The following is a 174,416-nucleotide window of genomic DNA, read 5'->3' as shown; positions in this document are numbered from 1 at the left end:
GGATATCCCCTGAGTTGAAAGCCGGTGAGGCAAAAACAGCCGCCATTGTAACGATCCGCAGACGACTTATCCACATGTAGGTTGCTCACAGGCAGCTATAAATCAACGATTTATGCAGTGGTCACACGACAAACGGTCAAATCGTGAGCTCTGTGGATAACCCATCTTCAGCCCATTGCATAAGTCAGGGCTAAACTCTGTGCATAACTCGCCTGTGGATAAAACCGCATTCCATGCACAGCTTTTCCGAACGTGTGGCACAGGCAAAGCACCGCTTCTGGACAACCTTTCTTTTCGCTGTACACATTGAATTAAAAGGGCTATAGGATGTTATCCACAGAAAACGACTACGTAAGAGCTATAAACTTTATAAAGAAGCTTTAAATACTCTCTTCTTTTTATTTCTATAACTGATACGAGCCCGACTGCTCCAAATCGAGTGCCAGCGGGAAATTACCTATAAAAGACGCGTATGAAGAAAAGCTGGTTGGAAATTGACCTGCGGGCCTGCTTTCTCTAGAATCCCCGGTCTCTTAAAACGGGGGCCATTCCGGCCCGTAGTGGACGAACCAGGTAACACGCCATGAAACGTACTTTCCAACCCAGCACTATCAAGCGCGCCCGCACCCACGGTTTCCGTGCACGCATGGCCACCAAAAACGGCCGCGCAGTCCTTTCGCGTCGTCGTGCCAAAGGCCGTAAGCGTCTGGCAGTTTGATAAATCGGCACAGGAGGTGAGTCGAGACTTCAGTCGGGAAAAGCGTTTGCTGACTCCCCGGCATTTCAAGGCAGTCTTTGACTCCCCTACCGGCAAGGTTCCGGGGAAAAATCTCCTGCTCCTTGCGCGCAACAACGACCTTGATCATCCCCGCCTGGGGCTGGTGATAGGTAAAAAGAGCGTCAAGCTCTCCGTCGAGCGCAATCGCTTGAAACGCCTGATGCGCGAATCATTTCGCCAACACCAAGACAGTTTGGTCGGTTGGGATATCGTTATCGTCGCGCGTAAAGGTTTGGGTGACGTAGAAAACCCTGAACTGATTCAGCATTTCGGCAAGCTCTGGAAACGTCTGGCGCGTAGCCGACCCATTCCGGAAGAAAAATCCGAACCTGCAGGGGTAGACAGTCCAGATGCGTAAACTGGCACTCGTTCCGATCCAGTTTTATCGCTATGCCATTAGCCCGCTGATGGCCAGTCACTGTCGTTTCTACCCCAGTTGCTCCTGCTACGCGTATGAAGCCATCGAAAATCATGGCCTTTTGCGCGGTGGCTGGCTGTCAATTCGTCGCCTGGGTCGCTGTCACCCATGGAATCCCGGTGGTTATGACCCGGTTCCAGCTGTCCCCACCTCCCGTTCTTCTTCGATGGCCGAGTAATCATGGATATTAAACGCACGATCCTGATCGTCGCCCTGGCAATCGTGACCTACGTCGGGGTTCTGAAATGGAACCAAGACTATGGCCAGGCTGCCATGCCGACCCAGAATGTTGCAGCCAGCACCACCGCACCGGGTATTCCGGATACGGCTGCTGGTACTAATGGTTCTGCAAGTGCCGATGTTCCAAGCGCAAGCGCTACGGCCAATACGGCTGCAGCACCTCTTGAAACTCCGGCCGTAGCCAGCAAAGACCTTATCCACGTCAAGACCGATGTGCTCGATCTGGCGATCGATCCGGTGGGTGGCGACGTCGTTCAGCTTCGTTTGCCCCTGTACCCGCGTCGTCAGGATCGTCCTGACGTTCCGTTTCAGTTGTTCGACAACGGCGGCGAGCGTACTTTTCTGGCACAAAGCGGCCTGACCGGGACCAATGGTCCTGATGCACGCGCTGCCGGTCGTCCGGTTTACACCTCCACACAAAAGACTTATCAACTGGCTGACGGCCAGGACACGATGGTCGTGGATCTGAAGTTCTCGGAAAACGGCGTCAACTACATCAAGCGCTTCACCTTCAAGCGCGGTCTGTACGATCTGGTCATGACCTACGTTGTGGATAACCAGAGCGCACAACCCTGGGCCGGTAATCTGTTCGCGCAATTGAAGCGTGATGCCAGCTCCGATCCTTCTTCGACGACTGCTACCGGTACAGCCACCTATCTGGGTGCTGCCCTGTGGACTGCGGCCGAGCCATACAAGAAAGTGTCGATGAAAGATATCGACAAGGGTCAGGTCAAGGAAACTGTCCAGGGCGGTTGGGTGGCATGGCTGCAGCACTACTTTGTGACTGCGTGGATTCCGGATCACAACGCCACCAACGCTGTTCAGACCCGCAAAGACAGCCAGGGCAACTACATCATCGGCTTCACCAGCCCGACTCTGTCGGTTGCACCCGGTGCACAAGCTGAAACCAGCGCTACCCTGTACGCAGGTCCAAAAAGCCAGGCGGTACTCAAAGAGTTATCCCCAGGTCTGGAGCTGACCGTCGATTATGGTTTCCTGTGGTTCATTGCCCAGCCTATCTTCTGGCTGCTGCAACATATCCACGCCATTCTCGGTAACTGGGGCTGGTCGATCATTGTTCTGACCATGCTGATCAAAGGCCTGTTCTTCCCGTTGTCCGCAGCCAGCTACAAGTCGATGGCACGCATGCGCGCCGTGGCTCCCAAGCTTACACTGCTGAAGGAACAACATGGCGATGATCGCCAGAAGATGTCCCAGGCAATGATGGAGCTGTACAAGAAAGAAAAGATCAACCCGCTGGGTGGATGCTTGCCGATTCTTGTCCAGATGCCGGTTTTCCTTTCGCTGTACTGGGTACTCCTGGAAAGTGTGGAAATGCGTCAGGCTCCCTGGATCCTGTGGATAACCGACCTGTCGATCAAGGACCCGTTCTTCATCCTGCCGATCATCATGGGCGCGACGATGTTCATCCAGCAGCGTCTGAACCCGACTCCGCCGGACCCAATGCAGGCCAAGGTCATGAAAATGATGCCAATCATTTTCACGTTCTTCTTCCTGTGGTTCCCTGCCGGTCTGGTTCTGTACTGGGTTGTAAACAACACCCTGTCGATCGCTCAGCAGGCTTACATCACTCGCAAGATCGAAGCGGCTACCAAGAAAGCAGCTGCCTGATCTAACCTGTGAATAAGTTCTACAAGACGCCCCCTCGTGGGGCGTTTTGCTATCCGTCATTTGTCCGGGAGCCGGAGCATGAACGTTCCTCGTGAAACCATTGCCGCCATCGCCACAGCCCAAGGGCGTGGTGGTGTCGGTATCGTCCGGGTGTCAGGTCCTTTGGCCAGCAAGGCTGCTGAAGCCATTATTGGCCGGACGCCAAAGCCACGGTTTGCCCATTACGGGCCTTTTGTCGACGAAGCCGGACAGACCCTCGATGAAGGGATCGCGCTGTATTTTCCGGGGCCCAACTCATTCACCGGCGAAGACGTACTTGAGCTTCAGGGCCACGGCGGCCCCATCGTTCTGGACATGCTGCTGCAGCGCTGTCTGCAATTGGGTAGCCGCCTGGCACGGCCGGGAGAATTCAGTGAGCGTGCGTTCCTCAATGACAAACTCGATCTTGCCCAGGCAGAAGCCATCGCTGACTTGATTGAGGCAAGTTCTGCACAGGCAGCGCGCAATGCACTGCGCTCGTTGCAGGGCGCTTTTTCGCGGCGTGTGGATAACTTGACCGAGAAGTTGATCAGTTTGCGCATCTATGTGGAAGCTGCAATCGACTTCCCCGAGGAGGAAATCGACTTCCTTGCCGATGGCCATGTCCTGAACATGCTCGATGACGTACGTGCCGAGTTATCCACAGTGCTGCGTGAAGCGGGGCAGGGTGCCTTGTTACGCGACGGGATGACCGTTGTGATTGCCGGGCGTCCCAATGCGGGCAAATCCAGCTTGCTGAATGCCTTGGCGGGCAGAGAAGCGGCCATCGTCACCGAGATTGCCGGCACTACGCGCGATGTGTTGCGTGAACATATCCACATCGATGGAATGCCGTTGCACGTCGTCGACACAGCAGGTCTGCGTGATACCCAGGATCAGGTGGAAATGATCGGCGTGCAGCGCGCACTCAAGGCCATCGGTGAAGCTGACCGGATTCTGCTGGTTGTGGATGCAACGGCACCCGAGGCTGCCGACCCGTTTGCTCTGTGGCCGGAGTTCCTTGAGCAACGTCCGGATCCGGCGAAAGTCACGCTGATCCGCAACAAGGCAGATTTGAGTGGAGACCCCATCGATCTGCAAACCAGCGTAGATGGCCACGTCACTATCAGCCTGAGCGCCAGGTCAGGGGGCGCGGGGCTTGAACTGCTGCGTGAGCACCTCAAGGCCTGCATGGGCTATGAGCAAACCTCGGAGAGCAGCTTTAGCGCACGTCGACGCCACCTTGAGGCACTGCGCCATGCCAGTGACTCGCTGGAGCACGGCAGGGCTCAACTCACCCTGGCAGGTGCTGGAGAGCTACTGGCCGAAGACCTCCGTCAGGCACAACAAGCGCTTGGCGAGATTACCGGCGCATTCAGCTCCGACGACTTGCTTGGCAGAATCTTCTCCAGCTTCTGCATTGGCAAGTGACTACCGCTGAATGAAGTCAGGCGTGACCCGCACCGGGGTCATGCCTTTTCAGGCATCACAAGACGCTTTTTAGCCGCGTCATTATCCACACGGTCTGCCATTTCCCCACTACCGTTCCCCACATGCTGAATTTGCCGAACAAAAATCCTCGGCGAAGCGATTTTCTGCGCCTGATTTTTGCTGACTGGGCGTTTTTATGCGGATTAAGCCCTGTGAATAACTGCCCTTCAGCTCGGTGGGTAAGCAGGGTGCAAACCTGAAGATAAACTGCCCTGTGGACAAGTGGCTATCTTATCAACAGGCTCAAGTCGGTTATCCAAACCCCTCATCCCTACATGAACACAGACTTTTGATTCTCTGTACACATTGAATATAAAGGCTTGTAGAGATCTATCCACAGAAATCATGCTCAGTAAGAATAAACATAAAAACAAGGCTTTATAAACTTTCTTTCCTTTTTATTTTCTTTATTCGTGAGTTTCCCACAGCTGGTTAAATTTTGTCCAACGGGTTTCATTCAGGTGGGGTAAGTCCCTATACTTGTCAGCTATCCCAATTTCTCATCGACAACAGGCACGAGGTGCGTGGTGGATTTCCCTTCCCGTTTTGAAGTGATCGTCATCGGTGGCGGTCATGCCGGTACCGAGGCCGCACTGGCGTCGGCGCGCATGGGTGTCAAAACCCTGCTGCTGACGCACAACGTGGAAACGCTCGGCCAGATGAGCTGCAACCCGGCCATCGGTGGCATTGGCAAAAGTCACCTGGTCAAGGAAATCGACGCCCTTGGCGGTGCGATGGCCATGGCTACTGACAAGGGTGGCATCCAGTTCCGTGTGCTGAACAGTCGCAAGGGCCCGGCTGTACGGGCTACTCGTGCTCAGGCAGATCGCGTGCTGTACAAGGCAGCCATCCGCGAAACGCTGGAAAATCAGCCGAACCTGTGGATATTTCAGCAAGCCTGTGATGACCTGATCGTCGAACAGGACCAGGTGCGCGGTGTAGTGACCCAAATGGGGATGCGCATATTTGCCGATTCGGTTGTATTGACCACCGGTACATTCCTGGGTGGACTTATCCACATCGGCATGCAGAACTACTCTGGCGGACGCGCAGGCGACCCTCCATCGATCGCACTGGCTCACCGCTTACGTGAACTGCCACTGCGGGTAGGTCGCTTGAAAACCGGGACGCCGCCACGCATTGATGGCCGCTCGGTCGATTTCTCGGTAATGACCGAGCAACCGGGTGATACGCCGATTCCGGTGATGTCGTTCCTGGGCTCCAAAGAACAACATCCGCCGCAGGTCAGTTGCTGGATTACCCACACCAACGCCCGGACTCACGAAATCATTGCGTCCAACCTTGATCGATCGCCAATGTATTCCGGCGTGATCGAGGGGATTGGCCCGCGCTACTGCCCTTCGATCGAGGACAAGATTCATCGGTTTGCCGACAAGGAAAGCCATCAGGTCTTCATCGAACCAGAAGGGTTGACCACGCGCGAGCTTTATCCGAACGGTATCTCCACGTCGTTGCCATTTGACGTGCAACTGCAGATCGTCCAGTCGATTCGCGGCATGGAGAATGCACACATCGTTCGTCCTGGTTACGCCATCGAATACGATTATTTCGACCCGCGTGATCTGAAATACAGCCTGGAAACCAAGGTCATCGGTGGTTTGTTCTTTGCCGGTCAGATCAACGGCACAACCGGTTACGAAGAGGCCGGTGCCCAGGGTTTGCTGGCCGGGACCAATGCTGCACTGCGCGCTCAAGGTCGCGACAGCTGGTGCCCGCGTCGGGATGAAGCGTATATCGGGGTTCTGGTCGATGACCTGATCACGCTCGGTACGCAAGAGCCTTACCGGATGTTCACGTCCAGGGCCGAATACCGGTTGATCCTGCGTGAAGACAACGCGGACCTGCGACTCACCGAAAAAGGCCGCGAACTGGGTCTGGTCGACGATGCCCGCTGGGCTGCGTTCTGCACCAAACGCGAAAGCATCGAGCTGGAAGAACAGCGCTTGAAAAGTACTTGGGTGCGCCCGGGTACCGCGCAGGGCGATGCGATTGCAGAGCACTTTGGCACGCCGCTGACCCACGAATACAATCTGCTCAACCTGCTGACCCGTCCGGAAATCGACTATGCCAGTCTGATTGCCCTTACCGGGCAGGGCTGCACTGACCCTCAGGTAGCCGAGCAGGTCGAGATCAAGACAAAATACGCCGGTTACATTGACCGCCAGCAGGACGAAATCGCCCGTCTGCGCGCCAGTGAAGACACGCGTCTGCCGGAAGACATCGATTACGCCGCGATATCCGGCCTGTCGAAAGAAATCCAGAGCAAGCTGGGGATAACTCGGCCAGAAACACTCGGACAGGCTTCGCGCATTCCTGGCGTTACGCCGGCGGCTATTTCGCTGTTGATGATTCATTTGAAAAAACGCGGCGCGGGCCGTCAGTTGGAGCAAAGCGCTTGAGTTCTATGGTCACCCCGCAACAGGCCCAAGAGTTATCCACCGGTGCCCGGGAATTGGGAATCGACCTCAGTCCGGCGCAGCACGAGCAATTGCTGGCGTATCTGGCGTTGTTGATCAAGTGGAACAAGGCCTACAACCTGACTGCGGTCCGTAACCCGGACGAAATGGTATCGAGGCATCTGCTTGACAGTCTCAGTGTGGTGCCCTTCATCGAAGGTACACGCTGGATCGACGTCGGCAGCGGCGGTGGGATGCCTGGCATTCCCATGGCCATCCTGTTTCCGGAGCGCAAAGTGGCGCTGCTGGACAGCAACGGCAAGAAGACCCGGTTTCAGACACAGGTCAAACTGGAGCTGAAACTGGATAATCTTGAAGTTATCCACAGCCGTGCAGAAAACTATCAGCCTGATGCGCCGTTCGACGGGATCATTTCCCGGGCATTCAGCAGCCTTGAAGACTTCACGGGCTGGACTCGCCATATGGGCGACGTGAATACACGCTGGCTGGCAATGAAAGGGCTGCATCCTGACGATGAGCTGGTAGCATTGCCCTCGGATTTTCACCTCGATAGCGCACAAGCCTTGACCGTTCCGGGTTGCCAAGGCCAACGCCATCTGCTGATACTGCGCCGCACGGCATGACGGGGAACACAAGCAAGAATGGCTAAGGTATTCGCGATAGCGAACCAGAAAGGTGGGGTCGGCAAGACCACCACATGCATCAACCTCGCTGCGTCGCTGGTCGCGACCAAACGCCGTGTGCTGTTGATCGATCTCGATCCCCAGGGCAATGCGACCATGGGCAGCGGTGTGGATAAACATAATCTGGAAAATTCGGTCTATGACCTGTTGATCGGCGAATGCGATCTGGGCGAGGCCATGCAGTTTTCCGAACACGGCGGGTATCAACTGCTTCCGGCCAACCGTGACCTGACGGCGGGTGAAGTGGTTCTGCTGGAAATGCAGATGAAAGAGAGTCGTCTGCGCAATGCGCTGGCGCCGATCCGCGAAAATTACGATTACATTCTGATCGACTGCCCACCTTCGTTGTCGATGCTGACCCTGAACGCGCTGGTTGCGGCAGACGGGGTAATTATCCCCATGCAGTGCGAGTATTTCGCGCTCGAGGGTCTCAGCGACCTTGTGGATAACATCAAGCGCATCGCTGAACTGCTCAATCCGCAGCTGAAAATCGAAGGTTTGCTGCGCACCATGTATGACCCGCGTCTGAGCCTGATCAACGATGTTTCGGCACAGCTCAAGGAACACTTTGGCGAGCAGTTGTACGACACGGTGATCCCGAGGAATATCAGGCTGGCCGAGGCGCCGAGTTTCGGCATGCCGGTGCTGGCGTATGATAAATCGTCTCGCGGTGCGCTGGCCTATCTGGCCTTGGCAAGTGAACTGGTTCGTCGTCAACGTCGCGGCGCAAAAACCGCTCAGCCAACCTAAGGAATTCCCATGGCCGTCAAGAAACGAGGTCTCGGACGTGGGTTGGACGCGCTTCTGAGCAGTCCAACCGTCAGTTCGCTGGAAGAGCAGGCCGTCAAGGCTCCGCCAAGTGAGTTGCAGCATGTGCCGCTGGACCTTATCCAGCGCGGCAAGTATCAGCCGCGCCGCGACATGGATCCTCAGGCGCTCGAAGAACTTGCGCAGTCGATCAAGTCACAGGGTGTGATGCAGCCGATCGTGATTCGGCCTATCGGCGACAACCGCTTTGAAATCATCGCCGGTGAACGCCGTTGGCGTGCCAGCCAGCAGGCAGGTGTCGAGACAATCCCGGCGATGGTCCGTGATGTTCCGGACGAGACCGCGATTGCGATGGCGTTGATCGAGAACATTCAGCGCGAAGACCTCAACCCTATCGAGGAGGCCATGGCGCTACAGCGCCTGCAGCAGGAGTTTCAACTGACCCAGCAGCAGGTGGCGGATGCCGTCGGCAAGTCACGTGTCAGTGTGGCCAACCTGTTGCGCCTGATTGCCTTGCCTGAAGCCATCAAGACCATGCTGTCCCACGGCGACCTGGAAATGGGGCATGCACGCGCCTTGCTCGGTCTGAGCGAAGATCGGCAGGTTGAAGGTGCGCGACATGTTGTCGCACGCGGGCTTACCGTGCGCCAGACTGAAGCACTGGTCAGGCAGTGGCTGAGCGGTAAGCCGGAGGCTGCCGAACCAGTCAAGGCCGACCCTGATATCAGCCGCCTCGAACAGCGTCTGGCCGAGCGTTTAGGCTCTGCGGTGCAGATTCGCCACGGACAGAAGGGCAAAGGCCAATTGGTCATCCGATACAACTCGCTGGATGAGCTGCAAGGAGTGCTCGCTCACATCCGCTGAAACAATTGCTCTGTAGCGTATAGTCGGAAATCACTACCCGACTGTTGAATAGGGGCTTAACCGCCCCTATACTCTGCGCGCATTTTGTCGGCACAAATTATGCCAAGTTATTGATTATGGCGACCGACATCAAAGGAGCAGTTGCGATGGAATCCCGCATGCCAGACCGTTTGCCGTTCTATCGCCTGGCGGTTTTTCCGCTATTGCTGGCTCAATTGATAGTGCTGCTCATGGCCGCATTGGTGCTGTGGCAGTGGCAAGGAGTCGTTGCAGGATATTCGGGACTCTGTGGAGGCCTGATAGCCTGGCTACCCAATTTATACTTTGCTCACAAGGCATTCCGGTTTTCCGGGGCCAGAGCAGCGCAAGCCATCGTGCGGTCGTTCTACGCCGGCGAGGCAGGCAAACTGATTTTCACGGCAGTGCTTTTTGCATTGACGTTCGCAGGTGTGAAGCCACTCGCACCGCTGGCGGTATTCGGTGTGTTCATGTTGATCCAGGTGGTCAACTGGTTCGCTCCCCTGCTTACGAGAACAAGACTTTCGAGACCTTAGGGCGTTTGAGGCAACCATGGCAGAGCAAACAGCTTCGGGCTATATCCAGCACCACTTGCAGAACCTTACATTCGGGCACCTGCCCAATGGCGAATGGGGCTTTGCCCACACCGCAGCAGAAGCCAAGGAAATGGGGTTCTGGGCCTTCCACGTCGATACCCTCGGCTGGTCGGTTGCGTTGGGTCTGATTTTCGTTCTGATCTTCCGCATGGCGGCCAAGAAGGCAACTTCCGGTCAGCCTGGCGCACTGCAGAACTTCGTCGAAGTTCTGGTCGATTTCGTCGACGGCAGCGTGAAAGACAGCTTCCACGGCCGCAGCGCGGTTATCGCGCCACTGGCCCTGACCATTTTCGTCTGGGTTTTCCTGATGAACGCGGTCGACCTGGTACCGGTGGACTGGATTCCGCAGCTGGCTATGCTGATTTCGGGCGACGAGCACATTCCGTTCCGTGCCGTTCCGACTACTGACCCGAACGCCACGCTGGGCATGGCCCTGTCTGTGTTCGCACTGATCATTTTCTACAGCATCAAGGTCAAGGGCATCGGCGGTTTCATCGGCGAACTGACCCTTCACCCGTTCGGCAGCAAGAACCTGTTCGTTCAGGCGCTGTTGATCCCGGTCAACTTCCTGCTGGAATTCGTGACGCTGATCGCCAAGCCTATTTCTCTGGCTCTGCGTCTGTTCGGCAACATGTATGCTGGCGAGCTGGTCTTCATTCTGATCGCCGTGATGTTCGGCAGCGGTCTGTTGTGGCTCAGCGGTCTGGGTGTAGTGCTGCAGTGGGCGTGGGCTGTGTTCCACATCCTGATCATCACCCTGCAAGCGTTCATCTTCATGATGCTGACCATCGTCTACCTGTCGATGGCTCACGAAGATAACCATTGAGATTAGTCTCAGGACGTGTCTGATGACCGTCTCGCCATCGGCGGGGCGGTGCCCGCAAGGGCTGATGTAGAAACGATTTTGTTTTACCGCTTCAATTAAAAAAACCTAACCAATACGACGTAAAAGTCGGGAGGAAAGATGGAAACTGTAGTTGGTCTAACCGCTATCGCTGTTGCACTGTTGATCGGCCTGGGCGCACTGGGTACTGCAATCGGTTTCGGCCTGTTGGGCGGCAAATTCCTGGAAGGCGCTGCGCGTCAGCCGGAAATGGTTCCAATGCTGCAAGTTAAAATGTTCATCGTTGCGGGCCTGCTCGACGCCGTGACCATGATCGGTGTTGGTATCGCTCTGTTCTTCACCTTCGCGAACCCCTTCGTTGGTCAACTCGCTGGCTGATCACTCGAATTTTCGAGTTGATTGGTGTGATGGACAACGAACGAGCGAGGTGTTGGCGTGAACATTAATGCAACCCTGATTGGCCAGTCCGTTGCGTTCTTCATTTTTGTGATTTTCTGCATGAAGTTCGTGTGGCCTCCGGTCATCGCGGCTTTGCACGAACGTCAGAAGAAGATCGCGGATGGACTGGACGCTGCTTCCCGAGCAGCTCGCGACCTGGAGCTGGCCCAAGAGAAAGCGGGTCAACAACTGCGCGAAGCTAAGGCTCAAGCAGCTGAAATCATTGAGCAAGCCAAGAAACGCGGTACTCAGATCGTCGACGAAGCCCGTGAAACGGCACGCGTTGAAGCTGACCGTGTGAAGGCCCAGGCTCAGGCCGAGATCGAGCAGGAACTGAACGGTGTCAAAGACGCCTTGCGCGCCCAGTTGGGCAGCCTGGCAGTCAATGGCGCAGAGAAGATCCTGGGTGCCACAATCGATCAAAACGCGCACGCGGAGCTGGTTAACAAACTGGCTGCTGAAATTTAAGCGAGGGCGATCATGGCAGAACTGACCACGTTGGCCCGACCTTACGCGAAGGCGGCCTTCGAGCACGCGCAGGCCCACCAGCAGCTGGCCAATTGGTCAGCCATGCTCGGCCTGGCTGCTGCGGTGTCGCAAGACGGCACCATGCAGCGCATGCTCAAGGCCCCGCGACTGACGAGCGCACAAAAGGCCACCACTTTTATTGAAGTGTGTGGCGAAAAGTTCGATGCCAAGGCACAGAATTTCATTCACGTCGTTGCTGAAAACGACCGCCTCCCGCTTCTGCCGGAGATCGCCGAACTGTTCGACCTGTACAAGGCCGAGCAGGAAAAATCGGTCGATGTGGATGTCACCAGTGCTTTCGCATTGAACCAAGAACAGCAAGACAAACTCGCCAAGGTTCTCAGTGCACGGCTCGGCCGGGAAGTGCGCCTGCATGCTGCGGAGGATGCCTCTCTCATAGGGGGTGTCGTAATCCGCGCCGGCGACCTGGTTATCGATGGCTCAGTTCGTGGCAAGATCGCGAAACTAGCCGAAGCATTGAAATCTTGAGTTTGAAGGGGCAGCAGAGCAATGCAGCAACTCAATCCTTCCGAAATAAGTGAAATCATCAAGGGTCGCATCGACAAGCTCGATGTAACCTCCCAAGCCCGTAACGAAGGCACAGTCGTCAGCGTGTCTGACGGTATCGTGCGGATTCACGGTCTGGCCGACGTAATGTACGGCGAGATGATCGAGTTTCCGGGCGGCGTCTACGGTATGGCGCTGAACCTTGAGCAAGACTCCGTGGGTGCCGTTGTACTGGGCGCTTACACGACTCTGGCTGAAGGCATGAGCGCCAAGTGCACTGGCCGCATCCTCGAAGTTCCGGTTGGTAAGGAACTGCTGGGTCGCGTTGTCGATGCACTGGGTAACCCAGTTGACGGCAAAGGTCCGCTGAACAACACCGAGACCGATGCGGTCGAGAAAGTTGCTCCAGGCGTGATCTGGCGTAAGTCGGTAGACCAGCCTGTACAGACTGGCTACAAGGCTGTCGATGCCATGATTCCTGTCGGCCGTGGCCAGCGTGAGCTGATCATCGGTGACCGTCAGATCGGTAAAACCGCTCTGGCCATCGACGCAATCATCAACCAGAAGAACAGCGGCATCTTATGCGTCTACGTAGCAATCGGTCAGAAGCAATCGACCATCGCCAACGTTGTTCGCAAGCTCGAAGAAAACGGCGCACTGGCTAACACCATCGTCGTGGCTGCAAGTGCTTCCGAATCCGCTGCGCTGCAATTCCTTGCACCGTACTCGGGTTGCACCATGGGCGAGTTTTTCCGCGACCGCGGTGAAGATGCGCTGATCGTTTATGACGATCTGTCCAAGCAAGCAGTGGCTTACCGCCAGATTTCCCTGCTGCTGCGCCGTCCACCAGGCCGTGAAGCTTACCCAGGCGACGTGTTCTATCTCCACTCCCGTCTGCTGGAGCGCGCATCGCGTGTTTCCGAAGAGTACGTAGAGAAGTTCACCAACGGCGCAGTGACCGGCAAAACCGGCTCGCTGACTGCACTGCCGATCATCGAAACCCAGGCTGGCGACGTTTCCGCGTTCGTTCCGACCAACGTGATTTCCATCACCGACGGTCAGATCTTCCTGGAATCGGCCATGTTCAACTCCGGCATCCGTCCGGCTGTGAACGCCGGTGTTTCGGTATCCCGTGTGGGTGGTGCCGCTCAGACCAAGATCATCAAGAAGCTTTCCGGTGGTATCCGTACCGCTCTGGCTCAGTACCGTGAACTGGCGGCATTCGCCCAGTTTGCTTCTGACCTGGACGAGGCGACCCGCAAGCAACTTGAGCATGGTCAGCGCGTTACCGAGCTGATGAAGCAGAAGCAATACGCACCAATGTCGATCGCTGACATGGCGCTGTCGCTGTATGCCGCTGAGCGTGGGTTCCTGACTGACGTCGAAATCGCCAAGATTGGCAGCTTTGAACAAGCGCTGATTGCTTACTTCAACCGCGATCACGCCGATTTGATGGCGAAGATCAACGTGAAGGGTGACTTCAATGACGAAATCGATTCTGGCATGAAAGCCGGCATCGAGAAGTTCAAGGCCACCCAAACCTGGTAAGCCGCAGCGGGGGCCGCAAGGCTCCCGCTTGCTAACCTGATAGGTGTTACATGGCAGGCGCAAAAGAGATTCGCAGCAAGATTGCGAGCATCAAAAGCACGCAAAAGATCACCAGCGCCATGGAAAAAGTGGCGGTCAGCAAAATGCGCAAGGCTCAAATGCGCATGGCTGCTAGCCGTCCTTACGCGGAGCGCATTCGTCAGGTGATTGGTCATCTGGCAAACGCCAACCCGGAGTACCGCCACCCGTTCATGATCGAGCGCCCTGTGAAGCGCGTCGGTTATGTTGTAGTGAGCAGTGACCGTGGTCTGTGTGGTGGATTGAATACCAACCTGTTCAAGACTCTGGTCAAGGACATGGCGGTGAACCGTGAAAACAGTGTAGAGATCGATCTGTGCGTGGTCGGCAGCAAAGGTGCGGCATTTTTCCGCAACTTCGGCGGTAACGTCGTCGCTGCGATCAGCCACCTGGGCGAAGAGCCGTCGATCAACGACTTGATCGGCAGCGTCAAGGTGATGCTGGATGCCTACCTGGATGGCCGTATTGATCGCCTGTCCGTGGTATCCAACAAGTTCATCAACACCATGACCCAGCAACCAACAGTGGAGCAATTGATTCCGCTGGTGGCAACCCCGGATCAAGGGCTCAAGCACCACTGGGACTATCTCTACGAACCCGATGCCAAAGAGCTGCTAGACGGCCTTATGGTTCGCTACGTGGAATCGCAGGTGTACCAGGCGGTGGTCGAGAACAACGCAGCTGAACAAGCAGCGCGGATGATCGCGATGAAGAACGCCACAGACAACGCCGGTGATTTGATCAGCGATTTGCAGTTGATCTACAACAAGGCGCGTCAGGCAGCGATCACCCAAGAGATCTCGGAAATCGTCGGCGGCGCTGCCGCGGTTTAACGGTTCAAATATTAGAGGAACCAGCTAATGAGTAGCGGACGTATCGTTCAAATCATCGGCGCCGTGATCGACGTGGAATTCCCACGCGATAGCGTACCGAGTATCTACAACGCGCTGGAAGTTCAAAGCGCGGCAGGAACCACCCTGGAAGTTCAGCAGCAGCTGGGCGACGGCGTGGTTCGTACCATTGCGATGGGCTCCACCGAGGGCTTGAAGCGTGGTCTGGAAGTAACAGACTCTGGCGCAGCCATCTCCGTACCGGTCGGTAAAGCGACTCTGGGCCGGATCATGGACGTGCTGGGCAACCCGATCGACGAAGCAGGCCCGATTGCCACCGAAGAGCGCTGGGGCATTCACCGTCCTGCACCGTCCTTCGCTGAGCAGGCTGGCGGCAACGACCTTCTGGAAACCGGCATCAAGGTTATCGACCTGGTTTGCCCGTTCGCCAAAGGCGGTAAAGTCGGTCTGTTCGGTGGTGCCGGTGTCGGCAAGACCGTAAACATGATGGAACTGATCCGTAACATCGCCATCGAGCACAGCGGTTATTCCGTGTTCGCCGGTGTGGGTGAGCGTACTCGTGAGGGTAACGACTTCTACCACGAGATGAAGGACTCCAACGTTCTGGACAAAGTGGCACTGGTTTACGGTCAGATGAACGAGCCGCCGGGTAACCGTCTGCGCGTAGCACTGACCGGCCTGACCATGGCCGAGAAGTTCCGTGACGAAGGTAACGACGTTCTGCTGTTCGTCGACAACATCTATCGTTACACCCTGGCCGGTACCGAAGTATCCGCACTGCTGGGCCGTATGCCTTCCGCAGTAGGTTACCAGCCGACTCTGGCTGAAGAGATGGGCACTCTGCAAGAGCGCATCACTTCCACCAAGAATGGTTCGATCACCTCGATCCAGGCCGTATACGTACCAGCGGACGACTTGACTGACCCGTCGCCTGCGACCACGTTTGCCCACTTGGACGCCACCGTCGTACTGTCCCGTGACATCGCTTCCCTGGGTATCTACCCTGCGGTAGACCCACTGGACTCGACTTCGCGTCAGCTGGACCCGAACGTCATTGGCCAGGAACACTACGACACCGCTCGCGGCGTTCAGTATGTGTTGCAGCGTTACAAAGAGCTGAAAGACATCATTGCGATTCTGGGTATGGACGAGCTGTCGGAGACCGACAAACAGTTGGTTAACCGTGCTCGTAAGATCCAGCGCTTCCTGTCCCAGCCTTTCTTCGTGGCAGAAGTCTTCACCGGTGCTTCGGGTAAATACGTTTCCCTGAAAGACACCATTGCTGGCTTCAAAGGCATCCTCAACGGTGACTACGACCACCTGCCAGAACAAGCGTTCTACATGGTCGGCGGCATCGAAGAAGCGATCGAGAAAGCCAAGAAACTGTAATCCCGGCGCCCGGAAACGGGCGCTAATTAGGTTGAGGCAAGCAAATGGCTATGACAGTCCATTGCGACATCGTCAGCGCGGAAGGGGAAATCTTCTCCGGTCTGGTCGAGATGGTGATTGCGCACGGCAACCTGGGTGATCTCGGTATCGCTCCAGGCCACGCGCCGCTGATCACTGATCTGAAGCCGGGCCCGATCCGCTTGATCAAGCAGGGTGGGGAAGCCGAGGTGTTTTACATCTCCGGTGGTTTCCTTGAGGTTCAGCCGAACATGGTCAAGGTGCTTGCCGATACTGTGCAACGTGCTGCCGACCTGGATGAAGCTTCTGCTCAGGCTGCCGTACTGGCTGCCGAGAAGGCCCTGAACGAGAAAGGCGCAGATTTCGACTACGGCTCTGCAACTGCTCGTCTGGCCGAGGCTGCAGCTCAGCTGCGCACCGTTCAGCAAATTCGCAAGAAGTTCGGCGGCTAACCCCGCTGCATTCGATGCGCGATTGAGAAAAAGGGTAGCCTCGGCTACCCTTTTTCTTTTTTCAGATTTCCTCTTTCAAGTCAGCCCGCCTTCGGCCCGGTTGCCGCTCAGTTGGTAGTCCTATCATGTCTCTCGATATCGTTATTCTCGCTGCTGGCCAAGGTACCCGTATGCGTTCCGCCTTGCCCAAGGTTCTGCATCCCGTGGCTGGCAACTCCATGCTTGGTCATGTTATCCACAGCGCACGTCAGCTATCCCCAAGTGGAATACACGTCGTGATCGGACACGGCGCTGATGCTGTTCGTGAACAGCTGGCAGCCGATGACTTGAATTTCGTGATGCAGGACAAGCAACTGGGCACAGGACACGCCGTTGCTCAGGCGCTGCCTGCACTTACAGCTGAGACCGTGTTGATTCTTTATGGCGATGTGCCGTTGATCGAAGTGGAGACGCTCACGCGCCTGCTCAAACTCGTCAATCCGCAGCAACTGGGCCTGTTGACTGTCACCCTGGACGATCCTACCGGCTACGGCCGCATCGTTCGCGACCAGCAGAATCGTGTCTGCGCGATTGTCGAGCACAAGGATGCGAACGATGTACAGAAGGCAATCACTGAAGGCAACACTGGCATTCTCGCGGTGCCTGCCAAGCGTCTCGCTGACTGGCTGGGGCGGCTGTCCAACAACAACGCCCAAGGCGAGTATTACCTCACAGACGTAATTGCCATGGCCGTCAATGACGGGCTGATTGTTGCTACAGAGCAGCCTTACGACGCAATGGAAGTGCAGGGTGCCAATGATCGCAAACAGCTCTCCGAGCTGGAGCGCCATTACCAGTTGCGCGAAGCCCGCCGGTTGATGGCGGGTGGTGTGACCCTGCGTGACCCTGCGCGATTCGATGTACGCGGTGAAGTCAGCGTCGGCCGCGACGTGCTGATCGACATCAACGTGATCCTCGAAGGGAAGGTAGTCATCGAGGACAACGTGGTCATCGGCCCTAACTGCGTGATCAAGGACAGCACCCTGCGCAAGGGTGTCATCGTCAAGGCCAACAGCCACATCGAAGGCGCAATTCTGGGCGAGGGCAGCGATGCCGGCCCGTTTGCACGCCTTCGCCCTGGCAGTGTGCTGGGCGCCAAAGCGCATGTGGGTAACTTTGTCGAACTCAAGAATGCGAACCTGGGCGAGGGTGCCAAGGTTGGCCACCTGACCTATATGGGCGATGCCGAGGTCGGCGCACGTACCAACATAGGTGCCGGGACGATTACCTGCAATTACGATGGGGCCAACAAGCACAAGACCACGTTGGGTGCAGACGTGTTCATTGGTTCTAACAACTCACTGGTTGCGCCTGTGGATATCTTTGATGGTGCGACGACCGCAGCCGGTTCGACCATCACGCAGAACGTGCCCGCTGAACAACTCGGCGTGGCTCGCGCCCGCCAACGCAACATCGAAGGCTGGAAGCGTCCGGTAAAAACCAGGAAAGACTGAGTTATCCACAGCCCGGAAAAATGATGTTCTGTGGGAGCGGACTCGTCCGCGAAAGCCATCCTCCGTCCTGGAATCTTTGTAACAGTTTTCGCGGACGAGTCCGCTCCCACGAAATGCATTCCGGGTTGGTCCAGCTGGCCTATGCATACTTCTGAGAGCGGAGCACTGGAGCGAGAGTTACAGGAATCTCGTTCCTCAAGCTCCATTGAAAATGCCCTGCCAAACCCTCTGGCCTTGACCAAGCCCAAAAAATAGGTTTTGATTGCCTTTGTTATCTTTCGAAACGAAACTTAAGGCTGTCATGTCGAAGCGCAATACACCACAACGTCGCCACAACATTCTTGCCCTGCTCAATGAGCTGGGTGAAGTTAGCGTCGACGATTTGGCCAAACGCTTTGAAACTTCTGAAGTTACGATTCGAAAGGATCTGGCAGCCCTCGAAACCAATGGTTTGCTGTTGCGCCGTTACGGGGGCGCAGTGCCGCTTCCTCACGAGCTGATCAGCGAAAGCAGCCAGCCGGTTTCCCGTTACAAACAGGCCATTGCCCGCGCTGCGGTTTCCCGAATTCGCGAGCACGCCAGAATTATTGTCGACAGTGGCAGCACCACGGCTGCGTTGATCCCTGAACTGGGCCAGCAACCTGGTCTGGTGGTCATGACCAACTCACTGCATGTGGCGCGAGCCCTTACTGAGCTGGAACACGAACCGGTCCTGTTGATGACTGGCGGAACATGGGATCCGCACTCGGAGTCTTTTCAGGGGCAGGTCGCTGAACAGGTACTGCGCTCCTACGATTTCGATCAGTTGTTCATCGGTGCCGACGGCATCGATCTGACTCGTGGCACCACCACGTTTAATGAGCTTCTGGGTTTGAGCCGGGTCATGGCGGAAGTCGCCCGGGAAGTCGTTGTCATGGTCGAGGCCGACAAGGTCGGTCGCAAGATCCCCAATCTGGAGCTGCCCTGGAGCAGTATCCACACCCTTATTACTGATGATCGCCTGCCCAGCGAGGCTCGCGATCAGATACAGGCCCGCGGCATCAATCTGATTTGTGCTGCTGTCAGCTAGGAGATAACCATGTGTGGAATCGTCGGCGCCGTTGCTGAACGTAATATCACGGCCATTTTGCTCGAAGGCCTCAAGCGTCTTGAGTACCGCGGTTACGACAGCGCGGGCGTGGCTGTTTTCACCAACGAAGGCACCCTTGAGCGCCGACGTCGCTCGGGCAAGGTCAGTGAGCTGGAACAGGCACTGGCAGGCGAGCCGCTGACCGGCCGTCTGGGTATCGCCCACACACGTTGGGCGACGCACGGCGCTCCGTGTGAACGTAACGCTCATCCACACTTCTCGGCCGATAAACTGGCAGTTGTCCACAACGGCATCATCGAGAACCACGAAGCTCTGCGTGAACAGCTGAGAAGCCTGGGGTACGTCTTCGCATCCGATACCGACACTGAAGTCATCGTCCATCTGCTGCACCACAAGCTCAAGGACACCGCCGATCTGGCGGTTGCCCTGAAGGCTGCGGTGAAAGAACTTCACGGTGCTTATGGGCTTGCGGTCATCAATGCCGCGCAGCCGGATCGCCTGCTGGCCGCCCGCAGTGGCAGCCCGCTGGTGATCGGCATGGGCCTGGGTGAAAACTTCCTGGCCTCTGACCAACTGGCGCTGCGTCAGGTGACCGACCGTTTCATGTACCTGGAAGAAGGCGATATTGCCGAGATCCGTCGTGACAGCGTGCAGATCTGGAATGTCGACGGTGTGTCGGTCGAGCGTGAAGTGGTGCAATACCATGAAGGCGCCGAAGCCGCTGACAAGGGCGAATACCGTCACTTCATGCTCAAGGAAATCCACGAGCAACCCAAGGTCGTGCAGCGCACCCTCGAAGGTCGCCTGGGGCAACAGCAAGTGCTGGTCCACGCATTTGGTCCACAGGCTGCCGAATTGTTCGCCAAAGTACGCAATGTTCAGATCGTGGCGTGTGGCACCAGCTACCACGCAGGCATGGTCGCGCGTTACTGGCTTGAAGGTCTGGCCGGCATCCCTTGCCAGGTCGAAGTGGCCAGCGAGTTCCGCTACCGCAAGGTCGTGGTTCAGCCGGACACCTTGTTCGTTTCGATCTCGCAATCCGGTGAAACCGCCGACACACTGGCAGCGCTGCGCAACGCCAAGGAACTGGGCTTTCTGGCCAGCCTGGCGATCTGCAACGTCGGCATCAGCTCGCTGGTACGTGAATCCGACCTGACCCTGCTAACCCAAGCCGGCCCGGAAATCGGCGTGGCATCGACCAAAGCCTTCACCACCCAACTGGTCGCCTTGCTACTGCTGACCCTGTCACTCGGCCAGGTCAAAGGCTCGTTGGAAGAGGGCGTTGAAGCACAGCTGGTCGAAGAACTGCGCCGTCTGCCAACCCGTTTGGGCGAAGCCCTGGCAATGGACGGCACCATCGAGAAAGTCGCCGAGCTGTTCGCCGAGAAGCACCACACCCTGTTCCTCGGCCGCGGTGCGCAATTCCCTGTAGCAATGGAAGGCGCACTCAAGCTCAAAGAAATTTCCTACATCCACGCCGAAGCCTATCCGGCTGGCGAGCTGAAACACGGCCCGCTGGCGCTGGTCGATGCCGACATGCCGGTCGTCACCGTCGCGCCGAACAACGAGCTGCTGGAGAAACTCAAATCCAACCTGCAGGAAGTACGCGCCCGCGGCGGCGAACTGATCGTGTTCGCGGATGAGCTGGCTGGGCTCAAGAACGGCGAAGGCACTCACGTCATCGCCATGCCGCACATCATCGACGCCTTGGCACCGATTCTGTACACCATTCCGTTGCAGCTGCTTTCGTATTATGTGGCTGTGTTGAAAGGGACGGATGTTGACCAGCCGAGGAACCTGGCGAAGTCGGTGACGGTGGAGTGAGTTATCCACAGGGGGGAAGCGGTGAAGCTACGAAATAAAGTCTGTCGGAAATAAATAAAGTCTGTCGCTGGCGCCTTCGAACCCCCCGATTGAGGAGCCGGTGACGATTTTCCGGGCCACCGTGCTCGGAACGCACTTCAAGGTTTTGACGAGCAAATGATCTTAGCTATTCAGCCTGAGGAGACGGTGCGTTCCTTTGTGGCGAGAACTCTTCTAATTAAAGGAAAAAATTCCTCCGAAGATGTATTTCGGAAGTTTCCCAGAAACAGCCTCTTTGGCGCGGATATCTTGATGCATAGGAATTTCAAAATGCCTATGCATGAACCTGACGCTGTGAAGGAGGCGTCATGCCTTCATAGCGATGCGTAGGAAGACGCTGATGCGTTACTTATGCAGTGAAAATCCCTATCAATCCGAATTTGTGCAGGTTATTTTACCGCTGAGCCTAGGTGCGGACGCACCTTCCCCCTGTCAGGGCTTCACGTACCTCATCTGCGCGATTGCCTGAGCGTTGAGGACCAGTCCCTGCACCGTCAGCCCGCTGATTGCCGCCGTGTAGACCATCCGCGCGCCACACAGCACGCAGCGGAACGGATCGACGTTTAGAAAGGCTTTGGCCATCTGCACAAAATACAGCTTCGGTGTCGGTCCTGGCGTCGCCATCTTCAATGCTTCATAGACCTTCGGCAGGTATTTCCCACACACCCGATTGGCCAGAAAACCAAAATACCGGATCATCCGGAAATGCTTTTCCGGGATGTGCTGCACCACCCGGCGCAGCATGTCGGCCTGGCTCAGCGTTTCCTGCTGATAGGTCTGCGTGCGGTGATCCAGGTAGGTAAAGCTCAACGTGGCCCCGCAGGTGTAATGGGCCAGACGACTGCCCGAGATCGGCGGTTTTTTCAGGTAGCGGCCCAGGTAATTGACGGTCTTTCGGCCGTTTTCCGTCTTCTTCGACAAGTGGATGTGCCAGTGCTGGCCACCAGCGGCCAGTATCAGACGGCGCCAGTCGCTTTCACAGTGGATGTGGGCCAGCTGCGGCGGCATCGTCAATTGCGAAAGCGGCTGTCCCAGCAGGTAATCGCGCACCAGCCACATCCAGCGCCGCCGCAGGGCCTCTTTGTGGAACGACAGATTTTTCCAGACGCCCTGCTCATCCAGGCCGCCCGCGGTCACCGACAGGTGGACGTGGGGATGCCAGTTGAGCCGCCGGCCATAGGTGTGCAGCGCACCGAAAATCCCGACGCGCAAACCGCGCCGCTTGGCGGTGTAGATCAGGTTATCGGCCGCCAGACGAAACAGCGCATCGAGCAGCCAGCGGTTGTAGAAGAACAGGGACCACAGCGTGTCGGGCAGCGTGAACACCAGATGCTGCCAGGGGCAGTCGGGCAGACGGTTGTTTTGCACGGCGATCCACTGGTCGGTGGCCTTTTTGCCGCAGGAAGGACAGGCCCGGCAATGGCAGGTGTTGCACAGGTATTTGACGTGCGGGCAATGCTCATTGCCACAGGTGTAGTGTTTGACGCCCAGTATCGAGGTGCCGCAGGCGAGCATTTTGCTGATCGACTCCACTTCGATTTGGCGCAGACCGCCGGTTTCCAGCAAACCTGCCCAGCAGCCGTTGGCCGTGAAGAGATTTTTGAGCGGTCGAGGTTTGTAAGCAGGCGGTGCAGAGGCCACGTCAGCAGGGCGGCTCCTCATCGTGGTGAATGACGGCGGTGATGGCGAATCCGCCTGGCCCTTCTCTCATCTAAACGCTTACGCAAGAAGCGTCGGGAAACCTGTCGTTCAGATACGCTGTCTGGCAGCAACTACAAAGATCGACATCACCGAAAGGATCGATATCGAAGGAAAAGTCGGTATCGGGCACGAAGGTAGTATGCCCGGCGCGTTGGAGACGGGTCTGCTTTGCCTTGGCTTTTGCCCGGCTCGCCCGTTTACGTTTTTTGGTCTCTGACGCCATGTGTAAGCCTGTGCTGAGGAGGGATCGACTCGATTTCGGCTATGATAACCGATTTCAAAATCCCACAATTTGCAGCCGCAGGCTGCCCAGTTCCGCGTAGAGCCCTTCGGCGGCGTGGGCAATGGCGTTCATGCCGCTGGTGATAGATATTTCCAAAGGCAGGCTGGTGGTCAGTTCGGGATCGTAGATCACCGTTTTGGGCAGCACACGTGGATCCTTGCCGGTGCGTTTTATGCCGTTTTCTGTCAGTCCGTAGACCGAGGTCATTTCCGAGCCCGCATAGGTGGTCGGGATTGCCAGAATCGGTAGGCCGGAGTCCATGGCAATCGCCTTGCCAAGGCCTGTGGTCGAGCCGCCGCCAATGGCCACGGCGCAATCGGCGTCCAGTTGCCGCGCAACTTCCCGAGCTTGGCGGGCGGTTTCGATGGGCACGTGCATCACGGCCTTATCGAAGATGTCAGCGGCGCGCTCACCCAGCAAAGTGGCCACGTGCTCGGCTTGGGCACGCTGTTCCAGGGTGCAGAGGATAAGAGCACGCCGAGCGCCGAGACGATCGATTTCCGCTTCCAGTTGCTTCAGTGAGCCTTTGCCAAAAATGACGCGCGAAGGTTGGCCGTTATAGACAAAGTCAGAGGTGGGCATGTGGTTGATCTCTTGTGGCAGGGGTGGGTTGGTAGGCAAACAACTGCCAGTGACCGCTTGTGTTCAGCCAGACGCTGAGGTTTCGGTTGTGAATCGACTTGTCGACGCCATATGAGGTGATGCGCGCCTACATTTCGCCAAAGACCAGCTCGGTGTCGTCGTATAGCCTGACCTCGTCGACCTGACGCTCGATGTGGTGATACATGTACAACCCATGGCCGCATTTTTTCCAGCCAGATAGCGCGCCAAGGCGTCCTGCACGCAGTTGGAATGTACGTACACGGACGGGCGAATGCGTCTTGGTCGGCCTGTTGCATCGCGGCGTATCGCTGAGCCTGCAGGGAGCGGATGTGCGCCAAGGTAGATGCTTGCTGGATCATGGTTTCCTCGTGCACGACCATCAGGCGGGGGCCAGTACAAAATCGAAGTTCAGGATGTGAAACGGCTCTGCGCCAAGCATGCCGTCGGGCAAGCACCCCGGCGGCTGCAGCTGCCATTGAGCTATCAGCGATGCGCGCACGCCGAACAGCGCGTCGGTAGCTAGGTGCGGATCGCCTTCGCAAAATATCAGGGTGGTCAGCTCTCTAAAGCCCGTTGTATTGATCACGAATTCCAGATACGCCGGGCGCCAAGCCGGTCGATCCAATGCAGTGAGCAAAATATTGACCGGCCCCTGTTGTGCTACCTGATGGCTTTGCGGAAGCACCGTGCAAAAGCAAAACTGCCCGTTCGCATCGGCCTGCAGCAAGGCGGGACGCGTGCCATGGGTGCGGGAAGGCAACACCTGCAAGGTGGCGTAGGGGATGACCATGGCCTTCGTGTCGCGCACCGTGCCTTGCACCCAGCCTTTGGCGCCTGTGTAGGCAACGTGCCGATCGACTCCCAGGTCATGGACATGCGCTTGGCCGTCTGATCGTTCTTCGGACACTGCAGGCTCGGTGCAGACTGGCGAACGTTTGCGATTTTGAGCGAGCACCAGGGCCGGCAGGCCGAGTATGTGGGACAGCAGGGCATACTCGCGATGATTCGGCGAACCGGCCTGGCCCACTTGCTCAAGAAAGTCGATCCCGCGTTGCCACTCCTGCTCGGTCAGCTTGATGTCCCGAGCAAATCCGTGCAGGTGCTGTACCAGGCAGGTCATCAACTCGCTGAGCCGGGCGTCCGAAGCACTGCGACGGGTTGCCAGTACCGCCTGGGTAATAGTGGTTTCATCCAGATTGCGCACCGTGGCTCCCGAGCTTCTGCTGCCTGTGCAGGTGTTGTTGAGCAGGTGATCGATCAGGCACCGGCTATTTTCAGCATATAGCGCCGCACGTTATAGTTCCGAAGAGTGCAAAAAAAGTCTGGATATGGAATTCTTTATTTCACCTATGAAAAAATAAAAAAAACGGAGCAACCCATGGATCGCTTGACCGAGTTGGAGCTGTTTATTCTCACAGCCGAAGTCGGAACATTGAGCAAAGCGGCGGAAATATTGGGTCTGTCCAATGCAGCTGCCAGTCGCCATTTGGTGGCGCTGGAGCAACGGCTCAATGTGCGTTTGATCGACCGTAACACCCGGCGCCTGGCACTCACTCACTCCGGGCATCAGTTCTACACCAGTTGCAAAAGTCTGCTCGGTGAGCTCAAGGAGGCGGAGGCGTCGCTCAGTGAATCGCTGGTGCAGCCTGTAGGTACACTGACTATCACCTCGTCGATTTCGTTTTGCATGTTACACATAGCCCCCCTGATCCCGGCATTTCGCAAGCTGTATCCCCACATCAACATCAAGGTGCTGGGCGAGAATCGCTACTTCGATATCATCGACAGTGAGGTCGACCTGGCCATTCGTACCAAAGAGTACGAACCCGACTCCAATATCACTATTCGCCGCTTAGCTGAGACACGCCGGGTGCTGGCCGCTTCGCCAGGCTATCTCAAGCGCAAGGGCATCCCGCGCACCGTCGCCGACCTCGCCGAGCACGACCTGCTTATCTACAGTCACGCCAACAAGCCGCGGGTGATGCGCTTCACCCAAGGTGAGAACGAGGTGGCGTACAAAGTCGAACCAATTCTGGAAACTAACGATGGGCAAATTGTACGTGCGGCCGCATTGGCGGGCGGCGGTATTCTTGTGCAACCCAAGTACATTATTAACGCCGATCTTGTGGCCGGGCGGCTTATTCCGGTAATTGACGATTGGGACTTGCCGCGCCTGACAATTAACATGGCGTTTCAAAGTCGACGTTACATGCCCACTAAACTTCGGGTATTTATTGACTTTTTGTTAGCGGACTTCAACGAACATCAATATGAAGATCACTGGACGCGTTGAGGCAGATTCAGGATCGTCTGGTACTCCACGGAATCCTTTGAATTTTGTGCTCGGGTGCTGCCTGGCGTGATCTGCCGGAACGCTGTGGGCCTTGGTCGACGGTGTATCAGCGTTTTCGTGACTGGCGCTATAACGGCACATTCGACCGGATACTGGAACGCTTGCACATTCGACTCATCCAGGAAGGACTGATCGATCTGGACACCTGGATGATTGGCTCCACGGCGGTGCGTGCAACCCGAGCCGCAATTGGCTGACCGCGCGCCTAACCTGCAATTGGTTGAAAAAACCGGCGGTGTGCGTGACATCGATACAGCCGTAATTGCCGGCTTGAAGGTTCAGGCCACGTTCTAGGCTCGGGCGGTTGCGCGGTGAAGGGCTTGCCATTGGCCGTAATACGGCGGCGATGAAGTCGGAAGTTTTCCAGCAGGCGGAAAACACATTTGCCATTCAGGCATTCTTTTTCCGATTCGATGCCAGTAGTCTCACTCCCACTGAGCGTACCAATAATTTCAATAAGGTTGACCTCATGTCTGACTCCCCGGCCACAGGTAATGCTTCATCGCGAATTCTCTGGCGAATTGCTGCTATCACCACCATGGGCTCCCTAGGCTTCGGCTACGACACTGGTGTCATTTCCGGCGCCTTGCCGTTCATGACCCTAGAGCCGGCTCGGGGTGGCCTGGGCCTGACCCCCATGTCCGAAGGTCTGGTGGCCTCAGCGCTGATTTTCGGTGGGGCGTTTGGCGCCTTGTTTGCGGGGCAACTGTCTGATCGCTACGGCCGCCTCAGTGTGCTCAAAGCGCTGGCGCTGCTATTCGCTATTGGCGCTTTGGGTACCGCTTGTTCTCCTGATCTCACCACTATGCTCATCACTCGTTTCATTCTTGGCATCGCCGTGGGCGGTGCCTCGTCGACCGTACCGGTGTTGATCGCCGAACTGGCAGCGCCCGAGCATCGCGGACGGCTTGTGTGCCAGAGCGAGCTGATGATCGTGTCCGGGCAGTGCCTTGCGTACGTTGCCAGTGCGGTTTTGGCGCATCTGTTTGACAGTCCAATCATCTGGCGTTACATGCTGGCCATTGCCCTGATCCCCGCGCTGCTGCTGTACGTGGGCATGTACTTCGTCCCGGTCTCGCCTCGCTGGCTGGTCAGCAAGGGCCGTATTGACGACGCCAAGGCGACGCTGAGCGGCATCCGCGACACGCAGCGCGAGGTCGACCGCGAGATGAAAGAAATCATCGCCCAGCACAAGCTCGAAAAAAAGCACTCCGGTGTCTGGAGCAAGCTTAAGGAACCTTGGATGCTCAAGCTGTTGCTCATGGGTATCGGCCTGGGTTTTGTCATTCAGTTTACCGGGGTCAACGCGTTCATGTACTACACGCCGATGATTCTCAAGGAAACCGGCATGGGCACCAATGCCGCCCTGATCGCTACCATCGGCAACGGTGTGGTGGCGGTGATCGCCACCTTGATCGGGATGTGGATCATCAATCGCATGGGGCGCCGCACCATGCTCCTACTGGGCCTGACAGTAGTGGTGTGCGCGCAAGTGTTTCTAGGTGTTGTGCTCAACTTCATGCCGCACTCACTGATGCAGAGCTACCTAGCGTTGTCGGGTGTGTTGGTGTTCCTGTTATTTATGCAGATGTGCATCGGACCGGTGTACTGGCTGCTGATGTCCGAGCTGTTCCCCACCCATGCCCGCGGCCTGATGAATGGGATTGCCGTAGGTATTTTCTGGATTTTCAACGCCATCGTCGCGCTGCTTTTCCCGATTTTGCTCGGTGTGATGGGCGGCATGACCTTCTTCTTGTTCGCCGTGATCAACATCGGCTCCATTGTGTTCTGCACCTTGTGGTTGCCTGAAACCAAGGGGCTGAGCTTGGAACAGATCGAGGAAATGATGGAGCAACGCTTGGGCGGTAGCCACCGAAAGCAGGTTCCGGCCCGTGCGTACTGAGAGACACCGATGGGCCATGCCGACGCGCCGGCCTGCAAGTATAAATAACAAGGAGTATATGGGATGACAGCACATCTGGATCCTGAAACGCCGATTGGCGGCCTGTTCGAAGAAGAGCGCTCGGCCGAGATCGTCAATGCCCGTATCACCGAGCACGCCAGCCCGAGGCTCAAGGAAGTAATGTCGGTAATGACGCGGCACCTGCATGAGGCCATTAAGGAAATCGAGCCCTCCCATGATGAGTGGTTTGCAGCCATCGAATTTTTAACCAGGACCGGCCAGATGTGCACCGACTGGCGCCAGGAATACATCCTGTTGTCTGACGTATTGGGCGCGACCATGCTGGTCGATGCCATCAATCACCGTCGGCCTAAGGGCGCCACGCCCAACACCATCTTGGGCCCGTTCTATGTTGCCAATGCGCCGCACTACGAGAACGGCGCCAACATCTGCAAGGACGGCAAAGGTGAGCCTACATTGGTCAGTGGTCGGGTGATGGATACCGCAGGCAATCCGATTGCCGGTGCGACCTTGGACATCTGGCAAACCAACGATGATGGCTTCTACGACGTCCAGCAGAAAGGCGTACAACCTGACTACAACCTACGCGGCTTGTTCACCAGCGACGCCAACGGATTCTACGCTTTTCGCACGGTCAAGCCCCGGCACTATCCGATTCCGGCCGACGGCCCGGTCGGCAAATTGCTTGGCAGTTTGGGGCGCCATCCCAATAGGGCGGCGCACCTGCACTTTATCGTTACGGCGCCCGGCTATGACCAGGTGATCACTCACATCTTCACCCCTGACTGCCCGTACCTGCACGAAGATACTGTGTTCGGGGTAAAGAAGGAGCTGATCGCGCAGTTTACCGCCGAGACCGATGCCGCCAAGGCCCGGCGCTATGACCTGCCAGTACCTTTTTTTGCCGTTGACTGGGACTTTGTGCTGACGTCTGCCTAATGTTCGATTGCCCGCTTATTTAACCTGACTTATAAGTGATCGTCATGCCTAATAATAATGTAGAACTGCTGGCTGCTTATTGGACCCTAGCGGGCAACACCTACCCAGGTGCCCCCAGCGAAATCAGCCCGTTTTCGCTGCAGGCTCGTGTCGAAGCGGCCGCTAACGCAGGCTGGCGCGGCATGGGGTTTGTGCACGCGGACCTGCTGCACAACGTCGCGAAGCTGGGCTTGGCGACCATGCGCAGCTTGTTTAAAGACAATGGCATCAAGTTCCTGGAAGTCGAGTTTCTGACCGATTGGCACTTGCAGGGCGCGCCCCGCGCCGCCTCCAACCATGTGCGTGACGAGTTGCTGGAGATCGCTGGTGAGCTGGGCGCCCACAATATGAAAGTAGCTGGCGGCTTGTTTGAAGAGGGTCCCCCCGACATCGCTCTGATGCGTGACAGCTTCGCAACGCTGTGCGACCGCGCCCAGCCCTACGGCGTCAATGTGGCCATTGAGTTTCTGCCTTTTTCCAGCGTTAACACCATTGACCGGGCGATTGCCGTTACCGAAGGCGTTCGCACCAATGGCGGCCTGCTGGTTGACACTTGGCATGTGGCGCGTGGCGGCATGAGCTTCGACGAAATTGCCAAGTTGCCGGTGGAGTTAGTCAAGTCCATCGAGTTGGACGACGCCAACCATGCCATCGTCGAGTCGTTGTTCAATGATTCCACGCATCATCGCAAGTTTTGCGGCGACGGCCAGTTAGACGTGCCCGAGTTTATTCAGCAAATCGTTAACGTCGGTTATCGCGGGCCCTGGGGCGTGGAGTTGATCAGCGCCGAATGCCGCAAGTTGCCATTGGCGTTGGCGGCACAACGTGCCTTCGACACTACCATGGCGCAGTTTGAACGCATTAAGTTTCCTTCGTAACTTGCATCCCCTCTTGGCTGATTACAACAACTAATAATTGCATGCTGGAGAATTGGACATGGTAGGTATCGCAGTGCTTGGCGCGGGGCGTATTGGTAAAATCCACGCGGCCAACGTGGCCTTGAGCAAGTTTGCCACCTTGGTCGCAGTCGCGGACCCTTTTGCCGATGCCGCAGCGCGCTTGGCGGGGGAGTTAGGGGCCGAAGCCATGACCGACTGCGAGGCGGCCATCGACCGCCCCGACGTGGCCGCCATTGTTATTGGCACCCCGACCCACACGCATATCAACCTGATGCTGCGCGCCGTGCGCCAAGGCAAGGCAGTGCTGTGTGAGAAACCCATCGATCTGGACATGGCCAAGAGCGTTGCGGCGGTCGAGGAAGTCGAGCGCCTCAATGGCCGAGTGATGCTGGCGTTCAACCGCCGTTTCGAAAACACCTTTGCCCAAATGCGCGCTGCCATCGACGCTGGCGACATTGGCGAGGTGCGCCAGGTCATCATCAGCAGCCGTGACCCGGGCCTGGCTCCCGAAGACTACATTATGAGCTCAGGCGGCATCTTTCGCGACATGACCATCCATGATCTGGACATCGGTCGCTGGCTGTTGGGCGAAGAGCTGGTCGAGCTGTCGGCTGTCGGTAGTCGCCTCATCGACGCACCGCTGATGCAGCGCCATGACGACTACGACACCGCCATGGTGCAGATGCAGACCGCGTCAGGAAAGCAGTGCCACATCAACAACAGCCGCCACTGTGTGTATGGCTATGACCAGCGCATCGAGGTATTCGGCTCCAAGGGCATGCTGCAAATGGATAACCTGCGCCCCACCACCATTCGTCGCTGGAGCGAAGACGTCACGGACGCCCGAGAGCCGTTGCTCAACTTTTTCCTGGAGCGTTATCAGCAGGCCTACAAAGCCGAACTCGATGCCTACATCGATGCCTTGGCCCATGGCAAGCCCATGCCAACCACGGTGCAGGACGGCCTTCAGGCTCTACGCCTGGCCGACGCGGCGGTTGAGTCGGTCAAGACCGGTCGCGCGGTACGGCTGTAATCGGCTCCACCCTCGACAGAACATCAGGAGAGCATCATGTCCTACAAACTTGAAAGTGGTACTAAAATCGGCGTCGCCTGCCTTGGCATCACCCATCCACATACATCTGGAAGAGTCAAAGCCTTCCAGCGTATTACCGATGCACATTTTCTTGGGGCCTACGATGAAAGCCCTTTGCTGACGCCTTTCTGTGAGGCGCTGGGCTTGGAGGCCCGGAGCAAGGAAGAGATTCTGGCCGACCCCAATGTGCACGTGGTGCTAGTACACCCCAAGAGCTATCTGATGGCCGACTGGGCCATCGAGGCGCTCAAGGCCGGCAAGGCGGTGCTGTGTGAGAAACCGGCCGGGCGTGGCAGCCACGACACCCAGCGAATCGTGGACGCGGTGCAAAGCACAGGCGGCCTGTTCCAGGTGGGTTACTGCTGGCGGTACGCACCGTCAGTGGAAAAAATGCAGCAGGTGTTGCAGAACGGTGAGATCGGCAAAGTGTTACAGGTGCGTGCCCATGCCGGCTGCTCCCACGACGAGGCCGACAGCAACCATATGAAACAGCCCGGTGATCGCGGCGGGGCGTTCTACGTGATTGGTTGCCACACTATCGACAGGATTCTCCTGCACTTCGGCAAGCCCAACTCGGTGAATGCACGTATCACCAAATTTGCCGGACAGATGAGCGATTCGGCGCGCGAGGATGCGGTCGGCGCGGTGCTCAACTATGACGACAAACTAGTCACCATCGACTTTATGTCGTGGGACCCGACGCCCTGGACCGAGAGCTGGGACATCACTGCCTATGGTACCAACGGCACTCTGCACTCCACGCCGATGCCGGCTTCGTACAAGCTTTATCACGATGGCAAGAACGGGCATCCCCAGGGCTGGACGCACTGGAGCGAGAACAGCTTCCCGGAGATCTGGGCGGTGCGCAAGACCGTCTACTCGCCAGAAGTCGCGGAGATTGGCAACCCGGTATACTTCGACCGGGAGGCGGCCGCGTTCGTCAAAGCGCTGCGCACTGGCGAGCCGTCGAATGTACCGGCTACCCAAGCGCACAACATCAACGTGATCCTCGAAGCACTGTTCGAGTCCGCTGATGCCAACGGCCAGGAAGTTCGCTTGGCCTGGTAACCACCTGCAGTCCTTACGGGTATCAACGTCTCTCTGACCCTAGCAAGGATTGGTCGGGATGTTGCGGCCCCGAGAAATGACAACAACAAAAAACCGGGGACATCATGCACAAAATCATCAAGCTGATCGCAACCGTGGCATTAGGGCTGGCCGTGGCGGCTTGCTCCAAACAAGACGCCAATACCAAAGGCACCATAGGTATCGCGCTGCCCTCTAAGACCGAGGCACGGTGGGTTTCGGACGGTAGCAGTATCGTTGACTCTCTAAAAAAACTCGGTTACGACACCGACCTTCAGTACGCCCAGTACGAAGCACCGACTCAGCTCTCGCAAATCGAAAACATGATGGTCAAGGGCGTGAAAGCGCTGATCATTGCGCCGATCGACGGCACGACCATGGCTGACGTGCTCAAACAGGCCAGAGATAAAGGTATCAAGGTCATTTCCTATGATCGCCTGATCCGTAACTCCAAGGACTTTGATTACTACGTCACTTTCGATAACTACCGCACGGGCGTGCTGCAGGGGCAGTCTATTGTCGACTCGCTGACGCTCAAGCAGGGTAAAGGCCCGTTCAATCTGGAAATTTTCGCGGGCTCCACCGACGACAATAACGCGCACGTGGTGTACGCCGGGGTGATGTCGCAGCTCAAGCCCTTTATCGACAGTGGCAAACTGGTGGTTCGCAGTGGTCAGATTGACATGGACAAGACCGCCACACCCAACTGGGATGGTGCCTTGGCTCAGTCGCGAATGGACAACCTGTTGAGCGCCTTCTATGGCAACGCGCACCTGGATGCGGTGCTGGCGATGAATGACCAGATCGCCAATGGCGTGGTTTCCTCGCTGCTCAGTGTGGGCTATGGCAGCGGCACCTCGGCCATGCCGATTGTGACAGGCCAGGACGCTGAAGTGTCCAGCGTCAAGTCGATCATCGCGGGCAATCAGTCCTCGACTATCTTCAAAGACACCCGTGCGCTGGCGGGTACGGCGGCACAGATGGTCGACGCCGAGCTAACGGGCAAGGCAGTAACGGTCAATGACTCCAAGTCCTACAACAACGGCTCAATGATCGTGCCCACCCAATTGCTCACCCCTCAGCTGGTGGATCGCAGCAACTGGCAAAAAATTCTTGTCGACGACGCTCACTTCTACACCCTGGAACAGTTGCGCTAGTTAAGTGTACAGAGCACGGTCGCTGACGACCGTGGTCGGGCGGGAGAACGATCATGACTAAAACAATTCTCGACATGCGCAACATCCAGAAGAGTTTCGGTGAGGTCAAAGCGCTGACCTGCGTGAGCCTCAAGGTGGATGAAGGCGACATCCATGCCATCTGTGGCGAAAACGGCGCAGGCAAGTCAACCTTGATGAAAATTCTCAGCGGCGTGTATCCGCACGGCAGCTTCGAGGGTGAGGTGCTCTTCGACGGTCAGGCGCGCACCTTCTACAATCTGCGCGACAGCGAGGCCCTGGGCATTTGCATCATTCACCAAGAGCTGGCCCTGGTGCCAATGTTGTCGGTGACCGAAAACCTTTTTCTGGGCAACGAGATAGCCACCCGCGGCGTGATCGACTGGGACAGGGCGCATCGGCGCGCCCGCGAACTGCTCAGCCGCGTGGGGCTGAAAGTGCCGTCCCAGACGCTTGTGGCTAGCCTGAGTATCGGCCAGCAACAAATGGTCGAGATCGCCAAGGCGCTGGCCAAAGATGTGCGCCTGCTGATTCTTGACGAGCCCACAGCCAGCCTGAATGAACAGGACAGCGACACCCTGCTGGCACTGATGCTGGAGCTCAAGGGACGCGGCATCACCTCCATCATTATTTCGCACAAACTCAACGAGATCGGACGGGTAGCGGACGAAATCACGGTGATTCGCGACGGCAGGACGGTGGATGTCATCGACTGCCGTGCCGAACCCATCGACGAAACACGGGTGATCCGCTCCATGGTCGGGCGGGAGTTGTCGGACCGCTATCCCACACGAGTGCCAAATATCGGCGAGGTGTTGTTCGAGGTCGAAGGCTGGTCGGTCGGGGACCCCGACCAGCCCGGCCGTGATCGTATCCGCGATGTTCGTTTCCATGTACGGCGTGGCGAGGTCGTCGGCATTGCCGGGCTCATGGGGGCCGGCCGTACCGAACTGGCCATGAGCGTGTTCGGCCGCTCCTACGGTACTCACTTTCGCGGCACGGCGCGTTTGGAAGGCAGGGAAGTCGATGTGCGCACCGTGCGCAAGGCCATTGACCTTGGGCTGGCCTACGCCACCGAAGACCGCAAGGACGCCGGCTTGGTGTTGGGTGACAGCATTACCCGCAATACCAGCATGGCGAACTTGGCGGCTGTCTCCAAACGTTGGGTGATGAATGGTCTGGCCGAAACCGCCGTGGCCCAGGACTTTCGTTCGCGCCTGCACATTCGCAGTCCCAACGTTGAACAATCCGTGGAGACGCTCTCGGGCGGGAACCAACAGAAGGTCGTCTTAGGCAAATGGTTGTTCTCCGACCCCAAAGTGCTGATTCTCGATGAGCCCACCCGGGGTATAGATGTAGGCGCCAAATATGAAATCTATGCCGTGGTCAATCAAGTGGTCAGCGAGGGCAGGTGCGTTGTCATGATTTCTTCAGAAATGGCAGAACTGCTCGGCACCTGCGACCGCATCTATGTGTTGAATGAAGGCCGTTTCGTGGGCGAGTTTACGATTGCCGAGGCGTCCCAGGAAAAAATAATGCAAGCAATCATGAAAAACGAGGTGATCCAGTGAGCGAAGTCAGTTTGCCTCACTCATCCCAACCTGCGGCGATGGCCTCTTTCAAACGCGGCGCCCGTGAGTACGGACTGCTGGCGTCTTTGATCGTCATCATGATCTTCTTCCAGGTGGCTACCGACGGCGCCTTGATGCAGCCGTTAAACCTGACCAACCTACTGTTGCAAAACAGCTACATCGTGGTTATGGCGCTCGGCATGCTGATGGTGATTGTGTGCGGACACATCGACCTATCGGTCGGCTCGGTGGTGGGCGTGATCGGCTCCATTGCTGCGGTACTGATGGTGCAGTACAACATGGATTTCTTCAGCGTGACCGTCATCTGTCTGATTGCCGGTGGCCTGATCGGGGCTGCCCAAGGCTACTGGGTGGCCGTTTGGCGTATGCCGTCTTTTATCGTGACGTTGGCCGGAATGCTAATTTTCCGTGGAGCCACCATCGCTATTTCTCAAGGGCAATCCATTGGGCCGTTTCCACCGAGCTTTACCGCGCTGAGCTCGGGCTTTATTCCAGAGCTATTCGCCAATGACAGTTTGCGCCTGACATCGCTGCTGCTGGGCGCGGCGGTGGCCGCACTGTTCTGCGTCGTTGAATACCGTAGCCGCCGACGCACGGTACGTAGCGGTAGCGTGGTCGCGCCGTTGGCTGTGTTTGTGCTCAAGAATGGTGTAGTGACTGCTCTCATTCTGTACTTCTGCTACCTACTGTCGACCTACCGCGGCATTCCGACGGTTATGGTGATCATGAGCGTGCTGATTGGCGTCTACACCTTTGTAATGAACCGTACTGTCATCGGGCGCTGGGTCTACGCGGTGGGCGGCAACCTGAAGGCCTCCAAACTCTCGGGCATCAATGCCTCGCAGGTGACCTTCTTTGCCTTCGTCAACATGGGCGTGCTGGCTGCCGTGGCCGGACTGATCTTCGTCGCCCGCCTCAACAGCGCGACCCCCCGGGGGGGCACCGGTTTTGAACTGGACGTAATCGCTGCCGTGTTCATCGGCGGTGCATCGGCGTCGGGCGGTGTAGGCAAGGTGGTCGGCGTAGTGATCGGCGCCTTTATCATGGGCGTGCTCAACAACGGTATGTCGATCATGGGCATCGGCATCGACTACCAGCAAATGATTAAGGGCGCCGTGTTGCTCGCAGCGGTTTTCGTCGACGTCTATCAAAAAAACAAGGGTTGATATGCCAAGCCTGGACAGCACCGCAAGGAGGCCTCAATGATCAAGCACATCGTAATGTGGAATCTGGCGGGAGAAACCCCGCAAGCAAATCTTAAGGCCTGCATGTTTCTCAAAGCTTGTTTCGAGGGCCTCGCAGGCCGGATTCCAGGCCTGATTAAAATCGAGGTGGGGGTGGACATTAGCCGTATTGATTACGCCTGTGATGTCGTGCTCTACACCGAGTTCGAGTCCGAACAGGCATTGGCCAATTACGCTGTACACCCGGAGCACTTGCGGGTGAAGCAAGAGCTGGGAGCGCTGCGGGTGGCGCGTCACCAAGTGGATTATGTGGTGCCATGAGGCAGTTGAGCGACCTTACTGAGCGGTGAGGTCTACGCCATTGGGCCGGAACGCATTTGGAATGCCTTTGACTGCCGCGGCGAACCGTGCATCGAGGATATGCGGGTGCGTAGCGCACGTGTTAGCCGGTAATATATCCCAAGAGCTTTCTAGGCACAGTGAATGGGTGACTGTTGCTCAAGGCATGTGTTGTTCGTGCCGCTACCGCCTGGTTGCGTGTGCCACGAATAGCTGGCGAGTCCACGGGCAACGGGTCGGCATAAATGCACCTCCGATTCTGGAGAGACCCGCTACCTACTCTTGTAGACGCTTTATCCAAGTAAATCTCATTCGTATTTCTGCAACTCCAGTAGTTGCCTTAGCAGTCCTTCCTGACGTCTCTTCAGGTTTCCGGCAAGCGCTGCACGCTTGGCCTCACCGAATGCAACCGCATCAGCCTTCCTTGGAAAAAGCCCGTCAAAGGTATCCGTCCGGGCATCCCTTCTCGCGTAATTAAACCGGTTTTCAGTTATGCGGCAGTAATTGACCAATCTCACTCGCCCGATGCGTCGGCAGGCGCGTGAGAACATCTTTCATATACGCATACGGGTCATGGCCGCATCTGGTTGTAGGGTAGTCAGACGCAGTTGCCCGTGTCCAACCCCTAAGAACCTTGCATGGGAGTTTTCCAGCACACGGCTCAAGCTTCTGCAAAGACACCCCTAGCCGCGCCGGAGAGCACGCTCGCAACTTCCTGAATGACTGGCCGGGCAAGCTGGTCTGCGATGATTTTGGCGATTACAAAGCCAGCTTCGAACTAGGCGTGACCGAGATTGGCTGCGTGGCTCATACGCGGCGCAAGTTCTTCGAACTACACGCTACGAATAAAAGCAAGCTTGCTGAGCAAGCACTGCGTTACATCCAGTTGTTGTACGAAATCGAGAGCGAAGTCCGCGACCTGGAACTGGATTTACGGCGCCGAATACGGCAAGAAAAAGCCGTCTCGATCATGGACATGCTGCAAGCCTGGATGAGCGCCCAGCGCGATCTGGCGGCGACTAACTAGCCACCGGTGCTGACAAAACTACGTGAAAGCCGCGTCGTTACTGGCTGAGACAGTTTTAATTCTCTAAAATCAGTGTTTTTGTGAATTAAAACTTTCGCACGCCGCCGCTTTTCCCCACGTGTTTCCCTTAAGCCACGAACATCGCTGGCTTAGGTCCCTGAAAAGCACCGGTCCGGAGTGTTCTGCATCCGCGGTGATGTTCATTAAATGGCCTATCACCGCGCCGCGTTACCTAAGTAGGGATGTCGCGGAAGACGTCATGGCCCCATGCTCCTGAGCACTTTTCGCTCAATCTGCCCAAGGGCCTGTCGCTTTATCCACGCTCCCCCATTAACCCATTCAACTTCCCATACGTAAAACCCGTGAGCGCCTGCGTATCCAGCTGTCCGCGCTCGATGAAAGAGCGGGCCAGCCCTTCCATCGCGCCGTACAGGAACTCCGCAATACTTGAACCGGCGCTCAAGCGTCTAACGCCTAGGCGCTGCAATTCTTCGGGTGCCGACAGCCCGTCGCGGGCAAGCAGGTTCACCGGTAGTGTGGAGGCGTTGCACAGTGTGGAAATCTCGGCGGGCGTGACCATACCTGCGGCGAAAAGGCCGTTGGCTCCTGCTTGTGCATAAAGCGCTGCACGCCGGATGATTTCATCGAGACGCTGGGAGGCGGGCACCAGGCTTTTCAGGTAGACGTCACTGCGTGCATTGATGAATAGGTTAACGCCGTGTTTGTTGGCGACTTCTCGGGCAACTTCGATTTTGCGCACAAGTACCTCCGGTGGTGCGGTACCGTCTTCGATGTTGATACCCACCGCACCTGAAGTGACAACTGCTTCGACAACCCTGACAACGTGCTGGAGGTCGTCGGAGTAACCGGCCTCAATGTCTACGGTCAGGGGGACGTGCAGTATTCGCGTCATGGATTCAACGCTGGCCGCCAGCCGCGTAAGGGGGAGCTGGTTGCCATCGGCGTAACCATGCGCCCATGCCATGCCCGCACTGCTGGTGGCGATCGCGGTGGCACCCAATGACTCTACGACTCTTGCGCCGCCTGCATCGCTGACATTGGCCAGGATCAAAAGGCCATTCTTGTGCAACTCATGAAAAACATTGTCCAGTGGTTTCATAGCACTTCCTGTCTGAAAGTTGCCATCTGTTGACCTTGGCAGGCAAGCAACTGGAGATAGAAAGCCTGTCTTCGTACGGAATAGCTGCGTTGGCGCGTCAAGCCTCTTCGGTAGGCGACCACCCCAGTACGCGCTTGGCTTTTTCGTTGCTGACGGTCGGGCTGTCCTGGGTGATATTGAAAACACCACTTTGCTCTGTTTGCAACGCCAGCAGTGCTGCGCGGGCAGCGGCTTGTACGTGTACAGGGCTGGTGCCGGTCGGCTCGTCAGTGCCAGTGTCGGGCCCGTATAACTGGCCATAGCGCAAGATGGTTCCGTTCAATGCAGGCTCGCTCAGCACTTGCTGTTCCAAGGCCGCCACACCACCCACGCTGACGCCGCGACTGCCTTGTGCCTCCTCGTCCAGAGGACAGGTTTCCAGATAAGGGGTTTCGCCTGGACGGTAGGCCCAGGCGATGCTTTGAGCTATCAGACGCGTAGCGCCAGCAGCCCGAGCGGCGGCTACCAGATTACGCGTTCCTTCTGTACGGATACGCGCGTTGTTCTCGACCGCTTTTGCCATCAATTCGGGACTCAGGCCACGAGGCAGATCTGTCAGTTGATGAATAACAGCCCATGGCTGTATGCGCACCAACTCTTGGTTTAAACGCTCGGCGTCATAGACATCGACCACCACTGCCGTAGCACCCGTGGCCTCAATGTCCTTCACTTTTTCGGCGCGACGGGTAGCGCCATATACGCTGTAGTCCGCAGCTACCAAGAGCTTGAGCAGGGCTTTGCCGATTACACCGGATGCGCCGGCTACGAAAACTTTACGCGACATTGCACTCATATCCTTGAGGTTTCATTGGGACGGAAGCAGGCCGGCGGCCAAGACTTCGCTCAAGCATCTTAGCCGCTGCGCTTGAATCCCCCAGGGGCCAAAAAGCATAAAACAGACCATGCCAAGAGTGCTGTGTCAGAACCGCTTTCTTGTCGTGTTCGAGTTGTTAAATCTTGCCCCTTGGGCTCACATTGAAGTGCGTGCACGACGCGCGAACATAGCATTGAACATACGCTGACCGTAGAGGCCGACTGCTAGGCCGAGTACGATCAACACCACCGCTAGTACTTTGCTCACCGGCACATTTTCGTTGAACACGAATACCGAGCCGAGCATGCCGAAGATAGGCACCAGCAGAGACAGCGGCGCCACTGTGGAAACCGGATAGGTTTTGAGCAGCGAGTTCCATATCCAGTAAGCGAACAGCGTGTTGGGATAGACCTGAAACAGGATCGACAACACGGCAGTCGTATTCACCTGACTGACAAACGCGGTGTAGCCGGCGCTGCCGTTCACCGCGTAATCGAGGGCGAACAGCGGAATCGGTGCAAACGCGCTGGACCAGACCAGAAAGCCGAAGACATCCTTGGTGCTGGCTTTCTTGTTGATGATGTTGGCAACGCTCCAGGACGCTGCGCCCATCAGCACCAGTAACACGCCGGTGAGGCTCACCGAACCGTCACTGATCTTGATGATGCACAACAGCCCCGCGAGGGCGATCAACATGCCCAGCACCTGGAAGCGGGTCAGCGCTTCCTTGAACACCCAACCGCCGAGCAGGATGGTGAAGAACGCGCTGAACTGCAGCACAAAGGACGCGATGCCCGCCGACAGCCCTGCCTTGATACCCAGGTTGACCACGCCCCACAGACCAATGCCGAACACCAGGCCATAGCCGATGATGTAGCGCCACGGCACGTCGGGTTTACGGATGAAGAAAATCGCCGGTAATGCACAGAGACTGAAGCGTATACCCGCCAGGATGAGCGGATCGACGGTGGCCAGTCCCAGTTTGATCACCGAGAAATTCACACCCCAGATTGCCGTTATCAATACAGCCAACACTACGTGCAGTGGTTTCATGGATTATTTGCCTTGGTGAAGGTGGTCATCCCCGACGCGGCAGCCCAGCGGGATGATGTTCTTGCCACCGGCTTCCCACTGTTTCACGCCATCCGTTAACTGACGATCGCGAGAAGTTTATTAAGGGTTGAACGTTATGTGGACGTCAGTTCCAGGTAGGTCCAGTACAGCAGGGCAACTGCGCTGATGGCGGCACCCAAACTACAAACGGCGACCCAGCCAAAGTGTGCATATGTATAAGTCGCAGCGATGGCACCCAGACCACTGCCTACCGAGTAGAAACACATGTAAGCACCCACCAGTCGGCTTTGCGCATCGGGGCGTGCGGCAAAGATCAGGCTCTGATTGGTGACATGGACGGCTTGCACGGCGAAATCCAGTAACACCACACCCACCACCATGGCGAGTAATGAGTGTTCAACGAACGCCGTAGGCAACCAGGACAAGGTCAACAGTGCCAGCGCGACGCCCGTGGTGCGATTGCCGAGCCCTTGGTCGGCGAGCCGTCCGGCCCGTGCCGCTGCCAGCGCACCGGCCACACCGGCGAGTCCGAACAAACCAATCTGGGTGTGTGACAGCGACAACGGGGGGGCGCTGAGCGGCAGTACCATCGACGTCCATAACACACTGAATGCGGCGAAGATCAGCAGGGCGAAGGTGCCCCGGACACGCAATGCACGTTCGGTCAGGTACAACTGGAACACCGATCGCAGCAATTGCCAGTAGCCGCCTTTAGCTGGTGGCGTTGTGGAGGCAGGCATGGCGCGCATCAGCACCAGTGCCATGCCGGTCATCAGGGCGGCCGAGACAAAATAAACGCCGCGCCAGCCGGCCAGATCAGCCACTGCACCGGAGACGAAGCGGGCCAGCAGAATTCCCAGCACCACGCCAATGGTCACGGTGCCGACGGCTTCGCCACGCTGCTCGGGACTCGCCAGCGAAGCGGCGTAGGCAACCACCACCTGCACCACGACTGCCATCAGGCCCACGAGCACCATCGAGCCGAGCAACATGCCCCAATCCTGCGACAGACCAACTGCGCACAGGGCCAGAGCCGACAGCAGCATTTGTGTAAGGATAAGTTTCTTGCGATTGAGCAAATCACCCAGCGGAACGATGAACAACAATCCGACCGCATAACCCGCTTGCGTCGCGGTCACTACGATACCAATCGTGCCCGGCGAAACCGACAGGCTGGCAGCCATCGATTCCAGCAAAGGCTGGGCGAAGTAGACGTTTGCGACCGCCATGGCGCAGGTAATTGCAAAAAGAAAAGTTTGATAGCGACTAAGCTTGGGGGTGTCCCGGGGTTGGGGAGCTTGCGTGTACCCACCGCTGGATTTTTCGGCTTCGATTTCCATCTTTACCGGGGCACGAGACTTGAACGGCATCGCTCGATCCTTGGAATATATGGTTGCAAAAGAAAACCTTGTGTGAACTTTTAACAAACGAGGTTGTTAAATGCAACCACATGTGTAAAACATTTTCGTCTGACGTTAGAACTTTTTACATTTCCTGCTACCTCGCCTCCAGGAGCCCCATGGCCAAACAGCAATTATTGGCGCAGAGCGAATGCCCTGTCGCCCGCACGCTTGAAGCAATCGGAGATCGCTGGGTTTTAATGATCATCCGCGACGCGTTCGACGACGTTCGCCGCTTCAGTGAATTTCAGAAACGTCTTGGTCTCGCCAAGAACATCCTCACGGTCAAGCTCAAAATGCTCGTGGAGTTGGGCGTATTCGACATTCAGCCGGCCTCCGACGGCAGTGCCTACAAAGAATATGTGCTGACTGATATGGGCCGCGCGGTGTTCCCCATCGTCGTCAGCATGCGCCAGTGGGGGGAGCGCTACTTGTTCAACGCAGGGGAGAGCTACTCGGTGCTGCTCGACAATGAATTGTCGGAGTCAGTAGAAACCATCGCCGTACGTTCCAAGGCGGGCAAGGTGCTGACTCCGGCCGATTGTCATCGTCGGGTCGTCAAGCGCTGGGTTGACGCGAGTCGATAGCAACCGATCGCTGATCAAGTTGCTCTGTGATGATGTTGGCGGTTACAAAGCCAGCTTCGAACTGACGTTACCGAAACCGCAAGCCCTTCATAACGATTCCCTGGCCACAAGCGGGCAATCTACCGGCTGGGCACCCGAGACTTCGAGGCCATCGATCAAGTACCGGGCGGCATTGCGACCGATCTCGTAATACGGCAGTTGCACCGTGGTCAGCGCGGGGATGAACAGTTCGGAAATGCCGATCATATTGTCATAGCCCAGCACGGCGACATCACCGGGGATTTTCAGGCCACGGCCCAGCAGCAGTTGGTAGGCACAAAAGGCTATGCGGTCATTGCCGCAGATCAGAATATCGAACTGCGGACGGCCATCAATCATGTGCCGTTCAAGGATGGCTGCGGTTTCCCCATAGGCGTCATGCTCGGAGAGGTCGTATTGCAAGAGTTCGCCGGTAGCCAGGCCGAATGCCTGGCAGGCACGCTGCATACCCGCCTGGCGAATTTTCCAGGCCAGGCTCTTTTTTGGCAGATTGATAAACAACGGACGTCGGTAGCCCTGGCTGAACGCATGGTGCAAGGCGCGGTACTGCCCTGTTTCGTCGTCCGGCACATAACTGACGAGGCTGCTGTCATCGGCTACGCAGTTGGCGAGCACCAGCGGTTTGCTTTTCAAGCGCTGGGGAATAGTCACTTCGCGCAACCCCATGGCGCTGAAGATCAACCCGTCAGGTCGGTGGGACAGCATCAGGTCGACGTTCTGGTCAGTGGGCGGGTTGCTTAGCAGGTTGAGGATAAATACGTTCCAGCCTGCCTGCTGTGCGGTCTGCTCGATGGACAGCAGCAGCTCTACTGCGAACGGCGTTGTCGCGGTGTCCAGCGCAAACACTCCGATGGTTCGTGTCTGCAAGTTGTCGCCGCGAATCCTGCGCGCTGACAGGCTGGGTACGAATTGAAGCTCGTCAATCGCGCTACGGACTCGCTGATACGTCTCGGGGCTCAGTTTTTCCGGATTATTGAGCGCCCGGGATACCGTCATCAGGGACACACCGGCCAATCGTGCAACGTCTTTAACTGAGGTCATGCAAGGCGGGGCCTGTCAGGTTGACTGATAATTATCATGCTACAGAGGCCTGATTTTTTTCGCGACTTCAATGATTTACCTGTAAGCATCCCGAAGAGAGTTCCCATGCGTTGGCAATGCACACCCGGCCTCCGGTTCCGTTGGCAATAAGCTTGACCCCCAGGCTGTCGGTCTTTGGATAAAGGCGACTACTGAAGCTGAAGCTGCCGTTTTGGTCAAACACCTCAATCGACGAGCGATCCAGGAAGACTCGCAGCTCAAGCCGGTCCTGTTGTGGATCTATTGCTACGCTGCGTTGACCGCTGACGTGGCTGCCCGACTGATCGCGGTCCAGTATCAAACGTTTTAGCGACGCATCGTAGTAAAGCAGAGTTTGCTCCTTGCCATCTGAACTGCAACGCAACGCCACTCCCAGGTGACCTTCGATGCAGTCGAGCAGGTCCAGGTGCACGTGGATTTCCAGCAGATCGCCGTGTACGTCATTCAGCCACTGAGTGCCCGCTTCGCTCCACCAGGGAGTGCCTGGCAATGACGCATTGCGCAGCGCTGTCAGTTCGCGTGCGGGGTGCACGCAAAGGCGATCGTCGCGCAGTTCGAGTTCGCGTGGCAGGCCGAGCATTCCGCGCCAGTGATGGGTTGCTGTGGGGGTCGGGCTTTCCCACATATCGAGCCACGCCCACACCAGACGTCTGCCATCGGCAGCCACGAGGGTCTGCGCAGCATAAAAGTCATGGCCGTTATCCAGTTCGATAAAAGGCCCGCCGTTGAACTGCCACTGGCTGTCGATTTGGCCCACTCGGTAGCCGGTATGAAACTTGTTCAGTCGCTCGTAGCCCTGGGCTGGCATGCCTTGGGGGGAGTAAAGCAGTACATCGCGTCCATCAAGGCGAAACAGGTCAGGGCATTCCCACATATAACCATCGCCTTCGTTGCCGCTGGATACATAGCTCACGAATTCCCACGCGTGCAGGTCCACAGACCGATACAACGGCAGCAACGGCCTGTCGCCCAGACGCGCACCGGCAATCAGGTACCAGTGGTCATCCTGCTGCCAGACCTTCGGATCACGGAAATGAATGATCGTGTCTTGCGGCGGGCTGTCGATGACGGCACCGTGTTTGACGAAGTTGATGCCGTCGAGACTGGTGGCCAGGCACTGCACCTGACGGATCAAAAGCTCGTCGCCTACCTCACCCAGCCAGGTGTGCCCGGTGTAGATCAGTGCCAGGGTGTCGCCACACACCACTGCGCTGCCGGAAAAACAACCGTCCCGGTCGAAGTCATCACCGGGTGCCAGGGCAATGGGCAGGTGCTGCCAATGGACCAGATCGGCACTCTTTGCATGGCCCCAGTACATCGGGCCCCATTTCGCGTCGAACGGGTGGTGCTGATAGAACACGTGATATTCGCCACGAAAGAACACCACCCCGTTAGGGTCGTTCATCCAGCCCGCAGGCGGGGCCAGGTGATAACCGGGTCGATAATCGTGGATTACCTGCGCCAGGCTATCCCTCAATGCATGGTGCGCGCGCTCAAGGGCGGTGGATATTGGACCGTTCATGGCATTCACAGAAAAACTCATAGGGAACCCGCTTGTACGAAGTGCGGCGTGGTGTCGTGTGTCAGGTGTTGGTCGGCGTCAGAGTGGCGTTTCAAGGCCAGGCCATCGGCGTCGAACACGTGCAGATTTTCGGTATCGAACTGCAGCGCGACCCGGTCGTCCACCTGCCATCCGGCTTTTGCCTCGCACCGGCAGATCAAGGGTTCGTTCTCGTCTGTAGCCAGATGCACATAGACCTCGCTACCCAGGTATTCGACACTGGTCACGGTGACGCCAGTGCCACTGTTCGCTGCACTTAGAGATATGTGTTCCGGACGGACACCCAGGGTCAATTGCGCGTCGTCGGCCAGGTTCGAGCTGTCGAAGGGCAGGGATGTCATGCCCAGTGCCGGGATATCGATCAGGCTGTTGCGGCTTGGTGCGTGCAAGCGGACTGGCAGAAAATTCATTCTTGGCGAGCCCAGAAAACCGGCGACGAAGAGGCTGGCGGGGCGCTCATAGAGTTCGCGTGGTGAGCCAACCTGTTCGACCTGACCGCCGTTGAGGACGACAATTTTGTCAGCCAGGGTCATGGCCTCTACCTGATCGTGGGTGACGTAGATCATCGTCGAGCCCAGCCGCTTGTGGAGCCGGGCGATTTCGTTGCGCATCTGGACCCGCAGCGAGGCGTCCAGGTTGGAAAGCGGTTCATCGAACAACAGGATGTCCGGTTCCCGCGCCATGGCTCTGCCCATGGCCACGCGCTGACGCTGCCCGCCGGACAATTCCCGGGGCTTGCGCTGCAGCAGTTTGTCCAGTTGCAGGATCTGCACGGTTTTCAGCACGCGTTCGCGCAGGCTGCTTTTTTCCGTCTTGGCCAGCTTGAGGCCGAAACTGATGTTGTCGTAGACGCTCATGTGCGGGTACAGGGCGTAGGACTGAAAGACCATACCAACACCACGCTCGCGCGGTTCCAGGTCATTGACCCGTCGTCCGTCGATCAGCAGGTCGCCTGCACAGATCGAATCCAGTCCGGCGATCAAGCGCAGCAGCGTCGACTTTCCGCAGCCCGAAGGGCCGACGAACACAACGAACTCACCCGCAGCGATCTCCAGGCTGACATCGCGCAGAATGCGCGTGCCGCCCAATTGCTTGTTGATGTTGGCTAGCTTCAATTTCATCACGATGCTGTTCCTTGTCAGTTGTGTGCATCAACCTTTCAACGCGCCGGCAGTGAGGCCGGAAACGATGCGGCGCTGGAAGATCAGCACCAGAATCACCAGTGGGACGGTCACCAGCACCGACGCCGCCATCAACAGGCCCCAAGGCAATTCGTGGGAGCTGCCACCCGAAATCAGGGCGATGGCGACCGGGACCGTTCGTTGCGCGTCTGTCAGGGTGAAGGTCAGGGCAAACAGGAACTCGTTCCACGCGGCAATAAAAGCCAGCAGGCCGGTTGTGACCAGCGCGGGCCACAGCAGCGGCAACAGCACACGGGTGAGCGTGACCCAGGGCGATGCGCCATCCATGATTGCCGCTTCTTCCAGCTCATGCGGCAGTTGCCCCATGAACGTGGTCAGCACCCAGACGGTGAAGGGCAGGGTAAAAATCGTGTAGCTCAGGATCAGTGCCCATGAGGTGTTGTACAGACCCAGTGCGCGGATGACTTCAAACAGCCCCGACAGCACCGCGACCTGAGGAAACATCGAGACGCCGAGCACCATCATCAGCACCGTGCCGCGGCCTCGGAACTTGACCCTGCCCAGGGCGTAGGACGCCGTCAGGCCCAGGAACAGCGCCAGCACTACCACACTCAGCGCAACCACCAGCGAGTTGGCGATGGCCTGCAGGAATGACGCCTGACTGAGGACCGCTGCGTAATTGGAGAAGTCGGCTTCGGTGATCCAGTAGCTCACTTCAAACAAGGCACTGGACGGTTTCAGCGAGGTCAGGATGGCGTAATAGAAAGGGAAGATCGCGTACAGCAGCACGACCCCGACCAGGCCCCAGAAGGCCAGGCGCAGCAGCGCTTTCTTCAGTGGGCGCAGGTTCATGAGCGCACCTCCAGCTGGCGACGTCCGAGGTACAGATAAAGCATGGCAATCACTGCCACGACCAGAAACAGCAGGGTGGAGGCGGCGCTGCCGTAGCCGACGTCCTGGAACTCCACCAGGTGCTGGCGGGCATAGACCGACATGCTCATGGTGCTCGAAGAGTTGGAGGTCAGGACGTAGATGACGTCGAAGACCCGCAACGAATCGAGAATGCGAAAGATCGCGGCGACCAACAAGGCTGGCATCAGCAACGGCAAGGTGACTCGCCAGAACACCCGCACCGGATGAATGCCGTCGACCCGGGCGGCTTCGTAGCAATCGCTTGGCAGCATCTGCAGTGCCGCGAGCATCAGCAGGGTGACAAAGGGTACGGTCTTCCAGACGTCGACGATGATCACTGCCCACATCGACAGGTCCGCATCTGCCGTCCAGGCCAGCGGCGCGTCGATCAGGCCCAGGCTCAGCATCATATGGTTGATGATGCCGAACTGGTCATTGAGCATCCACGACCAGATCTTCGCCGAGACGATGGTCGGAATCGCCCAAGGGATCAGAATCAACGCACGGACCAGCGCGCGGCCGGTGAACTTGACGTTCAACAGCAACGCCACCATCAGTCCCAGGACCATTTCCAGCCCGACCGACACCACGGTGAAATGCAGGGTGTTGCGCACCGCGTTCCACCATTGCGGATCGACCAGCACGCCAGACCAGATGACGCCGTCGTAGAGCAGATAATTGCTCAGGCCCACGAATGAGCCACTGCCGGTATCCGACAGATCGGCATCGGTCAGGCTGAACCAGAATGTGCGCAGCAACGGCCAGGCCGCCACCAGGACCAGGCACACGAGCATCGGCGTCAGAAACAGCCAGGCGGCGCGTAGCCTGCGACGTTGTACAGGCGTTTCCCGGGTGACGAGTTCGTCGTCTCCGGGGAAGTCGGTAGAAGAGACGGGCATGTTGATTTCCTTACGTGTGGCTTACCAGTTCCGGCGTTTGATGCGGGTCAGTTCGCGTTCCAGTTCGACCAGTGCCTGATCGACCGGAATATCGCCCGCCAGCACGCTATGCACCCGATCGAAGAATGCGTTGGAGACGCGTGGGTAGCCGTTGGCCGTTATCGCGGCGGGGCGCATGACCCCATTGCTGAGGATGCTGTGCAGCTGCGGGTAGTAAGGCATCGCCGCGAGCAACTCGGGGTCGGCATACAGGGACTCGATGACCGGGTTGTAGGCACCTGCCAGGGCACGCTGTTTTTGCTGCTGGGCGCTGGTAAGGTAGGCAACCAGTTCTGCCGCCAGTTTGGGGTTGCGGCTGTAGCGCGAAACCGCCAGGCCCCAGCCTCCGAGCGTTGAAGCGTGGGTGCCGTTTGCGCCGCCACTGGGCAGGGGCGCGACGCCGACCTTGTCTTTTATCGCGCTGTCCTTGCTTTGCACCAAGGCCCAGACGTAAGGCCAGTTGCGCATGAACAGCGCATTTCCCGACTGGAATACGCCACGGCCTTCTTCCTCGGTGTAGTTAAGTACGCCGGGCGGTGAGATCTCGCCGATCCAGCTTTTTGCCAGGGTCAGCGCGACTCGTGAGGCCTGGCTGTTGACCACGATGTCTCCGCGCGGGTTGACCAGTCCGCCGTCCGGCTGGCTGCTGATCCATTCCAGGGCGTTGCACGTCAGGCCTTCATAGGCGCGCCCCTGGAACACGTAGCCCCACATAGTGGCATTCCCCGCATCGCGTTCGGCTTTTTGCACTTTTTTGGCGGTAGCGGTCATGTCCTCCCAGGTCTGGGGGACCGGCTGCTGGTACTTGTCGAGCAGATCCTTGCGGTAATACAGCAGCCCCGAGTCGGTAAACCAGGGCATCGACACCAGCCGGCCGTCGACGGTGGCGTTGTCCACCTGTGCCTGGAAATAGCCTTGTGTCGCATTTGCCGGAAGCAGTTCGCGCAGATCCGTCAGGTGTTTGGCGAGCATCCCCGGCCACACCATGTCGATTTGAATGATGTCGATGTCGGTGGACTTGGCACTGAGGATCTGCTGGTAGAACGACAGGCGTTCGGTTGCCGAGTTAGGCGTGGAAACCACTTGAACGTTGTTGCCGGTCTGTTTTGACCAGCTATCGACTGCATCCTTGCACAGTTGCAATTCAGCGCCGACGGCCCCGCACGAGATCGTTAGATCAGATGCGTTCGACAGCGCAGAAAACCCGGCAGACAGGGTGAGCAGCGCGGCGGGAAGAAGAGATTTCAGCTGTTTCATAGAGCCCTCTTTATTTTTGTTTTTATAAAAGTTAACGTTAACATCATCAATGTAACAGCGTATTTTCGATGTGGCACCCTTTTTTCTCCGATTTGCACAATTTTGTGCTGAAGGAAAAGGGCTCGGCCAACGTCACGAAAACAATAAAAACAAAACAGGAAGTCCACATGCAGAACGCATCAAGATGGCTACTCGCAGGGGTACTCGGCACCTCGACAACCGTCTCTCAGGCCGCGACTCTGGAAGAGCGGATGGCCGCATTCGAAGCCCGTGCCAGCGCTGCGGAAAAACGTGCAGCCGCAGCCGAACAGCAAACCCAGGCGCTCGCCAGGGAGCTTCAGCAACTCAAACTCTCTACCCCCGCTTTGCAGCCTGCCGCACCCACTTCTGCGTCCACCGTTGCGGCCAGTTCACAGCCGGCTCTGGATGATCGCGTGGCAAAACTCGAAGCCCGCCAGCAAAGCATGGAGAAGCCAGGCAGTGCCGGACACCTCACCGACGGGTTCAGCTTCAAGGGCTACGCTCGTTCCGGTCTGTTGATCAACGACGGTTTGGGCGGCGGTCGCGGTGGGCCTTATACAACCCCCGCAGGTTCAGTCGGTGGTGCGGTCGGGCGCCTGGGTAACGAAGACGACACCTACATGCGCTTCGATCTGTCGAAAGAGATCTACGCGCAGAACGGCACGCGCTCCAAGTTCACCGTCTCCATCGCCGACGGCGTTGAAAGCTATAACGACTGGACGGCCACCGAAAGCAGCCTGAACGTGCGTCAGGTATTTACCGAACTCGACCACATTGCCGCCTTCAAGGGGAATTCAGTGTTCGAAAACGCCACGCTGTGGGCCGGCAAGCGCTTCGACAGGGATAATTTCGATATCCACTGGCTGGACTCGGACGTGGTCTTTCTGGCCGGGACCGGTGGCGGTATCTACGATGTGCAGATGACCAAGGACTGGCGCTCGAACTACTCCCTGATCGGACGTAACTACGGCGATTTCAGTGAGGGCGGCGTCGATGCCGATGTGGAAAGCTACATCCTGACCTCCAACCAATTCTTCGACAATGGTCAGTGGCAGTGGATGTTCAACGCCATTGGCGCAAAGAAAAACGACGTCGGTACGCGCACTAATCAAGCGGGTTTTGCGCCTGCAGATTCAGGCCTGCACACCATGTTGGCCAATCACCAGAAAGACTTTTTCGGCAGGGAAGGCTTCTTCAAGACGGCGTTGCTCTATGGGCAGGGCCTGGGGGCTCAGGTCAAGGACATTGGCGCAGATGGTGAACTGATCGACGACGCCCGCGCGGTGCGTCTGGCGATGTACGGCGAGACGCCTATTGCGCCGGGATGGCGCATCGGCCCGAGCTTGCTGGCCGAGCAGAGCAAAGACCGCTACGTCAAAGGCGACGATTACCGCTGGCTCACTCTGAACATGCGCCTGGCCAACGAGATCAACAGTAACTTCGAGATGGCCTACGAGTTGAGTTGGCAAACCATGGACCTTGACCCCAAAGGCTACCTGCAACGCAATGCAGTCGACGGCAACTTCTGGAAGTTCACGGTTGCGCCGACCTTCAAGCCGGACATGGGTGACCTGCTAACGCGTCCCGAATTGCGAGTGTTCGCAAGCCTCATGAACTGGTCTTCGGATCTGGACCGCTACAGCACGACCGGCAACTTCGGCAAAAGTGATTTCAACTCCGGTGGTGTCTGGCAGTTCGGCATCCAGATGGAAACCTGGTTCTAGTGCGGTAGTTCAGATGTGCCAGTGAAAATTCAGGCTCTCAACTCATCGCTGCGCTCAGGGCCTGATTTCTTCAACGGGTTGTTTCGGCACTTTAGAGAACTTGTAAAACAGATTTGGCTCGCTGACGACGTACAGGTTGCCGTCGTGATCCATGGTCAGGCCTTCAGGTTGGGGAGCGCTGTTCTGGAGGTCGGAAAATGTACCCAGCAGTGATCGAATGCTGACGAAACGCCCTTTACCGTCCAGTTCTGTGATCGAGCGTGACTGATCGCTGAGCAGCAGTAAATGACCGGTACGCGGATCGAAGTAACCGTCTGAAAGGTCGCGTGCAGCGACGCTTTTCGTGATCCAGTCCAGCCGGTCGGCAATTTTGATCTGCAAACGGCCCTGATCAATGGAGCGCAGGACTCCGGAAACCTCGAACATCTGGCGCGGATCGCGTTCCTTGATCGCGAACAGGCGGTCGTTGGCAGGATCATAGGTCACGCCCTCGAATCCCTTGTTCTGGTTACTTGGGTTGATCAGTAGCGCAATGAACTGGGCTTCCTCGACGTGGATTGGGCGTGCTTGCGTCGGCAACGTGATGATGTCCAGTTGCTGGAGATCTTCATCGCACAGCACGATGCGACCGTTACCCAGATAAGCCAAGCCTTCTGTGTCGTCGAAACCGATCAATGGGTAACGAGCGATTATGTCGCCGTTCGCGTCAAGCGCCAGCAGTTGCATGGGGCCTTTGTTGGTCACTGCCAGCAGTCGATCATTGTCGTAGTCGTAGGTTATCCCGGAGATATTGGCGACGTCCGGGGCAAGTGGTTTGGCGTCGATAACCACATGGAAATCCGGCAACCAGATATTCTTTTCGGCTGCCGTATTGCCCTTCAACCAGGTGCGACCGTAGTGGTACAGCTGTTGGTGGACATGAAAGTGTGCCGACACGGCGTAAGCCAGCAGCAGAACCCCGAGAGCACCTGCACTCAGCACTATCTGTGCGAGTGATACCTGCCTTCGAGCGACATTCGACCACGTCAGCCGCTTTGCCTTGATCGTTTCCGACTGCATGGCTTCAGGCACTCCCGCGTGTCGGGCGGCTGGGCGGGTGATTAATCAACATTCTGCTGCCAGGCGAAGCGATAGGCTTTCATGAGCGGTTCCGGTTTACACAGGCCGTTGTCGGCATCGGCATCGACGATGAACCAGTCAGCTCTGGAGGTCTGACCCAGCGGCCGGGCTTTTTCCGGCAAGAAGCAATTGGCCAATTGTTCACCCGGGACCAGAGCAAAGGTGTCGGGATGTTCTCGTAGCCAACGGGCTGACTGTTCGATTGCCGACGGCTTGGCAAAACCGAAATGCACGATGGGTTGGCGTGCATACAGCCAGTGGCCCTCGCGCCAGTTGACCAGTACCAGGTCGGCTCCCTGGGTGACGCTGGCGGCTTGTTCCATCAGGCTCTTGTGTGGATTTCTCCCTCTATGACGGGTTCGATGAACCCTCTGGCGAACCACAGGCTGAGCCAGACAACCACCACTGCGGGGACCAGTCGCCCAGCCCTGACGCGGTCGTGGAACCAGCGTTTCAACAACCAGGGCAGCAAGGGGGCAGCGACCAGTACCAGACCGGGCAGCGCCGGAAAGATGTAGATCTTGCGTTTGCCACTGGAGAGGCTGAAGAACAACAGCACCAGCAAGACCCAGCCGAGCAGTACCATAACCCGGCCATCCCGCTTGCTCAGTTGTCGGCGCCATGCCGGGATCAGCCAGGGCAGCACCAGCACCAATGGCAGCCAATACTGGGGGATGACTTTGACGAAGAAATACCAGAATGGCTCGCGATGGTCCCAGGCGCTGGCGTAGCGATTAGCCGTCTGGTGCAAGAGTATTTCCTGCACATAGGCGAAGCCTTCCGGCCCGCCATCACGCACGACCGAGATAACCATCGGCACCAGCCACACGCAGCATGCAAGTAATAACGCCAGTAGACCCAGCGCCCAGCGGCCTATCTGTCCAGGCATGGCCACGACACCGGACCAGCCTTTACGCGCGGCATAGGCGTAAGGGATCAACATCAATGCGGGAACAAAACCGACGCCCTTGGTGATAATGCCCAGGCCCATGGCCGCACAGCTGAAATAAAACCAGCCCCAGGCCGGTCCGAGCAACAAGTGGCGAACCAGCCCATAGAAGCCCAGCGCAATCCATAAGCACAGGAAGCTATCGATTTGTCCGGTGCGCAGGATGCTGTAGGTCTGATAGGTCGCCAGGAACAGCAAGGCGGCGTACCGTCCGATACGTCGGTTCCACAGACGGCTGCCCAGATCGTAGAGGACTGCGGAGGTCGCGCCTGCAGAGAGCAGCCCGGGCAGGTAAAGCGCGATGTTCGGGCTGCCCGTCAACCAGATGAAGAATGCGGTAGCCCACATGAACAGCGGCGGCTTGTCGGCATAAATCTCCCCGGCCCTGTGCGGGACGAACCACGAGCCGTTCTGCAGCATTTCCAGAGCAACGCCCAGAAAACGTTCTTCGTCCACGTTCTGCGGTAGACGCAGGCCCAGGCCGGCACCGACCAGTAAAACGGCCAGTGCGACCAGTAGCCATCCCTCGAGGCGAGGCGAAAGTTGAGTTCGCAATGTCATTGCCCCTCGGGTGTCTTGGCCTGTCGGCTGATCAGCTGCAGGTTGCGCATGTACACCAGCAGACCAAAGGACTGGCCGGCAATGAAGACCGGGTCCTGTCGATAAATGGCGTAAGCCAGCAAGATAGTGCTGCCCAGCATGCTCAGGTACCAGAAGCCCACCGGAATGATGCTGCGCTTCTTGAATTCGCTGTACAGCCATTGCAGGACAAAGCGTCCGGTAAAGACGGCCTGCCCGACAAAGCCGAGGATCAGCCAGAAGGTTTCGTTGTCCGGTTTCATGACCGCAGTTCCTGTGCTTCAACATCCAGGCGGGTCCGGCGGATCAGCCACCAGACGCCGACCAGATCCAGAATGCCCACCAGTGCGCGGTCCAGATTGCCGTACTTGGACACGCCGGCCTGGCGATGGCGGTGGTTGACGGGGTGCGTGACCATACGGCCGTTATGCCGCTGAATCAGCGCTGGAATGAACCGGTGCATATGGTCGAAGTACGGCAGGCGCAGAAAAGCTGCTCGCTCAATCAGTTTCAGACCGCAACCGGTGTCTGGGGTAGCGTCCTTGAGAAGGCGACTACGCAGGCCGTTTGCGAATCGCGAGGCCCAGCGTTTACTGGCCGTATCGCGACGATTCACACGGTGCCCTGCCACCAGCTGGATCGCCCCGGGGCCTGCTTCGTGAGCGCGTACCAACGCCAGCATTCTTGGAATGTCCGCAGGGTCGTTCTGACCGTCACCGTCCAGGGTCGCCAGCCAGGTGCCGTTGGCCGCCAGTGCCGCGTGATAGACCGAGGTGCTCTGCCCGAGCGACTGCTCGTGGCGCAGGATCCGCAACACGGTCAGCCCGCTGTCCTTGAGGTGAGTCAGCACTTTCAAGGTGTCGTCTGTGCTGCCGTCGTCAACGACCAGTATCTCGTAGCGCTCACCGTCCAGCGCTGTGCAAATCTCTTTTATAAGGCTGGGCAGGTTATCGGCTTCATTTTTGGCCGGTATCACGACGGAGAGAAAGGTGGGCGTGGTCATGGAAGTCCTTGTTATTGAAGTGGCACACAGAGCCGGGCCTGATAATGCTCCCGATACCAGTCGACGAAGGCCCTGACGCCGGTGTCGACCGAGACCTGTGGTTGAAAGTCGATCCATTGGCTCAGCGCACTGACGTCAGCCCAGGTTTTCAATACGTCGCCTGCTTGCAAAGGCAGGTAGCGTCGCTCGGCGCGCAGGCCTAGCGCGGCCTCCAGGCAATCGATGAACTCCAGCAGCTTGACGGGCTGACCGCGGCCGATGTTGAAGAGTTGGTGAGGTGGCTCGCTGCCAACCGTGTCGGGCGGCAGCAAGCGCAGACGCAGGATGCTTTCGACAATATCGTCGATGTAAGTGAAGTCCCGGGCCATTTCGCCATGGTTGTAGATATCCACAGGCTGTCCGGCCAACATGGCTTTTGTGAACTTGAACAGCGCCATGTCAGGCCGGCCCCAAGGTCCGTAGACGGTGAAAAAACGCAGCCCTGTGGCGCGCAGGCCGTACAGGTGGGAATAGCTGTAGGCGGTGAGTTCATTGGCGCGCTTGGTGGCGGCATACAGGGACAGCGGCCGGTCGACGGCATCCTCAACCTGAAACGGCATGCGCGTATTGGCGCCGTAGACCGAGCTGCTCGACGCGTAGATCAGGTGCGCTGGTCTGTACTGCCGACAGGCCTCGAGCACGTTGATAAAGCCGACCAGATTGGATTGGGCGTAAACATTCGGTTGCTCAAGCGAATAACGCACACCGGCCTGGGCTGCCAGGTGGATGACCTGTTCGAATTCATTGTGCGAGAACAGGGCGGACAGACCTTCGGCATCGGTGATGTCCAGCCTGTTGAACGTGAAACCAGGCAAGCGCTGGAGTATGGCCAGTCGCGATTGTTTAAGTTCGACGCTGTAATAGTCGTTGAGGTTGTCGATACCGACGACCTCTATACCGAGCTCGCACAGACGTTTGGCGACATGGAAGCCAATGAATCCGGCAGCACCTGTCACGAGCACCGTCATGGCTGGATCGCCTGGCCACGACCAATGCCATAGTAGGCAAATCCGGCATCACGCAATTGCGACGGGTCGAACAGGTTGCGGCCATCGAAAACCGCTCGATCCCGCAGTTTCTCGCCGAGCTGGTCCAGATCCAGAACCCGGTAGTCCTGCCATTCGGTCACCACTACCAGAGCGTCTGCACCTTCCAGAGCATCTTGCTTGCACTGCACCAGTTGCAGGTCATCACGCTCGCCATAATGATGCCTGATAGCTTCGATCGCCTGCGGGTCGTGGGCCTGAACCCTGGCACCGGCTGCCCAGAGTGCTTCAAGCAGGGCATGGCTGGATGCTTCGCGAATATCGTCGGTATTGGGTTTGAAGGCCAGCCCCCAGACAGCGAAGACCTTGCCCCTGAGTTCGCCGTGATAATGAGCGTGGATATTTTTAAACAGACGGTGCTTCTGGCGGCGATTGACCTGTTCGACAGCATTGAGCAGCGCTGTCTCCACCCCGTTCTCGCTGGCTGTGCCGATCAGCGCCTGCAAGTCCTTGGGAAAGCATGAGCCACCGAAGCCGCAGCCTGGGTAAATGAAGTCGTAGCCAATGCGAGGGTCGGAGCCAATGCCAAGCCGGACCTGTTCTATGTCGGCACCCACCTGTTCGGCCAGGTTGGCCATCTCGTTGATGAACGAAATCTTGGTCGCCAGCAGGCAGTTGGCAGCGTACTTGGCCAGTTCCGCGCTACGGGCATCCATGATCACAAACTTCTCGCGGTTGCGACTGAACGGCTGATACAACTCGCGCATCTGCTCCAGCGCTCGCGGGCTGGCCCCGCCGACGATAATGCGATCCGGACGCAGGCAATCACTGACCGCGCAGCCTTCCTTGAAAAACTCTGGGTTGCTGATCACTTCAAAGCCGTCATCGCGTCGTGGACTGGCAGCGATTTCAGCGAGCAGGCGGTCAACTGTCCCCACGGGCGAAGTGGACTTGTTGACAATGATCCGAGCACCGTCAGCGTGTCTGAGCACGGAGCGCAGCACGGCAAACACCTGGCTCAGGTCTGCTTTGCCGTCGGCTTGCGCTGGTGTGCCAACTGCGATGAATACCAACTCTGCAACGCGGCTGGCGTGCACTTCATCGATTGTGAAACTTAGTCTTTTGCAGTCCAGGCCGTTGCGGAGAAGTTCGCCAAGACCGGGCTCGAATATAGGGCATATGCCTTCGCGCAGCGCATCAATGCGTTTGCTGTCGACATCCATGCAGCATACGGTGTGGCCCACTTCCGCCAGGCAGGCGGCAAGGGTAAGCCCCACATAACCGGTTCCGAACACTGTCACTTTCAAGTGCTGCTCCTTCTGCTCCATGAATTGAGGAGCCTGGTTTGTTTCAGGCGCCCGAACGCGTCTTGAACAACTAGCGCAAGATAAATGTCATAAATGTGTTAAGAAACGATGACATGAGTTTGTCATGTAGTGAAAAAGCCAAGGGCGGTCATACTTCAAGTGATCAGTTGGCAGCCTCTAGTTTCGCTTCATCATGAAAATAAAAAACAACCCTCCCAACAAAGCCGTCGCAATACCGATAGGCAGATCTTCTGGCGCGATAAGCGTGCGGGAAATGACATCCACCCAGATCATCAACAAAGCACCCAGAAGCGTGGCGACGGGCAGCAGTCGTCGATGCTCCGACCCCACCAGACGTCTGGCGATGTGCGGCACCATCAGGCCGACGAAACCTATGGAGCCGCACAGCGCGACCAGTACGCCTGTCATCAGTGAGGCGATCAGGAAAACCAGCAGGCGCACATTGCGTACTTGCAGACCAAGGCTTGTGGCGCTCTGATCGCCGCCCATCAGTGCGTTCAGGGAACGACCCAGCCCTTGCAAAAGAACCCAGCCAGACAGAACCGTGATCAGTGGCACAACAAGCAGCTCCCAGCGCGCCAGCCCCAGCCCCAGCCCGCCGAGCATCCAGAACAGCACTGAGGAGCTGGCGCGGTGATCGCCCAGAAACAACGACAGGTTAGCGATCGCCATCATTACAAAGGACACGGCCACGCCGCCGAGCAGCAGGCGTTGGCTGTCCAGGCGGCCTTTGTGGCTGGCCAGCCACAGCACCAGGCACAGGCTGACCAGCGAGCCGACAAACGCAGCCAGTGGCAATGTCAGCGTGCCAAGCACTTCTCCTACATGCATGACCACGATAACCGCGCCAAGTGTCGCGCCCGAGGTCGCGCCCAGCAGGTGAGGGTCGGCCAGCGGGTTGCGCGTCGCTGCTTGCAGGACGCTGCCGATCAGGGCCAGTCCCGCGCCTGCCAGTACGCCCAGTAACACGCGGGGCGTGCGTATCAGCCAGACGATGGTTTCCTGTCCCGCGGCCCAGAGAGGTGGGTTTTCGCTGGCGCCGAACAGCTTGAACATCAGGATATCCATCACCCGGTTCAACGGCACAGGGGCCGCGCCGAAGGTGATGCACACCAGACATGACATCAGCAGCACGAGCGTCAGAGTGATCAGCAACCCCGTGTAACGGCGAGGGTGCTCGGTCAGCCACTGCGCCAGGGTCATCGCGTCACGTCATGAAATGCTGCTGCAAGCGTCTCGATGGCCGCGACGTTGTCGATGCCTGGCGTCACCGCCACGTAGGGCAGCACGACATAGCGTCGGTTGCGGATCGCGTCGACGGATTGCAGCGCCGGGTTGCTTTCAAGGAAGTGCTGTTTCTGCGCGGCGCTGACTTCGCCGTAGTCGACGATCACGATAACCTCGGGGTTGCTTTGCACAACCGACTCCCAGTTGACGTGGGTCCAGCTGGCCGCGACGTCGCCCATGACATTCTGCCCGCCTGCGGCGCTGATCAGTGCCTGGGGTATTGCCAGCCGCCCGGCGGTCATGGGCCGGTCTTCACCGCTGTCATACAGGAAAACCCTGGGCGACGATTTGCCTGCCACGCTTGCCTGAACCTCGCTCACGCTGCGGCGCATTTGCGCAACCAGCGCCTCTGCGCGGGCCTGCACGTCGAATATCCGACCCAGGTTCAGCAAGTCGTTGTAGACATCCGCAAGTGTGGCTTCAGCGCGCGGCATTATCTGCGCGCAGGACTCGGTCAGTTCATAGGCCTGAATACCCAATGGGGCCAGGCTCTGCGGCGTGACGTCGCCCCCCACCTGCATGCCATAGTTCCAGCCGGCAAAGTAGAAGTCGGCGTTGGCATTGAGCAGTGTTTCCAGAGACGGGTATTTGCTGGCCAGCTCGGGCAGGTTGCCAAGGTCGCGCAGCAGGGCCTGATCAGGTTTGTTCCAGCCGGTGATGCCGCTGTAGCCGACCATGTGTGATTGCAAGCCCAGGGCAACCATCATTTTGGTGAGGTTTACATCGTTGCTGACTGCACGCTGCGGCGCAGCCGTGAAGGTCACCGAGCGGTCGCAGCTTTGCACGGTGACGGGGTAGGCGCTGGGTTGCGCTTGCACCATCGGGCTGCACAACAAGGTGATCAAAGCCAGGCGGGTGAGCATGGCGTTCATTTCAGGGTATCCAGGTAATGCGCGGGTAATCACGCAGAGGGTAGCTGTCGACCAGCGCCTTGGCGCCGAATACGTGGAGCAGCATTTCCGGGGTCAGCACTTCCTGGGGCGTGCCTTGCGCAATGAGCCTGCCGTGATGAATGACACACAGGCGATCACAGAATGCCGCCGCCAGATTCAGGTCATGGATACTGGCCAGCGTCGCCACGCCGAGCTGCTTGACCAGCCCCAGCAGTTCCAGTTGATGGCGCGGGTCCAGGTGATTGGTCGGCTCGTCCAGCACCATCAACCGAGGTTCTTGCACCAGTGCCCGCGCCAGCAGGCAACGCTGTTTCTCGCCGCCGGACAATGTGTCGAACCGATGCTGTTCATAGCCCGCCAGCCCTACGGCGTTCAAAGCGCTCTGCACAATCGCGCGGTCGTGGGCGCTGTCCGCAGCGAAGAAGCCCTGATGAGGCGCGCGGCCCATGCTCGTCACGTCCAGCAGCGTCAGGCCGAATGCATCGGGGAATTCCTGAGCGACCACTGCGACGTGCCGGGCGCACCAGCGCGGGCTGCGGGACCAGATATCGTGAGCGTTGATCGCAACCTTGCCACTGTGCGGACGACTGTAGCGGAATGCGCAGCGCAGCAGGCTGGTCTTGCCGCTACCATTGGGACCGATCAGGCCGACAAACTCGCCGGCAGCGATCTGCAGGTCGATATCTTTCAGGGCGAAGTGTTCGTGCGCGCAGACCGACGCCTGTTCCGGCGCCCACGCGATACGCTCTAGCGCAAGCATCAGAAACTCAGGTCCGCAGTCACGTACAGCGAGCGGGGTTCACCCAGAATCCATTGCTGGCCTTCGTTGTACTGACTCGCTGCGTATTGCCGATCAAACAGATTGCGCGCCTGCAAGCCGAGCGTGGTATTGCGCAGTGCTTTCCATGACAGGCTGGCGTCCGCCACGGTGTAGGCGGGCAGTTCGCGGGTGTTGGCGATATCGGCGTAACGGCTGTCGACGTAGCGCAGCCCGGCGCCGATCTGCACAGCGCTGCCGAGCTGTTTTTCGAGCCACAGGTTGGCCGTGCGCTTTGGCACATCGACGGGTGTATTGCCGTCACGCGAGACGGCCACGCCCGATACGCTCTGATCAAATTGGTCATAGCGCGCACGAACGAAGGCCGCGTTGGCGCTCAGGGCCCAGTCCTGCGGCAGTTGCAGCTTCATGCTGGCCTCAAGCCCGTCGGAAGACTGCTGGCCTACCTGTTGGGTGAGGTCAGGATTGCCGGCATCGGTAGTGAGCAGCTTTTTCTTGACGATATGGTAAGCCGCCAGCGTCCACTCCAGGCGCTGGTCCCACAGGGCCTGTTTGAAACCCACCTCCGATTGCCTGGCGGTGGCGAGGTCGAATTGTTGCTGCGTGGGGTTGAGCGAGACAAGGCTGCCAACGCCATCGGTGCTGGTCGAGTATTGAGCGTAGGCAGAGCTGTCCGGCATCAGCGCGTAAACCAGTCCGATTTTCCAGTTGTTGCCGATCAGGTCCTTTTCTGTGCGGCTGTCGTCACGCAGGGCGTTGCGTTCGATATCCACGTAGTCACGGCGCACGCCTGTGATCACCGAGAGTTGGTCGCTCAGTTGCGTGCGGTTTTCCCCGAAGACCGACAGTTGTCGGGTCGTGCTTTTGAACAGCTCCGAATAGGGCGACGCACTCTGAAAATTGCCCGGTGCCGGATGTTCGATATCAATGGGGTCTCCCGCGGGATTCACATCGTTGTAGGGCGAATTGTTGGTCAGCTTGAAACGGATACGGTTGACGTCCATTCCCAGCACACTCTGGCTATCCAGCCCGCCCAGACTGTGTTTGAAGGTGAACGTCTGCCGATCTCCCGCCTGCTCCTGATTGTGCTTGATGCTGAAATAGCCGCTGCGCGACAGCTGCTGAGTAACAGCGTCCCAGTTGTAGTTTTCGGCGTTCTGCCAGCCTCGGTGCGAGGTCAGGTAGTAAAGCTCGTTGGATGAAGTGAGCCGGTCGGAGATCTGCCAGTCGGTGGTCAGCCGCGTCCATTGGTCGTCGTAATGTTGCTTGTCGTTCTCGATGTTGTAGTTCTTGTCTCGCAAGCCTTCGTGATAACGGCCATTGATCATCGGCACGCCGAAGTAGTTCATCGGGCGCTGATTGCCGCCGTCATGGGCGAGGGTGAACGACAGGTCTTCGCTGGCCTGCCAGCGCAGGGCACCACTGAAAAACGTGCTTTGCGAGTCGCCGTCACCGATCCAGCCGTTGCTGCGCAGCTGATTGAGGTTCAAACGGTAACTCAATTGATCGGTTAACGAGCCGCCGCTGTCCAGCGCGGTCTGCTGGCTATCGTACGAACCGTAGCCAAGGCGCAGGTGGTTTTCGATATCGCCTTCAAAAGGTTTCTTGGGAATGACATTGATCACTGCCCCGGTAGCGCCTTCGCCATAGAGCACGGAGGCCGGGCCGCGCAGCACTTCAATGCGGTCGATTGCCCAGGTATCGACCGGCATGGTGACGGTGCCCATGGCGCTGTACATGCGGCTGCCGTCATACAATTGCATCACCGAGCCCTGACCTGTGAAACCACGCGCGGACAACGCCGTGCCTCCGTCGCCGGGTGTACCGATCGCCGTGATACCGGGGCTGCGGGCCACAGCCTGCTGCACATTTTCGTCACCGCGACTGCGCACCTCGTCGCCATTCAGCGAGCTGGTGCTGGCCGGGGTCTGCAAGGCCGTCAATGACAGGCGAGAACCGGCATGGGTAACTGAATCTAGATGCTCTCCATCTTGCGACTGGGCCGTAGCGTTAATCGTGGACGGAGCAAGTTCGACCTGTTCGGAAGCGTTTGCGTAACTCGCGCTGCTGGCCAGCAGGAAGAGCGTTGTGACTGCACGGCGGGAATGGAAACGAGGGCTGATCATGGATTGAAGGGTCGCTTTGGAGGACTGCGTTTGGTAACCTTTAATTGTTATAACATAACATTTATAGGCCGGCATACCCGCTTACTAATCTTCAAGGGGTGGGGGCGGTTCGATCTATAGCGCTGGCGAATGCAGAATCTCTTTCAGAAGAGCGGGGCCGCCAGGGAGGTGTTCGGGCATCGCTTCCATGACTTGAGTTAAGTCATGCGAAAAATCGTAGAGTCAAAACCTTGTGTGGACGGTTACGTCAGAAATCAAATCTATCCAGTAGCCAGTTAAGTTCCTGGACCGTCAACGTAACTGCCTCATGCATCTCATCGAGAGAGGCGTTGAAACGCCTCGACTCAAGGTGCTTGAACCGAAGGCACAGGCCGTTGTGCTCTCAGCAAAGGATTTTCACGTGTTTACCGTGTCGATTCAGAAAAAAGCAAGGGATCGGACACGGCGACTTTTATGTCCACATTTGACAGATTTCGAAATCAGCACACTAGCGACCATCTGCCTGAAGGCACATTTTTTTACCATCGACCACTTTACATGGCCAGTGATCATTAATATAAGTGTCGGGTTTGAAGCAGGCATTTTGATTATTTACCCAGAATGTTTGCCAGCCAGAGCCTGAAGGTCTCAGATCATTGCATAACGAGTAACCGGTCGATACGAGCCACAGTGTGGTTAATATAGGCAGAGGAAGAGATACATACAGAAGCGTTTTCAAGAAGAGCTTAAACATTACACTTTGAAATTTTGCTGCACGCGTACCGGGTTCTGGAGAAAAAACCTTTCGCGTGGTAAATGCCGCTATTGCAGCATATCCCATCAATATCGCAATAAACGGCGCGGCAAGAAGGGCATAGGCTATATATTGAACTTCTATGATCGGAGCGTTTCTCCAGAGGCGTCCATAGACGGGTGTCACGCCGTCGACAATTATATATACGGCGCTGGCCAGTAGCAGGATAGCCAGTAAAAGCCCCAACACGGTGATGAGGCGAAAGTATTTGGGGAGTGAGTCGATGGATGCACTTTTAACTTTTTTCATAGCTTAGGTAGCCTAAATTGTCCTAGGCGTGGGAGTTCAGGGACTGGTAAGTTGGGCATTATTTGATCGGTGACATTGCGTTTGAACCAGTCTTTGGCGGCTTTTTCCGCTTCGCTCATCAAGGCATCAATAAGATTGTCAGGAAGGCTTCTTATTGAGTTTCTTATGTTGTCAGGATTGATTTTTTTAGGGTTTCACCGAGCTCTTCTAAGTGGTTGATTGTATAGTCGGTGTAGAGGCGTACCTGTTCTTTTAAGCCGCTCTTGATTCCATTATTATTGTCTATCACGTTTAAAAAATAACTGGCTGCGAAAACAAATGCTACGCCGATAGCGACAGGTATTATTGCTGATCCTATGAAAACACCGGCGACACCTGCGGCTGCGTAGCCGACAGCCGTTGCGATACCCGCTTTGACCAACTCAACGCCGACGCCGACGAAAAGGTCAGACATGACACTTTCGTCAGAGAGAAAGTGCTCAAGTAATTCTATTCCTACCGCGACATAGGCGGAAAGTTTGAAACCCTTGATGGCCTCGCCATTGAGGCTGTATTTACCTATACCTACCTCAATAAGCTTCGCATTTTGAGCTAAATATCGTGTTCCTTTGAGCACCGATCTTAGTCCTGGCCTGCCCGTGATGATAACGTATTCCTTACCATTGACTATTGTATATTTAAGTCGGGTCTTATAGCCTCCGATGCGCTTCCACAGTTGCCCTAACTTAAATGTATCATGGGCTGCCATTCCGGTAGGCACTACCCAGTTGGTATTAACCCACTGATGCGCAGTGCTCTGGTAAAGCGACTTGGTACAGCCCCATCCCCCATCCAGTAGTTCTTTATCAGTCCGTGGGCACAGCCAATGCGTTTGTGTGGATCCTTCGTGCGGGGAACTGATGCCTGCCGCCAGGCGATTGGCGTCTTGAAGGGTCAGCACTATCATTTCAGTATGATTTGTGTCTAGGTCATGCTCGAGCTTTTGAGCCTGTTCGTTGGTCAGTCCCATCGTGTCCTCCCTGAATTTCGCAAATGTAAACTCGGACAGCATCCTGGTCAAACTGTGCCTTTGTTAAAAATGTTACAAAAATAATTTCCTGCCGTCATCTGGCTCAAGTCACTGAACCGCCCCGGGTTTCTCGGAGACCCTTTTGTTTGAGTCATGCCACCTGGGCAGACTCGGTGAGTTGCTGATAATAGATTGCTTCTGCTTCGACCGGTGGAATATGACCGATTGGCTCCAGCAGGCGGCGGTGATTGAACCAGTCCACCCATTTCAGGGTTTCCAGCTCCACCGCCCCCCGTGTGGGCCAAGAGCGTCGATGAATCACTTCAGCCTTGTAAAGACCATTGATGGTCTCAGCCAAAGCATTGTCGTAAGAGTCACCGACACTCCCGACCGATGGCTCAATACCGGCTTCGACAAGACGCTCGGTATAGCGAATGGACACGTACTGCACGCCACGGTCACTGTGGTGAATGAGTCCACCCTGCTTGACTGGGCGACGGGCGTAAAGGGCTTGCTCCAGTGCATCGAGTACAAAATCGGTACGCGCTGAACTGGACACCTTCCAACCGACGATGAATCGGGCAAAGACATCAATGATGAAGGCCACGTAAACAAAACCCTGCCAGGTACTGACGTAGGTAAAGTCCGATACCCATAGGGCGTTCGGGCACTCAGCCACAAACTGACGGTTGACATGATCCTGCGGGCACGGCCTGGCTTGGTCGCTGACCGTCGTCTTGACGGGCTTGCCGCGTACCACGCCTTGCAGGCCCAGCTCTCCCATCAGACGTTGCACCGTACAGCGGGCGACTTGCAGTCCGTCACGCAGCAATTGTCGCCAGACCTTGCGCACGCCATATACCTGGAAGTGCTCATCCCAGACTCGCTGGATGTGCTCACCCAGTTCCTGGTCACGCTGCGCACGCGCTGACTGCTGGCTGGGGTCAGCCTGCTGAGCAGCGTACCGGTAGTACGTCGACGGGGCGATTGGCAACACCTTGCAAATCGGCTCGACCCCGTAAGACTGGCGGTTTTCATCAATAAACGTCTTCATCGTTTGAATGGGCGGTCGAGCTCCGCCTGGGCAAAATAGGCTGAGGCCTTACGCAAGATCTCGTTAGCTTGACGCAACTGACGGTTCTCACGCTCCAAGAGCTTGACTCGCTCACGTTCGACTGTGCTCAGCCCATCACGCTGGCCGCTGTTGCGCTCAGATTGGCGAACCCACAGCCGTAATGTCTCGGGCGTGCAGCCGATCTTGGGGGCAATGGCACTGATGGTGGCCCACTGCGACTCGTACTCAGGAAGGTGTTCGAAAACCATCCTGATGGCCCGCTCACGGACCTCTGGGGAATACTTCGGTAGTTTTTTCATCGCTCCATCCTCTCAAAGGTTGGAGTCTCCGAGAAACCCGGGGCGGTTCACACATCATCTCTCTGCGCAGCTTGACAGATAAGAGCTCAGACGGTCTCATTATTCACTTCCAGACTTTATTGCAGGATGCACAGATGATTTTTAATGCACTGGAACAGTTGACTCAGCAGAACAGTCGACTAATCACCTTTGACTCGCCACTGCCTCCCGAGCAAGAGCTGCGTCTGGAAAATTTTTCAGGACGTGAAGCGATTTCTGAACTTTTTGCGTTTGAGGCCACGCTGATATCAAGTGACGCTCGAATTGAGTTGAAAAAGCTTGTGGGCAAGAAGGTTTCCCTCGGTCTCACCCTTGCTGATGGAAATGTGCGTCATCTTAGTGCTCACGTATCGGACTTCGTGCATTTGGGGGCCGATGGAGGCGTCGCCAGCTATCATGCGCGGCTGGTGCCGTGGGTCTGGCTGCTTAGCAGGCGCAGTGATTCGCGCGTTTTTCAGGACAAAACAGTAGAAGAGGTTGTAAGGGAAATTTTTTCCTATTATCAGAGCCTCGCAGTATTTGAGTTTCGTCTGACTCGTCCTCTAAAGAAAATGAGTTACTGTACTCAGTATATGGAGTCAGACTTAAATTTTATTCTTCGTCTCCTCGAAGCTGAAGGTTTATTTTTTACGTTTCAACATTCCCAAGATGAACACTGCATGATGATCATGGATGACAGTCGCGATCTTCCTGCGCTGCCTGCTCAACCCGTCATTCGGTATCATCGCGCATCTGTCACCGAAGAGGCTGACTCGATCACCACGTGGTCGTCCTCTCGTAACCTACAGCCTACTCAGTTGGCCATGAAGTCTTTCGACTATAAACAGCCCAGAGATCCGCAACTGGTACAGATGAAATCAATCGCCAAACAGGGCGAGATGGGAGAGTTTGAAACCTTCGATTATGAGGGGGTATACGGTTACACTGATCTTGAAGATGGCCAACAAAAAGCCCGAAACCGGCTAGAGGCGATGGAGGTATTAGGCAAGCAGTTTTCGGGTTCCAGTAACTGCCGTGTCATGGAGCCTGGATATTTCTTTGAGCTGACGCAGCACTACGATCATGACCAAGATAGCCAGGAGGACAGGCAGTTTTTATTGCTGAGCGTAAATCACTCAGGCCAGAACAACTATCTCAGTCACGGTGAGCCCGGTTACCAGAATTCATTTGAGTGCATCCGTCGTAAGATCCCTTACAGGCATAGACTTTCTACACCGCGGGCTGCAATCCGCGGCCCGCAAACCGCCATCATCGTCGGCCCCCCCGGCGAAGAAATCTACACTGATGAAATGGGCCGTGTAAAAGTGCAGTTTCACTGGGACCGCTATGGCCAGTTCGACGACAAAAGCTCCTGCTGGGTCCGCGTTGCCCAATCCGGTGCCAGCGGCGGTTTCGGCAGCATTCAGATCCCTCGTGTCGGCGACGAAGTCGTAGTGGTATTCCTCGACGGTAACCCTGACCGCCCGCTGATCATGGGCAGTCTCTACAACAGCCAGAACACGCCGCCATGGTCTCTCCCGGCCAACAAGACTCAAAGTGGCTTCCTGACCCGGTCGATGAAAGGCCATGGCGGCACAGCGAACTTCTTTCGCTTTGAAGACAAGGCCGGTGCTGAGCAAGTCATCATGCACGCCGAGCGCAACATGGACACCGAGATTGAATTCGACGAGACGCACAAAGTCGGTAACAACCGCTTGATGACAATTGATGGCATGCAAACCGAGATCATCAAGAAAGACGCTGTGATGAGTGTTCAGGAAGGCTCACTGACGATTCAGGTTGATAACCAGTTCATCCATGTCAATGCCAAGCAGCACATCATTCTTCAGGTAGGCGAAAGCAGCATCACCCTTACGCCGGACGGAATAGAGATCAAAGGCAATGCCATTACCACAGTGAGCAAGGGCACAACTCAAATCACCGGCGCGCCGGTCAGAGTCAATGACTGAGGTAGCGAGCCGATGACCAGCACCAGTATTTATGATCGTATTTAAGAAAGGCTTTTGGCTCAGGGGGCACTAGGCTCTGTACGTAAAGTGGCTGCGCTCGGTGATGCTGCGTTAAAAACAGGCTCGAGCGCGAGTCCGATCGGAATGCTCATTTACAACACGTAGAGTCGAGCGCGACCCCGGCCGTTCCTCGCCTGTTTTTGCCTTGCCTGGCCTTCGCTCGCCGACTTTTCGTACAGAACCTAGGCTGCATGGTTCTGGCTACTCATGCCCGCCTTGTCACCACCAGCTCCACCGCTGCAATGCGGTCCACGTCTTCGTAACCCTCTTCAAGCAACTCTTCGCCAAACACATCCGGGTCCAGTTCGCGATAGGTCCATGCCAGCGCCGCATGATCGATATCGCCGCGTACGGCCTCGAAGAACGGGTCGTGCTCGCCCACCATGGCCACGCCGGTATAGAGCACCAACGAGCCGCCCGGGGTAAGGCGATCCAGTGATTCGCGCAGGATGCGCACTGACAGGTCCGCGCCCAATGCGTCACCACCGTGGCGGTAGGCGCGGCGTTTGGCGTCTTTCATGTACGGCGGGTTGGCAACGATGAGGTCGAAGTTGCCCGTCAGACCCGAGAGGATGTCGCTGTGGCAGCATTGCATGTTTTCCAGCCCGGCCACCCTGGCGTTGGTCTGAGCGAAATGCAGGGCCTTGGGGTTTATGTCGACGGCGTATACCTGCGCCTGCGGGCGCGCAACTGCGATCAGCAGGGCACCAGCGCCGGTGCCACAGCCGATGTCGACAGCACGGCTGATCGAGTGTGAAGTGCCTTGCAGATGACGATTGATGGAGTGCGCAAAGCGATAGGTATCCGGACCGAAAAACACCGAGTCTTCATCGCCGGTAGGAAACGCGGAATGCACCAGCAACAAGTCATCCAGGCTTGAAAATCTCACCCGGCTCTTCAAGCCGTCTTCGCTGCGTTGAAGAATACCGGCTTCCAAAAGCCCTTGAGCCTCTGCAACCGGAAGCATGGACTCCGGTATCGTACGGCTCCATCCGAAGACATCCCGCAGCGATACCGCAGTGCGGTTCTCCGGGCGTTGATTGACGTGTTGATGAGTCAACGGCGTGGGCGTGATGAAACGATAGCCACTGGTTTTGAGGCGCTGGGCGAGCGCAATCAGCGCGGCGCTGTCGGGCAGTGATTGAGTCATGGGCGGGCTCCTGTCACTCGTTCGGCCATGCTGCTGACAAACAGGCGAGTGGCATGCAGCCCGGCGGCTGTCGCGTGCCTTGCCGGAGACATGCTTTCGATCAACGTAGACATCTTCTCGGACGCTGCTGCCGACTCGAGTTTCATGTGCAGCTCGCGCACATCCGGGTCAGCATCCGCCGATGCAGGCACGGCAAGAACCGGCAATGGCTGAGCACCGCCTTGCAGATTGCGGAAACGGGATCGAAATGCTTCCGGCAGCCGCTTGCCGACAGGCTGCTGAGCGCTGCCATCCGACAGCCATTCGCCGGCGATCCAGTCGTGCACCAATTGCTTTTCGTAGCCATTGAACACGCCGAACATCGGTGCACCGACCCCTTCGAACAGTTTCCAGAAGCGGCTATTGAGAGGGTCTTCGTGACGCTTGATCCAGCCCCTGTTTTGCAGCACGGCAAGAAACTCCGGGATCTGGTCGGGCTCGGCAAGCCACTCGTTGACTGTCTTGCCGTCCAGACGGCAATAGTCGGAATGCATGTGCTGACCGAAGGTCCGCTTGCGCTCCAGCATGGCGATCACCTCCTGCTCCAGATCGAACGACTGGATCACAGCAGTCGAGCCCATGCCCAACTCGTTCAGCCTGTAGCCATTGGCGACACGGCGATAAAATTCGTCGCGTTCCTGGCCCACAGGCAACAGCTCAAGAACGCTCTGCGCAGCCTTGCGTGCGTGGCCGGTGCTGGCGTTATCGATCGTCACATGCAGCGTGAAGTAATAAGGGTCGATGCCCAGTTCATTCAGTTCGAACGATGTGATGAGCAAATGCAGCGGCAGCTGTTCATAGCCCAGGTTGTAACCAATCACCTCGGGAAGGTACTGCTCGCTCAGTTGCCCCAATGACAGCTGAATGGCGCCTTGCAGATAGGCGTCATCTGCCAGTGGGGCGCTGGTGTCGCAGTCCAGGTCGGCCAGCAACTTGCGATAAAGGGAGACATGATTCTGCGCCTGTTCGCCGTCGCCCAGTTCTTCCAGGTAAGTACGAATCAGACCGTGAAAACGGTAGTCTGCCCAATGCGGCAGCAAGCCATACAGCCATGCGCCGTCAACCAGCTTGGTCGGCGCGACCTGCTGAATGAAATACATCGCGTGAGCCTTGGTCTTGAAAAATCGCCTGGGCTGCCCGGCGCGACGTTGTTCAAGGTAGAGCGCATAGTGATCGGCTACGACCCCTACGTTCTGCTCCATCCAGTGTTCCAGCGCTTCAGGCTGAGCCGGAAGGTCGCAGTTTTCCCGCTCGGCCTGGGCCAGGCAGTGATTCAGAAACATGACCGCATCGTGTTGATATTCTGGAGCACGTTCACTCATCCATGATTGATAGACGGTTTTTGAACAGGCTTCTTCAACGACGGTTTTGACGACGGCATTGCCAGTCATCACTTGAAGAGACGTCATGAAAATCGTACCTCGGCAGTTGAAAATCACGATTGACGCGGTCACGCGAGACTTTCTGTTTTCTATGCAGCGTAGATAAGTGAGTATCGTGATACGGGGAAATTCAGCGTATTTTGCCGAGGGCCGATAGGTGGCAGATGTGGTTATTCCATAAGCACGAATGCCTCGCGGAAAAAATGTATTCTCGTTCTGTGTGCACATCAGGAACAGGCGATCATGGACAACTCACATGGCGTACAGAACCTTGTCTGGCAAACCAGCCAAGTGTCCTCGACAGACCGTGAGCAGCATTTGAAGCAAACGCCGAAAACAGTCTGGCTGACCGGATTCAGCGGCTCCGGAAAGTCCACCATAGCGTTTGCACTGGAGCGAGCGTTGATGGATCGTGGCAGGCTTGCGTATACCCTGGATGGCGACAACGTACGTCAGGGTTTGTGCCGGGATCTGGGGTTTGCTGCGGCAGACCGTTCGGAGAACATCAGGCGCATCGCTGAAGTCGCCCGGTTGATGAATGACGCAGGCCTGATCGTTATCTCGTCATTCATTTCGCCCTATGAGGCCGACCGGGAAGCCGCTCGCTCGATCATTGGCCACGAACGCTTCATCGAAGTGTTTATCAGCACACCGCTTGAAACCTGCATTCAGCGTGACCCTAAAGGGCTTTATCGCCGGGCGTTGGCAGGCGAGTTGAAAGATTTTACCGGCATCAGCGCCCCTTACGAACCGCCTGCTGGCGCCGCCCTTTGTCTTGATACCAGTCAATTATCAATGGATGACTGTCTTGAGCGAGTTTTACGACTGCTCAGTCTGAATACATAAGCTGGCTGGCTCACCTGCTGGGTTCAGGATCATCGACATCGGCCTTTTGCTGCAAGCGGTCGGACAGGCTGAACACAGGTTTTGGGCGTGGGTCAAAACGTCTATATCGTCGATAACGATGACGTATTCAGCCCACACAAGGATGATCGAAAATGAACAATTATTTTCGCATGAGCGCCATTGCCATCGTGCTTTCGCTAGGCTCTCAAGTGGCTACCGCTGCGCAGGACGCTGATGACTTTGTAAAAGATGCTTCTGCAGGAGGGATCGCAGAAGTTCTGGTCGGCAAGCTTGTACAGGATGAGAAGGGTGTGTCTGCCGACGTGAAGAAGTTTGCTCAGCAAATGGTCACAGACCACACGGCTGCTAACGATAAGCTGGCAGCGATTGCCAAAAGCAAGAACCTTGAACTGTCCGAGGACCCCATACTGATGGACAAAGCCGAGGCCGCCATTCTGGAAATGCACAAGAAGTCGTTTGATCAAGCGTATGCCAATAATCAGGTCATTGCGCATGAGCAGGCGACCAAACTGTACAAGGAAGAGGCCGAGAACGGTGATGACCCCGAGCTCAAGGCGTTTGCCAAAGCCACGTTGCCAACACTTGAGCAGCATCTTGAACATGCGAAAAAACTTGCAGCTGCGCATGGCGACGACGCTGCCAAAAAGTGATGTAACTGTAAAAACGTGATGGGATATTGCACATGATGACATCTTCCTGGCGAGAGGTAACGTCATGCGGCTATTGATACGTCACTGAATGATATGACTCTCTGCGCTGCAAACATCTGAGCGTTCGTGAATGAACAAATCTTCTATGGTCATACGAGTCATGGTTATACCCTTTTCAGTAACCGAGTGACTTATCCACAGGCAAGGCTGGTGTCCAGCCTGCCCGGGGACTCGTCTTATAGACCGTATGCCATTGGTGACCAGATGTGATCAGCGTTCGGGCAGGTTGTTATCAAGCAAGGTTCCAACCCCGAAGACCTTCATAGCCATCACCACCTGAAGACCCCGACGTGCGAGCAGCGCCTGAGCCTCGAAAGCACGAAGCCCTTTTACAAACACCGCGTCGGTCAACGCAGTATCCAACTCGCCCTGAGACGGGAGAGGTTTGCGGGAGCGAAGTTTTTTCATGATTCCGTTCTCCTGAACAAGGCAGGCTTAAACCCGTTTCAAACATTTTTGCCCTGTACAAAACCAGAACCCAGATCCGCACCGGTAATAGGGTTGGCAGTCGGATCGGACTGGGTCCGCTCCTTCATCATTTCCAGCACTTCTGCATCCTTGGCATCCAGCGTGACGGAAGCAGTGCCATCGCCGCCATCGACAGCCGGTTGTGGCGATTCCACATACTCCCAGACACCGCCCTGGTTCCACGGACCGCGTACATTGGGTTCACCGGACATGTTGAAGTACTTGTTGGTGAATTCCGGCATGCCTGGCAGCTTGCCCTGCGGGAAGTTGGGCTGGATGGCGTGCAGGGCTTTTTCGAAAGACAACTGGTGAGCGATTTCACGTGTCATCAGAAAGCCCAGTGCCTCTTTCACGCCCGGGTCATCTGTCACGTTCATCAAACGCTCGTAAACAATCTTCGCTCTGGATTCCGCAGCGATGTTGGAGCGGAAGTCAGCCGTTGGCTCGCCAATGGTATCGATGTAGGCCGCCGTAAAAGGCACACCGGCAGAGTTGGTCAACGGCGCACCGGCCCCGTACAGCAGGCTGGTGATATGGGAGTCGTTGCCATTGCCGTTGATGGAGCGGTAAAGCTCGCCTTCTTCTTCGATGCCTTCAGCCAATTGACCTTTGGCGCCTTTGTTGAGCATGACAATAATCGAGCCGACTATTTCCAGGTGGCTCAACTCTTCGGTGGCGATGTCCATCAGCAGGTCTTTACGGCCTGGATCCTCCTCGCTCAACCCTTGAGTGAAATAACGTCCAGCTGCTGCCAGCTCGCCTTGGGCACCGCCGAACTGTTCCAGCAGAAGATTGGCCAGTCCAGGGTTTGGTCTAGCTACCCGCACGGTATATTGAAGCCGCTTGTTATGAATAAACATGTCGTGTCCTCAGGCGTGATCTTTTGGGAAGCGTCAACCCACCTGGATGGGTTTTATTCAACGCAGTCACTGGATATGAGAAAGCGGGGATGTAGACGTTGCGTATAACTTTAGTGAACGGGATGAACGGCCTGAAAATCCGGGTTCAATAGAATTTTCTTATTCGCTGAATGTTTGAAAAACAACACACTCTTAGTTCAGAGGCCCCGCAGGTAATGCTCAGAGCGTAAGCCGTCTGTGTTGGCGAAAAATTCAAAAAAGACGGGTTATAAACAAAGTCTATTAGTTGTCATAGCCTTGCGGCCATCCCTATCGGCATGAGTGAGGGTGGCTATATGATATCGCTTACATGATGGCATTAATATTTTGAATTTTTCGAAAACCCTGCGATCTGTTTTGCGAGTCGACAAAGCAGGAGCACCACAATGGCTGATGAAAAACACTACCGTATCGATTACCTGCTGCATGGCAGTTACAAGACGTTCTATATAAGAGCGGTTGTCATGGACAATAAAGAAGCCTGGCACTGGGCGTCGGTGGATGCAGGATTCGGTGCGATCCCCAAGTACCGTTCCGACCCGGTACCAAAGCTGAGCAAGCCTCAAGCTGAAAAGCTCGGGTTGTCGAACGTGGAGTGGACGAGGGCTTGAAAGGTCCTCGTTCAAAACGCTATGAAGCTCACCGTCGTGCGTCACGATGCCGCACGACGGTGTACGCGCTGAAAAATCTGTGGTCGGCAGATCTGCCGGATGGACACCCGTTTCCCGCCATACTGAGCTGAATTCACCTCATTTGGATCAGCGTTCATCGCAAGCTCCGCACCTCACACCCCGCTTCCGCTCCCCGCCGCAAATCCCCGCAACCTCACGTTCTACGTGGCCCTGCCGATAGCCCGGTATCAGATTATGGCCTCATTGAACTTCCCCGATAGGGCACAGCTCTGAAGTGATGTCACTATGCCTCTATCTGAATGGATGATTCCCTTCGAGGTGGTACCACTGACCTTGCACCTGCCGTGATGCAAAGAAATAAAGGAGCTTTTTCAGCTGGATCGGGCACCCTAATTAAAATAGAGACCACTATGAACATCCTTTCGCCTGGTATTTACCTTACCAATCGCCTGCGCTTCCCTGCCAAGTTTGCCGTTTTAGCCATCATCATCGTCATCCCGCTGATCGTTCTTGGTCTTCGGGTTTTCAACAGTCTGAATGCGAGCATCGACACCGTTGCCCAGGAACGTATCGGTCGTGAATACCTGCATGTCATGACACCCGTTCTGCGACTCTCCATGCTGCAGCGTGCAGCAACCAACCGTTTGCTCGCCGGTGATGCCTCCGCTGCCCAGGATCTGGCCAGCAACCGCACCCAGCTTGAAACAGCGCTTGGTAACCTCGCCGACATGGATGCCCGTCAAGGACGTCTGCTGGAGACCGAGAGTCGCGTGCAGCGTCTTCGCGAAGGTGCGCGTTCCCTGATGGAAAGTCTCAAGCCTGGTCTTTCGCAAGACGAGGTGTTTGCACAGTGGAATGAGCAACTGGCCCAGACACTCAACTTTATCTATTACGTCTCGGCTACCTCGGGCATGGTGCTCGACGAAGATTATGCGTCGCTGTTTCTGATCGACCTGAGCACCATTCGTATGCCCAGAGAAATCAACGTGGCTGGTCAGATCCGGGGTATCACAGCCGGTTTGAGTACCGGTCAGGGGCTAAGCGTACCGATGCGCGGCTCGCTTGAAAGCCTGTTGAAGATCGAACTGCAATTTCGCGCGGAGCTGGAGCAAAGCATTCGACTGCTCAAGCGTCGTGCTCCAGAGCTTGCTGCCCGCATTGGCGACCCTATCGCTTCGGCCACCTCGACGATGGACAGTTTTCGCAACGACCTGCACGCCTACGTCAAAGGTACAGAGTTCTCGGTGCAGCAGGGGCAGGCGCTGAGCGCGCGCGGTAACGCCGTGGTAGCCGGGCTTTATAAGGCCCAGGACGAAATCCAGAGTGCGCTTCAAGGTGAACTGGATACGCGTTACGACGCGCTCTTGCTGCAACGCGAAGTCGTGATTGCCATGTGCGTAATCATGGGCTTGCTGTTGCTCTATGCGTTCTTCAGCATCTACCGTGCCCTGCGCCTGACCATTGATGGTCTGCTGGGCGTCACCCGTCGCCTGGCCGACGGTGATCTGAGTGCCCGTGTACAGGTGAGCAGCAAGGACGAAGTGGCTGACATCGCCAACGGTCTGAACCTGATGGCCGAAGCATTCGCCAGCTCCATTTCGCACATGGACCGCACGTCATACGAACTGTCTGATGTGGCTGCCCGACTGGGCACCTCCATCGGTCTGGCCAAGCAGTCGATGAACGCGCAACAGGCTGAAACCGAGCAAGTGGCGACGGCCATCAACGAAATGACCACAAGCGTGGCCGACGTAGCGCAGAACACCGAAGGTGCTGCGCTGGCTGCTGATGAAGCGAACACCGCCTCGCGTAACGGGCTGCGCATCATGCATCAGGCCCACTCGACCATTCAGGCTCTGGCTGAAGAAGTGGAAGTCAGCGCCCAGAAAGTCCAGGCGCTGGCCCTGCACAGTCAGTCTATTGGTGGGGTTATTCAGGTCATCAGTACGATTGCCGATCAGACCAACTTGCTGGCCCTGAATGCTGCCATCGAAGCGGCCCGGGCTGGCGAGCAAGGCCGTGGGTTTGCTGTGGTGGCTGATGAAGTCCGCACACTGGCTTCGCGAACTCAGGCGTCGACCGAAGAAATCCGCAACATCATCCAGCAACTGCAAAGTGCCACCGATGTTGCCGTGCAGCAGATGCAGGCCGGCCAGCTAAAGGCTCAAGCGTGCATCAGTGCCGCCAGCGATGCTTCTGGCAGCCTGTCGAGCATCAGCCAGGGCGTCGAGCGTATCGTCGAGATGAACACTCAGATCGCCAGCGCCGCGGTGCAGCAGCATGCGGTTTCCGAAGACATCAACCGTAATGTCATGGAGATCCGCAACAGCTCCGGGACCTTGATGCTGGGTATCGACAACAATGCGGTCACTGCCGAAGAACTGGCGCGAGTTGCCACTGACATGCGCAATGTCGTGGCGCGTTTCAAGCTGACTGCCTGACCGGATCGGGGGCTTGCAGCCCCCCGATTCTCCTCTCGAATCGGCGTTCGAACGCTGATTGCCTTTTTTTTGATCAAGTTTTGCTCTTCTGCAGCCGATAGCTCTGGCGCGCGGGTTTGCTGTCCATAAAAACAAATCTTCAGCTCTTTCGTCGCGCACAAAAAGCATTTTCAGGAGATTTTATGAACAGCAGCTTTGCGAATATCAGCGTCAACATGAAGTTGGCATTGGGCTTTGGGACGGTTCTTTTTTTCACTGCCATTCTCGCCCTGGTTGGCTGGACCAGCCTCGATAAACTCATCAATAGCACCGACAGAATCGGCGACATCACTGAGTTGAGTGACAACTTGACCAATCTGCGGGTCGCGCGCCTGCAATATATGCTGACTGACGGCGATGAAACCGCCGCACAAAACATGCAGAGCAAGCTGGATGTCTTCAAGGCGCAGCAGCAATCACTGCTCATCAGCTTCAACAACCCGCTCAACCTCAAGCCTCTGCGCGAACTGGCCGATGTCACCCGTGACTATGAAGCCTCGTTGAACAGCATGCGCGCTGCGTTTCAGGCTGGCGCCAAAGTGCGTAACGAGATGACCGCCAATGCCATGGTTGCCATGCGGGCTGTCGACTCGTTGAACGATGCCGTCACGCAGATCGATCCTGCGGACCCGGCGCGTTTTGATCAGGCCCAACTGGCGACTGCCGCCAGGCAAGACCTGATTCTGGTTCGCTATGAAGTACGTGGTTATACCAGCAACCCCAATGACAAGACCGAGACAGCAGCTTTTCAGCAACTGGATACGGCGATCAGTCATCTGGACAGGCTCAAAACCACTTTTGGCGCTGCCAACCGCGAACAGATTGCCCAGTTTGAAAGCGCTCTTCGTAGCTACCGCAGCTCGGTCGACGCTTTCAAGGCCACCACTCAGACTGCTGCGAGCGTGCGTAAGGACCTGACTTCCCAAGGGGCTGCCATCGTCAAACTGGGCGAAGAGCTGTATGGCATTCAGATGCAGATGGGCAAGGATGACACTGCTCAGGCGCGTAATCTGCAGATCGGTTGCGTGCTGTTGGTCATGTTGCTGGGCATTCTTGCGGCCATCGTCATTACCCGGCAGATCACCCGGCCGCTGCGCGACACGCTGGCGATTGTCGAGCGCATCGCTGCTGGCGACCTGACTCATACCGAAGCCGTCACCCGACGTGACGAACTGGGCGTGTTGCAGCAGGGCATCCAGCGCATGGGCACCACCCTGCGCGAGCTGATTTCCGGTATTCGTGACGGCGTCACGCAGATTGCCAGCGCTGCCGAAGAGCTGTCGGCGGTTACCGAGCAGACCAGCGCCGGGGTCAACAGCCAGAAGGTCGAGACCGATCAGGTGGCGACCGCGATGCATGAAATGTCGGCCACCGTGCACGAAGTGGCACGCAATGCCGAGCAGGCGTCCGTCGCTGCCTCCGATGCCGACAAGCAGGCCCGTGAGGGTGACAAGGTCGTCGGCGAAGCCATCCAGCAGATCGAGCGACTGGCCGCCGAGGTGGTTCGCTCATCCGATGCAATGAACGTGCTGGAGCAGGAAAGCGACAAGATCGGCAAGGTTATGGATGTAATCAAGGCGGTTGCCGAACAGACCAATCTGTTGGCGCTCAACGCGGCCATTGAGGCCGCGCGTGCCGGGGAAGCCGGTCGCGGTTTTGCCGTGGTGGCCGACGAGGTCCGCGGCCTGGCGCAACGGACCCAGCAGTCCACCGAGGAGATCGAGGGCCTGGTGGCTGCATTGCAGAATGGCACGCGTCAGGTGTCGGGCATCATGCTTGGCAGCCGCACACTGACTGACAGCAGTGTCGAGTTGACGCGCAGGGCCGGTACGTCACTGGAAAGCATCACCCGGACCGTGTCGAATATTCAGGCGATGAACCAGCAGATCGCAGCCGCCGCCGAGCAACAAAGCTCGGTGGCCGACGAAATCAGCCGCAGCATCGTCAACGTTCGCGACGTATCCGAACAGACCGCCGAAGCCAGCGAAGAAACCGCAGCCTCCAGCGTCGAACTGGCGCGTCTGGGAGGCCAGTTGCAAACGATGGTCAGCCACTTCCGCGTCTGAACCAGCGCACTGTTGTGCCCGTGCGGCGCGGGGCGCGTGAGGTGTTCTTTCGGATACCTATCGTTCCCTGCGCTCCAGCTAAGAAGTCATAAAGAGGACGCAGAGCGTCCAGAACGGCATGCGACGCAGAGCGTCGCACGATAGCTTGCGTTCTCACAGACACCTATCGTTCCTCACGCTCCAGCGTAGGAATGCCTTGGGTGACGCTCTGCGTCACAACTCTGCGCCGCGCCGACTGTTCACGATCGGGCGCAGAACATTCAGAACGGCATACCCGTTAGTCCTGCAAATATACGTTGGTATATATAACTCATACTCACAGATAAACATGACCTACTTTTGCAGGTTTTAACAGTTGTTCAAAACTCGATAAGCTTTACTCACTGTCCGGCAACTATTAACTCACTGCCTTTTTCTGTTATCGCCGACCGCCTGTTTGTTTATCACGCTGGCGGGTACGCGCCTGCACAGCCGATTCGAGGTGAACAATGCATTCGATATTTGAATTCGGTAAAAGCCTGCGCACGCCCCGTTTTGTAAAACCCGGTGCGCGCACTCCTTATTGGGCCGATGGTATTTGCCTGGTCGTTATTGCCGTGTTTATTGCGCTGGTGCTGTATGGCGTGGGCCAGATGATGCAGCCACTTGCCGCGCTGAACTCAAGCCCGATGAGCCTCGACCCTGCGCGCCTGCCCGAATATGCATTGCGCACCACGCTGCGCATGTTCATCGCGCTGGCGGCTTCGCTGGTTTTCACGTTTGTCGTGGCCACGCTGGCGGCCAAAAGCCGTAAGGCCGAGCAGGTGATTATCCCGGCGCTGGATATTCTTCAGTCGGTTCCGGTCCTGGGGTTTCTGACGTTCACAGTGACCTTCTTCATGGGCCTGTTCCCCGGTCGGCAAATGGGTGTCGAATGCGCAGCGATTTTTGCCATTTTCACCAGCCAGGCATGGAATCTCGCATTCAGTTTCTATCAGTCAATGCGTACCGTGCCGAGCGACCTGAATGAAGTCACCCGGCAGTTCGGACTGTCTCCACTGCTGCGTTTTACCCGTCTGGAGCTGCCGTTCGCCGTACCGGGCCTGGTGTGGAACATGATGATGTCGATGTCCGGCGGCTGGTTTTTTGTGGTCGCTTGCGAAGCCATTTCGGTCGGTGACACCACGGTCAATTTGCCCGGCATCGGCTCGTGGCTGGCGCTGGCCATCGAGCAGAAAAACCTTGCTGCGATTGCCTGGGCGGTGGGCGCAATGGCGCTGGTGATCCTGGCCTATGACCAATTGTTGTTCAGGCCGATCGTGGCATGGGCGGACAAGTTTCGCTTCGAGCAAACCGCGTCGTCAAAGCGTCCGCGCTCCTGGATGTACAGCCTGCTGGGTCGCTCGCGGGTGGCACCGATGCTGGGCTCGATCCTCGCTACGCCATGCAAATGCCTGATGCTGATCGACTGGCGCGTGGTATCCCGGCTGTGGAACGTAAAGCTCACGCCTGGCGTTGCCCGGTTGTTCGACTATCTATGGCTGGCCCTGGTGATGGCTGCTTGCCTGACCGGCAGTGTTTACCTGTTCAGGTTCATCGAGACATCGTTGGGCATGAGCGACCTGGTCACCGCGTTGGGATTGGGGCTGGCAACAATGGTGCGGGTGATTGTCCTGATCGTCATTGCCAGCCTGATCTGGGTCCCTGTCGGTGTATGGATCGGCTTGCGTCCGGTCTGGGCTGAACGCTTGCAGCCGATAGCGCAGTTCATGGCGGCCTTTCCAGCCAACGTACTGTTCCCTTTTGCAGTGATTGCGATTGTCGGCCTGCACCTGAACCCGGACATCTGGCTTTCGCCGCTGATGGTGCTCGGCACCCAATGGTACATCCTGTTCAACGTGATCGCAGGGGCCAGCGCCTTGCCGACTGACCTGCGCGAAGCGGCCACGATATTCAACATGCGCGGCTGGCAGTGGTGGCGGCGTGTGGCCTTGCCGGGGGTGTTCCCCTACTACGTCACCGGGGCGCTGACCGCATCGGGTGGGTCATGGAACGCCAGCATCGTCGCTGAAGCGGTGTCCTGGGGTGATCAGCATCTGGAAGCGGCAGGGCTGGGTTCTTACATCGCCAACGCGACTCAGGCGGGAGACTTTCCACGCGTTGCGTTGGGCATTGTTGTCATGTCGATCTTCGTCATCGCGTTCAACCGGTTGCTGTGGCGTCCGCTGTACGGGTTTGCCGAGCGGCGTCTGAGTCTTGTGTGATTTTGATTGAGGAGGGCGCCATCATGATGGCTGTCGAAACGCGTTGCCTGGTAGATGTTCAGAAAGTCCGACATGTGTACGGCAAAGGCAGCAAAGAGCGCCTGGTGCTGGATGACGTGACACTGACGCTCAATGAGAACGAAATTGTGGGCTTGCTGGGTCGCTCCGGCTCGGGCAAGTCCACCCTGCTGCGCTCCATCGCGGGGTTGGTGGTGCCCACGGAAGGCGAAGTGAATTTTCCTCGCCGCGTGCAGGGGCGGGCGATGTCGGTAGGCATGGTTTTTCAGAGCTTTGCCCTGTTCCCGTGGCTGACGGTGCTGGAAAACGTCGAAGTCGGGCTTGAAGCGCAACGTGTGCCACCTGCCGTGCGTCGCAAGCGCGCGTTGGCGGCCATCGACCTGATCGGTCTGGACGGCTTTGAGAGTGCTTACCCCAAAGAGCTTTCAGGCGGCATGCGCCAGCGCGTGGGCATGGCACGTGCGCTGGTCATCGACCCTGATGTACTGCTGATGGACGAGCCGTTTTCCGCGCTCGATGTGCTGACGGCCGAAACCCTGCGCACCGACTTGCTGGATATGTGGAGCGAAGGGCGCATGCCCATCAAGTCGATCCTGATGGTGACGCACAACATTGCCGAAGCCGTGCTGATGTGCGATCGCATTCTGCTGTTCTCCTCCAATCCGGGTCGGGTGATCAGCGAGATCAAGGTCGATCTGCCTCAGCCGCGCAACCGCCAGGACCCGATCTTCCGGGCGCTGGTGGAGGAGATCTACGTGCTGATGACCCAGGACAACGATGCAGGCGAAATACGTCAGGGCGTGTTTCCAGGCACCGGGCTGGGCATGGTCTTGCCGCAGGTGTCCACCAATGCGCTGGCAGGGCTGATCGAAGCCATTCATGCGCCGCCCTACAGCCTCAAAGCGGACCTGCCGGAACTGGCCAGCGCGCTGCACTACAACGCCGACGAGCTGTTCCCGATTGCCGAGGTCCTGCAACTGCTGCGTTTTGCAGAGCTCAAGGGCGGTGATATTCGCTTGTTGCCTGCCGCAAATCGCTATGCGCTGGCGGATGTGGACGAACGCAAGCAAATGTTTGCCCAGCACCTGCTGAGCTTCGTGCCGCTGGTCGCGCACATTCGGCGAGTGCTGGATGATCGCCCCACGCACACGGCACCGGCGCGGCGTTTTCGCGATCAACTGGAAGACTTCATGTCGGAAAGCGATGCCATGCAGACCCTGAATGTCGTTACGCAATGGGGGCGTTACGCCGAGCTGTTCGCTTATGATGAGCTGGCCGATCAGTTCAGTCTGGATAACCCGTCCTGAGGTTTGTACGACATACTCGGCAGGCCTTTTGAAGAGCGAGATGGTGCAGATGCACGAGCCAGAATCCTGTAGCAGAGCCGCGATGGTCGTCAGGTGGGTCGCTTTGCTGGCGCTGGCGCTGGTCATCGCGATTGCCGATACCCTGACCGATCTGGAGATCGCCGTGGGGGTGTTCCAGATCGCGGTGGTGTTGCTGGCGGTCAGGCTTTTGCCGGTCAGGGGCGTTATTGTCATGGCGGCGGTGTGCATGCTGCTGACGGTGGTCAGTTACGAAATGACCACCTCCAGAGGCAGCGAGGCGTCCGGGCTGATCAACTGCGTCATCAGCCTGGCCGCCATCGCCATGACCACCTGGCTGGCGCTGCGTATGGCGCGGGCCATCCGCACGGTTCATGAAGCGCGCTCGCAGCTGGCGCACATCGCACGGGTCAATCAGTTGGGTGAGCTTGCTGCGTCCATTGCCCATGAGGTGAATCAGCCGCTGTCGGCGATTGTCATCAGCGGTAACGCCTGTCAGCGCTGGCTGGCCACCGAGCCGGTCAATCTGGAAAAGGCCCGTCAGGCAGTCGAGCGCATGATCGGTGATGCCAATCGCGCCGGGGACATCATTGTGCGCGTGCGCGCCCTGGCGAAGCGCTCGTCGACGCACAAAGAGTGGATCAGTGTGGCGGACACGGTGGCCGAGATTGTCGCGCTTGCGCACAGCGAGATAGACGGGCAGGGCGTCACACTGTCGGTTGACGTGCCGGAGGGAATGCCACCGCTGCTGGCTGACCGGGTGCAGATCCAGCAAGTGCTGCTGAACCTGATGCTCAACGGCATGGACGCGATGAGGAAAGTCGAACCGGAACAGGCGCAACTGGACGTGCGGGCCGAGTGGCGCGGAGGAGGGGAAATCGAGTTCACTGTCAGCGACAGCGGTGTAGGGATTCAGCCGGAAGCAGCCGACCGGCTTTTCGACGCTTTCTACACCACCAAAGAGGAAGGCATGGGGATTGGACTGGCGATCAGTCGGTCTATCATCGAAGCCCATGGCGGGCGAATCTGGGTGACGCCCAACCCCTCAATCGGGGCCACGTTTCATTTCACGCTGCCCACTGGAAAAATGGAAACCTGATGAACACAGCCGCCACTGCACCGCAGGCCGAAGAGCCGGTCATCTTTGTCATCGATGACGACCTCTCGGTGCGTTCTTCGCTGGAAGACCTGCTGGCGTCAGTCGGCTTGCGCAGCATGTTGTTCGGCTCGACCCGCGAGTTCCTTGACACCCCTCGTCCTGATGCGCCGGGCTGCCTGATTCTGGACATTCGCATGCCCGGCATGAGTGGCCTGGATTTTCAGGAGCACATGGCCAGGTCGGGGATTTTTCTGCCGGTCATTTTCATCACCGGGCATGGCGACATCCCTATGTCCGTAAGGGCGATGAAGGCCGGTGCGGTGGAGTTTCTGACCAAACCCTTCCGTGACCAGGACTTGCTGGACGCGCTCCAACAAGGGCTTGAGCGAGACCGCAGCCGTCGCCGCAACTCAGCCGTGGAAGCCGAGTTGCAGCGCCGTCACGCCAGCCTGAATCATGGCGAACAGCAGGTGATGGAACTGGTCGTCAGTGGCTTGCTCAACAAACAGATTGCAGCCCGCCTGAACGTGAGTGAAATCACCGTCAAGGTCCGGCGTGGCTCGGTCATGCGCAAGATGGAAGCCGACTCGCTGGCTGACCTGGTCAAGTTTGCCGAGCGGCTCAAAGAGCTCCGTTGATTAACCCACGCCCGCACACCTGTCGTTCCTTGCGCTCCAGCGTGTGACCGCCTTGCGTGAGGCTCCGCGTCACAACTCTGCGCCGCGCTGCGTGCTCGACTCATTCACCAGTTGTGGCAATACGTAGTTGCGCACCACGTACAACGAACCCTCTGCGCTCAAGTGTCCCGAGTCGATCTGCAGCAATGAGCTACTGTTTTCCAGGCGTACCCGGCAGGCATCGGCGATGCACAGCTTGTCGATCAGCGACACAAACTGGATGCCCGCCGATACAGCCAGCGCGCGGGTTGCCTGATCCACCCGCATGACGCTTTGATCCAGCGCCGGATCGCGGATATACGACTCGCTCAGCCCCCAATGACGGTTGACGATGACACTGGGCAGCGATGGGCTCCACGACGGCATCGGGCCGATCAACACGATATGTTTCACGCCAAAGCCCTTGAGGCGGGTCGCAATCCGCTTCCAGTCGGTCTTGTCGTGGCCATCCTTCTGCGCGATGACCACGATGTCCGGACGCAGCCTCTCGATGCTCTGCAGGGCAGTCCTGTTGGAGTAGTCGCAGGCCTTGCTGGTCGCTGACGCGCGTCCCTCGTGGTCATTCAGGTCGGGAACGCAACTGGCCGAGGCCACCTGATAGAAGGGGGTCGTGCGTGTCAGCAAGGTACGCAGCCCGAGTGACAACGCCTGGGCGTGAGAATCGCCCCACAAGAACACTCCGCCCGGCCCCTGTTTGCGCGTGCAGGTCTCGTCGATGGCCGACTGGCCACGCTGGGTCAGGGCGGAAAAGGCGTCACATTTCAGCCAGTAGGGCTCGTACAGGTTGTGCTGTCGATCGACGTATTCCTGGATGAAATGCGCCTTGTCCGAAACACTGATCGGGCGAAGTGGCGATACCGCGCCTCGCGTCGCACCCACCAGCGCCCCCGCCACGAAGACCAGAGCGACCAGTGCGGCGGGCATGGCAAATTTCCGGCGCTGGTCAGGTTGATGTGGGCTGGCGGGCCGCTCGATCAACCGCCATGAGATCAGCCCCAGTGTCAGGGCCACACCAATGCCCAATAGCACCGTGCGGGTGTCGCCCAGCAAACCGGTGTAGTTCATCCACACCACCACCGGCCAGTGCCACAGGTACAACGAGTACGACAGTTTGCCTGCCCATTGAAACAGCGGGTTGCAGGTCAGCAGCGAATCATTGCGGGCCGCCGCGATCACCGCGAAAGTCCCCAGCACCGGCATCAGCACCAGATACCCTGGCCACGTATCCTGTACGGACAGCAGACAGAAACCGGCAACGATCAGCGCCAGTCCGACCTGTTCCAGAACTCGCTGCTGTAGGGGCCTGAGTTGCAGCGGGAACAGGCAGGCCACGCCACCCGCGAGCAACCCCAGGCACGGGTCGGCAGCAGGTAAAACGCGGCTTCTGGCCATCGGGACGAGGCAAACACACAAAGCACAAAGCCCGCCAGACTTGCGCCCAGCACCCACCAGCGCAGGTTGTGCAGCGCGACAACGCGACTGAGGAGCAACAGTGCAATCGGGTACAGCAGGTAAAACTGCCACTCCACCGACAGCGACCAGGTGTGCAGCAGCCATTTCTCATGAGCACTGGCGGTGAAATAACCGGCCTCGCGCCAATAGACAACGTTGGAAACGAATCCCAGGCTGCTGGCCACATGAGTGCCCAACGCGCTGTAGTCCAGCGGCAGCAAAGAGAACCAGCCCAGCAGCAGCAAGGCAAGACACAGCACCGCGAGGGCCGGGACGATGCGTCTGGCCCGTGACGTGTAGAACGTTGCCAGCCTGAATTTGCCGCTCCTCAGGCCGCGCAGGATGATCCCGGTAATCAGATACCCCGAGATCACGAAAAACACGTCCACCCCGGCGAAACCGCCAGGCAGCCAGGCGGGTTGAAAGTGAAAGAGCAGCACCGCAGCCACCGCGATGGCGCGCAGCCCATTGATGTCTTTTCTGAAGTCCATTTGAGAAAGCCATCCGGTGGATGATCGTGAGGGAGAGTGGCGCAGTGCAGCGCAGCGGCCGGGAAGTTATCTGGCGGTCCGTCAGTGGGCAGTGGAGGGCAGCCTGAGCGCATGGCTTGCAGCGGATTGTCTGCTGGCAATCACATGACCAATGGCCACGCCTATAAACAGATTGGCGACAGCGACCTCGAACATGTCGGTGGTCCAGCTGATCAGGCACCAGCAGAAGCTGATCGCCAGCAGCATGTGGCCGATGCGGGTCTGATCATCGATCAGTCGGAACAACAGAGGAATCTGTAGCGCATACAGCAACAGCCCCAGCACGCCCAGCATCGCCCACAGATACAGGGCCGAGCTGTCCATGCCGAGAAATACGCCGGCACCTTCGACCGGAAACAGCCCCATTGTGCTGCCGACCATGCCGAAGCCCGCGCCGCTGATCATCCAGCCTTCGCGGCTCATGGCATTTATCAGGTTGGGCCAGGTATTGATCATCCGGTCATACAGCGAGGCCAGAGAGCCGCCGCTACTCACCGCATAGGCATCGGGGCTCACAATCAGCCCCAGAGTCGGTAGCAGCAGGCCGATGCCTACCACCACGATGCAAAGCGTTCGGCAGGTCCAGCTCATTCGCCGCAGCAACAGCAGAATGAGGGTCAGGGCGAATGCCGCGGCTGGCGCTTTGCTGGTGGTCAGCACGATGGCGTAAAGCGCCACGGCACTGAGCAGCATCATCATCAGGCGTGAGCGCACGAAAATGATCAGGTACAGCGTGTAGAAGGCGATCATGATCGACAGCACGTTGGACACTCTGGCGAAACCGGCAATGCGGTCTACCTCGTCCGCGCTCCATGTGGTGTTGGCGCTCAGTTCGGTTTCACCGACGCTGTAGCTGTAGCCCTTCCAGGGCTCCGAGGTGTACTTGTCCAGAGCAATGCCCAGCAGTGAGGCCAGCAGGCAAAAGCCGATGGCGCGGTACAACAGCGTGCGGCGGTAGAGCAGGTGCTTGCTGCACACCAGGCCGAACACCAGCGGGCTCAGGGCGAACAGACTGAACGCCAGGTTGTGGACGCTGGCGCGATGCAGCATGGCCAGCAGCCCGGAAATCAGCCACACCACCATGAACGCCCAGAACAACCGTCCCGCTTTGAAGGTGCACAGCTCAAGCACAAACAACAGGATGCAGGCAGCTTTGGGCATGTAGAGCAGGGGGCTGATGCCTGCCTGATCGAAGTAGAAGCGCAAGGCTCCGCCGGAGAAGGTCTCGACCAGAATCAGGCTGATGGCGACCCACACCACCACCGTGGATTTATCAAAGGACATCACCGACGACCTGGTGTCGGCGCTGTTCGCAGTAGTCAACGCCATGCTGGCTGCCTTCTGGATATGCGTCAGGGGAATTGCGCGGACAAAGCTACCGCCCGACGATCACGGGCATGTGTCGACACAGGAAGGCTCTGGGAGATGAAAGGTCTGGAGCGAACGCTCGCAACGGCGTGACAACAGGTATATCAGTCGCAGTTCGGGCAACTGTCAATTAATTAGTCAGGATTAAGGGCTATGCGCTGCACTTTGTGCCAGGGATTGGACGCGGAGCGTCCAGAAAGGCATGCGACGCAGAGCGTCGCACGATAGTTGCACCTATCGTTCCTCACGCTCCGTGAACTGCCCCCCAAAAGTTGGACGGTTTTAGCTTGCCGCCTGAGCCCTGTATTTTACGGGGCTTTGGCCGTTGAGCTTCAGCTTGATGCGGTCATGGTTGTAGTAGTGGATGTACTCATCCAGACCTGCTTTCAACTCATCGATGCTTTCAAACTGTTTCAGGTAGAAAAACTCGGATTTCAGTGTACCGAAAAAGCTTTCCATTGCCGCATTGTCCAGGCAGTTGCCCTTACGGGACATGCTTTGTTTGACGCCTCGTACCGATAGCTTATGGCGATACTGCGCGTGTTGATACTGCCAGCCCTGGTCCGAGTGCATCACAAGCTTCGGCTCGTCCTGCAACTGCTGAAGCGCCTTGTCCAGCATGCTGGTGACCAGCTCAAAGCTCGGCCTTGTCGACACTTCATACGCCACGATTTCACCGTTGTACAAGTCCATCACGGGTGAGAGATACAGCTTTCGATTGCCTACCTTGAACTCAGTCACATCGGTCACCCACTTCTGGTTCGGGCGTTGCGCGCTGAAATTGCGCTCCAGCAAATTCGGCGCAATGGTTCCGATTACGCCCTTATAGGAGCGGTATTTTTTGGGGCGCACCACTGATCGCAGGCCCAGTTCTGCCATCAGTCGTTCTACAACCTTCTTGTTGACCAAAATACCTGCAGTGCGAATGACCGCCGTGATACGCCGAGCGCCATAAAGGCCTTTCTCCTCGTGGTAAATGCTTTCGACTAACTGTTTCAAAGCAGCATAGGGATCGGGTCTGGATTGCACCTGAACCTGATAGTAAAACGTGCTGCGTGCCAAGCCCGCCAGCCTCAGCAGAGCGCAAAGCGGGAACCGGCCCCTCAGTTGCTTGATGCTCAGGGCTTTTTCGGTTGCCGTCGTTTCTGCTCCTTCAGCTCTTCCAACTTTTTTAGGTAAGCGTTCTCCATGCGCAGATATTCAAGCTCGCTCATCAACTGGTCGCGCGTCTTCTGCGTATCGTCGGCGGTTACTGGTTTGGCGGGATAAGGCTTCTTTGGCATGGCGACAGGCTTTCTTCTGGCAGGAACATACGGGGCTGTACCGCTACTGTAATGCCGCTTTTCCCAAATGACTATTTGGCCGGGATCCCCGATACCAAAATGCGCAGCGGCCTGACGGAGCGATAGCTTGTGTTCACGCCTGTGCTCAAGCACTGAGCGCTTGAAAGCTTCGCTGTATCGAAGACCAGGCTTGCGATGGCCGGTGTGACCATGACTCTTGTAGTTAGCGACCCAGCGTCGAAGCAGGCTGAAATCGATCGAGAACTGGCGGGCTACCATACGAAAGCCCATGTTGTCTTCAAGATACGCTTTGACGACAGTGAGCTTGAACTGCTCTGAATACTTACCCATTTGAACACCCCCGTGAGGTCGGATTGGTGTCCAACTTCTTGGGGGCAGTTCACTGCGTGGGAATGCCTTTCGTGACGCTCTGCGTCACCTATCTGCGGACTACGGGTACTTGCGTCTGTCCGGTGCTGGCGGGAAGTACTGGTACATCCACGTTTCGCTCAGCGTACGGTCGCCAGTGCGGATGAACATGCGCATTTCAACCGGCTCGACCGAGTCGCTGTCCGGTACCCAGTCGAAGGTGACGCGGTAGCCCTTGATGTCCGGCAATACGAGGATGTTGAAGTCCTGCACCTTGCCATGCGTGACCGTGACGATGGGCTCGATCCCGGTGCCTTCCGGCAAGCGATCCAGACCGCCGCCGTTGAAATCCACAGCAAAGCGGCGCGCCCAGGTTTTCGGGTAATGCTCGCCAGGTGCCCAGCCTTCGAGGAAGCCGCCCATGCCTGAACGAGTGGCGTGGACCTGCGCCAGCGGCGTGCTTACAGGTGGCAACGGGCTCCAGAACAGCTTGTAGCCGTAGTTCATCGAATCCCCGGCCTTGACCGGCGTCTTCGGTGTCCAGAACACCACGATGTTGTCCATCGTTTCGCCCGTGGTCGGCAGCTCCAGCAGGCTGACCTCGCCTTCGCCCCACGCGGTAATCGGCTCGACCCACAGGCTCGGACGGCGGCTGTACCAGACTACGGTGTCCTGATAGCTGGAAAACTCGTGATCGCTTTGCACCAGCCCGAAACCTTTCGGGTCGGTGTCGGCGAACGCGCTGAATTGCGGTTTGGCCGGGTTGTTCAGCGGACGGCAGATCCACTCACCATTACCGCGCCACATCGACAGGCGATCCGAATCGTGAATTTGCGGGTGGATGGTGTCGCACATGCGGCGCTCGTGAGTGCCGCAACTGAACATGCTGGTCATCGGCGAAATGCCCAGTTGCTGGATATCGGTACGGGCATTGATGTGCGCGTCGATTTCCATGACTACCTGGCCAGCCTGACAGTCGATGTCGAAGCGGTAGGCACCGGTTGCACTGGGCGAGTCGAGTAGTGCGTAAACCACAAAGCGTGTGGCGTTCTTGTCTGGCGTTTCAAACCAGAACTTGGTGAAGTCGGGGAATTCTTCCTGACGCTTGGCGTAACTGTCGATGGCCAGGCCGCGGGCCGACAAACCGTATTGCTTGTTGCTGTCCACGGCCCGGAAATAGCTGGCACCGAGGAACGAAGCAACGTCGTTGATGGCGATTTCCGGCGCCTTGAACAACTTGAAGCCTGCAAAGCCCAGATCGCCCTTGACCAGATTCTTGTCGATGCCGCTGCTTTCGTAGTTGAACAGGTCATGGCGGAAATGCACTTCGCGCGCCTGCTTGTTCTGCGGGTCGACGCTGTACATGCGCACCGGCGTCTTGAAACCCATGCCGACGTGGAAGAAATGCACGTCGAGCTGACCGTGGACGTCTTTCCACAGTGAGTGGTTCGGGTCGTAGCGAATGGCATTGAATTGCAGCGGCGTCATATCTGCCAGGACGGGTGGCAGCACTTGCTTGTTGCTCACATAGCCTTTGCCTGCGAGCTTCTTGGCATGGGCTTGCAGCTCTGCAAAATCGAAGTGTTCGATCTCGCCATCGGCTGCGGCGGCCAGTGCTCGCGCAGCATAAAGCCCTGAGGCCGACACGCTGCCGTAAGCGGCCAACGCCATGGACGCTTTCAGGAGATTTCTGCGATTCATAAGGGTGAAGCCTCTGAGTAATTCTGTGCGTCCTGCACAAAAAATGGCGCGCCAACGACTCCTTGCCGAACGCAAACTACCCACAACAGATAACAAAGACGAGATCCCGTTCGGAAATCAGTCAAAAAAAATCGCCGATTGTGCTCAATGGAAGCGGCATCCAGATGGCAGGAATGGACGTTTTTCAGGCCTGTTGGGGTGGGTTGAATGCGCTCGGCACCGCTTGGCGCAAGGCTTGCGAGCGAGGTGGGCGCGCAGCGCCGGTCAGGACGATAGGGTGCGTTGGCGCAGAGCGCCCGAATATGCGCGCAATATTCAGCAACCATTTTGCCGGGTCGCAGACTGAGCAAATGTCAGTCTGCCGCAGGCAGAGCGTCCAGTACCGCATGCTGGCGCGGAGCATCTGCACGATATCCAGCCCAATCATTTGCCGCTATATCGCATTCGTTCAGGCAATAGTCCTGACGAAAGTTTCACTCTGCGTGTTATATCGTAACTACAAGGGCTTCCCCATTGAGCACAAGCCCAATAGTTTCTGTTTGACTCCGCTGCATATGCCGGACCTTCGGAAAGAAGGTGAAGGACTGCGGTACTACAAACGGTCATCTTGAGCTGATCGCTCGGACCCTGATGAAAGACGCACGTGAGGGCCTCGTTCGCTAACCGGGACTGAATTTCCCATACGATTTTTCAGGTATCCCCCACGCAGGTCCAACCCGCTTCACATCAACGACGGCAGTGCACATTGATCCTTTTATCCGCTCATGATCCTCGCCCTAACGCCTTACAAGGTGATCAGTCATGACCTCTGGTGTTTACGCGCCCGTTGGTTCTGCCTGTTCAGGCTTGAACGTGTCGCCGTAATGCAGAACGGCCCAGGCCATCCTCGCATTCTTGGCGGCAATCGCCACGGCCGCACGCCAGTAACCCCGTCGCTCCATGAGGTTGCGGATCCAGCGACTGAGAGGGTCTTGCTTATCGCCCAGGTTGGCCATGACAGATCGAGCTCCAAGCACCAGTAGACTGCGTAAATAGGCATCCCCGGCTTTGGTGATACTCCCCAGGCGCTGCTTGCCGCCGCTACTGTATTGGCCTGGCGTCAAACCGAGCCAGGCAGCCACTTGGCGTCCGTTTCTGAAGTCGTGCCCATCTCCAATACTGGCCACTAAAGCACTTGCAGTGGTCGAGCCAACCCCACGCAATTGCAGCAGCCTACGGCTACGATCATCTTCGCGAGCGATCTGATTGATGGCTCGATCAAGTTCCACCAGCCGATCCTCGATATGGCTGGTGTGCTCCAACAGTTCACTCATGCACCGTCTTGCCCAGCCAGGCAAGGTGTCCAGACAGGGACCAATCTCTTTTCTCAATCGCTCTGGGCTTTGTGGCAGGACCACGCCGAATTCAGAAAGTAATCCGCGCAGTCGGTTGTACGTAGAGGTGCGTTCTTCGATGAATCCCTGGCGGGTTCGATGAAGGCAAAGAGTGGCCTGCTGATGCTCGTCTTTAACAGGGACAAACCGCATGCTGGGTCGGGTCACTGCCTCACAGATCGCGGCAGCATCTGCGGCATCGTTCTTGCCGCGCTTACCCGACATTCGATAAGGCGAAACGAGTTTAGGAGCCATCAACTTGACCGTATGGCCGTGCTCGGCGAACACCCTCGCCCAATGATGAGCGCCTGAGCAAGCCTCCATACCAATCAAGCACGGGGGCAACTGGGCGATCAATGGCACCAGTTGATCCCGCGCAACCTTGGGCTTCACCAAGGTGGCTTTACCAGCCTCATCGACGCCGTGAACGGCGAATACGGCCTTGGCTAGATCGATTCCCACGGTAATAATTGGCATGGACTTCCCCTCCTGTGGTTTTGATGCAGGTTTGACACTTCATCATGGCACTTCGATGCCGATTCGCGACTTTCGCCGCGCCCTCTGGACGGGGAAGTCCCTTTCATTCGCTATGATGCAGCTGCATTAATGGATGCCGATACACGGCTCTCCACAGGGCAATAATCAGCGGGTGCCGGGGTAGTGATGCGGGTTGATTTGGGTGAGCACGATGGCCTCGAAGGCCTGCCGCGTTTTCAAATGGCGGTGCAACAGGTTCGGCGTCTCGGGCGACTGATGTATGTGAGCGGTGGGGTGGGCGCGTTCGGGCTGCTGCTGGCGCTGTCCATCGATCTGTTTTCCCCTGGTTCGTTGTGGATGGCCGTGCTGGGCAATGCGTCGGCGGCGCTGATACTGCTCGCTGCGGGCCTGCAGTCGGCCAGGCACGTCGCGATGTGGCGTGCCCGCGCGTTGGCTGCACCTGTTGCCGCAGACTCTCCCGCAACGGCGCAAGCGCTCGATGAAACCGGCTGGTATGAGCGCCTGCTTACCCGGCTGAGCGATTCGGGCGAGTCACTGGTTCGGCACATCGGCAGCTCGACCCTGTGGCTTGCCGGGTGGGCAGTGCTGGCGTTGATCGTCATCCGCGCCTTCTGGAACCTGACGTTGTCTGGCTCCGACCTTTCCACTTCAGGCAATCTGGTGGGCAGTATCCTGTTGCTGTTGGCGTTCGGGCTATTGGTCATCGAGCGGCAACTGAGCAGCGAGCCCGAAGGCCAGTCGCCAGAGGCCGGGGCGCTGGCGCAGCTGGTGCGCATGACGCTTATCGTTCTGCTGGTCGGCGCGTTGTGCCTGTTCTTCTCCAGCGCTGATCGCGTCTGGTCTGCACGGCTGGCTGTGTTGACCGGCCTGCTGCCATTGGGTGTGGCGCTTGAATTTCTGTTGCGGGCTGTGTTGTCGGTGTTCAGCCCGCGCACTCCGCGTCTCGAGCCGCGCCTGCTGGCCGCCAGTTTTATCGCTGACCTGCTGCGCTGGCCGCCGCGCCCGTTGCTCGCCTTGCAGCATGAGCTGCACAACCGCTTCGGTATTGATCTGCGCCAGATCTGGGCCTTTACCTACATGCGCCGCGCCTTTTTGCCGGTGCTGGCGGTGGTTGCAGCGCTGGGGTGGGCGCTGAGCGGCGTGCATGAAATTCCGATGCAGGGGCGAGGCATTTATGAGCGGTTCGGCAAGCCGGTCGAAGTCTTCGGACCGGGTCTGCATGTCGGTTTACCTTGGCCGTTCGGCCGGGTTCTGGCGGTTGAAAACGGCGTGGTACATGAGCTTGCGACCAGTGTTTCTGCGGCCGACGCGGCCGAGCAGACGCTGGACCCGGCCGAAGGCCCGCCGCCGGGCAGCGCCAACCGGCTGTGGGATGCCAGCCATATCAACGAAAAATCCCAGGTCATTGCCAGCAGTGCCGGCGATAAGCAGAGCTTTCAGATCGTCAATATGGATGTGCGGTTCGTCTACCGCATCGGCCTGACAGATGCCGCGGCGATGGCTTCGACCTATAACAGCGCCGATATTTCTTCTCTGATCCGCAGCACGGCCAGCCGCGTGCTGGTGCATGACTTTGCCTCGCGCACGCTGGACGAGCTGCTCGGCGAACAGCGCAGCGGGCTGGCCGATGACATCGGCAAAGCCGTGCAGGCTGACTTGCAGCGTCTGGACAGCGGCGTTGAACTGCTCGCCACGGTGGTCGAAGCCATCCATCCGCCAGCAGGTGCCGCCAATGCCTATCATGCCGTGCAGGCTGCGCAGATCGGCGCACAGGCGCTGATCTCCCGCGAACGCGGTGCGGCCAGTGACAAGGCCAACCAGGCGCAACTCAATGCCAGCGTTGCCCGCGATCAGGCCAGTGCCGCAGCCCGTGAAGTTCTGGCCACAGCGCAAGGCGCGGACCTGCGCTTCAGTGCCGAGCGCCAGGCCTATGCCAAGGCAGGGCAGGCGTTTTTGCTGGAACAATACCTGGCGCAACTGACCGAAGGCCTGGGCAATGCCAAGCTGCTGATACTCGACCACCGTCTGGGCGGCGATAACGCGCCGACCATCGACCTGCGTACCTTCACCCCACCGGCAGACCCAACGGCGCCGCGTAAAGCCGTTCAGTAAGGAGTCGTCCCTTGAGTCTGTTTCATCATCATCACGATCACGCCGACCACGATAGCCATGACAGTCACGGTCATGGCGGCCACGGCCATCATCACCATCATCATGGCGCGACCGGTCCGGCAGCGTTCCCTTGGCGACGGGCAAGCCTGGCGGCGGTGCTGATCGCCTTCGCGATTGCGGCGGCGAGCCTGGTGCAGGTGCGCTCGGGTGAAGCGACCGTCGTCACCCGCTTCGGCAATCCTTCCCGCGTTCTGCTCGACCCGGGCCTTAACTGGCGCTGGCCCGCACCGTTCGAAGCGACCATTCCGGTGGATCTGCGCCTGCGTACCACGTCCAGCGGTTTGCAGGATGTCGGCACCCGTGACGGCTTGCGCATCATCGTTCAGGCCTATGTGGCGTGGCAGGTACAGGGCGATGCCGACAACGTGCAGCGCTTCATGCGCGCGGTACAAAACCAGCCCGACGAAGCAGCGCGGCAGATCCGCACCTTTGTAGGCTCGGCGCTGGAAACCACCGCGAGCAGTTTCGACCTGTCCAGCCTGGTGAACACCGACGCCAACAAGGTGAATATCACCGCGTTCGAAAATCAGTTGCGTCAGCAGATCGATCAGCAACTGCTGGCGACCTATGGCGTTCGTGTTCTGCAGGTAGGCGTAGAACGACTGACCTTGCCGTCGGTGACGCTCAACGCCACGGTGGACCGCATGCGCGCCGAGCGCGAGACCATCGCCACCGAGCGGACCGCCGTGGGCAAGCGTGAAGCGGCGCAGATTCGTTCGGCAGCCGAGCGCGACGCGCGCATTGTCGAGGCCGATGCCACGGTCAAGGCGGCCGATATCGAAGCGCAATCCCGTGTTGAAGCCGCGCAGATCTATGGCCGCGCCTATGCGGGTTCGCCGCAGCTCTACAACCTGCTGCGCTCGCTGGACACGCTGGGCACCATCGTGACGCCGGGTACTCGCCTGATACTGCGCACCGACGCCGCCCCATTCCGCGTGCTGGTAGATGGCCCGCCTACGCTGGACGGCAAGAGCGGAACTCAGCCATGAGCCAACCGGTCGACGAGCCCGTAACGCAACGACCGCCTGCCAATAGCCCATGGTTGCAGGCGAGCCGACTGGCGTTCATCGGGCTGTATGGCGTGACCCTGCTGGCTGCGCTTGCCTGGGCGACGTCCAACGTGCGCCAGATCGATCCGCAGAACCGTGCCGTGGTCATGCGCTTCGGCGCGCTCGAGCGGGTGCAGAACGCAGGATTGCTGACCGCCTGGCCGCAGCCGTTCGAGCAGGTAGTACTGCTGCCCTCGGCTGATCGGGTGATCGAGCGACGGGTGGAAACCTTGCTGCGTTCGCCAGCGGCACTGAAAGCCGATGAAATCGCGACCCTGTCGGCGCCAATGAGCGATGCTCTGGCTGGTTCCGGTTTTCTGCTGACCGGTGATGCCGGTGTGGTGCAGCTGGACGTCACCGTGTTCTACAAAGTGACTGACCCCAACGCCTTCGTATTGCAGGGCGATCATGTATTGCCCGCACTGGACCGGCTGGTCAATCGCAGCGCCGTGGCGCTGACTGCAGCGCGAGACCTGGACACCATTCTGGTTGCCCGCCCCGAGCTGATCGGCGCTGACAGCCAGGCAGCAGAGCGCCGTGAGCGGCTGCGCGGCGACCTGGTGCGCGGTATCAATCAACACCTGACTGAACTCAACGCGACCGGGATGGGCATTGGCGTCGAAGTCGCTCGGGTGGATGTGCAGTCGAGCCTGCCGACGTCGGCGGTCAATGCTTTCAATGCCGTGCTGACGGCCAGTCAGCAGGCCGACCAGGCCGTGGCCAACGCACGCACGGATGCAGAAAAACTGACCCAGACCGCTAATCAACACGCTGATCGGACCCTGCAAGTGGCGCACGCACAAGCTTCCGAGCGCCTGGCCAAGGCACAGGCAGCCACCGCGACCGTCGTCAGCCTGACGCAATCTGCCGAGAACCGCAGCGATCCCGGCCTCATGCAGCGCCTTTACCGTGAACGTGTGCCGGGCATTCTGCATCAGGCAGGTTCGGTCACCACCGTCGATCCCAAAGACGATTCCCGCCTGATCATTCAGGGAGCACCGCAATGAGTGGCGAAGCCGTTCACACCCATCACGCCATCAAACCGCAAGCGGATGGCAGTCTGCTGAGCAACGCAGAGCAGCGTAGCGCAGCCCGGCAATTGACCCTCGCGATGCTGGCGCTGGGCCTGTTGGCATTGGGTCTGGTCTGGCGTTTTTTCGCTCCGGAACAGGCAGGTGTCAGCCAATTGCTGTTGGGCGCTGCCTCGCTGCTGGTGGCGATACCTGTGATCAGCGCCGGTTGGCACAGCCTGCGGCATCCAAGCCTGCATGGCATCACCGATCAGTTGATCGCGCTGGCGATGCTCGGTGCCTGGGCCACTGGCGATCTGATGACCGCCGCCTTGCTGCCGATCATCATGATCTTTGGCCATGTGCTGGAAGAGCGCAGCGTGATCGGCTCGCAGGAAGCCATCGAAGCGCTGGGTCGTCTGACCCGCAGTCAGGCACGTTTACTCGGGCCTGACGGCAATATTCGCGAGGTCGACAACGCAATGCTCAAGGCTGGCGATCAGGTTGAAGTGCGTGCGGGTGACCGCGTCCCGGCCGATGGTCGGGTTCTTTCCGGGCAGGCCAGTCTGGACACTTCATCAATTACCGGCGAGTCGGTGCCGCTGGAAGCCAGTATCGGCATCGAAGTGTTTGGTGGGGCGATCAACCTGGACGGGCTGCTGCGTATCGAAGTGACCCGCATCGGCGATGAGTCTACGCTGGGCAAGGTCATCGCGCTAATGCAGAGCGCGGAACGCTCCAAGCCGCCGATCACACGCCTGCTGGAACGCTACGCAGGCAGCTACATGGTGCTGGTTTTGCTGATCGCGGCGCTGACCTGGTTTATTACTCAGGATGCTCAGGCGATGCTGGCGGTGCTGGTGGCTGCCTGTCCCTGCGCACTGGTGCTTTCGGCTCCGGCCACGGCTATCGCCGGTATCGCAGTCGCCGCACGGCACGGTATTTTGATCCGTAGTTCGGCGTTTCTCGAAGAACTGGCTGACCTGAACTCACTGGTTGTGGATAAAACCGGCACCCTGACCTATGGCCGACTGCGCTTGCAGTCGGTGCAGGCTGACGGGGTGCAGCATCCGCAATTGCTCGAACTGGCGGCCAGCCTGGGGTCGGCCAGCAGTCACCCGGTCAGCCGTGCATTGGCCGGGCTTGTGGATAACACTCGGCTGCTGCCGTTGCTGGACACCCGTGAGCGGCAGGGACTGGGTGTGGTGGCGTCCACCGGGCAGGGTGAGGCAGCGCTGGGTCGTCCGGAATTGTTCGAGCAGTTGGGCATTGTCACCCCCGGCGTACCTGCACATGACGGCCCGCTGGCCGGGTTGTCGCTGGATGGCGTTTTCCTGGCCTGGCTGCTGCTGGCCGACAGCGTCAAGCCTGAAGCGCAGGCTGCGCTGTTTGAATTACGTGAGCTGGGCATGGGACGGCAGTTGCTGTTGACCGGCGACCGACAAAGCGTGGCCGACAACCTGGCACACGATATTGGCATAGCAGACGTTCAGGCGCAGGCATTGCCGGAGGACAAACTGAACCGTGTCATGGGCGAGATCGCCAGTGGCTTCCGGCCGATGGTGGTCGGTGACGGGGTCAACGATTCGCTGGCTCTCAAGGCAGGCGTGGTCGGCGTCGCGATGGGGGCGGGCGGGGCGGACATTGCCCTGGCTTCCGCCGATATCGTGCTGATCGGCAGCGATCTGCGTCGTCTGGGCACCTGTGTGCGGCTCAGCCGTCAGTGCCGTCAGACCTTACAGGTCAACGTGATCATCGGTCTGGGCTGGACGCTGGCCATCGTTGCGCTGGCCGCCTTTGGTCTGCTCGGCGCTGCCGGCGCAATGGTCGCGGCTATCCTGCACAATCTGAGCACCTTATTGGTGTTGGGCAATGCCGGTCGCCTGCTGCGCTTTCAGGAGCCATTGCTGAAGCTCTAGGCATTTGGTGAACGACAAGGCTCAGGCTAGCGGCGCTGATCAGCGCTATAAAACGGCTTGAGCTTTGACGAATTCTGTTACAAATTAAGCGCTGTATTTCAGTGCGTGATCCAAATTCAGGCTGTCTTTCGGCTCGAATCAGTGGGCACAGGGCTGTTCCCCGAAGTTGATTCATTGCAGTTTTGCCGTCGCCAATAGCCTTTGCGGGCCCTTTTGCGGGGCCCTTGCTGGATTACTCTTTTTGAGTTTCTGGATAAGGGGGTGATTTTGAATGCTTACACAACTTCCAACGACCTTGCAGAATCTTCATCTGCCGTTACGGCTCAAGCTCTGGGACGGCCATCAGATGGACCTGGGGCCTGCGCCCAGCGTCACGATAGTGGTCAAGGACCCGCAACTGGTCTCCGATTTCAACCACCCCAGCCTGGGCTTGCTGGGCAGTGCCTTCGTAGAGGGGCGGCTGGAGCTGGAAGGTTCGATCAGCGAAGTTGTCCGGGTTTGCGATGAACTGACTCATGCCCTTGTGGATGATGATGACAGCACCGACAACCCGATCCGCGTCCAGCATGACAAGGACACTGACGCCGCGTCGATTGCCTACCATTACGACGTATCCAACGACTTCTACCAGCTCTGGCTCGACAAAGAGATGGTCTACTCCTGCGCGTACTTCAAGACCGGTGACGAATCGCTCGAGCAGGCGCAGCAGGATAAATTCCACCACCTGTGCCGCAAGTTACGGCTCAAGCCAGGTGAGTATCTGCTGGACGTGGGGTGCGGCTGGGGCGGACTGGCGCGGTTTGCCGCTCGCGAATATGGCGCGAAGGTTTTCGGCATCACGCTCAGCGAGCAACAACTGACGCTGGCCCGTCAACGAGTGCAGGCCGAGGGCTTGCAGGACAAGGTCGACCTGCAACTGCTCGACTACCGCGACCTGCCGCAGGATGCGCGCTTCGACAAGGTGGTCAGCGTCGGTATGTTCGAGCACGTAGGGCACGCTAATTTGCCGTTGTACGCGCAATGCCTGTTCGGTGCGGTGAAGGAGGGCGGCCTGGTCATGAATCACGGGATCACCGCCCGGCATACGGACGGGCGTCCTGTCGGGCGCGGTGCCGGGGAGTTCATCGACCGCTATGTATTCCCCAACGGCGAGCTGCCGCACCTGGCCATGATCAGCGCCCATATCAGTGAAGCCGGGCTGGAAATAGTCGACGTGGAAAGCCTGCGCCCGCACTACGCCAGAACGCTGGAACACTGGAGCGCGCGGCTTGAATCAAGGCTCGGCGAAGCCGCCCGTATCGTGCCCGAACATACCCTGCGCATCTGGCGTCTGTACCTGGCGGGCTGCGCCTATGGATTCGCCAAGGGCTGGATCAACCTGCACCAGATACTCGCCGTGAAGCCCTTTGCCGATGGCAAGACCGGGTTGCCGCTGACGCGGGAGGATATTTATGGATGAGACTTATCTGTTGTTCCCGCTCATGCGTGTTGAGTGAGCAGGGGCGTCACAGAATCGGCGAAATCAGCCGCGCCACGCGCATACCCAGTTGATGCAGGCGCCGCGTTTCGTGGCTTTCCTGCACGGATATTTCGCGGGCGAGGTTGAAGTCGGCAGTGAGCATGGATTCCACCTGGCTGGAGAAGTCGCTGTCGACCGTCAGTAGCATCAGTTCGAAGTTGAGGCGGAACGAGCGGTTGTCGAGGTTTGCGCTGCCTATGGCAGTGATGTCGTTGTCGACCAGCACGACCTTCTGGTGCAGGAAGCCTGGTTCGTAACGGAATACCCGCACGCCGGCACGCACGGCATCGAAGGCGTACAGGCTGGAGGCGGCATAGACCACATAATGATCAGGTCGTGAGGGCAGCAGCAGGCGCACATCCACCCCGCGCAGTACCGCCAGGGTCAGCGCAGCGGTCACGGCTTCGTCAGGTATGAAGTAAGGGCTGGTGATCCATACGCGCTCTTCGGCAGCGTGGATGGCTTCGACGAAGAACAGCGAGCAGGTTTCCTGCGCATCGGCCGGGCCACTGGTCAGCAACTGGCAGAGCACACCATCCTCGGGAAACTCATCAGGCAGGCTCAATGGTGACAGCTCGCGGGTGGCCCAGAACCAGTCTTCGGCGAACGACTCCTGCAGGCAGGCGACCACCGGGCCGATGACTTCTACATGGGTATCGCGCCAGGGTGCCAGCGGCGGCTTCAGCCCCATGTATTCATCACCGACGTTATGCCCGCCCATGTAGCCTTTCAGGCCATCGACGACGACGATCTTGCGGTGGTTGCGGAAGTTGATCTGAAAGCGATTCAGCCAGCCGCCACGTGTGGCAAAGGCTTTTATCTGCACGCCACCGTCGCGCAATTTGTCGATGTAGGCCCCCGGCAGTGCGTGGCTACCGATCCGGTCATAAAGGACAAAGATGCCTACGCCCTCGGCGGCTTTTTCCAGCAGCAGTGTTTGCAGTTGGCGACCGAGGTTGTCGTCATGAATGATGAAGAACTGAATCAGGATTGTCTTTTTCGCCTCACGGATGGCTTTGAAGATCGCTCCGAAGGTTTCCTCACCATTAATCAATAACCTGACCTTGTTGTTGGCCAGTGCAGGCATGTTTCCCAACTTGGGCATGGCGCGCAACGCTGCATAGGCATCCGAGCGACGTGCTGCCACAGCTTCCTCGATCCACGGCCGCCAGTTGAGGCTGCCAATCGCAATGCGCATTTCCTGGTTGGCCTGTCGACGCGCCTTGATATACGCGTCGAACGAGCTTCTGCCGAACACCAGATAAGGCAGCAGGGTGAAATACGGAATGAACAGCAGCGGCATCGCCCAGGCAATCGCACCTTGAGAGGTACGCACCGTCAGCAGGGCGTGAATGGCGGCGCCTGTGCCCAGCAAATGAATGAAGCCGAGGACATAACCAAAAAAGTACGGGTCGTGATAATCCATGTGGAACAATGCTCCTCGTCTTTGCTGCCTAACAGACCACAGCTGAACGGGAATGTCGCTATTTTATTCCCCATGCAACTGGGCGACTCCTGTGCCGTCTAAGGCTTATCTTCCGGCTGGATGATTCCGGCCCCGTTTACATCTGCAATCGTCCATCAGGAATCTTGAAATGAACAAACGCATATTGGCCTGGATGTTTTGCCTGGCTACCCCCCTGGCTCAAGCGCAGATGCTGCAACCCGGCTTGTGGGAACTGACGTCGAGCAATATGAAGGTGGACGGACAGCAATTGCCGGACATGCAATTGATGCTGGGGCAATTGCAGAATCTGCCGCCTGAGCAGCGCGCCATGATGGAACAGATGATGAAGAAGCAGGGCGTGTCGCTCGGCGGCAAGGGCGTGAGAGCCTGCCTGACACAGGCTCAGGTACAGTCTGACAACATCCCGCTGACTGATCCGGCTTCCGGGTGCACGCAAAAAATCACCGCGCGAAATGGCAAGACCTGGAACTTTCAGTTTAGCTGCCCAAAAGCTCAGGGCACCGGGCAGGCGCAGTTCCTTAGTGATCGTGAGTTCACCACAAACGTGGTAGGTACTTTTAACGCCACTGGTCAGCAACAGAATGGCAGCATGGACACTCGCGCTGTATGGCTGGGGCCACAGTGCGGCAATGTCGCCCCGCGTACCTGATCAAATTCAGAGGGTTATGTTCCACGTGGAACACTCTGTCTGAAGGCGGTGATTTTTTGTCACGTTGGCGGGGCGCCAGATGACGGAATCTTCATGAAGGGCTTCATCTTTCGTTCGTAACTGCATGTTATATTATTACTAATGATGTGGATGAACCCTTCGTGAGCCGGGATGCTCAATTTGCTCTTTGAGATGTTCCATGCACCGACGCCAAGTGTTGCTCAACATGCTGCTGGCCAGCGCGGCTCTGACGTTGCCGTTGGGTGCCTATGCCACACAGATTCGTAACGCCCGCCTGTGGCGTACCAACGACAAGCTGCGCCTGGTCCTCGACCTTAGCGGCCGGTGCAGTACAAAACTTTCACGCTTACCGCCCCCGATCGTCTGATCATCGATGTCAGCGGTTCGCGGCTGACCGGCGACTTCAGCCAACTGGCGCTGGACCGTACCGTTATCAAGTCCATTCGCTCCGGGCACTACGGCCAGGGTGACGACACGCGCATCGTGCTGGACCTGACCGCGCCAGTGCAACTCAACAGTTTCCTGCTCGGCCCGGAAGGTGGGCAGGGACACCGGTTGGTGCTGGACATGAGTTCCACGGCCCATGCGCCCGTGCAGATGGCTGAGCTGCCGCCACCGGTGCCCGTCCCGATCCAGACCAACAAGGCGCACACCGGACGCGACATCATGGTGGTGGTCGATGCCGGTCATGGCGGCAAGGACCCGGGCGCTGTAGGTTCTCGGGGTGAACGCGAAAAAGATGTGGTGCTTTCCATCGCGCAGTTGCTGGCCAAACGCCTGAAGCGCGAGAAGGGTTTCGACGTGCGTCTGGTGCGCAACGATGACTTCTTCGTACCGCTGCGCAAGCGCGTCGAGTTCGCGCACAAGTCCAACGCAGACATGTTCATCTCCGTACATGCCGACGCAGCGCCTCGTCTGACGGCCTCTGGTGCTTCGGTGTTTGCCCTTTCCGAAGGCGGTGCAACCTCGGCAACGGCGCGTTTTATGGCTCAGCGAGAAAACGGTGCCGATTTGTTGGGTGCCTCGTCGCTGCTCAACCTCAAGGACAAGGACCCGATGCTTGCCGGGGTGATTCTCGACATGTCGATGAACGCTACCATTGCAGCCAGCCTGCAACTGGGCCACACCGTTCTCGGCAGTCTGGAAGGCATTACCACGTTGCATCAGAAGCGTGTCGAGCAGGCCGGGTTCGCCGTGCTCAAGTCACCGGACGTACCGTCGATTCTGGTCGAAACCGGGTTTATCTCCAACAGTCGAGACAGTCAGCGTCTGGTCACAGCGCGTCATCAGCAGGCCGTTGCAGACGGCTTGTTCGATGGCCTGCAGCGCTATTTCCAGCGCAACCCGCCAGTGGATTCGCACATGGCCTGGCTGCAAGCGCAGAAGCAGGAGCAGGAGCAGCAGGTCTGATCAGGTCAACGGCAGCCGTTCAGCCGGCTGCAGGTGATCTTGCTGCGCGTACCGCTTGAGCTGGACACCCGCGTGATTGTTGTCCAGCCCACGCGCTGGACAGTGCCTACCCAGGCTTCGCCATTGGAAGCCAGCCCGGTAAAAAACGTCAGCTGACCATAGCGACTGTTGGTCTGCGTCCAGCGGCGCTTATTGAGTACCTCGTAACCCTTCAACCAGGTCGTCGATCCGGCTGTGGTCACGCTGTAGCTATTGCCTTGGGCATCGCTGCACGCCAGCACCGTCGCGCTACGCGTACAGGTGGCGAGGTCGGCAGAAGGCCTGGGTGGTGCTGCCATCAAGTGTGCGCTGATCAACATCGCCAACAAACCTCTTGAAACCCGTCTCATGAAGATCCCTTCACCAAGGCCGTAGCTATTGTGTGTTGTTATACTATAACATCTCGATGTGATTAGAACCGGCTGCCTGAGGGATTCGTTGCAGCCGACATGAACAAGGTTCAAGCCTTGCAGCTGCCTGGAGAATCCTGATGGCAAATCTTCTACCCGTTACCGTTCTGTCCGGTTTTCTAGGGGCCGGTAAAAGCACTTTACTCAATTATGTGCTGCGCAATCGTGAAAACCTGCGGGTTGCCGTAATAGTCAACGATATGAGTGAGATCAATATCGATGGCAGCGAAGTTCAGCGCGATGTCAGCCTGAACCGTGCCGAAGAAAAGCTGATCGAGATGAGCAATGGCTGCATCTGCTGCACCTTGCGCGAGGACTTGCTCGAAGAGGTCAGTCGCCTCGCTCAGGACGGTCGTTTTGACTATTTATTGATCGAATCCACTGGAATCTCCGAACCACTGCCAGTGGCCGAGACCTTCACTTTTCGTGACGAAGCTGGCAAAAGCCTGATGGATCTGGCGCGTCTGGACACCATGGTCACCGTCGTCGATGGCGTGAATTTTCTGCTCGACTACGAAGCGGCGGACGGCTTGTCCACACGCGGTGAAAGCCTGGGTGAAGACGATGACCGCTCGATTACCGACCTGCTGATCGAGCAGATCGAATTTGCCGACGTCATCCTGCTCAGCAAGATCGACCTGATCAGCTCCAGTGAGCGTGAAGAGCTGATGGCGATCCTGAAGCGCCTCAACCCCGAAGCCGAGATTGTGCCGATGGTGATGGGCCAGGTGCCGTTGGCGACGATTCTCAACACCGGGCGTTTTGACTTCCAGCGCGCGTCTCAGGCACCGGGCTGGCTCAAGGAAATGCGCGGCGAACACACGCCGGAAACCGAAGAGTACGGCATAGCATCAACTGCCTATCGTGCCCGGCGCCCGTTCCATCCGGAGCGTTTTTTCAATTTCATCAATCGCCCGTGGACCAATGGCAAACTGCTGCGCTCCAAAGGCTTCTTCTGGCTGGCCAGCAAATACAAGGATGCAGGTAGCTGGTCGCAGGCGGGCGGCTTGATGCGCCACGGTTTTGCCGGACGCTGGTGGCGCTTCGTGAACCGTGAAAGCTGGCCAGAGGACAGAGAAAGCGTCAAATCCATTCTGGAGAACTGGTCGACTGAAACCGGTGACTGCCGTCAGGAACTGGTGTTCATTGGCCAGAACATCGATTTTGCACGGCTGACCGCCGAGCTGGATAACTGCCTGCTCACCGATGCGGAAATGGCGGCGGGTGTCGAGCGCTGGCGCACGCTGGCCGATCCTTTTGGCGACTGGTACGAAGAAGAGGTGGCTGCCTGATGCTGGCCTATCGTTTGAATGACAAGAACGCCGTTCGTCAGGCACACGGCGGCACGCCTGAGGTATTGAGCGAGATCCTCCAGGATGACGTCAACCTTGCGGTCTGGCAGCGTCAGCTGCCTGCGCACATCGAAGATTTCGGTGCCTTGTTGCTGTCGATGGGCGAGCCCCTTGCCGAGTCCATGCCCCTGCAAGTAAGGGGGGGTGAAGTCGAGCCTGACCTGACCACGCTGGCTCGGGGATATTCCGATTTGCAGGGGTATCAGGGTTTCATTGCCGACGTTTCCTGGCTGGTCAGCGCTTATGCCTGTCTGCTGGGTGCCGAGTGCGTTGGCCTGCGCCTGCGGGTGCTCGATAAAGCCATGTGCCCGCGTTTCCATGTCGATCATGTGCCGGTGCGCCTCATCACCACTTACGGCGGGGTGGGCAGCCAGTGGCTGCATGAAGACGTCATGGACCGCAAACAACTCGGTCGCCTCGATGCCGAGCCCACCAATGCCGCCGACATCCAGCAGATCAACAGCGGGGAAGTGGCGTTGCTCAAAGGTGAACGCTGGCACGGTAACGAAGGCTTCGGTTTGATCCATCGCTCGCCGCAACTGCTGCGTAACGAGCGCAGGTTGATTCTGACGCTGGACTGGCTGGACTGAAGCTTTATTCAGGCGTTACCCATTGCCCCTTGCTCTGGCCTTCACAGAAGGGCTTGAGGTACAGCGCGTCACGGGCGACCCCGTAATAGTGAATGTGCTCGCGATACGGCAGATTGGCGACCTGCGCATTGCGACAGACACCGAAGGCACCTGCCGGGCACTGTTGCGAGTAGGTCGTTTCGGTCTTCTGCCCGGCCAGTTGTGGCTTGCAGAAGCTGTCGTGGAACAGGTCTGCCGGGATATTGATATTTTCCTGGCAGACTTTCACATCCAGCCTTTCGGCCTGGCTGTGGACCAGACACGCCTCGGCCCACGCCGTCCCCGAACTCACCGCCAGCAGCGTCAGTGCCAGGCGGGCGGGCAGCCACATCACTTGCATCATTACCCTTCCTTGCTCTTCAATGACCCACGCATTCGTCAAAAGTGATCCCATGCTGCAAAACATACCGACGCATGTCATCGGTGGCCCGCTGGGCGCCGGCAAGACCAGCCTGATCAAACGCCTGCTGGCGCAGAAACCCGCCCATGAACGCTGGGCCGTGTTAATCAATGAGTTCGGACAGATCGGTCTGGATGCCGCCCTGCTGACCACGGATGCCGATGGTATCGCACTTGGCGAAGTGGCTGGCGGCTGCCTGTGTTGCGTCAATGGCGTGCCGTTCCAGATCGGTCTGGGGCGGTTGTTGCGCAAGGCCCGGCCTGATCGTCTGCTGATCGAGCCTTCGGGGTTGGGTCATCCTGCGCAACTCATGGCGCAATTGCGCGAGGCGCCCTGGCGTGGCGTCCTGAATGTTCAGCCCGGAGTGGTGGTGCTGGACGCGCAAGCAATGCTCGCCGGACAACCGTTGCCGAGCACTCAACAGGAAGCACTGGCGGATGCAGGGCTTGTGGTCATGAACAAGTCCGAGCAGCTGGATGAAGTCTCTCGCTTGGCATTGGCCGAACAGTTGCTGCCGCACGCCTTGATCTGGACCCGATACGGGGAGCTGCACCCGAGCCAAATACCGGGGTTCAACGCCGCTGCCGTTGTGGATAAACAGGCTGTGGATAAGTTGATGCTGCCCAACAGCGTTGGCCAGTTGCCTGCGCTATGGGTCGACCCGAAGGTACCGATCTGCCTGATTCAGGCAAGTGCTGAAGGCTGGAGCATCGGCTGGCGCTGGCATCCCTCGCAGCGCTTCGACCTGCAGCGCATTCTGTACTGGCTGGAAAGCATTGAGTGGCGGCGGGCAAAGATGGTTATCCACAGCGAAGGCGGCTGGTATTCCGGGAATGTGGTCGACGGTGCTCCGCTGGCCTGGCAAATCAGCGAATGGCGTCAGGATTCACGCCTGGAATTGATCTTCTCTACACCGCAGGATGTGGATAAGTTGCAGGCGCAGATGGTGGAGTGTCTGGCGTGATGCGCCGCTTGCTCGCGAAGGCGACCCTTCAACGCCCTCTTTTCGGGGGCTTTGACGCCCTCTTCGCGAGCAAGCTCGCTCCCACAACGATTTGCATTTAACCAGCCGCTACTGCTTCCATTTCTGATGCGATTGACGCCACTCGCTCATTTGAATAATTTCAGCGCTGGGTGGTGGCGTCTTGATTTCAAACGGGTAGGGTGCCAGTTCGATTTGCGCAGTGTGCGCGCCGAACATGGTGATCGTGCCAGGGTGACGCTGCTCGCCGGTCACGGTGAACTCGAAGCCATACACGCGGGCCAGGCGCTTGCGGCCTTGAGCGTCGCGGGCGAAGGTCAGGCGGCGCAGGGCAACGGCGTCGTCCAGCAGTTGCAGCTCAAGGCGTGCGCAATGCTGCTTGACGCGCGCCAGCGCTTTCTCTCGCAGACCATGGGCATGCCACCACCAGGCCGCAGCACTTGCGAACAGCATCAGCACGAAGATGTTTCCCAGGGTCAGCATGACGGAGTGCTCCAGCGTAGGAGTTACCAGCTTAACTGCCCTGAGTGATTTACAGCCATACTGCGCAACTTATATTTCTCATTATTGCATTTGCATCGTGTTCAGGATTCCGCCCCCAATGAAACGTACGCCTCACTTGCTCGCTATCCAGTCCCATGTGGTATTCGGCCACGCCGGCAACAGCGCAGCGGTGTTCTCGATGCAGCGTATCGGGGTCAATGTCTGGCCGCTCAATACGGTTCAGTTTTCCAACCACACGCAATACAAGCAGTGGACAGGCGAAGTGCTGGCCCCGCAGCAGATTCCCGCGCTGATCGAGGGGATAGCCGCCATCGGCGAGCTGGGCAACTGTGATGCCGTGCTGTCCGGGTATCTGGGCAGTGCGGCGCAGGGCAGGGCGATTCTGACCGGCGTGGCGCGCATCAAGGCTGCCAATCCGAAGGCGCTGTACCTGTGCGACCCGGTGATGGGCCATCCTGAAAAAGGCTGCATCGTTGCGCCTGAAGTCAGCGACTTCCTGCTGGAAGAGGCTGCGGCCATGGCTGATTTCATGTGCCCCAATCAACTGGAGCTGGACAGCTTCTCTGGCCGCAAGCCCGAATCGCTGGCCGACTGCCTGGCGATGGCGCGGGCTTTGTTGGCGCGTGGCCCCAAAGCGGTTGTCGTCAAACACCTTGATTACCCCGGCAAGGCTGCCGACGGCTTTGAAATGCTGTTGGTGACCGCCGAGGCAAGCTGGCACCTGCGTCGCCCGCTATTGGCATTTCCACGCCAGCCGGTCGGTGTGGGGGATCTGACGTCCGGGTTGTTTCTGTCACGCATTTTATTGGGCGACGATCTGGTCGCAGCGTTCGAATTCACCGCAGCGGCAGTCCACGAAGTGCTGCTCGAAACGCAGGCTTGCGGCAGTTACGAGCTGGAACTGGTGCGCGCCCAGGATCGCATCGCGCACCCACGGGTGAAGTTCGACGCTGTGCGTCTGTAACCTTCAGATGCAACCGAGGGCTCAGCATCCATGTCTGAGCCTGTCCTTTACAAGGCTTCTTCCTTGATGTCCTGGTAACGCTTTTCCAGTTCCTGACGAATCTGGCGGCGTTGTTGCGCCTGAATGAAACGACGCTTGCCTTCCGGTGTTTCCGGTTCCAGAGGCGGTACGCTGGCGGGTTTGCGATTGTCGTCCACGGCAACCATGGTGAAGAAGCAACTGTTGGAATGGCGTACCGAGCGCTCGCGGATGTTTTCGGTGACCACCTTGATGCCCACCTCCATGGACGTGTTGCCGGTGTAATTGACCGAGGCGAGAAAGGTCACCAGTTCGCCGACATGCACCGGCTCGCGAAAAATCACCTGGTCCACCGACAGCGTTACCACATAGCGTCCGGCGTAGCGGCTGGCACACGCGTAGGCCACTTCGTCCAGGTACTTGAGCAACGTACCGCCGTGTACATTGCCAGAGAAGTTGGCCATGTCCGGGGTCATCAATACAGTCATCGACAGCTGGGCGTTTCCGGGTTCCATAGCGTACTCACACGGTCAAGGTGTTCAAGGGGCGCCTATGCTGGCGCTCAATGGGGCTTGCGACAGTTATCGGGACGCTGGCCAGCAGGCGGCCGTCACGCGTCATAACTATCTGTTTCCATATATTGCACCGGCTTTATGTCGAAGGGGGCGGTGTTAACCTGCAAAAACCCGTGGATCGGGAATTTTCCTACGCTTTCATCCGATTTTGATGGCGCAATTACCCGCCGACGCCGTTGCAAGAACAGCGCCAGCGGTTTTAGGAGTCATCACCCACAAGGAGCCGTATCCCCATGCATGCCATCAATTTCATTCAGGACCTGGCAGTGATCATGCTGGTGGCCGGCGTGGTGACCATCCTTTTTCACCGTCTCAGGCAGCCAGTGGTGCTCGGTTATATCGTGGCGGGCTTCATTATCGGTCCGCATACACCACCGGTCAGCCTGATTCACGATGAGGACACCATCAAGATTCTGGCCGAACTGGGAGTGATTTTCCTGATGTTCTGCCTGGGGCTGGAATTCAGCCTGCGCAAGTTGTTCAAGGTCGGCGCGACGGCGTTCATCGCGGCTTTCCTGGAAATTGCCCTGATGATCTGGATCGGCTACGAGATCGGCCAGTTCTTTGGCTGGAAAGCCATGGACTCGCTGTTTCTCGGCGCGATTCTGGCGATCTCTTCCACCACCATCATCGTCAAGGCGCTCAACGACCTGAAGATGAAGAACCAGCATTTTGCCCAGTTGATCTTCGGTGTGCTGATCGTCGAAGACATTCTCGGCATCGGCATTATTGCGCTGTTGTCCGGCATCGCAGTCAGCGGCTCCGTCAGTTCGGGGGAAGTGTTTTCCACGGTCGGCAAACTGTCGCTGTTCATGATCGTAGCGCTGGTGGTCGGGATTCTGCTGGTGCCCCGTTTGCTGTCTTATGTCGCCAGGTTCGAAAGCAATGAAATGCTGTTGATTACCGTGCTGGGCCTGTGTTTCGGCTTCTGCCTGCTGGTGGTCAAGCTGGAATACAGCATGGTGCTGGGCGCGTTCCTGATCGGCGCTATCATGGCCGAGTCGCGTGAGCTGCTGAAAATCGAGCGATTGATAGAACCGGTTCGCGACATGTTCAGCGCAATCTTTTTTGTCGCCATCGGTTTGATGATCGACCCGAAAATCCTGCTGGAATATGCCTGGCCGATTGCAGTCATCACTGTCGCTGTGGTGCTGGGCAAAATGCTGTCTTGCGGCCTTGGGGCGTTTATCGCCGGCAATGACGGTCGCACCTCATTGCGCGTGGGGATGGGGCTGTCACAAATTGGCGAGTTCTCCTTCATCATCGCGGCGCTGGGCATGACCCTGCAGGTCACCAGCGACTTTCTCTACCCGGTGGCAGTGGCGGTATCAGCCATTACTACTTTGCTGACGCCCTATCTGATTCGCGGTGCTGATCCGCTGTCACTCAAGCTGGCGTCGATCATGCCCCGGCGGGTTGCGCGGGTGTTCGGCATGTACGGTGAATGGCTGCGCAGTATTCAGCCACAAGGGCAAAGTGCAGTGCTTGCCGGAATGATCCGGAGGATTCTGCTACAGGTCGGGGTCAATCTGGCGCTGGTAATGGCGATTTTCTTCAGCGGCGGCTATTTTGCCGAGCATCTTGGCGGGTACATGGACGAATGGGTGGCGGATGTCAGTCACCAGAAAGCCTGGATCTGCGGCGCGGCGTTGCTGCTGTCGCTGCCGTTTCTGATTGCGGCGTATCGCAAGCTCAAGGCGCTGTCGATGCTGTTGGCGGAGATGGGCGTCAAACCCGAGATGGCGGGCCGACATACCGTGCGGGTGCGCAAGGTCGTGGCGGAAGTGATTCCGCTGTTGTCGCTGGTGGTGATTTTCGTGATGCTGGCAGCATTGTCGGCAAGCATTCTGCCTGCCAACGAATTGCTGCTGGTCATCGCCCTGATTGCCGCTCTGGTTGCGGCACTGCTTTGGCGCTGGCTGATCCGCGTGCATACGCGGATGCAGATCGCGCTGCTGGAGACGCTGGGCAATAATCAGGAATCGTCCGGGCATTGAGCCCGGCGATTACCTTACAGTCTTTACCAAACGGGGTGTCTCAGCTTTCCAGCCAGATATCCCGAGCCCAGTGCCAGACTGACTCCCAGCTTTCCTCGGTGACCAGTTCCTCTTCGGCGGACCACAGCACTACCGTGCCGTCTTCTTCGACGCAGTAGTAGTCGTCGCCGTCCTGGCAGATCGGAATCAGCTCGCGCGGCACGCCCAGATCCCAGGCCGTGGCGGCCACGTCCGGCAAATAGGTGTGCGACTGCGCATCGGTCACGGTGACGGGCTCAAGGCTGCCGTACACCACATCGCTGACCGTCAGGAGAAACTCTTTGAAGACGAACGGAATATTGATGAACAGCTGTTCTTCAATTTCGACCAGTTGGTCTTCGTCTGGCAGCTCAAGCGGAACCGGGACCGGTTCGTTTGCTTCACGCAGTTGTTCGATGACTTCTTCCACGACACAGATCCTCTCACTTGATGGCGCGGGTTATACAGTAGCGTAAAGCCTTTCTCAAAATAACTATCCGAACGGATAAGCAAAAACCCCGGACATGTCCGGGGTTCTGAACGCGAGAAAGGAATCTGGTTCAACCGTTCTGGCGAATTCCTGCTACCAGCCACGGCTGGTTATCACCCTGTGGGCGCTCCATATTCCAGCTTTCGCTGAACACTTCGCCCTGGTCGAAGCGCGACGACTTGGACACGCCCGAGAAGGTCAGGGTAGCGATGGTCTTGTCGGCGCGATCATCCACACCGTCCAGTTGAACCTGGAGGTTGTCGATGTAGGTCGACTGAAAGCCATCGCCCAGGTCCGCACGTTCCTTTTTCAGGAACTGCAGCATTTGCGGGGTAACGAACTCGGCGATCTTGTCCATTTCGTTGGCGTCCCAGTGCTGCTGCAGCGACTGGAAGTGGCCACGAGCGGCTTCCAGAAAGCGCTCTTCGTTGAACCAGGCCGGGGCGTTGATCACTGGCGCAGCGGAGGCCGGTGAGGAACTGCCGAAGATCGGGTTCTGCGCAGGCTGGCTGCTTTCACGCTGGTACGGTGCGCCGGCAGCGGCCATTTTCGGCTGTTGCTGCTGACGACGACGCGCAATGAAGCGGAAGATCAGGAAGGCGATGAGACCCATGATCAGGATGTCGAACAGTTGCAGGCCGTTGAAGCCGTCACCCATGAACATCGACGCGAGCAGGCCACCGGCAGCGATACCGGCCAATGGGCCCAGCCAGCGCGACGCACCGCTTGCCGCAGGCGCAGGACGGCCCGCAGCGTTAGGCGCTGCCGCAGGCGTGGAGGGTGCGGCCTGACGTGTCTGATGCGTAGGCGCCGAGCCCATGCTTTTGCCGCCACCGAAACGCGCGGCGTTCACATCCAGACTCATGGTGAGCCCGATGCACAGCGCCATCGCGATGCTTAAAAAACGTTGCATAAGGGTATTCCCGTTTTGTGATTGCACGCGCGCCATGTTGCACAGCGTGCGACGACATGACCAGCGCGTTAGTGTTTCGGACTTTTACACAAATAGCGTAGGACTTTTCAGCACGCTTCGTAAGACTTGTGATTAGCCCCACGCACCGAGGTTATACACAGGTCTTGAAACGCCCGGAATAAATGGCCTCTGTGCTTCTGCCCGAAGGGCGTGGGAGCGAACTTGTTCGCGAAAAGGTCTTTATAATCGCCGAAAATGTATCGACTGAAACAGCGCCTTCGCGAGCAAGCTCGCTCCCACGGCCTGCGGCCAGAATCAAAAGCGGACTAATGTATGACGCCGAGCGCGGGAACAAGAACTGGCACCGCGCCCAAACCCTGAACGCTACAACGGCACCAGCTTCGCATAGCCCATCATCAGCCACTTGCTGCCTTCGGCGAAGTTGACCTGCACCCGTGCCTGAGCGCCAGCGCCCTCGAAGTTGAGGATCACGCCTTCGCCGAACACCGCATGCTGTACACGCTGGCCCATGGTGAACTCGGTTTCCGGAATGCCGGTGCCGTTGAACAGGCTGCTGCTGTTGAACTTCGGAGTGCCACCGAACGGGCGACTCACGCTGTTGGACAGGCGTACTTCCTGGATCAGCGCCGGCGGAATCTCGCGTACAAAACGCGAGACCTTGTTGTAGGTTTCGCTGCCGTACAGACGACGCGTTTCGGCGTAGGTCATCACCAGCTGTTTCATGGCGCGGGTGATGCCGACATAAGCCAGACGTCGCTCTTCTTCCAGGCGCCCCGGCTCTTCCAGACTCATCTTGTGCGGGAACAGCCCTTCCTCCATGCCCACCAGGAACACATGCGCAAACTCCAGGCCCTTGGCGCTGTGCAGGGTCATCAGCTGAATGCTGTCTTCATGCTCCTGCGCCTGGGTGTCGCCTGCTTCCAGCGAGGCATGCCCCAAAAACGCTGCAAGTGGCGTCAGGTCTTCTTCGCTTTCGTGATTCTCGAAAGCACGGGCCGCGCTGACCAGTTCCTCAAGGTTTTCTACCCGCGCCTGGCCTTTCTCGCCTTTTTCCTGCTCGTGATAGGTGATCAGCCCGGACTGCTCGATAACCGTCTGGGTCATCAGGTGCAGCGGCATCTCCATGACCTTCGCCGACAGGTTCTCGATCAGCTCGATGAACCCGCCCAGGGCCGTGGCGGCGCGGCCGGTCAGGCCCTTGTTGGCGACCAGCAGGCGCATGGCTTCCCACATGGAGACGTCGGCATGACGCGCATGTTCGCGAATCGCTTCGACGGTCTTTTCGCCGATGCCGCGAGCCGGAACGTTGATCACCCGCTCCAGCGCTGCATCGTTGCCACGACCTTCCAGCAAGCGCATATACGCCATCGCGTTCTTGATTTCGGCGCGTTCGAAGAAGCGCTGCCCGCCGTAAATGCGATATGGAATACGTTCGCGCAGCAGGGCTTCTTCCAGCACCCGCGACTGGGCGTTGGAACGGTACAGAATGGCGATGTCGTTGCGCGAGATGCCGGTTTTCAGCGCGCTTTCGATGGTCTCGACCACATAGCGCGCCTCATCGTGTTCGTTGAAAGCGGCATACAGGTTGATCAGCTCGCCATCGCCGACGTCAGTCCACAACTCCTTGCCCAGTCGGCCGCTGTTATTGACGATCAAGCCGTTGGCGGCCTTGAGGATGCTCGCTGTGGAGCGGTAATTCTGCTCCAGGCGGATGACTTCGGTGTCCGGGAAGTCAGAGGAATACTGGTGAATGTTCTCGATCTTCGCGCCACGCCAGCCGTAAATGGACTGATCGTCGTCGCCGACCACCATCAGGCTGTCGCCACCCTGAGCGAGCAGGCGTAGCCACGCGTATTGCACGGCGTTGGTGTCCTGGAATTCATCCACCAATACATGGCGGAAACGACGCTGATAATGCGCGAGCAAACCCGGATTATCGCGCCACAGGTCGAGTGCGCGCAGCAGCAGTTCGGAGAAGTCGATGACGCCAGCCCGCTGACAGGCGACCTCGTAGGCTTCGTAGACGCTTTTCATGGTGGTCAGGAACAGATCGCCGCTGGCCTGAATATGTTTCGGGCGCAGGCCCTCATCTTTCTGGCCGTTGATGAACCACTGTGCCTGACGTGCAGGCCAGCGTTGCTCATCCAGGCCCAGCTCGCGCATCACGCGTTTTACCAAGCGCTGCTGGTCATCGCTGTCGAGAATCTGGAAGGTTTGCACCAGCCCGGCTTCCTGCCAGTGCGCTCGCAGCAGGCGGTGGGCCAGACCGTGGAAGGTGCCCACCCACATGCCAGCAGGGCTGATGCCCATCAGCTGCTCGATGCGGTGGCGCATTTCGGCGGCAGCCTTGTTGGTGAACGTCACCGACAGAACCGAATGCGGGGAGGCTTGCTCGACCTGCATCAGCCATGCGATGCGATGCACCAGCACACGGGTTTTGCCGGAGCCAGCACCAGCCAGGACCAACTGACGACCCAATGAGGCGGCTACGGCCTGACGTTGGGCATCGTTGAGGGAATTCAGAAGAAGAGAGAGATCATCGCGCATCCGCGCATTCTAGGGTGCTGCGTCATGCCGGGCAAACCATGCTTTGCGTCAGGCAATAAAAATGACCGGGTGCTGACGACCGGTCGTCGAGCGTTGCAGGGTCGAGCGCGGTCAGTCGACCTTGAAGATTGGCCATTCGCAGGCCAGGCGCAGGATTCCGCTTAATGTAGGATTATTCCCACAATTTTTTTCGATTCACCCATTCAGGGCCCGTGTAACAGGTTTCAGCGTCGTTTAACTGGGCGGTTTGCAGGTCATGTAGTATAACTACAAGAAAGCTACAACCCAGCCCATCTTCCTTTTGCCGAGTCTGCCCCTTGAATCTGCTGCAACACATCGCCCAGTCACGTAATTTGCTGCGCAAATCGGAGCTCAAGGTTGCCGATCATGTGCTGCTTGACCCTGCGGCTGTGATGCACAGTTCCATGGCGGATCTGGCGCACAGCGTCGGCATCAGCGAGCCAACCATCGTGCGCTTCTGCCGCGCCATTGGGTGCACCGGGTTTCAGGACCTCAAGCTCAAGCTGGCGCAGAGTCTGGCAGCGGGTGCGAGTTTCGGCCAGTTCGCGATTCACGAAGACGATTCGGTCGCCGACTACAGCCTGAAGATTTTCGACACTACCCTGCACACGCTCATGGAAGTGCGCGAAAACCTCGACCCCCATGCTTTACAGATGGCAGTCACGGCCATGGCCGGGGCCAATCGGGTCGAATTTTATGGGTTTGGCGCTTCCGGTGCAGTGGCTGCCGATGCGCAGCACAAGTTCTTTCGTTTGCTGCTGACCGCGGCAGCGTATTCCGACCCGCACATGCAGGCGATGTCGGCGGTCACGCTCAAGCCGACAGACGTCGCGGTATGCATTTCCCAGTCGGGGCGCTCCAAGGACTTGCTGATCACCGCCAATCTGGTCCGCGAGAGCGGCGCGACGCTGATTACCTTGTGCCCAAGCCAGACGCCGCTGGCCGAGCTGTCATCGGTCAATCTGGCCATCGATGTACATGAAGACACCGAAATCTACACGCCGCTGACGTCCCGTATCGCGCACCTGGTGGTGATCGATGTGCTGGCGATGGGCGTGGCAATGGCCCGCGGCCCGAGCCTGGTCAATCACCTCAAGAGCGTCAAGCGCAGCCTGCGCGGCTTGCGTCTGTCGCCGAAGTCGATAAAGACTCACGAAGACTGATCGCTCAACCGAGCGTAATTCATCGATCTGTCATCTGCATGCCGCCTGATTGTCACTGTCGCGCTCCATTCTGGTGCTCCCACAAAACGTATTGGGAGACAGGATATGGCTCGGCATTACGATGATTTACCTACCAGCACCGTGAAAACCCGCCGCCAGCAGGAAGACCAGCGCCGCATGGAGTTTCGTCGGGCTATTGAGAGCTACAGTGAAGCGCGTCAGCTTAATCAGGAGCTGTGTGACTACATGGATGGTATCGACAACGCTGTATGGCAGACTATCAAGTTGCCCGCGGTCGACCGTCGAAACGCTCGACAAGCTGGTTGATCTGCGCACGTTCGGTGCGGATGAACGCAAGAAAGGCATGTGCCACGGGTGAAAGGCGTTTGTCTCGGGCCTGAGCCACGCACCAGCTTCGATACAGCGGCAGCTCCGCCACGGGTAGCTCCACGAGGGCACCGGTGGCGAGTTCCTGGCAGACCGCATGCCGTGTCAGCATCGCCAGGCCCAGTCCGGCGACCACGCATTCACGTTGCGCCTCGCTGGAAGACACCTCCAGCGTCTGCGTGAAATGCACGCGTTTCTCTTTGAAGTACTCCTCGCAGGCCCGGCGTGTACCTGACCCCGTTTCCCGGGTCAGCAACGGCCAGGGCTCCAGGTCTTTCAAATTCAGCGTCGCATGGCTGCTCAGCGGGTGGTCGGGTGGTGCTACGGCCACAATCGGGTTGTTGAGAAAGGGTAGAAACTCCAGACCCATATCCAGCGGAACCGCTGACATCGCTACAAGATCATCGCGGTTGTCCGATAATCGCCTGATTATCTGTGCACGATTGACAACCATCAGGCTCAGGCTGACTTCCGGGTGCTGGCGTTTGAATGCAGCGAAAAGGTGAGGGATGAAATACTTGCAGCTGGATTCAATCGCCAGCTTCAACTGGCCTTGCAGCGAGCCCTGCATGTCCGAAAGCTGCATGTCGAGACTTTCCAGGCGTCCGAAAATATCCCGGCTGGCCAGTTGCAGTGCCTGCGCCGCCTCAGTCAGGTAGAGCTTTTTGCTGACGTATTCGAACAGCGGCTGGCCGATCAGCTCTTCAAGCTGGCGAATCTGCAGGCTGACGGCAGGCTGCGTCAGAGACATCTCTTCGGCTGCACGGCTGTATGAGCGCAGATCACATACTTCATTGAAAATACGCAGCTGACGCAATGTCATACGCATCAATGACTTACGCATTTATACAAGCTTCCTGAGACGACAAGAAGCGTCAACTATAAGCTTTTACTTATGCATGTCCCAACTTTTACTCATTTTTGTTAATCCTTGATTCGGCATAGGGTGTCCCTGCGGCATTCAGTCACATGCCCTGTTACAAAAACGGGTCGAGGAAAACGCCAGTGATAACAAAAATTCTGATCGCCAACCGCGGGGAGATTGCCGTCCGGATCGTGCGTGCCTGCGCCGAGATGGGTATTCGCTCGGTCGCGATCTTTTCCGATGCCGACCGGCATGCCCTGCATGTCAAGCGTGCTGACGAAGCCTATAGCATTGGTGCCGAACCGTTGGCCGGTTACCTGAACCCGCGCAAGCTGGTGAATCTGGCGGTAGAGACTGGCTGCGATGCGCTGCATCCCGGTTATGGCTTTCTGTCGGAGAACGCCGAGCTGGCCGACATCTGTGCTGAACGTGGCATTAAGTTTATCGGTCCGTCCGCAGAAGTGATTCGTCGCATGGGTGACAAGACCGAAGCGCGGCGCAGCATGATCAAGGCCGGTGTGCCGGTTACGCCCGGCACCGAAGGCAACGTCGCGGACATCGACGAGGCGCTGGTCGAAGGCGAGCGTATTGGTTACCCGGTAATGCTCAAGGCCACCTCCGGCGGCGGCGGGCGCGGCATACGCCGTTGCAACAGCCGCGAAGAGCTCGAGCAGGCCTTCCCCCGGGTGATTTCCGAAGCAACCAAGGCCTTTGGCTCGGCGGAAGTGTTTCTCGAGAAGTGCATCGTCAATCCCAAGCACATCGAAACGCAGATTCTCGGTGACAGCTTCGGCAATGTAGTGCATCTGTTCGAACGCGACTGCTCGATTCAGCGCCGTAACCAGAAGCTCATCGAAATCGCCCCCAGCCCGCAACTGACTCCCGAGCAGCGTGCTTATATCGGTGATCTGTCGGTGCGTGCGGCCAAGGCTGTCGGTTACGAGAACGCAGGGACCGTGGAGTTTTTGCTCGCCGAGGGCGAGGTGTACTTCATGGAAATGAATACCCGGGTTCAGGTCGAGCACACCATCACCGAAGAAATCACCGGCATCGATATTGTTCGCGAGCAGATCCGTATTGCGTCCGGCCTGCCGCTGTCGATCAAGCAGGAAGACATCATTCACCGCGGTTTTGCCCTGCAATTCCGGATCAATGCCGAAGACCCGAAGAACAACTTCCTGCCCAGTTTCGGCAAGATCACCCGCTATTACGCGCCCGGAGGACCAGGCGTGCGCACCGATACGGCGATTTACACCGGCTACACCATTCCGCCGTTTTACGACTCGATGTGCCTGAAGCTGATCGTCTGGGCGCTGACCTGGGAGGAGGCGATGGACCGTGGCCTGCGTGCGCTGGATGACATGCGCCTGCAAGGAGTGAAGACCACGGCTGCCTATTACCAGGAAATTCTGCGTAACCCGGAATTTCGCAGCGGTGAATTCAACACCAGCTTTGTCGAGAGCCACCCCGAGCTGACCAATTATTCGATCAAGCGCAAACCCGAAGAGCTGGCTCTGGCCATCGCCGCCGCCATTGCCGCACACGCCGGTCTGTAAGGAATAGTGAAATGTCCAAGAAGATTTTCGTAACCGACACCATCCTGCGTGACGCTCACCAATCATTGCTGGCGACCCGCATGCGTACCGAGGACATGCTGCCGATCTGCGACAAGCTCGACAAGGTCGGTTACTGGTCGCTGGAAGTCTGGGGCGGCGCGACCTTCGATGCCTGCGTGCGTTTTCTCAAGGAAGATCCATGGGAGCGCCTGCGTCAACTGCGCGCGGCCTTGCCCAATACCCGGTTGCAAATGCTCCTGCGCGGCCAGAACCTGCTGGGCTATCGGCATTACAGCGATGACGTGGTCAAGGCGTTCGTCGCCAAGGCGGCGGTGAATGGTATCGATGTGTTCCGTATTTTCGATGCCATGAACGATGTGCGTAACCTGCGCGTTGCCATCGAATCGGTAAAAGCTGCGGGCAAGCATGCGCAAGGCACCATCGCTTACACCACCAGCCCGGTGCACACCATCGAAGCGTTCGTCGCACAGGCCCGGCAGATGGAAGCGATGGGCTGCGATTCGGTGGCGATCAAGGACATGGCCGGTCTGCTGACTCCCTATGCCACGGGTGAACTGGTCAAGGCGCTGAAAGCCGAACAGTCGCTGCCGGTGTTCATTCACTCCCACGACACCGCAGGCCTGGCTGCCATGTGCCAGCTCAAGGCCATTGAAAGCGGCGCGGATCATATTGATACGGCGATCTCCAGCTTTGCCTGGGGCACCAGTCATCCGGGCACAGAGTCGATGGTTGCGGCGCTCAAGGGCAGCGAGTTCGACACCGGGCTGGACCTGGAGCTGTTGCAGGAAATTGGTCTGTATTTCTACGCGGTGCGTAAGAAGTATCACCAGTTCGAAAGCGAATTCACGGCGGTCGATACCCGTGTGCAGGTCAATCAGGTGCCTGGCGGGATGATTTCCAACCTGGCCAATCAGCTCAAGGAGCAGGGCGCGCTCAATCGCATGGGCGAAGTGCTGGCTGAAATTCCGCGCGTGCGCAAAGACCTCGGTTATCCACCGCTGGTAACGCCGACCTCACAGATCGTCGGTACTCAGGCGTTCTTCAATGTGCTGGCTGGCGAGCGCTACAAGACCATCACCAATGAAGTGAAGCTTTATCTACAGGGCGGTTATGGCAAGGCGCCGGGGCCGGTGGATGAAAAGCTGCGTCGTCAGGCCATTGGCAATGAAGAACTGATAGATGTTCGCCCGGCCGATCTGCTCAGGCCGGAGATGACCAAGCTGCGTGCCGATATCGGCGCACTGGCCAAATCCGAAGAGGACGTGCTGACGTTTGCCATGTTCCCGGACATCGGCCGCAAGTTTCTTGAAGAGCGTGCAGCTGGAACGCTGACGCCGGAAGCGCTGCTGCCGATTCCCGAAGCCGGAAGCGTGGCCAGAGCGGGCGGCGAGGGCGTGCCGACCGAGTTCGTGATTGATGTGCACGGCGAAACCTATCGGGTCGACATCACCGGCGTGGGCGTCAAAGCCGAGGGCAAGCGCCACTTCTACCTATCCATCGATGGCATGCCGGAAGAAGTGGTGTTCGAACCGCTCAACGAATTTGTCGGCGGCGGTGCCAGCAAACGCAAGCAGGCTCATGCACCGGGCCACGTCAGCACCACCATGCCGGGCAATATCGTCGATGTGCTGGTCAAGGAAGGCGATATGGTCAAAGCAGGGCAGGCGGTATTGATCACCGAAGCCATGAAGATGGAAACCGAGGTCCAGGCGTCGGTCGCGGGCAAGGTTGTGGCGATTCACGTTGCCAAGGGCGACCGCGTCAATCCGGGTGAGGTTCTGGTCGAGATCGAAGGCTGACCGGGCACATACAGATAATTCAACGATTTACCTCAGGGAAGCACTCGTGGCTTCCCTTTTTTTATTCTGTGCAGGCGGGCCCGGTTGTCACCGCTATCGTTGCGCACGCTCCAGCGTGGGAATGCCGTTCTCGACGCTCTGCGTCCTCAGGATCAGCGAAACGCCTCAAGCCCTTTGATCTGCTGCCCGTCCGCGAAGTTATCCACAGCCAGCCAGCATTCAAAGGCCTTCTGCAATTCAGGCCATTCGCTGTCGAGTATCGAGTACCACTCTGTGTCCCTGCTCTGGCCCTTGACTACCATGTGCTGGCGGAAGGCGCCTTCGTAGCTGAAGCCGAAACGTTGGGCTGCGCGTTTGGAGCGGGCGTTGTTGGCGTTGCACTTCCATTCCAGGCGGCGATAGCCCAGCGTGAATGCTTCCCTGGCCAGCAGGTAAATGGCTTCGGTGCCTTTGGGGGTTCGTTGCATGGCCGCGCTGAAAGTGACATGACCTATTTCGATACGCCCATGGGCGGCGACGATCGACATCAGGCTGATGACACCTTCGGCTTTACCGGTCTGCTGATCGACGACCGTATAAAACCATGGGTCGGACGCTGCCTGATGCCCGGACAGCCATGCATCAAAGGCACTGCGCTCGATAAAAGGCCCGTAAGGCAGGTAATCCCACAGTTTCGGGTCGGCATTCGGGCCCTGAAGCGCAGCCCACAAGTCATCGGCGTAACGTGTGGCATCGAGTTTTTCCAGGCGAATGAAACGGCCTGTCAGTGTGTTGGTGGTGGGCAATGCAGCGGCTTGCCAGTCCAGCAGAGTGTCGGACATCAATCACTTCCTGTTTCAGAGCGCTTTGCGAAATTGTATAAGGCCAGGTCGTTCGGCAATCCTTTCGTACAACTGAATGGCCGTGGCGTTGGTTTCGTGGGTCAGCCAATGCACCTTGTCGCAACCGTCTGACTTGGCCGTGGCGTAAACAAACTCGATCAGCTGCCTGCCAATGCCTGTTCCGCGTTGTTCGGGCGCGACAATCAGGTCCTGCAGGTAACAGGCATTGTTGATGCTCCAGTTGGAGCGATGGTAGATGAAGTTCACCATGCCCACCGCTTCGCCATCCAGCCAGGCCAGCGCCGAGTGGGTCGGCTCGTGCGAATCCACAAGGCGTTGCCAGGTGACGTCGCTGACACTTTCGTCCAGCTCGGTATTGTAGAAGCGCAGATAGGCCTGCCATAGCGGCAGCCAGGCTTTATGGTCGTTGACAGTAACGACGCGAATCCGGACATCGGTCAAAACGTTCTCCCTGCGCTCATCAAACGAGCGATTTGCTGGTCGTTTGCATTCTCGCTTGCTGCGAGGCCGTCGCGTACACCGGCCATGTCCGAAGCGCTGCGGTTCTGGCTGAGTTTGCGTTTGCCTTGCAGCCGCTGCACGGGAATTGCAAACCCTGCAATCGCCCCCAGCATTTTTGCAATGTAGTCCGCAGGTGCATCCTCGATTGACCAGGGTTGCGGGCGGCTGGATTCATGGCGATGGGTCAGGTCAGCCAGCAATTGGTGCAGTTGCGCTGCATCGGTAAAAACCGTGGCCTGCCCATAGGCATGCACGGCCAGATAATTCCAGGTAGGTACAACCTTGCCGTGTTCTGCCTTGCTCGGGTAGAAAGACGGGCTCACATAGGCATCGCCGCCGGGAAAAATCACCAGCGCCTCGACACCTGAGTTCAACTGCTGCCACTGTGGGTTGGCTCTGGCCAGATGCCCGTAAAGCGTGCCGTGCGGGCCTTCATCGCGGCGCAACAGCAGCGGCAAGTGAGTCGCGTGCAATCCTTCTTCACCCTGTGTAACAAGAATAGCCAGGCGAGTTCGATCCATCTGCTCGTGCAGGCTGAGCGTGTCGTTTTCCTTGAAGGCAGCAGGTATGTACATGGTCCATGTTCCTTGGCTGATGAAACGATCGTAGGCAAGGTTGGTCTGATGTAAGATCCATTTTTTATAATTTTCATGGGGCCAATTCATGCCCATCGCCCCTGTCGCGTTTCCACCCACGCTTACCGGCATTGAGCTGGACCCGAATCACGGCTTGAGCAAGCAGCTCTACGAGATTTTGCGCCAGCAAGTGCTGGATGGGCGCTTGAGTGGCGGCATGCGTCTGCCCGCCAGTCGCGATTTGGCGCATTTACTGGGCATCTCCCGTAACAGCGTCATACGGGCCTATGACCAGCTGTATGCCGAGGGTTTTATTGAAGGGCGCGTTGGCGACGGTACGTATGTTGCGCAGCTGTCTGAACGAAGCGCTGCGCCTCGACGGCCAAGCCGTAAAAAACTATCCACCAACTTACCCACAGGTGTATCCACAGGGTTACACACAGGTTTGTCCACAATTGCGGCGGAAATGCCGTCGAATTGTTCCGATGAAGTTATCCACAGCGCGACACGCGTGCTGCTCGAAAAGCATCATTTGCACGAGCCGCCGACGGGTAGGCCGCGGGCTTTTCGAGTAGGCGTTCCAGCCTTCGATCTTTTTCCATTTGCCTTGTGGGGCAAGCTGTATACGGCCTTTTGGCGCAAGCCGGACCTTGCTCAGCTGGGTTACGGCCCCGCTGCGGGAGATTTGCGGCTGCGTGAGTTGATTGCCGTTTATCTTCGTTCATCGCGTGGGTTGCACTGCACGGCTGAGCAAATTGTGATCACCAGCGGCGCGCAACATGCAATCAGCCTTTGTGCACAGTTGCTTTTGACGCCGGGCGATAGCGTTGCTGTGGAAAATCCAGGCTATCGCGCGGCGGGTCATGCGTTTGCACTGGCAGGTGCGCGATTGCACGGCGTGCCTGTGGATAACGAGGGCATGCGTTGCGCCGAGCTTGAGCAGGCCGATTGCAGATTGGCGTATGTGACCCCTTCGCATCAGTACCCGACTGGCGTAGTCATGAGCCTGGCACGGCGCCTGGAGTTACTGGCCTGGGCCGAGAGGCACCAGAGCTGGATTGTCGAGGACGATTACGATGGGGAGTATCGGTACAGCGGTTCGCCATTGGCCCCGTTGGCTGCGTTGGAGCAGAGTGGTCGAGTGCTCTATGTCGGCACATTCGGAAAAGTCGCCTTTCCGGCGCTGCGCCTGGGGTATCTGGTTCTGCCTGAGCAACTTGTCCGCCCGTTCAGCCAGCGCAAGGCGGTAGACATGCGCCATACCGAGATTGGCGTGCAGGCGGTCATGGCGCAATTCATTGCGTCGGGGCATTTCCAAAGACACATCCGTCGTATGCGTCGCGCGGCGCTGAGTCGTCGCAATGCGCTGCTGGATAACTGGCCTGCCGACATAGCAGGGTGCGCTGCAATGCCCAGGGTGGTTGCAGGGCTGCATGTGATGGTCAAGGTAGACAGTGTCGCGCGTGAGCAGGCACTGATTGCCAAGGCTGGTAGCGTTGGCGTCGAGATGAATGCCTTGAGTGATTACTGGCTGCCCGACTTCAGTGAGCCTGTGGATAACCGCGCCGGGCTGGTTTTGGGTTTCGCCGCCGTGCCCGAGGTCGAGATTGCCGATGCATTGAACAGGCTGCGCAAGGCCTGGTCCGAGTAGTCCCGCTGGCAGGCGTATAATCTGCACTTTCTGTTACTTGTCCTTGAGATACCCATGAACAACTCTCTTACTGCAACACCCGGACGCAAGTTCGGCGCGCCGCTGGCTGCGCTGTTCCTGCTGCTGATGGGCGCCCAGTTTCTGCTGCTCAGTGTCGGCACCCGCCAGGTAATGCTGTGGATCGTTGGTGCAGCGCTGGGCGTGACGCTGTATCACGCGGCATTCGGCTTCACCTCGGCGTGGCGGGTGTTTATCCGTGAGCGGCGCGGTGCGGGTTTGCGGGCGCAAATGGTCATGCTGGCGGTGGCTGTGGTGCTGTTTTTCCCTGCGCTGGGTGCTGGCACGCTGTTCGGTCAGCCCGTTACCGGACTGGTTGCGCCGGTCGGAATTTCGGTCGTCGTGGGGGCGTTCATCTTCGGTATCGGCATGCAACTGGGCGGTGGCTGTGCGTCCGGTACGTTGTTCACCGCAGGTGGCGGCAATGCACGCATGCTGGTGACGCTGCTGTTTTTCATCCTCGGTTCGTTGATTGCGACCCATCACGTCGACTGGTGGTTGGCCCTGCCTTCGTTCCCGGCAGTTTCGGTGGTCAAGACCTTCGGCGTATTGCCTGCGCTGATCGTGAATCTCGCTCTGTTCACCTTGATCGCTTTCATAACCGTGAAGCTCGAAAAGCGGCGTCATGGACAGCTTGAAACGCCGGTTACCACTGACCATCGTGGGTTGAGCCGGGTGCTGCGCGGGCCATGGGTTCTGGTCTGGGGCGCTGTCGCGCTGGCGCTGCTCAATTACGCAACACTGGCGCTGGCGGGTCGTCCGTGGGGCATCACCTCGGCGTTTGCGCTATGGGGCGCGAAGGTAGCCAGTGGTCTGGGTGTGGACGTCGGCAGCTGGGTGTTCTGGCAGAGCGCGGCGAATGCCAAGGCGTTGGCGGCTCCGGTGTGGGAAGACGTCACCAGTGTGATGGACATCGGCATCATGCTCGGTGCCTTGCTGGCGGCAGGGCTGGCCGGCCGTTTTGCGCCGAGCCTGGACATTCCCACGCGCTCGCTGGTTGCTGCGGTCATCGGCGGGTTGCTGCTGGGTTATGGCTCTCGACTGGCCTACGGCTGCAACATCGGCGCGTACTTCAGCGGTATTGCCTCGGGTAGCCTGCACGGCTGGCTATGGCTGGTTGCAGCCTACGCCGGTAACGTGATCGGCGTGCGTTTGAGGCCGATTTTCTTTGCTGGCGAACGCCCGCAAGTGGCGCTGACTGGCTGCTGAGGAAGTCTGTAATCCCAAGATAAAGCGGGTCGTTTGCGAACCATCTGCCGGTTTGGCATTCAAAGGCCATGCGGCAGATGTCAGCCTGCGATTCGCTTATTTTTCGATGGGGTAGTTCTTTTGCAGCAAACGATCATTTCGAAAATCCGTTTTCTCGGCAAGACCATCGGTTACGTGGGTTGGTCGCTTTTCTGGTTGTTGATTTGGGATGTGATCGTCACGGTCGACTTCATGCTGTATCTGGAGCGCAAGATCACGTTGCCTTCCATGCCGTTGACCCTGCTGGGCTCGGCACTTGTGGTCCTCACCAGCTTTCGTAATTCCAGCGCCTACAACCGCTGGTGGGAAGCACGAACGTTGTGGGGCGCGCTGGTCAATAGTTCGCGCAGCTTCGCTCGGCAGGTGTTGACGCTGGTCGAGGATGACGACGGGATCAACCCGGTCAAGGCCACGCTGTTGCGTCGCCATGTCGCCTACGTGAAATGCCTGTCCGCGCACCTGAAAGGCGCCAAGTGTGGCGACGAGATTCAGATGCTGATTCCCCGCGAGGAATTCGAGCGCCGTCACGACACCAACAATTTCCCTAACGACCTGCTCAACACCTCCGCAGCGCTGTTGGCCAAGGAGTATCAGGCGGGGCGGCTGGACAGCATTCGTCTGGCGCGTCTTGAGTCGACCATGGTGGACATCTCCAATTGCCAGGGCGGTATGGAGCGTATTGCCAACACACCATTGCCTTATCCGTACGTCGCTTTTCCGCGTCTGTTCATCACGCTGTTCTGCCTGATCGTACCGATTGGCCTGGTGGAGACCCTGGGCTGGTTCACGCCACTGGCGTCGACGGTGGTGGGTTTCATGCTGTTGGCCATCGAAAAGATCGGCACCGACCTGCAGAGTCCGTTCCGTGCCAGCGAACATGAGATTCAGATGACGGCTTTGTGCGAAAACATCGAGCGTAATCTGGATTCGATGCTCAGGGGTGCGCAGGAAGAAAGCAAGGCTTCGTAAAGAGGGTGAGGCGTTACGCGTGTGCAGAACGCCTCGGATAACGCAGAGATTGCGGCGGCTTAACGCAACTCGCCACACAGGTCCAGTTCGACCAGCCGCCTGACTTCCTCGGTCGTCAGGCTTGCCCCCAGCAGTGCATGCAGTTTGCCAAGCGCTGCCTCACGGGTCATGCCGCCACCGGAGAGCACGCCTGCACCGCGCAGACGGCTCCCCGCTTCGTAGACATCCAGCTCGACACCGCCTTCGTGGCACTGGGTAATCGCCACCACGCAGATACCAAGCGCTCGTGCATTTTCCAGGCTGGCCAGAAACTGCGGATCATCACTTGGCCCGGTGCCGCTGCCGAAGCACTCAAGCACCAGACCCCGAATACCGCTGTTGATCAGACCGTCCAGCTGAGCTGCGCCGACGCCGGGAAACAGCGGCAACACGGCGACCTCTGCAAGCGTCTTCTCCTGCAGGTAGTTCAGTGCATCGGGCAGCGAAACCACCGCATGACCGCCACGCGAGCGTTGCAGCGGTGCGAACGGTTGACGACCGAAGCTGCGAATTTTCGCGCAGCGCACAGGCGTCATCAGTTGCCCGTGGAAATACAGCTGAACGCCTGACGCCAGACCCGAACCCAGCGCCAGCAGGGCACCGTTGACGTTTTCCCAGGCATCGCTGTCCTGCACGCCGGCAGGCAGCATAGAGCCGGTGAACAGCACAGGTGCGCTGAACCCCAGCAACTGGAAGCTCATCGCCGCTGCGCTGTACGCCAGGGTGTCGGTGCCATGCAGCACCAGCACCGCATCGCAGCCATCGACCTCCACCGCCTCGATCACCGCCTCACGCAGGCGCAGCCAGTAGGAAGGGGTCATGTTGGCGCTGTCGATCAGCGGCGACATCTCGCGAAAGCGCCACTGCGGCACCACCAGCTCCGGGTGCTCGGCCAGTTGCCCGGCCATCCGCGCCTCGAAACCCGAGGCGGGTGCCAGGCCGTTGGCGCTGGCCTGCATGCCAATAGTGCCGCCGGTGTAAAGAACCATGACGCTCTGAGCGGGTTTATGTGCATGATCAGTCATGGTTGTTCTCCGGCGTAAGGTCGCGTTGGTTATCGTGCTTCGGGTACAGGCTTGGCTGCCGCTTCGGCGTCCTGTGTCGACTGACGGGTCGGATTGGCTGGCCATGCATGCGATCCAGGTCCAGATCAGGGAACTGGCTGGAATCGAACACCGGCGCCTTGATGCCAGCGCGACGCTGCGAATCGTAGTCGTTCAGAATGCGCTTGACGACTTTGAACAGCATGGCGAGTGCGATCAGGTTAACGAACGCCAGCATGGTCATGGTGATGTCGGCGAACGCCAGTACATCTTTCAGGTCGACGACGGCACCCCACATGATCAGTACCAGCACCGCGATACGGTAGATGATGATGGTCTGGATCTTCTCGCCAAACAGGAACCGCAGGCTGTTTTCACCCAGGTAGTAGTTGTAGAGAATCGAGGTGAAGACGAACAGTGCCAGCGCCACGCTGATGAAGATTCGGCCCCAGTCACCGACCACTGCGGCCAGCGAGTTCTGCGCCAGAACGATGCCGTTGCCGTCGTAACCGATGTCGTAGATACCGGACAGCAGGATCAGCAAGGCCGTGCAGGTGCAGATTACGAAGGTGTCGAGGAACACGCTGAACGCCTGAACCACGCCTTGTGCAACCGGGTGCTCTACATGCGCCACGGCAGCCACGTTGGGCGCACTGCCCAGACCGGCTTCGTTGGCGAACACGCCACGCTTGACGCCCATCACGATAGCGCTGCCGATCAGGCCGCCGAATACCGGGTCAAGACCGAAGGCGCTTCTGACGATGGTCATCAGCATGCCGGGAACGTGGTCGATCTGCAGAACGATGACGTAGATGGTGACCGCGATATAGATCAGGGTCTTGACTGGAACCAGCAGGTCGGAAATTGCCGCGATACGCTTGATGCCGCCGACGAAGGCCAGACCCAGCAGCACGACCAGACAGATGCCGGTGGTTCGGGTGTCGATGTTGAACGCGCTTTTCAGCGAGTCGGTCACGGCGTGGGATTGCAGGCCGTTGAAGGCAAAACCGAAGGTCACCAGCAACAGTACGGCCATGACCATGCCTAGCCAGCGCTTGCCCAGACCGTGCTGGATGTAAAACGCCGGACCGCCGCGGAATTGTCCTTCGGAATCCTTGCGTTTATAGAGCTGAGCGAGTGAACACTCGATGAAGCTGCTGGACATGCCGACCAGTGCGGTGACCCACATCCAGAATACGGCGCCCGGACCGCCCAGCGTTACGGCAATGCCGACGCCTGCGATGTTGCCTGCTCCGACGCGGCCCGCAAGGCTGAGCATCAGGGCCTGGAACGAACTCAACTGACCCGCGCTGCTGCGCAGACTGTCGCGAAAAACCGAGAACATGTGGAAAAAGTGTCGAAACTGAACGAAACGCGAGCGGATCGTGAAGTAACTACCCAGGCCAACGATAAGTACGATCAGTACCTTACCGGAGAGAAAGTCGTTAATCATTTCCAGCATTTTTGTTATTCCTCGCTACTTTTGAGGGGGCGCACTATACCGGTGCAAAGTTTTTACGTCTGTAGTCGCTTTCTTGGACGTCTGATTCTTCATTCGCGACGATGAATGAATACTTCCACGGATTACTCCGCCAAGGTGGGTTGCCGAAGGCTCTGGGTCCAGTGTCGGAGCCCTTTGCTGCAGGCAAAAAAAAGGGTCTGGAGAATCACTCCCAGACCCTCAAAAAATTGAGGGGTGTCTAGGCCCTCAATCTGGTGAGCTTGGTGCGCAGGTCATTTCCTGTCAGGCCTTCAAGGGGGCCAGACGCGGAGCGATCATGTTTTCCGGGCGCAGGATGTCGTCGAGCATGGCATCGTCGAGCAGACCTTCCTCACGCACCAGTTCCAGCACGCCGCGGCCGGTTTCCAGCGCGATGCGGGCGATACGGGTGGAGTTTTCGTAACCGATGTAGGGGTTCAGTGCGGTCACCAGGCCGATCGAATGCTCGACCAGCTCGCGGCAGCGCTGTTCGTTGGCCGTGATGCCCACAATGCAGTGCTCGCGCAGCATGTCCATGGCGCGCTGCAACAGGCGGATAGAGTCGAAGATCTTGTAAGCGATCAGTGGCTCCATCACGTTGAGCTGCAATTGTCCGCCTTCAGCGGCCATGGTCAGCGACAGGTCGTTGCCGATGATTTCGAAAGCAACCTGATTGACCGCTTCCGGGATTACCGGGTTGACCTTGCCGGGCATGATCGAGCTGCCGGGCTGGCGTGCCGGCAGGTTGATTTCGTTGATCCCGGTGCGCGGGCCGCTGGAAAGCAGGCGCAGGTCGTTGCAGATCTTCGATAGCTTGACCGCAGTACGCTTGAGCATGCCCGAGAACAGTACGAACGCGCCCATGTCGGAGGTCGCTTCGATCAGATCGGCTGCCGGCACCAGAGGCTGGCCGCTGATCAGCGCCAGGCGGTCGACGGCAAGCTTTTGGTAGCCAGGGTCGGCGTTGATGCCGGTGCCGATGGCCGTGCCGCCCAGGTTCACTTCGGTCAACAGCTCCGGTGCCAGGCTGCGCAGGCGGTTGAGGTCTTCTGTCAGGGTGGTGGCAAAGGCGCGGAACTCCTGACCCAGGGTCATTGGCACGGCGTCCTGCAACTGAGTACGACCCATTTTCAGCACATGGTTGAATTCTTCGCCCTTGGCGGCGAACGACTGGATCAGGCTGGAGAGGCTGGCGAGCAGGGCGTCATGGCCCAGCAGCAGACCCAGGCGGATCGCGGTCGGGTAGGCGTCGTTGGTCGACTGCGCCATGTTTACATCGTTGTTGGGGTGCAGGTGCTTGTATTCGCCTTTCTCGAAGCCCATGGTTTCCAGGGCGATGTTGGCGATGACTTCGTTGGCGTTCATGTTGGTGGACGTGCCGGCACCGCCCTGAATCATGTCGACCACGAACTGATCGTGGAAGTCGCCACGGATCAGACGGGCGCAGGCCTCGCTAATGGCCGCATGCTTTTTATCGTTGAGGTGTCCGAGCTGGTGGTTTGCATCAGCTGCCGCCTGTTTGACCATGGCCAGGGCCACAACCAGTTTAGGGTAGTGCGAAAGCGGCACGCCTGAGAGGTGAAAGTTGTTCACCGCTCGCAGGGTCTGAATGCCGTAATACGCGTTGGCAGGTACTTCGAGAACACCAAGCAGGTCTTTTTCGATGCGCGATGATGCAGGCGAGGACATGATAAAAGAAGTCTCAAAAAGGCACGGACAATGCCGGAACGCCGCGAATAGTGGGCTTCCCACCCTGTCTTGACCAATGCTGTTAAACGCTGGCCTATGCAATAACGGCATAATCAGGGTGTGACCCGGATTCCGTTAAGTGCCTAAAGGGGGCAAAATGTCGCACCCGGACGCTGCTTCGGCGACCTTGCCAGAGCCGTCTGGCCATGTATCCGCAGCGCGTTGCCGGTCGTCCCACTGCGGTCGCTTCAAGCCGGGTGGGTGCAGGGCATGCGCAGTTGCCTGTCGAAGCAGTCATCCATTGTCCGGGAGGACCTGATGAATCTGGAAAGCAAATGGCTGGAGGATTTCAGCGCCCTGGCGGCCACCCGCAGCTTTTCTCAGGCCGCCGAGCGTCGTTTCGTAACTCAGCCAGCGTTCAGTCGGCGTATCCGCAGTCTTGAGTCGGCCTTGGGGCTGACGCTGGTCAATCGCTCGCGCACGCCCATCGAACTGACGGCTGCCGGGCAGCTGTTTCTGGTCACCGCGCGTACCGTGGTCGAGCAACTGGGCGAAGTCGTGCGCCATCTGCATCATCTGGAAGGTGGGCAGGGCGAGGTGATGCAGGTTGCTGCGGCACACTCGCTGGCGTTGGGGTTTTTTCCGCGCTGGATTGCCCAGCTACGTAACGAAGGGCTGAACATTGCCACCCGGCTGGTGGCCACCAACGTTGGCGATGCCGTACACGCGTTGCGTGAAGGTGGCTGCGATCTGATGCTGGCGTTCTATGATCCTGACGCCGCGCTGCAAATGGACGCTGAAATCTTCCCCTCGCTGCATCTGGGCCATACCGAGATGTTGCCGGTCTGTGCGGCAGATGCCGATGGGCAGCCGTTATTCGATATGGAAGGCGAGGGCAGTGTGCCGTTGCTTGCCTACAGCGCCGGGGCCTTTCTCGGGCGCTCGGTGAATCTGCTGCTGCGTCAGCGCAACCTGCGGTTCACGACGGTTTACGAGACGGCAATGGCCGATAGCCTGAAAAGCATGGCACTGGAAGGGCTGGGCATCGCCTGGGTTCCGCAACTGAGTGTGCGCGCCGAACTGGCGCGCGGTGAACTGGTGGTGTGTGGCGGGCCGCAGTGGCATGTGCCGCTGGAGATTCGCCTTTACCGTTGCGCTCTGGTACGCAAGGCCAATGTGCGCCTGCTGTGGCGCAAGCTTGAGAGTGCAGCGTCGCCGGGCGAAGCATAAAAACGGCCTGTTGTGATGCATGACAACAGGCCGTTTGCTCAGCGAACAGATATGTTATCGACGTATTTGCGAATCAATTCCTTGTTGGCATCGCTGAAGTAATAGCAGGGGATGATTGAGGTGGTGGAGTATCCCCACATAGTCGTCTGGCATGGAAAACCGCTAGCCGCCTCATGCGTAGCGCCAAACAGGTGGCCGATCTCATGCGGCAGCGTGTTGTAATCTTTCAGGGACGCCATCGCGACGTGATGGCTTGTTGCTGCAACGCCGTGTAACGGTCCCGTGGATTTTATTGGAAGTCACCAGCACGTATTTATGGCGCTCGGACGGGCGTGGCAGGTTTTTAGCGTCTGCGTAAGCGGTGCTCGTCTGAAATAGCCTGTATAACGACTGTTCATCCTCCTCCCCACGATAGGCGAAGTCTGTAAGGCCCGGTTCGTCGTTGATGAATGTGACCGTTGTCCTGCGCCCCGTGATTTCCTGCAACTGAGCGAGAAAGGGATTCAAGTAGTTGTCACCCAGTTCAGCGCGTTCATATTTTGTCAGTTGATCGTGCATGATCACGAACAGTCCCAGATTGGGGCCGGCGGCGCTGGCAAATGGCAGGTAAAAAAAGACGGCAAGTGACAGCCAGACTGTCAGTTTGTTTTTCATTGGTACGTTCTCATCCTTGAGAGTCAGGTTAGATTGCGACTTCAATTTCGCGCTTCCAGTTAAACAAATACTGTCCGGGCCTGACAGTCCTGCTATGTCGTTTAGCGTCGTAGGGCAAGGCCTTTCATGTTGTAAGGCGCGCTGGTTAACGTGTTGGAATTTTAGTGTGTCCGGCTCTAGGGCACGGCTTGCGTCGATCTCTGGCGGTGCTGCTGACAGAAGGTGATCGCAGGTGCTTTAAACTCACCACTTTGCGGTATACTGCGCGGCCTTTGGCCGGCTAAATCGGTCACTATTCGTACAACAAGCCACGCCGGTTCCCCCGCGTGGCTTGTTGTTTTCAGACGCGCCTGCGGGCGCCCGATGAGAGGCACGACGATGAGCGCACTGGTTGGCGTGATCATGGGCTCCAAGTCCGATTGGTCCACCCTTAGCCACACTGCCGACATGCTGGAAAAGCTCGGCATCCCTTATGAAGTCAAGGTGGTTTCAGCTCACCGCACGCCGGACTTGCTGTTCCAGTACGCCGACGAAGCAGAGGGCCGTGGCATTGAAGTGATCATCGCCGGTGCTGGCGGTGCCGCTCACTTGCCTGGCATGTGTGCCGCCAAGACCCACCTGCCTGTGCTGGGCGTTCCGGTACAGTCGTCGATGCTGTCGGGTGTCGACTCCCTGCTGTCGATCGTGCAGATGCCTGCGGGTATTCCGGTAGCGACCCTGGCCATCGGCAAAGCGGGGGCGATCAACGCTGCGCTGCTTTCGGCCAGTATCCTGGGCGCCAAACACCCTCAATTCCACGCAGCGCTGAAGAAATTCCGCGCTGAGCAGACAGACAGCGTCCTGGACAATCCAGACCCGCGCCACGCCTGAGGTTTTTCCATGAAGATCGGTGTAATCGGTGGCGGCCAGCTCGGCCGCATGTTGGCATTGGCAGGTACGCCGCTGGGCATGAACTTCGCCTTTCTCGATCCCGCGCCGGATGCCTGTGCTGCTGCACTTGGCGAGCATCTGCGTGCCGATTACGGCGATCTGGACCATCTGCGTCAGTTGGCTGATGAAGTCGATCTGGTGACTTTCGAGTTCGAAAGCGTTCCGGCCGAGACCGTGGCGTTTCTGTCGCAGTTCGTACCGGTCTATCCGAGCGCCGAGGCGTTGCGCATTGCGCGTGACCGCTGGTTTGAAAAAAGCATGTTCAAGGATCTGGGCATTCCGACGCCCGCATTCGCCGATATTCAGTCGCAGGCCGATCTGGATGCTGCGGTGGCCAGCATTGGCCTGCCTGCGGTGCTCAAGACTCGTACGCTGGGTTATGACGGCAAGGGCCAGAAGGTCCTGCGCTCGGCAGCAGATGTGACCGATACATTCGCCGAGCTCGGCAGCGTGCCGTGCCTGCTGGAAGGCTTCGTGCCGTTCACTGGCGAAGTGTCGCTGATCGCCGTTCGCGCACGTGATGGCGAGACCCGGTTCTACCCGCTGGTTCACAACACGCACGACAGCGGCATCCTGCGCCTGTCCATCGCCAGCACCGATCACCCATTGCAGGCACTGGCCGAAGACTACGCCGGTCGTGTCCTGAAGCAGCTGGATTACGTGGGCGTGCTGGCATTCGAGTTCTTTGAGGTCGACGGCGGCCTGAAAGCCAACGAGATCGCGCCGCGCGTCCACAACTCCGGTCACTGGACGACCGAAGGCGCCGAGTGCAGCCAGTTCGAGAACCACCTGCGGGCGGTTGCCGGTCTGCCGCTGGGCTCCACAGCCAAGGTCGGCGAGAGCGCCATGCTCAATTTCATCGGTGAAGTGCCAGCAGTGGACAAGGTCATCGCCGTCGAAGATTGCCACCTGCACCACTACGGCAAGGCGTTCAAGGCTGGCCGCAAAGTAGGACACGCTACGGTCCGCAGCGCTGACCGCGCTACGCTGGATCGTCAGGTGAAGCTGGTTGAAGCGTTGATCAAGGGCTGATCAGGCCCGCGGCTATCGCCAGGCCCTGTCATTCATGAAGAATTCTCCACCCCGAAGCAAACTGTCCATTGCGCCGGAACCATTCCCTGCCGCTGTTCTCAGATAGCAGTAGGTCGGGGCTGCTCATTAGCCCAGGCATATTCACTTAATACAGAGGGGAATGGCATGGGTATCATTGGAACCATCTTTATCGGCCTGATCGTTGGTCTGCTGGCTCGCTTCCTGAAGCCGGGCGACGACAGCATGGGCTGGATCATGACCATCGTGCTAGGTATCGCCGGCTCGCTCGCAGCCACTTATGGTGGTCAGGCGCTGGGTATCTATCAAGCGGGCGAGGGTGCAGGTTTCCTCGGCGCGCTGGTAGGTGCAATCATCCTGCTGGTTATCTACGGCATGATCAAAAAGAAATAACGTTTAATGTTCAGCCCTCTGTTCTGCGCAGCACAGAGGGCTAGAATGCGCGGCAACTCTTCCTTCTTTGCCGAGCTTTATCATGCGCCGCTTCTTGTTGATGACTCTTCTGCTGCTGTCCGGGCTTGCACACGCCCAGTTGCCGGAAACCGACTGGCTAGAGTTGATGCCCAAGTCCGATCAAAAAGCCCTCGAAGCCATGCCCGAGATTGACCACAATTCTCCGGAAGCGATGGGCACGTTCGACAGCAAGGGTGGCTTGAAGCAGAGCAAGGGTTTGCCTGCGGTCATGTATTCGACCAAGACCGTCCCGGCAATGAACGGCAAGACCATTCGTCTTGGCGGTTACCCTGTACCCCTCGAAACCGATGCCAAGGGCCACAGCACGCTGTTCTTCATCGTGCCCTATCCAGGCGCCTGCATTCACGTCCCGCCACCGCCGCCTAACCAGTTGGTGCTTGTGCGTTACCCCAAAGGCCTGAAACTGGATGATATCTACACACCACTGTGGGTAGAAGGCACCCTGAAAATCGAGAAGGTCAGTAACGATCTGGCTGATGCGGCGTATGCGATGGATGCGTCAAAGGTCCGCGTTGTGGTTGAATCGGACCTTTGATGGGCTTGATCAATAACTGATCAGAGCGCCTCGCTCCAGATACTCACACCCAGAACATGCATCTGGTCGGGGGCCAGCGTCACCACGTCGTCCAGCACGTTGGCCGTTTCGACGCAGACCATGCGCTGCCAGCCATCTGCTGCCATGTCGGTGAATTTGCCGGTTTTCTCGATCCACGGGTTCCACAGGATGGCTGATTTCGAGCCGGTGCTGCGGATATGGATGCGGCGCTGCCATTGGGGGTCAACGATGCTGAGTACCCCCGGTATATCCTTGTAGATACGGTCGGTTTCGCCAGTGAACGTCAGGTCGCCGGCCTGTTCACGTTCTTCCCAGTTTGCCAGGGTTTCGATGTAGCGCAGGCCGTCGAGCCCTTCGACGCTGACCTGACGAACATCGCTGACGGCGAAATAGGTGTGCAGCGCCTGGCTGATAACGACAGATTCTGTGCCGCAGTTGTAGCTGACCAGGCTGACGTTCAGAGCATGGTCCAGACGGATGCTGAGTTTCAGGGCGACGTTGTGCGGCCAGCCTGGCAGGTGGCCTTCGGCTTCCGGAAGGACGAACTCCACCAGCAGTGCATCGCCATCTGCTCCGATCCCCAGCAACTGCCAATCCAGCGCTCGCACTTCACCATGCGCCTTGGCAGGTTCGCTGCTGTCGCGCATTGCCTGCACGCTTTGCGGGTTGCGTTCCAGGTTACCGAACCACGGCCAGCAGATGGGCATGCCCGCGCGAATGGGTTTGCCTTGCTTGAAAACCGCCTCTTCATTCAGCCACACCAGAGGCTGCTGTCCGGCCACTTGATAGCTGAGGATATGTGCGCCCTGCTGCGCAACCAGCAGCTCTGCTTCGCCGTGGCGAATACGCCAGCAGTTCAGTTCGTCGTACTGGACAGATTCAACGTTGGGTTCAACCGGGGATGTTGGCATGCAAAGTTCTCACTCAATGACCGTGACGAAAATAGACCGCTTCACGCAAGGTGAGTTTAACCGGGCAGCCATCCTTGGGTTGAGCAACCAGTTACCGTCGTGCGGGAACCGAGCGTGTCCGCCCGCTGGAATCTATGGCCACGAACACGAATGCGGCCTCAGTGACCTTGCGCCATTCGCTGGTGAGCGGGTCATCGCTCCACACTTCGACCATCATCTTGATCGAGGTGCGTCCGACTTCCAGGGTGCGGGTGTAAAAGGAAAGCTGCTCGCCAACTGCGACCGGGACCAGAAACGCCATGCGATCAATCGCCACGGTCGCTACACGGCCGCCGGCCACTTTACTGGCCATGGCTGTACCCGCCAGGTCCATCTGGGAGACCAGCCAGCCGCCGAAGATGTCGCCAAAGCCATTGGTTTCGCGGGGAAGGGCGGTAATTTGCAGTGCAAGGTCGCCTTGCGGAGTTGGATCTTCTTGTTCGAGCTCGATCATGCCTAGGGTGCCTCTGACCCATGACTCTCATTATTGTATGCTGCGGTTAACAGGCGCCATTCAAAACCATGCGCATGAACATTGTGTGTCCAGTGCAGGTGTGGCCCATAGAGAAACTCTGCGAAACCCGCTGTTTCAGACGTTTTCGCACAACTTCCCAGTGCTGCTGACGACTTGCGAGTATATCGGGCGTTGCGTCATAGAACGACCGTCGGGTTTCCATTTTGTAATGATGCAGTTCTTGACATGTGTTTTTAAGAGCAATTTGCTATCTTGCTGAACCTCTACAGGTGACAAGACTGCCTGTACACGCAATTTTGGTGCCTATCTGCGCCTTTGCCCTCGACAATCGCTTCTGCACGGCACCCCGCAGCAAGCAGCCAGCGTTGCTGTCGCTTGCCCCTTTTTAAAGAACAAGTAAAGAGAAGCCTTGTCATGTCATCTGTTCCTTCAAGTTCCACGCAGCCTGCGCGGCCTTTGACCCGCAGCGATTACAAAACCCTTTCGCTCTCTGCTTTGGGTGGCGCGCTGGAGTTCTACGACTTCATCATTTTCGTGTTTTTCGCGGCGGTGGTCGGCAAGCTGTTTTTCCCGGTGGACATGCCCGACTGGCTGCGCATGATGCAGACGTTCGGCATTTTCGCCGCCGGTTATCTGGCGAGGCCGCTGGGCGGCATTATCATGGCGCACTTCGGCGATCTGCTGGGGCGCAAGAAAATGTTCACGCTGAGCATTTTCATGATGGCGGTGCCGACCCTGATCATGGGTCTGCTACCGACCTACGCACAGATCGGCATGTGGGCGCCGATTCTGCTGCTGTTGATGCGCGTCATTGAACTGGGCAGCCTGCGGCTGCAAATTGTGGGATTTTGAAATCGGTTATCATAGCCGAAATCGAGTCGATCCCTCCTCAGCACAGGCTTACACATGGCGTCAGAGACCAAAAAACGTAAACGGGCGAGCCGGGCAAAAGCCAAGGCAAAGCAGACCCGTCTCCAACGCGCCGGGCATACTACCTTCGTGCCCGATACCGACTTTTCCTTCGATATCGATCCTTTCGGTGATGTCGATCTTTGTAGTTGCTGCCAGACAACGTATCTGAACGACATGTTTCCCGACGCTTCTTGCGTAAGCGTTTAGATGAGAGAAGGGCCAGGCGGATTCGCCATCACCGCCGTCATTCACCACGATGAGGAGCCGCCCTGCTGACGTGGCCTCTGCACCGCCTGCTTACAAACCTCGACCGCTCAAAAACCTCTTCACGGCCAACGGCTGCTGGGCAGATTTGCTGGAGGCCGGCGGTCTGCGCCACATCGAAGTGGAGTCGATCAGCAAAATGCTCGCCTGCGGCACCTCGATACTGGGCGTCAAACACTACACCTGTGGCAATGAGCATTGCCCGCACGTCAAATACCTGTGCAACACCTGCCATTGCCGGGCCTGTCCTTCCTGCGGCAAAAAGGCCACCGACCAGTGGATCGCCGTGCAAAACAACCGTCTGCCCGACTGCCCCTGGCAGCATCTGGTGTTCACGCTGCCCGACACGCTGTGGTCCCTGTTCTTCTACAACCGCTGGCTGCTCGATGCGCTGTTTCGTCTGGCGGCCGATAACCTGATCTACACCGCCAAGCGGCGCGGTTTGCGCGTCGGGATTTTCGGTGCGCTGCACACCTATGGCCGGCGGCTCAACTGGCATCCCCACGTCCACCTGTCGGTGACCGCGGGCGGCCTGGATGAGCAGGGCGTCTGGAAAAATCTGTCGTTCCACAAAGAGGCCCTGCGGCGGCGCTGGATGTGGCTGGTGCGCGATTACCTGCTGGGACAGCCGCTTTCGCAATTGACGATGCCGCCGCAGCTGGCCCACATCCTCTGTGAAAGCGACTGGCGCCGTCTGATACTGACCGCTGGTGGCCAGCACTGGCACATCCACTTGTCGAAGAAGACGGAAAACGGCCGAAAGACCGTCAATTACCTGGGCCGCTACCTGAAAAAACCGCCGATCTCGGGCAGTCGTCTGGCCCATTACACCTGCGGGGCCACGTTGAGCTTTACCTACCTGGATCACCGCACGCAGACCTATCAGCAGGAAACGCTGAGCCAGGCCGACATGCTGCGCCGGGTGGTGCAGCACATCCCGGAAAAGCATTTCCGGATGATCCGGTATTTTGGTTTTCTGGCCAATCGGGTGTGTGGGAAATACCTGCCGAAGGTCTATGAAGCATTGAAGATGGCGACGCCAGGACCGACACCGAAGCTGTATTTTGTGCAGATGGCCAAAGCCTTTCTAAACGTCGATCCGTTCCGCTGCGTGCTGTGTGGCGCGCGGATGGTCTACACGGCGGCAATCAGCGGGCTGACGGTGCAGGGACTGGTCCTCAACGCTCAGGCAATCGCGCAGATGAGGTACGTGAAGCCCTGACAGGGGGAAGGTGCGTCCGCACCTAGGCTCAGCGGTAAAATAACCTGCACAAATTCGGATTGATAGGGATTTTCACTGCATAAGTAACGCATCAGCGTCTTCCTACGCATCGCTATGAAGGCATGACGCCTCCTTCACAGCGTCAGGTTCATGCATAGGCATTTTGAAATTCCTATGCATCAAGGTGCCGCCATCGGCGGTGAAGTGCCTGGCGCCTGGGTCTTCGTCTCCGAGCATGTGCCTGCACGGCGTGTCGGGTATGCCTGCGGCACCCTGACCGCAGGGCTGACAGCGGGCATCCTGCTGGGCTCGCTGGTCGCCACGGCGATCAACAGTATTTATACCCCGGTCGAAGTGTCGGATTACGCCTGGCGGATCCCTTTCCTGCTGGGCGGCGTGTTTGGCCTGATGTCGGTTTATCTGCGCCGTCTGTTGCACGAAACGCCGGTGTTCGCCGAACTGCAACTGCGCAAGGCGCTGGCTGAAGAAGTGCCGCTCAAGGCGGTGCTGCGTGATCATCGTGGTGCAGTTGCGCTGTCGATGCTGATGACCTGGTTGCTCTCGGCCGGCATCATCGTCGTTATCCTGATGACGCCGACCATTCTGCAAACCATCTATGGCTTTCCGGCCGCTACCGCGCTGAAAGCCAACAGCCTGGCAATTGTATTCCTGAGCGTGGGTTGCATCGCAGCAGGCGCGCTGGCGGATCGTTTCGGCGCAGGCCGGGTGTTTCTGCTGGGCAGCGCAGGTTTGCTGGTCAGTTCCTGGACGTTCTATCACGTCCTCGGCAGCCATCCGGAAGTGCTGTTCCCGCTGTATGCCGTGACGGGCCTGTTCGTTGGCACTATCGGCGCGGTTCCTTATGTCATGGTCAAGGCTTTCCCGCCCGTGGTGCGTTTCTCCGGGCTGTCGTTCTCTTACAACCTGGCATACGCCATTTTCGGGGGGCTGACGCCGATGGTGGTGACGTTCATGCTCAAGAGCAGCCCGATGGGCCCGGCCTGGTATGTCGCGATTCTCTGCGGCCTGGGTATGGCAATCGGCGTGTTTTTGCTCACCAGAAAGCGTTGATCAGCACCCACTGGTAAAACGCTCAAGGTATCCGCTACAGCGAAAGGCTATCTCCCTGCGAGGGGCGATGGCCTTTTAATCTTATTGTCATAATCAATTCATAGAGTAGTCACAAGACTGGCCCAAAAGGCTTGTGGACACCTACATACCCTGCCAGGAGCGCAAGGATGACACTCAAGCGTTTGATGGCTGCACTGATATGGGTTGCCGCCAGCGCGACGGCAGCCAATACGCTGGCTGCCGTCGACCCTGCCATCAAGGCCTATACCAGGACCTCCGGTGTGTCGGGCAATCTCTCCAGTGTCGGCTCCGATACTCTGGCAAATCTGATGACCCTGTGGGCCGAGGCCTACAAGAAAGAATACCCGAGCGTGAACATCCAGATTCAAGCGGCCGGCTCTTCCACAGCGCCACCTGCACTGACCGAGGGCACGGCCAATCTGGGCCCGATGAGCCGCAGGATGAAAGACGGCGAATTATCTGCTTTTGAGCAGAAACACGGCTACAAACCGACCGCTATTCCGGTCGCTGTGGACGCATTGGCCGTATTCGTGCACAAGGACAATCCGATCAAGGGCCTGACCCTGCAGCAGGTGGACGCAATCTTTTCTGCGACCCGCCTGTGCGGTGCCAGGGCGGATGCGAAAACCTGGGGTGATGTCGGTGTGAGCGGCAGCCTGGCAGGCAAGCCGATTCAGTTGTTCGGTCGCAACTCGGTGTCGGGTACTTACGGTTATTTCAAGGAAGAAGCCCTGTGCAAAGGCGATTTCAAAGCCAACGTCAACGAACAGCCTGGTTCCGCCTCGGTCGTCAGCGCCATCAGCAATTCGCTTAACAGCATTGGCTACTCAGGCATCGGCTACAAGACATCCAATGTCAGGACCGTCCCGCTGGCGAAGAAAGAGGGCGGCGAATTTGTCGAAGACAGCGAAGCCAATACCCTGAACGGCAGTTATCCACTGTCGCGCTTCCTTTACGTGTACGTGAACAAGGTGCCGAACCAGCCCTTGGCGCCGCTGGAGGCCGAGTTTGTAAAACTGGTGCTGTCGAGACAGGGCCAGGAAGTGGTGATGAAGGACGGTTATATCCCGCTGCCCGCCCGTGTCGTCGAGAAGACGCTGGCCGATCTTGGCCTGCAGGGCGCGGGCGGCGTGGCGGTAAAGTAGTCACGTACGCGTTGGAGCGGGGCTCAATGGACTGGCCTGCATACAAATTGAACAGTCCGCCGCCGGTTTCGCAGGCAGCGGGCTTTCTTGCGTCACCTTGCTGTAATTTTTCTGTCATACAAGGCGTCTACGGTGTGTGCGCATGAATGAGCTGTTCAAATCGACGATGGACCAAAGCTCGCCTCCAGCGCGTATTGATTTCAATACGCCTGCGATGGTGAGAAAGCGTCGTGTCCGTGCGTTCAAGGATCGCCTCACTCACTGGTACGTCGCTATTGGTGGCCTTGCCGTTCTGGCGGCGATCACACTGATCTTCTTCTATCTGGCCTATGTCGTCGCGCCGCTCTTCAAAGGCGCAAGCCTTACTTCCGAACCCGTGCTGAATACTGCCTGGATGCAGGATGCGGGCACGCCGTTGATGATCGCAATTGAAGAGCAGAACCAGATCGGGATGCGCATTTCCGACAAGGGCGAAGTCATCTTTTTCAACGTCAAGGATGGCGCAGAACTGCATAGGGTTGCCTTGCCGCTGCCCGCTGGCGTGTCTGTCGCTTCCATCGGCAAGGATCAGCCCGGCGCACCATTAATAGCTTTGGGCTTGTCCAATGGCCAGGTGCTGGTGTTCAGGCACTCGTACCTGACGACCTATCCGAACAATCAGAAAACCATCACCCCGAGCGTGGCCTGGCCCTACGGCGAAGCGCCTTTGGTGCTGGATGAGGCCGGTCGCGCAGTCGAGCATGTGACCGTCAGTGCCGATGGCGACAGCCTCAAGCTGGCAGGGTCTACCGGCACTCAGTTGCACGTTATCTCGCTCGAGCAGAAAGAAAACATGATGACCGGCGAGATGACGCGTGAGCAGACTCGCATCGAGCTACCGCAGATGTCGGCCGCCGTGAAAGCGATTTACATCGATCCGCGCCAGCAATGGTTGTATGTCATCAATGGTCGCGCCCAGGCGGATGTGTTCAGCCTGCGCGACCGAACCCTCAATGGCCGCTATAAATTGCTGGAAGACGGTAACGCCGAGATCACGGCGAGTGCCCAACTGGTCGGCGGTATTTCGCTGATCATTGGCAACTCAAAGGGCAGCATGTCCCAGTGGTTCATGGCCCGGGACACTGACGGCGAGCAGCGCCTGATGCGCATCCGCGACTTTAAAATGGGCAGCGCACCTATCGAGCAGATCAAGGCCGAACAGCGGCGCAAGGGCTTCATTGCTCTGGACGCTTCGGGAAAGCTTGGCGTGTTCCACAGCACCGCGCACCGAACCTTGCTGATCGACAAGGTAACTGACGGTCCCGGCATTCTGGCGTTATCGCCGCGCGCCAACCGGGTTCTGATCGAAAGCGCTGGCAAGCTGTTGCCGCTGGCGCTGGACAACCCGCACCCGGAAGTCTCCTGGAGCTCGCTATGGGGCAAGGTCTGGTATGAGAATTACGACGAGCCCAAGTACGTTTGGCAATCCACGGCGTCCAACTCCGACTTCGAGCCAAAGCTGAGCCTGGCACCCTTGACCTACGGCACCCTGAAAGCGGCGTTCTACGCCATGTTGCTGGCCGCGCCGCTGGCCGTGGCGGCCGCGATCTACACCGCCTACTTCATGGCGCCGGGCATGCGCCGCAAGGTCAAGCCGGTGATTGAATTGATGGAAGCGATGCCGACGGTGATTCTCGGTTTCTTTGCCGGATTGTTTCTGGCGCCGTATCTGGAAGGTCATTTGCCGGGCATCTTCAGCTTGCTGCTGCTCACGCCGATCGGCATTTTGCTGGCGGGCTTTTTCTGGACCCGTCTGCCTGATTCGCTTCGCCTGCGCGTGCCCGATGGCTGGGAAGGCGCGATCCTGATTCCCGTTGTGCTATTGGTGGGCTGGTTTTCACTGAGCATGAGCCCGCACCTGGAGAGCTGGTTCTTCGGCGGCGACATGAGCACATGGATCCGCGACCAACTGGGCATCACCTACGATCAGCGCAACGCGTTGGTGGTCGGCATTGCAATGGGTTTCGCGGTGATCCCCAACATCTATTCAATTGCCGAAGACGCCGTGTTCAGCGTGCCGCGCAGCCTGACACTGGGCTCTCTGGCGCTGGGCGCGACGCCGTGGCAGACCCTGACGCGTGTAGTCATCCTGACCGCCAGCCCCGGTATTTTTTCGGCCTTGATGATCGGCATGGGCCGGGCGGTGGGGGAAACCATGATTGTGCTGATGGCGACCGGCAACACGCCGATCATGGACATGAATCTGTTTGAAGGCATGCGCACGCTGGCGGCCAATGTCGCGGTGGAGATGCCAGAGTCGGAAGTAGGCGGCAGCCATTATCGGGTGTTGTTTCTGGCGGCGTTGGTGCTGTTGATGTTCACCTTTGTGATGAACACCCTCGCGGAGTTGATTCGTCAGCGTCTGCGCAAGCAATACTCGGCGTTGTAAGGAAGGTAGGCGTTGGTGAAGCGGAACTCCCTCAAAAACTGGTTCAAAAGCGGCGCCCCCGGCGTCTGGATGAGTGCGGGTGCCGTATCCATCGCTGTCATCATGACCATCGGCCTGCTGGCGGTGATCGCCGTGCGGGGGCTTGGGCACTTTTGGCCCGCTGATCTGGTGGTCGCACGTTATGCGGTGCCCAATCAGGAATCGAGTGTGCTGGTTGGTGAGCGGGTCGAGCAGGAACAGGTCCCTCGTGCGCGTTTGAAAAGCGCGGGTCTGCCGGTGCCTGACCAAGGGCCGGAGTTCATGACCCGTGAGCTGTTCAAGGTTGGCAACCGTGACCTCAACCCCAGCGATTTCACCTGGGTTGTGGGCGACTGGCTGACCGACCAGAGCCGTCCTGCCGAACTGATGACACTGGAGCGCCGGGAGTGGGGCAATTTCTACGGCTATCTGGTCAACGTCAAAGAAGACGGCCGGATAGTGGCACAAGGCGAAGCTGCCTGGCCGATCCTGCAAGAGCGCATCAAACGCGTCGAAAAGCTGGCTGACGAACTCTACATTCTGGAAAAGAAAGACATCGGGGCCATCAATCACGGTATTGAGCGCCTGCGTCTGCAGGCCCGCAAGCTGGAACTCAATGGCCGGCTCGATGCCGCTGCGCAAGCTGACATGGCTGCAGAACGTGCCGAGCTGGACGCGCGTTACAAGGTCATCGAGGGGCGTCTGGACGGCCTGCATGAGGCTTTTGATCGCGACAGCCTGACGGCACGCGATGGCAATGGCAAAGAAATCGAACTCAGCCTGGGCAAAGTGGTGCGTGCTTACCAGCCCAACGCGATGGGCACCGTTACCAAGCTGGGTTTCTACTTCCAGAAACTGTGGGAATTTCTCAGTGACGACCCTCGCGAAGCCAACACCGAAGGGGGTATTTTCCCGGCTATCTTCGGCACGGTGATGATGACCCTGATCATGGCAGTGATCGTGACGCCGTTCGGTGTGCTGGCAGCGGTTTACCTGCGCGAGTACGCGCGTCAGGGGCCGGTTACCCGGCTGATCCGCATTGCGGTGAACAACCTGGCCGGTGTGCCGGCGATTGTGTACGGCGTGTTCGGCCTCGGTTTTTTCGTTTATGTGCTCGGCGGCTCGGTAGACCGGCTGTTCTTTCCTGAAGCGCTGCCAGCCCCGACGTTTGGTACGCCAGGCCTGTTATGGGCCTCGCTGACCCTGGCGCTGCTGGCCGTGCCGGTGGTGATCGTGGCCACCGAAGAAGGGTTGGCGCGTATTCCGCTGACCCTGCGCGAAGGCTCGCTGGCGCTGGGCGCGACCAAGGCCGAGACGCTGTGGAAGATTGTATTGCCAATGGCCAGCCCGGCAATGATGACCGGCCTGATTCTGGCGGTGGCGCGTGCCGCCGGGGAAGTTGCGCCATTGATGCTGGTGGGCGTGGTCAAACTGGCCCCGTCGCTGCCGCTGGATGGCAACTATCCTTATCTGCATCTCGATCAGAAGATCATGCACCTGGGTTTCCACATTTACGACGTCGGCTTCCAGAGCCCGAACGTCGAGGCGGCACGCCCGCTGGTCTACGCCACCGCGCTGTTGCTGGTGCTGGTCATCGCCTTGCTCAATCTCTCGGCTGTGAGTATCCGTAACCATTTGCGGGAAAAGTATAAGGCGCTCGACAATTGATCCCGAATTCGCCCTTTGGCAAACGCAGCCGTTCGATGAAGCGAATCGTTCGCACAGGAGCAATCCATGCAGCATGAAAGCCCGACTCACGGCATGAACATGTCGGCCCTGAGGCGTCACAAGCAACGCCTGGATCTGGCCGATGAGACCGTGGCCATCGAAGTGCCGGGTCTGAATCTGTTCTATGGCGACAAGCAGGCGCTGTTCGATATTGCCCTGAATATCCCCAAGCAGAAGGTGACCTCGTTCATCGGTCCGTCCGGTTGTGGCAAGTCGACCCTGTTGCGCAGTTTCAATCGCATGAACGATCTGGTCGATGGCTGCCGCGTTGAAGGCGCAATCAACCTGTACGGTCACAACATCTACACCAAAGGCGAGGAAGTTGCTGAGTTGCGTCGGCGCGTCGGCATGGTGTTCCAGAAGCCGAACCCGTTCCCCAAGACGATTTATGAAAACGTGGTCTACGGCCTGCGCATTCAGGGGATCAACAAGAAGCGCGTACTCGATGAAGCCGTCGAGTGGGCGCTGAAAGCCTCTGCGCTCTGGGATGAGGTCAAGGATCGACTGCATGAGTCGGCGTTGGGGTTGTCCGGAGGGCAGCAACAGCGTCTGGTCATTGCCCGAACGATCGCCGTGGAGCCGGAAGTTTTGCTGCTCGACGAACCCTGTTCGGCACTTGACCCGATTTCGACCCTTAAAGTCGAAGAACTGATCTACGAACTGAAATCGAAATACACCATTGTGATCGTTACGCACAACATGCAGCAGGCGGCTCGGGTGTCGGATTACACCGCGTTTATGTACATGGGCAAACTCGTCGAGTTCGGTGATACAGACACCTTGTTCACCAACCCGGCAAAAAAACAGACAGAAGACTACATCACCGGTCGTTACGGCTAGGACGTGCTTCGTCAGACCTGAACCACCGCTGCGTTTTCGCTATTAACCGGACGTTCCAAGGACACCCAGCATGATCCACAAAGACAGCCATACGCATCACATTTCCCAACAGTTCAACGCGGAACTCGAAGACGTTCGCAGCCATTTGCTCGAAATGGGTGGCCTGGTCGAGAAGCAGGTGAACGATTCTGTCACGGCACTGATCGAGGCCGACTCCGGTCTTGCCCAGCGCGTTCGCGAGGTCGACGACCGGATCAATCAGATGGAGCGCAGCATTGACGAAGAATGCCTGCGCATTCTGGCTCGTCGCCAGCCAGCGGCGTCCGATCTGCGCCTGATCATCAGCATTTCCAAGTCGGTGATCGACCTGGAGCGCATCGGTGATGAAGCCACCAAGATCGCCCGCCGTGCCATCAAACTCTGCGAAGAGGGCGAGGCGCCACGCGGTTACGTCGAGGTCCGTCATATCGGTGATCAGGTGCGCAACATGGTTCGCGATGCCCTGGACTCGTTCGCGCGTTTCGACGCTGAGCTGGCCCTGTCGGTCGCGCAGTACGACAAGACCATCGACCGTGAGTACAAAACCGCCCTGCGCGAGCTGGCGACCTACATGATGGAAGATCCACGCTCGATCTCCCGCGTGCTGGACGTCATCTGGGTGCTGCGCTCTCTGGAGCGCATCGGCGACCATGCCCGCAACATTTCCGAGCTGGTGATTTATCTGGTGCGTGGCACCGACGTGCGGCACATGGGGCTCAAGCGCATGAAGGAAGAAGTGCAGGGTATCTCGAGCGAAACCGCTAATGTTCCGGGCGACGCTGACGATAAGTAAGATTGCCTGCGAGAAAAACGCCCAGCATGCGCTGGGCGTTTTTCGTTGTGCAGACGAGTATTCCCGTCGCCTGCGGATTAAATGTCGCGGCGCAGTCAATCAATATGGCAGTTGGCCACCGGTCAACGCTATGCTTGCCGAAACAAAGGGCGTGTTGGCATACCGCAGTTCGCCTCCAGGTGAACACGCCCGCAGGAGCGTCGATGAGTAAGGTCAGTGTATTGGTGGTGGATGACGCGACTTTCATTCGCGACTTGGTCAAGAAAGGGCTGCGCAATTATTTTCCCGGGATTCATACCGAGGACGCAGTCAATGGTCGCAAGGCTCAGGCTTTGCTGGGCAAAGAGTCGTTCGATCTGATTCTGTGCGACTGGGAAATGCCCGAGATGTCCGGCCTGGAGCTGTTGACATGGTGTCGTGAGCAAGACAATTACCTGAGAACCGTGCCGTTCATCATGGTGACCAGCCGTGGCGACAAGGAAAACGTCGTGCAGGCTATTCAGGCCGGCGTGACCGATTTTGTCGGCAAACCGTTCACTAACGAGCAGTTGCTGACCAAGGTCAAGAAGGCGCTGGCGAAGGTCGGCAAGCTTGATGCGGTCATGTCCACAGCCCCGGCACGCATGAACTCGCCGCTCAATGACTCGCTCAGTGCATTGACCGGCGGCAAGGCCGAAGTGGTTCGCGCCACGCCAGCTGCCGCGCCTGCCGGTATCGCCAAAGCGCCGCCTGTAGCAGCCAAATCGCCGGAGCCTGCCGGTCGTGGACAGGGTCAGTTGCGCCTGCCCAACGGCATTCAGTCGTGCGTGATCAAGGCTTTGACGCTGAAAGACGCCACACTGGTGATACGCGTCAGCGAAAACCTGCCGCAGGTGCTCGACAGCGCGGTACTGGACCTTGAGCAAGGCGAGAGCAACGAGGTCGCACGCCTGAATGGCTACCTGCACTCCGTTGCCGCGTTCGAGCAGAAGCCTGACAGTGAATGGCTGCAAGTGACTTTCCGCTTTGTCGATCAGGATGCGCAGAAGCTCGACTACCTGTCGCGCCTGATCGCACGTGGCACGGCTCAGAAGCACTTTATCCCCGGAGCCTGATACACGCCTCCTGCTGACTGGCATGCCGACGTTCGCGTTGGCATGCCCCAAATACCTACTGCACAGCTACCTAATAACTTCACCCCGCTGCAATCACCCCCTCGCTGATCATGCTGTGTCCGTGGCTTGTCTGGCGCGTTATTCATGTCCGATTGATACCGACGAGTCCTCTTCTGTCTGCAAGGCTGCTAGGCTTGGCACCCAGTGCCCTTGAACCCGAACGCCTCTGATGCTTGCACGCCTGCTTATCCTGTTTGCCCTGATGTTGACTGTGCAGTCGGCCGGGGCAGTCACGATCTATAAATTCACCGATGCCGATGGCGTGGTGTCGTTCTCGGATCGGCCAACACCTGGCGCATCGGTCATGGTGTTTCGGGACCGGATGGTCGAGCGTATCGACGGCCAGGTGCATTTGAGTGTCAGGCGTGAAAAGGGCGTGCACAGCCTGTACGTGCGCAACGATCTGTACGCCCCGGTCGAGGTCGAACTCAAGCTTTCCAGTGTGACCAACGTGCTGGGCGTCTCTGGCTCGTCAGCAACGCTGCGCCGCACGATCCCTGCGCGCAGTAATGAACGTGTGGTGGTGCTGAGCCCCAAAGTGGGGAGCAAGCCGATGAACTATGCCTCGGTGCTGACTTCAACCCTGGGCGATCCCAAAGGTTCGGTGCAGGCCTATAAATACCCATTGCCGTGGATTGGCGGACCGTTTCGCCTGACTCAGGGGCCGAATGGCAAATACAGTCATTATGGTGCCAAGGGCCGCTATGCGATGGACATTGCCATGCCCGAAGGCACCCCGATCATCGCCGCACGCGGCGGGACGGTGATAAAGATCGAAAACAGCCAGTCAGGGAGGGGTTCGAATGCGTCAGGCAACTTCGTACGGATTCTGCACGAAGACGGCACGATGGGCGTCTATCTGCACCTGATGCGCGGTTCGGTGAGTGTCAGGGAAGGTCAGCGGGTCAGCGTCGGAACCGCGCTGGCGCGGTCGGGTAATACCGGAAACAGCACCGGCCCGCATCTGCACTTTGTCGTGCAACGCAATTTGGGCCATGAACTGGTATCGATCCCTTACGAATTCGCCAGACCAGTGCAGAGCCTGCCCAACTTCGCCGTCGGCGGGAATTGACTGCTGGAGCGACCGTCCATTTCTTGACTATCGTGCCGACGCTCCGCGTCGGTATGCCGTTCAGGGCGCTCCGCGTCCGCTTTGAGTATGCGGCGCGGCGCAGACCTGTGACGCGGAGCGTCACCCAAGGCATTCCCACGCTGGAGCGTGAGGAACGATAGGCGTTCGGGAGAGCACCTATCGTGCCCATGCTCCGCGTGGGTATGCAGTTCTGGACGCTCTGCGTCCGCTTTGAGTATGCGGCGCGGCGCAGACCTGTGACGCGGAGCGTCACCCAAGGCATTCCCACGCTGGTGAACTGCCCCCAAGAAGTTGGACACCAATCCGACCTCACGGGGGTGTTCAAATGGGTAAGTATTCAGAGCAGTTCAAGCTCACTGTCGTCAAAGCGTATCTTGAAGACAACATGGGCTTTCGTATGGTAGCCCGCCAGTTCTCGATCGATTTCAGCCTGCTTCGACGCTGGGTCGCTAACTACAAGAGTCATGGTCACACCGGCCATCGCAAGCCTGGTCTTCGATACAGCGAAGCTTTCAAGCGCTCAGTGCTTGAGCACAGGCGTGAACACAAGCTATCGCTCCGTCAGGCCGCTGCGCATTTTGGTATCGGGGATCCCGGCCAAATAGTCATTTGGGAAAAGCGGCATTACAGTAGCGGTACAGCCCCGTATGTTCCTGCCAGAAGAAAGCCTGTCGCCATGCCAAAGAAGCCTTATCCCGCCAAACCAGTAACCGCCGACGATACGCAGAAGACGCGCGACCAGTTGATGAGCGAGCTTGAATATCTGCGCATGGAGAACGCTTACCTAAAAAAGTTGGAAGAGCTGAAGGAGCAGAAACGACGGCAACCGAAAAAGCCCTGAGCATCAAGCAACTGAGGGGCCGGTTCCCGCTTTGCGCTCTGCTGAGGCTGGCGGGCTTGGCACGCAGCACGTTTTACTATCAGGTTCAGGTGCAATCCAGACCCGATCCCTATGCTGCTTTGAAACAGTTAGTCGAAAGCATTTACCACGAGGAGAAAGGCCTTTATGGCGCTCGGCGTATCACGGCGGTCATTCGCACTGCAGGTATTTTGGTCAACAAGAAGGTTGTAGAACGACTGATGGCAGAACTGGGCCTGCGATCAGTGGTGCGCCCCAAAAAATACCGCTCCTATAAGGGCGTAATCGGAACCATTGCGCCGAATTTGCTGGAGCGCAATTTCAGCGCGCAACGCCCGAACCAGAAGTGGGTGACCGATGTGACTGAGTTCAAGGTAGGCAATCGAAAGCTGTATCTCTCACCCGTGATGGACTTGTACAACGGTGAAATCGTGGCGTATGAAGTGTCGACAAGGCCGAGCTTTGAGCTGGTCACCAGCATGCTGGACAAGGCGCTTCAGCAGTTGCAGGACGAGCCGAAGCTTGTGATGCACTCGGACCAGGGCTGGCAGTATCAACACGCGCAGTATCGCCATAAGCTATCGGTACGAGGCGTCAAACAAAGCATGTCCCGTAAGGGCAACTGCCTGGACAATGCGGCAATGGAAAGCTTTTTCGGTACACTGAAATCCGAGTTTTTCTACCTGAAACAGTTTGAAAGCATCGATGAGTTGAAAGCAGGTCTGGATGAGTACATCCACTACTACAACCATGACCGCATCAAGCTGAAGCTCAACGGCCAAAGCCCCGTAAAATACAGGGCTCAGGCGGCAAGCTAAAACCGTCCAACTTTTGGGGGGCAGTTCACCAGCGTGGGAATGCCTTGGGTAACGCTCCGCGTCACAGGTCTGCGCCGCGCCGCATACTCAAAGCGGACGCGGAGCGCCCTGAACGGCATACCCACGCGGAGCATGGGCACGATAGGTGCTCTCCCGAACGCCTATCGTTCCTCACGCTCTGGTATGCCCCCCGAAGGTTGGACAATTATCCACTTACGCTGCCTTGGCGGCCTGCATCCTGAATTCCACAGGACTCAGGCCGTTAAGCTTCAGTTTTATGCGTGAGTGATTGTAATACTCAATGTACTCTTCGATACCCGCTTGAAGCTCATCCAGATCGTTAAATTTGTTCAGGTAGAAAAATTCGGATTTCAGCGTGCTAAAAAAGCTCTCTATAGCCGCGTTGTCATAGCAGTTACCCTTGCGCGACATGCTGGCTGTGATCGAATTCTCATGGAGCAGTCGCTGGTAAATAGGCATCCGATATTGCCAGCCCTGGTCAGAATGCAAAATCGGCTTTTCATCCGGTCCAAGCCGCGTGAATGCTCCGTCAAGCATTTCGTCGACCATGGAGTACAGCGGGCGCCTGGCAATCGCATAGGAAATGATTTCGCCGTTGTACAAATCCATGATCGGCGACAGATAGAGTTTCTGGCCTCCTACTTTGAATTCGGTCACGTCGGTGGCCCATTTCTGGTTAAGGTATTGCGCTTTGAAATCACGCTTTAGCAGGTTAGGCGCGGCCTTACCTGTTTCGCCTTTGTAGAAACGGTATTTCTTCACGCGTATCAGGCTCTTCAGGCCTAGCTGCCCCATTAGTTTCTGCACCGTCTTGTGGTTCACAAGATGGCCCGCCCTGCGCAAGACTGCCGTGATGCGACGATAGCCATACCGGCCCTTATGCTCGTAGAACGTTGCCTGAATCAGGTCCTTCAGCCCTGCGTATTTGTCGTCTGCCAGCAGTACCTTTTGTTGATAGTAAAAAGTGCTGCGTGCCAGACCGGCAAACTTCAGCAGGCCGTCCAGAGAATGCAAAGGCCTCAGTTCTATTACGATTTGCGCTTTTTCTGCTGCGCTATTCGTTGCTTCTTCTGAACCAAGGCATCGAGCTTTTTTAGATAATCGACCTCCATCCGCAGTTGCTTCACCTCGGCAAGCAACTCGTCACGCGAACGCGATTCATCGTCGACTGGAGCGGAATTCACAGGGGGAAGGGTCGTCGTCATCTTTCTTGGGCGTCCAGCTTTCTCAGGGGGCTTTGAGGAGGCGTTAAGCGCACCTTCGTCAAAAAGGCGCTGCCATAGATTGATGATGCCGAACTGACGGATATCGAACAAGGCCGCTGTCTGGCGCAGTGATAATCGCTCATCATGCATGCGCTTCAAAACAGCTAGCTTGAACTCGTCACTGTAACGCTGCCGCTTTTTCTCTTTAAGAGCCGCTGGGCCGTGGATCTGATAAGCCGCGACCCACTGACGAAGACAGGAAAAGTCCACATCGTGGCGATGCGCAACATCCCTCAACCCTGCCTTGCCGGCACAATATTCTTTCACGGCTGCGAGTTTTGCCTGCACTGTATATTTACCCATGACGCCTCCAAAGGTTGCGTCCAACCTTCGGGGGTCATACCACTCCGCGTGGGTATGCAGTTCTGGACGCTCTGCGTCCGCTTTTGAGTATGCGGCGCGGCGCAGATTTGTGACGCGGAGCGTCGCCCACGGCATTCCCACGCTGGAGCGTGAGGAACGATAGGCGTCCGGTAGAACACCTTGCGTCCGCTCTTGAACGGGTAGACCTGATCGGGTCAGTCCAGCTTCAGCACCTTGGCGAGTACGATTTTCGGGCCTTTCATCTTCTTGATGATGATGCGCAGGCCTTCGACTTCCATTTGCTCTTCTTCTTCCGGCACGCGCTTGAGTGTGTCGTAGATCAGACCGGCCAGTGTCTCGGCTTCGATGTGGTCCAGATCGATGCCCAGCAGGCGCTCGATCTTGAACAATGGTGTATCGCCCCGTACCAGCAGTTTGCCCGGCTGATACGCGAGAATGCCGCGCTCCACCTTGCGATGTTCGTCCTGGATGTCGCCCACCAGCACTTCAAGCACGTCCTCCATGGTCAGGTAGCCGACGATCTTGCCGTCGGCTTCCTCGACCACGGCAAAGTGCGCGCCGCCCTTGCGGAACTGCTCCAGCAGCTGCGAAAGCGGCATATGTCGCGAAACACGCTCCAGCGGGCGGGTCAGTTCAGCCAGGTTGAACGACTCCGGGATGTGGTCCAGCGCCGCCAGTTCCAGCAGCAGGTCCTTGATGTGCAGCAGGCCGACAAACTCGCCACGTTCAGCGTCATACAGCGGATAACGGCTGAATTTGTGGCGGCGGAACAAGGCGAGGATTTCCTTGAGCGGCGCATTGAAGTCCAGCGACACCATGTCTTCGCGGGAGTTGGCCCAGTCGACCACTTCCAGCTCGCCCATTTCGACAGCAGACGCCAGCACGCGCATGCCCTGATCGCTGGGGTCCTGGCCACGGCTGGAGTGCAGAATCAGCTTCAGCTCATCGCGGCTGTAGCTGTGTTCGTGATGCGGACCGGGTTCACCCTGGCCTGCAATGCGCAAAATGGCGTTGGCGCTGGCGTTGAGCAGGTAGATCGCCGGGTACATCAACCAATAGAAGAAGTACAACGGAGCCGCTGTCCACAGCGACAGCAGTTCCGGTTTGCGGATCGCCCAGGATTTGGGGGCCAGCTCGCCGATGACAATGTGCAGGTAGGAAATGATGAAGAACGCAGTGAAAAACGACACGCCCTTGATCAGCTCCGGAGTATCGACGCCCAGCGCTGCGAGTAACGGCTCCAGCAGATGCGCGAACGCCGGTTCACCGACCCAGCCCAGGCCCAGGGAGGCGAGGGTGATACCCAGCTGGCAGGCTGAAAGGTAGGCATCCAGCTGGCCGTGTACCTTGCGCAGAATGTGCCCGCGCCAGCCGTTCTTGTCGGCAATGGCTTCAACCTTGGTCGAGCGCAGTTTGACCATGGCGAATTCTGCCGCAACGAAAAAGCCGTTGAGCAGGACCAGGAACAAAGCAAAAAGAATCATGCCGAAATCGGCGAAGAGTGAAGACAGGTTGAAACTAGGGGAAGGGTCCATGATGGGGTTTTGCAGGGTCCGTATTAACAGAAGAGGGTAATGTCACGCCAGAGAAGACGCTATGAGCCCGGCAATGTAGCGGCTCAAGGCGCGATTGCCTAGTAGTCTGAATCGTCGTGTACGGGTTTGGACAGTTGGCCGCTGGCAAAGTGACAGGTAAAAACACTGCCCTTGCCGGGAACACTGTTGATTTCAAGGTTGCCGCGATGGCGCAGCAGCACATGTTTGACGATGGCCAGACCGAGCCCTGTACCACCGGTATTCGACGCTCGGCTGGTATCGACCCGGTAGAAACGTTCAGTCAGGCGCGGCAGGTGTTTGGTCTCGATGCCGATCCCCGAATCCTGCACGCTCAGGTGCGCGCCCCGCTCGTCGGCCCACCAGCGGATACGGATGACGCCTTCTGCCGGGGTGTACTTGACGGCATTGAAAATCAGGTTGGAAAACGCGCTGCGCAGCTCGCTTTCGCTGCCCTTGAGGCGCATATCGCTTTCCAGGCTCAGGTGGATCTGCTGGTTCTTGCTGCCCGACAACGCATTGGCATCGGCGGTGATGGTTTTGAGCAAGGTACTGACCATTACCGGATGATTGTCCGATGGGTAATCGGTAGCCTCGAGCTTGGCCAGCAGCAGCAAGTCGTTGAGCAGCGTCTGCATGCGCCCGCCTTGCTGATGCATCTGTTGCAGCGCCCGCACCCAGCGCGGATTGACCTCGTCCACGTTATCGAGCAGGGTTTCCAGATAACCGAATATCACCGTCAGTGGCGTGCGCAACTCATGAGACACGTTGGCGACGAAGTCTTTGCGCATCTGCTCCAGCTGGTGGATGCGCGTCACATCGCGCACCAGCATCAGGTGCTCATTGTTGCCGTAACGGGTAATCAACAACTGAATGCGCAAGCGATCATTGGTCGGTGAGGGAATCTCCAGCGGCTCGCTGTAGTCGCCCAGCGCAAAGTACTCTTTGAAGCGCGGATGCCGGACCAGGTTGGTCACGGGCTGACCACTGTCCTGCGGCGTCTTTAAACCCAGCAGGGTTTCAGCGGCACGGTTCCACCACTCCAGGTTGCCGTCGCTGTCGAGCATGATTACGGCATCGCGCAGGGCGGCGGTGGATTCCTGTACCCGGTCGATGACCGCCTGGAGGCGTCCGCGGACACGCTGATCACGGCGTTGCAGGTGATAGATGCTGTCGAACACTTCGCCCCACAGACCATAACCGTCCGGAGGCGGCTCGTCAGCCTTGTGACTGCTCAGCCAGTCATGCAGGCGCAGCAGTTGTTTGAGGGTCCAGGCCAGATACAGGCCCAGTCCGGTGGCCAGGCTCCAGCCATACTGTCCACTGATCAGGCCGGCCAACAGGCAGGCGGTGACCAGCAACAACATGTGGCGTATCAAGGTGCCGTGCCAATTTTGATTCAATTAAGGGTAAATCCTTGTCTGGTCACTGCCCTGCGTCGACGCAACGCCTGTCAGCTCTTTGTCGAGAAGCGATAGCCAGTGCCGCGCACGGTTTGTACCAGATTTTCATACGCATCGCCCAAGGCCTTGCGCAGGCGGCGGATGTGCACATCAACCGTACGCTCTTCGACGTAGACGTTGCCGCCCCAGACCTGATCCAGCAACTGGCCACGGGTGTAGGCGCGCTCCTGGTGGGTCATGAAAAATTGCAGCAGACGGTATTCGGTGGGGCCCATTTCAGCCGGTTTGCCGTCGATGGTGACGCGGTGGCTGATCGGGTCGAGCAGCAGACCGCCGACTTCGATAGGTGCTTCGCCATCAGTCGGGCCGGCACGACGCAGCACGGCCTTGAGACGTGCCACCAGCTCGCGGGGCGAGAAGGGCTTGGTGATGTAATCGTCAGCGCCGACTTCCAGGCCCTGGATCTTGTTGTCCTCTTCACCCTTTGCAGTGAGCATGATGATCGGGATGTCCCCGGTCAGTTCATCACGTTTAAGGCGACGGGCCAGTTCGATGCCGGATGTGCCAGGCAGCATCCAGTCGAGCAGAATCAGGTCAGGTTTGCGGTCGACGATAATCGCATGGGCCTGCTGAGAGTTTTCGGCTTCAATACAGTCGTATCCAGCCATTTCCAACGCAACGGCGATCATTTCACGAATAGGCGCTTCGTCGTCAACGATCAGGATGCTCCTGCCAGCCATGCTCGAACCTCTTGTCATTTAACTGTCTTGGGGCGCATTAGATAACGGAATTATTGCAGTCGTGTGACAGGTGTGGTTTAGGCTAGCACGCCGACAGGTTTCGGGAGGTCGGCGGGCCTCGCGATCCTGCGTTTATTTCAGTCGAAAAGAGGCTGGCGGTGGCTGTTTTCAGCGCACCGCATAGTCGGCGACGATACCCAAAAATATCGCCAGCCCGGCCCAGTGGTTGTGCAAAAAAGCCTTGAAGCAGGCGTCCCGCTCGCGCTGTCGGGTGCTCCAGAACTCCCAGGCAAAGCATCCTGCTGCTGCCAGCAGGCCTATGTAGAAGCACGCACCCAATTCAAAACGCGCGCCGGCCAGCATAAGGCAACCCAGCGCCAGACCTTGCAGGGTCAGGATGATCACCCGGTCGGCATCGCCGAACAGTACGGCAGTGGATTTCACGCCGATTTTCAGGTCATCGTCACGATCGACCATTGCGTAATAGGTGTCGTAGCCCACGGTCCATAGCAGGTTGGCGATGTACAGCAGCCAGGCCGCAGCTGGCAGGTCGCCGGTTTCTGCAGTAAATGCCATCGGCATGCCCCACGAAAACGCAGCACCCAGCACCACTTGCGGGTAATAGGTGTAGCGCTTCATGAATGGATAGCAGGCAGCCAGCGCCAGACCGCCGAACGACAGCCAGATGGTTGTCGCATTAGTAAACAGCACCAGCACAAAGCTCAGGCCGACCAGCACCGCAAACAGCGCCAGCGCTTCCCGTGAGCTGACTTTGCCACTGACCAGAGGACGCTGCTCGGTGCGTTTGACGTGGCCATCCACCTTGCGGTCGGCGAAGTCATTGATCACGCAGCCTGCCGCGCGCATCAGAAATACGCCGACCATGAAGATGAACACTGTCTTCAGCGACGGAGAGCCCTTGCCCGCAATCCAGACCGCCCACAGGGTTGGCCACAGCAGCAGGTAAATGCCTATGGGCTTGTCGATACGTGTCAGCTGGATAAAGTCCCAGGCGCGGGGGCTAAGACGATTGAGGGATTTGAGAAGGGACAGGTACATCAGACAGGGTCCTTGTCATGGATCGTATTGCACAGAGCGGGCAGGAACACTTCGGCGACCAGCACGCTCAACGCACCACGACTGAATCGCGAGCGGCGTGCCCATAGTCCGCGAGCTGCAACAGCGTCAGGCAGCCAGGCTTCAGGGTAATGACACACTTCAAGGGTTCCGCGCGCGAACGCAGGGTCGCTGAACAGCAACTCACCCAGCGAGCGAGTGCCCAGCTCATCCATATTCAGGCCACCGTCCTGCAAAGCGCTGCGGGCGGCTACACTGCGAGCGAATACCCAGTTGCTGTCATTACCGCACAAGTACACCTCGCGCACCCAGCCTTCGCTGGCAAGTGGCAGGCCCAGCGCCAGACACTCATCACGGCGCAAAGCCTGCCAGCCTTCGAATTGCGGAAATACGCTGAAACCACCGTCAGACAAACGGTCCAGCCGGCGTGTGAGGGAGTCCTGATTGAACAACCAGTCGAGCATTATTGGTTCGGGCGCATCGATCAATTGCTCGCGCTTGAGCCAGATCGGGCTAATGAATGCGGGGGATTGCTGGGTCACGGTAAGCCAGTTCCGGCAGCCAACGAGGCCGCGAGCTTAGCATGATTGCAGGCCCCGACCGACCGCCGGTAGTACGTCAGGTTATAGAATCAGACTTGCATCCGGGCCTGCCGATCAGTACAACGCCCGTTCAGACGGCAATCGACCGTCACACGCTATTTAGCCTGATAAACGAGAGAACCGAACATGAAGAAGTGGCAATGCATCGTCTGTGGCCTGATCTATAACGAAGCCGACGGCTGGCCGGATGACGGGATTGCGCCTGGTACGCTCTGGCAGGATGTGCCGGAAGACTGGCTGTGCCCGGATTGCGGTGTGGGCAAAATGGACTTTGAGATGATCGAAATCGGCTGATAGCAGCCAGCAGAAAAATAATGAATAGGGAAGAACAATGAGCGCACCTGTGGTCATCATCGGCACCGGCCTTGCGGGTTACAACCTCGCCCGAGAGTTTCGCAAACTGGACGCAGACACGCCGCTGCTATTGATCACGGCCGATGATGGCCGGTCCTATTCCAAACCGATGCTTTCCACCGGCTTTGGCAAAAACAAGGAAGCCGACGGGTTGAGCATGGCCGAGCCTGGCGCGATGGCTGATCAGCTCAAGGCTGAAGTCCGCACGCATACGCGGATCAGCGGGATCGACCCGGGTCACAAGCGTCTGTGGATCGGTGAAGAAGCGGTTCACTACCGCGATCTGGTGCTGGCCTGGGGGGCTGAAACCATCCGCGTACCGGTGGAAGGTGATGCAGGCGATGCGATTTTCCCGATCAACGACCTTCAGGACTACGCCCGTTTTCGAGCGGCTGCGGCGGGAAAGCGTCGGGTTCTGATTCTCGGCGCAGGGCTCATTGGCTGTGAATTCGCCAACGACCTGATTCTGGGCGGCTATGAAGTGGATCTGGTGGCGCCGTGCGAGCAGGTCATGCCAACCCTGTTACCACCTGCCGCTGCGGCTGCGGTAAAGACCGGCCTTGAAAGCCTGGGTGCGCGTTTCCACCTGGGCCCGGTGCTGACCCGCCTGAATCGCAGTGGTGACGGCCTGCAAGCACATTTGTCGGACGGGCAGGTGATTGACTGCGACCTGGTGGTTTCGGCCATTGGTCTGCGCCCACGTATTGATCTGGCCGCTGCCGCGGGCTTGCAGACGGGGCGCGGTATTCTGGTGGATCGCCAGTTGCAGACCTCCCACGCCAACATCCACGCGCTGGGTGATTGCGCTGAAGTCGATGGCCTCAACCTGCTCTATGTCATGCCGTTGATGAGCTGCGCTCGGGCGTTGGCCCAGACGCTGGCCGGAACGCCAACGGCCGTAAAATATGGCCCCATGCCGATCACAGTAAAGACGCCAGCCTGCCCGCTGGTGGTTTCGCCGCCACCGCGTGGCACCGACGGCCGCTGGAGTATCGAAGGGCAGGGGGCTGATATCAAGGCGCTGTGTCATGACGCAGATGGCAACCTGCTGGGCTATGCGCTGACCGGTGCGGCAGTTATGGAAAAACTCGCACTGAACAAGGTTTTGCCTGCGTTATTGGCATAATTTCGCGTCATTTTGTCGGATAGGCCACGTATTTTTGCCAATAAACCCCGCCTGCGCACTGGCGCGGGCTGGTTCGGCATGCCATCCTCGGTCTTGTCTGCCGCTACGTAGAGCCGTCGCGGCGCCTTGTTGCCGTTTTTTACAAAGCGGCGCGGGACATAAAAACAAAAAACCGTAAAAGAGGCTTCATATGCGTAAACCAGAAGTTGCAGCCGCCATTGCTGAAAAGGCGGATCTCACCAAAGAACAATCCAATCGTGTTCTCAATGCCATCCTTGAAGAGATTACTGGCGCACTGCACCGTAAGGACAGTGTCACGCTGGTAGGCTTCGGTACTTTTCTGCAACGCCATCGCGGTGCCCGGACTGGCAAGAACCCACAGACCGGGGAGCCGGTTAAAATCAAGGCAAGCAACACAGTGGCCTTCAAACCGGGGAAAGCCCTGAAAGACAGCGTCAACCCTTGACACCCTGTTGTGCGCCTCGGCGGGAGGCGGGCAACTCACAGGCGGGCACACCACTCAGACTGGTTGCCCGCTTTTTGTTTGTGTCGTTTGTGCCGCCGATCACTCGTCGAAGCTCTTCGTGAGAATTGTCCTACTCAATTTCGTATGAATGCCTTCTCAAACCCCGGCTTTGCCTGACTTTTTCTTATTGCTGATTCCCTTAGAGTCCCGCCCCTGCTGCACCCCTTCAATTACTCTTGGGAAATCTCGAATGAAAAAGCTATGGAAGTTTGCTGCGGTTGCAACTCTGATCGCCGCTACCAGCGGCTGCGTGAGCTACAACGTCAGCCAGCCAAGCGCACCGCTGGAAGGCACGGTCAAAACCGACCTCAAGGCGGACGTCAAGGTAGGCGGTACCATCAGCGGCGAGTCCTCCACCAATGTGTTGTTCAATTTCCTGAGTTTCGGCGGCGATAACCAGTTCGCCGATGGCGTGACATACGGCGGTGCAAGCGGCGGTGGCGGTCTGGGTCTGGCGCTGCCTGATCCGGTATCGACCACCAAGGCTGCTGCGGCTTACAAGGCGGTCAAATCTTCCGGTGCCGATCTGATCGTCGCGCCGCGTTACGAAGTCAGCATCAAGGACTACTTCATCTTCAAGAAGGTCGATGTGAAGGTCACCGGCAGCAAAGGCAACATCAACAGTATTCGTTAATGCTGTCGTGATGCTGCTTCCCACGCGAAGCAGCATCCTTGCGTTCAACAAGTGTTTTGTACCGATCTCCCTCGAAATTCATCTTGTCCTACAGGTTTTGGGCCAATAAACCGCTACACTGCCACGCCGATCCTGATCACCGGATCCAGTGCGTACAGAGGCCGAGCATGAAGTTTCGTTTTCTATTGTGGATGCTGGGCCTGCTAATGGCCCGCGCCAGTCGTAACAACCCCGCGTTCCAGCAGCAGTTGGCTGGCAAGGACCTGACATTTCAGTTACAGACCGCAGATGGCAAAATCGCGCGTCACTTCGTGGTGCACGATCAGCGCATTCGCAGTGCCAGCGGTGTGGTTGCAGAGCCAGCCTTTGCCATCTCGTTTCGCGATGCAGCCTTTGGTTTTGACACACTCCAGGCGAAGAACAAGCAACTGGCGTTCATGAAGGGCATTCAGGACAAGGATATTCAGATCAAGGGCAACCCGGCCCTGGTGATCTGGTTCCAGGGCCTGGTCAAATACCTCAAGCCGAAAAAGAAAGCTGCCTGATCACGGCAGTTGCAGCCCGCCTGCCGCCTTATGCAGCGCCCGAAGGTGCTCGGACACCTGTTTGAGGTTGGCTTCGTTGGCTGCAATTTCCTTGGCGCGTTCAGGCTCCAGCAGGGCGCGCACTTCCTTGTCGAGATCGCCGGTCAGACGCTTGAGTTGTTTCTGGCGTTGACTGCTTTCTGCTTCAAGCCGCTGCCATTCCCCCGCCTGTGGCAAACCGTACCCGCCGCTGCCGAGCAGCTCGGCTGGCCGGCTGAGAAAGCCGCTGCTGGCGAGGATCTCTTGTAGCGTTTTGGTGGCATTGGAGACCTTGCCGTCTTTCACTTCGCGTGCACCGAGATAGCTCTGCTTCACTTCGTCCTGGGCCAATAGCAGTTGCCTGCGCAGGCTGGCCTGCTCCAGCAGCAGAATCGCAGCACTGGTACGCAGATCGGCCTTAGCGAACCACTGACTGCGCTCACTGGCTGGCAGGGCCATCCATTCTTCCACGGTGTTCTGCTTGATCGGCAGGTGCTTCTTCAAAACCTCGAACATGGCTTGATAGCGGTCACGGTAGGAATCGAACCGGTAGCCCAGACGCAATGCTTCTCTGGGGTCGTCCAGCACACTGGTATCGGCCAGCCCGCGGCCTTTGAGGACTTCAAGCAGGCCGTTGGGCAAAATGCTGTCCAGGCCGACGAGCTTGGGATTGTGCGTACCGGCGCGCAGCAACTTGAGGTTTTCAACGGCGCAGTTGTTCGAGAGGAAGTAGTAATTGCCGTCGTAGCTCCAGTGCATCTCGGCAGCGTGCTGAACCAGCCCTTCGATTTCCGGACGCGACAGCTTGATTGGCACGGAGGCCAGGCTGCGCAGTTCGGTCTTGGTGTATTCATCGATGACCTGCGCCAGCGGCAAGACGAACAGCCGTGACGGGTAGGCACCCATCAGGCCATCCCAGCTCGATAGCTGTACATCGCCGACGAATGCCCGATAAGACAGCACCAGATGCTGGTCAAGGTCCAGGCGGCAGTCCGGCCCACGAGGACGACCAGGTTTGCAGATCACCAGGCGCAACATGCTGTGGCCCCAGCGGCTCGCCCAGTTCTGATTCGCCTCGGCGAGCAGATAATCCACCGCGTAGACCCGCTCGGGGTCCAGCTTGCCCAGCGGCTCACGGCCGAAGTCGCTGCCGGCATTCAGGTAAGGGTAGTACGTGGGGCATTTATCCCGTGCTGCGGGTGCCCAGCCAAAGCGCTCTTTGTAATACGTATACAGCGCCGGGCGACGACAGGCGTAGGCCGGGTCGAGGAGGAAATACTCCATGTTCACGGCCACGAATTCCAGCGGGCTGGTGGTTTCGTAGATGTCCGGGCTGCGGGCGACCTGGCCGTTATGTTCCTCGCGTTCACCGCGGCGTCCGACGTATTGCTGCCAGCCCGCCAGATCCAGCAGGCGAGGGTCATCACTCAGGGTAAAGCGTCGCTCGGTCTGACCTCGGCAATTGTCGGGCAGGCCGATCTTGCCGAGTGAGCTGTTGCGTGATCCGCAGCGGAAGATAGCCGAGCGCTCGGCAGGCGACCACAGGCGAGCGCGGTCGTAGACGTGGGTCAGCTCATGCAGGACGGTGGCGAGCAACTCCTGGCGCACCGTTCCGTGTGGACGGCCTGTCTGGGCGGTGGCTGCCGAACCGTCGGTCAACGAGGCCAGCAAGTGGCTGTTGAGATATAACTGATAAGGGCCGGCTGCCTGACCGTAGGCGTTTTGCGGCATGTCGCTGGACCAGCTTACCTCGACGGTTCGGTCCAGTGCTTCGACGAAGCTGGGCGGCAGCGCGTGCATGGCTTCGTCGAGCAGCGTCTGGCTGGCTTGCTGTTGCGGCGCATCGAGGCCGTCCGTGTGCAGTTCCAGCTTCAGGCTGGCAAAGGCATGCGTCCCGACCAGCGACAGCGCGCCAGCAAGCAGCCAGGCGCGAAATCGCCTCACAATGCGAGGATTGCTTCAGCCAGGGTCTGATCGCTTGCGCCGCGTGCTTCTGGTACGCGAGTGCGCAGTGTATCGAAGGCAGCATCCAGCTGGGCACCGTGGATGTCACCGCCGCTGGCAACGTAACTGGCGGCGTCGTCCTTGGCCTGGAGCACGACTTTGGAGTCGCGAATCGATGTAGTGGTGTCCGAGGTGAAATCAATGGTACGGCCAAACGCGCGAACGATGATGTTGCTCGTGGCTACAACGGTCTGAGCCTGGGCAAAATCGGCCAGCAATAGCAGGCCAAGGGAAGCAGCAATCAGCGGGGTACGCATGTAGTGACGTCTCCAGTTACGCAAAGAGGGGAAAGTGGCTATTGGACGAGGATTGCCTGCGCCAGTTCAAGGTCGCTGGCACGAAGTTTTGCATCTGCCTGACGCAGGGCGTGCAGCGCGGCCTCAAGCCGGGCACAGCGTATATCTCCGTCGCTGGCGATGAACGCAGCAGCGTCGTCTCTGGCAGCCATCATGAGCTTGTTATCGAAAGGTGCTGTTGTGACCTGACTGGTTGCATAGCCGGTCTTGACCAGACCCTGCGTGGTCGTATCGAACGCTTGAACCTGACTGATGCACATCAGGCTGGCAACGGGTGCGATAAACAGAAGGTGCAGTAAACGCATGACTTTCACGAACCGGCAAAACAGGTAGCAAGGCTAGCGCAATGCTCTGGCCAGAGCTACCCCGGCACATGGCCGGGGCACAACGGTCAGATGGCCAGAATGGCCTGAGCCAGTTGGCTGTCGGTCGCTTGCAGTTCAGGCAGAACCTGGCGGATGTGTTGCAGCGCACCTTCGAGGCGAGCGCTACGGATGTCGCCGGAGCTGGCCACGAAGCTGGCGGCATCGTCACGGGCGGCCAGAACGATCTTGTCATCTTTCAGAGAGGAGGAAATGTTGGACGTGGCACGTGTCGATGCATTGACTGCATCGACCACTGCATCAGTGGTCACAATAAAGCTGGAGGCGTTCGCACCTGCAGCAGCAGTCAACAGGAAGGCAGCGCCGAGGGTACGTAGCAGAGACATGATCGAGTTCCATTGTGGTCAAAAGGGCACAGGCTGCCTGCGAGGCCGAAGGGCCGAGGTAGAGCGTTAGACTATCCCACTGATAGCGCGCTTGTCATGGCAGTCGATGGCTGCAGCTTGCACAGTTTGCATTATTTGGTAACTGTACCTGACGTTTTTGATTTATCTGAAACTGTGCTGTTATTGGCAATCTGTTAAGTACCTGCCCGAAAACGACAAAACCCGTCTCGGTTGCCTGAGACGGGTCTTGTATGAAGCAATTCGGGTTGCTGGCGAGAGACTTTAAGGTCTGGGACCAGCGAGCGCTGATTCAGCGCCAGAACGGCTTGCTCAGCTCTTCGTAACGCTGGGATTCGCTGATACCGGCGTCAGCCAGCAGGCGTGCATCCAGACGAGCCAGTTGATGGCGGCTGGACAGGCGACGCTGCCAGAGCATCAGGTTGGCGAATACGCGCAGAGGCAAAGAAGCTTTTGCAGTGGTAACGGTGCTTTCGCTGAACAGATCGGAACTGATTGTACGTTCCATGGTGTGACTTCCTTCCGCTTGTGGCGGGATAAGTGAGTTGCTTGACTGGTGCCCATTTTCCTCGCACGCGTCCAGCTTCCATAGACACAGTTCACTTGTATTGTGAGGGTTCAGTTAACTGTGATTGGGCACTGTTTTGTTCATAAATGGGGCAACTGTACCGGTCGGCACCATATGAGTGCATTTTGTGGTCGATTATGGTGATTTTGGCGATTTGAGGCAGTTTTATGACCGGTACAGCAGTACAGTTTTTCAAGAAGCTGTTGAGTGCGAGGAGGAAGTGAGTCGGGGAAGGTCTCGTTCACTTCCAACTGTCCTGTTCAGCCCGGAAGCATGCGCCCGGTTTCTTCCAGGTTGATGTGCCAACTCAGTGCTTCGCGCAGGATGTGCGGGGTATGGCCGCCCAGCACGCAAGCGGCTTTGAAATAGGCGTTCAGTGCGTCGCGGTAATCCGGGTGTACGCAGTTGTCGATGATGACCCGCGCACGTTCGCGAGGGGCCAGGCCGCGCAGATCTGCCAGGCCCTGCTCTGTGACCAGAACGTCAACGTCATGCTCGGTGTGGTCGACATGGCTGACCATCGGCACAACGCTGGAAATCGCGCCGGCCTTGGCAATCGACTTGGTGACGAATATCGCCAGGTGCGCATTGCGCGAGAAATCCCCCGAGCCGCCAATGCCATTCATCATGCGCGTCCCGCACACGTGGGTAGAATTCACGTTGCCGTACAGGTCGAATTCCAGCGCAGTGTTGATGCCGATGATACCCAGGCGGCGGATCACCTCGGGGTGATTGGAGATCTCCTGGGGGCGCAATACCAGCCTGGACTTGTAGCGGTTGAAGTCGGCAAAGACTTCCGCGTGTTTGGCCGCCGACAACGTCATGGAGCTGCCTGAAGCAAAGGTCAGTTTGCCCGCGTCGAACAGATCGAATGTCGAGTCCTGCAGCACTTCGGAGTACATCGTCAGGTCCGTGAAGGGAGACGCCAGCAGGCCGTGCATCACGGCGTTGGCGATATTGCCGATACCCGCCTGTAGTGGCATCAGCTTGTCGGTAAGCCGGTCTTCGCGCACTTCCTTCTTGAAGAACTCCACCAGATGGTTGGCGATGGCCTGCGTGTCGGCGTCAGGTGGCGTGACGGTGGACGGTGAATCTGGCTGGTTGCTGATGACAATACCGACGATCTTCGCCGGATCTATCTTCACTGCATGACTACCGATGCGCGAGTCTGCTTCCAGCACCGGAATCGGCAGGCGCGTCGGCCGGTAGCTGGGTATATAGATGTCGTGCAGACCTTCCAGCTCCAGCGGCTGCGACAGGTTGATTTCCACGATCACCTGCTTGGCCAGAATCGCGAAGCTGGCCGAGTTGCCTACAGAGGTACTGAGCACCAGATGGCCTTCCTCAGTGATCGCAACGCATTCGATCACCGCCAGGTCCACCGCCTTGATCTGCCGATTGCGCAGCATCTCGACGGTATCGGACAAGTGCTGATCGATGAACATCACCGTGCCGTTGTTGATTGCCTTGCGCAGTGTGCTGTCGACCTGAAAGGGCATGCGCCGGGACAGCACGCCGGACTCGGTCAGTTGCTTGTCCAGGTCATTGCCCAGGCTGGCACCGGTCATCAGGCTGATTTTCAGCGGTGTCACTTTGGCGCGCTCGGCCAGCGCATGGGGCACGGCCTTGGCTTCGCCTGCACGGGTGAAGCCACTCATGCCGACGGTCATGCCGTCTTCAATCAAGGCGGCAGCGTCGGCTGCGCTCATAACCTTGCTCATCAGGGAGGGCAGGCGGATACGGTCACGGTACATGGATTCTGTCTCGTAGATAGAAGCGAGCGACAAGTCTAGAGCGTTGAACGAGGTTCGTCCTGCTACCAAGGTCGCATTTGAGGGCTCTAATTGGCGGCTTTCAGCGCAAAACACTGTTACGCAGAATGTAAAAAGCCCCGGTCGCCAAGCGAGCCGGGGCTTTAATGTGGCAGGGTCAGGCTAGGCGTTTTCGACGGCCTTCACCATGTCCTCGATCACCTTTTTGGCATCTCCGAATACCATCATGGTTTTATCCAGATAGAACAGTTCGTTATCCAGACCTGCGTAACCACTGGCCATCGAGCGTTTGTTGACGATGATGGTCTTGGCCTTGAACGCCTCCAGGATGGGCATCCCGGCGATAGGGGATTTCGGATCGTTCTTGGCGGCGGGGTTGACCACGTCGTTGGCACCGAGCACCAGCACCACATCGGCCTGACCGAACTCGGAGTTGATGTCGTCCATCTCGAACACCTGATCGTAAGGCACTTCGGCTTCGGCCAGCAGTACGTTCATGTGCCCCGGCATGCGCCCGGCCACCGGGTGAATGGCGTACTTCACCGTGACACCACGGTGCACCAGCTTCTCCGTCAGTTCCTTGAGTGCATGCTGCGCGCGCGCGACTGCCAGCCCGTAACCCGGCACGATGATCACGGTGTCGGCGTTGGTCAGCAGGAAGGTGGCATCGTCTGCCGAGCCGGATTTCACCGGGCGGGCTTCCTTGCTACCTGCCGGCCCTGCCGAATCCGTTGCGCCGCCGAAGCCACCGCCGATCACATTGAAGAACGAGCGGTTCATCGCCTTGCACATGATGTAGGACAGGATCGCGCCCGAAGAACCGACCAGCGAGCCCGCGATAATCAGCATCGAGTTGTTCAGCGAAAAGCCGATCCCGGCCGCTGCCCAGCCTGAATAGCTGTTGAGCATCGAGACCACCACCGGCATGTCTGCACCGCCAATCGGGATGATCAACAGCACACCGATCACGAACGCCAGCGCGAGCATGATCGCAAAGGCAGTAAGGCTACCGGTGAACATGAAGGTCAGACCAAAGAACAGTGTGGCCAGACCAAGCACCAGGTTGAGCTTGTGCTGTCCGGCAAACTGTACTGGAGCGCCTTGAAACAGCCGGAATTTGTACTTGCCCGACAGCTTGCCAAAGGCGATTACCGAGCCGGAAAAGGTGATCGCGCCGATGGCCGCTCCGAGGAACAGCTCAAGACGATTACCCGCGGGGATGGCATCGCCCAGATGACCAACGATGCCCAGTGACTGAGGCTCTACTACGGCCGCGATGGCGATGAATACCGCTGCCAGGCCGATCATGCTGTGCATGAACGCGACCAGCTCAGGCATTTTGGTCATTTCAACGCGCTTGGCCATGATCGAGCCAGCGGTCCCGCCCACCAGCAGGCCGACCACAATGTAGCCAATGCCCGCACTGGTACCTTCAGCGGTAGACAGCGCAGCCAGTTTGAACACCAGCCCGATTGTCGTGATGACCGCCAGACCCATACCGAGCATGCCGAACAGATTGCCGCGGCGTGAGGTGGTGGGGTGTGACAAGCCTTTGAGTGCCTGGATAAAGCAGATCGACGCGATCAGATACAGCAGGGTGACCAGATTCATGCTCATGACTTCGGCGCCTCATCCTTTGCCTTGGGGGCCTTTTTCCTGAACATCTCCAGCATCCGCCGAGTGACCAGAAAGCCGCCAAACACATTCACCGCTGCCAGTGCGACAGCCAGCGTGCCCATGGTTTTGCCCAGCGGCGTCACCGTGAGTGCGGCGGCGAGCATGGCGCCAACGATGACGATGGCCGAGATAGCATTGGTGACGGCCATGAGCGGCGTATGCAGTGCGGGCGTGACGTTCCAGACCACGTGGTAGCCGACATAGATTGCCAGTACGAAAATGATCAGGTTGTAGACGCCGGGGGAAATCAGCTCTTCCATTGGTGTGTCCTCAGCCGTTCTTGCGTACGACTTGCCCGTCGCGGCACATCAGGCATGCGGCGACGATGTCGTCTTCGAGGTTGATCGAGAATGTGCCGTCCTTGTCGAACAGCAGCTTCATGAAGTCCAGCAGGTTGCGGGCATAGAGTGCAGAAGCATCGGCTGCGACCAGCGCTGGCAAATTGGTGTGGCCGACGATGGTCACTCCGTGCTCGACGACGACTTGATCTGCCACAGTCAGCGGGCAATTGCCGCCTTGTGCAGCGGCCAGGTCGATTACTACCGAACCGGGCTTCATCTGCGCCACGGTTTTGGCGCTGAGCAGCACCGGTGCCTTGCGGCCGGGGATCAGGGCGGTAGTAATGACGATGTCCGCCAACCTGGCCCGCTCGTGAACGGCTGCGGCCTGGCGTTGCATCCAGCTGGCAGGCATCGGGCGGGCGTAACCGCCAACGCCTTCGGCGCATTCGCGCTCTTCGTCGGTCTCGTAGGGCACATCAATGAACTTGGCACCCAGCGACTCGATCTGCTCCTTCACTGCCGGACGCACATCCGAGGCCTCAACCACGGCACCCAGCCGTTTGGCGGTGGCAATGGCCTGCAGACCGGCAACGCCAGCGCCCAGGATCAGCACCCGTGCGGCTTTGACAGTGCCGGCAGCGGTCATCAGCATGGGCATGAAGCGCGGGTAGTGGTGTGCGGCAAGCAGCACGGCCTTATAGCCCGCGATATTGGCCTGCGAAGACAGCACATCAAGGCTCTGCGCGCGGGAAGTGCGCGGTGCGGCTTCCAGGGCGAACGCGGTGATGCCCTGTGCGGCCATCTTGCCGATGAGTTCATTGTTGAAGGGGTTGAGCATGCCGATGACCACCGAGCCGCTCTTGATCAGGCTCAGCTCATTGTCGTCGGGCGCTACAACCTTGAGGATCAACTCGCCCGCAAACGCTTCGTTCGCGCTCCCAATCACAGCGCCTGCAGCTTCGTAAGCGCTGTCCGGAACGCTGGCCTGAATGCCTGCGCCGCTCTGCACGGTAATCCTGTGCCCTTGGCTGATCAGCTTTTTGATGGTTTCCGGGGTAGCAGCTACCCGGGTTTCGCCCGATTGCGTTTCGAGAGGAACACCAATGTGCACGACAAATCTCCTGCGCGATTTTTTATCGTTCGTATGTAGGCCAGTGCACTACGGCTGGTGCATCTGGCATGGCCAGGCAGCACGCCCCTTTGCAGCAGGGGCGGGGCATTTTGCAGGCGAAGTTTGCGGGCTTCAATACATTCTGTAACGAAACTATAGATGAACTACAAGTCACACTGTGACCTATTGTCGCAGTAATTGGATGCAGGCCATTGCTTGTATGGGTTTTGGCGCTATTCCGTACAAAAAAGGTGATTAATATTTTTTTGCTCGAAAATCTCGCATTCAAGCCAAAATAGGACAAAAGACCCTGTAACTATTAGGGGGTAAGTCCTTTTTTTGCGGCGAGCGAGAAGTTGTTTTAACGCGACATAAGGTTACATCTGTAGGTGTTTTCTTTCATTGACTACCTGAAATTCTGCTCAGATCTGCTCTTGGGGCAGCTGGTAATTCCGGGCCTGAGCGACCAGCCAGTCGCGAAATGCGCTGAGTGACGCCGATTCCACTTTGCGCTCGGGAATAATCAGGTGGTAGGCCTTGCTGCCGGACAGCGAACAGGCGTTGGCGATCACCAGGCGCTTTTCATGCAGTTCGCGCTGAATAAGGAAGGGCGGGATCAGTGCCACACCCATGTCGTGCATGGCTGCCTGCGCAAGCATCGAAAACAGCTCGTAGCGAGGGCCGGTCATATCGCGGGCCACATCCATGCCCTGCGCGTTGAACCATTGGCGCCACGCATAGGGGCGCGTGGTTTGTTGAAGCAATGGCAGCTCGGCGAGCTCGCTTGCTTGCAGATGGTCTCGCCCGTTCAGGAACGAGGGGCTGCAGACCGGCATGGAGTTTTCACCCATCAGCCGATGCGACTGGGTGCCGGACCAGTCGGCGTCGCCGAAATAGATAGCAGCATCGAAGTCGGTGTCAGCAAACAGAAAAGGGCGCGTGCGGTTGGTCAGGTGAACCGTGACATCAGGGTGCTTGTGCTGGAAGTCCTTAAGGCGTGGCAACAGCCATTGAGTGCCGAACGTCGGCACCACGGCGAGCTCGATGGCGTTGGCGCCTTGTTGGCCCATGACCGACAGGGTGTCGCGCTCGACTGCGTCCAGTTGCTGGGCCACGCGGCGGCTGTAGGAAAGGCCTGCCTCCGTGAGCTTCACACCCCGTCGAGAGCGCCGGAACAGCTCAACGCCGAGAAACTCCTCAAGTCCGCCAATCTGTCGGCACACCGCGCCTTGTGTCAGGGACAGCTCGTGAGCGGCTTTGGTAAAGCTTTCGTGTCGGGCAGCTGCTTCGAAACTGACCAGTGCAGTGGTGCTGGGTATTTTGCGTCTCATATCCTTTCTTCTCACTGGTCTTTTTGTTATGCGGGCCTGATGCGGCTCTTGGAGTGAGAAATTAGCACAAGAGGTTGATAAAACCTCGTTTGTCGCCGGATGACACCAGGACTAGGATCGGTACAGGATTTTTCAGCTGAACGTGAGGAACATGCATGAGCGGTAAAGCAAGTTTTAACTGGATCGACCCATTGCTGCTGGATCAACAGCTCACTGAAGAAGAACGCATGGTTCGCGACACTGCCGAGCAGTTCGCCCAGAGCAAGCTGGCCCCGCGCGTGCTTGAAGCCTTCCGTCACGAGAAAACCGACCCGGCCATCTTTCGCGAGATGGGCGAAGTGGGGTTGCTGGGTGCAACGATTCCGGAAGCGTTTGGCGGCAGTGGCTTGAATTACGTCTGTTATGGGCTGATCGCCCGTGAAGTCGAGCGTATCGATTCAGGCTATCGATCAATGATGAGTGTGCAGTCCTCGCTGGTCATGGTGCCAATCAATGAATTCGGTACGCAGGCCCAGAAAGAGAAGTACCTGCCTAAACTGGCCTCGGGCGAATGGATTGGCTGCTTCGGCCTGACCGAGCCCAACCATGGTTCAGACCCAGGGGCGATGATCACTCGTGCCCGGAGTGTCGAGGGTGGTTATCGCCTGAGCGGCAGCAAGATGTGGATTACCAACAGCCCGATCGCGGATGTGTTTGTGGTGTGGGCCAAGGACGATGCCGGCGATATCCGCGGTTTCGTTCTCGAAAAGGGCTGGGCAGGTCTGAGCGCCCCGGCTATTCATGGCAAGGTCGGTCTGCGTGCGTCGATCACGGGCGAGATCGTCATGGATAACGTGTTCGTGCCTGAAGAAAACATCTTCCCGAACGTGCGCGGTCTGAAAGGTCCGTTCACCTGTCTCAATTCTGCGCGCTACGGTATTTCCTGGGGCGCGCTGGGTGCGGCGGAGTTCTGCTGGCACACCGCGCGGCAATACACCCTCGACCGTCAACAGTTTGGGCGTCCGCTGGCGGCCAATCAGCTGATCCAGAAAAAGCTGGCGGACATGCAGACTGAAATCACTCTGGCGCTGCAAGGCTGCCTGCGTTTGGGACGCATGAAAGACGAAGGTACGGCTGCCGTAGAGATTACCTCGATCATGAAGCGCAATTCCTGCGGCAAGTCGCTGGATATCGCGCGCATGGCTCGCGACATGCTGGGCGGTAACGGTATCTCGGACGAGTTCGGCATCGCCAGGCATCTGGTCAATCTGGAAGTAGTGAATACCTATGAAGGTACGCACGATGTGCACGCGTTGATTCTAGGGCGTGCGCAGACCGGCATTCAGGCCTTCTATTAAGGAGGGCTGATCATGGGGGCGCTTTCACATATCCGGGTGCTCGACTTGTCCAGGGTCCTGGCCGGGCCTTGGGCCGGGCAGATCCTTGCTGACCTGGGGGCTGACGTCATCAAGGTCGAGCGACCAGGATGTGGCGATGACACTCGTTCGTGGGGTCCGCCATTTCTTCAGGACGCGGCCGGGCAGAACACCACCGAGGCTGCTTACTACCTGTCGGCCAATCGCAACAAGCAGTCAATCACCATCGACTTCACGCGGCCGGAAGGGCAGAAGCTGGTACGGGAGCTGGCGGCGAAGTCGGATATTGTCATCGAGAACTTCAAGGTTGGCGGGTTGGCGTCTTATGGTCTGGATTACGAATCGCTCAAGGCTGTTAATCCACGTCTGATCTATTGCTCCATTACCGGTTTCGGTCAGAGCGGGCCGTATGCGACGCGTCCGGGTTACGATTTCATGATCCAGGCACTTGGCGGCCTGATGAGCCTAACCGGTCTGCCGGACGGTGAGGAGGGCGCGGGCCCGGCGAAAGTTGGCGTTGCGCTGACCGACATCCTGACAGGTCTGTATTCGACAACGGCCATTCTCGCCGCCCTTGCTCATCGCGATCAAAGCAATACAGGGCAATACATTGATATGGCGCTGCTCGATGTGCAGGTGGCGTGTCTGGCTAATCAGGCCATGAACTACCTGACCACGGGCGTTGCGCCCAGGCGCTTGGGCAATGCTCATCCCAATATAGTGCCGTATCAGGCTTTTCCTACAGCCGATGGCGACCTGATCCTGACTGTGGGGAATGACAGCCAGTTCAGAAGGTTTGCCGAAGTGGCGGGGCAGCCACAGTGGGCTGATGATTCGCGCTTTCTGACCAACAAGCTGCGCGTGGCTCATCGTACCGAACTGATTCCATTGATTCGTCAGGCTACGGTGTTCAAGACCACTGCTCAGTGGGTTGACGAGCTTGAGGCGGCTGGCGTGCCGTGCGGCCCGGTCAATGATCTTGCTCAAGTATTTGCGGATCCGCAGGTTATGGCGCGGGGGCTTGCTATAGAGATGCCGCACGCGTTGGGCGGGCGCGTTCCGCAGGTCGCCAGCCCGATCAGGCTATCGGAAACGCCAGTCGAATATAGAAGGGCGCCTCCTTTGTTGGGCGAGCACACGGCGCAAGTGCTTCAAGAGCTATTAGGGCTTGAGGGTGAAGAGGTTGCAGCGCTGCGCAAGTCAGGAGTCGTGTAGCTATATAG

At 58.0% G+C, this 174,416-nt stretch carries 147 protein-coding genes, 13 pseudogenes and 1 other annotated feature; of the genes and pseudogenes, 89 read left to right on the top strand and 71 right to left on the bottom strand.

Features of this window, described 5'->3' with window-relative positions:
• Positions 1 to 583 precede the first annotated feature (583 nt).
• The 21 genes from rpmH to glmS all read left to right on the top strand — a co-directional run bounded on the left by rpmH (position 584) and on the right by glmS (position 21,004).
• Positions 584 to 718 carry a 50S ribosomal protein L34 gene (rpmH, locus tag AC4ANE_RS27670; RefSeq protein WP_002551315.1) on the top strand — a complete coding sequence of 45 codons (135 nt, stop codon included), beginning with the start codon at positions 584 to 586 and terminating at the stop codon, positions 716 to 718.
• Positions 719 to 734: 16 nt separating this feature from the next.
• Positions 735 to 1,136: a ribonuclease P protein component gene (rnpA, locus tag AC4ANE_RS27665; RefSeq protein ID WP_002551314.1), complete on the top strand. Its 402-nt coding sequence runs from the start codon at positions 735 to 737 to the stop codon at positions 1,134 to 1,136.
• Positions 1,129 to 1,374: a membrane protein insertion efficiency factor YidD gene (gene yidD, locus AC4ANE_RS27660; protein WP_002551313.1), complete on the top strand. Its 246-nt coding sequence runs from the start codon at positions 1,129 to 1,131 to the stop codon at positions 1,372 to 1,374. Before rnpA ends, yidD begins: the two co-directional genes overlap by 8 nt.
• A 2-nt stretch (positions 1,375 to 1,376) precedes the next feature.
• Positions 1,377 to 3,068 (top strand): membrane protein insertase YidC, encoded by a 1,692-nt coding sequence (gene yidC / locus AC4ANE_RS27655; RefSeq protein ID WP_460408646.1) that lies wholly within the window; start codon positions 1,377 to 1,379, stop codon positions 3,066 to 3,068.
• Positions 3,069 to 3,146: 78 nt separating this feature from the next.
• Positions 3,147 to 4,517, top strand: a complete 1,371-nt coding sequence (gene mnmE, locus AC4ANE_RS27650) for a tRNA uridine-5-carboxymethylaminomethyl(34) synthesis GTPase MnmE (protein WP_002551311.1) — start codon at positions 3,147 to 3,149, stop codon at positions 4,515 to 4,517.
• 587 nt (positions 4,518 to 5,104) lie between these two features.
• Entirely contained in the window at positions 5,105 to 6,997 is a 1,893-nt protein-coding gene (mnmG, locus tag AC4ANE_RS27645) for a tRNA uridine-5-carboxymethylaminomethyl(34) synthesis enzyme MnmG (RefSeq protein ID WP_002555993.1), read from the top strand.
• The gene (gene rsmG, locus AC4ANE_RS27640; RefSeq protein WP_460408645.1) at positions 6,994 to 7,638 is read left to right on the top strand and encodes a 16S rRNA (guanine(527)-N(7))-methyltransferase RsmG; all 645 of its coding nucleotides are present in this window, start codon (positions 6,994 to 6,996) and stop codon (positions 7,636 to 7,638) included. Before mnmG ends, rsmG begins: the two co-directional genes overlap by 4 nt.
• Before the next feature lie 18 nt (positions 7,639 to 7,656).
• Positions 7,657 to 8,448 (top strand): ParA family protein, encoded by a 792-nt coding sequence (locus AC4ANE_RS27635; protein ID WP_002555991.1) that lies wholly within the window; start codon positions 7,657 to 7,659, stop codon positions 8,446 to 8,448.
• 9 nt (positions 8,449 to 8,457) lie between these two features.
• On the top strand, positions 8,458 to 9,330 hold the full coding sequence (locus AC4ANE_RS27630; protein ID WP_002555990.1) for a ParB/RepB/Spo0J family partition protein: 873 nt from the start codon (positions 8,458 to 8,460) through the stop codon (positions 9,328 to 9,330).
• Positions 9,331 to 9,476: 146 nt separating this feature from the next.
• Positions 9,477 to 9,884, top strand: coding sequence for a F0F1 ATP synthase subunit I (locus tag AC4ANE_RS27625; protein ID WP_002555989.1), 408 nt, complete (start codon positions 9,477 to 9,479; stop codon positions 9,882 to 9,884).
• 16 nt (positions 9,885 to 9,900) lie between these two features.
• Positions 9,901 to 10,770 carry a F0F1 ATP synthase subunit A gene (atpB, locus tag AC4ANE_RS27620; RefSeq protein ID WP_002555988.1) on the top strand — a complete coding sequence of 290 codons (870 nt, stop codon included), beginning with the start codon at positions 9,901 to 9,903 and terminating at the stop codon, positions 10,768 to 10,770.
• A 138-nt stretch (positions 10,771 to 10,908) separates the two neighbouring features.
• A complete protein-coding gene (atpE, locus tag AC4ANE_RS27615) occupies positions 10,909 to 11,166 on the top strand; it encodes a F0F1 ATP synthase subunit C (protein ID WP_002555987.1) in 258 nt (85 codons plus the stop codon).
• Positions 11,167 to 11,223: 57 nt separating this feature from the next.
• Positions 11,224 to 11,694, top strand: a complete 471-nt coding sequence (locus AC4ANE_RS27610; protein ID WP_002555986.1) for a F0F1 ATP synthase subunit B — start codon at positions 11,224 to 11,226, stop codon at positions 11,692 to 11,694.
• 12 nt (positions 11,695 to 11,706) lie between these two features.
• Positions 11,707 to 12,243, top strand: a complete 537-nt coding sequence (locus tag AC4ANE_RS27605; protein ID WP_002555985.1) for a F0F1 ATP synthase subunit delta — start codon at positions 11,707 to 11,709, stop codon at positions 12,241 to 12,243.
• A gap of 21 nt (positions 12,244 to 12,264) precedes the next feature.
• Positions 12,265 to 13,809 (top strand): F0F1 ATP synthase subunit alpha, encoded by a 1,545-nt coding sequence (atpA, locus tag AC4ANE_RS27600; RefSeq protein WP_460408644.1) that lies wholly within the window; start codon positions 12,265 to 12,267, stop codon positions 13,807 to 13,809.
• Between the two features lie 50 nt (positions 13,810 to 13,859).
• Positions 13,860 to 14,720, top strand: a complete 861-nt coding sequence (gene atpG, locus AC4ANE_RS27595; RefSeq protein ID WP_002555983.1) for a F0F1 ATP synthase subunit gamma — start codon at positions 13,860 to 13,862, stop codon at positions 14,718 to 14,720.
• A 27-nt stretch (positions 14,721 to 14,747) separates the two neighbouring features.
• Positions 14,748 to 16,127: a F0F1 ATP synthase subunit beta gene (gene atpD, locus AC4ANE_RS27590; protein ID WP_002555982.1), complete on the top strand. Its 1,380-nt coding sequence runs from the start codon at positions 14,748 to 14,750 to the stop codon at positions 16,125 to 16,127.
• 44 nt (positions 16,128 to 16,171) lie between these two features.
• Positions 16,172 to 16,597, top strand: coding sequence for a F0F1 ATP synthase subunit epsilon (locus AC4ANE_RS27585; RefSeq protein ID WP_002555981.1), 426 nt, complete (start codon positions 16,172 to 16,174; stop codon positions 16,595 to 16,597).
• A gap of 125 nt (positions 16,598 to 16,722) precedes the next feature.
• Complete coding sequence (gene glmU, locus AC4ANE_RS27580; RefSeq protein WP_002555980.1) at positions 16,723 to 18,090, top strand: bifunctional UDP-N-acetylglucosamine diphosphorylase/glucosamine-1-phosphate N-acetyltransferase GlmU; 1,368 nt, start codon at positions 16,723 to 16,725, stop codon at positions 18,088 to 18,090.
• A 301-nt stretch (positions 18,091 to 18,391) separates the two neighbouring features.
• Positions 18,392 to 19,159: a DeoR/GlpR family DNA-binding transcription regulator gene (locus AC4ANE_RS27575; RefSeq protein ID WP_002555979.1), complete on the top strand. Its 768-nt coding sequence runs from the start codon at positions 18,392 to 18,394 to the stop codon at positions 19,157 to 19,159.
• Between the two features lie 9 nt (positions 19,160 to 19,168).
• Positions 19,169 to 21,004 carry a glutamine--fructose-6-phosphate transaminase (isomerizing) gene (gene glmS, locus AC4ANE_RS27570; RefSeq protein WP_002555978.1) on the top strand — a complete coding sequence of 612 codons (1,836 nt, stop codon included), beginning with the start codon at positions 19,169 to 19,171 and terminating at the stop codon, positions 21,002 to 21,004.
• Between the two features lie 471 nt (positions 21,005 to 21,475).
• Here glmS and AC4ANE_RS27565 read toward each other — a convergent pair whose 3' ends face one another.
• From AC4ANE_RS27565 to AC4ANE_RS27555, 3 genes and pseudogenes are all read right to left on the bottom strand, one after another.
• Entirely contained in the window at positions 21,476 to 22,705 is a 1,230-nt protein-coding gene (locus AC4ANE_RS27565) for an IS91 family transposase (RefSeq protein ID WP_460408642.1), read from the bottom strand.
• A gap of 325 nt (positions 22,706 to 23,030) precedes the next feature.
• Positions 23,031 to 23,609, bottom strand: a pseudogene (locus AC4ANE_RS27560) (iron-containing alcohol dehydrogenase); the annotation flags it as partial.
• Between the two features lie 400 nt (positions 23,610 to 24,009).
• The gene (locus AC4ANE_RS27555) at positions 24,010 to 24,834 is read right to left on the bottom strand and encodes a dioxygenase (RefSeq protein ID WP_031598266.1); all 825 of its coding nucleotides are present in this window, start codon (positions 24,832 to 24,834) and stop codon (positions 24,010 to 24,012) included.
• Positions 24,835 to 25,008: 174 nt separating this feature from the next.
• Here AC4ANE_RS27555 and AC4ANE_RS27550 point away from each other — a divergent pair, with 174 nt between their 5' ends.
• The 11 genes and pseudogenes from AC4ANE_RS27550 (at position 25,009) to AC4ANE_RS27500 (ending at position 36,235) form a co-directional block, all read left to right on the top strand.
• Positions 25,009 to 25,923, top strand: coding sequence for a LysR family transcriptional regulator (locus tag AC4ANE_RS27550; protein ID WP_044423897.1), 915 nt, complete (start codon positions 25,009 to 25,011; stop codon positions 25,921 to 25,923).
• An 11-nt stretch (positions 25,924 to 25,934) separates the two neighbouring features.
• A pseudogene (locus AC4ANE_RS27545) lies at positions 25,935 to 26,177 on the top strand (transposase); the annotation flags it as partial.
• Between the two features lie 275 nt (positions 26,178 to 26,452).
• The gene (locus tag AC4ANE_RS27540) at positions 26,453 to 27,886 is read left to right on the top strand and encodes a sugar porter family MFS transporter (RefSeq protein ID WP_031598264.1); all 1,434 of its coding nucleotides are present in this window, start codon (positions 26,453 to 26,455) and stop codon (positions 27,884 to 27,886) included.
• Between the two features lie 63 nt (positions 27,887 to 27,949).
• Positions 27,950 to 28,846 (top strand): intradiol ring-cleavage dioxygenase, encoded by an 897-nt coding sequence (locus AC4ANE_RS27535; protein WP_031598263.1) that lies wholly within the window; start codon positions 27,950 to 27,952, stop codon positions 28,844 to 28,846.
• A gap of 44 nt (positions 28,847 to 28,890) precedes the next feature.
• Complete coding sequence (locus tag AC4ANE_RS27530) at positions 28,891 to 29,763, top strand: sugar phosphate isomerase/epimerase family protein (RefSeq protein ID WP_031598261.1); 873 nt, start codon at positions 28,891 to 28,893, stop codon at positions 29,761 to 29,763.
• A 58-nt stretch (positions 29,764 to 29,821) separates the two neighbouring features.
• Positions 29,822 to 30,817 carry an inositol 2-dehydrogenase gene (gene iolG, locus AC4ANE_RS27525; RefSeq protein ID WP_031598260.1) on the top strand — a complete coding sequence of 332 codons (996 nt, stop codon included), beginning with the start codon at positions 29,822 to 29,824 and terminating at the stop codon, positions 30,815 to 30,817.
• A 36-nt stretch (positions 30,818 to 30,853) separates the two neighbouring features.
• Positions 30,854 to 31,945: a Gfo/Idh/MocA family protein gene (locus AC4ANE_RS27520; protein ID WP_031598259.1), complete on the top strand. Its 1,092-nt coding sequence runs from the start codon at positions 30,854 to 30,856 to the stop codon at positions 31,943 to 31,945.
• Positions 31,946 to 32,049: 104 nt separating this feature from the next.
• On the top strand, positions 32,050 to 33,120 hold the full coding sequence (locus tag AC4ANE_RS27515; protein ID WP_044423898.1) for a substrate-binding domain-containing protein: 1,071 nt from the start codon (positions 32,050 to 32,052) through the stop codon (positions 33,118 to 33,120).
• A 53-nt stretch (positions 33,121 to 33,173) separates the two neighbouring features.
• Complete coding sequence (gene mmsA / locus AC4ANE_RS27510; protein WP_031597037.1) at positions 33,174 to 34,709, top strand: multiple monosaccharide ABC transporter ATP-binding protein; 1,536 nt, start codon at positions 33,174 to 33,176, stop codon at positions 34,707 to 34,709.
• Positions 34,706 to 35,896, top strand: a complete 1,191-nt coding sequence (gene mmsB / locus AC4ANE_RS27505) for a multiple monosaccharide ABC transporter permease (protein WP_031597036.1) — start codon at positions 34,706 to 34,708, stop codon at positions 35,894 to 35,896. Before mmsA ends, mmsB begins: the two co-directional genes overlap by 4 nt.
• Before the next feature lie 36 nt (positions 35,897 to 35,932).
• Positions 35,933 to 36,235: a Dabb family protein gene (locus tag AC4ANE_RS27500; RefSeq protein ID WP_031597034.1), complete on the top strand. Its 303-nt coding sequence runs from the start codon at positions 35,933 to 35,935 to the stop codon at positions 36,233 to 36,235.
• A 504-nt stretch (positions 36,236 to 36,739) separates the two neighbouring features.
• Here the strand turns inward: AC4ANE_RS27500 and AC4ANE_RS27495 are convergent.
• Positions 36,740 to 36,832: pseudogene (locus AC4ANE_RS27495) on the bottom strand (transposase domain-containing protein); the annotation flags it as partial.
• A 100-nt stretch (positions 36,833 to 36,932) separates the two neighbouring features.
• Between AC4ANE_RS27495 and AC4ANE_RS27490 the strand changes: the two are divergent.
• Positions 36,933 to 37,265: pseudogene (locus AC4ANE_RS27490) on the top strand (IS66 family transposase); the annotation flags it as partial.
• A gap of 328 nt (positions 37,266 to 37,593) precedes the next feature.
• Here AC4ANE_RS27490 and AC4ANE_RS27485 read toward each other — a convergent pair.
• From AC4ANE_RS27485 to AC4ANE_RS27470, 4 genes are all read right to left on the bottom strand, one after another.
• The gene (locus AC4ANE_RS27485; protein WP_031597030.1) at positions 37,594 to 38,400 is read right to left on the bottom strand and encodes an isocitrate lyase/PEP mutase family protein; all 807 of its coding nucleotides are present in this window, start codon (positions 38,398 to 38,400) and stop codon (positions 37,594 to 37,596) included.
• A gap of 97 nt (positions 38,401 to 38,497) precedes the next feature.
• A complete protein-coding gene (locus AC4ANE_RS27480) occupies positions 38,498 to 39,223 on the bottom strand; it encodes an NAD-dependent epimerase/dehydratase family protein (RefSeq protein WP_010217116.1) in 726 nt (241 codons plus the stop codon).
• Between the two features lie 186 nt (positions 39,224 to 39,409).
• Positions 39,410 to 40,306 (bottom strand): EamA family transporter, encoded by an 897-nt coding sequence (locus AC4ANE_RS27475; RefSeq protein WP_010217114.1) that lies wholly within the window; start codon positions 40,304 to 40,306, stop codon positions 39,410 to 39,412.
• Between the two features lie 134 nt (positions 40,307 to 40,440).
• Positions 40,441 to 41,697, bottom strand: a complete 1,257-nt coding sequence (locus AC4ANE_RS27470; protein ID WP_031597028.1) for an MFS transporter — start codon at positions 41,695 to 41,697, stop codon at positions 40,441 to 40,443.
• A 149-nt stretch (positions 41,698 to 41,846) separates the two neighbouring features.
• Between AC4ANE_RS27470 and AC4ANE_RS27465 the strand changes: the two genes are divergently transcribed.
• The gene (locus tag AC4ANE_RS27465) at positions 41,847 to 42,314 is read left to right on the top strand and encodes a winged helix-turn-helix transcriptional regulator (RefSeq protein ID WP_031597027.1); all 468 of its coding nucleotides are present in this window, start codon (positions 41,847 to 41,849) and stop codon (positions 42,312 to 42,314) included.
• A gap of 87 nt (positions 42,315 to 42,401) precedes the next feature.
• Here AC4ANE_RS27465 and AC4ANE_RS27460 read toward each other — a convergent pair whose 3' ends face one another.
• The 6 genes from AC4ANE_RS27460 to AC4ANE_RS27435 form a co-directional block, all read right to left on the bottom strand.
• Positions 42,402 to 43,394, bottom strand: coding sequence for a LacI family DNA-binding transcriptional regulator (locus tag AC4ANE_RS27460; RefSeq protein WP_031597025.1), 993 nt, complete (start codon positions 43,392 to 43,394; stop codon positions 42,402 to 42,404).
• 67 nt (positions 43,395 to 43,461) lie between these two features.
• On the bottom strand, positions 43,462 to 44,976 hold the full coding sequence (locus AC4ANE_RS27455) for a glycoside hydrolase family 32 protein (RefSeq protein WP_031597023.1): 1,515 nt from the start codon (positions 44,974 to 44,976) through the stop codon (positions 43,462 to 43,464).
• Complete coding sequence (locus AC4ANE_RS27450; RefSeq protein WP_274521411.1) at positions 44,973 to 46,118, bottom strand: ABC transporter ATP-binding protein; 1,146 nt, start codon at positions 46,116 to 46,118, stop codon at positions 44,973 to 44,975. Before AC4ANE_RS27450 ends, AC4ANE_RS27455 begins: the two co-directional genes overlap by 4 nt.
• A 27-nt stretch (positions 46,119 to 46,145) precedes the next feature.
• Positions 46,146 to 46,988 carry a carbohydrate ABC transporter permease gene (locus AC4ANE_RS27445; RefSeq protein WP_003430791.1) on the bottom strand — a complete coding sequence of 281 codons (843 nt, stop codon included), beginning with the start codon at positions 46,986 to 46,988 and terminating at the stop codon, positions 46,146 to 46,148.
• On the bottom strand, positions 46,985 to 47,947 hold the full coding sequence (locus tag AC4ANE_RS27440; protein ID WP_003430789.1) for a carbohydrate ABC transporter permease: 963 nt from the start codon (positions 47,945 to 47,947) through the stop codon (positions 46,985 to 46,987). Before AC4ANE_RS27440 ends, AC4ANE_RS27445 begins: the two co-directional genes overlap by 4 nt.
• A gap of 21 nt (positions 47,948 to 47,968) precedes the next feature.
• Positions 47,969 to 49,243, bottom strand: a complete 1,275-nt coding sequence (locus tag AC4ANE_RS27435) for an ABC transporter substrate-binding protein (RefSeq protein WP_031597018.1) — start codon at positions 49,241 to 49,243, stop codon at positions 47,969 to 47,971.
• Positions 49,244 to 49,410: 167 nt separating this feature from the next.
• Here AC4ANE_RS27435 and AC4ANE_RS27430 point away from each other — a divergent pair, with 167 nt between their 5' ends.
• Positions 49,411 to 50,988 carry a carbohydrate porin gene (locus tag AC4ANE_RS27430; RefSeq protein ID WP_032074469.1) on the top strand — a complete coding sequence of 526 codons (1,578 nt, stop codon included), beginning with the start codon at positions 49,411 to 49,413 and terminating at the stop codon, positions 50,986 to 50,988.
• 54 nt (positions 50,989 to 51,042) lie between these two features.
• Here AC4ANE_RS27430 and AC4ANE_RS27425 read toward each other — a convergent pair whose 3' ends face one another.
• The 14 genes and pseudogenes from AC4ANE_RS27425 to AC4ANE_RS27360 form a co-directional block, all read right to left on the bottom strand.
• A complete protein-coding gene (locus AC4ANE_RS27425; protein WP_031597014.1) occupies positions 51,043 to 52,047 on the bottom strand; it encodes an SdiA-regulated domain-containing protein in 1,005 nt (334 codons plus the stop codon).
• 41 nt (positions 52,048 to 52,088) lie between these two features.
• A pseudogene (locus AC4ANE_RS27420) lies at positions 52,089 to 53,617 on the bottom strand (ArnT family glycosyltransferase).
• Complete coding sequence (locus AC4ANE_RS27415; RefSeq protein WP_031597010.1) at positions 53,614 to 53,898, bottom strand: lipid-A-disaccharide synthase N-terminal domain-containing protein; 285 nt, start codon at positions 53,896 to 53,898, stop codon at positions 53,614 to 53,616. The pseudogene AC4ANE_RS27420 and the gene AC4ANE_RS27415 overlap by 4 nt, the downstream one beginning before the upstream one ends.
• Positions 53,895 to 54,638, bottom strand: coding sequence for a glycosyltransferase family 2 protein (locus tag AC4ANE_RS27410; RefSeq protein ID WP_057425013.1), 744 nt, complete (start codon positions 54,636 to 54,638; stop codon positions 53,895 to 53,897). The genes AC4ANE_RS27415 and AC4ANE_RS27410 overlap by 4 nt, the downstream gene beginning before the upstream one ends.
• An 11-nt stretch (positions 54,639 to 54,649) precedes the next feature.
• Entirely contained in the window at positions 54,650 to 55,645 is a 996-nt protein-coding gene (locus tag AC4ANE_RS27405; protein ID WP_010213810.1) for an NAD-dependent epimerase, read from the bottom strand.
• Entirely contained in the window at positions 55,642 to 56,970 is a 1,329-nt protein-coding gene (locus AC4ANE_RS27400) for a UDP-glucose dehydrogenase family protein (protein WP_010213808.1), read from the bottom strand. Before AC4ANE_RS27400 ends, AC4ANE_RS27405 begins: the two co-directional genes overlap by 4 nt.
• A gap of 177 nt (positions 56,971 to 57,147) precedes the next feature.
• Positions 57,148 to 58,194: a FecCD family ABC transporter permease gene (locus AC4ANE_RS27395; protein WP_460408639.1), complete on the bottom strand. Its 1,047-nt coding sequence runs from the start codon at positions 58,192 to 58,194 to the stop codon at positions 57,148 to 57,150.
• Positions 58,191 to 59,150: an ABC transporter substrate-binding protein gene (locus AC4ANE_RS27390; protein ID WP_031597003.1), complete on the bottom strand. Its 960-nt coding sequence runs from the start codon at positions 59,148 to 59,150 to the stop codon at positions 58,191 to 58,193. The genes AC4ANE_RS27395 and AC4ANE_RS27390 overlap by 4 nt, the downstream gene beginning before the upstream one ends.
• A 1-nt stretch (position 59,151) precedes the next feature.
• Positions 59,152 to 59,931: an ABC transporter ATP-binding protein gene (locus AC4ANE_RS27385; protein ID WP_031597001.1), complete on the bottom strand. Its 780-nt coding sequence runs from the start codon at positions 59,929 to 59,931 to the stop codon at positions 59,152 to 59,154.
• Entirely contained in the window at positions 59,931 to 62,075 is a 2,145-nt protein-coding gene (locus AC4ANE_RS27380; protein ID WP_223812448.1) for a TonB-dependent receptor, read from the bottom strand. Before AC4ANE_RS27380 ends, AC4ANE_RS27385 begins: the two co-directional genes overlap by 1 nt.
• 247 nt (positions 62,076 to 62,322) lie before the next feature.
• Positions 62,323 to 62,445, bottom strand: a complete 123-nt coding sequence (locus tag AC4ANE_RS27375; protein WP_369008453.1) for a hypothetical protein — start codon at positions 62,443 to 62,445, stop codon at positions 62,323 to 62,325.
• Between the two features lie 117 nt (positions 62,446 to 62,562).
• The gene (locus AC4ANE_RS27370) at positions 62,563 to 63,117 is read right to left on the bottom strand and encodes a hypothetical protein (RefSeq protein ID WP_044423902.1); all 555 of its coding nucleotides are present in this window, start codon (positions 63,115 to 63,117) and stop codon (positions 62,563 to 62,565) included.
• Between the two features lie 163 nt (positions 63,118 to 63,280).
• On the bottom strand, positions 63,281 to 64,126 hold the full coding sequence (locus AC4ANE_RS27365; RefSeq protein WP_460408638.1) for a hypothetical protein: 846 nt from the start codon (positions 64,124 to 64,126) through the stop codon (positions 63,281 to 63,283).
• Positions 64,127 to 64,277: 151 nt separating this feature from the next.
• A protein-coding gene (locus AC4ANE_RS27360) for an IS3-like element IS51 family transposase (protein WP_095178853.1) occupies positions 64,278 to 65,500 on the bottom strand; the annotation gives its coding sequence in 2 pieces (ribosomal slippage) (positions 64,278 to 65,215 and positions 65,215 to 65,500; 1,224 coding nt in all).
• Positions 65,106 to 65,222: a sequence feature (AL1L pseudoknot), on the bottom strand. (Overlaps the previous gene by 117 nt.)
• A gap of 134 nt (positions 65,501 to 65,634) precedes the next feature.
• On the opposite strand from AC4ANE_RS27360, the gene AC4ANE_RS27355 reads away from it, so the two are divergent.
• Entirely contained in the window at positions 65,635 to 67,488 is a 1,854-nt protein-coding gene (locus tag AC4ANE_RS27355; RefSeq protein ID WP_460408636.1) for a type VI secretion system Vgr family protein, read from the top strand.
• Positions 67,489 to 67,753: 265 nt separating this feature from the next.
• Here the strand turns inward: AC4ANE_RS27355 and AC4ANE_RS27350 are convergent, their stop codons facing one another.
• Both AC4ANE_RS27350 and AC4ANE_RS27345 read right to left on the bottom strand, forming a co-directional pair.
• Positions 67,754 to 68,698 (bottom strand): N5-glutamine methyltransferase family protein, encoded by a 945-nt coding sequence (locus AC4ANE_RS27350; protein ID WP_002555975.1) that lies wholly within the window; start codon positions 68,696 to 68,698, stop codon positions 67,754 to 67,756.
• Positions 68,695 to 70,146: an iron-containing redox enzyme family protein gene (locus AC4ANE_RS27345; protein ID WP_002555974.1), complete on the bottom strand. Its 1,452-nt coding sequence runs from the start codon at positions 70,144 to 70,146 to the stop codon at positions 68,695 to 68,697. The genes AC4ANE_RS27350 and AC4ANE_RS27345 overlap by 4 nt, the downstream gene beginning before the upstream one ends.
• Positions 70,147 to 70,362: 216 nt before the next feature.
• On the opposite strand from AC4ANE_RS27345, the gene cysC reads away from it, so the two are divergent.
• Together cysC and AC4ANE_RS27335 are read left to right on the top strand one after the other, a co-directional pair.
• Positions 70,363 to 70,965, top strand: a complete 603-nt coding sequence (gene cysC, locus AC4ANE_RS27340; RefSeq protein ID WP_002555973.1) for an adenylyl-sulfate kinase — start codon at positions 70,363 to 70,365, stop codon at positions 70,963 to 70,965.
• A 152-nt stretch (positions 70,966 to 71,117) separates the two neighbouring features.
• Positions 71,118 to 71,636 carry a DUF4142 domain-containing protein gene (locus AC4ANE_RS27335; protein ID WP_002555972.1) on the top strand — a complete coding sequence of 173 codons (519 nt, stop codon included), beginning with the start codon at positions 71,118 to 71,120 and terminating at the stop codon, positions 71,634 to 71,636.
• A 270-nt stretch (positions 71,637 to 71,906) separates the two neighbouring features.
• On the opposite strand, the gene AC4ANE_RS27330 is transcribed toward AC4ANE_RS27335, so the two are convergent.
• Positions 71,907 to 72,104 carry a hypothetical protein gene (locus AC4ANE_RS27330; protein ID WP_002555971.1) on the bottom strand — a complete coding sequence of 66 codons (198 nt, stop codon included), beginning with the start codon at positions 72,102 to 72,104 and terminating at the stop codon, positions 71,907 to 71,909.
• A 38-nt stretch (positions 72,105 to 72,142) separates the two neighbouring features.
• Complete coding sequence (locus tag AC4ANE_RS27325) at positions 72,143 to 73,024, bottom strand: manganese catalase family protein (protein WP_002555970.1); 882 nt, start codon at positions 73,022 to 73,024, stop codon at positions 72,143 to 72,145.
• Between the two features lie 425 nt (positions 73,025 to 73,449).
• Between AC4ANE_RS27325 and AC4ANE_RS27320 the strand changes: the two genes are divergently transcribed.
• The 9 genes and pseudogenes from AC4ANE_RS27320 to AC4ANE_RS27280 all read left to right on the top strand — a co-directional run bounded on the left by AC4ANE_RS27320 (position 73,450) and on the right by AC4ANE_RS27280 (position 83,564).
• Positions 73,450 to 73,674 carry a DUF6555 family protein gene (locus AC4ANE_RS27320; protein ID WP_002555969.1) on the top strand — a complete coding sequence of 75 codons (225 nt, stop codon included), beginning with the start codon at positions 73,450 to 73,452 and terminating at the stop codon, positions 73,672 to 73,674.
• Positions 73,675 to 73,994: 320 nt separating this feature from the next.
• A pseudogene (locus AC4ANE_RS27315) lies at positions 73,995 to 75,266 on the top strand (HAMP domain-containing protein); the annotation flags it as partial.
• Positions 75,267 to 76,136, top strand: coding sequence for a methyl-accepting chemotaxis protein (locus AC4ANE_RS27310; RefSeq protein ID WP_369812075.1), 870 nt, complete (start codon positions 75,267 to 75,269; stop codon positions 76,134 to 76,136).
• Between the two features lie 182 nt (positions 76,137 to 76,318).
• Positions 76,319 to 77,338, top strand: a pseudogene (locus AC4ANE_RS27305) (methyl-accepting chemotaxis protein); the annotation flags it as partial.
• Between the two features lie 39 nt (positions 77,339 to 77,377).
• Positions 77,378 to 78,241: a methyl-accepting chemotaxis protein gene (locus AC4ANE_RS27300; RefSeq protein WP_369812074.1), complete on the top strand. Its 864-nt coding sequence runs from the start codon at positions 77,378 to 77,380 to the stop codon at positions 78,239 to 78,241.
• 488 nt (positions 78,242 to 78,729) lie between these two features.
• Positions 78,730 to 80,484: an ABC transporter permease gene (locus AC4ANE_RS27295; protein WP_044423950.1), complete on the top strand. Its 1,755-nt coding sequence runs from the start codon at positions 78,730 to 78,732 to the stop codon at positions 80,482 to 80,484.
• 20 nt (positions 80,485 to 80,504) lie between these two features.
• Positions 80,505 to 81,809, top strand: a complete 1,305-nt coding sequence (locus AC4ANE_RS27290; protein WP_170947356.1) for an ABC transporter ATP-binding protein — start codon at positions 80,505 to 80,507, stop codon at positions 81,807 to 81,809.
• A gap of 49 nt (positions 81,810 to 81,858) precedes the next feature.
• Positions 81,859 to 82,926: a sensor histidine kinase gene (locus AC4ANE_RS27285; RefSeq protein WP_029241026.1), complete on the top strand. Its 1,068-nt coding sequence runs from the start codon at positions 81,859 to 81,861 to the stop codon at positions 82,924 to 82,926.
• Entirely contained in the window at positions 82,926 to 83,564 is a 639-nt protein-coding gene (locus AC4ANE_RS27280) for a response regulator transcription factor (RefSeq protein ID WP_005744911.1), read from the top strand. Before AC4ANE_RS27285 ends, AC4ANE_RS27280 begins: the two co-directional genes overlap by 1 nt.
• A gap of 69 nt (positions 83,565 to 83,633) precedes the next feature.
• Here AC4ANE_RS27280 and AC4ANE_RS27275 read toward each other — a convergent pair.
• The 5 genes and pseudogenes from AC4ANE_RS27275 to AC4ANE_RS27255 form a co-directional block, all read right to left on the bottom strand.
• Positions 83,634 to 85,546: pseudogene (locus AC4ANE_RS27275) on the bottom strand (acyltransferase family protein).
• Between the two features lie 81 nt (positions 85,547 to 85,627).
• A complete protein-coding gene (locus AC4ANE_RS27270) occupies positions 85,628 to 86,914 on the bottom strand; it encodes a hypothetical protein (RefSeq protein ID WP_460408633.1) in 1,287 nt (428 codons plus the stop codon).
• Between the two features lie 321 nt (positions 86,915 to 87,235).
• Positions 87,236 to 88,587 (bottom strand): IS3 family transposase gene (locus AC4ANE_RS27265; RefSeq protein WP_095077641.1). Its coding sequence is split into 2 segments (ribosomal slippage): positions 87,236 to 88,128 and positions 88,128 to 88,587, totalling 1,353 coding nucleotides; the frame shifts between segments, so codons are not numbered across the junction.
• 99 nt (positions 88,588 to 88,686) lie between these two features.
• The gene (locus tag AC4ANE_RS27260) at positions 88,687 to 90,306 is read right to left on the bottom strand and encodes a glucan biosynthesis protein D (RefSeq protein WP_002555832.1); all 1,620 of its coding nucleotides are present in this window, start codon (positions 90,304 to 90,306) and stop codon (positions 88,687 to 88,689) included.
• Between the two features lie 815 nt (positions 90,307 to 91,121).
• The gene (locus AC4ANE_RS27255; protein WP_015060660.1) at positions 91,122 to 92,156 is read right to left on the bottom strand and encodes an IS110-like element ISPsy16 family transposase; all 1,035 of its coding nucleotides are present in this window, start codon (positions 92,154 to 92,156) and stop codon (positions 91,122 to 91,124) included.
• A gap of 186 nt (positions 92,157 to 92,342) precedes the next feature.
• Between AC4ANE_RS27255 and hflK (AC4ANE_RS27250) the strand changes: the two genes are divergently transcribed.
• The 5 genes from hflK (AC4ANE_RS27250) (at position 92,343) to cfaB (ending at position 99,786) form a co-directional block, all read left to right on the top strand.
• Positions 92,343 to 94,289 carry a protease modulator HflK gene (gene hflK / locus AC4ANE_RS27250; protein WP_002555936.1) on the top strand — a complete coding sequence of 649 codons (1,947 nt, stop codon included), beginning with the start codon at positions 92,343 to 92,345 and terminating at the stop codon, positions 94,287 to 94,289.
• Between the two features lie 11 nt (positions 94,290 to 94,300).
• The gene (hflC, locus tag AC4ANE_RS27245; RefSeq protein ID WP_002555935.1) at positions 94,301 to 95,338 is read left to right on the top strand and encodes a protease modulator HflC; all 1,038 of its coding nucleotides are present in this window, start codon (positions 94,301 to 94,303) and stop codon (positions 95,336 to 95,338) included.
• Positions 95,335 to 96,405, top strand: coding sequence for a protease modulator HflK (hflK, locus tag AC4ANE_RS27240; protein WP_002555934.1), 1,071 nt, complete (start codon positions 95,335 to 95,337; stop codon positions 96,403 to 96,405). The genes hflC and hflK (AC4ANE_RS27240) overlap by 4 nt, the downstream gene beginning before the upstream one ends.
• Positions 96,402 to 98,327 (top strand): cation-translocating P-type ATPase, encoded by a 1,926-nt coding sequence (locus tag AC4ANE_RS27235; protein WP_002555933.1) that lies wholly within the window; start codon positions 96,402 to 96,404, stop codon positions 98,325 to 98,327. Before hflK (AC4ANE_RS27240) ends, AC4ANE_RS27235 begins: the two co-directional genes overlap by 4 nt.
• A gap of 271 nt (positions 98,328 to 98,598) precedes the next feature.
• A complete protein-coding gene (gene cfaB / locus AC4ANE_RS27230) occupies positions 98,599 to 99,786 on the top strand; it encodes a C17 cyclopropane fatty acid synthase CfaB (protein WP_002555932.1) in 1,188 nt (395 codons plus the stop codon).
• A 46-nt stretch (positions 99,787 to 99,832) separates the two neighbouring features.
• Here the strand turns inward: cfaB and cls are convergent, their stop codons facing one another.
• Entirely contained in the window at positions 99,833 to 101,272 is a 1,440-nt protein-coding gene (gene cls, locus AC4ANE_RS27225; protein WP_002555931.1) for a cardiolipin synthase, read from the bottom strand.
• Positions 101,273 to 101,441: 169 nt separating this feature from the next.
• Here cls and AC4ANE_RS27220 point away from each other — a divergent pair, with 169 nt between their 5' ends.
• Both AC4ANE_RS27220 and AC4ANE_RS27215 read left to right on the top strand, forming a co-directional pair.
• Positions 101,442 to 101,963, top strand: coding sequence for a DUF3617 domain-containing protein (locus AC4ANE_RS27220; RefSeq protein ID WP_002555930.1), 522 nt, complete (start codon positions 101,442 to 101,444; stop codon positions 101,961 to 101,963).
• Positions 101,964 to 102,162: 199 nt separating this feature from the next.
• Positions 102,163 to 103,394 (top strand): annotated as a pseudogene (locus AC4ANE_RS27215) (N-acetylmuramoyl-L-alanine amidase).
• 5 nt (positions 103,395 to 103,399) lie between these two features.
• Here AC4ANE_RS27215 and AC4ANE_RS27210 read toward each other — a convergent pair.
• The gene (locus AC4ANE_RS27210; RefSeq protein ID WP_002555928.1) at positions 103,400 to 103,783 is read right to left on the bottom strand and encodes a hypothetical protein; all 384 of its coding nucleotides are present in this window, start codon (positions 103,781 to 103,783) and stop codon (positions 103,400 to 103,402) included.
• A gap of 140 nt (positions 103,784 to 103,923) precedes the next feature.
• On the opposite strand from AC4ANE_RS27210, the gene zigA reads away from it, so the two are divergent.
• Together zigA and AC4ANE_RS27200 are read left to right on the top strand one after the other, a co-directional pair.
• Positions 103,924 to 105,135, top strand: a complete 1,212-nt coding sequence (zigA, locus tag AC4ANE_RS27205) for a zinc metallochaperone GTPase ZigA (RefSeq protein ID WP_002555927.1) — start codon at positions 103,924 to 103,926, stop codon at positions 105,133 to 105,135.
• A complete protein-coding gene (locus AC4ANE_RS27200) occupies positions 105,135 to 105,785 on the top strand; it encodes a DUF1826 domain-containing protein (RefSeq protein WP_002555926.1) in 651 nt (216 codons plus the stop codon). Before zigA ends, AC4ANE_RS27200 begins: the two co-directional genes overlap by 1 nt.
• Before the next feature lie 4 nt (positions 105,786 to 105,789).
• Here the strand turns inward: AC4ANE_RS27200 and AC4ANE_RS27195 are convergent, their stop codons facing one another.
• Positions 105,790 to 106,164: a hypothetical protein gene (locus tag AC4ANE_RS27195; protein WP_002555925.1), complete on the bottom strand. Its 375-nt coding sequence runs from the start codon at positions 106,162 to 106,164 to the stop codon at positions 105,790 to 105,792.
• Positions 106,165 to 106,216: 52 nt separating this feature from the next.
• Between AC4ANE_RS27195 and AC4ANE_RS27190 the strand changes: the two genes are divergently transcribed.
• Positions 106,217 to 107,188: a CobW family GTP-binding protein gene (locus AC4ANE_RS27190; protein ID WP_002555924.1), complete on the top strand. Its 972-nt coding sequence runs from the start codon at positions 106,217 to 106,219 to the stop codon at positions 107,186 to 107,188.
• A gap of 108 nt (positions 107,189 to 107,296) precedes the next feature.
• Here the strand turns inward: AC4ANE_RS27190 and AC4ANE_RS27185 are convergent, their stop codons facing one another.
• Positions 107,297 to 107,689, bottom strand: a complete 393-nt coding sequence (locus tag AC4ANE_RS27185) for a DUF3301 domain-containing protein (protein WP_002555923.1) — start codon at positions 107,687 to 107,689, stop codon at positions 107,297 to 107,299.
• Positions 107,690 to 107,807: 118 nt separating this feature from the next.
• Between AC4ANE_RS27185 and pdxY the strand changes: the two genes are divergently transcribed.
• Positions 107,808 to 108,674, top strand: a complete 867-nt coding sequence (gene pdxY, locus AC4ANE_RS27180) for a pyridoxal kinase PdxY (RefSeq protein ID WP_002555922.1) — start codon at positions 107,808 to 107,810, stop codon at positions 108,672 to 108,674.
• Between the two features lie 47 nt (positions 108,675 to 108,721).
• On the opposite strand, the gene AC4ANE_RS27175 is transcribed toward pdxY, so the two are convergent.
• Positions 108,722 to 109,207 (bottom strand): acyl-CoA thioesterase, encoded by a 486-nt coding sequence (locus AC4ANE_RS27175; protein ID WP_002555921.1) that lies wholly within the window; start codon positions 109,205 to 109,207, stop codon positions 108,722 to 108,724.
• A 293-nt stretch (positions 109,208 to 109,500) separates the two neighbouring features.
• On the opposite strand from AC4ANE_RS27175, the gene AC4ANE_RS27170 reads away from it, so the two are divergent.
• Positions 109,501 to 111,264 (top strand): cation:proton antiporter, encoded by a 1,764-nt coding sequence (locus AC4ANE_RS27170; protein WP_460408632.1) that lies wholly within the window; start codon positions 109,501 to 109,503, stop codon positions 111,262 to 111,264.
• 40 nt (positions 111,265 to 111,304) lie between these two features.
• On the opposite strand, the gene AC4ANE_RS27165 is transcribed toward AC4ANE_RS27170, so the two are convergent.
• From AC4ANE_RS27165 to uvrD, 3 genes are all read right to left on the bottom strand, one after another.
• Complete coding sequence (locus tag AC4ANE_RS27165; protein ID WP_002555919.1) at positions 111,305 to 111,712, bottom strand: SMI1/KNR4 family protein; 408 nt, start codon at positions 111,710 to 111,712, stop codon at positions 111,305 to 111,307.
• 130 nt (positions 111,713 to 111,842) lie between these two features.
• On the bottom strand, positions 111,843 to 112,685 hold the full coding sequence (locus tag AC4ANE_RS27160) for a Tim44 domain-containing protein (protein WP_002555918.1): 843 nt from the start codon (positions 112,683 to 112,685) through the stop codon (positions 111,843 to 111,845).
• Positions 112,686 to 113,069: 384 nt separating this feature from the next.
• Complete coding sequence (gene uvrD / locus AC4ANE_RS27155) at positions 113,070 to 115,253, bottom strand: DNA helicase II (RefSeq protein WP_002555917.1); 2,184 nt, start codon at positions 115,251 to 115,253, stop codon at positions 113,070 to 113,072.
• Positions 115,254 to 115,570: 317 nt separating this feature from the next.
• On the opposite strand from uvrD, the gene hexR reads away from it, so the two are divergent.
• Together hexR and AC4ANE_RS27145 are read left to right on the top strand one after the other, a co-directional pair.
• Entirely contained in the window at positions 115,571 to 116,437 is an 867-nt protein-coding gene (gene hexR, locus AC4ANE_RS27150) for a transcriptional regulator HexR (protein WP_002555915.1), read from the top strand.
• Positions 116,438 to 116,578: 141 nt separating this feature from the next.
• The gene (locus tag AC4ANE_RS27145; protein WP_004659112.1) at positions 116,579 to 116,764 is read left to right on the top strand and encodes a PA3496 family putative envelope integrity protein; all 186 of its coding nucleotides are present in this window, start codon (positions 116,579 to 116,581) and stop codon (positions 116,762 to 116,764) included.
• On the opposite strand, the gene AC4ANE_RS27140 is transcribed toward AC4ANE_RS27145, so the two are convergent.
• Entirely contained in the window at positions 116,718 to 117,668 is a 951-nt protein-coding gene (locus AC4ANE_RS27140) for a LysR family transcriptional regulator (RefSeq protein WP_460408631.1), read from the bottom strand. The genes AC4ANE_RS27145 and AC4ANE_RS27140 overlap by 47 nt on opposite strands.
• A 161-nt stretch (positions 117,669 to 117,829) precedes the next feature.
• Between AC4ANE_RS27140 and AC4ANE_RS27135 the strand changes: the two genes are divergently transcribed.
• The gene (locus AC4ANE_RS27135; RefSeq protein ID WP_031595768.1) at positions 117,830 to 119,245 is read left to right on the top strand and encodes an acetyl-CoA carboxylase biotin carboxylase subunit; all 1,416 of its coding nucleotides are present in this window, start codon (positions 117,830 to 117,832) and stop codon (positions 119,243 to 119,245) included.
• A gap of 11 nt (positions 119,246 to 119,256) precedes the next feature.
• On the top strand, positions 119,257 to 121,065 hold the full coding sequence (oadA, locus tag AC4ANE_RS27130; RefSeq protein ID WP_031595766.1) for a sodium-extruding oxaloacetate decarboxylase subunit alpha: 1,809 nt from the start codon (positions 119,257 to 119,259) through the stop codon (positions 121,063 to 121,065).
• Between the two features lie 152 nt (positions 121,066 to 121,217).
• Here the strand turns inward: oadA and AC4ANE_RS27125 are convergent, their stop codons facing one another.
• Genes AC4ANE_RS27125 through AC4ANE_RS27115 form a run of 3 tightly spaced genes read right to left on the bottom strand, consistent with a single transcriptional unit; the run spans position 121,218 to position 122,983 of the window.
• Positions 121,218 to 121,886 (bottom strand): GNAT family N-acetyltransferase, encoded by a 669-nt coding sequence (locus AC4ANE_RS27125; protein ID WP_002555910.1) that lies wholly within the window; start codon positions 121,884 to 121,886, stop codon positions 121,218 to 121,220.
• A 15-nt stretch (positions 121,887 to 121,901) separates the two neighbouring features.
• Positions 121,902 to 122,348, bottom strand: a complete 447-nt coding sequence (locus AC4ANE_RS27120; RefSeq protein WP_002555909.1) for a GNAT family N-acetyltransferase — start codon at positions 122,346 to 122,348, stop codon at positions 121,902 to 121,904.
• On the bottom strand, positions 122,345 to 122,983 hold the full coding sequence (locus AC4ANE_RS27115; protein ID WP_002555908.1) for an FMN-binding negative transcriptional regulator: 639 nt from the start codon (positions 122,981 to 122,983) through the stop codon (positions 122,345 to 122,347). The genes AC4ANE_RS27120 and AC4ANE_RS27115 overlap by 4 nt, the downstream gene beginning before the upstream one ends.
• Positions 122,984 to 123,071: 88 nt before the next feature.
• Between AC4ANE_RS27115 and pdxR the strand changes: the two genes are divergently transcribed.
• The 3 genes from pdxR (at position 123,072) to AC4ANE_RS27100 (ending at position 126,908) form a co-directional block, all read left to right on the top strand.
• The gene (pdxR, locus tag AC4ANE_RS27110; RefSeq protein ID WP_002555907.1) at positions 123,072 to 124,634 is read left to right on the top strand and encodes a MocR-like pyridoxine biosynthesis transcription factor PdxR; all 1,563 of its coding nucleotides are present in this window, start codon (positions 123,072 to 123,074) and stop codon (positions 124,632 to 124,634) included.
• Positions 124,635 to 124,688: 54 nt separating this feature from the next.
• Positions 124,689 to 125,900, top strand: a complete 1,212-nt coding sequence (locus tag AC4ANE_RS27105) for a YeeE/YedE family protein (protein ID WP_002555906.1) — start codon at positions 124,689 to 124,691, stop codon at positions 125,898 to 125,900.
• Positions 125,901 to 126,020: 120 nt separating this feature from the next.
• A complete protein-coding gene (locus AC4ANE_RS27100; RefSeq protein WP_002555905.1) occupies positions 126,021 to 126,908 on the top strand; it encodes a bestrophin family protein in 888 nt (295 codons plus the stop codon).
• A 59-nt stretch (positions 126,909 to 126,967) separates the two neighbouring features.
• Here AC4ANE_RS27100 and AC4ANE_RS27095 read toward each other — a convergent pair whose 3' ends face one another.
• The 3 genes and pseudogenes from AC4ANE_RS27095 to aspA all read right to left on the bottom strand — a co-directional run bounded on the left by AC4ANE_RS27095 (position 126,968) and on the right by aspA (position 131,159).
• Positions 126,968 to 127,972, bottom strand: coding sequence for an asparaginase (locus AC4ANE_RS27095; RefSeq protein ID WP_002555904.1), 1,005 nt, complete (start codon positions 127,970 to 127,972; stop codon positions 126,968 to 126,970).
• 29 nt (positions 127,973 to 128,001) lie between these two features.
• Positions 128,002 to 129,452: pseudogene (locus AC4ANE_RS27090) on the bottom strand (alanine/glycine:cation symporter family protein).
• 282 nt (positions 129,453 to 129,734) lie between these two features.
• Complete coding sequence (gene aspA / locus AC4ANE_RS27085; RefSeq protein ID WP_002555902.1) at positions 129,735 to 131,159, bottom strand: aspartate ammonia-lyase; 1,425 nt, start codon at positions 131,157 to 131,159, stop codon at positions 129,735 to 129,737.
• 318 nt (positions 131,160 to 131,477) lie between these two features.
• Between aspA and AC4ANE_RS27080 the strand changes: the two genes are divergently transcribed.
• Positions 131,478 to 132,389 (top strand): LysR substrate-binding domain-containing protein, encoded by a 912-nt coding sequence (locus tag AC4ANE_RS27080; RefSeq protein ID WP_002555901.1) that lies wholly within the window; start codon positions 131,478 to 131,480, stop codon positions 132,387 to 132,389.
• A 38-nt stretch (positions 132,390 to 132,427) separates the two neighbouring features.
• On the opposite strand, the pseudogene AC4ANE_RS27075 reads toward AC4ANE_RS27080, so the two are convergent.
• Positions 132,428 to 133,043 (bottom strand): annotated as a pseudogene (locus tag AC4ANE_RS27075) (reprolysin-like metallopeptidase).
• A gap of 378 nt (positions 133,044 to 133,421) precedes the next feature.
• Here AC4ANE_RS27075 and purE point away from each other — a divergent pair.
• The 4 genes from purE (at position 133,422) to AC4ANE_RS27055 (ending at position 136,032) form a co-directional block, all read left to right on the top strand.
• Positions 133,422 to 133,913: a 5-(carboxyamino)imidazole ribonucleotide mutase gene (gene purE, locus AC4ANE_RS27070; protein ID WP_002555898.1), complete on the top strand. Its 492-nt coding sequence runs from the start codon at positions 133,422 to 133,424 to the stop codon at positions 133,911 to 133,913.
• A gap of 9 nt (positions 133,914 to 133,922) precedes the next feature.
• Positions 133,923 to 135,005 carry a 5-(carboxyamino)imidazole ribonucleotide synthase gene (locus tag AC4ANE_RS27065; RefSeq protein WP_002555897.1) on the top strand — a complete coding sequence of 361 codons (1,083 nt, stop codon included), beginning with the start codon at positions 133,923 to 133,925 and terminating at the stop codon, positions 135,003 to 135,005.
• Positions 135,006 to 135,170: 165 nt separating this feature from the next.
• Positions 135,171 to 135,416 carry a GlsB/YeaQ/YmgE family stress response membrane protein gene (locus tag AC4ANE_RS27060; RefSeq protein WP_002555896.1) on the top strand — a complete coding sequence of 82 codons (246 nt, stop codon included), beginning with the start codon at positions 135,171 to 135,173 and terminating at the stop codon, positions 135,414 to 135,416.
• Positions 135,417 to 135,498: 82 nt separating this feature from the next.
• Positions 135,499 to 136,032 carry a DUF3299 domain-containing protein gene (locus AC4ANE_RS27055; protein ID WP_002555895.1) on the top strand — a complete coding sequence of 178 codons (534 nt, stop codon included), beginning with the start codon at positions 135,499 to 135,501 and terminating at the stop codon, positions 136,030 to 136,032.
• A gap of 20 nt (positions 136,033 to 136,052) precedes the next feature.
• On the opposite strand, the gene AC4ANE_RS27050 is transcribed toward AC4ANE_RS27055, so the two are convergent.
• Together AC4ANE_RS27050 and AC4ANE_RS27045 are read right to left on the bottom strand one after the other, a co-directional pair.
• Positions 136,053 to 136,964 carry a D-hexose-6-phosphate mutarotase gene (locus AC4ANE_RS27050; protein ID WP_031595760.1) on the bottom strand — a complete coding sequence of 304 codons (912 nt, stop codon included), beginning with the start codon at positions 136,962 to 136,964 and terminating at the stop codon, positions 136,053 to 136,055.
• A 91-nt stretch (positions 136,965 to 137,055) separates the two neighbouring features.
• On the bottom strand, positions 137,056 to 137,457 hold the full coding sequence (locus AC4ANE_RS27045; protein WP_002555893.1) for an acyl-CoA thioesterase: 402 nt from the start codon (positions 137,455 to 137,457) through the stop codon (positions 137,056 to 137,058).
• Between the two features lie 435 nt (positions 137,458 to 137,892).
• Here AC4ANE_RS27045 and AC4ANE_RS27040 point away from each other — a divergent pair.
• The 11 genes and pseudogenes from AC4ANE_RS27040 to AC4ANE_RS26990 form a co-directional block, all read left to right on the top strand.
• A pseudogene (locus tag AC4ANE_RS27040) lies at positions 137,893 to 138,324 on the top strand (MFS transporter); the annotation flags it as partial.
• Between the two features lie 343 nt (positions 138,325 to 138,667).
• Entirely contained in the window at positions 138,668 to 139,876 is a 1,209-nt protein-coding gene (locus tag AC4ANE_RS27035; RefSeq protein ID WP_460408630.1) for an IS91 family transposase, read from the top strand.
• A 180-nt stretch (positions 139,877 to 140,056) separates the two neighbouring features.
• A pseudogene (locus AC4ANE_RS27030) lies at positions 140,057 to 140,947 on the top strand (MFS transporter); the annotation flags it as partial.
• A 167-nt stretch (positions 140,948 to 141,114) separates the two neighbouring features.
• Entirely contained in the window at positions 141,115 to 142,113 is a 999-nt protein-coding gene (locus AC4ANE_RS27025) for a phosphate ABC transporter substrate-binding protein PstS family protein (protein WP_002555891.1), read from the top strand.
• Positions 142,114 to 142,255: 142 nt separating this feature from the next.
• A complete protein-coding gene (locus AC4ANE_RS27020; protein WP_002555890.1) occupies positions 142,256 to 144,541 on the top strand; it encodes an ABC transporter permease subunit in 2,286 nt (761 codons plus the stop codon).
• Between the two features lie 69 nt (positions 144,542 to 144,610).
• Positions 144,611 to 146,227: a phosphate ABC transporter permease PstA gene (gene pstA / locus AC4ANE_RS27015; RefSeq protein WP_170947386.1), complete on the top strand. Its 1,617-nt coding sequence runs from the start codon at positions 144,611 to 144,613 to the stop codon at positions 146,225 to 146,227.
• A 66-nt stretch (positions 146,228 to 146,293) separates the two neighbouring features.
• The gene (gene pstB / locus AC4ANE_RS27010; RefSeq protein ID WP_005734982.1) at positions 146,294 to 147,127 is read left to right on the top strand and encodes a phosphate ABC transporter ATP-binding protein PstB; all 834 of its coding nucleotides are present in this window, start codon (positions 146,294 to 146,296) and stop codon (positions 147,125 to 147,127) included.
• A gap of 70 nt (positions 147,128 to 147,197) precedes the next feature.
• The gene (gene phoU / locus AC4ANE_RS27005) at positions 147,198 to 147,959 is read left to right on the top strand and encodes a phosphate signaling complex protein PhoU (protein ID WP_002555887.1); all 762 of its coding nucleotides are present in this window, start codon (positions 147,198 to 147,200) and stop codon (positions 147,957 to 147,959) included.
• 203 nt (positions 147,960 to 148,162) lie between these two features.
• A complete protein-coding gene (locus tag AC4ANE_RS27000; RefSeq protein WP_002555886.1) occupies positions 148,163 to 149,053 on the top strand; it encodes a response regulator in 891 nt (296 codons plus the stop codon).
• 229 nt (positions 149,054 to 149,282) lie between these two features.
• A complete protein-coding gene (locus tag AC4ANE_RS26995) occupies positions 149,283 to 150,185 on the top strand; it encodes a peptidoglycan DD-metalloendopeptidase family protein (RefSeq protein ID WP_044322185.1) in 903 nt (300 codons plus the stop codon).
• Positions 150,186 to 150,531: 346 nt separating this feature from the next.
• A protein-coding gene (locus AC4ANE_RS26990) for an IS3 family transposase (protein ID WP_095077641.1) occupies positions 150,532 to 151,883 on the top strand; the annotation gives its coding sequence in 2 pieces (ribosomal slippage) (positions 150,532 to 150,991 and positions 150,991 to 151,883; 1,353 coding nt in all).
• A 213-nt stretch (positions 151,884 to 152,096) separates the two neighbouring features.
• Here the strand turns inward: AC4ANE_RS26990 and AC4ANE_RS26985 are convergent.
• The 6 genes from AC4ANE_RS26985 to AC4ANE_RS26960 all read right to left on the bottom strand — a co-directional run bounded on the left by AC4ANE_RS26985 (position 152,097) and on the right by AC4ANE_RS26960 (position 158,808).
• Positions 152,097 to 153,472, bottom strand: a protein-coding gene (locus AC4ANE_RS26985) for an IS3 family transposase (protein WP_095178871.1) whose coding sequence is annotated in 2 segments (ribosomal slippage) — positions 152,097 to 153,001 and positions 153,001 to 153,472 — 1,377 coding nt in all. Because the reading frame shifts where the segments join, the coding sequence is not laid out codon by codon here.
• 215 nt (positions 153,473 to 153,687) lie between these two features.
• The gene (locus AC4ANE_RS26980; protein WP_002555884.1) at positions 153,688 to 155,028 is read right to left on the bottom strand and encodes a hemolysin family protein; all 1,341 of its coding nucleotides are present in this window, start codon (positions 155,026 to 155,028) and stop codon (positions 153,688 to 153,690) included.
• Between the two features lie 98 nt (positions 155,029 to 155,126).
• Positions 155,127 to 156,449, bottom strand: coding sequence for a phosphate regulon sensor histidine kinase PhoR (gene phoR / locus AC4ANE_RS26975; RefSeq protein WP_002555883.1), 1,323 nt, complete (start codon positions 156,447 to 156,449; stop codon positions 155,127 to 155,129).
• A 50-nt stretch (positions 156,450 to 156,499) separates the two neighbouring features.
• Entirely contained in the window at positions 156,500 to 157,189 is a 690-nt protein-coding gene (gene phoB, locus AC4ANE_RS26970) for a phosphate regulon transcriptional regulator PhoB (RefSeq protein ID WP_002555882.1), read from the bottom strand.
• Positions 157,190 to 157,357: 168 nt separating this feature from the next.
• Positions 157,358 to 158,248 carry a 4-hydroxybenzoate octaprenyltransferase gene (ubiA, locus tag AC4ANE_RS26965; RefSeq protein ID WP_002555881.1) on the bottom strand — a complete coding sequence of 297 codons (891 nt, stop codon included), beginning with the start codon at positions 158,246 to 158,248 and terminating at the stop codon, positions 157,358 to 157,360.
• Complete coding sequence (locus AC4ANE_RS26960; RefSeq protein WP_002555880.1) at positions 158,248 to 158,808, bottom strand: chorismate--pyruvate lyase family protein; 561 nt, start codon at positions 158,806 to 158,808, stop codon at positions 158,248 to 158,250. The genes ubiA and AC4ANE_RS26960 overlap by 1 nt, the downstream gene beginning before the upstream one ends.
• 186 nt (positions 158,809 to 158,994) lie before the next feature.
• Between AC4ANE_RS26960 and AC4ANE_RS26955 the strand changes: the two genes are divergently transcribed.
• The 5 genes from AC4ANE_RS26955 (at position 158,995) to AC4ANE_RS26935 (ending at position 162,053) form a co-directional block, all read left to right on the top strand.
• Entirely contained in the window at positions 158,995 to 159,162 is a 168-nt protein-coding gene (locus AC4ANE_RS26955; protein ID WP_002555879.1) for a rubredoxin, read from the top strand.
• Between the two features lie 37 nt (positions 159,163 to 159,199).
• Positions 159,200 to 160,348: an NAD(P)/FAD-dependent oxidoreductase gene (locus tag AC4ANE_RS26950; RefSeq protein WP_002555878.1), complete on the top strand. Its 1,149-nt coding sequence runs from the start codon at positions 159,200 to 159,202 to the stop codon at positions 160,346 to 160,348.
• Positions 160,349 to 160,538: 190 nt separating this feature from the next.
• Positions 160,539 to 160,814 carry an HU family DNA-binding protein gene (locus tag AC4ANE_RS26945; protein WP_002555877.1) on the top strand — a complete coding sequence of 92 codons (276 nt, stop codon included), beginning with the start codon at positions 160,539 to 160,541 and terminating at the stop codon, positions 160,812 to 160,814.
• 250 nt (positions 160,815 to 161,064) lie between these two features.
• On the top strand, positions 161,065 to 161,508 hold the full coding sequence (locus AC4ANE_RS26940; RefSeq protein ID WP_002555876.1) for a hypothetical protein: 444 nt from the start codon (positions 161,065 to 161,067) through the stop codon (positions 161,506 to 161,508).
• Positions 161,509 to 161,675: 167 nt separating this feature from the next.
• Positions 161,676 to 162,053, top strand: coding sequence for an SCP2 sterol-binding domain-containing protein (locus AC4ANE_RS26935; protein WP_002555875.1), 378 nt, complete (start codon positions 161,676 to 161,678; stop codon positions 162,051 to 162,053).
• Here AC4ANE_RS26935 and AC4ANE_RS26930 read toward each other — a convergent pair whose 3' ends face one another.
• From AC4ANE_RS26930 to AC4ANE_RS26885, 10 genes are all read right to left on the bottom strand, one after another.
• Positions 162,054 to 164,015, bottom strand: a complete 1,962-nt coding sequence (locus AC4ANE_RS26930; protein WP_002555874.1) for a DUF7844 domain-containing protein — start codon at positions 164,013 to 164,015, stop codon at positions 162,054 to 162,056.
• Positions 164,012 to 164,332: a DUF2388 domain-containing protein gene (locus tag AC4ANE_RS26925; protein WP_002555873.1), complete on the bottom strand. Its 321-nt coding sequence runs from the start codon at positions 164,330 to 164,332 to the stop codon at positions 164,012 to 164,014. Before AC4ANE_RS26925 ends, AC4ANE_RS26930 begins: the two co-directional genes overlap by 4 nt.
• Before the next feature lie 38 nt (positions 164,333 to 164,370).
• Entirely contained in the window at positions 164,371 to 164,676 is a 306-nt protein-coding gene (locus tag AC4ANE_RS26920) for a DUF2388 domain-containing protein (RefSeq protein WP_002555872.1), read from the bottom strand.
• Positions 164,677 to 164,762: 86 nt separating this feature from the next.
• Positions 164,763 to 165,080 carry a DUF2388 domain-containing protein gene (locus AC4ANE_RS26915; protein WP_002555871.1) on the bottom strand — a complete coding sequence of 106 codons (318 nt, stop codon included), beginning with the start codon at positions 165,078 to 165,080 and terminating at the stop codon, positions 164,763 to 164,765.
• A gap of 310 nt (positions 165,081 to 165,390) precedes the next feature.
• Positions 165,391 to 165,606 carry a DUF1127 domain-containing protein gene (locus AC4ANE_RS26910; protein ID WP_002555870.1) on the bottom strand — a complete coding sequence of 72 codons (216 nt, stop codon included), beginning with the start codon at positions 165,604 to 165,606 and terminating at the stop codon, positions 165,391 to 165,393.
• 320 nt (positions 165,607 to 165,926) lie between these two features.
• A complete protein-coding gene (gene scpC, locus AC4ANE_RS26905) occupies positions 165,927 to 167,420 on the bottom strand; it encodes a succinyl-CoA:acetate CoA-transferase ScpC (protein WP_002555869.1) in 1,494 nt (497 codons plus the stop codon).
• 180 nt (positions 167,421 to 167,600) lie between these two features.
• A complete protein-coding gene (locus tag AC4ANE_RS26900) occupies positions 167,601 to 169,055 on the bottom strand; it encodes an NAD(P)(+) transhydrogenase (Re/Si-specific) subunit beta (RefSeq protein WP_002555868.1) in 1,455 nt (484 codons plus the stop codon).
• Positions 169,052 to 169,375 (bottom strand): NAD(P) transhydrogenase subunit alpha part 2, encoded by a 324-nt coding sequence (locus AC4ANE_RS26895; RefSeq protein WP_002555867.1) that lies wholly within the window; start codon positions 169,373 to 169,375, stop codon positions 169,052 to 169,054. The genes AC4ANE_RS26900 and AC4ANE_RS26895 overlap by 4 nt, the downstream gene beginning before the upstream one ends.
• A 10-nt stretch (positions 169,376 to 169,385) precedes the next feature.
• Positions 169,386 to 170,507 (bottom strand): Re/Si-specific NAD(P)(+) transhydrogenase subunit alpha, encoded by a 1,122-nt coding sequence (locus AC4ANE_RS26890; protein ID WP_002555866.1) that lies wholly within the window; start codon positions 170,505 to 170,507, stop codon positions 169,386 to 169,388.
• Positions 170,508 to 170,929: 422 nt separating this feature from the next.
• On the bottom strand, positions 170,930 to 171,838 hold the full coding sequence (locus tag AC4ANE_RS26885; RefSeq protein WP_002555865.1) for a LysR family transcriptional regulator: 909 nt from the start codon (positions 171,836 to 171,838) through the stop codon (positions 170,930 to 170,932).
• Positions 171,839 to 171,993: 155 nt separating this feature from the next.
• Between AC4ANE_RS26885 and AC4ANE_RS26880 the strand changes: the two genes are divergently transcribed.
• Positions 171,994 to 173,175, top strand: coding sequence for an acyl-CoA dehydrogenase (locus AC4ANE_RS26880; protein ID WP_002555864.1), 1,182 nt, complete (start codon positions 171,994 to 171,996; stop codon positions 173,173 to 173,175).
• A gap of 9 nt (positions 173,176 to 173,184) precedes the next feature.
• The gene (locus AC4ANE_RS26875) at positions 173,185 to 174,408 is read left to right on the top strand and encodes a CaiB/BaiF CoA transferase family protein (RefSeq protein ID WP_170947399.1); all 1,224 of its coding nucleotides are present in this window, start codon (positions 173,185 to 173,187) and stop codon (positions 174,406 to 174,408) included.
• Positions 174,409 to 174,416: the final 8 nt, after the last annotated feature.

The organism is Pseudomonas sp. Pme6b (genome assembly GCF_058129925.1).
This window is presented reverse-complemented; position numbering and strand designations above follow the sequence as displayed.

What these genes read in the sequence shown, in the direction of transcription:
- rpmH (WP_002551315.1), top strand. Translation starts at nt 584, where the DNA reads ATGAAACGTACTTTCCAACCCAGCACTATCAAGCGCGCCCGCACCCAC.
- yidD (WP_002551313.1), top strand. Translation starts at nt 1,129, where the DNA reads ATGCGTAAACTGGCACTCGTTCCGATCCAGTTTTATCGCTATGCCATT.
- yidC (WP_460408646.1), top strand. Translation starts at nt 1,377, where the DNA reads ATGGATATTAAACGCACGATCCTGATCGTCGCCCTGGCAATCGTGACC.
- mnmE (WP_002551311.1), top strand. Translation starts at nt 3,147, where the DNA reads ATGAACGTTCCTCGTGAAACCATTGCCGCCATCGCCACAGCCCAAGGG.
- AC4ANE_RS27635 (WP_002555991.1), top strand. Translation starts at nt 7,657, where the DNA reads ATGGCTAAGGTATTCGCGATAGCGAACCAGAAAGGTGGGGTCGGCAAG.
- AC4ANE_RS27630 (WP_002555990.1), top strand. Translation starts at nt 8,458, where the DNA reads ATGGCCGTCAAGAAACGAGGTCTCGGACGTGGGTTGGACGCGCTTCTG.
- AC4ANE_RS27625 (WP_002555989.1), top strand. Translation starts at nt 9,477, where the DNA reads ATGGAATCCCGCATGCCAGACCGTTTGCCGTTCTATCGCCTGGCGGTT.
- atpB (WP_002555988.1), top strand. Translation starts at nt 9,901, where the DNA reads ATGGCAGAGCAAACAGCTTCGGGCTATATCCAGCACCACTTGCAGAAC.
- atpE (WP_002555987.1), top strand. Translation starts at nt 10,909, where the DNA reads ATGGAAACTGTAGTTGGTCTAACCGCTATCGCTGTTGCACTGTTGATC.
- AC4ANE_RS27605 (WP_002555985.1), top strand. Translation starts at nt 11,707, where the DNA reads ATGGCAGAACTGACCACGTTGGCCCGACCTTACGCGAAGGCGGCCTTC.
- atpA (WP_460408644.1), top strand. Translation starts at nt 12,265, where the DNA reads ATGCAGCAACTCAATCCTTCCGAAATAAGTGAAATCATCAAGGGTCGC.
- atpG (WP_002555983.1), top strand. Translation starts at nt 13,860, where the DNA reads ATGGCAGGCGCAAAAGAGATTCGCAGCAAGATTGCGAGCATCAAAAGC.
- atpD (WP_002555982.1), top strand. Translation starts at nt 14,748, where the DNA reads ATGAGTAGCGGACGTATCGTTCAAATCATCGGCGCCGTGATCGACGTG.
- AC4ANE_RS27585 (WP_002555981.1), top strand. Translation starts at nt 16,172, where the DNA reads ATGGCTATGACAGTCCATTGCGACATCGTCAGCGCGGAAGGGGAAATC.
- glmU (WP_002555980.1), top strand. Translation starts at nt 16,723, where the DNA reads ATGTCTCTCGATATCGTTATTCTCGCTGCTGGCCAAGGTACCCGTATG.
- AC4ANE_RS27575 (WP_002555979.1), top strand. Translation starts at nt 18,392, where the DNA reads ATGTCGAAGCGCAATACACCACAACGTCGCCACAACATTCTTGCCCTG.
- glmS (WP_002555978.1), top strand. Translation starts at nt 19,169, where the DNA reads ATGTGTGGAATCGTCGGCGCCGTTGCTGAACGTAATATCACGGCCATT.
- AC4ANE_RS27565 (WP_460408642.1), bottom strand. Translation starts at nt 22,705, where the DNA reads ATGAGGAGCCGCCCTGCTGACGTGGCCTCTGCACCGCCTGCTTACAAA.
- AC4ANE_RS27550 (WP_044423897.1), top strand. Translation starts at nt 25,009, where the DNA reads ATGGATCGCTTGACCGAGTTGGAGCTGTTTATTCTCACAGCCGAAGTC.
- AC4ANE_RS27540 (WP_031598264.1), top strand. Translation starts at nt 26,453, where the DNA reads ATGTCTGACTCCCCGGCCACAGGTAATGCTTCATCGCGAATTCTCTGG.
- AC4ANE_RS27535 (WP_031598263.1), top strand. Translation starts at nt 27,950, where the DNA reads ATGACAGCACATCTGGATCCTGAAACGCCGATTGGCGGCCTGTTCGAA.
- AC4ANE_RS27530 (WP_031598261.1), top strand. Translation starts at nt 28,891, where the DNA reads ATGCCTAATAATAATGTAGAACTGCTGGCTGCTTATTGGACCCTAGCG.
- iolG (WP_031598260.1), top strand. Translation starts at nt 29,822, where the DNA reads ATGGTAGGTATCGCAGTGCTTGGCGCGGGGCGTATTGGTAAAATCCAC.
- AC4ANE_RS27520 (WP_031598259.1), top strand. Translation starts at nt 30,854, where the DNA reads ATGTCCTACAAACTTGAAAGTGGTACTAAAATCGGCGTCGCCTGCCTT.
- AC4ANE_RS27515 (WP_044423898.1), top strand. Translation starts at nt 32,050, where the DNA reads ATGCACAAAATCATCAAGCTGATCGCAACCGTGGCATTAGGGCTGGCC.
- mmsA (WP_031597037.1), top strand. Translation starts at nt 33,174, where the DNA reads ATGACTAAAACAATTCTCGACATGCGCAACATCCAGAAGAGTTTCGGT.
- AC4ANE_RS27500 (WP_031597034.1), top strand. Translation starts at nt 35,933, where the DNA reads ATGATCAAGCACATCGTAATGTGGAATCTGGCGGGAGAAACCCCGCAA.
- AC4ANE_RS27485 (WP_031597030.1), bottom strand. Translation starts at nt 38,400, where the DNA reads ATGAAACCACTGGACAATGTTTTTCATGAGTTGCACAAGAATGGCCTT.
- AC4ANE_RS27480 (WP_010217116.1), bottom strand. Translation starts at nt 39,223, where the DNA reads ATGTCGCGTAAAGTTTTCGTAGCCGGCGCATCCGGTGTAATCGGCAAA.
- AC4ANE_RS27475 (WP_010217114.1), bottom strand. Translation starts at nt 40,306, where the DNA reads ATGAAACCACTGCACGTAGTGTTGGCTGTATTGATAACGGCAATCTGG.
- AC4ANE_RS27470 (WP_031597028.1), bottom strand. Translation starts at nt 41,697, where the DNA reads ATGCCGTTCAAGTCTCGTGCCCCGGTAAAGATGGAAATCGAAGCCGAA.
- AC4ANE_RS27465 (WP_031597027.1), top strand. Translation starts at nt 41,847, where the DNA reads ATGGCCAAACAGCAATTATTGGCGCAGAGCGAATGCCCTGTCGCCCGC.
- AC4ANE_RS27460 (WP_031597025.1), bottom strand. Translation starts at nt 43,394, where the DNA reads ATGACCTCAGTTAAAGACGTTGCACGATTGGCCGGTGTGTCCCTGATG.
- AC4ANE_RS27455 (WP_031597023.1), bottom strand. Translation starts at nt 44,976, where the DNA reads ATGAGTTTTTCTGTGAATGCCATGAACGGTCCAATATCCACCGCCCTT.
- AC4ANE_RS27445 (WP_003430791.1), bottom strand. Translation starts at nt 46,988, where the DNA reads ATGAACCTGCGCCCACTGAAGAAAGCGCTGCTGCGCCTGGCCTTCTGG.
- AC4ANE_RS27440 (WP_003430789.1), bottom strand. Translation starts at nt 47,947, where the DNA reads ATGCCCGTCTCTTCTACCGACTTCCCCGGAGACGACGAACTCGTCACC.
- AC4ANE_RS27435 (WP_031597018.1), bottom strand. Translation starts at nt 49,243, where the DNA reads ATGAAACAGCTGAAATCTCTTCTTCCCGCCGCGCTGCTCACCCTGTCT.
- AC4ANE_RS27430 (WP_032074469.1), top strand. Translation starts at nt 49,411, where the DNA reads ATGCAGAACGCATCAAGATGGCTACTCGCAGGGGTACTCGGCACCTCG.
- AC4ANE_RS27425 (WP_031597014.1), bottom strand. Translation starts at nt 52,047, where the DNA reads ATGCAGTCGGAAACGATCAAGGCAAAGCGGCTGACGTGGTCGAATGTC.
- AC4ANE_RS27415 (WP_031597010.1), bottom strand. Translation starts at nt 53,898, where the DNA reads ATGAAACCGGACAACGAAACCTTCTGGCTGATCCTCGGCTTTGTCGGG.
- AC4ANE_RS27410 (WP_057425013.1), bottom strand. Translation starts at nt 54,638, where the DNA reads ATGACCACGCCCACCTTTCTCTCCGTCGTGATACCGGCCAAAAATGAA.
- AC4ANE_RS27405 (WP_010213810.1), bottom strand. Translation starts at nt 55,645, where the DNA reads ATGACGGTGCTCGTGACAGGTGCTGCCGGATTCATTGGCTTCCATGTC.
- AC4ANE_RS27395 (WP_460408639.1), bottom strand. Translation starts at nt 58,194, where the DNA reads ATGACCCTGGCGCAGTGGCTGACCGAGCACCCTCGCCGTTACACGGGG.
- AC4ANE_RS27390 (WP_031597003.1), bottom strand. Translation starts at nt 59,150, where the DNA reads ATGAACGCCATGCTCACCCGCCTGGCTTTGATCACCTTGTTGTGCAGC.
- AC4ANE_RS27385 (WP_031597001.1), bottom strand. Translation starts at nt 59,931, where the DNA reads ATGCTTGCGCTAGAGCGTATCGCGTGGGCGCCGGAACAGGCGTCGGTC.
- AC4ANE_RS27380 (WP_223812448.1), bottom strand. Translation starts at nt 62,075, where the DNA reads ATGATCAGCCCTCGTTTCCATTCCCGCCGTGCAGTCACAACGCTCTTC.
- AC4ANE_RS27370 (WP_044423902.1), bottom strand. Translation starts at nt 63,117, where the DNA reads ATGAAAAAAGTTAAAAGTGCATCCATCGACTCACTCCCCAAATACTTT.
- AC4ANE_RS27365 (WP_460408638.1), bottom strand. Translation starts at nt 64,126, where the DNA reads ATGGGACTGACCAACGAACAGGCTCAAAAGCTCGAGCATGACCTAGAC.
- AC4ANE_RS27355 (WP_460408636.1), top strand. Translation starts at nt 65,635, where the DNA reads ATGATTTTTAATGCACTGGAACAGTTGACTCAGCAGAACAGTCGACTA.
- AC4ANE_RS27350 (WP_002555975.1), bottom strand. Translation starts at nt 68,698, where the DNA reads ATGACTCAATCACTGCCCGACAGCGCCGCGCTGATTGCGCTCGCCCAG.
- AC4ANE_RS27345 (WP_002555974.1), bottom strand. Translation starts at nt 70,146, where the DNA reads ATGACGTCTCTTCAAGTGATGACTGGCAATGCCGTCGTCAAAACCGTC.
- cysC (WP_002555973.1), top strand. Translation starts at nt 70,363, where the DNA reads ATGGACAACTCACATGGCGTACAGAACCTTGTCTGGCAAACCAGCCAA.
- AC4ANE_RS27335 (WP_002555972.1), top strand. Translation starts at nt 71,118, where the DNA reads ATGAACAATTATTTTCGCATGAGCGCCATTGCCATCGTGCTTTCGCTA.
- AC4ANE_RS27330 (WP_002555971.1), bottom strand. Translation starts at nt 72,104, where the DNA reads ATGAAAAAACTTCGCTCCCGCAAACCTCTCCCGTCTCAGGGCGAGTTG.
- AC4ANE_RS27325 (WP_002555970.1), bottom strand. Translation starts at nt 73,024, where the DNA reads ATGTTTATTCATAACAAGCGGCTTCAATATACCGTGCGGGTAGCTAGA.
- AC4ANE_RS27320 (WP_002555969.1), top strand. Translation starts at nt 73,450, where the DNA reads ATGGCTGATGAAAAACACTACCGTATCGATTACCTGCTGCATGGCAGT.
- AC4ANE_RS27310 (WP_369812075.1), top strand. Translation starts at nt 75,267, where the DNA reads ATGGCCGAAGCATTCGCCAGCTCCATTTCGCACATGGACCGCACGTCA.
- AC4ANE_RS27300 (WP_369812074.1), top strand. Translation starts at nt 77,378, where the DNA reads ATGGGCACCACCCTGCGCGAGCTGATTTCCGGTATTCGTGACGGCGTC.
- AC4ANE_RS27295 (WP_044423950.1), top strand. Translation starts at nt 78,730, where the DNA reads ATGCATTCGATATTTGAATTCGGTAAAAGCCTGCGCACGCCCCGTTTT.
- AC4ANE_RS27285 (WP_029241026.1), top strand. Translation starts at nt 81,859, where the DNA reads ATGCACGAGCCAGAATCCTGTAGCAGAGCCGCGATGGTCGTCAGGTGG.
- AC4ANE_RS27280 (WP_005744911.1), top strand. Translation starts at nt 82,926, where the DNA reads ATGAACACAGCCGCCACTGCACCGCAGGCCGAAGAGCCGGTCATCTTT.
- AC4ANE_RS27270 (WP_460408633.1), bottom strand. Translation starts at nt 86,914, where the DNA reads ATGGCGTTGACTACTGCGAACAGCGCCGACACCAGGTCGTCGGTGATG.
- AC4ANE_RS27260 (WP_002555832.1), bottom strand. Translation starts at nt 90,306, where the DNA reads ATGAATCGCAGAAATCTCCTGAAAGCGTCCATGGCGTTGGCCGCTTAC.
- AC4ANE_RS27255 (WP_015060660.1), bottom strand. Translation starts at nt 92,156, where the DNA reads ATGCCAATTATTACCGTGGGAATCGATCTAGCCAAGGCCGTATTCGCC.
- hflK (WP_002555936.1), top strand. Translation starts at nt 92,343, where the DNA reads ATGCGGGTTGATTTGGGTGAGCACGATGGCCTCGAAGGCCTGCCGCGT.
- hflK (WP_002555934.1), top strand. Translation starts at nt 95,335, where the DNA reads ATGAGCCAACCGGTCGACGAGCCCGTAACGCAACGACCGCCTGCCAAT.
- AC4ANE_RS27235 (WP_002555933.1), top strand. Translation starts at nt 96,402, where the DNA reads ATGAGTGGCGAAGCCGTTCACACCCATCACGCCATCAAACCGCAAGCG.
- cfaB (WP_002555932.1), top strand. Translation starts at nt 98,599, where the DNA reads ATGCTTACACAACTTCCAACGACCTTGCAGAATCTTCATCTGCCGTTA.
- cls (WP_002555931.1), bottom strand. Translation starts at nt 101,272, where the DNA reads ATGGATTATCACGACCCGTACTTTTTTGGTTATGTCCTCGGCTTCATT.
- AC4ANE_RS27220 (WP_002555930.1), top strand. Translation starts at nt 101,442, where the DNA reads ATGAACAAACGCATATTGGCCTGGATGTTTTGCCTGGCTACCCCCCTG.
- AC4ANE_RS27210 (WP_002555928.1), bottom strand. Translation starts at nt 103,783, where the DNA reads ATGAGACGGGTTTCAAGAGGTTTGTTGGCGATGTTGATCAGCGCACAC.
- zigA (WP_002555927.1), top strand. Translation starts at nt 103,924, where the DNA reads ATGGCAAATCTTCTACCCGTTACCGTTCTGTCCGGTTTTCTAGGGGCC.
- AC4ANE_RS27200 (WP_002555926.1), top strand. Translation starts at nt 105,135, where the DNA reads ATGCTGGCCTATCGTTTGAATGACAAGAACGCCGTTCGTCAGGCACAC.
- AC4ANE_RS27195 (WP_002555925.1), bottom strand. Translation starts at nt 106,164, where the DNA reads ATGCAAGTGATGTGGCTGCCCGCCCGCCTGGCACTGACGCTGCTGGCG.
- AC4ANE_RS27190 (WP_002555924.1), top strand. Translation starts at nt 106,217, where the DNA reads ATGCTGCAAAACATACCGACGCATGTCATCGGTGGCCCGCTGGGCGCC.
- AC4ANE_RS27185 (WP_002555923.1), bottom strand. Translation starts at nt 107,689, where the DNA reads ATGCTGACCCTGGGAAACATCTTCGTGCTGATGCTGTTCGCAAGTGCT.
- pdxY (WP_002555922.1), top strand. Translation starts at nt 107,808, where the DNA reads ATGAAACGTACGCCTCACTTGCTCGCTATCCAGTCCCATGTGGTATTC.
- AC4ANE_RS27175 (WP_002555921.1), bottom strand. Translation starts at nt 109,207, where the DNA reads ATGGAACCCGGAAACGCCCAGCTGTCGATGACTGTATTGATGACCCCG.
- AC4ANE_RS27170 (WP_460408632.1), top strand. Translation starts at nt 109,501, where the DNA reads ATGCATGCCATCAATTTCATTCAGGACCTGGCAGTGATCATGCTGGTG.
- AC4ANE_RS27160 (WP_002555918.1), bottom strand. Translation starts at nt 112,685, where the DNA reads ATGCAACGTTTTTTAAGCATCGCGATGGCGCTGTGCATCGGGCTCACC.
- uvrD (WP_002555917.1), bottom strand. Translation starts at nt 115,253, where the DNA reads ATGCGCGATGATCTCTCTCTTCTTCTGAATTCCCTCAACGATGCCCAA.
- AC4ANE_RS27140 (WP_460408631.1), bottom strand. Translation starts at nt 117,668, where the DNA reads ATGCGTAAGTCATTGATGCGTATGACATTGCGTCAGCTGCGTATTTTC.
- oadA (WP_031595766.1), top strand. Translation starts at nt 119,257, where the DNA reads ATGTCCAAGAAGATTTTCGTAACCGACACCATCCTGCGTGACGCTCAC.
- AC4ANE_RS27125 (WP_002555910.1), bottom strand. Translation starts at nt 121,886, where the DNA reads ATGTCCGACACTCTGCTGGACTGGCAAGCCGCTGCATTGCCCACCACC.
- AC4ANE_RS27115 (WP_002555908.1), bottom strand. Translation starts at nt 122,983, where the DNA reads ATGTACATACCTGCTGCCTTCAAGGAAAACGACACGCTCAGCCTGCAC.
- pdxR (WP_002555907.1), top strand. Translation starts at nt 123,072, where the DNA reads ATGCCCATCGCCCCTGTCGCGTTTCCACCCACGCTTACCGGCATTGAG.
- AC4ANE_RS27105 (WP_002555906.1), top strand. Translation starts at nt 124,689, where the DNA reads ATGAACAACTCTCTTACTGCAACACCCGGACGCAAGTTCGGCGCGCCG.
- AC4ANE_RS27095 (WP_002555904.1), bottom strand. Translation starts at nt 127,972, where the DNA reads ATGACTGATCATGCACATAAACCCGCTCAGAGCGTCATGGTTCTTTAC.
- aspA (WP_002555902.1), bottom strand. Translation starts at nt 131,159, where the DNA reads ATGTCCTCGCCTGCATCATCGCGCATCGAAAAAGACCTGCTTGGTGTT.
- AC4ANE_RS27080 (WP_002555901.1), top strand. Translation starts at nt 131,478, where the DNA reads ATGAATCTGGAAAGCAAATGGCTGGAGGATTTCAGCGCCCTGGCGGCC.
- purE (WP_002555898.1), top strand. Translation starts at nt 133,422, where the DNA reads ATGAGCGCACTGGTTGGCGTGATCATGGGCTCCAAGTCCGATTGGTCC.
- AC4ANE_RS27065 (WP_002555897.1), top strand. Translation starts at nt 133,923, where the DNA reads ATGAAGATCGGTGTAATCGGTGGCGGCCAGCTCGGCCGCATGTTGGCA.
- AC4ANE_RS27060 (WP_002555896.1), top strand. Translation starts at nt 135,171, where the DNA reads ATGGGTATCATTGGAACCATCTTTATCGGCCTGATCGTTGGTCTGCTG.
- AC4ANE_RS27055 (WP_002555895.1), top strand. Translation starts at nt 135,499, where the DNA reads ATGCGCCGCTTCTTGTTGATGACTCTTCTGCTGCTGTCCGGGCTTGCA.
- AC4ANE_RS27050 (WP_031595760.1), bottom strand. Translation starts at nt 136,964, where the DNA reads ATGCCAACATCCCCGGTTGAACCCAACGTTGAATCTGTCCAGTACGAC.
- AC4ANE_RS27045 (WP_002555893.1), bottom strand. Translation starts at nt 137,457, where the DNA reads ATGATCGAGCTCGAACAAGAAGATCCAACTCCGCAAGGCGACCTTGCA.
- AC4ANE_RS27025 (WP_002555891.1), top strand. Translation starts at nt 141,115, where the DNA reads ATGACACTCAAGCGTTTGATGGCTGCACTGATATGGGTTGCCGCCAGC.
- AC4ANE_RS27020 (WP_002555890.1), top strand. Translation starts at nt 142,256, where the DNA reads ATGAATGAGCTGTTCAAATCGACGATGGACCAAAGCTCGCCTCCAGCG.
- pstA (WP_170947386.1), top strand. Translation starts at nt 144,611, where the DNA reads ATGAGTGCGGGTGCCGTATCCATCGCTGTCATCATGACCATCGGCCTG.
- pstB (WP_005734982.1), top strand. Translation starts at nt 146,294, where the DNA reads ATGCAGCATGAAAGCCCGACTCACGGCATGAACATGTCGGCCCTGAGG.
- phoU (WP_002555887.1), top strand. Translation starts at nt 147,198, where the DNA reads ATGATCCACAAAGACAGCCATACGCATCACATTTCCCAACAGTTCAAC.
- AC4ANE_RS27000 (WP_002555886.1), top strand. Translation starts at nt 148,163, where the DNA reads ATGAGTAAGGTCAGTGTATTGGTGGTGGATGACGCGACTTTCATTCGC.
- AC4ANE_RS26995 (WP_044322185.1), top strand. Translation starts at nt 149,283, where the DNA reads ATGCTTGCACGCCTGCTTATCCTGTTTGCCCTGATGTTGACTGTGCAG.
- AC4ANE_RS26980 (WP_002555884.1), bottom strand. Translation starts at nt 155,028, where the DNA reads ATGGACCCTTCCCCTAGTTTCAACCTGTCTTCACTCTTCGCCGATTTC.
- phoB (WP_002555882.1), bottom strand. Translation starts at nt 157,189, where the DNA reads ATGGCTGGCAGGAGCATCCTGATCGTTGACGACGAAGCGCCTATTCGT.
- ubiA (WP_002555881.1), bottom strand. Translation starts at nt 158,248, where the DNA reads ATGTACCTGTCCCTTCTCAAATCCCTCAATCGTCTTAGCCCCCGCGCC.
- AC4ANE_RS26955 (WP_002555879.1), top strand. Translation starts at nt 158,995, where the DNA reads ATGAAGAAGTGGCAATGCATCGTCTGTGGCCTGATCTATAACGAAGCC.
- AC4ANE_RS26950 (WP_002555878.1), top strand. Translation starts at nt 159,200, where the DNA reads ATGAGCGCACCTGTGGTCATCATCGGCACCGGCCTTGCGGGTTACAAC.
- AC4ANE_RS26945 (WP_002555877.1), top strand. Translation starts at nt 160,539, where the DNA reads ATGCGTAAACCAGAAGTTGCAGCCGCCATTGCTGAAAAGGCGGATCTC.
- AC4ANE_RS26940 (WP_002555876.1), top strand. Translation starts at nt 161,065, where the DNA reads ATGAAAAAGCTATGGAAGTTTGCTGCGGTTGCAACTCTGATCGCCGCT.
- AC4ANE_RS26935 (WP_002555875.1), top strand. Translation starts at nt 161,676, where the DNA reads ATGAAGTTTCGTTTTCTATTGTGGATGCTGGGCCTGCTAATGGCCCGC.
- AC4ANE_RS26925 (WP_002555873.1), bottom strand. Translation starts at nt 164,332, where the DNA reads ATGCGTACCCCGCTGATTGCTGCTTCCCTTGGCCTGCTATTGCTGGCC.
- AC4ANE_RS26920 (WP_002555872.1), bottom strand. Translation starts at nt 164,676, where the DNA reads ATGCGTTTACTGCACCTTCTGTTTATCGCACCCGTTGCCAGCCTGATG.
- AC4ANE_RS26915 (WP_002555871.1), bottom strand. Translation starts at nt 165,080, where the DNA reads ATGTCTCTGCTACGTACCCTCGGCGCTGCCTTCCTGTTGACTGCTGCT.
- AC4ANE_RS26910 (WP_002555870.1), bottom strand. Translation starts at nt 165,606, where the DNA reads ATGGAACGTACAATCAGTTCCGATCTGTTCAGCGAAAGCACCGTTACC.
- scpC (WP_002555869.1), bottom strand. Translation starts at nt 167,420, where the DNA reads ATGTACCGTGACCGTATCCGCCTGCCCTCCCTGATGAGCAAGGTTATG.
- AC4ANE_RS26900 (WP_002555868.1), bottom strand. Translation starts at nt 169,055, where the DNA reads ATGAGCATGAATCTGGTCACCCTGCTGTATCTGATCGCGTCGATCTGC.
- AC4ANE_RS26895 (WP_002555867.1), bottom strand. Translation starts at nt 169,375, where the DNA reads ATGGAAGAGCTGATTTCCCCCGGCGTCTACAACCTGATCATTTTCGTA.
- AC4ANE_RS26885 (WP_002555865.1), bottom strand. Translation starts at nt 171,838, where the DNA reads ATGAGACGCAAAATACCCAGCACCACTGCACTGGTCAGTTTCGAAGCA.
- AC4ANE_RS26880 (WP_002555864.1), top strand. Translation starts at nt 171,994, where the DNA reads ATGAGCGGTAAAGCAAGTTTTAACTGGATCGACCCATTGCTGCTGGAT.